At 70.9% G+C, this 230686-nt stretch carries 194 protein-coding genes and 3 pseudogenes (2 of these 197 only partly in view); 88 read left to right on the top strand and 109 right to left on the bottom strand.

Features of this window, described 5'->3' with window-relative positions; all coding sequences use genetic code 11:
- The 9 genes from ngcE to OG440_RS08500 form a co-directional block, all read left to right on the top strand.
- Positions 1-449, top strand: partial view of an N-acetylglucosamine/diacetylchitobiose ABC transporter substrate-binding protein gene (ngcE, locus tag OG440_RS08540; protein ID WP_406006238.1) — the final stretch only. The gene continues 1015 nt to the left of window position 1, outside the view; 449 of the gene's 1464 nt are visible here — the last part of the coding sequence; the start codon falls outside the window, past its left edge; the stop codon is at positions 447-449.
- A gap of 45 nt (positions 450-494) precedes the next feature.
- Positions 495-1421, top strand: a complete 927-nt coding sequence (locus tag OG440_RS08535; RefSeq protein ID WP_406006237.1) for a carbohydrate ABC transporter permease — start codon at positions 495-497, stop codon at positions 1419-1421.
- A gap of 2 nt (positions 1422-1423) precedes the next feature.
- Entirely contained in the window at positions 1424-2356 is a 933-nt protein-coding gene (locus tag OG440_RS08530) for a carbohydrate ABC transporter permease (RefSeq protein ID WP_406006236.1), read from the top strand.
- Positions 2357-2935: 579 nt separating this feature from the next.
- On the top strand, positions 2936-4135 hold the full coding sequence (locus OG440_RS08525) for an ROK family transcriptional regulator (RefSeq protein ID WP_406006235.1): 1200 nt from the start codon (positions 2936-2938) through the stop codon (positions 4133-4135).
- 123 nt (positions 4136-4258) lie between these two features.
- The gene (locus OG440_RS08520; protein ID WP_406006234.1) at positions 4259-5359 is read left to right on the top strand and encodes a sugar ABC transporter substrate-binding protein; all 1101 of its coding nucleotides are present in this window, start codon (positions 4259-4261) and stop codon (positions 5357-5359) included.
- A gap of 296 nt (positions 5360-5655) precedes the next feature.
- Positions 5656-6447 (top strand): ATP-binding cassette domain-containing protein, encoded by a 792-nt coding sequence (locus OG440_RS08515; RefSeq protein WP_406006233.1) that lies wholly within the window; start codon positions 5656-5658, stop codon positions 6445-6447.
- Complete coding sequence (locus tag OG440_RS08510) at positions 6444-7799, top strand: sugar ABC transporter permease (protein WP_406006232.1); 1356 nt, start codon at positions 6444-6446, stop codon at positions 7797-7799. The genes OG440_RS08515 and OG440_RS08510 overlap by 4 nt, the downstream gene beginning before the upstream one ends.
- Positions 7800-7993: 194 nt before the next feature.
- Positions 7994-9919, top strand: a complete 1926-nt coding sequence (gene dxs, locus OG440_RS08505) for a 1-deoxy-D-xylulose-5-phosphate synthase (protein WP_406006231.1) — start codon at positions 7994-7996, stop codon at positions 9917-9919.
- A gap of 156 nt (positions 9920-10075) precedes the next feature.
- Entirely contained in the window at positions 10076-11599 is a 1524-nt protein-coding gene (locus OG440_RS08500) for an amino acid permease (protein ID WP_406006230.1), read from the top strand.
- 117 nt (positions 11600-11716) lie between these two features.
- Here the strand turns inward: OG440_RS08500 and OG440_RS08495 are convergent, their stop codons facing one another.
- On the bottom strand, positions 11717-12088 hold the full coding sequence (locus OG440_RS08495) for an NTP pyrophosphohydrolase (protein WP_406006229.1): 372 nt from the start codon (positions 12086-12088) through the stop codon (positions 11717-11719).
- A gap of 78 nt (positions 12089-12166) precedes the next feature.
- Here OG440_RS08495 and OG440_RS08490 point away from each other — a divergent pair, with 78 nt between their 5' ends.
- The gene (locus OG440_RS08490; protein ID WP_406006228.1) at positions 12167-13183 is read left to right on the top strand and encodes a hypothetical protein; all 1017 of its coding nucleotides are present in this window, start codon (positions 12167-12169) and stop codon (positions 13181-13183) included.
- 202 nt (positions 13184-13385) lie between these two features.
- Here OG440_RS08490 and OG440_RS08485 read toward each other — a convergent pair whose 3' ends face one another.
- The 4 genes from OG440_RS08485 to OG440_RS08470 form a co-directional block, all read right to left on the bottom strand.
- Positions 13386-15512 (bottom strand): 3-hydroxyacyl-CoA dehydrogenase NAD-binding domain-containing protein, encoded by a 2127-nt coding sequence (locus OG440_RS08485; protein ID WP_406006227.1) that lies wholly within the window; start codon positions 15510-15512, stop codon positions 13386-13388.
- A complete protein-coding gene (locus tag OG440_RS08480) occupies positions 15509-16735 on the bottom strand; it encodes a thiolase family protein (protein ID WP_406006226.1) in 1227 nt (408 codons plus the stop codon). The genes OG440_RS08485 and OG440_RS08480 overlap by 4 nt, the downstream gene beginning before the upstream one ends.
- 158 nt (positions 16736-16893) lie before the next feature.
- Positions 16894-17931 (bottom strand): LacI family DNA-binding transcriptional regulator, encoded by a 1038-nt coding sequence (locus OG440_RS08475; RefSeq protein ID WP_406006225.1) that lies wholly within the window; start codon positions 17929-17931, stop codon positions 16894-16896.
- Positions 17928-20336: a glycoside hydrolase family 2 protein gene (locus tag OG440_RS08470; protein WP_406006224.1), complete on the bottom strand. Its 2409-nt coding sequence runs from the start codon at positions 20334-20336 to the stop codon at positions 17928-17930. The genes OG440_RS08475 and OG440_RS08470 overlap by 4 nt, the downstream gene beginning before the upstream one ends.
- 181 nt (positions 20337-20517) lie before the next feature.
- Here OG440_RS08470 and OG440_RS08465 point away from each other — a divergent pair, with 181 nt between their 5' ends.
- Genes OG440_RS08465 through OG440_RS08455 form a run of 3 tightly spaced genes read left to right on the top strand, consistent with a single transcriptional unit; the run spans position 20518 to position 23644 of the window.
- On the top strand, positions 20518-21837 hold the full coding sequence (locus OG440_RS08465; RefSeq protein WP_406006223.1) for an extracellular solute-binding protein: 1320 nt from the start codon (positions 20518-20520) through the stop codon (positions 21835-21837).
- Positions 21837-22817 (top strand): carbohydrate ABC transporter permease, encoded by a 981-nt coding sequence (locus OG440_RS08460; protein ID WP_406006222.1) that lies wholly within the window; start codon positions 21837-21839, stop codon positions 22815-22817. Before OG440_RS08465 ends, OG440_RS08460 begins: the two co-directional genes overlap by 1 nt.
- On the top strand, positions 22814-23644 hold the full coding sequence (locus tag OG440_RS08455; RefSeq protein WP_406006221.1) for a carbohydrate ABC transporter permease: 831 nt from the start codon (positions 22814-22816) through the stop codon (positions 23642-23644). The genes OG440_RS08460 and OG440_RS08455 overlap by 4 nt, the downstream gene beginning before the upstream one ends.
- A 47-nt stretch (positions 23645-23691) precedes the next feature.
- Here the strand turns inward: OG440_RS08455 and OG440_RS08450 are convergent, their stop codons facing one another.
- The 3 genes from OG440_RS08450 to OG440_RS08440 form a co-directional block, all read right to left on the bottom strand.
- Positions 23692-24978, bottom strand: coding sequence for an HRDC domain-containing protein (locus tag OG440_RS08450; RefSeq protein WP_406006220.1), 1287 nt, complete (start codon positions 24976-24978; stop codon positions 23692-23694).
- 193 nt (positions 24979-25171) lie between these two features.
- Positions 25172-25831, bottom strand: a complete 660-nt coding sequence (locus OG440_RS08445; protein WP_406006219.1) for a LuxR C-terminal-related transcriptional regulator — start codon at positions 25829-25831, stop codon at positions 25172-25174.
- A 242-nt stretch (positions 25832-26073) separates the two neighbouring features.
- A complete protein-coding gene (locus OG440_RS08440) occupies positions 26074-26700 on the bottom strand; it encodes a DUF3000 domain-containing protein (RefSeq protein WP_406006218.1) in 627 nt (208 codons plus the stop codon).
- 238 nt (positions 26701-26938) lie between these two features.
- Here OG440_RS08440 and hemE point away from each other — a divergent pair, with 238 nt between their 5' ends.
- Entirely contained in the window at positions 26939-28006 is a 1068-nt protein-coding gene (gene hemE, locus OG440_RS08435) for a uroporphyrinogen decarboxylase (protein WP_406006217.1), read from the top strand.
- Positions 28007-28012: 6 nt separating this feature from the next.
- Here hemE and OG440_RS08430 read toward each other — a convergent pair whose 3' ends face one another.
- A complete protein-coding gene (locus tag OG440_RS08430; RefSeq protein WP_406006216.1) occupies positions 28013-28825 on the bottom strand; it encodes a rhomboid family intramembrane serine protease in 813 nt (270 codons plus the stop codon).
- A 124-nt stretch (positions 28826-28949) separates the two neighbouring features.
- On the opposite strand from OG440_RS08430, the gene OG440_RS08425 reads away from it, so the two are divergent.
- Positions 28950-29219 carry a hypothetical protein gene (locus tag OG440_RS08425; RefSeq protein ID WP_171400078.1) on the top strand — a complete coding sequence of 90 codons (270 nt, stop codon included), beginning with the start codon at positions 28950-28952 and terminating at the stop codon, positions 29217-29219.
- 86 nt (positions 29220-29305) lie between these two features.
- Here the strand turns inward: OG440_RS08425 and OG440_RS08420 are convergent, their stop codons facing one another.
- Together OG440_RS08420 and OG440_RS08415 are read right to left on the bottom strand one after the other, a co-directional pair.
- A complete protein-coding gene (locus OG440_RS08420; protein WP_406006215.1) occupies positions 29306-30688 on the bottom strand; it encodes an FAD-dependent oxidoreductase in 1383 nt (460 codons plus the stop codon).
- 27 nt (positions 30689-30715) lie between these two features.
- Positions 30716-31702, bottom strand: coding sequence for a DUF4349 domain-containing protein (locus OG440_RS08415; RefSeq protein WP_406006214.1), 987 nt, complete (start codon positions 31700-31702; stop codon positions 30716-30718).
- 160 nt (positions 31703-31862) lie between these two features.
- Here OG440_RS08415 and hemG point away from each other — a divergent pair, with 160 nt between their 5' ends.
- Positions 31863-33326 carry a protoporphyrinogen oxidase gene (gene hemG, locus OG440_RS08410; protein WP_406006213.1) on the top strand — a complete coding sequence of 488 codons (1464 nt, stop codon included), beginning with the start codon at positions 31863-31865 and terminating at the stop codon, positions 33324-33326.
- Positions 33327-33331: 5 nt separating this feature from the next.
- Positions 33332-34063, top strand: a complete 732-nt coding sequence (gene hemQ / locus OG440_RS08405; protein ID WP_307165903.1) for a hydrogen peroxide-dependent heme synthase — start codon at positions 33332-33334, stop codon at positions 34061-34063.
- Here hemQ and OG440_RS08400 read toward each other — a convergent pair whose 3' ends face one another.
- The 5 genes from OG440_RS08400 to OG440_RS08380 form a co-directional block, all read right to left on the bottom strand.
- Complete coding sequence (locus OG440_RS08400) at positions 34064-35674, bottom strand: alpha/beta hydrolase (protein WP_406006212.1); 1611 nt, start codon at positions 35672-35674, stop codon at positions 34064-34066. It abuts the gene before it with no gap.
- Between the two features lie 131 nt (positions 35675-35805).
- The gene (locus OG440_RS08395) at positions 35806-36588 is read right to left on the bottom strand and encodes a TIGR04222 domain-containing membrane protein (protein ID WP_406006211.1); all 783 of its coding nucleotides are present in this window, start codon (positions 36586-36588) and stop codon (positions 35806-35808) included.
- 261 nt (positions 36589-36849) lie between these two features.
- Entirely contained in the window at positions 36850-37632 is a 783-nt protein-coding gene (locus OG440_RS08390; protein ID WP_406006210.1) for a DUF4142 domain-containing protein, read from the bottom strand.
- A 260-nt stretch (positions 37633-37892) separates the two neighbouring features.
- Complete coding sequence (locus OG440_RS08385) at positions 37893-39476, bottom strand: DUF692 domain-containing protein (protein WP_406006209.1); 1584 nt, start codon at positions 39474-39476, stop codon at positions 37893-37895.
- A 161-nt stretch (positions 39477-39637) separates the two neighbouring features.
- Positions 39638-40360, bottom strand: coding sequence for a peptidyl-tRNA hydrolase (locus OG440_RS08380; RefSeq protein WP_406006208.1), 723 nt, complete (start codon positions 40358-40360; stop codon positions 39638-39640).
- A gap of 58 nt (positions 40361-40418) precedes the next feature.
- Here OG440_RS08380 and OG440_RS08375 point away from each other — a divergent pair, with 58 nt between their 5' ends.
- Together OG440_RS08375 and OG440_RS08370 are read left to right on the top strand one after the other, a co-directional pair.
- A complete protein-coding gene (locus OG440_RS08375; protein ID WP_406006207.1) occupies positions 40419-41279 on the top strand; it encodes an ATP-binding cassette domain-containing protein in 861 nt (286 codons plus the stop codon).
- Positions 41276-41947, top strand: a complete 672-nt coding sequence (locus OG440_RS08370) for an ABC transporter (RefSeq protein WP_406006206.1) — start codon at positions 41276-41278, stop codon at positions 41945-41947. Before OG440_RS08375 ends, OG440_RS08370 begins: the two co-directional genes overlap by 4 nt.
- A gap of 205 nt (positions 41948-42152) precedes the next feature.
- Here the strand turns inward: OG440_RS08370 and OG440_RS08365 are convergent, their stop codons facing one another.
- The 10 genes from OG440_RS08365 to zapE form a co-directional block, all read right to left on the bottom strand.
- Positions 42153-42722, bottom strand: coding sequence for a hypothetical protein (locus OG440_RS08365; protein ID WP_406006205.1), 570 nt, complete (start codon positions 42720-42722; stop codon positions 42153-42155).
- 243 nt (positions 42723-42965) lie between these two features.
- Positions 42966-43154, bottom strand: coding sequence for a hypothetical protein (locus tag OG440_RS08360; protein ID WP_406006204.1), 189 nt, complete (start codon positions 43152-43154; stop codon positions 42966-42968).
- A gap of 51 nt (positions 43155-43205) precedes the next feature.
- On the bottom strand, positions 43206-44060 hold the full coding sequence (locus OG440_RS08355; RefSeq protein ID WP_406006203.1) for a polysaccharide deacetylase family protein: 855 nt from the start codon (positions 44058-44060) through the stop codon (positions 43206-43208).
- A 224-nt stretch (positions 44061-44284) separates the two neighbouring features.
- Positions 44285-44833, bottom strand: a complete 549-nt coding sequence (locus OG440_RS08350) for a DUF1062 domain-containing protein (protein WP_406006202.1) — start codon at positions 44831-44833, stop codon at positions 44285-44287.
- Positions 44834-45372: 539 nt separating this feature from the next.
- Positions 45373-46746 carry an alkaline phosphatase PhoX gene (locus OG440_RS08345; RefSeq protein ID WP_406006201.1) on the bottom strand — a complete coding sequence of 458 codons (1374 nt, stop codon included), beginning with the start codon at positions 46744-46746 and terminating at the stop codon, positions 45373-45375.
- A 90-nt stretch (positions 46747-46836) separates the two neighbouring features.
- Positions 46837-47706, bottom strand: coding sequence for a slipin family protein (locus tag OG440_RS08340; protein WP_406006200.1), 870 nt, complete (start codon positions 47704-47706; stop codon positions 46837-46839).
- A 117-nt stretch (positions 47707-47823) separates the two neighbouring features.
- Positions 47824-49350 (bottom strand): SulP family inorganic anion transporter, encoded by a 1527-nt coding sequence (locus OG440_RS08335; RefSeq protein WP_406006199.1) that lies wholly within the window; start codon positions 49348-49350, stop codon positions 47824-47826.
- 8 nt (positions 49351-49358) lie between these two features.
- The gene (locus tag OG440_RS08330; RefSeq protein ID WP_406006198.1) at positions 49359-49940 is read right to left on the bottom strand and encodes a carbonic anhydrase; all 582 of its coding nucleotides are present in this window, start codon (positions 49938-49940) and stop codon (positions 49359-49361) included.
- A gap of 92 nt (positions 49941-50032) precedes the next feature.
- The gene (locus tag OG440_RS08325) at positions 50033-50446 is read right to left on the bottom strand and encodes a hypothetical protein (protein ID WP_406006197.1); all 414 of its coding nucleotides are present in this window, start codon (positions 50444-50446) and stop codon (positions 50033-50035) included.
- 184 nt (positions 50447-50630) lie between these two features.
- On the bottom strand, positions 50631-51737 hold the full coding sequence (gene zapE / locus OG440_RS08320) for a cell division protein ZapE (protein ID WP_406006196.1): 1107 nt from the start codon (positions 51735-51737) through the stop codon (positions 50631-50633).
- 37 nt (positions 51738-51774) lie between these two features.
- Between zapE and OG440_RS08315 the strand changes: the two genes are divergently transcribed.
- From OG440_RS08315 to msrB, 4 genes are all read left to right on the top strand, one after another.
- On the top strand, positions 51775-52629 hold the full coding sequence (locus OG440_RS08315) for a pyrimidine reductase family protein (RefSeq protein WP_406006195.1): 855 nt from the start codon (positions 51775-51777) through the stop codon (positions 52627-52629).
- A 181-nt stretch (positions 52630-52810) separates the two neighbouring features.
- The gene (locus OG440_RS08310) at positions 52811-53284 is read left to right on the top strand and encodes an indole-3-glycerol phosphate synthase (protein WP_406006194.1); all 474 of its coding nucleotides are present in this window, start codon (positions 52811-52813) and stop codon (positions 53282-53284) included.
- Between the two features lie 188 nt (positions 53285-53472).
- Positions 53473-54858 carry a UDP-N-acetylmuramate--L-alanine ligase gene (gene murC / locus OG440_RS08305; protein WP_406006193.1) on the top strand — a complete coding sequence of 462 codons (1386 nt, stop codon included), beginning with the start codon at positions 53473-53475 and terminating at the stop codon, positions 54856-54858.
- 13 nt (positions 54859-54871) lie between these two features.
- Positions 54872-55282 (top strand): peptide-methionine (R)-S-oxide reductase MsrB, encoded by a 411-nt coding sequence (msrB, locus tag OG440_RS08300; RefSeq protein WP_406006192.1) that lies wholly within the window; start codon positions 54872-54874, stop codon positions 55280-55282.
- Positions 55283-55360: 78 nt separating this feature from the next.
- Here msrB and OG440_RS08295 read toward each other — a convergent pair whose 3' ends face one another.
- The 3 genes from OG440_RS08295 to OG440_RS08285 all read right to left on the bottom strand — a co-directional run bounded on the left by OG440_RS08295 (position 55361) and on the right by OG440_RS08285 (position 58990).
- Complete coding sequence (locus OG440_RS08295; RefSeq protein ID WP_406006191.1) at positions 55361-56386, bottom strand: YbhN family protein; 1026 nt, start codon at positions 56384-56386, stop codon at positions 55361-55363.
- A 454-nt stretch (positions 56387-56840) separates the two neighbouring features.
- Positions 56841-58301: a sensor histidine kinase gene (locus tag OG440_RS08290; RefSeq protein WP_406006190.1), complete on the bottom strand. Its 1461-nt coding sequence runs from the start codon at positions 58299-58301 to the stop codon at positions 56841-56843.
- Positions 58298-58990 (bottom strand): response regulator transcription factor, encoded by a 693-nt coding sequence (locus tag OG440_RS08285; protein ID WP_406006189.1) that lies wholly within the window; start codon positions 58988-58990, stop codon positions 58298-58300. Before OG440_RS08285 ends, OG440_RS08290 begins: the two co-directional genes overlap by 4 nt.
- Before the next feature lie 152 nt (positions 58991-59142).
- On the opposite strand from OG440_RS08285, the gene OG440_RS08280 reads away from it, so the two are divergent.
- From OG440_RS08280 to OG440_RS08270, 3 genes are read left to right on the top strand one after another with little or no spacing between them, the layout of a single operon-like run.
- Positions 59143-60480, top strand: a complete 1338-nt coding sequence (locus OG440_RS08280) for a ferric reductase-like transmembrane domain-containing protein (protein ID WP_406006188.1) — start codon at positions 59143-59145, stop codon at positions 60478-60480.
- A gap of 10 nt (positions 60481-60490) precedes the next feature.
- A complete protein-coding gene (locus tag OG440_RS08275; RefSeq protein WP_406006187.1) occupies positions 60491-61192 on the top strand; it encodes an FMN-binding protein in 702 nt (233 codons plus the stop codon).
- A gap of 1 nt (position 61193) precedes the next feature.
- Complete coding sequence (locus OG440_RS08270; RefSeq protein WP_406006186.1) at positions 61194-61928, top strand: FAD:protein FMN transferase; 735 nt, start codon at positions 61194-61196, stop codon at positions 61926-61928.
- 268 nt (positions 61929-62196) lie between these two features.
- On the opposite strand, the gene OG440_RS08265 is transcribed toward OG440_RS08270, so the two are convergent.
- Positions 62197-64305: an ArnT family glycosyltransferase gene (locus tag OG440_RS08265; protein ID WP_406006185.1), complete on the bottom strand. Its 2109-nt coding sequence runs from the start codon at positions 64303-64305 to the stop codon at positions 62197-62199.
- Positions 64302-65162, bottom strand: coding sequence for a glycosyltransferase (locus tag OG440_RS08260; RefSeq protein WP_406006184.1), 861 nt, complete (start codon positions 65160-65162; stop codon positions 64302-64304). The genes OG440_RS08265 and OG440_RS08260 overlap by 4 nt, the downstream gene beginning before the upstream one ends.
- A gap of 136 nt (positions 65163-65298) precedes the next feature.
- Here OG440_RS08260 and OG440_RS08255 point away from each other — a divergent pair, with 136 nt between their 5' ends.
- From OG440_RS08255 to OG440_RS08240, 4 genes are all read left to right on the top strand, one after another.
- Positions 65299-65697, top strand: coding sequence for a hypothetical protein (locus OG440_RS08255; protein ID WP_406006183.1), 399 nt, complete (start codon positions 65299-65301; stop codon positions 65695-65697).
- Positions 65698-65779: 82 nt separating this feature from the next.
- Complete coding sequence (locus OG440_RS08250) at positions 65780-66934, top strand: ABC transporter ATP-binding protein (protein WP_406006182.1); 1155 nt, start codon at positions 65780-65782, stop codon at positions 66932-66934.
- The gene (locus OG440_RS08245; RefSeq protein ID WP_406006181.1) at positions 66931-67647 is read left to right on the top strand and encodes an ABC transporter permease; all 717 of its coding nucleotides are present in this window, start codon (positions 66931-66933) and stop codon (positions 67645-67647) included. Before OG440_RS08250 ends, OG440_RS08245 begins: the two co-directional genes overlap by 4 nt.
- Positions 67644-68312: an ABC transporter permease gene (locus OG440_RS08240; RefSeq protein ID WP_406006180.1), complete on the top strand. Its 669-nt coding sequence runs from the start codon at positions 67644-67646 to the stop codon at positions 68310-68312. The genes OG440_RS08245 and OG440_RS08240 overlap by 4 nt, the downstream gene beginning before the upstream one ends.
- A 19-nt stretch (positions 68313-68331) precedes the next feature.
- Here the strand turns inward: OG440_RS08240 and OG440_RS08235 are convergent.
- The 7 genes and pseudogenes from OG440_RS08235 to OG440_RS08205 all read right to left on the bottom strand — a co-directional run.
- Positions 68332-68879 (bottom strand): annotated as a pseudogene (locus OG440_RS08235) (IS5 family transposase); the annotation flags it as partial.
- A 206-nt stretch (positions 68880-69085) separates the two neighbouring features.
- Complete coding sequence (locus OG440_RS08230; RefSeq protein WP_406006179.1) at positions 69086-69373, bottom strand: hypothetical protein; 288 nt, start codon at positions 69371-69373, stop codon at positions 69086-69088.
- A gap of 307 nt (positions 69374-69680) precedes the next feature.
- Positions 69681-70061, bottom strand: a complete 381-nt coding sequence (locus OG440_RS08225) for an antibiotic biosynthesis monooxygenase family protein (protein WP_406006178.1) — start codon at positions 70059-70061, stop codon at positions 69681-69683.
- Between the two features lie 260 nt (positions 70062-70321).
- Positions 70322-70921, bottom strand: coding sequence for an ATP/GTP-binding protein (locus OG440_RS08220; protein ID WP_020125271.1), 600 nt, complete (start codon positions 70919-70921; stop codon positions 70322-70324).
- Positions 70908-71351, bottom strand: a complete 444-nt coding sequence (locus OG440_RS08215) for a DUF742 domain-containing protein (RefSeq protein WP_020125272.1) — start codon at positions 71349-71351, stop codon at positions 70908-70910. The genes OG440_RS08220 and OG440_RS08215 overlap by 14 nt, the downstream gene beginning before the upstream one ends.
- 31 nt (positions 71352-71382) lie before the next feature.
- The gene (locus tag OG440_RS08210; protein ID WP_020125273.1) at positions 71383-71859 is read right to left on the bottom strand and encodes a roadblock/LC7 domain-containing protein; all 477 of its coding nucleotides are present in this window, start codon (positions 71857-71859) and stop codon (positions 71383-71385) included.
- A complete protein-coding gene (locus tag OG440_RS08205) occupies positions 71856-75095 on the bottom strand; it encodes an ATP-binding protein (RefSeq protein WP_406006177.1) in 3240 nt (1079 codons plus the stop codon). Before OG440_RS08205 ends, OG440_RS08210 begins: the two co-directional genes overlap by 4 nt.
- A 402-nt stretch (positions 75096-75497) precedes the next feature.
- Between OG440_RS08205 and OG440_RS08200 the strand changes: the two genes are divergently transcribed.
- Positions 75498-76457, top strand: coding sequence for an ABC transporter substrate-binding protein (locus tag OG440_RS08200; RefSeq protein ID WP_406006176.1), 960 nt, complete (start codon positions 75498-75500; stop codon positions 76455-76457).
- Between the two features lie 24 nt (positions 76458-76481).
- Entirely contained in the window at positions 76482-78239 is a 1758-nt protein-coding gene (locus OG440_RS08195) for an aromatic amino acid lyase (protein WP_406006175.1), read from the top strand.
- A gap of 57 nt (positions 78240-78296) precedes the next feature.
- Here OG440_RS08195 and OG440_RS08190 read toward each other — a convergent pair whose 3' ends face one another.
- Complete coding sequence (locus tag OG440_RS08190) at positions 78297-79667, bottom strand: glycoside hydrolase family 43 protein (RefSeq protein ID WP_406006174.1); 1371 nt, start codon at positions 79665-79667, stop codon at positions 78297-78299.
- Positions 79668-79875: 208 nt separating this feature from the next.
- On the opposite strand from OG440_RS08190, the gene OG440_RS08185 reads away from it, so the two are divergent.
- Positions 79876-80292, top strand: a complete 417-nt coding sequence (locus tag OG440_RS08185) for an ankyrin repeat domain-containing protein (protein WP_406006173.1) — start codon at positions 79876-79878, stop codon at positions 80290-80292.
- Between the two features lie 118 nt (positions 80293-80410).
- On the opposite strand, the gene OG440_RS08180 is transcribed toward OG440_RS08185, so the two are convergent.
- The 8 genes from OG440_RS08180 to OG440_RS08145 all read right to left on the bottom strand — a co-directional run bounded on the left by OG440_RS08180 (position 80411) and on the right by OG440_RS08145 (position 89062).
- Positions 80411-81028 carry a GTP-binding protein gene (locus OG440_RS08180; RefSeq protein WP_406006172.1) on the bottom strand — a complete coding sequence of 206 codons (618 nt, stop codon included), beginning with the start codon at positions 81026-81028 and terminating at the stop codon, positions 80411-80413.
- Positions 81015-81371 carry a DUF742 domain-containing protein gene (locus tag OG440_RS08175; RefSeq protein ID WP_406006171.1) on the bottom strand — a complete coding sequence of 119 codons (357 nt, stop codon included), beginning with the start codon at positions 81369-81371 and terminating at the stop codon, positions 81015-81017. The genes OG440_RS08180 and OG440_RS08175 overlap by 14 nt, the downstream gene beginning before the upstream one ends.
- Position 81372: 1 nt before the next feature.
- On the bottom strand, positions 81373-81807 hold the full coding sequence (locus OG440_RS08170; protein WP_406006170.1) for a roadblock/LC7 domain-containing protein: 435 nt from the start codon (positions 81805-81807) through the stop codon (positions 81373-81375).
- 11 nt (positions 81808-81818) lie between these two features.
- Positions 81819-84551: a nitrate- and nitrite sensing domain-containing protein gene (locus OG440_RS08165; protein ID WP_406006169.1), complete on the bottom strand. Its 2733-nt coding sequence runs from the start codon at positions 84549-84551 to the stop codon at positions 81819-81821.
- Between the two features lie 92 nt (positions 84552-84643).
- Positions 84644-85660, bottom strand: a complete 1017-nt coding sequence (locus tag OG440_RS08160; protein WP_406006168.1) for a substrate-binding domain-containing protein — start codon at positions 85658-85660, stop codon at positions 84644-84646.
- Between the two features lie 954 nt (positions 85661-86614).
- Positions 86615-87676 carry a sporulation protein gene (locus tag OG440_RS08155; protein ID WP_406006167.1) on the bottom strand — a complete coding sequence of 354 codons (1062 nt, stop codon included), beginning with the start codon at positions 87674-87676 and terminating at the stop codon, positions 86615-86617.
- 268 nt (positions 87677-87944) lie between these two features.
- Complete coding sequence (locus OG440_RS08150; RefSeq protein ID WP_406006166.1) at positions 87945-88397, bottom strand: DUF6114 domain-containing protein; 453 nt, start codon at positions 88395-88397, stop codon at positions 87945-87947.
- Positions 88397-89062: a DUF6230 family protein gene (locus tag OG440_RS08145; RefSeq protein WP_406006165.1), complete on the bottom strand. Its 666-nt coding sequence runs from the start codon at positions 89060-89062 to the stop codon at positions 88397-88399. Before OG440_RS08145 ends, OG440_RS08150 begins: the two co-directional genes overlap by 1 nt.
- Before the next feature lie 683 nt (positions 89063-89745).
- Between OG440_RS08145 and OG440_RS08140 the strand changes: the two genes are divergently transcribed.
- On the top strand, positions 89746-90381 hold the full coding sequence (locus OG440_RS08140) for a Tat pathway signal sequence domain protein (RefSeq protein WP_406006164.1): 636 nt from the start codon (positions 89746-89748) through the stop codon (positions 90379-90381).
- A gap of 76 nt (positions 90382-90457) precedes the next feature.
- Here OG440_RS08140 and OG440_RS08135 read toward each other — a convergent pair whose 3' ends face one another.
- The gene (locus OG440_RS08135; protein ID WP_406006163.1) at positions 90458-91393 is read right to left on the bottom strand and encodes a lytic polysaccharide monooxygenase; all 936 of its coding nucleotides are present in this window, start codon (positions 91391-91393) and stop codon (positions 90458-90460) included.
- A gap of 406 nt (positions 91394-91799) precedes the next feature.
- Between OG440_RS08135 and OG440_RS08130 the strand changes: the two genes are divergently transcribed.
- The 4 genes from OG440_RS08130 (at position 91800) to cyc2 (ending at position 98750) form a co-directional block, all read left to right on the top strand.
- Positions 91800-93608 (top strand): S8 family peptidase, encoded by a 1809-nt coding sequence (locus OG440_RS08130; RefSeq protein ID WP_406006162.1) that lies wholly within the window; start codon positions 91800-91802, stop codon positions 93606-93608.
- A gap of 655 nt (positions 93609-94263) precedes the next feature.
- The gene (locus OG440_RS08125; RefSeq protein WP_406006161.1) at positions 94264-94914 is read left to right on the top strand and encodes a ScbR family autoregulator-binding transcription factor; all 651 of its coding nucleotides are present in this window, start codon (positions 94264-94266) and stop codon (positions 94912-94914) included.
- A 211-nt stretch (positions 94915-95125) separates the two neighbouring features.
- On the top strand, positions 95126-96376 hold the full coding sequence (locus OG440_RS08120; RefSeq protein ID WP_406006160.1) for a damage-control phosphatase ARMT1 family protein: 1251 nt from the start codon (positions 95126-95128) through the stop codon (positions 96374-96376).
- Positions 96377-96563: 187 nt separating this feature from the next.
- The gene (gene cyc2 / locus OG440_RS08115; protein ID WP_406006159.1) at positions 96564-98750 is read left to right on the top strand and encodes a germacradienol/geosmin synthase Cyc2; all 2187 of its coding nucleotides are present in this window, start codon (positions 96564-96566) and stop codon (positions 98748-98750) included.
- Positions 98751-98774: 24 nt separating this feature from the next.
- Here cyc2 and OG440_RS08110 read toward each other — a convergent pair whose 3' ends face one another.
- Positions 98775-99506 carry a glutamine amidotransferase-related protein gene (locus tag OG440_RS08110; protein ID WP_406006158.1) on the bottom strand — a complete coding sequence of 244 codons (732 nt, stop codon included), beginning with the start codon at positions 99504-99506 and terminating at the stop codon, positions 98775-98777.
- 94 nt (positions 99507-99600) lie between these two features.
- On the opposite strand from OG440_RS08110, the gene OG440_RS08105 reads away from it, so the two are divergent.
- From OG440_RS08105 to OG440_RS08090, 4 genes are all read left to right on the top strand, one after another.
- Positions 99601-100467: a LysR family transcriptional regulator gene (locus OG440_RS08105; RefSeq protein ID WP_406006157.1), complete on the top strand. Its 867-nt coding sequence runs from the start codon at positions 99601-99603 to the stop codon at positions 100465-100467.
- 107 nt (positions 100468-100574) lie between these two features.
- Entirely contained in the window at positions 100575-101171 is a 597-nt protein-coding gene (locus tag OG440_RS08100) for a PDZ domain-containing protein (protein WP_406006156.1), read from the top strand.
- Positions 101172-101679: 508 nt separating this feature from the next.
- Entirely contained in the window at positions 101680-102807 is a 1128-nt protein-coding gene (locus tag OG440_RS08095) for an aminopeptidase P family protein (protein WP_406006155.1), read from the top strand.
- Between the two features lie 48 nt (positions 102808-102855).
- Positions 102856-103854, top strand: a complete 999-nt coding sequence (locus tag OG440_RS08090) for an aminoglycoside phosphotransferase family protein (protein ID WP_406006154.1) — start codon at positions 102856-102858, stop codon at positions 103852-103854.
- A 75-nt stretch (positions 103855-103929) separates the two neighbouring features.
- Here OG440_RS08090 and treZ read toward each other — a convergent pair whose 3' ends face one another.
- Positions 103930-105675: a malto-oligosyltrehalose trehalohydrolase gene (treZ, locus tag OG440_RS08085; RefSeq protein WP_406006153.1), complete on the bottom strand. Its 1746-nt coding sequence runs from the start codon at positions 105673-105675 to the stop codon at positions 103930-103932.
- 166 nt (positions 105676-105841) lie between these two features.
- Here treZ and OG440_RS08080 point away from each other — a divergent pair, with 166 nt between their 5' ends.
- The 3 genes from OG440_RS08080 to OG440_RS08070 all read left to right on the top strand — a co-directional run bounded on the left by OG440_RS08080 (position 105842) and on the right by OG440_RS08070 (position 108582).
- Entirely contained in the window at positions 105842-106393 is a 552-nt protein-coding gene (locus tag OG440_RS08080) for an FHA domain-containing protein (protein WP_406006152.1), read from the top strand.
- 408 nt (positions 106394-106801) lie between these two features.
- Complete coding sequence (locus OG440_RS08075) at positions 106802-108130, top strand: M14 family zinc carboxypeptidase (RefSeq protein WP_406006151.1); 1329 nt, start codon at positions 106802-106804, stop codon at positions 108128-108130.
- The gene (locus OG440_RS08070; RefSeq protein ID WP_406006150.1) at positions 108127-108582 is read left to right on the top strand and encodes an SSI family serine proteinase inhibitor; all 456 of its coding nucleotides are present in this window, start codon (positions 108127-108129) and stop codon (positions 108580-108582) included. The genes OG440_RS08075 and OG440_RS08070 overlap by 4 nt, the downstream gene beginning before the upstream one ends.
- Before the next feature lie 121 nt (positions 108583-108703).
- On the opposite strand, the gene OG440_RS08065 is transcribed toward OG440_RS08070, so the two are convergent.
- The 4 genes from OG440_RS08065 to glgX all read right to left on the bottom strand — a co-directional run bounded on the left by OG440_RS08065 (position 108704) and on the right by glgX (position 116154).
- A complete protein-coding gene (locus tag OG440_RS08065; protein ID WP_406006149.1) occupies positions 108704-109954 on the bottom strand; it encodes a M14 family zinc carboxypeptidase in 1251 nt (416 codons plus the stop codon).
- Between the two features lie 132 nt (positions 109955-110086).
- Entirely contained in the window at positions 110087-111028 is a 942-nt protein-coding gene (locus OG440_RS08060; protein ID WP_406011293.1) for a nitroreductase/quinone reductase family protein, read from the bottom strand.
- Between the two features lie 579 nt (positions 111029-111607).
- Positions 111608-113965: a malto-oligosyltrehalose synthase gene (treY, locus tag OG440_RS08055; RefSeq protein ID WP_406006148.1), complete on the bottom strand. Its 2358-nt coding sequence runs from the start codon at positions 113963-113965 to the stop codon at positions 111608-111610.
- An 80-nt stretch (positions 113966-114045) separates the two neighbouring features.
- A complete protein-coding gene (glgX, locus tag OG440_RS08050) occupies positions 114046-116154 on the bottom strand; it encodes a glycogen debranching protein GlgX (RefSeq protein ID WP_406006147.1) in 2109 nt (702 codons plus the stop codon).
- A gap of 197 nt (positions 116155-116351) precedes the next feature.
- Between glgX and OG440_RS08045 the strand changes: the two genes are divergently transcribed.
- The 4 genes from OG440_RS08045 to OG440_RS08030 all read left to right on the top strand — a co-directional run bounded on the left by OG440_RS08045 (position 116352) and on the right by OG440_RS08030 (position 120765).
- Complete coding sequence (locus tag OG440_RS08045) at positions 116352-117170, top strand: Tat pathway signal sequence domain protein (RefSeq protein ID WP_406006146.1); 819 nt, start codon at positions 116352-116354, stop codon at positions 117168-117170.
- A 76-nt stretch (positions 117171-117246) separates the two neighbouring features.
- Complete coding sequence (locus OG440_RS08040) at positions 117247-118593, top strand: copper amine oxidase (RefSeq protein WP_406006145.1); 1347 nt, start codon at positions 117247-117249, stop codon at positions 118591-118593.
- Positions 118594-118664: 71 nt separating this feature from the next.
- Entirely contained in the window at positions 118665-119933 is a 1269-nt protein-coding gene (locus OG440_RS08035; RefSeq protein WP_406011292.1) for an SAV2148 family HEPN domain-containing protein, read from the top strand.
- 109 nt (positions 119934-120042) lie between these two features.
- Complete coding sequence (locus OG440_RS08030; RefSeq protein ID WP_406006144.1) at positions 120043-120765, top strand: 3'-5' exonuclease; 723 nt, start codon at positions 120043-120045, stop codon at positions 120763-120765.
- Between the two features lie 99 nt (positions 120766-120864).
- Here the strand turns inward: OG440_RS08030 and OG440_RS08025 are convergent, their stop codons facing one another.
- Positions 120865-121728 carry a phosphotransferase enzyme family protein gene (locus OG440_RS08025; protein ID WP_406006143.1) on the bottom strand — a complete coding sequence of 288 codons (864 nt, stop codon included), beginning with the start codon at positions 121726-121728 and terminating at the stop codon, positions 120865-120867.
- A 176-nt stretch (positions 121729-121904) separates the two neighbouring features.
- Between OG440_RS08025 and OG440_RS08020 the strand changes: the two genes are divergently transcribed.
- From OG440_RS08020 to OG440_RS08010, 3 genes are read left to right on the top strand one after another with little or no spacing between them, the layout of a single operon-like run.
- A complete protein-coding gene (locus OG440_RS08020) occupies positions 121905-122840 on the top strand; it encodes a carbohydrate ABC transporter permease (protein ID WP_406006142.1) in 936 nt (311 codons plus the stop codon).
- On the top strand, positions 122837-123670 hold the full coding sequence (locus OG440_RS08015) for a carbohydrate ABC transporter permease (RefSeq protein WP_406006141.1): 834 nt from the start codon (positions 122837-122839) through the stop codon (positions 123668-123670). The genes OG440_RS08020 and OG440_RS08015 overlap by 4 nt, the downstream gene beginning before the upstream one ends.
- A complete protein-coding gene (locus OG440_RS08010; RefSeq protein WP_406006140.1) occupies positions 123670-124944 on the top strand; it encodes an ABC transporter substrate-binding protein in 1275 nt (424 codons plus the stop codon). The genes OG440_RS08015 and OG440_RS08010 overlap by 1 nt, the downstream gene beginning before the upstream one ends.
- A gap of 108 nt (positions 124945-125052) precedes the next feature.
- Here OG440_RS08010 and OG440_RS08005 read toward each other — a convergent pair whose 3' ends face one another.
- Positions 125053-125991: a DUF3152 domain-containing protein gene (locus OG440_RS08005; protein ID WP_406006139.1), complete on the bottom strand. Its 939-nt coding sequence runs from the start codon at positions 125989-125991 to the stop codon at positions 125053-125055.
- A 140-nt stretch (positions 125992-126131) separates the two neighbouring features.
- Between OG440_RS08005 and OG440_RS08000 the strand changes: the two genes are divergently transcribed.
- From OG440_RS08000 to mgt, 4 genes are all read left to right on the top strand, one after another.
- Complete coding sequence (locus OG440_RS08000) at positions 126132-126827, top strand: response regulator transcription factor (RefSeq protein ID WP_406006138.1); 696 nt, start codon at positions 126132-126134, stop codon at positions 126825-126827.
- Between the two features lie 47 nt (positions 126828-126874).
- Entirely contained in the window at positions 126875-128353 is a 1479-nt protein-coding gene (locus OG440_RS07995) for a sensor histidine kinase (protein WP_406006137.1), read from the top strand.
- 310 nt (positions 128354-128663) lie between these two features.
- Positions 128664-128963 carry a hypothetical protein gene (locus OG440_RS07990; RefSeq protein WP_406006136.1) on the top strand — a complete coding sequence of 100 codons (300 nt, stop codon included), beginning with the start codon at positions 128664-128666 and terminating at the stop codon, positions 128961-128963.
- 53 nt (positions 128964-129016) lie between these two features.
- Positions 129017-130222, top strand: a complete 1206-nt coding sequence (mgt, locus tag OG440_RS07985) for a macrolide-inactivating glycosyltransferase (RefSeq protein ID WP_406006135.1) — start codon at positions 129017-129019, stop codon at positions 130220-130222.
- 151 nt (positions 130223-130373) lie between these two features.
- Here mgt and OG440_RS07980 read toward each other — a convergent pair whose 3' ends face one another.
- A complete protein-coding gene (locus OG440_RS07980; protein WP_406006134.1) occupies positions 130374-132641 on the bottom strand; it encodes an MMPL family transporter in 2268 nt (755 codons plus the stop codon).
- 424 nt (positions 132642-133065) lie between these two features.
- Here OG440_RS07980 and OG440_RS07975 point away from each other — a divergent pair, with 424 nt between their 5' ends.
- The 3 genes from OG440_RS07975 to OG440_RS07965 all read left to right on the top strand — a co-directional run bounded on the left by OG440_RS07975 (position 133066) and on the right by OG440_RS07965 (position 135452).
- Positions 133066-133614 carry a DUF1697 domain-containing protein gene (locus OG440_RS07975; protein ID WP_406006133.1) on the top strand — a complete coding sequence of 183 codons (549 nt, stop codon included), beginning with the start codon at positions 133066-133068 and terminating at the stop codon, positions 133612-133614.
- Positions 133615-133794: 180 nt separating this feature from the next.
- Complete coding sequence (locus OG440_RS07970) at positions 133795-134826, top strand: ketopantoate reductase family protein (protein WP_406006132.1); 1032 nt, start codon at positions 133795-133797, stop codon at positions 134824-134826.
- 26 nt (positions 134827-134852) lie between these two features.
- Positions 134853-135452, top strand: a complete 600-nt coding sequence (locus OG440_RS07965; RefSeq protein ID WP_406006131.1) for a TIGR03086 family metal-binding protein — start codon at positions 134853-134855, stop codon at positions 135450-135452.
- A gap of 100 nt (positions 135453-135552) precedes the next feature.
- Here OG440_RS07965 and OG440_RS07960 read toward each other — a convergent pair whose 3' ends face one another.
- From OG440_RS07960 to OG440_RS07890, 15 genes are all read right to left on the bottom strand, one after another.
- On the bottom strand, positions 135553-136314 hold the full coding sequence (locus OG440_RS07960; protein ID WP_406006130.1) for a sirohydrochlorin chelatase: 762 nt from the start codon (positions 136312-136314) through the stop codon (positions 135553-135555).
- Between the two features lie 6 nt (positions 136315-136320).
- Positions 136321-137220 carry an ABC transporter permease gene (locus OG440_RS07955; protein WP_406006129.1) on the bottom strand — a complete coding sequence of 300 codons (900 nt, stop codon included), beginning with the start codon at positions 137218-137220 and terminating at the stop codon, positions 136321-136323.
- Positions 137207-138019, bottom strand: a complete 813-nt coding sequence (locus OG440_RS07950; protein ID WP_406006128.1) for an ABC transporter ATP-binding protein — start codon at positions 138017-138019, stop codon at positions 137207-137209. The genes OG440_RS07955 and OG440_RS07950 overlap by 14 nt, the downstream gene beginning before the upstream one ends.
- 10 nt (positions 138020-138029) lie before the next feature.
- Positions 138030-139142, bottom strand: coding sequence for an aliphatic sulfonate ABC transporter substrate-binding protein (locus OG440_RS07945; RefSeq protein ID WP_406006127.1), 1113 nt, complete (start codon positions 139140-139142; stop codon positions 138030-138032).
- A 273-nt stretch (positions 139143-139415) separates the two neighbouring features.
- On the bottom strand, positions 139416-140750 hold the full coding sequence (locus OG440_RS07940) for a sulfate adenylyltransferase subunit 1 (protein WP_406006126.1): 1335 nt from the start codon (positions 140748-140750) through the stop codon (positions 139416-139418).
- Between the two features lie 2 nt (positions 140751-140752).
- Positions 140753-141691 (bottom strand): sulfate adenylyltransferase subunit CysD, encoded by a 939-nt coding sequence (cysD, locus tag OG440_RS07935; RefSeq protein ID WP_406006125.1) that lies wholly within the window; start codon positions 141689-141691, stop codon positions 140753-140755.
- Positions 141688-142287 carry an adenylyl-sulfate kinase gene (gene cysC, locus OG440_RS07930; RefSeq protein ID WP_406006124.1) on the bottom strand — a complete coding sequence of 200 codons (600 nt, stop codon included), beginning with the start codon at positions 142285-142287 and terminating at the stop codon, positions 141688-141690. Before cysC ends, cysD begins: the two co-directional genes overlap by 4 nt.
- 5 nt (positions 142288-142292) lie before the next feature.
- Positions 142293-143003 carry a phosphoadenylyl-sulfate reductase gene (locus OG440_RS07925; protein ID WP_406006123.1) on the bottom strand — a complete coding sequence of 237 codons (711 nt, stop codon included), beginning with the start codon at positions 143001-143003 and terminating at the stop codon, positions 142293-142295.
- Positions 143000-143179: a hypothetical protein gene (locus OG440_RS07920; protein WP_406006122.1), complete on the bottom strand. Its 180-nt coding sequence runs from the start codon at positions 143177-143179 to the stop codon at positions 143000-143002. Before OG440_RS07920 ends, OG440_RS07925 begins: the two co-directional genes overlap by 4 nt.
- Positions 143176-144873 carry a nitrite/sulfite reductase gene (locus tag OG440_RS07915; protein WP_406006121.1) on the bottom strand — a complete coding sequence of 566 codons (1698 nt, stop codon included), beginning with the start codon at positions 144871-144873 and terminating at the stop codon, positions 143176-143178. The genes OG440_RS07920 and OG440_RS07915 overlap by 4 nt, the downstream gene beginning before the upstream one ends.
- Positions 144874-145048: 175 nt before the next feature.
- The gene (locus OG440_RS07910; RefSeq protein WP_309486338.1) at positions 145049-145132 is read right to left on the bottom strand and encodes a putative leader peptide; all 84 of its coding nucleotides are present in this window, start codon (positions 145130-145132) and stop codon (positions 145049-145051) included.
- Between the two features lie 151 nt (positions 145133-145283).
- Complete coding sequence (locus OG440_RS07905; RefSeq protein ID WP_406006120.1) at positions 145284-145856, bottom strand: GNAT family N-acetyltransferase; 573 nt, start codon at positions 145854-145856, stop codon at positions 145284-145286.
- Positions 145857-145873: 17 nt separating this feature from the next.
- Positions 145874-147190, bottom strand: a complete 1317-nt coding sequence (locus tag OG440_RS07900) for a hypothetical protein (protein ID WP_406006119.1) — start codon at positions 147188-147190, stop codon at positions 145874-145876.
- Positions 147191-147355: 165 nt separating this feature from the next.
- A complete protein-coding gene (locus OG440_RS07895; RefSeq protein ID WP_406006118.1) occupies positions 147356-148633 on the bottom strand; it encodes a GAF domain-containing protein in 1278 nt (425 codons plus the stop codon).
- Positions 148634-148944: 311 nt separating this feature from the next.
- Positions 148945-150594: an acyl-CoA dehydrogenase family protein gene (locus tag OG440_RS07890; RefSeq protein WP_406006117.1), complete on the bottom strand. Its 1650-nt coding sequence runs from the start codon at positions 150592-150594 to the stop codon at positions 148945-148947.
- 124 nt (positions 150595-150718) lie between these two features.
- Here OG440_RS07890 and OG440_RS07885 point away from each other — a divergent pair, with 124 nt between their 5' ends.
- On the top strand, positions 150719-151900 hold the full coding sequence (locus OG440_RS07885; protein ID WP_406006116.1) for a YihY/virulence factor BrkB family protein: 1182 nt from the start codon (positions 150719-150721) through the stop codon (positions 151898-151900).
- Positions 151901-152007: 107 nt separating this feature from the next.
- On the opposite strand, the pseudogene OG440_RS07880 reads toward OG440_RS07885, so the two are convergent.
- Positions 152008-152848, bottom strand: a pseudogene (locus OG440_RS07880) (NmrA family NAD(P)-binding protein).
- A gap of 80 nt (positions 152849-152928) precedes the next feature.
- Between OG440_RS07880 and OG440_RS07875 the strand changes: the two are divergent.
- Together OG440_RS07875 and OG440_RS07870 are read left to right on the top strand one after the other, a co-directional pair.
- Positions 152929-153864, top strand: a complete 936-nt coding sequence (locus OG440_RS07875; protein WP_406006115.1) for an AraC family transcriptional regulator — start codon at positions 152929-152931, stop codon at positions 153862-153864.
- A 241-nt stretch (positions 153865-154105) separates the two neighbouring features.
- Positions 154106-154783: a helix-turn-helix domain-containing protein gene (locus OG440_RS07870; protein ID WP_406006114.1), complete on the top strand. Its 678-nt coding sequence runs from the start codon at positions 154106-154108 to the stop codon at positions 154781-154783.
- 56 nt (positions 154784-154839) lie between these two features.
- Here the strand turns inward: OG440_RS07870 and OG440_RS07865 are convergent, their stop codons facing one another.
- Together OG440_RS07865 and OG440_RS07860 are read right to left on the bottom strand one after the other, a co-directional pair.
- Positions 154840-155235, bottom strand: a complete 396-nt coding sequence (locus OG440_RS07865; RefSeq protein WP_406006113.1) for a VOC family protein — start codon at positions 155233-155235, stop codon at positions 154840-154842.
- A gap of 295 nt (positions 155236-155530) precedes the next feature.
- Positions 155531-156163, bottom strand: coding sequence for a VOC family protein (locus tag OG440_RS07860; RefSeq protein ID WP_406006112.1), 633 nt, complete (start codon positions 156161-156163; stop codon positions 155531-155533).
- 401 nt (positions 156164-156564) lie between these two features.
- Here OG440_RS07860 and OG440_RS07855 point away from each other — a divergent pair, with 401 nt between their 5' ends.
- From OG440_RS07855 to OG440_RS07845, 3 genes are all read left to right on the top strand, one after another.
- Entirely contained in the window at positions 156565-157218 is a 654-nt protein-coding gene (locus OG440_RS07855) for a ThuA domain-containing protein (protein WP_406006111.1), read from the top strand.
- Positions 157219-157386: 168 nt separating this feature from the next.
- Entirely contained in the window at positions 157387-158250 is an 864-nt protein-coding gene (locus tag OG440_RS07850) for an oxaloacetate decarboxylase (RefSeq protein ID WP_406006110.1), read from the top strand.
- Positions 158247-158507 (top strand): hypothetical protein, encoded by a 261-nt coding sequence (locus tag OG440_RS07845; RefSeq protein ID WP_406006109.1) that lies wholly within the window; start codon positions 158247-158249, stop codon positions 158505-158507. Before OG440_RS07850 ends, OG440_RS07845 begins: the two co-directional genes overlap by 4 nt.
- A 265-nt stretch (positions 158508-158772) precedes the next feature.
- Here the strand turns inward: OG440_RS07845 and OG440_RS07840 are convergent, their stop codons facing one another.
- The 8 genes from OG440_RS07840 to OG440_RS07805 all read right to left on the bottom strand — a co-directional run bounded on the left by OG440_RS07840 (position 158773) and on the right by OG440_RS07805 (position 167876).
- Positions 158773-158985 (bottom strand): hypothetical protein, encoded by a 213-nt coding sequence (locus OG440_RS07840; RefSeq protein ID WP_406006108.1) that lies wholly within the window; start codon positions 158983-158985, stop codon positions 158773-158775.
- Between the two features lie 38 nt (positions 158986-159023).
- Positions 159024-160085, bottom strand: a complete 1062-nt coding sequence (locus tag OG440_RS07835) for a LacI family DNA-binding transcriptional regulator (RefSeq protein ID WP_406006107.1) — start codon at positions 160083-160085, stop codon at positions 159024-159026.
- Positions 160086-160447: 362 nt separating this feature from the next.
- Positions 160448-162040 (bottom strand): family 43 glycosylhydrolase, encoded by a 1593-nt coding sequence (locus tag OG440_RS07830; protein ID WP_406006106.1) that lies wholly within the window; start codon positions 162038-162040, stop codon positions 160448-160450.
- Positions 162037-162951, bottom strand: coding sequence for a carbohydrate ABC transporter permease (locus OG440_RS07825; RefSeq protein WP_406006105.1), 915 nt, complete (start codon positions 162949-162951; stop codon positions 162037-162039). The genes OG440_RS07830 and OG440_RS07825 overlap by 4 nt, the downstream gene beginning before the upstream one ends.
- The gene (locus OG440_RS07820; protein WP_406006104.1) at positions 162951-163835 is read right to left on the bottom strand and encodes a carbohydrate ABC transporter permease; all 885 of its coding nucleotides are present in this window, start codon (positions 163833-163835) and stop codon (positions 162951-162953) included. The genes OG440_RS07825 and OG440_RS07820 overlap by 1 nt, the downstream gene beginning before the upstream one ends.
- 10 nt (positions 163836-163845) lie before the next feature.
- On the bottom strand, positions 163846-165177 hold the full coding sequence (locus OG440_RS07815) for an ABC transporter substrate-binding protein (protein ID WP_406006103.1): 1332 nt from the start codon (positions 165175-165177) through the stop codon (positions 163846-163848).
- Positions 165178-165555: 378 nt separating this feature from the next.
- On the bottom strand, positions 165556-166650 hold the full coding sequence (locus OG440_RS07810; protein ID WP_406006102.1) for a LacI family DNA-binding transcriptional regulator: 1095 nt from the start codon (positions 166648-166650) through the stop codon (positions 165556-165558).
- A gap of 212 nt (positions 166651-166862) precedes the next feature.
- A complete protein-coding gene (locus tag OG440_RS07805) occupies positions 166863-167876 on the bottom strand; it encodes a hydroxyacid dehydrogenase (RefSeq protein ID WP_406006101.1) in 1014 nt (337 codons plus the stop codon).
- A 1012-nt stretch (positions 167877-168888) separates the two neighbouring features.
- On the opposite strand from OG440_RS07805, the gene OG440_RS07800 reads away from it, so the two are divergent.
- From OG440_RS07800 to OG440_RS07785, 4 genes are all read left to right on the top strand, one after another.
- A complete protein-coding gene (locus OG440_RS07800; protein ID WP_406006100.1) occupies positions 168889-170412 on the top strand; it encodes a glycosyl hydrolase family 28 protein in 1524 nt (507 codons plus the stop codon).
- Positions 170409-173537: an alginate lyase family protein gene (locus OG440_RS07795; RefSeq protein ID WP_406006099.1), complete on the top strand. Its 3129-nt coding sequence runs from the start codon at positions 170409-170411 to the stop codon at positions 173535-173537. The genes OG440_RS07800 and OG440_RS07795 overlap by 4 nt, the downstream gene beginning before the upstream one ends.
- Positions 173538-173585: 48 nt before the next feature.
- On the top strand, positions 173586-174836 hold the full coding sequence (locus tag OG440_RS07790; protein WP_406006098.1) for an alginate lyase family protein: 1251 nt from the start codon (positions 173586-173588) through the stop codon (positions 174834-174836).
- 92 nt (positions 174837-174928) lie between these two features.
- A complete protein-coding gene (locus OG440_RS07785) occupies positions 174929-176611 on the top strand; it encodes a carboxylesterase/lipase family protein (RefSeq protein ID WP_406006097.1) in 1683 nt (560 codons plus the stop codon).
- A 135-nt stretch (positions 176612-176746) separates the two neighbouring features.
- Here OG440_RS07785 and OG440_RS07780 read toward each other — a convergent pair whose 3' ends face one another.
- The 3 genes from OG440_RS07780 to OG440_RS07770 all read right to left on the bottom strand — a co-directional run bounded on the left by OG440_RS07780 (position 176747) and on the right by OG440_RS07770 (position 181203).
- Positions 176747-177820: a LacI family DNA-binding transcriptional regulator gene (locus tag OG440_RS07780; protein ID WP_406006096.1), complete on the bottom strand. Its 1074-nt coding sequence runs from the start codon at positions 177818-177820 to the stop codon at positions 176747-176749.
- Between the two features lie 82 nt (positions 177821-177902).
- Complete coding sequence (gene mmuM, locus OG440_RS07775) at positions 177903-178844, bottom strand: homocysteine S-methyltransferase (protein ID WP_406006095.1); 942 nt, start codon at positions 178842-178844, stop codon at positions 177903-177905.
- Positions 178845-178995: 151 nt separating this feature from the next.
- The gene (locus OG440_RS07770) at positions 178996-181203 is read right to left on the bottom strand and encodes an autotransporter (RefSeq protein WP_406006094.1); all 2208 of its coding nucleotides are present in this window, start codon (positions 181201-181203) and stop codon (positions 178996-178998) included.
- Between the two features lie 518 nt (positions 181204-181721).
- On the opposite strand from OG440_RS07770, the gene OG440_RS07765 reads away from it, so the two are divergent.
- On the top strand, positions 181722-183134 hold the full coding sequence (locus tag OG440_RS07765; RefSeq protein WP_406006093.1) for an RICIN domain-containing protein: 1413 nt from the start codon (positions 181722-181724) through the stop codon (positions 183132-183134).
- Positions 183135-183140: 6 nt separating this feature from the next.
- On the opposite strand, the gene OG440_RS07760 is transcribed toward OG440_RS07765, so the two are convergent.
- On the bottom strand, positions 183141-184823 hold the full coding sequence (locus OG440_RS07760; protein WP_406006092.1) for a rhamnogalacturonan lyase B N-terminal domain-containing protein: 1683 nt from the start codon (positions 184821-184823) through the stop codon (positions 183141-183143).
- 191 nt (positions 184824-185014) lie between these two features.
- Between OG440_RS07760 and OG440_RS07755 the strand changes: the two genes are divergently transcribed.
- Together OG440_RS07755 and OG440_RS07750 are read left to right on the top strand one after the other, a co-directional pair.
- On the top strand, positions 185015-186061 hold the full coding sequence (locus tag OG440_RS07755; RefSeq protein ID WP_406006091.1) for a rhamnogalacturonan acetylesterase: 1047 nt from the start codon (positions 185015-185017) through the stop codon (positions 186059-186061).
- Between the two features lie 90 nt (positions 186062-186151).
- Complete coding sequence (locus OG440_RS07750) at positions 186152-187903, top strand: DUF2264 domain-containing protein (RefSeq protein ID WP_406006090.1); 1752 nt, start codon at positions 186152-186154, stop codon at positions 187901-187903.
- On the opposite strand, the gene OG440_RS07745 is transcribed toward OG440_RS07750, so the two are convergent.
- The gene (locus tag OG440_RS07745; RefSeq protein WP_406006089.1) at positions 187848-189233 is read right to left on the bottom strand and encodes a hypothetical protein; all 1386 of its coding nucleotides are present in this window, start codon (positions 189231-189233) and stop codon (positions 187848-187850) included. The genes OG440_RS07750 and OG440_RS07745 overlap by 56 nt on opposite strands.
- Before the next feature lie 213 nt (positions 189234-189446).
- Here OG440_RS07745 and OG440_RS07740 point away from each other — a divergent pair, with 213 nt between their 5' ends.
- Together OG440_RS07740 and OG440_RS07735 are read left to right on the top strand one after the other, a co-directional pair.
- Positions 189447-189818: a VOC family protein gene (locus OG440_RS07740; RefSeq protein ID WP_406006088.1), complete on the top strand. Its 372-nt coding sequence runs from the start codon at positions 189447-189449 to the stop codon at positions 189816-189818.
- Positions 189819-190113: 295 nt separating this feature from the next.
- Complete coding sequence (locus tag OG440_RS07735) at positions 190114-190941, top strand: isocitrate lyase/phosphoenolpyruvate mutase family protein (protein ID WP_406006087.1); 828 nt, start codon at positions 190114-190116, stop codon at positions 190939-190941.
- A gap of 5 nt (positions 190942-190946) precedes the next feature.
- Here OG440_RS07735 and OG440_RS07730 read toward each other — a convergent pair whose 3' ends face one another.
- Positions 190947-191552 carry a TetR/AcrR family transcriptional regulator gene (locus tag OG440_RS07730; RefSeq protein WP_406006086.1) on the bottom strand — a complete coding sequence of 202 codons (606 nt, stop codon included), beginning with the start codon at positions 191550-191552 and terminating at the stop codon, positions 190947-190949.
- Positions 191553-191934: 382 nt separating this feature from the next.
- Here OG440_RS07730 and OG440_RS07725 point away from each other — a divergent pair, with 382 nt between their 5' ends.
- Positions 191935-192639, top strand: coding sequence for a CatB-related O-acetyltransferase (locus OG440_RS07725; RefSeq protein WP_406006085.1), 705 nt, complete (start codon positions 191935-191937; stop codon positions 192637-192639).
- 23 nt (positions 192640-192662) lie between these two features.
- On the opposite strand, the gene OG440_RS07720 is transcribed toward OG440_RS07725, so the two are convergent.
- From OG440_RS07720 to OG440_RS07670, 11 genes are all read right to left on the bottom strand, one after another.
- Positions 192663-193991 (bottom strand): jacalin-like lectin, encoded by a 1329-nt coding sequence (locus tag OG440_RS07720; RefSeq protein ID WP_406006084.1) that lies wholly within the window; start codon positions 193989-193991, stop codon positions 192663-192665.
- Between the two features lie 223 nt (positions 193992-194214).
- Entirely contained in the window at positions 194215-194682 is a 468-nt protein-coding gene (locus tag OG440_RS07715) for a hypothetical protein (RefSeq protein ID WP_406006083.1), read from the bottom strand.
- 98 nt (positions 194683-194780) lie between these two features.
- Positions 194781-195581 (bottom strand): ABC transporter permease, encoded by an 801-nt coding sequence (locus tag OG440_RS07710; protein WP_406006082.1) that lies wholly within the window; start codon positions 195579-195581, stop codon positions 194781-194783.
- A gap of 5 nt (positions 195582-195586) precedes the next feature.
- The gene (locus tag OG440_RS07705) at positions 195587-196390 is read right to left on the bottom strand and encodes an ABC transporter permease (protein WP_406006081.1); all 804 of its coding nucleotides are present in this window, start codon (positions 196388-196390) and stop codon (positions 195587-195589) included.
- Positions 196390-197385 (bottom strand): ATP-binding cassette domain-containing protein, encoded by a 996-nt coding sequence (locus OG440_RS07700; protein WP_406006080.1) that lies wholly within the window; start codon positions 197383-197385, stop codon positions 196390-196392. Before OG440_RS07700 ends, OG440_RS07705 begins: the two co-directional genes overlap by 1 nt.
- Positions 197386-197807: 422 nt before the next feature.
- Positions 197808-198704 (bottom strand): carbohydrate ABC transporter permease, encoded by an 897-nt coding sequence (locus OG440_RS07695; protein ID WP_406006079.1) that lies wholly within the window; start codon positions 198702-198704, stop codon positions 197808-197810.
- Positions 198701-199666 (bottom strand): carbohydrate ABC transporter permease, encoded by a 966-nt coding sequence (locus tag OG440_RS07690; RefSeq protein WP_406006078.1) that lies wholly within the window; start codon positions 199664-199666, stop codon positions 198701-198703. The genes OG440_RS07695 and OG440_RS07690 overlap by 4 nt, the downstream gene beginning before the upstream one ends.
- Positions 199667-199686: 20 nt before the next feature.
- On the bottom strand, positions 199687-200952 hold the full coding sequence (locus OG440_RS07685; protein WP_406006077.1) for an ABC transporter substrate-binding protein: 1266 nt from the start codon (positions 200950-200952) through the stop codon (positions 199687-199689).
- 282 nt (positions 200953-201234) lie between these two features.
- Positions 201235-201360: a hypothetical protein gene (locus OG440_RS07680; RefSeq protein WP_406006076.1), complete on the bottom strand. Its 126-nt coding sequence runs from the start codon at positions 201358-201360 to the stop codon at positions 201235-201237.
- Positions 201357-202610, bottom strand: coding sequence for an ROK family transcriptional regulator (locus tag OG440_RS07675; RefSeq protein WP_406006075.1), 1254 nt, complete (start codon positions 202608-202610; stop codon positions 201357-201359). The genes OG440_RS07680 and OG440_RS07675 overlap by 4 nt, the downstream gene beginning before the upstream one ends.
- A gap of 149 nt (positions 202611-202759) precedes the next feature.
- Positions 202760-204004, bottom strand: coding sequence for an FAD-binding protein (locus OG440_RS07670; protein WP_406006074.1), 1245 nt, complete (start codon positions 204002-204004; stop codon positions 202760-202762).
- 147 nt (positions 204005-204151) lie between these two features.
- Between OG440_RS07670 and OG440_RS07665 the strand changes: the two genes are divergently transcribed.
- The 3 genes from OG440_RS07665 to rsgA all read left to right on the top strand — a co-directional run bounded on the left by OG440_RS07665 (position 204152) and on the right by rsgA (position 208932).
- Positions 204152-205471 (top strand): radical SAM protein, encoded by a 1320-nt coding sequence (locus tag OG440_RS07665; RefSeq protein WP_403864696.1) that lies wholly within the window; start codon positions 204152-204154, stop codon positions 205469-205471.
- Between the two features lie 375 nt (positions 205472-205846).
- The gene (locus OG440_RS07660) at positions 205847-207343 is read left to right on the top strand and encodes a cellulose binding domain-containing protein (protein ID WP_406006073.1); all 1497 of its coding nucleotides are present in this window, start codon (positions 205847-205849) and stop codon (positions 207341-207343) included.
- A gap of 488 nt (positions 207344-207831) precedes the next feature.
- Positions 207832-208932 (top strand): ribosome small subunit-dependent GTPase A, encoded by a 1101-nt coding sequence (gene rsgA, locus OG440_RS07655; RefSeq protein WP_406006072.1) that lies wholly within the window; start codon positions 207832-207834, stop codon positions 208930-208932.
- A gap of 321 nt (positions 208933-209253) precedes the next feature.
- Here rsgA and OG440_RS07650 read toward each other — a convergent pair whose 3' ends face one another.
- On the bottom strand, positions 209254-210051 hold the full coding sequence (locus OG440_RS07650) for a maleylpyruvate isomerase family mycothiol-dependent enzyme (protein ID WP_406006071.1): 798 nt from the start codon (positions 210049-210051) through the stop codon (positions 209254-209256).
- Between the two features lie 349 nt (positions 210052-210400).
- Here OG440_RS07650 and OG440_RS07645 point away from each other — a divergent pair, with 349 nt between their 5' ends.
- Positions 210401-211846 carry a DNA-3-methyladenine glycosylase 2 family protein gene (locus OG440_RS07645; protein ID WP_406006070.1) on the top strand — a complete coding sequence of 482 codons (1446 nt, stop codon included), beginning with the start codon at positions 210401-210403 and terminating at the stop codon, positions 211844-211846.
- A complete protein-coding gene (locus OG440_RS07640) occupies positions 211843-212355 on the top strand; it encodes a methylated-DNA--[protein]-cysteine S-methyltransferase (protein WP_406006069.1) in 513 nt (170 codons plus the stop codon). The genes OG440_RS07645 and OG440_RS07640 overlap by 4 nt, the downstream gene beginning before the upstream one ends.
- A 24-nt stretch (positions 212356-212379) precedes the next feature.
- Here the strand turns inward: OG440_RS07640 and OG440_RS07635 are convergent, their stop codons facing one another.
- Together OG440_RS07635 and OG440_RS07630 are read right to left on the bottom strand one after the other, a co-directional pair.
- Complete coding sequence (locus OG440_RS07635; protein ID WP_406006068.1) at positions 212380-212862, bottom strand: DUF456 domain-containing protein; 483 nt, start codon at positions 212860-212862, stop codon at positions 212380-212382.
- Positions 212863-212934: 72 nt separating this feature from the next.
- Entirely contained in the window at positions 212935-213918 is a 984-nt protein-coding gene (locus OG440_RS07630) for a helix-turn-helix domain-containing protein (RefSeq protein ID WP_406006067.1), read from the bottom strand.
- A 451-nt stretch (positions 213919-214369) separates the two neighbouring features.
- Between OG440_RS07630 and OG440_RS07625 the strand changes: the two genes are divergently transcribed.
- Both OG440_RS07625 and OG440_RS07620 read left to right on the top strand, forming a co-directional pair.
- Positions 214370-216661 carry a protein phosphatase 2C domain-containing protein gene (locus OG440_RS07625; RefSeq protein WP_406006066.1) on the top strand — a complete coding sequence of 764 codons (2292 nt, stop codon included), beginning with the start codon at positions 214370-214372 and terminating at the stop codon, positions 216659-216661.
- Between the two features lie 62 nt (positions 216662-216723).
- Entirely contained in the window at positions 216724-218466 is a 1743-nt protein-coding gene (locus OG440_RS07620; RefSeq protein WP_406006065.1) for a pyruvate dehydrogenase, read from the top strand.
- A gap of 146 nt (positions 218467-218612) precedes the next feature.
- On the opposite strand, the gene OG440_RS07615 is transcribed toward OG440_RS07620, so the two are convergent.
- On the bottom strand, positions 218613-219497 hold the full coding sequence (locus tag OG440_RS07615; protein WP_406011291.1) for a hypothetical protein: 885 nt from the start codon (positions 219495-219497) through the stop codon (positions 218613-218615).
- A 447-nt stretch (positions 219498-219944) separates the two neighbouring features.
- Positions 219945-220082: pseudogene (locus OG440_RS07610) on the bottom strand (helix-turn-helix domain-containing protein); the annotation flags it as partial.
- A 249-nt stretch (positions 220083-220331) separates the two neighbouring features.
- Between OG440_RS07610 and OG440_RS07605 the strand changes: the two are divergent.
- The 3 genes from OG440_RS07605 (at position 220332) to OG440_RS07595 (ending at position 223224) form a co-directional block, all read left to right on the top strand.
- Positions 220332-220964, top strand: coding sequence for a hypothetical protein (locus tag OG440_RS07605; protein ID WP_406006064.1), 633 nt, complete (start codon positions 220332-220334; stop codon positions 220962-220964).
- 145 nt (positions 220965-221109) lie between these two features.
- Positions 221110-221649 (top strand): hypothetical protein, encoded by a 540-nt coding sequence (locus OG440_RS07600; protein ID WP_406006063.1) that lies wholly within the window; start codon positions 221110-221112, stop codon positions 221647-221649.
- Positions 221650-222735: 1086 nt separating this feature from the next.
- A complete protein-coding gene (locus tag OG440_RS07595) occupies positions 222736-223224 on the top strand; it encodes an ATP-binding protein (protein ID WP_406006062.1) in 489 nt (162 codons plus the stop codon).
- A 181-nt stretch (positions 223225-223405) separates the two neighbouring features.
- Here the strand turns inward: OG440_RS07595 and OG440_RS07590 are convergent, their stop codons facing one another.
- Both OG440_RS07590 and OG440_RS07585 read right to left on the bottom strand, forming a co-directional pair.
- Positions 223406-224470 carry a DUF2637 domain-containing protein gene (locus OG440_RS07590; RefSeq protein ID WP_406006061.1) on the bottom strand — a complete coding sequence of 355 codons (1065 nt, stop codon included), beginning with the start codon at positions 224468-224470 and terminating at the stop codon, positions 223406-223408.
- A gap of 313 nt (positions 224471-224783) precedes the next feature.
- Positions 224784-225632: a (2Fe-2S)-binding protein gene (locus OG440_RS07585; protein ID WP_406006060.1), complete on the bottom strand. Its 849-nt coding sequence runs from the start codon at positions 225630-225632 to the stop codon at positions 224784-224786.
- A gap of 156 nt (positions 225633-225788) precedes the next feature.
- Here OG440_RS07585 and OG440_RS07580 point away from each other — a divergent pair, with 156 nt between their 5' ends.
- A complete protein-coding gene (locus OG440_RS07580) occupies positions 225789-226613 on the top strand; it encodes a GntR family transcriptional regulator (protein ID WP_406006059.1) in 825 nt (274 codons plus the stop codon).
- A 66-nt stretch (positions 226614-226679) separates the two neighbouring features.
- On the opposite strand, the gene OG440_RS07575 is transcribed toward OG440_RS07580, so the two are convergent.
- A complete protein-coding gene (locus OG440_RS07575; RefSeq protein WP_406006058.1) occupies positions 226680-227465 on the bottom strand; it encodes a hypothetical protein in 786 nt (261 codons plus the stop codon).
- 170 nt (positions 227466-227635) lie between these two features.
- Complete coding sequence (locus OG440_RS07570; RefSeq protein ID WP_406006057.1) at positions 227636-229336, bottom strand: PucR family transcriptional regulator; 1701 nt, start codon at positions 229334-229336, stop codon at positions 227636-227638.
- Positions 229337-229722: 386 nt separating this feature from the next.
- On the opposite strand from OG440_RS07570, the gene OG440_RS07565 reads away from it, so the two are divergent.
- Together OG440_RS07565 and OG440_RS07560 are read left to right on the top strand one after the other, a co-directional pair.
- Entirely contained in the window at positions 229723-230613 is an 891-nt protein-coding gene (locus tag OG440_RS07565; RefSeq protein ID WP_406006056.1) for an FAD binding domain-containing protein, read from the top strand.
- On the top strand, positions 230613-230686 hold the start of the coding sequence (locus OG440_RS07560) for a (2Fe-2S)-binding protein (protein WP_406006055.1). 553 nt of this gene lie beyond the right edge of the window; only the first 74 of its 627 coding nucleotides appear in the window; it begins with the start codon at positions 230613-230615; its stop codon lies off the right edge, out of view. Before OG440_RS07565 ends, OG440_RS07560 begins: the two co-directional genes overlap by 1 nt.

Raw genomic sequence — 230686 nt, 5'->3', positions numbered from 1 at the left:
TCTCCGCGCCCACCGGCATCGACTCCTCCGACAAGATGCCCTTCGGCACCATCTGGGCGTCCGGCGGCGAGCCGTTCGTCGTGCCGGCCAAGGCGAAGAACACGGCGGGCGGCATGGAGCAACTGCGCATCATGCTCAGCGAGGCGTCCTCCAAGAACTTCACCTCCAAGGTCAAGTCGCTGACCGCGTACAACGGCGGCACCGACGGCATCACCCTCACCCCGGGCCTCAAGTCGGGCGTGGCCGCGCTGGACAAGGCCGGCGAGAACGTGGTGAATCCGCGACTTCAGGACTGGTATGTCCAGCTGCAGAAGGAGAAGATCGGGGTGTCCGGTCTCGGCGAGATGATGGCCGGCCGACTCACCCCGGCCGAGGCGATCAAGAAAATCCAGGGCTACGCCGACGAGGCCGCGAAGGACACGACGATCAAGCATTACAAGCACCAGTGACGGTGAGCATCACGGCGAAGTATCCATAAAGGCACCGGAGTGGCGATGCAGCACGGCAAGTACCGGTTCATCGTGGGGTTCCTGGCGCTCCCCCTGGGACTGTACGCGCTCTTCGTGGTGTGGCCGTTCATCCAGTCCATCTACTACTCGTTCACGGACTGGACCGGCCTGAGCCCCGAATTCGAGATGGTCGGCCTGGACAATTACCGGAGGATGCTGGACGACGAGATCTTCTGGAAGTCCTTGCAGCACAGCTTGATGTCCGCGGTCCTGCTGCCGCTGGTGACGATCGGTCTGGCGCTGTTCTTCGCCTTCATGATCAATGTCGGCGGGCGGCGGAGGAAGGGCGGCCCGGTGATTTCCGGGGTCCGGGGATCCTCCTTCTACAAGATCGTGTACTTCTTCCCGCAGGTGCTGTCGATCGCCATCGTGTCGCTGCTGTTCGCCTTCGCCTACAACCCGGACAGCGGCGCCATCAACTCCTTCTTCCGGGGGATCGGGCTGGACGGTCTCCAGCCCCTCTGGCTCGGCGACCCGGATCTCGCGCTGTGGTGCGTGATGGCGGTGCTCGTCTGGTCCACGGTCGGTTTCTTCGTGGTCCTGTTCTCCGCCGGCATGGCCTCCATCCCGGCGGACCTGTACGAGGCCGCGCTGCTGGACGGCGCGGGCCGGGCCGCGACGTTCTTCCGCATCACCGTGCCCCTGCTGTGGGACACGGTGCAGTCGGGCTGGGTCTACATGGGGATCCTCGCGCTCGGCGCCGAGTCCTTCGCGGTCGTGCAGATCATGACGACCGGGCCGGGCGGCCCCGACTACTCGACCACCGTCATGGTCCTGTACGTGTACCAGAAGGCCTTCCGTGACGGTCAGGCCGCCTACGCCACCACCATCGGCGTCGCCCTGCTCATCGTGACGCTGGCCTTCGCCGCGGTCGTGATGCGACTGGGACGGCGCGAGCGGCTGGAGTACTGACGATGAAGACGACCGAAAGCCCCGCGCCCCTGCCCGCCGAGTCCGGCTCGGCCGTCCCCGTCACGAAGGTCGACCTGGCGACCAGGAAACCGCCCAAGGGGAAGAAAACAGAAGGAAACGTTCTCAACGCCTTCTCCCACGGCATCCTGGTCATCTGGGCGATCATGGTCGTACTGCCGCTGCTGTGGGCGGTGATGACCTCCTTCAAGGACGACGGTTCCATCTTCGGCTCGCCCTGGTCGCTGCCGGACAAGCTGCACTTCGACAACTGGTCGCGGGCGTGGACCGAGGCCAACATGAGCGACTACTTCCTCAACACCGTCCTGGTGGTGGGCGGTTCGCTCATCGGCACGCTGGTCCTGGGCTCGATGGCCGCCTACGTCCTCGCGCGTTTCGACTTCCCCGGCAACCGCTTCATCTACTACCTCTTCATCGGCGGCATGAGCTTCCCGATCATGCTGGCGCTGGTCCCGCTGTTCTACGTCGTGAACAACATGGGGCTGCTGAACTCCCTGCACGGCCTGATCCTCGTCTACATCGCCTACTCGCTGCCGTTCACGGTGTTCTTCCTGACGGCCTTCTTCCGCACGCTGCCGACCTCGGTGGCGGAGGCGGCCTTCGTGGACGGCGCCTCGCACAGCCGTACGTTCTTCCAGATCATGGTGCCCATGGCCAAGCCGGGCCTGATCAGCGTCGGCATCTTCAACTTCCTGGGCCAGTGGAACCAGTACATGCTGCCCACGGTCCTGAACACCGACCCCGACAAGCGCGTGCTCACCCAGGGACTGGTCCAACTGGCCGTCAGCCAGGGCTACAAGGGTGACTGGTCGGGACTCTTCGCGGGGCTCGTGATGGCGATGCTGCCGGTGCTCGCCGCGTACATCGTCTTCCAGCGGCAGGTGGTGCAGGGGCTAACCGCGGGGGCGCTGAAGTAGCAGCGCGCCGGGAGTACCGCCGGCGCCCGCGTCGAAACGCCCTCGGGCCGGCGCGGGCGCCCGCTTCGAAGGTCCGGCCACGCCGACTTGACCGCCAGCGGCGGCCGGCACCGCCACGGCCACCGGCAGCGCCACCGCCACCGGCAGGGCCACTCACGCCACCGCCATGGCCCACCGTCGCCCGTCCGGCCGTATCGCGAGGACTGCGACCGCCGACTGTGGCCATGGCCGCGGCGTGGGGCCCGACCGGAAGAGTCGGGCGAAACCGCCTTCGCCTTCATTTCCTGGCCCGCTCGCACCGGCCCCTTGTGAGCCGCACCGCGTCCACGGCGTGCACGCACCCCACCCCGCGCCTCTTCATCACCTGTTTCCGCCCCTGCCCCCGCCCCGGCCGCAACGCCCCGCAGCCACTCCGGCACGCCCCGCGACCCCGGCTCGGCCACCCTCCGTGTCTCTTCGCACGCAGGCGGATACTGTTCAACCTCTTGACGGGAGGCGACCCGAACGGCTCAGCTTAGAGTTCACTAGTTGGACATAGACGGGGCCTCATTGAAGCGGTCCCGCGCGCAGGAGGTCGTCGTGGAGACTCCGGGGTCGCAGTCGTCGCTGCACCGAGCCAACCTGGAGCGAGTCGTACGCGCCGTGCGTCTGGCCGGGTCCCTGACACAGGCGGAGATCGCCCGGACCACGGGCCTGTCCGCCGCCACCGTGTCCAACATCGTGCGTGAGCTGAAGGACGGCGGGACCGTCGAGGTGACGCCCACCTCGGCCGGCGGGCGAAGGGCGCGCAGCGTCAGTCTGAGCGGCGACGCGGGCATCGTCATCGGGGTTGATTTCGGACATACCCATCTACGGGTCGCGGTGGGCAATCTGGCCCATCAGGTCCTTGCCGAGGAGTCCGAGCCACTGGACGTGGACGCCTCCTCGACACAGGGCTTCGACCGGGCGGAACAGCTGGTCACACGGCTGATCGAGGCCACCGGGGTGGACCGTGCGAAGGTCGCGGGAGTGGGTCTCGGCGTGCCCGGGCCGATCGATCTGGAGTCCGGGACGCTCGGTTCGTCCGCCATCCTGCCCGGCTGGATCGGCACCAGGCCCGCCGAGGAGATGAGAGGCCGGCTCGGCGTGCCCGTGCACGTGGACAACGACGCCAACCTCGGCGCCCTCGGCGAGATGGTCTGGGGCAGTGGCAGAGGCGTGCGTGACCTCGCGTACATCAAGGTCGCGAGCGGTGTCGGCGCCGGTCTGGTGATCGAGGGGAAGATCTACCGCGGCCCCGGTGGCACCGCGGGAGAAATCGGGCATATTACACTTGACGAATCCGGCCCCGTCTGCCGCTGCGGAAATCGGGGCTGCCTGGAGACCTTCGCGGCGGCGCGCTATGTGCTGCCGCTCCTCCAGTCCAGCCACGGCACGGATCTGACGATGGAAGGCGTCGTGCGGCTGGCGAGGGACGGTGATCCGGGCTGCCGTCGGGTGATCGCCGACGTCGGCCGACACATCGGCAGTGGAGTCGCCAATCTCTGCAATCTGCTGAATCCGAGCCGGGTGGTGCTGGGCGGTGATCTCGCCGAGGCCGGTGAGCTGGTGCTCGGTCCGATCAGGGAGTCCGTCGGCCGCTATGCGATCCCGAGTGCGGCGCGTCAACTCACCGTTCTTCCGGGGGCACTTGGGGGCCGTGCGGAGGTGCTCGGAGCGCTCGCTCTCGCTCTCGGCGAGATGGGCGATTCGACCCTTTTGGACGGCACGCTGACCGCAGCGACACCTGCCTTCACTTAGAGAACGAATGACGCCGTTGCAATCTCGTTAAGTATTTACTTCTTGACGTCGAACTTGCGGCCGAGTTGACTTCGAGCCACCTCGGCCGCAGCGTTGCGGCCCTGTCAGGGAGGCACACCACAAATGAACGCAACGATGCGTAGAGTCGTGATCGGCGCCACCGCCGTGTCCATGGCGCTGTCGATTGCCGCGTGCGGCAAGGCCGGCGACGACAAGGACAGCGACTCCGGCAGCAGCAGCTCGGGCGACAAGTCCATCGGCCTGCTGCTCCCCGACAGCGTCACCGCGCGGTACGAGAAGTTCGACAAGCCGTACTTCGACGCCAAGGTCAAGGCGCTCTGCTCGGACTGCAAGCTCGAGTACGCGAACGCCGCGGCCGACTCGGCCAAGCAGGCCCAGCAGGTCAGCAGCATGGTGACCAAGGGTGTCAAGGTCATCGTGATCTCCGCCCAGGACTCCGCCGCGATCAAGTCCTCGATCCAGTCCGCGGTGGACAAGGGTGTCAAGGTCGTCGCGTACGACCGCCTCGCTCAGGGCCCCGTCTCGGCCTACGTCTCCTTCGACAACGTCAAGGTCGGCGAGCTCCAGGGCCAGGCCCTGCTCGACTCCCTCGGCGCCAAGGCGACCACCAAGTCGAAGATCGTCATGATCAACGGTGACGACGCCGACCCGAACGCCGGTCAGTTCAAGGAAGGCGCGCACAAGGCGCTCGACGGCAAGGTCGACATCGCCTACGAGCAGTCCGGCCTGTGGAAGGACACGGTCGCCGCGCAGAAGATGTCCGCGGCCATCACCCAGCTCGGTGCCAAGAACATCGCGGGCGTCTACTCCGCCAACGACGGCATGGCCGGTGGCATCGCCAACACCCTCAAGGGTGCGAAGATCAGCGGCATCCCGCTGACCGGTCAGGACGCCGAGCTCGCGGGTATCCAGCGCATCGTCGCCGGCACCCAGTCCTCGACCGTCTACAAGGCCTTCAAGCCCGAGGCCGAGGCGGCCGCCCAGCTCGCCGTCGACCTGCTCGAGGGCAAGGACATCAAGGCCGCGGCCACCCAGACGCTGACCAGCGGCTCCGGTGACAAGGTCCCCTCGCAGCTGCTGACCCCGGTGTCGGTCACCAAGGCCAACATCAAGGACACGGTGATCAAGGACGGTCTGTACACCGTCGCGGACATCTGCACCGCCGAGTACGCCGCCGCCTGCAAGGCCGCCGGTCTCCAGTAACCGGCCCGGCCGCCGCAAGGCACCCGGTCCCGAGGGCCCCTCTCGAGTCGTTGCTCGAGCCGGCCCTCGGGTCCCACCGACCGCGAAGCGGTCCCGTGAGACCTGTCCGATGCCCGCCCCACCTCACACCCCGCTGCCGGGGCGGGCGTCGGACGGAACCGTTGCCAAGTGCAGCGGATTCACGCATGTTCATCTTGTAAACCTCGTGCGTCGGCACCGCGTACCCCGCGTGTCGCGCACATCCCTCCGCGCCTGTCTTTGAGCGCGGCATCCCCGCCGGTCAGGCGGCGAAGGAGATGGTTCACGTGTCCGCTACGCCCGTGCTGGCGTTGCGCGGAGTCTCCAAGCGATTCGGTGCTGTGCAGGCACTCACCGACGTCGAGCTGGAGGTCCACGCCGGAGAAGTGGTCGCCCTGGTGGGCGACAACGGCGCAGGAAAGTCCACCCTGGTCAAGACGATCGCGGGTGTCCACCCCATCGATGAGGGCGTCATCGAGTGGGAGGGAAGCCCGGTCAACATCAACCGGCCGCACGACGCCCAGGGACTCGGCGTCGCGACCGTCTACCAGGACCTCGCCCTGTGCGACAACCTCGACGTCGTCGGCAACCTCTACCTCGGACGTGAGCTGCTGCACCGCGGCGTCATCGACGAGGTGACGATGGAGAAGAACGCCCGGGAGCTGCTCTCCACGCTCTCCATCCGCATCCCGAGCGTCCGGATCCCGATCGCGAGCCTCTCCGGAGGTCAGCGCCAGGTCGTCGCCATCGCGCGCGCCCTGATCGGCGAGCCGAAGGTCGTCATCCTCGACGAGCCCACCGCGGCTCTCGGTGTCGAGCAGACGGCGCAGGTCCTCGACCTGGTCGAGCGGCTGCGCGAGCGCAACCTCGGCGTCATCCTCATCAGCCACAACATGGCCGACGTCAAGGCGGTCGCGGACACCGTGGCCGTCCTGCGTCTGGGCAAGAACAACGGCTCCTTCCCCGTGAAGGACACCAGCCATGAAGAGATCATCGCCGCGATCACCGGGGCCACGGACAACGCCGTGACCCGTCGTGCGGGGCGTCGCACCGCGGAGGCGGCAAAGTGAGCGACACGTCCAAGACCGTGAAGAGCGACTCCTCGGAGCCCGGGAAGGTCGAGAAGACCGGGGGCGTCATCGAGGACCAGACCACCGTCGCGCCCGCCGACGACCCGACCGCCGCGCCGGTCTCCGTCGTCGACCCGCGCCTGCTGGTGCGTGAAGAGGGCTTCAAGGGCTACCTCACCGAGTTCAAGCGCAAGGTGAAGGGTGGCGAGCTGGGCCAGATCCCCGTCGTCATCGGTCTGATCGTCATCTGGACGATCTTCCAGGTGAAGAACGACCTGTTCCTGAGCGCCGACAACCTCTCGAACATCAGCTACTTCATGTCGGCCACCGGCATGCTGGCCATCGGCCTGGTGTTCGTCCTGCTGCTCGGTGAGATCGACCTGTCGGTCGGTTCCGTCAGCGGCCTGGCGTCGACACTGTTCGCCGTGTTCGTGGTGGACCACACCATGAACCCGTGGCTGTCGCTGGTCCTGACGGTCCTCACCGGTGCGGTCATCGGCGCACTGCAGGGCTGGTTCTTCGCGAAGATCGGCGTACCGGCCTTCGTGGTCACCCTGGCCGGCTTCCTCGGCTGGAACGGTCTGATGCTGTGGCTGCTGGGCTCCAGCGGCACGATCAACATCCCGTCGGACTCCGGCCCGGTGCACCTGCTCGGCCAGAACTCCTTCTTCATGGACCAGGCGATCATCGGCGCCTACCTGCTGGCCGGTCTCGCCGTCGTGCTGACCGCCGTCGGCAACTTCGGCGAGCAGCGTCGCCGCCGGGCCGCCGGTGTGCCGTTCCGGCCGACCACCGAGATCCTGCTGCGCGTCGGCGCGCTGGCCGTCGCGTCCTTCCTCGCGGCGAGCGTGCTGAACAACGCGTCCGGTGTCTCCAACGCGTTGGTGATCTTCCTGGCGGCGCTGGTGATCGTCGACTTCGTGCTCCGTCGCACCACGTACGGCCGTAAGGTCTTCGCGGTCGGTGGCGGTATCGAGGCGGCGCGCCGTGCCGGTATCAACGTGCCGATGGTCCGCATCACCGTGTTCGCCATCTCCGGTGGCTTCGCGGCGGTCGGCGGCATGTTCTTCGCGGGTCAGACGGCGTCCGCGACGCTGAACGCCGGCGGCGGCAACACCCTGATGCTCGCCATCGCGGCGGCCGTCATCGGTGGTACGAGCCTCTTCGGCGGCCGCGGCACCGTGTGGTCCGCGCTCCTGGGCATGCTGGTCATCCAGTCCATCCAGACCGGCCTCGACCTGCTGAACATGAACACCTCGATCCAGTACATGATCACCGGTGGTGTTCTGCTGGGCGCGGTCGTCATCGACTCCATCTCCCGCAAGAGCCAGAAGGCCGCCGGTCGCGGCTGACGCTCCCGGTGACCTCGCTGTGCCCGGCATCCGTACCGATGCCGGGCACAGTCGTGTCATAGGAAAGGCTCATTCTGGGTACGGCCGTTCGCGTGACCTATGACCCATGGGCCGGAGTCCGTCCGCCCGGGCGGAACATTAGACTCGACAAGCCCGGCAACAGCTCGATCAGCTTTTACTGCAAGGAGGCACGGGTGCCGCTGCTGACCCGCATCAGGGGACCGCGTGATCTGGACCGGCTCAGCCTGGAGGAGCTGGACCAGCTGGCAGAGGAGATCCGGACCTTCCTCGTCGACGCCGTCTCCAAGACCGGTGGCCACCTCGGCCCCAACCTCGGCGTGGTCGAGCTCACCATCGCCCTGCACCGGGTCTTCGAGTCCCCGAAGGACAAGGTGCTGTGGGACACCGGCCACCAGTCCTACGTGCACAAGCTGCTCACCGGCCGGCAGGACTTCTCCCGGCTGAAGATGAAGGGCGGCCTGTCCGGCTACCCCTCGCAGGCCGAGTCCGAGCACGACGTCATCGAGAACAGCCACGCCTCCACGGTGCTCGGCTGGGCCGACGGCCTCGCGAAGGCCAACCAGATCCTGGACCGCGACGACCACGTCGTCGCCGTCATCGGAGACGGCGCGCTCACCGGCGGCATGGCCTGGGAGGCGCTGAACAACATCGCCGACGGGGACCGCCCGCTGGTGATCGTCGTCAACGACAACGAGCGTTCCTACGCGCCGACCATCGGCGGCCTGGCCAACCACCTCGCCACCCTGCGTACCACGGACGGCTACGAGCGTTTCCTCGCCCGCACGAAGGAGGTGCTGGAGCGCACCCCCGTCGTCGGCAGACCCCTCTACGAGACCCTGCACGGCGCCAAGAAGGGCCTGAAGGACTTCATCGCCCCCCAGGGCATGTTCGAGGACCTCGGCCTGAAGTACGTCGGCCCGATCGACGGCCACGACATCGAGGCCCTGGAGTCCGCGCTGGCCCGCGCCAAGCGCTTCGGCGGCCCGGTCATCGTGCACTGCCTCACCGAGAAGGGCCGCGGCTACCAGCCCGCCCTCCAGGACGAGGCCGACCGCTTCCACGGCATCGGCCCCATCCACCCCGACACCGGTCTGCCGATCAAGGCGTCGGGAGCCGACTGGACCTCCGTCTTCGGCGACGAGATGGTCCGGCTCGGCAAGGAGCGCGAGGACATCGTCGCGATCACGGCGGCGATGCTGCAGCCGGTCGGTCTGAAGAAGTTCGCGGACGCCTTCCCGAACCGCATCTACGACGTGGGCATCGCCGAGCAGCACGCCGCCGTCTCCGCCGCGGGCCTGGCGGCGGGCGGGGTGCATCCGGTGTTCGCGGTGTACGCCACCTTCCTCAATCGTGCCTTCGACCAGGTCCTGATGGATGTCGCCCTCCACAAGTGCGGTGTGACGTTCGTACTGGACCGGGCGGGTGTCACCGGCACCGACGGCGCCTCCCACAACGGCATGTGGGACATGTCGATCCTCCAGGTCGTCCCGGGCCTCAGGCTCGCCGCCCCGCGCGACGCCGACCAGGTCCGCGCCCAGCTGCGCGAGGCCGTCGAGGTCGAGGACGCGCCGACCGTCGTCCGATTCTCCAAGGGCGCCGTCGGCCCCGCCGTACCCGCCGTGGGACGCGTCGGCGGCATGGACGTGCTGCGCGAGAGCGGCACCGACACCCCGGACGTGCTGCTGGTCTCGGTGGGCGCCCTCGCCCCGATGTGCCTGGAGATCGCGACCCTCCTCGACCGGCAGGGCATCACCACCACGGTCGTCGACCCCCGGTGGGTCAAACCCGTCGACGAGGCCATGGCCCCGCTCGCCGAGCGGCACCGCGTGGTCGTGACCGTCGAGGACAACTCCCGTGTCGGAGGCGTCGGCTCGGCGGTCGCCCAGGCACTGCGCGACGCGGGTGTCGACGTGCCGCTGCGCGACTTCGGCATCCCGCCCCGCTTCCTCGACCACGCCTCCCGCGCCGAGGTCATGGCCGAGATCGGGCTCACCGCTCCCGACATCGCCCGCCAGGTCACCGGCCTGGTCTCCCGGCTCGACGGCAGGTACGGCAGCACGGCCGCCGAGGTCGACTCCGTGGAGTCCGCCCGGGACTGACGCCGTACCGGGCAAGCCGACACGCCCGAATGGGCCGGTTCGACCACTGTGAAGAGTGGTTGAACCGGCCCATTCGCGTTAACCCGCCCGCGCCGGGGCATACGGTCTACGCCCCCTCTCGATCATGTCGAGGACGACACAGCGTGGGAGGTCCCCGTGAGCAGCACCCTCTTCCGGACGAAGAAGGTCGAGCAGTCCATCCTCGATACCGAGGAACCCGAGCACGCGCTCAAGAAATCCCTGTCCGCGCTGGACCTCACCGTCTTCGGCGTCGGCGTCATCATCGGCACCGGCATCTTCGTCCTGACCGGCACGGTGGCCAAGAACAACGCCGGTCCGGCCGTCGCCCTGGCCTTCGTGGTGGCCGGGGTCGTCTGTGCCCTCGCCGCGCTCTGCTACGCGGAGTTCGCCTCGACCGTCCCGGTGGCGGGGTCGGCGTACACCTTCTCGTACGCCTCCCTCGGCGAGCTTCCCGCCTGGATCATCGGCTGGGACCTGGTCCTGGAGTTCGCGCTCGGCACGGCGGTGGTGGCCGTCGGCTGGTCCGGGTACATCGCCTCGCTGCTCGACAACGCGGGCTGGCACCTGCCGGCGGCGCTCAGCGGCAGAGAGGGAGCCGACGGTTTCGGCTTCGACATCCTGGCCGCCGCTCTCGTGCTGGTGCTGACGGCCATTCTCGTGGTCGGCACGAAGCTCTCCGCGCGGGTCACCTCGGTCGTGGTCGCCATCAAGGTGACCGTCGTCCTGACCGTGATCATCGCCGGTGCCTTCTTCATCCACGGCGAGAACTACGACCCGTTCATCCCGAAGGCGCAGGCCGTCGAGGCGGGCAACGGTCTCCAGTCGCCGATGATCCAGCTGATCTTCGGCTGGGCGCCCTCGAACTTCGGCGTGATGGGCATCTTCACCGCCGCCTCCGTCGTCTTCTTCGCGTTCATCGGCTTCGACGTGGTCGCCACGGCCGCCGAGGAGACCAAGCACCCGCAGCGCGACATGCCCCGCGGCATCATCGGCTCGCTCATCATCTGCACGGTTCTGTACGTCGCCGTGTCGATCGTCGTCACCGGGATGCAGCACTACACCAAGCTGTCCGTCAGCGCCCCGCTCGCCGACGCCTTCAAGGCCACCGGGCACCCCTGGTTCGCAGGCTTCATCAGCTTCGGCGCCGCCGTCGGCCTGACCACCGTCTGCATGATCCTGCTGCTCGGCCAGACCCGCGTCTTCTTCGCGATGAGCCGCGACGGACTGCTGCCCCGCTTCTTCTCGCACGTCCACCCGCGGTTCAAGACCCCGCACCGGCCGACCATCCTGCTCGGCGTCCTCATCGCGATCCTGGCCGGCTTCACCAGCCTCAGCGAACTCGCCGAGCTGGTGAACATCGGCACCCTCTTCGCCTTCGTGGTCGTCGCCATCGGCGTGATCCTGCTGCGCAAGTCCCGCCCCGACCTGCCCCGGTCCTTCCGGACCCCGTGGGTGCCGTTCCTGCCGATCGTGTCGGTGTGCGCCTCGCTGTGGCTGATGCTCAACCTGCCCGCCGAGACCTGGCTGCGGTTCGGTATCTGGATGGTCATCGGCTTCGTCGTGTACTTCCTCTACGGCCGCTCGCACAGCCGTCTGGGGCAGCAGGAGCGGACGGCCGCCGGCGCGGCCTCCGGGCCGGGGCGCGACGACACCGTGTGACGCCGGCGGAGCCCCGGCCCCGCCCCGCCGCGCGGGGCCCCGGCCCCGCACCCCGGCGGCCGCGTACCGCGGGGCCGTGTGCCTCTACGACCGCGTACCGCTTCAGGTCCGTACTCCTCAGTCCCGTACCGAGCGCGGGCCCGTCACGTCCGCGCCCAGCTCCGTCACCCGGCGGCGCAGCTCGCGGTCGGCCGTGACGACCAGGCGGGAGCGCTGCGCGGACCCGGCGACCAGCTCGACGACACGGTCGTCCCCGCTGCCGGGCGCCGCCTCCACCCGCACGCCGGGCACCGACTCCACCCCGCGGGCCGCGCCCTCCACGACGAGGACGATCTCCTGCGGCCCCTCGTGGCCCCGCAGCCCGTCCACCGCCAACCGGTCACGCAGGCGCTCCGCGGCCCCGCGCCGGTCCCGCCACCACCCGTCGGGCACCGACCCGACCACGTTCGCTGCGTCGACGATCACGAGCAGCGCGGCATTGTCGTCCATCGGCCCAGGTTCGCACGACCGCTCCCATGGGCGGACCCTCGCGCAGGCACCGTGAGGGGCCCGTCATAAAGTGATCGGGTGAACGGCGACTGGCTCATACGCGGCCGCGACGGACGGCTCGGCGTCTATCTGACGTCGGACGACGCCGTCCTGTGCCGGGCGGAACGTACCCCGGGCGGGCCCTGGGAGGCCCCACGCAGGGTGGGCGGCGACCAGAAGGTGTACCCCGCCGCGGCCATCGGCCAGGGCGCCGACGGCTACGCCCACCTGACCTCCTGGCGGCCCACGGTGAAGGGGGAGGCGGGCCTGGTGCACTCCGCGCACTTCCGCCCGCACCTCTCCGCCCTGGACTGGACGCCCATCGGCCATCCCAACAAGAAGGGCGACCGCACCGGCACGCCCGCCGTCGCGGTGGACGCCCAGGGGCGCGCGCACGTCTTCGCCCGCAACATCGGCACGGGACTGTGCATGGTCGCCCAGAAGGAGAAGGGGGGCTGGGACCCGTGGCGCGACCTCAAGGGGCAGGGCATCGAGGGGCCGCCGATCGCGGTGACGGGGGAGTCCGGCACCGTCCACGCGTACGCCGCCGTCTCCGGTGGGATCCTGCACTGGCGCCAGGAGGCGCCGGGCACCCAGCCGGTGCTCCAGGAGCCCCTCAGGACATCGGTCAGGAGCCGCACCCTGCGGGCGCTGGCCACCTCCCCGGAGCACACCACCCTCTTCTACACCGACGACTCCGGTGACGTCTGCGCGTGGCGTCCCGGCACCGAGCCCGTCTCCGTACTCGCCGCCGCCGGCCCCGGTCCGGTCGCCGCGATCCGCACGGAACTCGACGGTCACGACTGCACGTTGCTCGCCCAGCGCTCCGCGAGCGGGCGGGTCGCCTTCGCGGCGTATCCGACCGAACGGGAGTCGGCCGGCGCCTGGTGGGCCGAGTCGGGCCCCCAGCTGCCCGCCGACGCCGTGGTGGCGCTCGCCAAGGACCACGAGGACCGGGTGGTCGCGGCCGCCCTGTCCCCGGCGACCGGCATGCTCCAGCTCACGCGCCGCAAGGACGAGCCCGGCCTGGCCCTGATGGCCTGGCGGACGGTGTGACGCGGAGGAACCGTCCGACGCGGCCGGCGGTACGCCCACCAGGATCACCGCGCCGGAGGCCGGGCACCCCGAACTGACGGCGCGGCGCGGCGCGCCGAGGCCGGCAGGACGACGGAAGCACGGGAACACGGGAACACGGGAAAGAGGGCCCCCGCCGGTGGCGGAGGCCCTCTTCACGTCCGAAGACGCGTTGCTACAGCGGTTACGCCGGAACCGAGGCCACGCCCGGCGCCAGGAACTTCTTGCCGTTCACGCGCTCGGAGACACCTTCGCGGTCCAGGTACGGCGTGATGCCGCCCAGGTGGAAGGGCCAGCCGGCGCCCGTGATCAGGCAGAGGTCGATGTCCTGCGCCTCGGCGACGACACCCTCGTCGAGCATGAGCCCGATCTCCTGCGCCACCGCGTCCAGGACGCGCGCCCGCACCTGCTCCTCGTCGAGGACGGTGTCGCCCTGCTTCAGGAGCGCGGAGACCTCGGGGTCCAGCTCGGGCTTGCCGCTGTCGTAGACGTAGAAGCCGCGCTTGCCGGCCTTGACGACGGCCGCGAGGTTCGGAGAGACCGTGAAACGGTCCGGGAACGCCCGGTTGAGCGTTTCCGAGACGTGCAGACCGATCGCCGGACCCACCAGCTCGAGGAGCACCAGCGGGGACATCGGCAGGCCGAGCGGTTCCACCGCCTTTTCCGCCACCGCGACCGGGGTGCCCTCGTCGATGACGTTCTGCACCTCGCCCATGAAACGGGTGAGAATGCGGTTCACGACGAACGCCGGGGCGTCCTTCACCAGAACCGCGGTCTTCTTCAGCTTCTTGGCGACGGCGAAGGCCGTGGCCAGCGAGGCGTCGTCGGTCTGCTCGCCGCGGACGATCTCGAGGAGCGGCAGGATCGCGACCGGGTTGAAGAAGTGGAAGCCCACGACCCGCTCGGGGTTCTTCAGCTTCGACGCCATCTCGGAGACCGACAGCGAGGAGGTGTTCGTGGCGAAGATCGCGTGCGCCGGGGCGACCGCCTCGACCTCCGCGAACACCTGCTGCTTGACGCCGATCTCCTCGAACACGGCCTCGATGACGAAGTCCGCGTCGGCGAAGCCCTCGGCCTTGTCCAGCACACCGGACACCAGCGCCTTGAGGCGGTTGGCCTTGTCCTGGTTGATGCGGCCCTTGCCGAGCAGCTTCTCGATCTCGGCGTGGACGTAGCCCACACCCTTGTCGACGCGCTCCTGGTCGATGTCGGTCAGCACGACCGGCACCTCGAGGCGGCGCAGGAACAGCAGCGCGAGCTGCGAGGCCATCAGGCCCGCGCCCACGACGCCGACCTTGGTGACCGGACGCGCCAGGGACTTGTCCGGGGCGCCGGCCGGGCGCTTGCCGCGCTTCTGCACCAGGTTGAACGCGTAGATGCCGGAGCGCAGTTCGCCACCCATGATCAGGTCGGCGAGCGCCACGTCCTCGGCGTCGTAGCCCTGCTGGAGGTCGCCGTTCTTGGCGGCGGCGATGATGTCGAGGGCGCGGTAGGCGGCCGGGGCCGCGCCGTGCACCTTGCTGTCGGCCACGAACCGGCCACGGGCGACGGCCTGGTCCCAGGCCTCACCGCGGTCGATCACCGGGCGGTCGACGACGATCTCGCCCTTGAGGACGGACGCCGTCCACAGCAGCGACTGCTCCAGGAAGTCCGCACCCTCGAACAGGGCGTCGGCGATGCCCAGCTCGTAGACCTGGGCGCCCTTGAGCTGCTTGTTCTGGTTCAGCGAGTTCTCGATGATCACCGAGACGGCCTTGTCGGCGCCGATCAGGTTCGGCAGCAGCGTGCAGCCGCCCCAGCCGGGGACCAGACCGAGGAAGACCTCGGGCAGCGAGAAGGCCGGCAGCGCCGCGGACACGGTGCGGTACCTGCAGTGCAGACCGACCTCGACGCCGCCGCCCATCGCCGCGCCGTTGTAGTACGCGAAGGTCGGGACCGCGAGGTTCGACAGGCGCTTGAAGACCTCGTGACCGCCCTTGCCGATGGCGAGCGCGTCCTTGTGCTCCTTGAGGAGCTCGACGCCCTTGAGGTCCGCGCCGACGGCGAAGATGAACGGCTTGCCGGTGACGCCGATACCGACGATCTCGCCGGCCGCGGCCTCCTTCTCGACCTGGTCGATCGCGGCGTCGAGGTTCGCGAGGGACTGGGGGCCGAAGGTGGTCGGCTTGGTGTGGTCGAAACCGTTGTCCAGCGTGATCAGGGCGAAGCGCCCCGCGCCGAACGGCAGGTCCAGGTGACGGACGTGCGCCTGGGTGACGACCTCGTCGGGGAACAGCTCGGCCGCGCCCTTCAGCAGTTCGGTGGTGCTCACTTGTCGCCTCCGGCGGCCTCGAAGTGCGGGTTCTCCCAGATGACCGTGGCGCCCATGCCGAAGCCGACGCACATGGTGGTCAGGCCGTAGCGGACGTTCGGCTGTTCCTCGAACTGGCGGGCCAGCTGCGTCATCAGGCGGACGCCGGAGGAGGCCAGCGGGTGACCGAAGGCGATCGCCCCGCCGTACTGGTTGACGCGCTCGTCGTCGTCCGCGATGCCGTAGTGGTCGAGGAAGGCCAGGACCTGGACGGCGAAGGCCTCGTTGATCTCGAAGAGGCCGATGTCGGAGATGGACAGACCGGCCTGGGCCAGTGCCTTCTCGGTGGCCGGGATCGGGCCGTAGCCCATGACCTCCGGCTCGACACCCGCGAAGGAGTACGCGACGAGGCGCATCTTCACCGGCAGGTCGTTCTCGCGGGCGAAGTCCTCGGACGCGATGAGGGAAGCGGTCGCGCCGTCGTTCAGACCGGCCGCGTTACCGGCCGTTACCCGGCCGTGCACACGGAACGGGGTCTTGAGGCCGGAAAGGTTTTCCAGCGTCGTTCCCGGGCGCATCGGCTCGTCGGCGGTGACCAGGCCCCAGCCCGTCTCCCCGGCGTCCGGGTTGGTGCGGCGGACCGAGACCGGCACCAGGTCGGCCTGGATCTTGCCGTTCGCGTAGGCCTTGGCGGCCTTCTCCTGCGAGCGCACGGCGTACTCGTCGGCGCGCTGCTTGGTGATCTGCGGGTAACGGTCGTGCAGGTTCTCGGCGGTCATGCCCATGAACAGGGCGGACTCGTCGACCAGCTTCTCGCTGACGAAGCGCGGGTTGGGGTCCACGCCCTCGCCCATCGGGTGGCGGCCCATGTGCTCGACACCGCCGGCGATGGCGACGTCGTAGGCGCCGAAGGCGACGGAGCCGGCGACCGCGGTGACGGCCGTCAGGGCGCCCGCGCACATGCGGTCGATGGAGTAGCCGGGCACGGAGGTCGGCAGACCGGCCAGGATGCCGGCCGTGCGGCCGAGGGTCAGGCCCTGGTCACCGATCTGCGTGGTCGCGGCGATGGCGACCTCGTCGATCTTCTTGGGGTCGAGACCGGGGTTGCGGCGCAGCAGCTCCCGGATCGCCTTCACGACGAGGTCGTCGGCGCGCGTCTCGTGGTAGATGCCCTTCGGGCCCGCCTTGCCGAACGGGGTACGGACGCCGTCGACGAAGACGACGTCCCTGACGGTACGAGGCACGATGACTCTCCTCCAGGTGCGGGATGGCACTGCTGCGACACGCAAGCGCTGAGCGCGCGCTCAGGACCCATGCTACTTGTGGGTAACGTAGCTGCCCAGTCCCGGAGGGCCAAGCGGTGAACGTCACACCCGGAAGGGGGGCGAGGTCACCCTCGCGCTCACCCCCGCGGCGGAGCCGTCGAGCCCCGTGGAGTCAGTACGGGCGTCGGCACCGGGTGCGATCCCGGACCCGACCCGGTGATCACACCGAACAGCGTCCGCGCCGCCTCCGCGCCGAATCCGTGCACGTCATGGCTCATCGCGGAGAGCGTCGGATGGGTGAGCCGGCACAGCTGGGAGTCGTCCCAGGCGAGCAGGGACACGTCACCCGGCACCCCGAGCCCCATCTCGGCCGCCACGGCCAGTCCGGCCACCGCCATGATGTCGTTGTCGTAAACGATTGCCGTCGGCCGGTCCGCCGGAGCGGCGGTCAGCATCGAGCGGGTCGCCCGCGCCCCCGCCTCCCCCGAGTAGTCCGTGGCGACCTGCCACGCCCCGGCCAGCCCCAGAGTCCGCGCCGCAGCGTCGAAGGCGGCGGTCCGCATCACCGTGTGCCCGAGCGCGGCCGCGCCTCCCACCCGGGCGATCCGCCGGTGCCCCAGCGCCGCGAGATAGCGCACCGCCTCCGTCACCGCCGTCGCGTCGTCGGTCCACACGGACGTCAGGCTCCCGGTCAACGCGGGGTGCCCCACCGCGACCACGGGCATCCCCAGCTTCTCGGCCGCCGCCACCCGGGGATCGTCGGCCCGGAAGTCGACCAGGATCGAGCCGCCGATCTGCCGCCCCCGCCACCACGACTCCAGCAGACCGGCCTCCTCCTCGACGGTGCGCACCAGCCGCAGCAGCAACGAACAGGAGTGCTCGGTCAGGACGCTCTCCACCCCGGAGACGAACTCCATGTAGAACGGTTCCAGGCCCAGCATCCGCGCCGGCCGGCAGATCGCGAGCCCCACCACGTCCACGCGCGAACTCGACAGCGAGCGTGCCGTGAGGTTCGGTTCCCAGCCCAGCTCCCGCGCCGCCGCGAAGATCCGGTCCCGTGTTGACTCCGACAACCCCGGCTTGCGGTTGAAGGCGAGCGACACGGCGCCCTTGGACACGCCGGCCCGCGCCGCCACGTCCTTGATGGTGACGCGGGGTGACGGGGACGCTGTCATCGAGCGGGCTCCTGGCAGTACAGCGCGGCCCGGGCGGCGGCGGCATCCGGAGTCTCCCAGCCCTCGACCCCGATGGTCACCCGTTCCCCGGGCAGCAGGGTCACGAGCCCCCGGTCGGCGCGCGCCCCCGGATCCAGCCGGTCGGCCTGGAGGAGCAGATCCCGTACGAGGGTGAGGGCCGTGACCGTGACGCTCCCCGGCTCCACGGTCACCTCGAACCGCGGCCGCGGGTACGGGATGTCGCGGTCGGGTGCCGGGAAACGCACGGCACGCAGCCCTTCCCCGCTCCCGGCCTCGTCCGGCCGGGTGGACCCCCGCGCGTCGGCCACCAGGAACTCCTTCGGCCCGGTCGGCTCGAGTTCGGCCGGCACCCGCACCTCGTCCACCACCCGGGCCGCGACTGCCAGTTCCAATCTCGCCGCGCCGATCACTTCCCCCTCCACGGACATCCGCCGCAACGACAACGTGCCCGCCCACGGCTCACCCGACTGGTTCACGGCCGCCAACACCAGTGCGCCGTCCCGCGCTTGGAAGGTGAGCAACCGGTCCGCGTAGAGCCGCCGCAACTCGTGGTACAGCGGTTTCTCCCGCCCGTCCCCGTCGATCGCCGCCCAGGACGTCACCGGCCAGCAGTCGTTGAGCTGCCAGACGATCGTGCCCGCGCAGACCGGCCAGTGCGACCGCCAGTGCTCGATCCCGGTCGCCACGGCCCGCGCCTGGTTGACCTGCGTGAGGTAGTGCCAACGGTCGAAATCACCGTCGGGCACGGCGAAGTGGCGGGCGAGACCGCGCTCCAGCTTGCCGTTGCCATCCTCGGCCTTCTGGTGATGCAGCATGCCGGGGGAGTCCGCCGTCAGCTCCTCGCCCGGCAGCGCCCGCCGCAGCGTCGCGTGGGCGGGCGGCGCCTGCCAGCCGAACTCGGCGACGAACCGCGGTACTTCACTCTCGTACGCGGAGTAGTCGTGCCGGTTCCACACCTCCCACGAATGGTGCGTCCCGTGCGCGGGGTCGTTCGGATGGTGCTCCCACGACCCCGACCAGGGGCTCCCCGCCGTGTACGGCCGAGTCGGATCCGACTCGGCCACGACACGCGGAAGCACGCCCAGGTAGTACCCCTCGCCCCAGGAGTCCCCGCCGAGCCGCTCCTCCCACCCCCAGTCCCTGAACCCCCACAGATTCTCGTTGTTGCCGTTCCACAACACGAGCGACGGATGCGGCATCAGCCGTACGACGTTCTCGCGGGCCTCCGCCTCCACCTCGCCCCGCAACGGCTGCTCCTCGGGGTAGGCCGCGCACGCGAACGGGAAGTCCTGCCACACCAGCAGGCCCAGCTCGTCGCAGGCGTCGTAGAAGTCCTCGCTCTCGTAGATGCCGCCGCCCCAGACCCGGACCAGGTCGACCCCGATGTCCGCCGCCTGTCGCAACCGCTTGCGGTAACGCTCCCGGGTCACCCGGGACGGAAACACGTCGTCCGGGATCCAGTTCACGCCCCTGGCGAAGAGCCGCTCCCCGTTGACGACGAGGGTGAAACCGGTTCCGTGGGCGTCCGCGGAGGTGTCCAGGCCGACGCTGCGGAACCCCACGCGCCGCCGCCAGACGTCGAGCGGCGCACTCCCGTGACGCAACGTCAGCTCGACCTCGTACAACGGCTGTCCGCCGTAGCCGCGCGGCCACCAGAGCTCCGCGTCCGGCACCTCGACCCGCACGACACCGCTGGTGCCCGTCACCTCGGTGCGCACCGACCGTCCCGCCACCCGGGCCTCCAGCGTGAGCCCGGCCTCCACCCGGGTCCGTTCCACGTCCACCCGCAGCTCGACGACCCCGACACCTTCCTCGACGGTCACCAGGGGGCGCACCCGCGCGAGCCGGGCCGTCGACCAGCGCTCCACCCGCACCGGCCGCCAGATCCCCGCCGTCACCAGGGTGGGCCCCCAGTCCCAGCCGAACGAGCACGCCATCTTGCGGAGGTACTGGTACGGCTCGGAGTAGGCGGACGGGCGCTCACCGACCGTGCCGCGCACGGCGTCCGCCTCGGCGTAGGCCGACACGAACCGGACGGCCAGCGACCCCTGGAGCCCCGTCACGTCGAACCGGTACGAGCGGTGCATGTTCCGCACCCGGCCGAGGAGCCGACCGTCCAGCGTGATCTCCGCGACCGTGTCGAGCCCGTCGAAGACCAGGTCGCTCTGCTCGTGCCCGGACGGCACGGCCGGCAGTTCCCTCTCGTAGGTCCACTCGCGCCGCCCGACCCACGCGACCTCCTTCTCACCGAGACCGAGGAACGGGTCCGGGATCACCCCGGCGGCGAGCAGATCGGTGTGCACACAGCCCGGCACCACGGCCGGGAGCGACCTTCCCTCGTGCCGCAGCTGCCATCCGTCGTCGAGCGGTGAGGCCTCCAGCATGCGCACTCCCTAAACCGGTAAAGCCCACAACTGAGCGCCACTTCTTCATCGTTGGCGGGAATCGGACTTTACCGGTTGAGAAAGCGCTGTCAGAGTGCCGAATCAGCCAACCCGCTCGTGTTCGACCAACCCGCACGTGCTCGTCCGTCCCGAGAACATCCCGAGAACGGAAGTGATGCACATGAACCGCCGCACCGTCACGGCCCTCGCCACGGTCGCCGGAGCCGCCCTGCTGCTCCCGGGCTGCACCGGCACCGGAGGCAGCGCGAAGGGCGCCGACGCCAACGCCCCCGACGACCCCTCCAAGGTCAGCGGAACCATCACGGTCCTCACCGTGCGCACCGACCTCGTGCAGGACGGCACGATGAAGAAGTACGCCGCCGAGTTCAACAAGACCTATCCCAAGGTCAAAGTGGAGTTCCAGGCCCTCACCAACTACGAGGCCGAGATCAAGATCCGGATGAACACGGACGACTACGGCGACGTCCTGCTGATCCCCGCCGTCATCAAGAAGGACGACTACCCGAAGTTCTTCGCCTCCCTCGGCACCGCCGCCGAACGCGGCAAGAAGTACCGCTTCACCGACTTCACCACCGTCGACGGCAAGGTCTACGGCCAGAGCCCGGTCGGGGTGATGCCCGGCTTCGTCTACAACAAGCGGGTCTGGAAAGAGGCAGGGGTCACCGAGTGGCCCACCACCCCGGCCGAGTTCCTCGCCGACCTCAAGGCGATCAAGGCCAAGACCGACGCGACCCCCTACTACACGAACTTCGCCGCCCAGTGGCCCCTGACCTCGTGGACGTACGCCAACGGCTCGGTCCACTGCGACCCGCAGGCGACCACGAAGCTCGCCGAGGACGACCCCTGGGCCGAGAACTCCGATCTGCGCGTCGGCGACACGCTGCTGTACGACATCGTCAAGCAGGGCCTCGCCGAGAAGGACCCGACGACCAGCAACTGGGAAGAGTCCAAACCCCGCACGGCCAAGGGCGAGATCGCCACCCAGTGGCTCGGCACCTGGGCGATCATCCAGTTCCAGGACGCGGCGAAAAAGGCCGGCGTGAACCCGGACGACATCGGTTTCATGCCGTTTCCCGCCCAGACGGACGGCACCTTCTGCGCGACCGTCGGCCCCGACTACAACCAGGCCGTGAACGTCCACTCCCCGCACAAGGAGGCGGCCCGCGCCTGGATCGACTGGTTCACCGACAAGTCCGGTTACGACAAGGACAACCTGGCGATCTCCCCGCTCAAGGAGGCGGCCATGCCCGAGGTGCTGAAGCCGTACGAGGAGGCGGACGTCAAGCTCATCGAGCTCGACGACTCGGCGGGCGCGAAGGTCAAGCTGATCGACGACGAGTCCGAGGTCGGCATCTACAAGCCCGAGTACCGCCAGGATCTGGTCGACCTGGCACGCGGCGCCAAGAAGGGCAGCCTGGACGACTTTCTAGGCGGACTCGCCAAGAAGTGGACCGAGACGCAAGCGAACGTGAGCGACTGATGGCGCACGCGCACACGCACACCCCCACTCCGGGCCACCGCACCGAGCAGGCGGACTCCGAGGCCGTGACACCGGTTTCGAAACGCACCGCTCCCACGCCGGCGCCGCGCCGGGCGCGGACCTGGCGGCTGCTGACCCCCTGGCTCTTCCTGCTCGCCCCGCTCGCCCTGCTGATCACCTTCACCTACGCGCCGATCGCCAACATGGTCGCCTACAGCTTCACCGACTGGGACGGCGTGAGCCCCGAACTGCACTACACGGGGACCGAGAACTACACCGAGATCTTCACCAGGGAGGACCTCTTCCAGGTCTTCTGGGTAAGCGGCTACTACCTGGTTGCCTCGGTGATCCAGATCGTCGCCGCGCTGTACTTCGCGACGATCCTGAGTTTCAGCATCCGTTTCCGGAACTTCTTCAAGGGCGTGCTCTTCTTCCCGTCCCTTGTGAACGGCGTGGCAATCGGTTTCGTCTTCCTCTACTTCTTCCAGGACGGCGGCACCTTCGACACGGTGCTCGGCCTCTTCGGCTATCACACCGACCACGCCTGGCTGGGCACCCCGGCCTCGGCCAACGTCTCGCTCGCCGGCGTCTCGATCTGGCGCTACCTCGGCATGAACTTCGTCCTGTTCCTCGGCGCGATCCAGTCCATCCCGGGGGAGCTGTACGAGGCGGCCGAACTGGACGGGGCCGGCCGCTGGCACCAGTTCCGCTACATCATCCTGCCCGGCATCAGGCCGGTGCTGACCCTGACGGTGATCCTCTCCGTCTCGGGCTCCCTCTCGGCCTTCGAGATCCCGTACATCATGACCGGCGGGGCGACCGGTACCGAGACCTTCGTGATCCAGACGGTGAAGCTGGCCTTCCAGTTCAACAAGACGGGGCTCGCCTCGGCGGCGGCGGTCGTGCTGCTGCTGATCATCCTGCTGGTGACCTGGGTGCAGCGACGTCTCGTCCCCGACGACAGGGTGGACCTCGTATGACACGCCGTACCGTGGCCCGCGCGCTGGTGTACCTGTCGCTGATCGCCGCGACGCTGGTCGTCCTGCTCCCGCTGGGCGTCGTCCTGCTGACCTCGCTGAAGACCGAGAACGAGACGGCGAACGGCAGCGGAGCGCTCACGCCGCCGCACGACCTGTTCAACTTCCACAACTACGTGACGGCGTTCCGGGACGGCGGCATGCTCACGGCGTTCGGCAACACCGCCTTCATCCTCGTCGTCTCGGTCGGCGGAACCGTTCTCATCGGGTCGATGACCGCGTACGCGATCGACCGGTTCACCTTCCGTTTCCGGAAACTGGTGATCGCCCTGTTCCTGGTCGCCGCGCTGGTCCCCGGGGTGACCACGCAGGTGGCCACCTTCCAGATCGTCCACAGCCTCGGCATGTTCGACACCCGCTGGGCCCCGATCGCCCTCTACATGGGTACGGACATCGTCTCGATCTACATTTTCCTGCAGTTCGTGCGCTCGATCCCGATCTCCCTGGACGAGGCCGCCCGGCTCGACGGCGCCAACGCGTTCACCATCTACCGGAAGATCATCTTTCCGTTGCTGAAACCGGCGATCGCGACGGTCGTGATCGTGAAGGGGATAGCCGTCTACAACGACTTCTACATCCCTTTCCTCTACATGCCCTCACAGGATCTTGGCGTGATCTCGACGTCCCTGTTCCGCTTCAAGGGCCCCTACGCCGCCCACTGGGAAACGATCTCGGCAGGAGCGGTGCTGGTCATCCTGCCGACACTGATCGTCTTCCTCGCCCTCCAGAAATACATCTACAACGGTTTCATGAGAGGAGCGACGAGGTAACCGTTTGCTGCTGCTGCTGCTGCCGCAAGCGCCTCGTGCGCGACTCGTCAGGCGTCCTGACCGGCCAGTGCCGCGGCGAGCACCGGCGCGACCTGCTCCACCTGCCACGGCCGTGCCCCGTACGAGGCGAGCGCGTCCGCGACCGCTTCGGCGTCGGCCGCCGGCGGCTCCCAGCAGACCCGCCGCACCGCGTCCGGGGCGATCAGGTTCTCCTGCGGCATGTTCAGTTCCTCGGCCAGCGCGGAGACGGCCGCGCGCGCCGCGGACAGCCGCGCCGCGGCCACGGGGTCCTTGTCGGCCCAGGCCCGCGGCGGCGGCGGGCCCGCCACCGGCTGCCCCGGCTGCGGCAGCAGCGACTCGCTCAGCGCCCTCGCCCGGTCGACCGCCGCCTGCCACTGCTCCAGCTGCCGTCGGCCCATCCGGTGCCCGAACCCGTTCAGCGCGGCCAGCGCCTGCACGTTCAGCGGGAGCGACAGCGCGGCCTCCACGATGGCCGCGTCCGACAGCACCTTGCCCGGCGACACGTCCCGCCGCTGCGCGATCCGGTCCCGGGTCTCCCACAGCTCCCGCACGACACCGAGCTGCCGACGCCGGCGCACCTTGTGCATGCCGGACGTACGGCGCCACGGGTCCTTGCGGGGTTCGGCGGGCGGGGCGGCGGCGATGGCGTCGAACTCCTGGCGGGCCCAGTCCAGCTTGCCCTGCCGGTCCAGCTCCTTCTCCAGCGCGTCGCGCAGGTCGACCAGGAGCTCGACGTCCAGGGCCGCGTACCGCAGCCAGGGGTCGGGCAGCGGCCGGGTGGACCAGTCCACCGCGGAGTGGCCCTTCTCGAGGACGAAGCCCAGTACTCCCTCGACCATCGCGCCGAGGCCGACCCGCGGGAACCCGGCGAGCCGTCCGGCCAGCTCGGTGTCGAACAACCGCGTCGGCACCATGCCTATCTCGCGAAGGCACGGCAGGTCCTGGGTGGCCGCGTGCAGCACCCATTCCACACCGGACAGCGCCTCGCCGAGCGCGGAGAGGTCGGGGCAGCCCACGGGATCGATCAGCGCGGTGCCGGCGCCCTCGCGACGCAGCTGCACCAGATAGGCGCGCTGTCCGTAGCGGTAGCCGGAGGCGCGCTCGGCGTCGACGGCGACGGGGCCGGTACCGGTGGCGAAGGCCGCGATCACCTCGGCGAGGGCGGTCTCGTCGGCGATCACGGGAGGAATGCCCTCGCGTGGTTCGAGCAAAGGAGTCGGCGCCCCGGAGTCAGCTGATCCGCCGTCGTCCGGAGGGGCGCCTCCGGTGGTTCGCAGTGAACTGGCTGCTGCGGTTTCTTGGGCGTCGGTCACCTGTCAAGGGTATCCGTGTATGGACGGCGCCCGCCGACGGAACGTTCCGTCGGCGGGCGCCGGGGGGTCGTAAACCAGTCAGGACGGTGAACGACGGGGAGGGGGGCGGGAAGAAATCGGTCGGTGACGGGAGAAGCCGGGCCGGGGGTCACGGGGCGTTCCCGGGAAGATCCCTCGGGTGCCGGGCGGGGTCTCAGTGGATGATGCCGGTCCGCAGGGCCACCGCGACCATGCCGGCGCGGTCACCCGTGCCGAGCTTGCGGGCGATGCGGGCGAGGTGGCTCTTGACGGTCAGCGCGGACAGGCCCATCGAGACGCCGATCGCCTTGTTCGACTGGCCTTCCGCGACCAGTCGCAGGACCTCGACCTCGCGGCCGGAGAGCTCGCGGTAGCCGCCCGGGTGACTCGGGGCACCCGGGGGGCGGCGGTGCATGCGGGCGGCGGAGCCCATGGGGGAGGCGCCGGGTCGGCTGGGGAGGCCGAGGTTGGTGCGGGTGCCGGTGACCACGTAGCCCTTGACGCCGCCCGCGAGGGCGTTGCGCACGGCGCCGATGTCGTCGGCGGCGGAGAGGGCCAGCCCGTTGGGCCAGCCCGCGGCGCGGGTCTCCGACAGCAGGGTGAGGCCGGAGCCGTCGGGCAGGTGGACGTCGGCGACGCAGATGTCGCGGGGGTTGCCGATGCGGGGACGAGCCTCCGCGATGGACGAGGCCTCGATGACGTCGCGCACACCGAGCGCCCACAGATGGCGGGTGACGGTGGAGCGGACGCGTGGGTCGGCCACGACCACCATGGCGGTGGGCTTGTTCGGGCGGTAGGCGACCAGGCTTGCGGGCTGCTCGAGGAGAACGGACACCAGGCCTCCTGGGTGGGGGACGGGGGCCGGCTCGCGGGGCTTGTGGGGAGGAAGCCGGGACGAACCGTGCTTTCAAGGTCACAGTCGTCTTCGGCAGCGAACCCGGGGTCCTTTAGAGAATGATCACGATCTAGTGAGTAACAATACGTGCAATTCGGACACGCGATCGATCATCCGAAGATCGAGTCGGTTTAAGTGGGTCTCTTACGGGATCGAAAATGGCCGTATCGACAAAGAGATGGTCAACGTGACTGGGGCCCCCGGCGCTGCGGCAGCGTCACCACCGACGCGTCCCCAGGACCGGCCGGCGGCAGCCCCGCCACCTGCGCCAGCAGATCGCACCAGGACGCCAGGTGCGCCGCCGCCTCCGGCACCCCGCCCAGCCCCTCGCGCGGTGTCCAGGAGGCCCTGATCTCGATCTGTGAGGTCGCCGGGCGCTCCGCCAGCCCGCCGAAGTAGTGCGACCCCGCACGGGTGACCGTCCCGCTAGGCTCGCCGTAGGTCAGCCCGCGCGTCTGGAGCGCGCCGGTCAGCCACGACCAGCACACCTCCGGCAGCAGCGGGTCCGCGGCCATCTCCGGCTCCAGTTCGGCCCGGACGAGGGTCACCAGCCGGAACGTCCCGCGCCAGGCGTCGTGCCCGTCCGGGTCGTGCAGCAGCACCAGCCGACCGTCGGCCAGGTCCTGGTCGCCGTCCACGACCGTCGCCTCCAGCGCGTACGCGAACGGTGCGAGCCGCTTGGGGGCCGGTGTCGGCTCCATCTCGATCTGCGGCCGCAGCCGGGCCGCCCTCAGCTGGTCGACGGCCGCCCGGAAGGGCGGTGGTCCCGACCTGGTCCCATCCGGGTCCCCCTCGTTCGCGTCATCCATCCCGCCAGCGCCGTCCGACAGTCGTCCCTGAGCCGCAGCCATGCGGGGAAGATTAAGGGGAACGGGGCCTTCGCGCAGGGCAAGACACCCGTGCGGGGCTCGCGGACGGGTGCGCGCTGGGCGAACAGGCGCACGGACCGCGCACGCCCGGGACACGCGACCGAGGCGGGGCGGGGCCGGGTGCGGGCACGGCAGGGGGCGGCCTCACCGCCTCCGGCGCCGTGCGAGACTTGCCGTCGTGAGCGCGAACGAGAGCCCGGCGGGCCGGCAGCCGACAGCGACGTACGACAGTGCCTTCCTGAAGGCGTGCAGGCGTGAACCGGTGCCCCACACGCCCGTGTGGTTCATGCGGCAGGCCGGGCGCTCCCTGCCGGAGTACCGCAAGGTCCGCGAGGGCGTCCCGATGCTCGAGTCCTGCATGCGGCCCGAGCTGGTCACCGAGATCACCCTGCAGCCCGTGCGCCGGCACGACGTGGACGCGGCGATCTACTTCAGCGACATCGTCGTACCGCTCAAGGCCATCGGTATCGACCTCGACATCAAGCCCGGCGTCGGTCCGGTCGTCGAGCGTCCGATCCGCACCCGCGCCGACCTCGCCCGGCTGCGCGACCTCACCCCCGAGGACGTCTCCTACGTGACCGAGGCCATCGGCCTGCTGACCGCCGAACTCGGCGCCACCCCCCTCATCGGTTTCGCGGGCGCCCCGTTCACCCTCGCGAGCTACCTCGTCGAGGGCGGTCCGTCCCGCACGTACGAGAACGCCAAGGCGATGATGTACGGCGACCCCGAGCTCTGGGCCGACCTGCTCGACCGCCTCGCGGAGATCACCTCCGCCTTCCTCAAGGTGCAGATCGAGGCCGGCGCGAGCGCCGTCCAGCTCTTCGACTCCTGGGCCGGCGCGCTCTCCCCGGTCGACTACCGCCGCTCCGTGCTGCCCGCCTCCGCGAAGGTCTTCCGCGCGGTCGAGGGGTACGGCGTCCCGCGCATCCACTTCGGCGTGGGCACCGGCGAACTGCTCGGGCTGATGGGCGAGGCCGGGGCGGACGTCGTCGGCGTCGACTGGCGCGTCCCGCTCGACGAGGCGGCCCTCCGGGTCGGCCCCGGCAAGGCGCTCCAGGGCAACATCGACCCGACCGTCCTGTTCGCCGGCACCGAGGCCGTCGAGGCCAAGGCCCGCGAGGTCCTCGACACGGCCGACGGCCTGGAGGGCCACGTCTTCAACCTCGGCCACGGCGTCATGCCGTCCACCGACCCGGACGCGCTGACCCGCCTCGTCGAGTACGTCCACACGCAGACCGTCCGCTGACCTCGCTCACCAGGTGTGCCGGGGGCGCGCCCGTCTGCCGAACAGCAGCCCGCGCGGCTCCGGCGGCGCGGGCGTGCCCGGCTTGAGCGGCCAGGCGAGCAGCATGCCGGCGAGGAAGCCGACGACGTGCGCCGCGTACGCCACGGTGCCCGCGCCCGAGACGCCCTCCCCGGAGGAGTACACGGCCTGGAGCACGAACCAGAAACCCAGCACCAGCCAGGCCGGCAGCCGCAGCGGCAGAAACACCAGGAACGGCACGAGCACCCACACCCTGGCCTTCGGGTACAGCACCAGGTAGGCGCCCAGCACTCCGGCGATCGCCCCCGACGCGCCGATCAGCGGATCGGTCGAGTCGGCGTTCAGCAGGGCGAAACCGTACGACGCCGCGTAACCGCAGGCGACGTAGAAGAGGGCGAAGCGGACGTGCCCCATGCGGTCCTCGATGTTGTTGCCGAAGATCAGCAGGAACAGCATGTTGCCCAGCAGGTGCAGCCAGCCGCCGTGCAGGAACATCGCGCTGAGCACGCTCAGCGCGGGCGACTTGTCGTAGCGCGGCGGGGCCAGCGCGCAGCCCGCGCCCCGCACGTCCCCCGTGGGGACGAGCTGCGCCAGCTGATGGTGGATCAACTCCCGTGGTACGGCGGCGTAATGCTCCAGAAAGGCGTGCAGATGGCACGTCTGGGCCAGGCTGCTGTCGCCCGCCGTGGAGCCGGACAGGCCCGGCATGAACAGGAACACGAAGACGTTCGCCGCGATGAGGGCGTACGTCACCACCGGGGTGCGGCGCACGGGATTCACGTCATGGACGGGGATGACCACAAGGAAGTTCTGCCCCCGATCCGTTCGGCGAACCGGTGAACGGGGATCCCCACGGGCGCGTATGAACCGTCAACTGCTCGCGGCACGAGGAAGGCGGGCCGCGGGGACGACGTGAGGAACAGCGATGAACGACCGAGTTACTCCCCCGATGCACGCCACTCCGGACGGCGAGGCGGAGATCTCCCTGGTGATCCGGCTGCCCTGGGAGGACGTGGCACGGCTCGGCCAGGAGGCCGGGCGGCTGGCCGCGCAGATGCAGCGGCCGGTGACGCTGGACGAGGCCGTCAGCAGCCGGCTGCGGTCACGGCCGGCGCCCGCGGCCCATGCCAAGCCCGCCGAGCAGCCGCCCGCCGCGGCGGTCTCCGCGCTGCCGCGACTGAGTGGAACCGCTTGAGCAACGTTGCGGGGGCCGGGTGCGCGGGGACTGCTCGCGCGGCCCCCCACGCCGCTCGGGCCGCTCGCCCCGCCCCCACACCACGGCTAGGACTCGCGGACCTTCGCCGACGCCTTTCGCGCCGCCACCAGCACGGGATCCCACACCGGTGAGAACGGCGGCGCGTACCCGAGGTCCAGGGCCGTCATCTGTTCCACCGTCATCCCGGCCGTCAACGCCACCGCCGCGATGTCGACGCGTTTGCCCGCACCCTCCCGCCCGACGATCTGAAGGCCCAGCAGACGGCCCGTGCGCCGCTCGGCGAGCATCTTGACCGTCATCGGGGAGGAGCCGGGGTAGTAGCCGGCGCGGCTGGTCGACTCGATGGTGACCGCCTCGAACCGCAGGCCGACGCGACGGGCGTCCTTCTCCCGCAGGCCGGTGCGGGCGATCTCCAGATCGCACACCTTGCTGACGGCCGTGCCGACCACGCCGGGGAACGTGGCATAGCCACCGCCGACGTTCGTGCCGATCACCTGGCCGTGCTTGTTGGCGTGGGTCCCCAGGGCGATGTGACGCTCCTGGCCGGAGACCAGGTCCAGGACCTCGACGCAGTCGCCGCCGGCCCACACGCTCCCGTCGGCGAGCGGCCCGCGCACCCGCATCGCCAGGTCCGTGAGGAGCCCGCCGTGCGGGCCCAGGGGCAGGCCGGCGGCCCGCGCGAGCGCCGTCTCCGGACGCACCCCGATGCCCAGCACCACCACGTCCGCCGGGTACTCGGCGTCCTCGGTGACCACCGCCCGGACCTGACCGTCCCCGGCGGTGCGCAGCGCGGTCACCTCGGTGTCGTTCACCATCGTGATGCCCAGGCCCTCCATGGCCCGGCGCACCAGCCGCCCCATGTCCGGGTCCAGGGTCGACATCGGCTCGCTGCCCCGGTTGACGACCGTCACCTCGTAGCCGCGCTTGATGAGCGCCTCGGCCATCTCCACACCGATGTAGCCCGCCCCCACGACCACGGCCCGCTTCCCCCGCGCGCGTGACAGCGTGTCGATCAGCGCCTGCCCGTCGTCCAGGGTCTGCACCCCGTGCACGCCCGCCGCGTCCATGCCCGGCAGATCCGGCCGGACCGGACGGGCCCCCGTCGCGATCACGAGCTTGTCGTACGACGTCCAGGACTCCGCCCCGGAATCCAGCGCACGCGCGCGTACCCGCCGCCCCGCGACGTCGATCTCCGTGACCTCCGTGCGCAGCCGCAGGTCGATCCCGCGCGCGCGGTGTTCCTCGGGTGTGCGGGCGATCAGGTCGTCCCGCTCGGTGACGTCGCCACCCACCCAGTAGGGGATGCCGCACGCCGAGAAGGACGTGAAGTGGCCCCGCTCGAAGGCCACGATCTCCAGCTCCCCCGGCCCCTTCAGACGGCGGGCCTGGGACGCCGCGGACATACCCGCGGCGTCCCCGCCGATCACCACCAGTCGCTCGATGCTCATGCGAACACGCTACGGGGCGACCCCAGTTCAGTCCTCCTCGGGCTCGCGCACCCCGGCCGCGTTCACCGCGCCCCCGTGCACGCCCGCAGCGCCCGCAGCCCGCACCCGCCGCCGCGGCCGCACCAGCCGCAGCCACACCAGCAGGAGCAGGAGGCCCGCCACGAGGAAGGGCAGCGCCGCGCCGAAGACGACGGCGATCCAGCGCAGCGTCGTCACGAACGCGTCCCAGCCGCCCGCCAGCGCGTCCACGAACCCCGGGTCGTCGTCCTCGGCGGCCACCACGACCGGCTTCTCCGACAGCGTCAGCGTGACCGTCGCCAGGCTCGTGCGGTCCTTCAGGGACGCCTGCTGGGCGAGCAGCGCCTCGAGGTCCGCCTCCCGGCCGCTCAACTCACCCTCCAGGGTGACCACGTCACTCAGCTTGGTGGCCCGGTCCATCAGCTCACGGACCCGGGCGACACTGGCACGCTGCGAGGCGATCCGGCTCTCGACGTCGACGACCTGGTCGGTGACGTCCTGGGCCTTCGCCGTGCGCTCCAGCAGCTTGCCGGCGCCCTGGAGAGCGGCGAGGACGTCGTCGTACTTCGCGACGGGCACCCGCAGCACCACCCGGGTCCGCTCGGCGCCGTCCTCCTCCCGGACGGTGGTCTCGTCGCCCACATATCCGCCCGCGTTCTCGGTGGTCGCGCGAGCCTCGTCCAGGGCCTTGGGCACGTCCTTGACCTGCACGGTCAGGGAGGCGGTGCGGATGATGCGGTTGGCGGTGAGGTCGGGGGCGGAGGTGGCCTTCGAGCCGCTCGCGCCCGCCCCCTCCTTCGCGTCCTGCGCGGCGTCCGCGTCACCGGCGCCGGCCTCCCCGACGGCCGCCTTGTCGGCCGAACTGCTGGCGCCCGAGTCGTTCGCGCCGCTGCATCCGGTGAGCGCGAGGGCCCCGGCCAGCAGGATCCCGGCCAGGGCGTGACAGGGCCGTGCGGAACGTCGTACCGAGCGTCCCGCGGAACGTGGTGTGCGCATGTGGGTGTACCCCCGAGATGGTGACGACTGTGACGTTCCTTCGACGCCCGGGCGGGCCAGGACGTTGGCGGGAATCGGTTCCGAACAGGTCACGGTCGGGACGCGGAGAGGACACCGGCCCACGACGGTGGTGTCGGTGGGGTCTGAGAGAGTGGGACCCATGAGCTCAACGGGTACGGGCACAGGGCAGCACGTCATCGTCGTCGGAGCCGGCATCGCCGGGCTGGCCGCCGCCCACCGGCTGCTGCGGCGCGGGGCGCGGGTGACCGTCCTCGAGGCCTCCGACCGGGTGGGAGGCAAGCTGCTGCCCGGCGAGATCGCGGGTGTGCGCGTGGACTTCGGCGCCGAGTCGATGCTGGCCCGCCGCCCCGAGGCGGTCGCCCTCGCACGCGAGGTGGGCCTCTCCGACCGCCTGCGCCCGCCCGCCACCGCGACGGCCTCCATCTGGACCCGGGGTGCGTTGCGCCCCATGCCCAAGGGCCACGTCATGGGCGTGCCGGGCACTGCGGCCGCCCTCGCCGGACTCCTCTCCGACGAAGGGCTCGCCCGGATCGAGCGCGACGCCGACCTGCCCCGCACCGAGGTCGGGGACGACGTGGCGGTCGGGGAGTACGTCGCGGCACGCCTGGGCCGCGAGGTCGTCGACCGCCTCGTCGAACCGCTGCTCGGCGGGGTGTACGCCGGCGACGCCTACCGGATCTCGATGCGCTCCGCCGTCCCGCAGCTCTACCAGGCGGCACGAACCCACACCTCGCTGACGGAAGCCGTCCGCGAGATCCAGGCGAAGGCCGCCGCCGGCGGGCGGACCGGCCCGGTGTTCATGGGCATCGAGGGCGGTGTGGGCTCCCTGCCCCTCGCGGTCGCCGAGTCCGTGGCGGCGCGCGGCGGCGAGATCCACACGCGCGTACCCGTGACCGGGCTACGCCGGGCGCCCGGCGCGGGCTGGCACGTCATCGCGGGGGAGCGGCTGCTGCACGCCGACGCCGTGGTCGTCGCCGTGCCCGCCCCGGCCGCCGCCGCGCTGCTGGCCCCCGAGGCCCCCGGCGCCGCCGCCGCACTGCGCACGGTCGAGTACGCCTCCATGGCCCTGGTCACCCTCGCCTACCGGCGCGCCGACACCGTCGGCGCCCTGCCCGACGGCAGCGGTTTCCTCGTCCCGCCCATCGACGGCCGCACCATCAAGGCGTCCACCTTCGCCTCCCGGAAGTGGGGCTGGATCGCCGACGAGGACCCGGACACGGTCGTGCTGCGCACCTCCGTAGGGCGGTACGGCGAGACGGAGATCCTGGGCCGCGACGACGTCGGCCTCGTCGACGTCTCCCGGCACGACCTGCGCGCCGCCACGGGCCTGGACGCCACGCCCGTCGAGACCCGCGTCACCCGCTGGACGGACGGCCTGCCGCAGTACCCCGTCGGCCACCACGCGCGCGTGGCCCGCATCCGCGAGCAGGTCGCCGAGCTCCCCGGCCTCGCGGTCTGCGGCGCCCCGTACGACGGCGTCGGCATCCCGGCCTGCATCGCGAGCGCGTACGCCGCGGTCGACCAGCTCGGCGGCGACCTGAGCGCCGTACGGGAGCTCGCGGCCCACCCGGTGCAGAGCCTGCACGGCGGAGCGGGAGAATGAGAGCCATGAGTGACGACGCCCCCACCACCGAGTCCGGCAGGGTCCCGAACAAGGGCAAGCTGGCCAAGGACCTCAACGAGGTCATCCGCTACACGCTGTGGTCCGTCTTCAAGCTGAAGGACGTGCTGCCCGAGGACCGCGCGGGTTACGCCGACGAGGTCCAGGAGCTCTTCGACCAGCTCGCCGCCAAGGACGTGACGATCCGCGGCACCTACGACGTGTCCGGCCTGCGCGCCGACGCCGACGTCATGATCTGGTGGCACGCCGAGACCGCCGACCAGCTCCAGGAGGCGTACAACCTCTTCCGGCGCACCCGGCTGGGCCGCGCCCTGGAGCCGGTCTGGTCGAACATGGCGCTGCACCGCCCCGCCGAGTTCAACCGCTCGCACATCCCGGCGTTCCTCGCCGACGAGACGCCCCGCAACTACGTGAGCGTCTACCCCTTCGTGCGCTCCTACGACTGGTACCTGCTGCCCGACGAGGACCGGCGCCGCATGCTCGCCGACCACGGCAAGATGGCCCGCGGCTACCCGGACGTCCGCGCCAACACCGTCGCCTCGTTCTCGCTGGGCGACTACGAGTGGCTCCTGGCCTTCGAGGCCGACGAGCTGTACCGCATCGTCGACCTCATGCGCCACCTGCGCGCCTCGGAGGCCCGCATGCACGTCCGCGAGGAGGTCCCGTTCTACACGGGCCGTCGCAAGGACCTCACGGAGCTCGTCGCCGGACTCGCCTGATCAGCGCCCCGGCCGGGCGGCTCGCTCCGCGGGGGCGACCGCCGGCCGGGGTTCGGCGTGCGGTGCGCAGGCCGCGCGCCGCCCCGGGAGCCGGCCCTCCAGCAGGTAAGCCTCCAGGTGGCCGTTGACGCACCGGTTCGGGCCGCCCGCGATACCGTGCGTACCGGCGTCCCGCTCGGTCACCAGCACCGAACCCGTCAGCCGCCGGTGCATCTCCAGCGCCCCGGCATAGGGCGCCGCGGCGTCCCGCTCGGAGGCCAGGATCAGCGTCGGCGGCAGCTCGCCCGGACCCGTCCGCACGTCGACCGGCCGCTGCCGGGGCGCCGGCCAGTACGCGCACGGCAGGTTCGCCCACACGTTGTCCCACGTCTCGAACGGCGCGACGCGCGCCAGCCGCGTGTTGTCGCGGTCCCACACCCTCCAGTCCGTCGGCCAGGACGCGTCGTTGCACTCCACGGCCGTGTACACGGCATTGGCGTTCTCCGCCTCCGCGGCGGCCTCCCGCACCGGCCCGGCCTGCGCGATCAGCTGCTTCGGATCGCCCTTCAGATACTCCGACAGTGCCTGCGCCCGCGCGGGCCAGTAGTCGTCGTAGTACCCGGCCTGGAGGAACGCGCCCTGGAGCTGTCCCGGGCCCACCTTCCCGCCGGCCGGCTCCGCGGCCAGCATGGCGCGCGCCCGCTCGTAGCTGCTCAGCACCGCCTCCGCCGTACCGCCCAAACCGTACACGTCGTCGTGCTTGGCGACCCACTCCCGGAAGTCCGTCCAGCGGCTCTCGAACGCCGCCGACTGGTCGAGGTTGTTGCGGTACCAGATCTGCGCCGGGTCCGGGTTCACCGCCGCGTCGAACACCATCCGCCGCACGTGGGAGGGGAACAGCGTCGCGTAGACGCTTCCGAAATAGGTGCCGTACGACGCCCCCATGAACGTCAGCCGCTCCTCGCCGAGCGCGGCGCGCAGCACGTCCAGGTCGCGGGCGTTGTTGAGCGAGTTGTAGTGCCGCAGGGCGCTGCCCGACCGCTTCGCACAGCCTTGGGCGTACGCCTTGGCCTGCGCGACACGCTCCCGCTTGTACGACTCCGAGGGGTGGTCCGGAGCGGGGGAGGGCCCCTTGAAGAAGCGCTTGGGATCCTGACAGGAGAGCGGCGCCGAACGGCCGACCCCGCGCGGGTCGTAGCCGACGAGGTCGTAGGCCGCCCCGATGCGCTTCCACTCCGGCAGCAGCCCGATCAGCGGGAAGTACAGGCCCGAGCCGCCGGGACCGCCCGGGTTGAAGACCAGCGCGCCCTGCCGGGGCACCCGGTGCTTGCTGTTGTGCGGATCCCGGTGGGTGGCCCGCACCCGGCTGACGGTGAGCGCGATCTGCTTGCCGTCGGGGGCCGCGTAGTCGAGCGGGACGGAGACCTTGCCGCACTGCATGCTGCCGGGCAGATCCTGCGCGTCGGAGCAGTTCCCGAACTCGACACCCTTCGCCGCGGCCCGCGCGGCGGCCAGGACGACCCCGGGCGAGCCGGACAGGCCGCTGATGTTCGGGGCGCCGCCCGCCGGGACGGCGGAGAGGGCGGTCAGAAGCAGGGCTCCTGCGGCCGAGTGGAGGGCGGCGGCTCTCATCGGGGGTCCCTTCGGTGCACGGCGGCGACAAAAGGGATGGTTGGTTCGACCGTGGGGGAAGGCAAGCACCAACGGCGGGTGTCGGCGCCAATGCCCCTTGTGCGCCCCCCGGTGGTCGAGCGCGCCCCGCCTCAGTCCCTCCCGTACTGCTCACGATGAGCGAAGGCCGCCCGCAGATCCGGCTCGCCCACCGCGCGGATCCCGCGTACGGCGACCGAGGTCAGAAACGTACGGTCGTCCGCCGTCCCCGCACCCCCGGTGTGCCGCGCCAGCGCACCCAGCAGCCGCTGCCCGGCCGGGGAGGCCCAGCGCGAGTACGGGTGCACCTCCACCCGCGCCATGGCCAGGCAGCTCAGCGTGAGCACCAAGGGCAGCGCGAACCAGAGCGCGATCAGATCACGAGGCATGTCCGCGGTGGCGGGGAACAGCAGCGCGGTGACACCCAGCGCGAGGACGGCCACGGCGGCGACCCGCACCTGCCGCACCCCGTCCGCGACGGTCGTACGGGCCCCTTCGGGCACCGCGAGACCGGCACGGACCAGCCGGTCGGCCAGGCCGCCCACCGCGTCCGCGGCGGCCGCCGCGGCCCGCGCCGGGGCGATACGGGACTGCCCCTCGGGCCCGATGGCCCCTATGACCGACCGCTCCATCTCGTCGCGCCCGCGCGGGTCCACGACGGTCGCCCAGCCGGTGCGGGCCAGCATCAGCCGCCGCTGCCGGGCCATCGAGACCATGGTCAGGTCGGCGACCCTGCCCGGACCGCCGGAGAGGAAAGCCGCCTCGTAGAGCGTCAGATCGTGTCCCTGGCCCGCGTTCTCGTCGAGGGCCGCCGTCCGTACCGCGGCCAGACACAGCCGTGCGCACGCCGCGACCGCGACGGCCCATGCCAGCAACAGGAGAAGCACCCAGACCATGCCGCGTTTCTACGCCATGCGCACAGGAAGACGCCACGCCCTGTTCACAGTCCGGACCGGGACCGGTGGATATGTGACGTTCCGTTTGCCTTCGCCTGTGCCTCCGCCTCTGCCGTCACCTTCGCCCCGGTTCCGGCCCGGCCTCGGGAACAGGCGCGGAAACGGATGCGGAAACGGACGGGCAGCAGACGCGGAAACGGACGGAGAAACAGACGCGGAAACGCACTGGGAGACGAACGGGGAACGGACGGGAAACCGGTGTCAGGTGCCGGGTGGAGGGCTCACCGCGGCCGGCGGGAGCGTGTAGGTGGGATACGGCGACGACGACGGAGTCACCGGCACGGCCGACCCGGGGTCGGCCGTCGGACCCGGTGGGCCGGGGGAGCGGGTGATCGGCGGCGTGCTGCCCGCGGCCATGTCCCGGGCGAGGGCGTCGTAGTCGACGTACCCGGTGGCCTCGAGGATCTTGATGTGGTCCAGCACCGTGGTGTTGGCATCGTCGGCGAGCCGGCGCACCAGCGAGTTGCGGGTACTGGCCCGCACCTGGGCGACGACGGAGAACACCCGCCCGTGCGCGAGACGCAGGGTGTTGGCGAACTTCCAGTCGTACTGCTCGCCCTGCGCCGCGTCGAGGTCGCTCAACCAGCCCTTCTGCTGGTCGTTGGGCTCGTTCGGCAGGGCGAGGCCCAACTGGGAGGCGACGGTGCGCACCCGCTCGTCCAGGAACGTGTGCCCCTCGACCAGGTGCCGGCCCGCCGTCCGTACGGCCTCGGTCGTGCCCTTCGTCTGCGCCTGCTGACCGGCGGGCAGCTCCCACAGTCCCGCCAGCCTGACCTTCGTGACGAACTCCCGGTCCAGCGCGGACAGCGGCCCGTACTGCGTCGAGACCGTCTGCGCGTTCAGTACGTCCACTCCGGTGCCCGACCGGTCGGCGTACGACCAGATCGGGAAGACCAGCGCCGCCAGGGTCGCCGCCAGGCCCGTGATGATGAGCCCGGTTCCGCTGAAGATGCCTCTGCCCTGTACGGGGGGTCGCGGCCGCATGGGTGCCTCCTGCTCGCGGCACTGCACACTAGTGCGCTTCGGTTGCGGGACTGGCTGGCATATTACTGCGCCTGCGCCGCCAACTGCCGTATGGGTGCAAAAGGTTACCGAGGGGGCATTGCGGGCCGTGTGAGACTGCCGGAACGGGCTCCTAAACGGGAGAAAGCATGTGGAAACGGTTGAGAAGCTGTTGTGCCGCGGGCGGGATGAGGTGGGGTGTTAACCCCGGCACATTCGGGCCACGCACGACACCGGACGTCTCATCGTCGAACCAACGTCCGCCCCACCCGTCCCACTCGCCCGAGTCGTGACGTCGGCCTCGGTGCCGGGCCCGAGCGGTCCAGCCACCAGCGGCGCAGTTCGCGACGGGCTCTGCCCTCCGCCGCCCGTCCGCCCAGGAGCGTCTCCTCGGCGAAGTCGAGAGCGTCCTGCCGGTAGCCGCCGCGCATCGGGTGCCCTTGGGCGTAGGCGATGAACGCCGGGCGGTAACCGCTTCCGAGGATCAGCGGCAGCTCCGGGGCCACCTTCGCCACCACATCGGCCCGCTTCGCCGCCAGCGCGCGGGACTGTACGCCGAGCCGCACCCGGTCGAAGCCTTCGGGGACCGGCGTCCCGGCGACCAGCGCGGACAGCAGGGCCGCCTGCGCGAGACCGAGGCGCTGACGCGTGGCCTCGTCGAGGACCTCCGGGTCCGACTTCGACGCGCACGGGGCGGATCCGTTTCCGGCCTCATCCCCGGTACGGGCCCCGGTACCAGCTTCGGTCCCAACCTCGGTCCCAGTCCCAGTCCCAGTCCCGGTCTCAGCTCCGATCCGCGTTCCAGCGGCGGTGGCGGTGGCGGTGGCGGTGGTTGCGGGCGCGGTCGCCGTCGCGGCCACGGTCATGGTTGTGGTTGTGGTTGTGGTTGTGGTTGCGGTTGCGACAGCGGTTGCGGGCGTCGTCACGGTCATGGTCGCCGCCTCCGTCGCGCGGTGCCCGCCCGCGCTCGAACGACGGGCCCGCGCGAGGGCACCCTCCTGCCCGCCCGCTTCGACGGCGGCCCTGATCATGCCCAACTCCCGCTCCAGTTCCACCGGTTCGGGAAAGTTCTCGTCCCGCTCCAGCAGCACTCCCGGCGGCGACACCCGGGACGCGAGGTCGGCGAGGATGTCGAGGACCGGCCGGGGAACCGGGTGGGCGTGACTGTCGTGCCAGACGCCGTCCCGCTCGAAACCGCCCGCCACGTGAACGTAGGCGATGGCCTCCAGGGGCAGTTCGGCGAGCGCCTTCGCCGGATCCTCGCCCCGGTTGACGTGGTTGGTGTGCAGGTTGGCCACGTCGATGAGCAGCCGCACACCCGTGCGGTCGGCCAGCTCGTACAGGAACTGCCCCTCCGTCATCTCGTCGCCCGGCCACGCGAGGAGCGCGGCGATGTTCTCGACGGCGAGCGGCACGGGCAGCGCGGCCTGCGCGATCCGTACGTTCGCGCACAGCACCTCGAGGGCGTCGCGGGTGCGCGGCACCGGCAGCAGATGTCCGGCCTCGAGCCGCGGGGACGCCGTCAGGGGGCCGCCCGCGCGGACGAACGCGATGTGCTCGGTGACCAGCGGCGCATCGAGTGCCTCGGCCCGCTCGGCGAGCGCGGCCAGCCGTCCCGCTTCGGGCCGCTCCGCATCGCCCAGCCCGAGCGAGACACCGTGCGGGATCACGGTGACCCCGCGCTCGCGCAGCCGTAGCAGCGACTCGGGCAGATGCCCGGGACACACGTTCTCGGCGACGGCCTCGACCCAGTCGATGCCCGGCATACGTTCCACGGCCTCCGCGATCTCCGGCCGCCAGCCGATCCCCGTCCCCAGTCGCCTCATGGTCCCCGCCTCCTTCGTGCCCCCTGCGTGGTGACGGGGGTATGGCCCCGCCACCGCCTTCCGAACCGCCCGCCACCCGCCTTCAGAGCAACATTTGAGGTTCGGGCCACCGGGCTGAAGAGCTGCGGGGCCGTCCGGCCGCGAGGTGGTCCGCGGCCGGGCTAGCGGGCCCGCAGGGCCGGGTGGTCCGCGACCACCGTGCAACTGCCCGGCGCGATCTCGGTGAACCCCGCGTCCCGCACCAGCGGCAGTCCGCTCTCCGTCAGCTCACGCCACCTCCGCGGGTCCGCCGTCCGCACGGCGAGCGGAAAGCCCGCCTCACGCCAGGCGGTCCGCTGCTCGTCCGACAGCTCCCACCAGGCCAGCTGCGCGCCGTGCCCGGCCTGCGCCATCGCCTTGCCCGCGGACATGGCGACCTCCGGGTTCTGCCAGATCACCGCAGTCGTGGGGTCGATGTCGGCCGGTGGCTCCGGGTCCTCCAGATCGGTTCCGGAAACCTGGAGCTTCACCAGGTCCTTGGGCCAGCCGTCCAGTGGAACGGGCGGGAAAACCCTTACTTCCGCCGCCTTGCCCGCGACCGTGATCCCGGGCAGCGCCTCCGCCCGCCGCCACTCGGCGCCCCGAGCCCGCCGCACCACCTTGCGGATCCGGGCGTCCTGCCAGTCACGCATGGCAGCCGCCCACTCGCCGCCGCCCAGCGCCCGCTCGTCGGCGAGGATGGTCAGCACGGCCCGAGCCGCCGTCTCCAGCGCGTCCGTGCGCGGCGGCGGGTCGGCACGCTCGATACGGACCACCAAGGGCAGCACGAACTGCGGTGCCTCGTCCCGTATCGAAGGCTCGGAACGGAAAGGGCTGTCGCCGGGAACGGCCGGATCAGTGGTCACGTCCCTCAGTCTGCCAGGTGGAAAGATCCGTACATCCGCGAGTGAAGGGACGGTCCGCATGCCACGTGAGCTACGGCTGGAGGCCGTGGGCCGCCGCTACGGCGTGCGCGGCCCCTGGGTGTTCCGCGACGTGCACCTGAACCCGGCCCCCGCCGCCCTCACCCGCATCGAGGGTCCCAACGGCACCGGAAAGTCCACCCTGCTCCGCCTGCTCGCCCGCATCGACGCCCCGACCGAGGGCAGGGTCACCGGCGCCCCCCGCACCGCCTACGTTCCCGAACGTTTCCCCGCCGCCCTCCCCTTCACCGCCCTCGGCTACCTCACCCACCTCGGCGCGGTCCACGGCCTGTCCCGTACGGCGGCCGAACGTGCCGCGGGCGACTGGCTGGACCGCTTCGGCGCCTCCGCGCACGCCCACACCCCGATGAGCCGCCTGTCCAAGGGCAGCAGTCAGAAGGTCGCCGTGGCCCAAGCACTTCTTGCCGAACCGGAGTTGCTCATCCTGGACGAGGCCTGGACCGGTCTCGACACCGACGCGCGCGCCGAACTGGAACGCGCCGTCGCCGAGCGCACCGCCGCCGGATCGGCCGTCGTCTTCGTGGACCACGACCCCCGCCGCCTCGCCGGCCGGACGGACGCCGCATACGCGGTCCGCGACGGCACCCTCCACCGCCGCAACTCGGTGGAACCGGTTGCCACCCCCGACGGCCCCCACGTGATCATCGAGGTGCACGGCCCGACCGCCCCCCTCCCACCGGAAGCCCTCCGGCTGGCCACCACCACCGAGGAGACGGCCGACCGCACCCACCGGCTCACGGTTTCCGCCTCCCACTCCGACGTCCTGCTCCGCACCCTGCTGACCGCCGGCCCCCCGTGGCACGTGGTGAGCGTCCGTCAGGACGGGGGCGACCACCGGTGACCGCCCTCCTGCGCTATCAGACCGCTCTGTTCCTGCGCTCGCAGCGCTGGCTGCCCCCGTTCCTCCTCTACGTCGTCTTCCTGGGCATCGGCGTGCAGGGCGGCCAGCCGCTGCTGGACTCGCTCGGCTACACGGCCGCGTTCCTGCTGCCCGTCGCCGCCTGGCTGGTGCGGATCTGCGTGACCAACGAACCCCCGGCCGCCCGTACCGTCGTCGCGGCGGCGGTCGGGCCCGGGCGGGCGCACCTGGCCTGCGTCCTGGTCGCGCTGACCACGGCCGTCGTGCTCGGTGCGGCGGCGACGGGTCTGGTCACCTTCATCAGCGACCCGGTCGGCAGTGACCACCACCAGCACGTGCCCGTCCTGGAATCCGCCGGCGCGGGACTGCTCGCCGTCCTGACCTGCGCCATGCTCGGTACGGCCGTCGGCGCCCTCACCGCCTGGCCCGTGCTGCGCTCGCCGGGCCGCGCGGTGCCGACGCTGCTGCTGGCGGCCCTGCTGGCACTGGTGGTCAGCGGTTCCCCGGCGCAGGCGGCGGTGAACGGCCTGGTCGTCGGCTCCCGGTCGGCCACCGTCCACGTGCCCCTGCTGCCCGCGGTCGCGGCAGCCCTGCTGACCGTCGCGGCGACGGCGCTGGCGTGCGCGCTGACGTCACGCCGCGCACCGTGAGCAGGGGACAGGGGGCGGGGGGCAGGGGTGGGGGCGCCGGGGCGGGGCGGGGTGGAGGAAAGCGGTTACGTAGCGGGGAACCATCGTGCGACGGCGAGGTGCGTCGGTAACCGGCTACGGATCAGCGACACGATCATCCGTCGGTAAACGATCACGAATCAGTTACCGGCCGTCGTCGCCGACTACCCGTCAGCAACCGGTTACTTCACAGCGGTGCCGACTCCACCCTGCCCGTGAACCGGCCGCCCACTTGTTCGGCGAGCCAGTGGACGCGGGTGATCTGGTCACCGTTCCGGTCTCGGGCGTGCACGTGGACGGTGTGGTCCTGCGACGGTTCGTTCTGGTAGAGGTCCCGGGAATTCACCGTCAGCGTGAGGTAGGCGTATTTCTGCGAGATCTCTTCCAGCCCGGCTTCGGGAACCGCAGGCCATGCGTCCGGATCCCACCGGACAGCTGCGGGATCCGGCCCCAGGGCGGCGATGAAGGGCGTGGCACGGTCCAGCGGGCGTCCCCAGTCGGACACCCGGATCGGCAGACTGTCCGCAGGGTCGTCTCCGTCCTCCGAAGAACCGTGCTCCTTGCCGGCCGACGCCCACCATTCGAGGTCGGGCAGTACGTGACGCACTCGCGTCAGGACCTCCGGCGACCTGATCACGGCTTCGAAGTCGACCTCTCCCTGGCCGATGTCCGCAACGGCCAGCAAGGTGCGCACCGCACGTATCGCTTCGGAGAGGTCGGCGGTGGTGAGGACGGCGGCCGCAGCGGAGTTGCTCATCCCGGAACCATAGGACGGCACTCCGAGATCAGCCCGGGCAGGTTCCGACCTGTGCCGGATATCCGGCGCCCTGATGCCCAGCCGATAGGGCCTGAACTGGGTGCGCCCGCCCGCTGTCCCGGTGTGACGATCACGGAAAGCGGGCGGCAGCGCTCTCGGCGCTGAGGTGAAGCTTGGCGGCAACCGGTTACCTGTCAGTTGCCGGCGGCCGTGGGGAGCCAGCGGGTACCGCCGTGCAATCGGTTACCCCGAGCACGCTGTCCGCTGGGCCTCCTGCCACTCGCACACCGGGCACAGCGTGATGCCCTTGTACGACTCCGGATACTCCGTCGGCTTTTGGCACAGCACGCAGTCCGCGTACGGCGGCCCCTCGGCCCGGGGCGGCGTGGTCGCGTCGATCAGGCAGTACTCCCGGTCACTGTCGTCGCTCATACCTCCAGCGTACGTAAGCGATGACGACCTACGAAGGGGGGCAGGTGTGGTTCAGCGTCGTCGGCTCGCCGCCCCGATGAGCTCGGACACCTTCACGAACCGGTACCCCTGACGGCGCAGCTCCGGCACGACGGTCCGTACGGCGCGCTCGGTTGTCGGGGCGGCGCTGCGCGTGCAGTGCATGACGACGACGGAGCCGGGCCGGACTCCGTCCAGTACCTGTCGGGCCACCGCGTCCGCGTCGGTCGCGAACGCGTCTCCGCTCACCACGTCCCACTGCACCGCGGTCACTCCCAGGCCGCTCACCGCGCGCAGCGCACGCCGGTCGTAGCAGCCGCCGGGAAAACGGAAGTAAGGCATCGCGTCCGGCACGCCGGCCTTGCGAAACGCTGTATACGCCCGTTCCACGTCCGCACGCATCCTGTCCTCGGGGACGGTCGGCAGGCCGTAACAGTCGTCGGTGAAGGCGTAGTGACTGTAGGAGTGGTTGGCGATCTCGAAACGGGGGTCGCGGCCGAGGGAGCGGGCCTGCTCCGGGTATTCCTCGGCCCAGCGGCCGGTCATGAACACGGTGGCCGGCACCTTCAGCGCCCGCAGTGCCGCGATCAGTCCCGGGTTGTCGAAGTGTTCGCCGGCCGCGGCACGGGCTCCCTGGTCGGCGGTCATGTCGGCGTCGAAGGTCAGGGCGACCGTCTTGTCGGCCGTGCGGGGCGCGCTGCTGAAGACGGGGGTGAGGCCGGCCGGACCTGGGGCCAGTGTGGGCGGCCGGCTGGGGGGGTTGGACACGTGCGCGGGGCCGGCCGGACGGGCGACGCGTGGCTCCTGGGGCGTGCCGCAGCCGGTGAGGGAGGTGAGTGCGGCCCCGAGGGCACAGAGGGCGGCGAGGTGACGTACGGGAGGGATCATCGTATGAAGTTATGAGTGTTGTGATGGTGTTCATGGCTATATGCGGCCGCGTCCCTGGTGGTGTCACCCGCCCGGGCTCTTGCTCGCTCTCTCGAGACTCCCGCCCAGGCGTGGATGCGGAACGCTGCGCCCGCCGCCTCACCGGCGTTCCTGGAGCCGGGGGGCCTGTCCGGCGGGAGCCCGCCGGACAGGACGCGATGCCTACCCCGGCCCCGGGGAGGGGGTCAGTGCTTGAGCGTGAAGGTGAAGTCGCCGGAGAGCTTGGCGCTCAGCCGGACGGCCGAAACGAGTTTCCCCTCCGTGATCAGTCTCTCGACCTCGGCCCGCGAAAGCCTGCACCCTTCAGAGATCAGTCGCACCGGCCGGACGGGGATCCGCGCCGCGAAGCGGACCGAGATGTCGATCACCTCGCGGTCCAGGTGAGCCGATCCGCCCGTGGTGAGACGCCAGGCGCCTTCCCAGTCGAGGGCGATGCGATTGCGCCGCCGCACGACCGGATCCTGGAGCAACTCGGCTGCCAGCCCGGGGTCGTTGCCATGCAGCCGATCGAGCAGTTCAGGTCGTACGGAGCGTACGTTCATCCGCTCCAGAACCGTGAACTTCGCCGTTTCCCCGCAGGAGGTGCAGAGCGCGAGGAGCCAGGCGTCGATGAGCTTGTGGTTGGCGTTGATGCGGAATTTGCCGTTCGCTCGGAAACTCCGGGACGCGCACGTATGGCAACGGTGGAGAACGAGCGGCAGGCAGGTGGGTATGACCACCCAGTTTTCGAGCACAGAAGTACACCGGTTTCAGTGAGAAGTCCGCAGCAAAAAGGAGCGCGGCGCAACATGCGCGACACGCGACGATTCAGCGCTCGGGAGGTCTCACACGGTGTACAACGGCATGTCCTTGACAGACGACTGGGGTCGGCAGCACGGTAACGGCCTCGAGCGGCACCGTTCCAGTGCTTTTTCGGGCGCCTCGCCGCCGCGGCCGGTCCGGCGAACGGCGCATCCTGGTCGGAGTCGGAGTCGGAGTCGGAGTCGGAGTCGGAGTGGGAGCCGGATCGCGGCGACTGCGTCTGCGCGGGCGGCCGCGGTCGTGACGGGAGCCGCGTGCCTTGCGTCGTCGCTGAGGTGAACAGGGCGTGGGGATACGCGGATGCCCGCCGCCTCGACGGGCGACGGGCATGCATTCCTCGACGGTAAAGACGCGAAGGACGGTGAAGACGGGAAAGAGCGGCGGTGCGTTGCCCCGTTGCCCCGGCGCGCTCACCCACGACAGCGGCGGCGCACACCTGCGCTGATCAAGGCACCTGGCGCCGCCGAGGCACCTAGCGCCGCCAAGGCCCCGTGACGGCGAACGTCGTTCCCGGGGTGTAGCAGTTGACGTACATCGTGTCGCCGTCGGGGGAGAAGGTGACGCCGGCGAACTCGCCCCACTCGGGGGCCTGCGGTGTTCCGATGTTCTGGCGGCCCCGCGCCATCGCGTACACCTCGCCCTTCCTGGTCACGCCGAAGACGTGCTGGGCGCCGTTGCCGTCCTCGCAGACCATCAGGCCGCCGCTGGGCGCCAGGCAGATGTTGTCCGGGGACTCGCCGGGGAGCTGGACGTCCGTGTCCGGTCCGAAGACGATGACGAGGGTGAGGCGGCGGAGTTTCGGGTCGTACCGCCAGATCTGGCCGAAGTGGTCGGCGCCCGAGCCGTCCGATGCATGGGCGAACGACGACACGAAGTACACGCACCGCCCGCCCCAGTAACAACCCTCCAGCTTCTGGGCGTGCGTGATGCCCTTCGGGCCGAAGTCCTGGAGGCGGACCGGGGTTTCGACGGCGAGGGGGTCCGGTACGTCGACCCACTCGATGCCGTCGAAGGTCGCTCCCGTGTCCTGGATCGTGGACAGGTCCGGTACGCCGGGGACGCGCATCGCCTGGAGGCGGCCGCCCGCGCGCAGCGACCCCGCCCCGCCCAGCGGCTTCCGCGGGAGAAAGCGGTAGAAAAGGCCGAACGGCTGAAGAAACGCGTCCTCCGTTTCGTAAACGATTCCCAGACGCGGATCGACGGCGATCGCCTCGTGCTGGAAACGGCCCATCGCGGTCAGCGGGACGGCCCCGCTGCGGCGTGGGTCGGTCGGATCGACTTCGAAGATGAAGCCGTGATCCTTTGTGTAACCGTTTGTGCCGGCCTTGTCCTCGGTCTCCTCGCAGGTCAGCCAGGTGTGCCACGGGGTGGGCCCGCCCGCGCAGTTGACGGCGGTACCGGCGATGGCCACCCGCTCGGACAGCACGTTGTTCCGGGAGTCCAGCGTCAGTGCCGTGCAGCCGCCCTTGCCCGCCGGGTCGTAGGTCAGGCCTTCGACCGTGGGGACGGGGAACTTCGCCGTGGGGCGGTTCTCGTGGTTGCGGACCAGGTGGACGCGACCGCCCCGGCCGGGCAGCGCCGTCATGCCGTCGTGGTTCGAGGGCACCGGGCCCTCGCCGGAGCGCAACGGGTCGCCCTCGCGGGACAGGACCCGGTAGCGGAAACCGGCGGGGAGGTCGAGCAGGCCGTCCGCGTCGGGTACGAGAGGGCCGTAACCGTCGTGGCCTAGGCTCTGCGCGGCGGCGGTGCCCGCGAAGAGGTCGGAGAGGGCGCCGGTGAACGCGATGCTCGTGCCCACTCCCAGCGCGCCGGTACCGGCGAGGATCTGACGTCGTGTCGCAGACATGGGGAAACCTTCCTGCTGGCGGACAGGAACTGTGATCCCGCTGTGTCTATCACCCGGAGTGCGCCCCGGGAACCACGCGCGTAGCTCGTGTCACTCGTCCACGTCGTCCTCGTCGTCCGAGGGGGGCTGCGGTGAAGGCGGCAGGGTTGGCTGTTGCTGTGGCTTGTGCTGCGGCTCTTGCGGTGCAGGTTGCGGAAGCGGTTGCTGAGCCTTTTCCAGGAAGCGCAGCAGCTCCACCGGGAACGGCAGGACGAGGGTGGAGTTCTTCTCGGCGGCGACGGCCACCACCGTCTGGAGCAGCCGGAGCTGGAGCGCGGCGGGCTGCTCGGACATCTCCTTCGCGGCCTCGGCGAGCTTCTTCGACGCCTGGAGCTCGGCGTCGGCGTTGATGATCCGGGCCCGCCGCTCACGGTCGGCCTCGGCCTGCCGGGCCATCGAGCGTTTCATGGTGTCCGGCAGGGACACGTCCTTGATCTCCACCCGGTCGATCTGCACACCCCAGCCGATGGCCGGGCTGTCGATCATCAGCTCCAGGCCCTCGTTGAGCTTCTCCCGGTTCGACAGCAGGTCGTCCAGCTCGCTCTTGCCGATGATCGAACGCAGCGAGGTCTGCGCCATCTGCGAGACGGCGAAGCGGTAGTCCTCGACGTTGATGATCGCGGCCGCCGCGTCCACGACCCGGAAGTACACCACCGCGTCGACCCGCACGGTCACGTTGTCGCAGGTGATGCCCTCCTGGGCGGGGATGGGCATCGTCACGATCTGCATGTTGACCTTGCGCAGGCGGTCCACGGCCGGGACGACCATGGTGAACCCCGGGGAGCGGACCTGACCGCGCAGCCGGCCGAGTCGGAGGACGACCCCGCGTTCGTACTGCTTGACGACCCGCGCCGCCGCCCCGAGGTACACGAGGCCTCCGGCGGCGACCACCGCGGCCGCGCCCAGCAGGTCCTGGAGCATGTCGACCTCCTCGGCAAGAGGCCCGTAAGAGCGTTTCTGCCTGCTCTGTAACGATATGCCCGCCGCCCGGCCCGGGGCCACGCCCCGGGTCCCGGCCCGGACGGCGAGCGGGTCCGGCTACACCGTCGTAACCGGTTCCGTGACCTTTGCCGGTGTCGTGACCCTGATCGGTTCCGTGACCTTCACCGGCTCCGTGCCCGCCGCGCTGTGCCGTTCGGCCCACGTCTCCAGTGCCGTACGGCAGGCGTGGTCGAGGTGGTGCAGACCGGAGAGGTCCAGCTCGACGGGGCGGTCCTGCGGGAGGGCCTCCAGGCTGTCGAGGATCTTCGGCAGCCGCAGGAACGTCGCGTTGCCCGACAGATGTGCCTGGACCGGTCCCGCGCCCTTGTCGACGACCTCCAGCCTGATGTGCGAGGCCTCCCAGGCCGTCTTGGCGACGGCCAGCGCGAGGCCGATGAGAACGCCCTCGAACATGCTGACCGCCACGATCGACACGGCCGTCACGACCAGGATCAGCGCCTCGCCGCGGTGCTCGCGCCACAGACCCACGATCGCCCGCACGGGCACGAGCTTGGCGCCCGCGTGCACGAGGATGCCGGCCAGGGCCGGGAGGGGGATGTACACCAGCACGTTCGGCAGCAGGGCCGCGAACAGCAGCAGCCACACGCCGTGCAGAACGCGAGACGCCTTGGTCCGTGCGCCGGCCTGCACGTTGGCCGCGCTGCGCACGATCACCGCGGTCATCGGCAGCGCGCCGAGGGCCCCGCAGATCGCGTTGCCCGCGCCCTGCGCCATCAGCTCCCTGTCGTACTCGGTGCGCGGACCGTCGTGCATCCGGTCCACCGCCGCCGCGCTGAACAGCGACTCGGCGGACGCGATCAGCGTGAACGCGACGATCGTGCCGAGCAGGCCGACGTGCGCCAGTTCGCCGAAGGAGCCGAGCGAAGGAGGCTGCACGGAACCGAGCAGGCCCTGCACCTCGACCGTGGCCACGGGCAGGTTCAGCAGCAGGGCGACGAGCGTCGCCAGACCCACCGCGGCGAGTGGGCCGGGCACCGTACGCACCCTCGACGGCAACCGCTTCCACAACACGAGCACCGCGACGGTGCCGGCGCCGATCGCGAGCGAGGCCAGTGCGGAGGCGCTGCCGGCCGCGTCCACGAGGGCGCCGGGCAGTCCGATGATCTTGTCGATGCCGGACGCCGGTGCCTTGGCGCCCGCCGCCGAATACAGCTGCCCGGCGATCAGCACCAGGCCGATTCCGGCCAGCATGCCCTCGACGACCGAGACGGAGATGGCCCGGAAGTAGCGGCCCAGTTTCAGGGCGCCCATGGCGAGCTGGAGGGCGCCCGTGGCGAGGACGATGACTCCGAGGGCGGGCAGGCCGAACTCCCGCACCGCCTCGAAGACCAGCACGGTCAGTCCGGCCGCGGGGCCGGACACCTGAAGGGAGCTGCCTCGCATCAGGCCGGTGACCAGACCGCCGACGATGCCGGTGACGAGCCCCAGCTCGGCCGGCACGCCGGAGGCCACGGCCACGCCCACACACAGGGGCAGCGCGACCAGGAACACCACGAGAGAGGCGGCGAAGTCCTGCTTGAGGTGGGGGAACCGGGATATTCGACCGGCGGCCTTCTGGTTCATCGCGGTGCTCACAGGGCCTCGAACGCGTCGGTGTCGACGCGGTGTTCGCGTACGGCACCGGTGTGCACCTCGTAGTACCAGCCGCGCACCCGCAGCCGGCCGTCGGCCAGCCGCTTCTGCACGCACGGGTAGGAGCGCAGCCGCAGCAACTGGGCGAGGACGTGGTTCTGCACCGCCCGCATGACCGTGGGGTCGTCGGGGTCGGTGGTCCCGGGTTCGTCCGCGGCGTGCGCGAGCCAGTCGCGTACGGCGGGGACGCCGTCGAGGTCGTCGCCGCGCACGAGCGCGCCGACGGCGCCGCAGTGCGAGTGGCCGCAGACGACGACGTCCCGGACGCCGAGCACCTCCACGGCGTACTCGATGGTGGCCGCCTCGCCGGTGGGGCGGTCGGAGCCGTAGGGGGGCACGATGTTGCCCGCGGTGCGCAGCTCGAAGAGCTCGCCGGGCCGGGCGCCCGTGATCAGGGCGGGGACGACCCGCGAGTCGGAGCAGGTGATGAACAGGACCTGGGGGGCCTGGCCGGCCGCGAGTTCGGCGAACTCCTCAGGGCGCTGTCCGAAGGTACGGGCGTTGTCGATGAGGGGCTGCATGACGTGGTGACTCCTCCTGGCGCGCGTGGGGGCGCGTCGGATGTGCAGGACACAGGACAGGTGGTGGGGGAACTGCTGTTCTGCTCTGCTTCTCAGCAGCGGAAGACCTGGAGGGCCGCCGGTGAGTGGGCCGCCGAGGATCTCGACGAGCGGTGGTGGGGGTCGCCGGGCCGGGCCGGCTGATGCGCCGCCGCCGGATCCTGCGCCAGCAGTGCGCGCTGGGGCTCCTGGGGTGCCGAGCCCGCGGAGGCGGAGGCGGCGGCGCGGTGCCGGTCGCGGGTGCGCAGGGGGTCCGCGGGGCCGCCGGAGCGGTCACAGTCGCGGAACGTGACGATCTCGTCGCGCATCGCTTTGCCGGAGGGTTTGATTCCGGGCGGGGTCTTGGCCTCGGCATGACGCGCCGTGTGCGCGTGTGCGAAGGACGGCGTGGGTGCGAAGAACGGGAGGGCGAGCAGGACGGCGGCGAGGATCGAGATGACGGTCCGGGTCGTCGTACCTCGGAACATGCGCCCCCCTTCGGTCGGTTCGCGGTTCTAGTCCAGACCAAGGGTTGGTCAACCAGTGGTCAAGAAACACGTTAACCCTGCAAGGTTGTTTGCAGGGTTAACGCGGCGTTGCGAAACGAAGTGCGCCTCAAAAGGGAGGGGTTCTTGGCGCGAACCGTCTCTTGACCGTACAGGCCAAGATCGTTTATTGGGGCGCGACGAGCCGTTCGGCGTCGCGGGCCAGTGCGGTGAGCCGGGAGATCGCGCGGAAGTACTTCTTGCGGTAGCCGCCGTTCAGCATCTCCTCGCTGAACAACCGGTCGAAGGGGAGTCCGGAGGCCAGGACCGGGACCTCGCGGTCGTAGAGCCGGTCGGCCAGGACCACCAGCCGCAGGGCCGTGGACTGGTTCGGCACCGCCCCCACGTCCGTGAGGCAGACCGCCTTCAGGCCGTCCGTCAGCGCGCCGTAACGGCTCGGGTGGACCTTCGCGAGGTGCTCCAGCAGGTGCGGGAAGTCGTCGAGCGAGGCGCCCTCGGTCGCGTAGGCCGCCTTCGTCACCTGCTCGTCGGAGAACGGCGCGGGCGCCTCGGGCAGACCGCGATGGCGGTAGTCCTCGCCGTCGATGCGCAGCGCGCGGAAGTGCGCGGACAGGCCCTGGATCTCGCGCAGGAAGTCCGCGGACGCGAACCGGCCCTCGCCGAGTTTGCCGGGCAGGGTGTTGGAGGTGGCGGCGAGTGCGACGCCCGCCTCGACCAGCTTGCCGAGCAGTGTCGAGACGAGGACGGTGTCGCCCGGATCGTCCAGCTCGAACTCGTCGATGCACAGCAGCCGGTGCCCGGAGAGGGTGCGCACGGTCTGCTGGAAGCCGAGGGCGCCGACCAGGTTGGTCAGCTCCACGAAGGTGCCGAAGGCCTTGAGGGCGGGCTCCGCGGGGGTGGCGTGCCACAGGGACGCCAGCAGGTGCGTCTTGCCGACGCCGTAGCCGCCGTCCAGGTAGACACCGCGCGGCCCGGCGGGGACCTTCGGCGCCTTGGACCTGCCGAAACCGAGAAAGCCCCGCCTGGCGCCGCCCATGGCGTGCGCTCCGCCGAGTCCGGTCGCGAAGCCTTCCAGGACGCCGACCGCCTCGGTCTGGCTGGGCTGGTTCGGATCCGGCAGATAGGTGCTGAAACGGACCGAGTCGAAGCGGGGCGGCGGCACCATCTCGGCGACCAGCCGGTCCGCGGGGACATGCGGCTGACGGGTGCAGAGGGACATCGGGGCCGCGTCGGCTATCGGGCCGAGACCGGGGGCGGAGGAGGAGGACGACACGGTTGCCCATGCTACGGGGCGTGCCAGACTGCCTGGCATGCGACGGCTGTTCCCTGTGACCGACCAGACAGTGACGACCGACTCCGGCGGCGGGCCGCCCGGGGTCCCCGGTGAGGGTGGTGGCGAGACGCGTGGCGCGGCGGAGGACCGTGAGTGGAGCCTGGACGAGCTCGCGGACGCCTACGCGTATCCCGAGCCCGGCCCCGGACCCGGTGGGCCGGTGCCCTGGCTGCGGGCCAACATGGTGTCCACGCTCGACGGCGCCGCCCAGCACGACGGGCGTTCCCAGCCCATCTCCACCGCCACCGACATGCGGATCTTCGGCACGCTGCGCGGCCTCGCGGACGTCGTGGTCGTGGGCGCGGAAACGGTACGTCTGGAGGGATACCGTCCCGCACGCGCGCGTGCCGAGTTCGCCGGGCGGCGCGAGGCGGCCGGGCAGGACCCCGCGCCGGCTGTCGCGGTGGTCACCGCGAGCCTCGACCTGGACTTCTCGCTCCCCCTCTTCACCTCGCCGCTGGTCCCCACGCTGATCCTGACCGGCGCCGCCGCGGCCCCCGAGCGGGTCGCGGCCGCGGAGAAGGCGGGCGCGCGCGTGGTGATCGCCGGTGACGGCATGGGGGTGGAGCCGGACCGGGCCGTGCGGGCGCTCGCCGAACTCGGGCACACCCGGCTGCTGACGGAGGGCGGGCCCCGGCTGCTGGGTCAGTTCGTGGCCGCCGGCGTGCTCGACGAGCTCTGTCTGACCGTCTCCCCGATGCTCACCGTCGGCGACGCGCAGCGGATCGCGGGCGGACCGTCGGTCGCCGTTCCGCGGCGGTTCGCACTGGTGTCCCTCCTGGAGGAGGAGGGTTTCCTGTTCAGCAGGTATCAGAGGCCGGATGCCGGATAGGAGTTCGATCGTCACCGTCGGTCCAGAAAGCGCGGAATGAACCGTTCCGTTTGGCGTCCGGCGGGCACACTGAATCTCGCAGTCCCCGTGCGCACACGGGGAAGGATGGTTTCCGCAGGGTCGCGAACGGCCCACGGAGGAGAGAGGGCCACGGGGGTCCTCGAAGGAGAATGGGGCGCTGGTGTTCACAAGCGTTTTGATGATCGAGAAGGCCCTGACGTCCGCCGACGTGGAGTTCGTCAGCACCTTGCACGGGGACGAGCCGGTCTCCTTCCAGGTGCTGCTCCAGCCGCGCGGCGACCAGGCGGACCGCTTGCTGCGGGCCATCGACGACGTGGCCCTCGGTGAACTGGACGAGGCGGCGCGGGAGGGTGAGACGCCCGAGGGGGACGAGGCGAAGGGGTTCGGCGTACGAGCACTGGAGGTGTCCCTGCAGGCCCTGCACGCGGCGGGGCACGACGCGGTGGGACGCCTCGTCGAGGACCATCCGCTGGACGCGCTGAAGGCCCTGGTGGCGGAGGCGGGAGCGGACGAGGTGATCGTGCTGACCGCCCCCCACTACGTCGAGGAGTTCTTCCACCGCGACTGGGCCTCGCGGGCCCGCCACAAGGTGGGCGTACCGGTGCTGAAGCTCTTCTCGCACAGCAAGGTGTGAGCGGACCCCTGTGATGCGCGGGTGCGGGTGCGGATACGTGTCCGGGTGCGGGTGCGCCCTGGCCGGTCGTGCCCGCGCGGCGCACTCGCGCACCGGTAGGGCCCCGCGCCCCTGGGTGGGTGCGGCGCGCCCCGCGCAATAGGGTGGGGGCGCACCGAACCGTCGTAGCGCACCCTGGGAGAACACGCATGGCACCCGGCCTTCCTACCGCCATGGACCGACCGCACTTCATCGGCATCGGTGGGGCGGGGATGTCGGGGATCGCGAAGATCCTGGCTCAGCGCGGCGCGAAAGTCGCCGGCAGCGACGCCAAGGAGTCCGAGACCGCGGCGGCGCTGCGGGCGCTCGGGGCGACCGTGCACATCGGCCACGCCGCCGAGCACCTGGCCGACGACGCCAGCTGCGTCGTCGTGTCGTCGGCGATCCGCGCGGACAACCCGGAGCTGGCCCGCGCGGCCGAGCTGGGCGTTCCGGTCGTCCACCGCTCGGACGCGCTCGCCCGGCTGATGGACGGGACGCGGCCGATCGCCGTCGCCGGCACCCACGGCAAGACGACCACCACGTCCATGCTGGCGGTGTCGCTGTCCGAGCTGGGCCTCGACCCCTCGTACGCGATCGGCGGCGACCTGGACGCGCCCGGCTCCAACGCCCTGCACGGCGACGGCGAGATCTTCGTCGCCGAGGCCGACGAGTCGGACCGCAGCTTCCACAAGTACGCGCCCGAGGTCGCCATCGTCCTCAACGTCGAGCTGGACCACCACGCCAACTACGCCTCGATGGACGAGATCTACGCCTCCTTCGAGACCTTCGCCCAGAAGATCGTGCCCGGCGGCACCCTGGTGATCACCGCCGACCACGAGGGCGCGCGGGAACTGACCCGGCGGGTCGAGGGTGTGCGGGTGGTGACGTACGGGGAGGCCGAGGACGCCGACGTGCGGGTGCTGTCCGTCGTACCCCAGGGGCTGAAGAGCGAGGTGACCGTGCTGCTCGACGATCAGCGGCTCACCTTCACGGTCTCCGTGCCCGGCCGCCACTACGCCCACAACGCCGTCGCCGCGCTGGCCGCGGGCGTCGCCCTGGGCGTCCCGGCCGCGGAACTCGCCCCCGCCCTGGCCGCGTACACGGGCGTCAAGCGCCGGCTTCAGCTCAAGGGCGAGGCGGCGGGCGTCCAGGTCATCGACTCCTACGCCCACCACCCGACGGAGATGACGGCCGACCTGGAGGCGATGCGCGCTGCGGTCGGCGACGCCCGCATCCTCGTCCTCTTCCAGCCGCACCTGTTCTCCCGCACCCAGGAACTCGGCCGGGAGATGGGCCGGTCCCTCGCCCTGGCGGACGCCTCCGTCGTCCTCGACATCTACCCCGCCCGCGAGGACCCGATCCCGGGCGTGACCAGCGAGCTGATCATCGACGCGGCCCGGGCTGCGGGCGCGGACGTGACCGCCGTGCACGACAAGGACCGGGCACCGGAGGTGGTGGCGGGAATGGCGAAGGCGGGTGATCTCGTTCTCACCATGGGCGCGGGCGACGTGACGGACCTGGGCCCGCGCATTCTGGACCGTCTTTCCCAGTAAGGGGCTGAGGCTCATGTCGTACGACGTCGAAAAGCCGGACGAGCAGTGGCGGACGGAGCTGACCCCGAGCGAGTACGCCGTGCTGCGGCAGGCCGCGACCGAGCCCGCGTTCACCGGTGAGTACACCGACACCAAGGCCGAGGGCGTCTACTCCTGTCGCGCCTGCGGTGCCGAACTGTTCACCTCCGAGACCAAGTTCGACTCCCACTGCGGCTGGCCGTCCTTCTTCGACCCGAAGGACACCGACGCCGTGGAGCTGATCGAGGACCGCTCGCACGGGATGCTGCGCACCGAGGTGCGGTGCGCCCGGTGCGGTTCGCACCTCGGACACGTGTTCGCGGGCGAGGGCTACGGGACCCCGACCGACCAGCGGTACTGCATCAACAGCATCTCGCTCCGGCTGGCGACGGACGGCGAGGGCTGACGGCGCGAGTCGGCGGGGAGGGCTGCGGGGACCGGCAGGCGGAGAGGGCTGTGGGGCTGACCAGGACGGGTCGGCGGCTCACAGCTGCTTCCGCTGTACCAGTGCCGAGAGCACCAGCATCCCGGGCACCAGGGGCAACCACACCGTCAGCACCCGGTAGCCGATGACCGTCGCCGTGGCGAGGGGCAGCGGGGTGCCGTAACCGGCCAGGGTGAGGACCAGCGCCGCGTCGACCGGGCCGATCCCGCCGGGTGCGGGGACGGCACCGGCCGCGGTGCTCGCCGCGAGGAACGCGAAGAGCAGCTGCGGCCAGGACAGGGGCAGGCCCAGCGCCGTCCCCACCGAGGCCACCACACTCGCCTGGATCAGCGGCGCCGCGATCGCTCCGCCCCACAGCGGCAGGAAGCGGGCGGGGCGGACGTGCAGACGCCGGGCGTCGGTGAGGGCCGTACGGACGAAGTCCAGGGCGGGGCGGCGCAGCGGCCGCACGGCGACGAGCAGCGCCGCGCTCGCCGCGGGGACCAGCAGGAGGCCCGCGGCGGCCAGGAGCAGGGTCCGCCCCTCCGGGAGAAGCCTGGCGGGCGGTATGGCGCTGGGCGCGGCGAGCAGGAAGATCAGCACCACAGGCGTCTTCGCCACGGCTCTGACCAGGGAGTACAGGGCGATCGAGGCCGTGGCCCGGGGGAGCGGGACGCCCTGGCGTTGCAGGAAGCGGACCGTGACCGCGTGAGCGCCGATACTCGCGGGCAGTATGTGGTTCGCGGCGCCCGCGGCGATCTGGGAGGCCACCAGCAGACCCGGCGGCAGCCGGTCCGGGATCGCCCCCTGGCGGGCACAGGCCGCGGCGACCGAGCCCAGGTAGGTGAAGAGGAGCCCGACCAGCAGCCACCAGGGGTCGGCGGTGGCCAGCAGGGCGGTGCCGTCCCGCACGGCATGCCAGTCGACCGCCGCCCACACCGCGAGCAGCAGGATCGGGAACAGGGCGATGGCCCGGCGGGTGGCGGTGGCGGCCAGCGGACGGCGGCGGTCCTGCGCGAGGGGCGGCTGTGGCTGAGGCGGGGGCGGGACCGGGGACGACGGGTCGTCGAGGGGCAGCAGGGACACGGCGCACGTCGTCCTTCCGCGTCGTGACCGCGCGCGGCGGCGCGACGGTTCGGGCCGGGGAGGGGACGGGGAGGTCCTTCCCCTCCGGTGTGACGGTGCGGTGTCCGTAGGCCGACGGAGTGCGGGCCGAAGGGCGACCGCGGTGCGGTGAAGCGGGATGCCGTGCGGCTGATGCTGTGAGACGCCGTGTGGCGGGGTGCCGTGAGGTGCCGTGAGGTGCGATGTGGCGGGGGGAAGTGCGGTGGGGCTGTGGGATTTCTGCCCGCACCCCCCGGGGTTCATCCCGGGCATGGCCCGAGGTTCACCGGCCCGCAGTACGGACGGCACCTTCCGCGTGATCCGATCCGTCGCCTTGCGGGGGCGACGGAAAGTTGTTCCTGCCGCACGGAAACAGCTGTCCGGAGTCTTCGCGTGACCGCGTGACCGCGTGACCGCGTAACCGCCTTCACCGCGGTTACCGGGCCGCGGCGTCCCGTGCCGCCGGGACCGGTGCCCGTGGCAATGTCACCGTGAGAACCGTGATGCCCTCCGTGTCGCCCAGCTCCAGCGAGCCTCCGTGCGCCCGCACCAGGGACCGGGCGACCGACAGGCCGAGTCCGCTGCCGCCGCGGTCGCGGCTGCGGGCCTTGTCGACGCGGTAGAAACGGTCGAAGACGCGGTCGCGGTCGCCGGGCGGGATGCCGGGGCCCCGGTCGGTGACATGGACGCATGCGGTGTCCGGTGAGACGACGACCTCGACGTGGACCGCGGTGCCGACCGGTGTGTGCACGGCCGCGTTGGTGAGGAGGTTGTCCAGGACCTGGCGGATGCGGTGCGGGTCCATCCGCAGCGGCACGACGGCCGGGCCGGCGGACACCGTCAGCGGATGGCCGGGGTGGCTCGCGCCGAACGCGTCGGCCGCCTGCTCGACCAGCTCCACCAGGTCGGCGTGCTCCATCCGCAGGGGCGTCTCCACCTCGGCCGCGTCCAGACGGGCGAGCAGCAGGAGATCGTCGAGGAGGACACCCATCCGGGCTGCCTCGGCGCGCAGCCGGGCCAGGTGTTTGTCCCGTTCCCCGGGCGCGTTCGCGGCGGCGTACTGGAAGAGGTCGGCGTAACCGCGTACCGACATCAGGGGCGTGCGCAGTTCGTGGGAGGCGTCGGCGACGAAGCGACGCAGGCGCTGTTCCGCCTCCGCCCGCACGGCGAGGGAGTCGTCGATGTGCTGCAACATGGTGTTGAAGGCCGTGCGCAGCTCCTCGACCTCGGGACCGCCGCCGGGCCCGTCCGCGCGCAGGTGCAGCCGGGACGCCGACTCGGTCAGGTCGTGCGAGGCGATGCCGTGCGCGGTGTGCGCCATGTCGCTCAACGGTTTCAGACCGTGTTTCAGCATCCGCCGGCCGAACACCACGAGCGCGAGCAGGGCGAGGCCGAAGGCGACCACCTGCACGGTGATCAGCCGGCGCACGGTGCCGTCGATGTCCTCCGTCGGCGCGGCGCTCACCAGCACGACCCCGGGCGAGACCTCGCAGGCCCGCAGCAGATAGGTGCCCTCGCCGTCGATCCGTACCGTGCGGGTGACATCGGCGTCGGTGTCCTCCATCCGCCGGGCGAGGGCGGTGAGCGCCGTGGTGTCCGGCGGCACGTCGGCGGGCCTGCGCAGCACGGCCGAGCCCGCCGAGACGTCGTACACGGCCGTGTACCAGCCGTAGTACGGCTTGCGCTGCACGACGCCGTGCGCCTTGGCGTCCTTCGTCTGCACGACCTGGACCAGCTTGATCTGGTCGCGCAGCTGATGATCCAGGTAGTCGCGCATGTACATGGTCAGCGTGGCGCCGACCACCGCGAACACGACGAGCGACAGCGCGCCCAGGCCGAGCGCCAGCCGGGTGCCGAGCCGCAGTCTGCGGTACGCGTGCCAGAAACGGCCGATCACTCGGCCGCCTGCCGGATCACGTATCCGAAACCGCGTACCGTCTGGATGAGCGGATCGTCGCCCGTCGTGTCGAGCTTGCGGCGCAGTCGGCTGACGACCAGTTCGACGACGTTGGAACGGCCGCCGAAACCGTATTCCCACACGTGGTCGAGGATCTGTGCCTTGGTGAGCACGGTCGGCGATTTCCGCATCAGGTAGCGCAGTACCTCGTACTCGGTGGGCGTGAGCGTCAGCAGTTTCCTGCCGCGTCGCACCTCCCGGGTGTCCTCGTCCATGGTGAGGTCCGCGACCCGCAGTACGGAGCGCTGGGCGCCGGGACCGGCGCTGCGCCGCAGCACGGTCCGCAGCCGGGCCATCAGCTCCTCCACGGCAAACGGTTTCACCAGATAGTCGTCGCCGCCCCGGGTCAGCCCCGCGACCCGGTCGGCGACCCCGTCGCGCGCCGTCAGGAACACCACCGGCACCATCGTCCCCGTGCGCCGCAGCCGGTCGAGGACGCCGAAGCCGTCGATGTCGGGCAGCATCAGGTCGAGCACCACGATGTCGGGATGGAAGTCGGCGGCGCGGCGCAGCGCCTCCGCTCCCGAGTTGGCGGTGACCGCGTCCCAGCCCTCGTAGCGGGCGACCGTCGCCACGAGATCGGCGATCGGCGGGTCGTCGTCCACGACGAGGAGTCGTACTTTTTCCACCCGCTCATAGTGCGCCACACACCCCGCAGCGCCAGACCCCCGTCTCACGCGCGCGCGAATCGATAAGATCTTGAAAGTTGCACGACAGGAAAACGACAGCGAAGCACGGACAAGCTCTGTGTTGTAAGGACCCGATCTAGGAGTTTCCGTCCGTGACGACCGTCCAATCGCCTCCCGTACCCCCCACGGCGATACGTCCCAAAGTCGTGGCCCGCACCGGCCTGTACGCCGTGCTGGCCGCGAACGCGGCCGTCGTGACCCTCTTCGCCGTCCAGGCCGGCTTCGCCTCCAACGCGCTCGTCGTGATCGGCCGCTTCGCCGGCCTGTACAGCGCCCTGCTGATGGCGTTCCAACTCCTGCTGGTGGCCCGACTGCCCTGGCTGGACCGCCGCATCGGCATGGACCGGCTGACCAACTGGCATCGCTGGACCGGTTTCGGCCTGTTGTGGACGCTGGTCGGCCACGTGGTGTTCATCACCTTCGGCTACGCCGACTCCTCGTCGATGAATCCGGTGAGCCAGCTCGTCGACCTCGCCGAGACCGTCGAGGGCGTGCTGCGCGCCGCCGTCGCGATGGTGCTGATCCTGGTCATCGGCGGCGTCTCGGCCCGCTGGGCCCGCCGCCGCCTCGCCTACGAGACCTGGCACTTCATCCACCTGTACACGTACGTCGCCGTGGTGCTGGCCTTCACGCACCAGGTCGCGGTCGGTACGACCTTCACCGCCTCGTCCGCCGCCACCGCGTACTGGTACGCGGTGTGGGGCGTCGCCCTCGGCTCGGTCCTCCTGGGCCGGCTGGTCCTGCCGCTGTGGCGCAACCGGCGCCACCGGCTGCGCGTCGAGGCCGTCGTCCCCGAGACCGAGAACGTCGTCAGCGTGTACATCACCGGTCGTGACCTGGACCGGCTCCCCGCCCTGGCCGGCCAGTTCTTCCTCTGGCGGTTCCTGACCAAGGACCGCTGGTGGCAGGCGAACCCGTTCTCCCTCTCGGCCGCGCCCGACGGCACCCGGCTGCGCCTCACCGCGAAGGCGGCCGGCGACGGCTCCGCGGGACTGCGCCACCTCAAGCCCGGCACCCGGGTCTTCGCCGAGGGCCCCTACGGCGCGTTCACCGCCATGCACCGCACCCGGCCCGAGTCCCTGCTCATCGCGGGCGGCGTCGGCGTCACTCCGATCCGGGCGCTCCTCGAGGAGATCCACGGGCACGCGGTGGTCATCTACCGGGTGGCCGGCGAACGCGACGCCGTCCTGTACGACGAGCTGCGCGAACTCGCCCTGGCCAAGGGCGCCGAGCTGCACCTGGTCACCGGACCGCCGGTGCCGGACCGGCTGGCACCACGTGAACTCGCCGCGCTCGTACCGGACATCGCCGAGCGGGACGTCTTCCTGTGCGGGCCGCCGCCGATGATGAACGCGGTCCTCGGCACCCTGCGCGAGCTGGACGTGCCCAAGCCGCAGATCCACTTCGAACGCTTCAGCCTGGCGGGATGAGAGAGACATCGTGAAGCGAGCCATACCTGTCCTGCTCCTGTCCGTGGCCGGACTGATCCCGATCTGGCGCTACGAGCCGTCGACCGGTACGACATCCACCACCGAGGCCGCCTCGGCACCCTCCGCGCCCTCCTCCTCGGGCTCCTCGGGATCGACCACGTTCACCGGTACGACCGTGGCCACCGAGAAGGGCGACGTCCAGGTCCGGATCAGCTACGACGGCGACAAGATCACGGCCGTGAAGATGCTGAAGCAGCCGAACCATCCGCAGACGACGGCGGCGGTGCCGAAGTTGGTTGCGGAAACGCTTGCGGCGCAGGGTGCGGACATCGACACCGTTTCCGGCGCGACCATCACGAGTGACGGTTACCGGGAGTCGCTCCAGGCCGCGATCGACGCCGAGGCGGCCGCCGCCTCCGCGTCCCCCTCGGCTTCGGCAGCCGCCCCGGCGTCGCAGACCGTGGCGGGCCCGACCGTGGCCACGGAGAAGGGCGACGTCCAGGTGCAGGTCACCTTCGACGGCGACGAGATCACGGCCGTGGAGATGCTGAAGCAGCCGAACCATCCGCAGACGACGGCGGCGGTGCCGAAGTTGGTTGCGGAAACGCTTGCGGCGCAGAGTGCGGACATCGACACCGTTTCCGGCGCGACCATCACGAGTGACGGTTACCGGGAGTCGCTCCAGGCCGCGATCGACGCGAAGGGCGCCTGACGTGCACCGCGTCGAACACGTCATGGGGTTCCCGGTCTCGCTGCGGGTCGACGACACCGTCGTGCCCGACGGGACCGGGGACACCGTGTTCGCGTGGTTGCGCGAGGTCGACGAACGGTTCAGCCCGTTCAAGACTGACAGCGAGGTCTCCCGGTACGGCCGGGGCGAGCTGTCGGCCGGCGAGCTGAGCGCCGACCTCGTGGAGGTGCTCGACATCTGCGAGCAATATCGGGTGGCCACCGGCGGCGCCTTCGACGTCCGGCTGCCCGGCCGTGACCTGGACCCCTGCGCGGTGGTCAAGGGCTGGTCCGTGCAGTGGGCGGCGGAGCTGCTGACCGGGGCAGGACTGCGCCGCTTCTGCCTCAACGCCGGGGGTGACGTGGTCGTCTCCGGCGGGCCCTGGCGGGTCGGGGTACGGCATCCCGAGATCGCCGACCGGCTGTGCGCCGTCCTGGACCTCACCGACGGGGCCGTCGCGACCTCCGCTCGCTACGAGCGCGGCGACCACATTCTCGACGGCCGGACCGGCCGTCCGGTGACCGGTCTCGACAGCCTCACCGTCGTGGCCCCGACCCTCACCGAGGCGGACACCGTCGCCACGGCCGCCTTCGCCATGGGCGCGGAGGGCGTCGAGTGGGCGGCCGCGCGGGACGGTTGCGAGGTGTACGCCGTACTGCCCGGCGGACGTGTGCTGCGCACCGGCGGGTTCCCGACGGCCGGGGCAGCGGCGGCGTGAGTGGCGGGGTGGCGGCCCTGGGAGCGGCACTGTGGCTGCTCGGCTGGGGCGCGACGGTCCTCGCCTGGACGTCGGGAGGCGGGCGCCGGCCGCAGACCCGACGGCAGGGTCGGTGCCACTGACCGGGCGGCTCCGGAGCAGTTCGCTCTGAAGCGGTTTCACGACGGCTTCACGACGGTTCCCGGGCAAGGGGAAGGCGGGCCGCCGGATGAAACCGGCGGCCCGCCTTTTGCCGTTCACGACCTGCCCACGACCTGCCCCGCGGTGCTCAGCCGACGTCGGACGCGTCCAGGCGGTAGAGACCGCTGTAGTCGGACACCGCCGTGCCGTTCGCCTTGACCCAGGTGGAGATCTCGGAGTTCGAGGAGCCCTGTCCGCTGTCACCGACGACGATGTAGTGGAGCTTGCCCGCCTTCACGAGGCTCTTCAGCTTGGCCAGGGTCATCGCGTCGTCGCTGCCGGACCAGCCGCCCATCGAGATGACCGGCTCGCCGGACTCCAGGATGATCGAGGAGGCCGTCTGGTCGGTGGCCACCGCCACCAGCCAACTGGCGCCGTCCTGGTTCTTCTTGAGGTACGTGATCATCGCGGACGACACCTGGGTGGCGCCGCCCGTGCCTCCGCCGGTGCGACCGTCGGCGGTACCGGACTCCGCCGTACCCGCCTCGGTGGTGCCCGACTCCGTAGAGCTGCCACTGTTCGACGGCGGCCCGCCCATTTCCTGGCTGTCGCCCGAACCGCTCGGCGCCTGACCGGAGTTGGTTACCGGTTCGCCGCCGGCGCCGCTGGGCCGCTGGCCACCGCCGCCCATGCCGCCCATGCCGCCCATACCGCCGGTGCTCGGGCCGGCCGTCGGGTTGGTGCCGTTGGTGCCGGAGGTCGCGGCCGAGGCCGAGTAGGCGGCCGGACCGGCGAGCAGCGCCACGACCGCCGCCAGTGCCGCGACGACCGTCAGCCGCTGTCGCTTCGTGAACCGGCCGACCAGCAGCCCGATCACCGAGGCGGCTCCCGCCACACCGGCCACGACCTCGGCGACCGTGTACAGGGTGCCGGAGCCGGAGACCCGCTGGAGCAGGACGACCGCCCACACCGAACTCGCCGCCACCGCCGTCGGCAGCACCCAGCCCCACTTCGCCGCGGAACCGTCGCGGAAAGCGTTGTAGAGCATCACGCCGCCCGCACCGGCCAGTGCCGCGATACCGGGTGCCATGGCGGTGACGTAGTACGGATGGAAGGTGCCCTCGGCGAGGGCGAAGGTCAGGTAGTGCAGGACGAACCAGCCGCCCCACAGCATCAGCGCGGCACGCCTGGCGTCCGTACGGGGCGCCCGGCCGCGCAGCACGAGACCCCCCACCAGCGCGATCGCCGCGAAGGGGATCAGCCAGGAGATCTGGCCACCCATGGTGTCGTTGAACAGCCGGTACAGACCCGCCTCGCCGCCGAAGCCGGCGCCGTTGCCCTGCGAACCCACCGACGAACTCGCCCCGAAGATACGGCCGAAACCGTTGTAGCCGATGACCAGGTCCCAGACCGTGTTGTCCGTCGAGCCGCCGATGTAGGGGCGGGACGAGGCCGGGATCAGATCGACGACCACCATCCACCAGGCACTGGAGACGACCAGCGCCACCGTGCCGACGGCAAGGTTGCGTATGCGCTTGCCCAGGGAGGCGTTCGCGGCCCACAGGTACACCAGGAAGAACGCGGGCAGGACGACGAACGCCTGCATCATCTTCGTGTTGAACGCGAGACCGATGGCGACACCGGACCACACCAGAGGCATCAGCCGGCCGGTGCGCACGGCCTTCAGCAGCGCGGCCGCGCCCAGCAGCATCAGGAAGACGAGGATCGGGTCGGGGTTGGTGTCCCGGGTGATGGCGACCGTGATCGGGGTGAGCGCCAGCGCCAGCCCGGAGAGCGTCGCCGCCACCGCGCCGAAGTCCCGCTTGACCAGCCGGTACAGAAGCGCGACGGAACCGGTTCCCACGGCGACCATCGGCAACATCAACTGCCAGGTGCCGTACCCGAAGGCCCGGGCGGACAGGCCCATCACCCACAGGGCGAACGGCGGCTTGTCGACCGTGATGAAGCTGCCCGCGTCCAGAGCGCCGAAGAAGAACGCCTTCCAGCTCTTGGTGCCGCTGTAGACGGCCGCGTCGTAGAAGGTGTTGCCGGTGATCGAGGAGAGGTTCCAGGCGTAGAGGGCCGTGGCCAGGACGAGGATCGCCCAGAGGGCCGGGCGGGCCCAGCGCGGGTCCTCGGGTGCTCCGGTGAACAGCCGCCTGGCGCGGGAGGAGAGCCCGCCGTCGGAGGGCGGGGCCGCCCGGTGGCGGGAGCCGTCGTCCCGGACGGGCGCGGGCGGCGGGGCGAGTGTCGTCATGACGCGTACTCCAGGTGGGTGTCCGCCCCGGTGGACAGGATGGCGGCGGGGGTGGTCGTGCGTGCCGCGGGCACCTGGGGGATGCTCGTGCGGCGCGGTACGGCGGGGACGCGGGTGCGGCCGGTGAGGGTGGCGTGGAACATGCGGCCCATGCCCTTGAGGTCGTCGACGGCCGTGCGGACGATGTCGACCCGGCTGTCGGGGTCGTCGGTCCAGTCGACCGGCACCTCGTGGACGCGGAGCCCGTTGCGCTGGGCCAGGACCAGCAGTTCGGTGTCGAAGAACCAGGCGGTGTCCTCGATGTGCGGGGCGAGCGCGCGGAAGACGTCGGCGCGGACGGCCTTGAAGCCGCATTGCGCGTCCGAGAACCGGGCGCCGAGGCCGGCCTTGAGCAGCAGGTTGTAGGAGCGGGAGACGAACTCCCGCCGGGCGCCCCGCACCACGGACGCCTGGCGGTGCAGCCGGCTGCCGACGGCGAGGTCGCTGTGGCCGGACAGCAGCGGGGCGACCAGGGGGAGAAACGCCTCCAGGCCCGTCGACAGGTCCACGTCCATGTAGGCGACGACGTCCGCGCTGGAGCGGTTCCACACGTGTTTCAGAGCGCGGCCCCGGCCCTTCTCCTCCAGGCGCATGGCGTGCACCTGCGGGAGACGGAGGGTCAGGTCGGTCGCCGTGAACCAGGTGGCGTCCGTGCTGGCGTTGTCCGCGATCGTGATGCGGAACGGGAACGGGAAGGACTGTTCGAGGTGTGCGTGGAGACGGCGGATGCTGTCGGCGAGGACGTGGGCCTCGTTGTACACCGGCACCACGATCTCGACCGACCGCTGCCGGACGCCTCCCGCGTTCGTTTCGTTCATGGCCATGACGATCGGGGCCATGTCTGGGGGATCCCTGAGCCGGTCCTGAGGGAAGAGTGAGAATCAGCGGACTCACAGGTCGCGCATAGCGGAAACCCCTTTCACCCAGGAACGGGTGGCGTGCTCCACTGGGATCGTGAGCCTGACGAGCGAGGTCTTCCTGGTGGGGGACGACGGTGACGTCGGTGTCCTGACCGGGGAACGGGACGGCCGGCCCGACGGCATGGACCTGGCCGGGCCGGAGTCGTGGCAGGTGACGGTCTGGGGATCGCGGGCCATCCGCCGGATCGGTGCCCGGTTCCTGCCGGCCCTGGTGAGCGTGCGCAACGGTGATGTCGTCGCCCCGGACGAGATCCCCGCCTTCCTGGCGGAAATCGCTCTGGTACGCGCTTTCTCGGAGCAACTCGCCACCGAGACCTGTCCGCCGGACCGCGCGGTCGAGAGTCACCACCACCACATCTGCGCCCGCCTCGACGGCATCGAGGCGAGCGCGCGGTACGCGCAGGGGACCGGCGGCGGACTGCTGATCTGGTAAGCGGTCTAGACTCTCCCCGCAACGGCCCGAACTCGTGTCGAGAGCGGGCAGAAATAGCCAGACCCGAAGGGTATTCGGCGCTTTGATACGGATAGATTCAGTCACCAAGCGATACCCGGACGGCACGGTGGCGGTCGACCGGCTCTCCCTCGACATACCGGACCGTGCGATCACCGTCCTCGTCGGCCCCTCGGGCTGCGGCAAGACGACCACCCTGCGGATGATCAACCGGATGGTCGAGCCCAGCGAGGGCACGATCCTCATCGACGGCGTCGACAGCCGCCAGCAGCCGGTCAACACCCTGCGCCGGTCCATGGGTTACGTCATCCAGAACGCCGGACTCTTCCAGCACCGGACGATCGTCGACAACATCGCGACCGTGCCCCGGATGCTCGGCTGGAGCAAGGACAAGGCCCGCGCGAGGGCGCGGGAACTGATGGAACGGGTCGGACTCGACGCCTCGTTCGCCAAGCGGTACCCCTATCAGCTCTCCGGCGGCCAGCAGCAGCGCGTCGGTGTGGCCCGCGCGCTCGCGGCCGATCCACCGGTACTGCTCATGGACGAGCCGTTCTCCGCCGTCGACCCCGTCGTCCGCAAGGGCCTTCAGGACGAACTACTGCGCATCCAGGACGAGTTGGGAAAGACCATCGTCTTCGTCACGCACGACATCGACGAGGCCGTGAAGCTCGGCACGATGGTCGCCGTGCTGCGCACCGGCGGCCGGCTCGCCCAGTTCGCGCCACCCGCCGAGTTGTTGTCCGACCCCGCCGACGCCTTCGTCGAGGACTTCCTCGGCGCCGACCGGGGCATCCGGCGCCTGTCGTTCTTCTCCTCCGCCGGCCTGGAACCGCTCACCACCCCGATCGTCGCGATCGACTCCACGGCCGCGCAGATCGCCACGCGTGGCGCGACCGATGCCCCGTACCTCCTCGTCACCGGCCTGGACGGCCGTCCGCTCGGCTGGAGCGAGCCCGACGCGCTGACGGCCGGACGGATCGACGCCGACCGACTGCTGCCGTACGGGCGGCCGTTCGTCGCCGGGCGGGACTCGCTGCGCGCGGCCCTCGACTGCGCGGTCCTGTCGCCCACCGGATGGGCGGTCGCCGTGGACGCCGAGGGCCGGGCCGCCGGAGTCGTCTCGCAGGCGGCCATCGGCGAGGCCATCCGCGGCGCCCACGCGGCAGGCCGTGACGAGCGGCCGGCGCCCGAGGAGACCGCCCAGAAGGTCATCCGGTGAACCGCTTCTTCGACATACCCAGCGACCTCCAGCACGACTGGCTCGGCCTCATCGGGCTTCATCTGCGCGAGGCCCTGCTGCCGGTGCTGGGCGGGCTGCTGCTCGCGCTTCCGCTGGCCCAGCTGTGCGTGCGGCTGCGCTGGCTGTACCCGCCCGTGCTGTGGGTGACGACCGTGCTCTACGCCATCCCGTCCCTGGCCTTCTTCGTCGTCCTCATCGACTACACGGGGCAGACCGAACTGACGGTGATGATCCCGCTCACCGTCTACAGCCTGGTCGTGCTCGTCCCGGCGATCGTCGACGGCGTCCGTTCGGTCCCGCAGGAGACCCTCGCCGCCGCGACCGCCATGGGCTTCGGACCCGTACGCCGTTACGTCCAGGTCCAGTTGCCGATCGCGGTGCCCGCCATCATCGCCGGCCTGCGGGTGGCCACCGTGTCCAGCATCAGCCTCGTCAGCGTCGGCATGCTGATCGGCAACCAGGGTGCGCTCGGCAACCTGCTGCACGACGCGCAGATCTACAACCGGCCGGAACTCGCCTGGAACTCCGTGATCACCAGTGCCGCTCTGGCGGTGCTCGCGGACGCCGCGCTGGTCGTCGTACGCATCCTGCTCACCCCCTGGATGCCGAGCGGCGTGCGGGGCGGAAAGACCAAGCCCGCCGGGGTCCGGCCCGAGCCGGCCGTGCCCGCCCTGGAGGACGCAGCCCGGTGAACGTCATCAATTTCGTCAGCGCCTTCTTCAGCGACAGCGCGCACTGGCACGGTTACGACGGAATCCCCACCCGGCTGTGGGAACACGTGCAGTACTCCGTGGAAGCCCTCGCCATCGCCGCCGTCATCGGACTGCCGATCGGCCTGGTCACCGGTCACTACGGACGGGGCGGAAACGTCCTTTCCCTTGTTGCCACGGCCGGCCGGGCGCTGCCCACCTTCGGTCTGCTGGTGGTGACGACCATCGTGCTCGGGTTCGGCATGCTGCCGGTGATGATCCCGCTGGTCGTCCTCGCCGTCCCGCCGATCCTGGTCACCACCTACGAGGCGGTGCGCTCCGTCGATCCGTCCCCCGTGGACGCCGCGCGGGGCATGGGCATGGGGGAGCCCGGCATCCTGCTGCGCGTCGAACTGCCCGTCGCGCTCCCGCTGGTCTTCGGCGGTCTGCGGTCGGCGGCCATCCAGATCGTCTCGACGGCCACCATCGCCGCGTACGTCAGCCTCGGCGGCCTCGGCCGCTACATCGTCGACGGTCTCTACCAGCACGACTACGAGAAGGTGGTGGGCGGCGCCACCCTGGTCGCCGGCATGGCACTCGCGACGCTCGCGGTGTTCTGGGCGGCGGCGAAGGTGACGGTCTCGCCGGGGGTACGCCGGAGCAACTAGGGTGCGTATCGAGTTGTGATCAAGGGGCGCCTCGGGTGAGGTCTTTGATCCAGATCGTCGAGGCGCGTAGGTGGAGGCCGGCGAGGTAGCTGTCCGGGGTCTTGTCGTACCGGGTGGCGATACCTCGCCAGGCCTTGAGCTTGTTGATCAGGCGCTCGACGGTGTTCCTCTCCTTGTGGAGGTCGGCGTCGCGACTGACAGGCCGACCGCCTCTGGAGCCCTGCTTCTTCCGGTGGGCGGCTTGGTCTTTCTCTCGGGGATGACTGATTTGATGTGGCGTTTACGCAGGTGGGCCCGGTTACCGCGGGATGAGTAGGCCTTGTCCCCAGTGACCGCGTCCGGGCGGGTGCGGGGGCGACCGACAGGCCCGCGGACCCGTACCTTGCCCGGCACGGGGATGAACTGCGGGCTGTCCGCGGCCTGTCCCGCGGTCAGGACGAACGCCAACGGGCGGCACTTGCGGTCGGCGGCGAGGTGGACCTTGCTGGTCTGCCCGCCCCTGGAGCGTCCCAGGAGCGCGGCCTTCAGACGGAGTCTGCGTCGGCGCCGGATGCGTCGTCGCTCCTCACGCTCCGGATCTGCTCCGGCTTCCTGCCCCTCGTCGCAGCCGCTCCGGGTACGGGCCGTACTCTCCGATCGGCAGATACGGCTCAATGAACTCCCTTTCCCCGTAAGTCAGTTGCACTCGCGTCACGCTAGAAGATCTACCGGTCCAGCACCCGCCACGAAGGCGATTCCCGCAGATTGATCACGGCCCAACACGCGCCCCGAGATCAGCCGAGACCACGATGGGCGGCCCACAACACCCCGGCACGGCCGGCAGCATCGGAGACCAGGGCCGCCAGTTCGGGTCTATCGGGCACAGGGAACGAGACGTATGCGCCCCGACCACCACCGACGGGTCTGCCATAAGCCTTCACGGCGAGCTGACCGTCCGGGAGAAGCCTGACGTTGAGTGTGGTCAGCGCGAACGCTTCACCGCGTCGAGTGTCCGTCCAGCGGAGCGCCTGCGGGATCACGACATTGATCGCCAGAGCACTCACTTCCAGATCGCTGCTCATGGACGGATGATCTCACGCGAGTCGACGTAGGCGGCCGCAACTGGCCTATGCGGCAAGCAACTTGATCACAACTCGACACGCACCCTAGCCCCGCACCAGGCAAGTTTCGCCGTGCGCGGCCCGCTGCCGTCCGGGGTGGGGCATCAGGTCCGGTCGCCCGGACTCGGCGGGGCCCGAACTCGTCAGGGCAGGAGACGACCTCGGGCTCGCCGTGTTCGGGCTCGCCGTCCTCGGGTCACACCGCGCCGTGCGGGGCAGCATCCGGACGGCGCGTCACGTCACCGCAGGGCAAGGGGCGGGCAAGGGGTCAGCCCGCTGTCGGGCTCTGCGGATCCTCGGCTCGTGTGAACCCGTGACTCCGCTCCACTTTCGCCACGTGCAGCGTGTAGCTCTGGTACCACTCGGCTCGCCCGCGCTTCTGCGCCGCGCGGTGCTCGGCGTTGCTCCGCCACTGCGCGAGGGCGTCGGCGTCGCGGAAGTACCCGACGGTGATGCCCAGGCCGCCAGGAGTCTGCGCGTGATCCATCCCCAGGTATCCGGGGACGTCCTTCACCAGGTCCTCCATGCGTGCGTTGGTCTCGCCGTAGCCGCTCTGCTCCTGGCTTCGCACCGTGCTGAAGACAGCCACGTAGTAAGGGGGTTCGAAGGCCCCGACGGGTGCGACAGGCGCTTCCGGTTGATCGCTCATGACGCCACCGTAAAGCGGGAAGTGCCCGACGGACCAGCGTCTTTGCCGAACGGGATACACAGCGGATCGGGCTCTTGACCAAGGCTGTACGGAGCTAGCCTCCAGCGCCCGGAAACGGGTACGGAAACGGCTACGGGAAGGGCCACGGCCACGGGCCTACCGACTCACAGCACAGCACGGCTCGACACGGAAGAGACCGCGGTGCGGGGAAGCATGATGCCCCGCACCGCGGTCCGTTCCGGCCGCGCTGCGCCTCGCCGTCAGCCGCCCGAACGTGCCAGTGCCTGTTCCAGTACCACCAGCAGGGCGTCGCGCACCGAGCCGCGCTCGCGGGCGTCGAACACGAGCAGCGGCACGCCTTCGGACACGTCGAGGGCCCATCGGACCTCGTCCAGCGTGTGCGCGATCTGTCCGTCGAAAGCGTTTACGGCAACGGCGAACGGGATCTGCTTGTGCTCGAAGTAGTCGACCGCGGCGTAACAGTCGTCGAGACGGCGGGTGTCCACGATGACGAGCCCGCCCACCGCGCCCTCCACGATGTCGTCCCACATGAACCCGAACCGCTCCTGCCCGGGCGTGCCGAACAGGTACAGCTTCAACGTCGGGTCGATGGTGATGCAGCCGAAGTCCATCGCGACCGTGGTGGTGGTCTTGCGCGGGGTGTGGCTGAGGTCGTCCACCCCTGCCGCGACCTCGGTGATGGCCGCCTCGGTGGTCAGCGGCTCGATCTCGGAGATCGAGCCGACGGCGGTGGTCTTGCCCACGCCGAAGCCGCCCGCGATCACCAGTTTCACCGGCAGCGGCGGCCGTACGGCGGCCTGGCCGGCCGAGGTGCGGACCAGCGGTTCAGTCGGTGTCACGGAGTACCCCCCGGGAGTCGGGGATGGCCCGCAGGCCATCGATAACCCTGCGCAGAACGGATGCGTCGTGGGTGACGCCGGAGTCGGGCACGTGCACCGAGAGCTGCCCCGCCGTCCGGAGGTCCTCGGCGAGGACCCGCACCACGTTCAGGTGCAGCCGCAGCCTGGCCGCGATCTCCGCGATGGACTGCGGGACGCGGCAGGCGGCGACGATGTCGTGCTGTTCGAAGGAGAGCCGGCCGAGCGCGTCGAGCCCGCCGGTGGTGGCCACCAGCTGCGTCTCGACGGGCATCGTCCGGCCGGACGACGCCTCGCCCGCGCCGCCCGCGACCCGGCCGGCGGTGACCAGGAAGGGCCGGACGGCGGGTGCGGGGCCGACAGGGGCGACGCCGTCCTCGCCGGCCCCGCGCGGTGTGCGGCCGTCCGCCATCGGTGTTCGCTCTCTCTACGGTGGCACGCGCTCAGCGCGTGCGCGTGGCGCCGACGCTGTTCTTCAGTTCCAGGACGAGCTGCGGACTGAGCGCCGTGCCGGCGCGGTTGGCGAACACCGTCATCTCGTAGGCGATGTTGCCCAGCTTGGCCTCCTTGTCGGTGACGACGCCGAGCACGGCGCCGCTGCCGATCGCGGAGACCAGGACGTGGCCGCCCTCCAGGTCGATGATGACCTTGTTCAGGCCGCCGAGGCCGTAGTTGCCGGAGGCGCCCGCGGCCAGGCTGGTGATGCCCGAGACGATCGCGGCCAGCCGTTCGGAGTCGGCGTGCTCGCGCAGCTCCGACACCGCGATCAGCAGTCCGTCGGAGGACACCGCGATGGCGTCCACGACCCCTGCGGTCTCGGTGGCGAAACGGTTGAGCAGCCAGGTGAAATCGGCTGCGGCGGCCCGCAGATCGGTCGGCTTGGCGTCTCCGGCGGGAGTCTCACCTGTCGACGTGCTCACTGCTCGGCTCCTTCCGGAAGGTGGTTCTGGTGGTGCGTGCTGTCCCGGGCGGTGATCGGGTCGGTGATCGGCTCGGTCCGGTCGGTCGCGTCGGACGGCTCTGTCCGGTCGGTCCGGTCGGGCGAGACGCCGGGACGGTGGTCGGGCCGGCGGTCGTTCCGGCGGTCGATCGGGTCGTCGGTGGTGGGGGCGAGGGGGCGGGGCTCGGCGGGGCGGGGGTGTTCGCCGGTGTCCCGGTGCGCGCGGGCCACGGCCGCCTCGAACTCCTCCAGCGAATCGCGCACGGCGTCCGCGTCGGCGGGGCGGGCGGCCTGCCGCGCGGACTGCTGGGCGGCGGCGTCCGCGGTCGTCCGCAGCGTCGCCCCGCGCACCCGTCGACGGAGCGGACGGGAGCCGTCGGGACCGACGGCGAACGGGTCGGTCCCGTCCGGGGCGGGCGCGGAGGGAGGGCCGGCGGGGCCGTCGGTACCGGTGGCGCGGTCGAACCTGGACGGTTCGGCGGCGCGGTCGGTACCACGGTCGGCGGCGAGACGCTCTGTCCGGCGGACGCCATCCCCGTGCCCGCCCGTCGTGTGACCGGCGGGCCGGGACCCGGCAGCGTGGACGTGCGACGACTGCGTCGTACGGGCGTGGTCCCCGGGTTCGTCCTCCGCGCGGGCGTGGAGCGCCGCCTCGGCCGTGCGCGGCGCCGCGATCCCGACGCCGGCGGGGTAGGCGCGGACCGCCGGCTCGCCCGTGGTCCCCGGCTCGGCCCCGTCAGTGGCCGCGACATCGGCCTGGGCGGGAACGGCGGGGGAAGCGGACTGCGCCGTACCGGCGGAGACACCGGTTTCCACCGCGCGATCGGAGGAAGCGGTTACCGCCGTTTCCCCGGAGGAACCGGAGGAAGGGGAACCGGCGTCGGCCGCAAGGCTGGTGGAAACCGTTTCCGCCGCACGGCTCGAGATACCGCTTTCGTCGGTTTCGGCGGAGGTTCTGGTGGCTGTCGAGGCGGTGTCCCGCGCCCGGTCGTCGGTGTCGGCCGCCGGTTGGAGCGGGGCCTCGGCCTCCCGTGCGGCGGGGGACGGATCGCGGCGGGGGACCCGGCGCGGGAGCGCGGTCGGATCGTCCTCGTGCGTGGCCCAGGACGGAACCGTGGACGGGATCGAGGAGGACGGCGAGGGGCCGGCCGGCGGGGCCGACGGGGCGGCGAGCGCCGCCGTGGCCGGGGAGGAGGACGTGCCGGTGGAGGCAGGCAGGCCGGCCGGGCCCGGCTCGCTCATCGTCAGGAGCAGCGTCGACGGGATCATCACCTCGGCGGTCACGCCGCCGCCCGGGGTGCGGGACAGGGTGACGTCGACGTCCCAGCGGCGGGCCAGCGCGCCGACCACGAACAGGCCGAGCACCTTGGTCGGGACGACGTCGAGGCGTTCACGGCGCACCAGGCGGGAGTTCTCCTCGGCGAGGCGTTCGGCGCTCATGCCCAGACCGTGGTCGGCGACGGTGATCGAGGCGCCGTCGTGGTCGGAGCCGACGAACACCTCGACGGGGCTGCCCTCGGGGGAGAACGACACGGCGTTCTCCAGGAGTTCGGCGATCATCAGCGTGAGGTCGCCGATGATGTCGGGCTCCACCATGGCCTCGGTCGCGGCGCGCAGCTGGACCCGCTGGAAGCCCTCGATCTGGCCCAGCGCGGCGCGTACGACGTTGGTGAGCTCGATCGGTCCGGCGTCCAGGACGGCCTCACGGATGCCGGCCAGCAGCATCAGGCTGTCGGCGTTGCGGCGCAGGCGGACCGCGATGTGGTCGATGGAATAGAGACGTTCCAGCAGCGCGGGGTCGGTCTCGCCGCGTTCCACCGCGTCGATCAACGCGAGTTGACGGGTCGTCAGGTTGCTGACGCGGCGGCCGACGTTGCCGAACATCTCGGCGACGTTGCGGCGGCTGAGCACCTGGCGTTCCAGCAGCGCGGCCGCGGTGGTCTGCACGTTGTTGAAGGCCTCGGCGAGTTCACCGATCTCGTCGTCGGCCGTGACCGGCAGCTCACGCAGTCGTGGCGGGCCGGACTCCTCCGCGTCGTCGTCGGCCACGCGGGCGAGCTCGCGGCCCGCGACGTCGGCGACCTCCTGGGCGGCGCCGGTCAGTGCCAGCACCGGGCGGACCACGGAGCGGCGTACCAGGATGGAGAAAGCGATCCACAGGGCGAAGCAGATCAGCGCCAGGTTCAGCAGCAGGCCGGCGCGCCACTGGGCGCTGGAGGCGGTGTCGTCGGCGCGGTCGGCGATCTGGTCGATGAGCGAGGCGGTGATCTTCAGGCGGGTCCTGGCCTGCGCGCTGTAGTCGGGGTAGGAGGCGATGGCCACGCGGAACGCCGTACGGATCTCGGCCTTGGACTCGGCCTGCAACGCGCTCGGGTCCACCGCCAGTTCGGCGTAGTGCTGGCCGATCGAGGCCTGCGAGGCGTTGTGCTCGATGCCGCCGAACTCCTCGTTCTGTGCCTCGCCGGCGAACCGCTCGAACCGTTCGGCCTGGTAGGTGAACAGCTCGTAGGAGCCGACCGCGCCGGTGAACTCGATGAGTGCGTTGCTGTCGCCGGTCCGGGCGGAGAACACGGCGGTCTCGAAGGCCCCGTGCGCGGCGTCGGCGCGCAGCAGCGAGTCGAGGAGGTTGCCGGTGAAGGTCGTCGCGAGGTCGGCGTTGCGGTCCAGGCCGAGGCCGTCGATGAGGCCGTCGGCGGCACCCGAGTACGCCGGGTCGATGTTGTCGGCGGGCAGATAGCCCTGCTCGATGGTGGTCCGCAGACCGGCGAGGCCCTGGACCTCCTTGAGCGCCTGCACCTCGGTGTCCGGCAGCCGGTCGCCGAAGGCGTCGACCACCTTCCGCACCTGCGCGTCCACGGCGGCCTGCGCCTGCCGGTAGCCGTCGGTGGAGGGCGTGCCGCCGTCGAAAGACGCCTCGTGCCGCACGGAGAGCAGGATCGCCTGCTGGTGTTCGTCCTGCAGCGCGGCGACGAGCCGCGCGACCTGGGCACTGTCACGCACCAGTTGGGCGGCGTCCTCCGCGCGGTTGGACTCCTGCACCAGGTCGACGATGAGGTACGTCAGCAGCAGCGCGATCACGGTCAGCGGGATACCGACGAGTACGTTCAGCTTGCGCTGGAAGGGCCACCGGTCGGCGAAACCCCGCAGGCCCCGGCGTGCGGACGTAGGTGCCGAGGGTGTCGACCGGGCGGGCGCGTCCACCTCTTTCGTGGACACCGGGCCTCCTTCAAGGGGGTGCTGCGGGCGTGCGAGGGGCGGTTGCACGCATGCCGCTTTTTGCACACACGTGTCCGAAATGTGAATGATACGGATGCGGCCCCCGTACACCGCTGTGGCCTCCGCCGACTGCTGTGGCGGACGCCAACTCCGGCGAGACTATCGCCTATTCGAACGGTCGAGCGCGTCGCCCTACGTCAAGAATCCATTACGAAGCGGTGAACTGGGGCCTTCCCGGAGCCTCCGGAGGCGTAGACAGGTGATCTTCCGATCTGCGCGCAAGTGATCACGGATCGAGGTCAATCGTTAACCCGGCTCCTCTTGACTGATCAAGAAGCGGGTGGATTGGATCAGGCCAGAGTGTTTGAGTTCTCATCAACCCCCCAGCCCGGAACGGCAACCGTGACTTCCAACGCCCACAGCAGCAGGTCCCTCAGGAACCACCCCGGTGCGGCGGCCGTCGCCCTCGCGGCGGTGACGGTCCTGCTGGCGGGATGCTCCTCCTCGTCCGACGACACCTCCGACCCGCTCGCCGGCGACAAGGCGGCCGGTGACACCGTGGTCGTCGGCTCCAACAACTTCGCCGAGAGCATCCTGATCGCCGACATCTACGGCGAGGCCCTGAAGGCCAAGGACATCAAGGTGTCCTACAAGCCCAACATCGGCAGCCGGGAGACCACGTACGGCCTGCTCAAGAACGGTTCCATCACCGTCCTGCCGGAGTACAACGGCTCGCTGCTGGCCTACCTGGACGCGAAGGCCGAGCAGACCTCGCTCGCGAAGGTGAACGCCGATGCGAAGGCAAAGCTCGACTCCAAGCTGACGCTGCTGGAGTCGTCGCCCGCCGAGGACAAGGACTCCGTCACGGTCAACGCGGCGACCGCCAAGAAGTACAACCTCACCGCGACGTCCACGCTCGCCGACCTCAAGGACATCGCGCCGGAGCTGGTCCTCGGCGGTTCGCCCGAGTTCCAGACCCGCCAGCAGGGCATCCTCGGCCTGGAGTCGGTGTACGGGCTGAAGTTCAAGTCCTTCAAGGCCCTCGACGCGGGCGGTCCGCTGACCCAGGCCGCACTGAAGAAGAACACCGTGCAGGCCGCTGACATCTTCACCACGGACCCGACCATCACGCAGGAGAAGTTCGTCGTCCTGCAGGACCCGGAGAACCTCTTCGGATTCGCGAACGTGACCCCGCTGGTCTACAAGAGCGGGCTCTCCCAGGAGGGCATCGACGCGCTCAACGCCGTCTCCGCCAAGCTCGACACCAAGACCCTGCTCGACCTCGACTCCCAGGTGCAGCTGGAGAGCAAGGACCCGCTGGACGTCGCCAAGGCCTGGCTGAAGTCGGCCGGCCTCGGCTGAGGTTCCACCGGACCACGTGCACCGTTGGACACCACGGCAAGAGAACCGGTCCGGATTCCGCCGCACCGCGGGGAAACCCGGACCGTCCTGAACGGAACCGCCCTCACCGTCGGCGAGCTGACCGCGCTCGCCGACGGTGAGGCCGTCCCCACGGTGGCGCCCGAGGCCCGTGAGCGGGCCACCGCGTCCTGGCACACCGCGCGACGGCTCGCCGCCGCCGGACGGCTGTACGGCCGCGGCACCGGCGTCGGCGCACAGCGCTCGGTGCCGGTCGGCGAGGGCGACGAGGCCGCGCACGGCCTGCGCCTGCTGCGCAGCCACGCGGGCGGAGCCGGCGCGCTGCTTCCCGTCCGCCAGGTCCGCGCCATGCTCGCGGTGCGGGCCAACCAGCTGCTCGCCGGCGGCTCCGGCATCCAGCCCGCCTTCATCGACGCCCTCGTCGACGCCCTCCGGCTCGGCGTTCACCCGGCCGTCAACGAGTACGGCGGCGTCGGCACGGGCGACTTGACGGCCCTGGCCCAGACCGGCCTGACGATCATCGGTGAACGTCCGTGGTCGAGCGCCGAGCCGGCCGAGCCGGGAAACGTTCCAGGGCCCGGGCGGGACGCGGAGCAGGGTGGCCCGCCCCGTGGAGCCGCGTCGGCGGTCGGTGCGGACGCCGGGGGCGAGCCCGCCGCCGTTGCCCGGTACGGCGGCGCCCCCGCCATGCACCTCGTCACCCTGCCCGGACCCGCCTCCGACAGCGTTTACGTTCCCGTTTCCGCCCCTGTCCCGGCGGCCACCCCCGTCCCCGGGGACACCGCCGCCGCTCCTTCCACCGGACTGCCGGCCCCGGTGGTCCTCCAACCCGGCGATGCGCTGGCCCTGCTCAGCAGCAACGCCCTCGCGTTGGGGCAGGCCGCGCTCGCGCAGCGGGAGCTCGACGTGCTGCTGCGGGCCACGCACGCCGTCGCCGCCCTCTCCCTCGCCGCGGTGTCCGGCTCGCCCGAGGCCTATGCCGCACCCGTGCACGCCCTGCGGCCCTACCCCGGCGCGGCCCGCGCCGCGGGTGAGGTGCGGCGGCTGCTCGGCCTGCCCGACCGGCCGCGGCGCCGCGAGGGCGGGCGTGTCCAGGACCCCTTCGGATTCCGCGCCTTCCCCCAGGCGCACGGCTGCGCCCTGGACGCCGCCGACCGCCTGCGCGACGTCATCGAGGCGGAGGTCAACTGCCCCTCGGAGAACCCCCTCATGGATTCCGACGGCACGTCGGCCTACCACCACGGCGGCTTCTTCGCCGCACCCCTGGGACTCGCCCTGGACGCCGCGAACCTCGCCCTGTTGCAGACCGCGCAGCTCTCCGTCGCCCGCCTGACGGCGCTCGGCGACCCCGGGCTCACGGGCCTGCCCCCGTTCCTCGGCGCAGGGCCCGCGAGCAGCTCGGGCACGATGATCCTGGAGTACACCGCCAACTCCGCTCTGGCGGAGCTGCGTTCCGGCACGGCACCCGCCTCGGCGGGCCACGCCGTCCTGTCGCGAGGTCTGGAGGAGGCCGCCAGCTTCGCCGGACAGGCCGCCCGCCAGACCTCGCGGGCAACGGACGCCTACGCCATCGTCCTCGCGTGTGAACTGGTCGCCGCCGTACGGGCCTTGAGGATGCGCCCGATCCACTCGGCGGCCCTGCCGCCGCCGGCCGAGGTCTTCGCCGCGGCGGCGGCCGTTCTCCCCGCGGGCACGGAGGACCGTCCACTGACCGACGATGTGACGACGGCGGCCGAACTGCTGCCACGACTGGCCGGGTTGTGAGACGGACGGCGCGGCGGCGGCTCAGGGGCGGGTCCGGGCTCCGGTGAGGGACCCCGCTCAGTAACCCACGTAGAACGTCGCGTCCTGCTTCTCGGTGGCCGTCGAGACCGGGTCGATACGGAGCACGTAGTTCGAGTGCCGGATGTAGCGCGTCGGGTTGTTGTAGGAGCGGAACGACGCCCATCCGGAGTCCGCCAGGCCCGCCGTGCGGTAGAACGTCGCGTCACCGGCGAACGTCGATGTGCCGTCGTTGACGTCGAGTTGGAGCTGGTAGTTGTAGTGCCGCAGGTACCTGGTCGGGTAGTTGACCGACTGGAAGGAGATCCCGGTGCTGTCGGCCAGACCGGGGACGAGCTTCCACTGCGAGTCGGTGTACAGGTCGAAGGGGTACGTGTCGATGCGGGCGGTGTAGTTGGAGTGGCGGACGTAACGGTCCGGGTAGTTGTAGGACTTGAGCCGGTTCCAGGCGGGGGCGCCCCACTTGGCGACGAGGTTCGTGTACTGGGTGCCGGTGATCGTCGTGACGCCGCAGTGCTTGGAGTTCACCGGCTGGGTGTACGTCTTCTGGTCGAGCGCGGTCCAGGTGCCGGCCGACAGGTCGGTGGACTGCCAGGCATAGAAGACGCCGTTGGGGGTGTAGGTGTCCCCCCACAGCCACCAGGTGCTGGACGTCAGCGACTTGACGAGGGTCGGCGCCTCGGTGCCGCCGTGGGCGACGCCCGTGTTGAAGACCGTGAAGCTGCCGGGGTCGAGGGAGCTGGACCGGGCGCCCACCAGCGTCTGGTCCTTCTTGAAGTAGAGGTAGTTGACGCCGTTCACCCCCACGGCCATGTCGCCGTCGATCACGTCGTAGCCGGGGTCGAAGAAGACCTGGGGCGCCGAAGCGGTGACGAAGTCGGTGGTGTAGTTGACCATGATCACGTTGTGGCCGCTGCTGTTCACGGCGGAGTAGATGAGCGCGTACTGTCCCCGGCCCGCGTCCCAGAACGCCTCCGGCGCCCAGCTGTGGGTGTTCATGTCGTGCAGCTTCAGCCGGTGGTAGCCGGTGAAGGTGCGCAGGTCGGTGGAGTTCCACACGTGCACGTACTGGCTGACGTAACTCCAGTCGGTGCCCTTGAGGTCGGTGGCGATCACCACGAACGTGCCGTCCTGCTTGCGCAGGATGAACGGGTCCCGCAGCCCCAGCGCGCCCTCCGTGGGCGTCACCACGGGGTTGTTCTGGTTCAGCGGCATCCACTGCAGCCCGTCGGTGCTGACGGCGAGGTGGAGGCCGTAGTCGGTGCCGGCGCCCAGGCTGGTCGACTCGGTGAAGTACCCCATGACGTAGGCCGAGTCGGCCGCGCGGGCGGACGGCACGCCGAGGGTGAGGGCCAGGGGGACGGAGGCGGCCGCGCCCAGGATGAGGCGGCGGGAGGGGTTGGGGGTCATATGCGCTCCAGAGGTGCGGGGGTGCCCTTTGATGCCGACCATCGGTTCGAAATGTCGAACCAGGTTCGATGAGTCGGTCAGAAGGTAGGGGCGTGCGGGGAACAGGTCAATCACTGGGACACGCTTGGCGGTTTCCCGCCGCGCACCTGTGCGGGGCCCATGAAAAATCAGGCGATCCCCTCGGCGGTCCGGGCTACTCTCGGCGACCGTGAACAGGAGACGGCGGAAGAAACTGACCACACGTCTGTTGTCGGCGGTCATGTTCGGGAGCGGTCCTCAGGTCGACCGGCTGCTGCGGGCCGGTGCCGACCCCACGGCCGCCGATCCGGACGGAACGACCCCCTTGTACGCGGCCTGCGTTCAGGGGTCGGCCGACGCCGCACGCAGGCTGCTCGAGGCCGGAGCGCCACCCGACGCCGAGAGCGCGGGCCTGGGCGCCGAGGGAACCCCGCTCTGCGCGGCGGCCTGCTGGGGCCACATCGACGCGGTCCGCGTCCTGCTCGCCCACGGCGCCGACCCCAACCTCCGCGAGGACCACGGCACCGGGCTCACCCCACTCGAGTGGGCGGCCGCGGGACCGCATCCGGAAACGGTTGCCGTACTGCGCGCCGCGGGAGCCCGCTGACGGAACCGGATACTCACGGGCGTCCTGCGGGCAGACAGGCAGCCAGGCAGCCAGGGGACGGCCGGCCAACCGGTCACCCGGACCGGGTGACCAGGAGCCCGGGCGGGTGCGGGGGCGATCAGTGTGCAGGGCTCGTCCGGAACGCGGCGTCCTCGATCAGCCGGTCGAGCAGAGCGATCAGTACGTCCCGGCACGAGTCACGCTCGCGCGCGTCGCACAGCAACACGGGAACATGCGCCGGCAACGCCAGCGACTCCTTGATCTCCTCCGTCGGATACGGATGCAACCCGTGGAAGCCGTTTACCGCAACGACGAACGGGATCCCCCGGCGCTCGAAGAAGTCGATCGCGGCGAAGCTGGACTCCGGCCTTCGTACATCGAGGAGCACCACCGCCCCCAGGGCGCCGATCGCGAGGTCGTTCCACATGAACCAGAACCGCTGCTGGCCGGGCGTGCCGAAGAGATACAGCACCAGATCGTCGCCGATGGTGATCCGGCCGAAGTCCAGGGCCACGGTGGTGGACCGTTTCTCCTCGATGCCCTTCAGGTCGTCCACCTCCAGCCCGGCGATGGTCAGCGGCTCCTCCGTGCGCAGCGGCGCGATCTCACTGACCGCCCCGACCATCGTGGTCTTTCCGACGCCGAAGCCGCCGGCGACGAGGATCTTCACCGTGTCGGGAGCCGTGGCCTGCCCGGCGCCGAGGGCGGTGGAAGCGGTGGCATCAGATCCGGCCAAGGCCGTCCCTCACTTTCTCCAGGAGCTCGAGATCCGCGGCGCCGGTGACGGAACGGGGCGGCCGGGCGGTGATCAGCCCCGCCTCCAGCAGGTCGCAGAGCATGATGACGACCACGCTCACCGGCAGGTCGAGATGGGCCGCGACTTCCGCCACGGCGAGCGGACGGGCGCACAGCCGCAGGATCCGGAGGTGCTCCGGCTGCGGACGCGCCGCCCGCTCGGGCGGCGGGTCGACCGCGGTCACCGTCGTGATGAGCGTGAAGTCGGCGCGGCTGGGCCGGGTCCGGCCACCGGTGAGGGTGAACGGCCTGACGAGCCGGCCCGCTTCGTCGCCTCCGCTCACCTCACCCGCCGTTGGTGCGGACGGCGGGACCGACATGTGCCCGCGGTGCCGCGCTGAGGTGCTCGCCGATCTTCTTCACCAGCATGTTCATCTGGTACGCCACCACGCCCACGTCCGCGTTCTTCCCCGCCAGCACGACGAGATGCGCCCCCGGGCCGGCCGAGGTGAGGATCAGGTAGCTGTTGGCCATCTCGATGAGCGCCTGGCGTACCGGACCGCCGCGGAAATCCATGCTGACGCCCTTGCTGAGACTCATCAGACCGGACGCGGTCGCCGCGAGCCGTTCGGCGTCCTCCCGCGGGAAACCGGTGGACTTGCTCACCACCAGCCCGTCCTCGGAGAGTACGACGGCCTGGTTCACGTCGGCGACCCGGTCCACGAGACCGGTGAGCAGCTGGTCGAGCTGGGTGTTCGTGCCAGGAACGGAGCGTGTCATCGCGAAATCCTTCATGTGCGGTCGGCGGGGGGAGTCGAGGTCGGGGAGGTGTCCGTGGTGGTGACCGGCGGGCCGGGGGGCTCCTCGGCGGACGTATCCCGCGGGTCGTCGTCGGGCCACAGGTCGGCGTCGGCGTGTGCTCGCAGCGTGCCCCGCTGGAAACCGGCGAGGGAAGAGGCGGCGCGCTCCGCGGTGAAGTCGTCCGGGTAACCGTCCTCCTCGACGGCCGCCGTGGCCGCGGCGGAGGCGGAATCCTCGCGCAGCTCGGTGGCGAGGCTGGTCTGCGGGACCCTGCGCGGCAACGGGGTGAGACCCTCGGGCCGAGCTGCCGCCCCCGGCGTGCGGGCCGGGACGGTCGCCGCCCCGCTCGCCCGCAGGCCCCCACGACCAGCGAGGCGCGGTGGACCGGACCGGGCGACGTGCGCGTCGGCCGCCGCCGTCCCGTCCGTCGGGAGGGACGCCTCGGTCGTCGAGGACGCGACGTCCGCCGGCGACGGAGAGCCGCCCGCCTCGCGCTGAAGGCCCTCCGAAGCGGGTCGGCCGGGTGCCGGGTCCCACCTGGCGGCCGCGGGGGACGCCGAGTCGTGCGCCGGAGACTCCGGGATGCGCGCCGCAGCGGAGGCGGCGTCCGCCGGGAAAGGCGACGCGGCCGGTCCGGCGTCCGACCTGCTGTGCTCGCCCGACCTGCTGTGCTCCCGCGCCGCGTCCCCCGTGTCCTCCACCGGTGACGGAGGGCTCGTCTCCGGCGAGTGGGAACCGGTTACCGAAAGCTGGCCGGAGTCCTCCGCCGCCGGGGCCGCCGAGCCGGGCGCCTCGCTGACCACGATGTCGTGCGGGAGCAGCACGATCGCCGTGGTCCCGCCGTACGGTGACGGGCGCAGGGTGACGCCGATGCCGTGCCGGGTCGCGAGCCGGGCGATCACGAACATGCCCAGCCGCAGGTCGTCGGCGAGCGCCACCACGTCGAACTGGGGCGGCACCGCCAACTGCGCGTTGAACGAGGCGTAGTCCTCCTCGGACAGGCCGAGGCCGCGGTCCTCGACCTCGATCGCCAGGCCCCTGGCCACCAGCGAGGCCCGTACACCGACCGGGCTCGGCGCCGGTGAATAGGACGTCGCGTTGTCGATGAGCTCGGCGAGCAGATGGATCACGTCCGCCACGGCGGGCGGCGCGATGGACACGTCCTCCTCGGTGTGCACCTCGGCCCGCCGGTACTCGGCGACCTCCCCGACGGCGCTGCGCAGGATGTCGATCAGCGCCACCGGCTCCGTCCAGCTGCGTCCCGGCCGGCCGCCGCTGATGATGACGAGGTTCTCCTCGTAGCGCCGCAACTGGCTCGCCGTGGAGTCCAGTTCGTAGAGGCCGTTGAGGACGTCCGGGTCCTGGTGCCGCCGTTCCAGTGCGTCGAGCTTGCTGAGCTGGAGGTTGACCAGGTTCTGGCTCTGCCGGGCGATGCCCAGGATGACCTTCTGGAAGCCGCGCCGGGTGTCGGCGAGTTCGACCGCGGTGTGCACGGCGGTGCGCTGCGCCGTGTTGAACGCCGCGGCCACCTGGCCGAGTTCGTCGTGGCCGTAGTCCAGGGGAGGGGTCGCCGAGTCCACGTCGACCGTCTCGCCCCGGTCCAGCCGGGTCACGACGTCCGGCAGCCGTTCGTGCGCCAGGCTCAGCGTGGCCATCCGCAGCCCGTGCAGTCGCCGGGACAGCGAGCGGGTGATGCGCCAGGACATGCCGACGCACAGCAGCAGGGCGGCGAGACCGCCGGCGCTCAGCGAGGCGGCCGTGATGAGGAGTTCTCGCGCCTCGTCTGCGCTGCGCTGGAGCAGCGCCGTGGTCTGCAGCCGGATCAGGCCCGAATACTGGTCGGAGACCTCGATGAGCGCGGCACGCCACTGTTTCTGCACCGCCGGCAACGCGATGTCACCGTTTTCGCTCGGTTTCGAGCGGGCCGCGAGCACCTTGTCCTCGACGGACTCCAGGATCTGCCACTGGTAGCTCGTCAGGATCTTCTCGGTCTGCGCCTTCGCGGTGCCGGTGAGCGACGGGACGATCTGGTCCTCCACGAGCCAGCGCCGGGTGTTCACCAGCTGGGAGAACTCCGCCCACGTCTTCTCGTCCATCCGCTGTCCGGGCCCGGCGAGCGTGAGCTGGAGGTCCTCCTCGGAGACCAGTTCGGCCGCGTGCTCCAAGGCGACGAGCGGTCCGGCCTGCGAGGTGAGGTCACCGTCGTCGACCTGGGACAGCTCCTCGAAGGCGTGGATCTGGTCGTCGATGATCGACGTGTACTGATCCAGCGCCTGAGCGGCGGTGATGTCGACGGGGTCGTCCACCTGGCCCCGGTAGTACTCCAGGCTGCCCACGGAGGCGACGACCGAGTACATCCGGTCCCTGACCCGTTCGGACGCCTGCTGGATGTCGTCCGACCGGGCGACGAGTTTGGCGACCGCCGCGTCCGTCTTCTCGCGCTGCGCCTCCAGCGCGGCCCGGGAACCGGCGGGTCGCGAAGCCAGCCACACGGCGGACAGGCTGCGTTCCTGCTGGAGCATGAGCGTCGCCTCGGTGCCCATGGCGCCGGTCGACCGGCTCAGTTCGGTCTGCGCGCGCAGCCGCAGCCCCTCCGCGAACATCTGGGTCGTCGTCACACCCCACATGGCGGCGAGGGTGACGCTGGGCACCAGCGCCAGCAGGATCAGGGAGAGACGTATGGAGCCGAGACGTCGGCGCCGGGCACCTGTCCGTGGAGACATAGTCGTCCTAGAGCGATCAGCGGGGGAGGGGGGAGGTGGGGAGGGGAAGGGGAGAGGGAGAGGGGGAGGAGCGGGGGCGGGGAAACGGTCGGTCAGCGGGTGCCGGCGGCGGCGAAGCGGGCGACTTCGGCGACGTTGGTCTTGGTGACGAAGGCCGGGCCCGTCAGCACGGGAGCCGTACCGCCGCCGCTGAGGTTGCCGTTGGTCTTGTAGAGCCAGAGTCCGTCGACGGCCAAGTAGCCCTGAAGGTAGGGCTGTTGATCCACCGCGAACTGCACGCTGCCGTCGCGGACAGCCGTGACCAGGTCCTTGTTGAGGTCGAAGGTGGCGACCTTTGCCTTGCTGCCCGCCTTGTCGGTCGCCTGCACCGCGGCGAGTGCGAACTGCGCTCCGTTGGTGATGACTTCGTCGATGTCGGGTTCCTGCCGCAGACGTGCCGCCACGGCGGTGGTCACCGCGTCCATGTCCGTTCCGTCGACGTAGAGCATCTCGGTCTCGCCGGTGAACGTCTTCTTCACGCCGGCGCAGCGCGCCTCCAGGGCGATGTTGCCCCGTTCGTGGATGACGCACAGGGCGTGCTTCGCACCGAGGCCGTCGAGTTTGTCGCCGACAGCCCGGCCCGCGACGCTCTCGTCCTGGCCGAAGTACTCCAGAAGTCCCGCCGAACGCCACGCGTCGATACCCGAGTTGAGTCCGACGACGGGTATGCCGGCAGCCTTGGCGCGGGCCACCGGACTCTTCATGGCCTGCGGTTTGGCGAGGGTCACCGCGATGCCGTCGACCCGGTCGCCGATCGCGTCGCGCACCAACTCGGCCTGCCCGGCGGCGTCGGAGTCGCTGGCGTAGGTCAGGTCGACGCCGTCCTTGGCGGCCGCGGCCTCGGCGCCCTTGCGCACCAGCTCCCAGAAGTCGTCGCCCTTGGCGCCGTGGGTGACCAGGGTGATCTTGATCCGGTCGCCCGAGCCGCCCGCCGTGTCCATGTCCGATCCGGACGAGGCGGCGCCGGAACAGCCGGCGAGCAGGAGGAGGCAGCAGGCCGCGGCCAGGGCGGTGAGGCGGGCGGATCCGAGTGGAACGGAAGCGGAGGGAGCGGGGAGGGGAGTGTTCATGGGGGGCTGCACCTCGCTGTGCGGCAGAGCAGGGAGGACGGGGCAGGGGAGGAGGGAGCAGGGGAGCGCGGGGCATGCGCCGCCGGAGCGAGGGGGTGTGCGCCGGCGAGAGGCATTCGTTGGCTCGGAGCCAACCGTGTGTGACCGCTGGTAGTCAAGTGAGCAACCACATGGGGTGAGGTGGTGCTGCCACATCGTGATCCGGGACGGTGCGGCGCGGACGGAAGGGAGCATAACCGCAGTTGAATTGACTGATCGTCAATCGGGCGGCCGGGTTCACGGCTTGTGGGTCACGGCCCCGTACATCGCGATATCGGCCTCGCGGACGACCTCCATGCCCTTGCCTTCGGGATGCCGGTGGTGGGCCTGGACGACGCCGGGTTCGACCCGCCCGGGGCCGGTGAGGAACGGCGTCGCCGGGACCGTTCTCGGCGCTGGTCGTTTCGCCGCCGTCCACCTCGTCGCTGTCCATGCGTATCAACCTGCCACTCGCGTCACACGGTTGTGCCGGAAAGCGCGGTTTCCGGACGCCGGTCAGGCCGATGTGGATCCTCACGGGTGAGGCCGAGGCGACGAAGGACCGGACGAGACGCGGCCGGGAAGCCGCTGCCGGGCTCTTCCCTCGCTTCATCCGCCCTCCCGGCCCTCCCGGCCCTCCCGGCCCTCCCGGCCCTCCCGGCCCTCCCGGCCCTCCCGGCCCTCCCGGCCCTCCCGGCCCTCCCGGCCCTCCCGGCCCTCCCGGCCCTCCCGGCCCTCCCGGCCCTCCCGGCCCTCCCGGCCCTCCCGGCCCTCCCGGCCCTCCCGGCCCTCCCGGCCCTCCCGGCCCTCCCGGCCCTCCCGGCCCTCCCGGCCCTCCCGGCCCTCCCGGCCCTCCCGGCCCTCCCGGCCCTCCCGGCCCTCCCGGCCCTCCCGGCCCTCCCGGCCCTCCCGGCCCTCCCGGCCCTCCTAGCTCTCCTAGCTCTCCTGGTCCTCCCATTGGTCCTGGCCCTCCGCCGGCATCTCGTGTTCTTCCTCCTCCTCGAAGAGGTCACCGATCTCGTCGACCGCGTCGGCCGCCACCATGCCGCCGACGACCCCCATGGCCGGTCCCGCCGTACCGGCGGTGACTGCCGTACCGGCGGCGACCGCCATGCCCACTCCGGGGCCGGAGCCGGGGCCGGAACCGTCTGCGGCGCGGTGACCGGCGGGTGAGGCGGTGCGGACGTACGCCTGGGCGCCGTACGCCTCCCGGTGTTCGGTCAGCCGGCGGATCCAGCCGTCGACCTCGTTGTTCCAGTCGAGGACGGGCACGTCTTCGTGGCGCACGGTGAAACGGGTCAGCGCGTCGTGGCCGGGGGTGAGCGGGCCGCCGCGTTTGTCGGCCTCCAGTACGACCTCCAGGCCGGCGGCGGTGGTGAGGAAGGTCAGCTCGATCTCGGTCACCGCGTGCGCGTACCGCGGGGGAGGGGTGAGCTCGATCTCCTGGCGGAACGGCAGGCGTTGGCCCGTGCCCCCGATGCGGCCGCGCTCCAGGTCGGCGGAGCGGAACCCGAACCCGAGCTGCCCGAACGCGTCGAGGACCGCCTCCTGCACGGGCAGCGGACGGACGGTGAGCGGGGTGAGATCGCCCCGGCCGCGGGCTGCGGCCACCGCGAGATCGGTGCGCACGCCGAGAGCGATGCCCAGCGGACGCCCGTTCAGCTCGGTGACCGGTGTCTCCCAGGGCAGCGTGACCGTGAACGGCACACTGCGTTCCTCGGCCTCACCGAGTCGGAAGCCCCCGCCGACGACATGGCGCTCGAAGGCGACGGTGCCCTCGCCGGCGCCCTCCTCGTGCGCCGCCTCGACAGGCTGCTCCGCCTGCACGCGGGCCAGCAGCTCCAGACGTATCTCCTCGATCTCCACGGCCGCGTCGCCGCCCCGCAGCCGGACCCGCCCCGACAGTTCACCGCCGGGCAGCACCGCCTCGCTGTCGAGCACCGTGTCCACCGAGGGACCGCTTGTGCCGATCGCCCCGAGCAGCCGTTTGGCCACCATGCCGCTGTCGCTCCTTCACGCCGAAGTCACTGCCTCGCACGCATTGTCCCGAACCCGTCGTCCCGGGCCGATCGCAGTGATCTTCCGCTGAACTCGTCGCGAAGGTGCAGAAGTTCCCACGTCACCTGTTCGAATGACGTGTGGTGGCGGCGTGACGAACCGGCGGGGCCGGGAGCGGTCTGCGGTGCGCAGATCGTCCCGGCCCCGCCGGTGAAGCGCCGTACGGCCGTGGGTCACGTCCGCGCGACAGGTACGCGCATGCCCGGTGTCAGGCGGGTTTCCCCGCTCCGGGCAGTGGGCCGTCCTGGCGCACCGACTCGGCCGTCCGCGTCTCCTTGCGCCGCTGTCGGCGGCTCTGGCGCGGTTCCTGGTCGGGCAGCCAGCCGAAGGTCAGGCTGCTGCCCACGGCACCCATCAGGAGGCCGATGACGAAGCCGCCGATGTTGGAGGTGAGCCAGGTGCCCAGGGAGAGCAGGATGGCGATGATCGAGTAGAACAGCCGCTGGGTCGGGTTGAAGATGATCAGCAGACCGCAGAGCACCATCAGGGTGGGCAGGAGGTAACCCGCCAGCCCCTGCATGCCCACATGAAGGATCACCGGGAGCGGCGCCTTCATGGTCACCAGGATCTCGGTGCCGCCCAGGACGAGCAGCATGCCGCCCGCGAAGGGCCGGTGGCCTCTCCACCCGCGGAAGCGGTCCCGCCACTGGGTGAAGGTCATTACTTGCAGCCCTCGCTCGAGAAGCTCATCTTCAGGCCGGGAAGCTTGAAGACGGCCGCGGTGGCCGCGTAGTTGTGCTGGTACAGGTTCTTGATGACGACCGTGTCGGCCTGCTGGCCGTAGACGCCCGCGGGACCCTGGATCGGGACCTTGTCGAAGGTGCTGGAGTCGCGGCCGATCTCGATGTTGTTGAACTCGGCGTCGCCCGAGATCTCGTCGGAGTCGATGGCCAGGTTCTTCACGCTCACCGGGGTGGATCCGCCGCCGGCCTTGAGGATGAGCTGGATGCCGCCGAGGTCGACGCTCTGGCACATGTTGGTGATCTTGCCGTTCTTCACGACCGAGGTGACGACCAGGACCTGGCCGCCGGTGTCGCCCTGGTTGGGGCTGTTCTCGATCATGTTGTCCAAGCCGCCGAACTGGGCGAAGCCCTCACCGTCGAGCCGGTCGGCGGTGACGACGAAGGGCATCCCGGAGATCGCGAACTGGACGCCCAGGGCACCCTGCGCGGTGACGACCGCGAGCCCCGCGGCGACGAAGGTGGCGGGCACCGCCATGACGGCGGCCCGGCGCAGCCGGACCCGGCCGCGTCTCGTTGCGGAACCGCTTTCGGGGTTTTCGGGGGTGTGGTCGGCGGACGAATTGACGTCCGGGGACGAGGCCATGTCTGCTCCCATGCACTTGGTCATGCGGGTTGGGCTTCAGGGCACGTTGTCCTGGCGCGGACAGCGGCTGCCGCGCCGCCTCCTCGCGACTCCCGGAAACCGCAAGGGCTTTCTGGTTACGCAGCAGTAGCCGTCGAGGAAGTTACCGATGGTTACACCAACCGGTCAAGGGAGATGTGGAAAAAGAGTGTTCATAATGTGCCACCTGTGCGACGCGCGCCCCGACCGACCTTTCGCATATATCTGTTGGCCCATCAACTTTGTTTGTAGGCCTTGACGTTGACGGACCATCAGGTCTACAACTCTCCCTGGCTCAGCCGGGATCCGTGGCGCCGGATCCGCAGTGCGGCGACATCGCCGCGCTCCCGGACGCTTTTCAGCCAGTACGGGCCACTCGGTCCCGAGCTCGATCCCCGCACGGCACCGGTAGGGCCGCTTCCCCCCAGCGGGCCGCGACCGGTCGCCCATCCCCGCCCGGCCCGGCCGGAGTCACTCGCCAGTGCCTTCGACCGGTCACCGGCCGGCCGCCGTTGCCGGTCCGTCACGTACGGAGAAGGCGTCACGGGCCGGCGACGGCGGACGCCGATCAGCGTCCCCTCGCGTCGCGACAAGCGACGCGCCGGTTCAACCCCCCACCGACCATCCCCCCTGTAGCAAGCCCCACTTGAGAAAGAGGCACCCCCATGCGCACCCGCTCCCTCCTCGCCCTCGCCGGTACCGTCGCCGCCCTCTCGCTCACCGCCGTCACCCCGGCCTCCGCGGCCGGCGCGGTGCTGACCACCGCCAACGGCGACGTCGCCGTCGGTGATGTCCTCAACGCCTCGCTCGCCAGCGGCACGGCCGCGACGCTGTACTCCAGCGCGACCGGTACCAGCGGCGTCTCCTGTGCCACGTCCGCGTTCAGCGCCACCGTCGCCGACAACCCCACCGCGCCGGGTACCGCCACCGAGTCGCTCACCGCGCACTCCTTCGCCAACTGCACCGCGAACGTCGTCGGCGTGCTCGGCGTCACCAGCGTCACGGTCAACAACCTGCCGTACACCACCAGCGTGGCCTCGGACGGCACCGTCACCGTGACCCCGGCGAGCGGCTCCACCATCCAGACCACGGTCGTGCTGCGCACCCTGCTGGGCAGCATCAACTGCGTGTACCAGGCGCCCAGCCTGACCGGCACGGCGAGCAACGCCGACAACAGCATCACCTTCACCAGCCAGCAGTTCGCCAAGACGTCCGGCTCGTCGCTCTGCTTCGCGAACGGCTACTTCACCGCCAAGTACGCCCCGGTGACCGACGCGGGCGCGGCCGTCACCGTCAACTGAACACCGTCACCAGCAACCGAACACCGTCTGCGTGACTGATCGGCCGACGCACAACCGAACGCCGTGTCGACGGAGTTCAGTGCCGACGCAGACGCACGACGAGGGCGGCGCCGCCGGTGAGTACCAACACCGCCGCGGCGCCGCCCGCCAGTAGCGGCGCGGACGGCCCGGAGCCGGCCCCGGTCGTGGACGCCACCGGGGTGCTCTCGGGGGCGGCCGCGGCGGCCCGGTCGGGTGCGGCGTCGGACGCGGTCGACACCGACGGAGCGGCGGACGGTGAACTGGGCGTCGGGCTCGCGGAAGCCGCGGGCGTGGCCGAAACGGGTGCCTTGGTCGTCGGCTTGCTCTCCGGCTTGCTTGGTGAAACCGCTTCCGGGAACACCACGTCCGAGCACGAGTAGTACGTGTCCGGCGTGCTGCTGTTCTGCCAGATCGTGTAGAGCATCTGACGTCCCGTCCGGTCGGCGGGCAGCTTTGCCGTGAAGTGGTAGGCACCGTTCGTCAGCGCCGGATCCTTGACCTCGGCGAACGGACTCGTCGGCAGGTCGGACCAGGTGAGCGGCTTCGACGGGTCGTACCCGGGCTTCGTCAGATACAGCTTGAACGTGCCGGTGTGCGCGATCGTCGACGCGTACGTCATGCGCAGCGTCCCGCCCGGGCTGAGCCGGGTCGACGGCCAGTCGGCGCGGGCGAGGTCGAGTCCCTTGTAGGCGGACAGGCCCCCGCTGCACAGCCGCCCGTCGGGGATGGTCTGCCGGTCGCGGCCGTTCACGTTCGCCACCCGCAGGTTGTCCCACGCGGCGAACGAGGTGCCGTTGGCGTCCACGGCCGCCCGGCAGGCCGCGGTCTTCGCGTCGGCCCCGCCATCGGGGGAGCAGGCGAACACCCGGCTGACCGGATCCGTGGGGGCGCCGTGCGCCTGGGCCGGTGCTGCGGCCCACAGGCCCAGCAGAAGCGGACTCACGGCGGCGGCCGTCAGGGCTGCGGTGCGGTGTGCGGTGGTGCGGGGCATCGGGGACGTCTCCTCGGCCGGCGCGGGAACGGTCTTCGGTCAGTACGGGAATCGGGTCCGGCGCGTTCAGCGCCGTGTCCGGTGGCCGGCGCGCCCCACGGACACGATCAAATCGGGCGTTCGCCGGCCGATCGTGGCCGTCGAGGGTGTGTTTTTGGCCGGATCGAGGGTTTCCCCTGTATCCGGATGACTGATCCTTTGCCTATCGTTCCTGCACAGCCGACCCACAGGTAACCCCGACGGGGTCGGTTCCCGCGCCTGGCCGGCCTTCAGCGCTGCTCTTCGATGCACCCCACGCATTTTTTGACGCACCCGCGCACTTCGATGCACCCCCCTCCGCTTCCCCCCTCGAAGCGAATCGACCGCCGCTCCGCCCTGCCCGGAGCCGGTTACGAAAGGCACCCCCTTGCGCACCTCTCCCGCCCTGAGACGGAAGCTGATATCCGTCGCCGCGGCCTCCGCGGCCCTGCTCACCGCAGCGTCGACCGCTTCGGCCGTCGCCGCCCAGGAAACCGTTTCCCAGGATTCCGCCGTCCTCGCCGCCCAGACCGAGGCGGCGCCCGGCACCCCGGCCGAGCGCCTCATCGTCGGCTACAAGTCCGATGCCGCCGAGGCCAGGTCGAATCCGGCCGCCGAGGCCGACGCCGCCGCCAAGGGCGAGAAGACCGGCGAGGACGTCGACTTCCAGCGCCGTCTCGGCACCGGCGCCGCCCTGGTCGACCTGGGCGGCGACCTGACGAAGACCGATGTCGCCGACGTCGTCGCCCAGTACCGGGCGGACCCGCAGGTCGCCTACGTCGTCCCGGACCGGCTGAACAAGCCGAAGGCCGACCCCAACGACACCGAGTACACCAAGCAGTGGGACCTCTACGAGTCCACCGCCGGTATGAACGTGCCCGCCGCCTGGACCACTTCCACGGGCACCGGTGTCACCGTCGCCGTCATCGACACCGGTTACGTCGCGCACACCGACCTCGCGGCGAACATCGTGGGCGGCTACGACTTCATCGCCGACACCGCGGTCTCCGCGGACGGTGACGGCCGCGACGCCAACCCGGCCGACCCGGGCGACTACTACGCCGCCAACGAGTGCGGCTCCGGCGTCCCGGCCGCCAACTCCTCCTGGCACGGCACCCATGTGGCGGGCACCATCGCCGCCGTCACGAACAACAACAAGGGTGTCGCGGGCATCGCGTACGGCGCGAAGATCTCCCCGGTCCGGGTGCTCGGCAAGTGCGGCGGTTACGACTCGGACATCATCGACGCGATCACCTGGGCGTCCGGCGGCACCGTCTCCGGTGTTCCCGCCAACTCCAACGTCGCCAAGGTCATCAACATGAGCCTGGGCGGCGACGGTGCCTGCACCTCGGCGACCCAGAGCGCGATCACCGCCGCCGTGAACCGCGGTACGACCGTCGTGGTGGCCGCCGGCAACGAGAGCGACAACGTCGCGAACCACTCGCCGGGCAACTGCAACAACGTCATCTCGGTCGCGGCGACCAACCGCACCGGCGCCAAGGCGTCCTACTCCAACTACGGTTCCCTCGTGGACATCTCGGCGCCCGGCGGCCAGACCAGCACCGGCACCGCGAACGGCATCCTGTCCACCCTGAACTCCGGGACCAAGACGCCGTCGAGCGAGTCGTACGCCTACTACCAGGGCACCAGCATGGCCACCCCGCACATCGCGGGCCTGGTCGCGCTGGTCAAGTCGGCGAACTCCGCGCTCACGCCGGCGCAGATCGAGACGGCCATCAAGAACAACGCCCGTGCCCTGCCCGGCGCATGCTCCGGCGGCTGCGGCGCGGGTCTGGCGGACGCGGCCAAGACGGTGCAGGCGGTGAGCGGCTCCGGCGGCTCCACGGGGGGCACCACCTTCTCCAGCACGACAGCGGTCGCGATCCCGGACAACGGTTCCGCCGTCGAGTCCTCGATCGTCGTCAGCGGCCGCACGGGCAACGCCCCGACGGCCCTTCGGGTCGGCGTCGACATCACCCACACCTACCGCGGCGACCTCGTCATCGACCTCGTCGCGCCCGACGGAACCGCCTACCGGCTCAAGGCGGCCAGCTCGTCGGACTCCGCCGACAACGTCAGCACCACCTACTCGGTGAACGCTTCCGGCGAGACCGCCAACGGCACCTGGAAGCTGCGCGTCCAGGACACCGCGGCGCAGGACACCGGGAAGCTCAACAGCTGGCAGCTGACCTTCTGAGGCGACTCGCTGCCCGCCACCTGTGACGAGCGGGCGGGCCGACCGGTGTGGATGGACACCGGCCGGCCCGCCCGCTTTCCGTTCCCCGGTGTTCCCGGTGTTTCCCGGTGTCCCTGGTGTTTCCGGCTGTTCCCGGGTGTTTCTCACTGTTCCTGGGCGTTCCCGCTGTTTCCGGGTGGTTCCCCGCTGTTCCCCGTTGTTCCCCGCGAGGTCGTGAGTCGAGCTCCGGACCACCGGCAAGTACCCAGCGGGGGCAACGAGTTGCCTGTGTGTTTCCAGCCGTTTCCCAGGAAAACAAACCGGACGCCTCGCACCCGGACGCCGCCCGAAAGGTGTGCTCTGTAGGGTGCCGTGGGAATCTCGGTAAGCGGTGACACGTGTAGCCCGGACGTTGCGGCATCCTGTCCTTCAGCTGCTCACAAGCGGAAACCGCGCACCCCGTCTCTTTCGATTACAGCTCGATTATGCCTCCGGTACGTTCTCTGTGGGAGGCTTCCCGTAGCGGGCCAGCGGCGGTGCACAAGTCGGTTGAGGGCAGCGGGCGTCAGAGGTCTCCACTCCATGGCCAATACAGTCGTACCGTGAGCTATTGTGTACGGGGGGTAAGAAAAAACGGCATGACCCGTTCGTTACCGGCCCGGGAGAGTACCAGTCGATGGCGAGGCAGTTACGCGCCGAACAGACCCGCACGACGATCATCACGGCCGCCGCCGATCTGTTCGACCGGCACGGCTACGAGTCGACAAGCCTCAGTGACATCGTCGCGCACGCCCGTGTGACCAAGGGCGCCCTCTACTTCCACTTCGCGGCGAAGGAGGATCTGGCCCACGCCATCATGGAGTTGCAGTCCTCGGCCTCACGCCGGATCGCCGGCGAGATCGACGACCGCGGCTACGCCTCCCTCGAAGCCCTGATACGCCTGACGTTCGCCCTGACGCGGCTGTCGGTCGAAGGACCCATCACCCGGGCCGGTCTGCGGCTCGCCACGGGGGGAGTGGCGGTCCGGCCGCCCTTGTCGCATCCCTTCGTGGAGTTGCTGGACCTGATCTCCCGGCGGCTCGGCGGCGCGCTCAAGGAGTCCGACATCCATCCGGACGTCGACGTCGACGCGGTCGCGCACTCCCTGGTCTGCTTCTTCGTCGGTACCCGGGTCGTCGGCCGCTCCCGCGAACCCGCCGGCCGGTTGCCCCGCCGGATGGCCGAGATGTGGCACGTCCTCATCCGCGGCCTCGTACCGGTACCGCGCCGGCCGCGCTACCTCACCCTCGCGGCACGGCTGGAGCGCGAGGTCATGGCGGTGGTGTGAGGGGTGGGGTGCCTGACCCTCGGCGCTTGCCCGTTGCCGCCTGCCGGTCCGCCGCCTGCCGCCTGCCGGTCCGCCGCCTGCCGCCTGCCGGTCCGCCGCCTGCCGCCTGCCGGTCCGCCGCCTGGTGCCTGGTGAGAGGGGTTCGGGCGCGCGGTCGACGTGAGGGTGACGGTCGGCCCGGGTGGTGTGCCCCCGGGATACGGTGAACCGCATGTCCGACACCCCCGCGCCGCCCGTGATCCTCGGCGACGAACCCGGCTCGTTCCCCCACAGCGTCCTGGCCGAACGGCATCCGGCGATCATCCAGCAGGTGCGGGAGGCGTTTCCGTACGGTCCCGACATTCACCGTCGTCTGGACGCGCTGCTCGACAACTGCACCAAGGGCGTGATCGAACCACCGGCCGCCGACGCGCCCGACCGGGACCGGTGGCGCACCTGGGGTCTCGACGCGTATGCCGGCCGATCCTGGTTCGAGGTGCCCTGGCTCTGGTCCGAGAGCTACTTCTACCGTCAACTCCTGGAAGCTGTGGGCTACTTCGGTACCGGTCCCTGGCGGGGCGTCGACCCGTTCCGCCCCTTCAAACTGGCCGAGCTCAACGCCCCGGAGACCGACGAGGAGTTGACCGCGCTCGACGCCCTGGAGGGCCGTCCGGTGCACGAGCGTGACCGTGCGCTCCTGCACGGGTCCTTGTGGGGCAACCGCGCCGACCTCGGCTTCCGGCTCTCCGACGTCGAGGCGGAGAAGCGGGCCGCCGTGACGGGGTTGGTCGCCGACGACAGCGACGCGCTGTGGTCACTGCTGCCGACTGCGACTGCGACTGCGACTGCGACTGCGACTGCGACTGCGGGTGTGGGTGTGGGTGCGGATCCCGGTCCCGGCACCGGTGCCGGCACCCTGTGCCTGGTTGCCGACAACGCGGGTCGGGAGCTGATCCCCGATCTCCTCCTGGCCGCCCATCTCCTGGCGCACGGGCGGTGCGGCCGCGTCGTGCTGCACGTCAAGCCGTACCCGTACTACGTCTCCGACGCCACCACGGCCGACGTGGTCGACGCGCTGAGGAAACTGACGGCCGCGCGGGGAGCGGCCGCCGACCACGGCCGGCGTCTGTGGGCTGCCATGGCCGACGGCACCCTCACGGTGCGCGCCCATCCCTTCTCCGCCGCACCGCTGCCCTACGCCGCGATGCCGGACGACCTGCGGGCCGAGTTCGCGACGGCTTCTCTGACGATCGTCAAGGGCGACCTCAACTACCGTCGTCTGGTGGGCGACAGCCGCTGGAACCCGACCACCCCGTTCGTCGACGTCACCGCCTACTTCCCCGGCCCGGTTGCGGCCCTGCGCACCCTCAAGTCCGAGGTGATCACCGGTCTGTCCGCCGACACGGAGGCCGCCCTGGTCGCTGCCGAGGGGCAACGCTGGCGCACCGGAGGAACGCACGCGCTGATCCAGGTACGGAAGTGACGCCCACGGACGGGTACCGACCGCTGCCTGCTGCCTGCCGCCCGTGGCCCGACTGCGCCCGGCGGGCGGGCTGCCGACGAATACGCCAAGTCCGGTACGGTTCACGGCTTCCCGCCTGATTCACGCGATGGTGTGATCATGTGTCGCCCCGCGGATGACCGCGCGGACCCCCGGGTAGGGCCCGGCCATGACGCAACCGTTCGAACTCCCGCACTTCTACATGCCGCATCCCGCGCGCCTGAACCCGCACGTCGAGGAGGCGCGGGCCCACTCGACGCAGTGGGCGCGCGACATGGGCATGCTGGAGGGGTCCGGGATCTGGGAGCAGGCCGACCTGGAGGCGCACGACTACGGCCTGCTCTGCGCCTACACCCACCCCGACTGTGACGGTCCCGCGCTGTCGCTGATCACCGACTGGTACGTGTGGGTGTTCTTCTTCGACGATCACTTCCTCGACATGTTCAAGCGCACCCCGGACCGGGCAGCCGGCAAGGCGCACCTGGACCGGCTGCCGTTGTTCATGCCGCTGGACCTGTCGACGCCCGTGCCCGAGCCCCGCAATCCGGTCGAGGCGGGCCTCGCGGACCTGTGGACGCGCACGGTGCCGGACATGTCGCAGGACTGGCGTCGCCGCTTCGCCGTGGCGACGGAACACCTGCTCAACGAGTCGATGTGGGAACTGTCCAACATCAACGAGGGGCGGATCGCCAATCCCGTCGAGTACATCGAGATGCGCCGCAAGGTGGGCGGGGCGCCCTGGTCGGCGGGGCTCGTGGAGTACGCGACCGCCGAGGTGCCGGCCGCCGTCGCCGGGTCGAGGCCCCTGCGGGTGCTGATGGAGACCTTCTCCGACGCCGTGCACCTGCGCAACGACCTGTTCTCCTACCAGCGCGAGGTGGAGGACGAGGGCGAGAACAGCAACGGTGTGCTCGTTCTGGAGACGTTCTTCGGCTGCACCACGCAGGAGGCCGCCGACACCGTCAACGACATTCTCACCTCCCGCCTCCACCAGTTCGAGCACACCGCGTTCACCGAAGTGCCCGCGGTGGCCCTGGAGAAGGGCCTCACGCCCGACGAGGTCCTCGCGGTCGCCGCCTACACCAAGGGCCTGCAGGACTGGCAGTCCGGCGGCCACGAGTGGCACCTGCGCTCCAGCCGCTACATGAACGAGGGCGCCACCTCCGTGGCCCCCTGGCAGAGGCTCGCGGGGCCCCACACGTCCGCCGCCGACGTCGGCGCGTTGCTCGCCTCGGCCGCCGCGGAACGCCTGAGGGCGTACGCACACGTGCCGCACCAGAAGGTCGGCCCGTCGCTGCTGCCCGACTTCCACATGCCCTACCAGGTGGCGTTGAGCCCGCACCTCGAAGCGTGCCGTCCGCGTCTGAAGGCCTGGATGCACCGAACCGGCATGTTGGAGGAGGGCGTCTGGGACGAGGACAAACTCGCCGCCTACGACCTGCCGCTGTGTTCGGCCGGCCTCGACCCGGACGCGACCGCGCACGCGCTCGACCTCAGCGCGGCGTGGCTCGCCTGGGGCACCTACGGCGACGACTACTACCCGCTCGTCTTCGGGAACCGTCGCGATGTGGCCGCCGCCCGGCTGACCACGACCCGGCTGTCCGCCTGCATGCCCGTCGACGGCGAGCAGCCGCCCGTCGTCCCCGTGAACGCCATGGAGCGGGGCCTGATCGACCTGTGGGTGCGCACCACCGGCGACATGACCCCCGACCAGCGGCGCACCCTGCGCGACGCGGTCGACGTCATGACCGAGAGCTGGGTGTGGGAGCTGTCCAACCAGCTCCAGAACCGGATCCCCGACCCGGTCGACTACCTGGAGATGCGCCGCGCCACCTTCGGCTCCGACCTCACGCTGAGTCTGTGCCGGATGGGCCAGGGCCCCGCCGTCCCACCGGAGGTCTACCGCAGCGGTGTCGTCCGCGCGATGGAGAACGCGGCCGTGGACTACGCGTGCCTCACCAACGACGTGTTCTCGTACCAGAAGGAGATCGAGTACGAGGGCGAGATGCACAACGCGATCCTCGTCGTGCAGAACTTCTTCGGCTGCGACTACCCGACCGCGCTCGGTATCGTCCACGACCTGATGACCCAGCGCATGCAACAGTTCGAGCATGTCGTCGCGCACGAACTGCCGGTCCTGTACGACGACTTCGGCCTCTCGCCCGAGGCGCGTGAGGCGATGGGGAACTATGTCGCCGATCTTCAGAACTGGCTGGCGGGCATTCTGCACTGGCACCGCGAGGTCGACCGCTACAAGTCCGGGTACCTGGCACGCCGCACCCACGGCTTCCTGCCGGACCTCGCGCCACCGGCACCGCTGACCCACCTGTCGGTCTCCGCGCTCTCCCCCAGCTGACGTTCCGTCACGGCAGACGTCCTTTCACAACTGCCGTTCCTTGCGGGAGGCGTGCTCGACGGCGGCTCGTGCCAGTGCCCGGACGATCGGGTGCGGGCGCGAGCCGTCGCCGGACAGCTCCGGCTGGAAGAGGGACGCCAGGAAGAAGGGGTGGCCCGGCAGTTCGGCCATCCGGACCTGGCCCTCCTCGTCGTGGCCCGAGAAGAACAGGCCATGGGCGCGCAGGGTGTCGAGGTGGCGGGAGGGGCCGTACGCGCAGAAATAGCGCTCGACCGTGCGCTCGGAGCCGATGACGGACTGGGCGAGCGAGCCCGGTTCGATCGTGACGACGCCCTCGTGGCCGACGAGGGAACAGGCCAGGGGCTCGATGAGCGGGTCGTCCGCCTCCGGGTCGTTCTCGGCGTGTGCCGCCCGCGACAGTCCGCAGACGTTGCGGGCGTACTCCAGGAGTGCGTGCTGGAAGCCGCCGCAGGTGCCGAGGAACGGAATGCCCTCCTCGCGCGCCGTGCGGATCGCGGACAGGACGCCCGTCTCGCTGCGGTACGGGCTGCCCGGCACCACCCACACCGCGTCGAACCCACGCACGGCGCCCTCGGCCTCCGCCTCCTCGGAAGGGATCCAGTAGGCGTCCAGGACCAGCCGGTCCCGGGTGGCGAGCGCGTCCAGCAGGACGGGGACGCGGCTGTGCGAGACGACGTTCGGGGAGCGGTCGCCGACCAGGGCGGCCTTGGCGATCTGAGCTGCGGTGTCGGTCATGCCTCTCATCCTCGGGGTGGCCCCGACTTCACGTCCAACGATCATTCCTGCACTCTCGATAAGCAGAACTGATGGGACCTGCGACCCTGGGCGCATGGACCCGCATCTGCTGCGCACCTATGTCGCCGTCGCGCGGCTCGCCTCCTTCTCCGAGGCCGCCCGCGAGCTCGGCTACACCCAGTCCGCCGTGTCCCAGCACATCGCGGCCCTCGAACAGGACCTCGGCGCGCCCCTGCTCAGCCGTCGGCCCGTCCACCCCACCGCGGCCGGCGAGCGGCTGCTCGAACACGCGGGGCCGCTGCTGCTGCGCCTGGAGGCGGCCCGCGCGGACGTCGTCCGGATCGCCTCGGCGCCCGCGTACGGGCTGACCCTGGCCGGCTCGCCGACGGCGCTCGGCCCGGCCGCCCTCGCCGTGCTGCCGCCCGCAGGGGTGACGCTGCGGGTGCTCGGTCGTGAGGACGTCTGCGCCGCCGTCGCCGACGGGACGGCCGACGTGGGCCTCGTCGACGGTCTGGCCGCGCCCAGCGATCCGCTCCGGCTGCCCGATGTCGCGCCGCTGACCACGCACGGCGTCGGCGAGGAGCCGGTCAGTGTGCTGCTGCCCGCCGCCCATCCGCTGGCCCGGCCCGACGGCCTGAGCCTCGGGGACCTCGCCGATGCCCGCTGGCTGGACGCCCCCGACGCCGGGCTGCCGCTGCCTCAGCTGCGGGCCGCGAACGGCGGCCACGGCTTCCGCCCCGCCCTGCGCTACGACGGCACCGACGTCCGCGCCCTGACCGCCCTGGTCGCCGCCGGACACGGCCTCACCCTGCTGCCCCGGTCGGTGGCGGCCGGCCTGCCGGGCACGGCCGCCGTCCCGGTCACCGCGCCCCGGGTGGTCCACCGGACCGAACTCGTGTACGCGGGTACGCCGTCGGGTGCGGCGCGGACGCTGGTGGATGCGCTGTCCACCGGCCCGTGACCTGCGGGGCGGCCGACCCGTACCGCCGCCGACGCTCGGTCAGTCTCACTCGTTCGTGGCTCGTGGTGCGCCGGTGCGCCGGGTAGAGCACCAGCCGGAGGCGAACCATGGAACAGACAGCGTTGCGTCCCAAGCCGATGCCCGGTTCCGAACCCGTCGGCAGTACCGGGCCGGGCGGCCAGGGCCAGGGCCGGCGCCCGCACGCCGCGCGCCGCCGCGGCCGACGGCTGACGAGCCTGCTGTGCGGCCTGTTCGCCGGCACCGTCCTGGTCCTGTCCGGCGTCGGACTCGGCACCGTGGGGGCGACCGTGATCGGCATGAGCAGACTGGCCGAGCTTCAGCGGCAGGCGGGGCCGGGCGGCCCGGGCGCACCGGTCGGCGCGTCCGCTCCGGTCCGGCCGAGCCCGTCCGGACCGGCCGAGCCGTCCCCACGCGTGCCGGATGCCGCCCTGGGTCTCGAGGCCGTGGACGCGGAGAGGACGGGTGCCGAGATCGTCGCCGTCCACATCCCGGGCCCCGGCTACACGGCGGGCCTGGTCCGCGGTGACGTCCTGCTGAGGTTCGGCGGCACCGAGATCGACTCGGCGACGGACCTCGCCCGTGCCGTCGACGAGGCCCGCCCCGGCAAGCAGATCAAGGTGACGGTGCGACATCGCGGCGGCGGATTCGGAAGGGTGACGGTGATCCCCGGCGTCGTCACGTGAAAGGCGTCCACGAGGTCACCGCCCGCACCATCCGCACCGCCCGCACCATCCGCACCACCCGTACTGCCCGCACCACCCGTACACCGACGCCCAGTCGCCGCCCCCGCCGGGCCAAAGCAGCGACCGGGGCAGGCCGAGCCGCAGCCGCAGCCAGCCCTAGCCCCAGTCGGAACCGCTCGAGGTGACCTCACCACTGGCTGAGCGAGGGGGAGCGGGCAGTCACCCAACCGACCGGCGACGCGACGGACCACTTCCCCGGGCACGGCCGTCCCCGCGCCCCCACGACCCCGAGGCGTGCCGGCGCCCGGAGCGGGTCACCGGCGGGTTCCCGCTGCTTGTCGGCCCGCGGACGGCCCCGGACGGCCGACCCGGGCCGGTCGCCCGACCGAAACCCGCGTCGACCGGCTCGCGCGACCCCCGCCGTAAGGGCAGGATGCTGCCGTGACCGTCATGGTGGCACCACCATGCCCGTCACACCTCAGGCGTCACATCCTTCTGGGAGGCCCGGATGACCGGCACCGCCACCGCGCCCTTCAGCGCCGACGACTACCGCTCCCGTATGGAGCGGGCCGCGCGCGAGGCCGCCGACGCCGGACTCGCCGGACTGCTCGTGGCACCCGGGCCCGACCTCGTATGGCTCACCGGCTACGCGCCCACCGCCGCCACCGAACGCCTCACCCTGCTCGTCCTCACCCCCGGCCGGGACCCCGTCCTCGTCGTGCCGACGCTGGAGGCCCCCGACGCCGCGAAGGCGGTCGGCGCCCCGGCGCTCACCCTGCGGGACTGGACCGACGGCAAGGATCCCTACGCGGCGACCGCCGCCCTCCTCGACACCGGTGGCCGGTTCGGGATCAGCGACAACGCCTGGGCGATGCATTTGCTGGGCCTCCAGCAGGCTCTGCCCGCCACCTCCTACGCCTCGCTCACCGAGGCCCTGCCGATGCTGCGCGCGGTCAAGGACGCGGCGGAGCTGGAGCTGATGGCGGCCGCGGGAGCGGCCGCGGACGCGACGTTCGAGGAGATCCGCAAGGTCCCCTTCGCCGGGCGGCGGGAGACGGAGGTCGGCGCCGACCTCGCCGGGCTGCTGCGCCGGTTCGGGCACTCCCAGGTCGACTTCACCATCGTCGCCTCCGGGCCGAACGGCGCCAACCCGCACCACGAGGTCGGCGACCGGGTCATCGAACACGGCGACATGGTCGTCCTGGACTTCGGCGGGCTCAAGGACGGCTACGGCTCCGACACCTCCCGCACCGTGCACGTCGGCGAACCCACCGACGAGGAGCGCCGGGTCCACGACCTGGTGCGCGAGGCCCAGGAGGCGGGCTTCAGGGCGGTGCGGCCGGGCGTCGCCTGCCAGGAGGTCGACCGGGCGGCCCGCGCGGTCATCGCCGACGCCGGCTACGGCGAGTACTTCATCCACCGCACCGGCCACGGCATCGGTGTCACCACCCACGAGCCGCCGTACATGATCGAGGGCGAGGAGCGGCCCCTCGTGCCGGGCATGTGTTTCTCCGTGGAGCCCGGGGTGTACCTGCCGGGCCGGTTCGGCGTGCGGATCGAGGACATCGTCACCGTCACCGAGGACGGCGGCCGCCGTCTCAACGACACCACCCGCGAGCTGGTCATGGTGGACTGATCCGCCTCCACGAGTACCGGCATCCATCCGAACGGCGACGGCGCGACCATGACCCAGGCACCGACACCCACCGCGGACACCGTCCGCCGGCTCGTCCGCGCGCTCCTCGACGAGGGCGGCGCGAGCGGCTCCGGATGGGAGGTACGGCCCGTCGTCGAGGGCGCGGCGCCCTCCACGTGGTGGGTCGGCACCCGCCATGTCATGCGGCTGGCGACCGACCGTGAGACGTCCCTGCGCCGCCGCCGCGAACTGCGGTTGCGCGACCTCGTCCGTCCGCACGTCCCGGTCGCCGTGCCCACCAGCGTCGCGCACGGCGAGTGGTCGCCCGGCCTGATGTACACCCTCGACACCAAGCTGCCGGGCGGCACCGCCGAGGAGCACGACGTGTCGGCCGTCGGCGAGGCCGACCTCGCCGGACTGCTCCGCGGGCTGCGCGAGGTGCCGCCCCGGCAGGCCGAGGCGCTCGGCGTGCCGCGAACCGCCCCGCGTTCCCTGGAGGCGCTGCGCCGGATGGCCGTGGCCGCCGCCGAACGCCTGGCCCGCGCCGACGAGTTCGACCCCGCCCGCCTGCACCAGCTCACCTCGCCCGGCGCGGCCCAGCTCGCCGCCCAGCCCGGCACCGCCGTCCTCGTCCACCACGCCCTGCGGGGCGAGCACCTCGTGGTGAGCGCCGACGGCCGGGTGCGCGGTGTCCTCGACTGGACCGGCGCGGTCCTCGGCGATCCCGCCGAGGACATCGCCGGGCTCGCCCTCGCCGTCGGTTCCGGCGCCGCCGTCCGCGCCGCCACGCTCGCCGGATACGGAGCCCGTCCCTGCCTGCGCGGCCTGTGGCTCGCCCGCTGCGACACCGTTCTCCGCCTCGCGGATCGCCTCACCGGCCGCCCCGCCGCAAGCACCGGCGCAAGCCCCGCCGGCCCACGGGACGCTGAAGCGCTCGCCCTCCCGCGGGTCCAGCTGGCACGGGCCTGGGAGGCGATCCTGCTGGAGCGGGTGACGGAGTTCCGCGAGGAGGAGGGGGAGGGCGGCGGCGCCGGCGACGAGGGATGAGGGGCCGACGGCCAGGAGCGTCGGGGGGCCGGGGGAGGGGCCACGCGCGGGCGGTGGCGGGCCCCGACGTTTCCCTCAGTCCTGCTCCAGCACCACGCACGACTCGCCGGACACTTGCAACAGCCCGTCCCGGCCCGGGACGTCGACCGGGTCCCAGGTGGCGAGTACGCGGGCCGGGCGCGGGCCCAGGGGGATCGCCGCCGGGTCCTTGCCGAGGTTGACGGCCACCCGGACGTCACCGCGCCGGAACGCCAGCCAGCGGGCCTGCGCGTCGTACGCGACCTTGATGTCGGCCAGATCCGGGTCGGTGAGGTCCGCGGTCGTGTGCCGCAGAGCGATCAGCTCGCGGTACCAGGCCAGCACGCGCGCGTGAGGCTCGCGTTCCGGCTCGGACCAGTCCAGGCACGAGCGCTCACGGGTCGCCGGGTCCTGCGGGTCGGGCACGTCCTCCTCGGCCCAGCCGTGCGCCGCGAACTCCCGCCGCCTGCCCCGCCGTACGGCCTCGGCGAGCTCCGGGTCGGTGTGGTCGGTGAAGTACTGCCAGGGCGTGCCCGCCGCCCACTCCTCGCCCATGAAGAGCATCGGCGTGAACGGCGCGGTCAGGGTCAGCGCGGCCGCGCAGGCCAGCAGCCCGGGGGAGAGGGAGGCCGAGAGACGGTCCCCCTGGGCGCGGTTGCCGATCTGGTCGTGGGTCTGGCCGTACCCGAGGAGCCGGTGCGCGGGCAGCCGGGCGCGGTCCAGCGGGCGGCCGTGGCGCCGGCCGCGGAAACCGGAGTACGTGCCGTCGTGGAAGAAGCCGCCGGTGAGGGTCTTGGCGAGGGCGGCGAGCGGAGCGCGCGCGAAGTCGGCGTAGTAGCCCTGGGACTCGCCGGTGAGCGCGGTGTGCAGGGCGTGGTGGAAGTCGTCGTTCCACTGCGCGTGCAGCCCCAGACCGCCCGACCGGCGGGGCGTGATCAGCCGCGGGTCGTTCAGGTCGGACTCGGCGACCAGGAACAGCGGCCGGCCGGTCTCCGCGGCGAGGGCGTCCACCGCCGCCGACAGCTCCTCCAGGAAGTGGCACGCGCGCGTGTCCGCCAGCGCGTGGACCGCGTCCAGCCGCAGCCCGTCGAGCCGGTAGTCGCGCAGCCAGGCCAGCGCACTGCCCAGCAGATAGGCCCGCACCTCGTCCGAGCCGGGCGCGTCCAGGTTGATGGCGGCGCCCCACGGCGTGTGGTGGGTCTCCGTGAAGTACGGGCCGAATTCGGGCAGATAGTTGCCGGACGGGCCCAGGTGGTTGTGCACCACGTCCAGGACGACACCCAGACCGAGCGCGTGGGCCCGGTCGACGAACCGCTTGAGCCCCTCCGGACCGCCGTACGGCTCGTGCACCGCCCACGGCGACACCCCGTCGTACCCCCAGCCGTGCCGGCCGGGGAACGCGCACAAGGGCATCAACTCGACGTGGGTGATGCCGAGTTCGGCGAGATGCCCGAGGCGCTCCGCGGCCGCGTCCAGCGTGCCCTCGGGGGTGTACGTGCCCACGTGCAGTTCGTACAGGACCGCGCCCGGCAGTGGACGGCCCGACCACGGCGTACGCCACTCGTGACGGGCCTGGTCGACGACCGCGCTCAGCCCGTCCGGGCCGTCCGGCTGACGGCGGGAGCGCGGATCGGGGCGGACGGGTCCGCCGTCCACCGCGAACCCGTACCGCGTGCCGTCCGCGGCCTCCGCCTCACCGGTCCACCACCCCGCCCGCTCCGGATCGCGCTCCAGCGCGCGGGTGACGTCCTCGCACTGGAGCGTCACACGTTCGGCTTGCGGTGCCCACACCTCGAACTGCACGGACGGTTCCCCTTCGTCTGCTCACCGTGATGTAGCCCGTCGCACTCCATCGTGCTCCACCCGAGGTCAATCCGCTTTTGGAACACTCCCATTGGCGGCACGGGGGCGTGCCGGGCGTTTTCGCGTCTTCTGGACACCCGGAGCCCGCTGACCGACAATCACCACCGTGACGTCGTCTTTCGAGTTCAACACGTACCCCGCGCGGCTGACCGACGCGGAGCGCGACCGGGCGCTGAAGGTGCTGCGTGACGGCGTCGCCATGGGGCGACTGTCGCACGACACGTTCATCCGGCGCATGGAGCTGGCCCTGGTGGCCCGCCGCTCCGACGAGCTCGCCGTCCTCACCGCCGACCTTCCCCGGGAGAGCCGGCTCTCCCGGGTCGTCTTCGGCAGCGTCGAGGCGGTCTCCGGCTTCACCGTCCGGCTGCGCAGGGCCTGGCAGGCCGAGCGGCTGCCCAAGCTGCTGCTGCCGCACCCGGGCACCGAGAGCGCGCTGCGCATCGGCCGCGATCCCGCGAGCGGCCTCAGACTGACCCACGACAGCGTCTCGCGGGTGCACGCCGAACTCAGCCGTCAGGGCGGGATGTGGGTGCTGCGCGACCTCGGCTCCACCAACGGCACCACGGTCAACGGACGGCGTGTCATCGGCGCGGCCGTGGTCCGCGAGGGCGACCAGGTCGCCTTCGGCCGCATGGCCTTCCGCCTCTCGACGAACTGACCCCCTCGCCCTGCCGATCGCCGGCCTGCCCGCTCCGCCGACCCGCTGGCCCTGCCGAGCCGGGCCCGCCCGAGCCGCCTCCCCGCCGACCGGGTCGCCCGCTCCGCCGACCCGCTCGGTCCGGCCTGTGCGCCTCCGCCACCCCGGCACCCCGCCCCCCGAACGCCCCGGCGCCCGTGCTCGGTCCGTCGGCCCGGATGCGGCCCGTCGAACCGTGGCGTTCCGGCGGGCCGACGAGACCCCTGGGCTCGCCCCACTCACCACGGTCCGCTCAAGTACCCACGCCTATCGCGGTGTTGACGAACCCCCGGCCCATGACTCACTGTGCGTACACCAGACACGCCCGGTGAACCGACGGCGCCGCCCTGTGGGAGGTGTGCCCTGCCGCCCCTCCTGCGCTACCCGACCGTGGACGAACTCGCGGCCCGCGCGGCCGCGCTCGCCGTACGTGGTTCCGGGGACGTCCGGCTGCGCCGCGTCGGGGTCTCGCGCGCGGGTTCGCCGCTGTGGCTGCTGTCCGTCGGCCGGGGCACCCGCCAGGCGCTGGTCGTCGCCGGACCGCACGCCAACGAGCCCGTCGGCGGCGCCACCGTCCTGCGGCTGGCCGAACGCGTCCTCGCCGACCCGCGGCTCACCGTCGGCGCGGACGCCACCTGGAACCTGCTGCTCTGCCTCGACCCCGACGGCCTGCGCCGCAACGAGGGCTGGCTGACCGGCCCCTACAGCCTCGGCCGCTACTTCCGTCACTTCTTCCGGCCCGGGTTCCTTGAGCAGCCCGAGTGGCTGCCCGACGGCGCGGCAGCCGCCGCGCTGCCGGAGACCCGCACGCTGCTGCGTCTCCAGGACGAACTGAAACCCTTCCTCCAGTGCTCGCTGCACGGTGTCGACGTCGGCGGAGCCTTCGTGGAACTCACCCGCGACCTCCCCGGGCTCTCGCGCCGCGTCGCCCACGCCGCCGCCCGCCTCGGCATCCCCCGCGAACTCGGGCCCTACGACACCCTGTACTGGCCGCGCCTCGGACCCGCCGTCTACCGGATCCCGCCGCCGCGCCCGCGTGATCTGGCCGCCGCCATCACCGAGGCCGCCGTCGAGTCGACCTGGTACCACCCGCACCGGCACGGGACGGTCACCGCGGTCGTCGAGGCGCCCATGTGGGGCGTCGCCGCCGTCGAGGACGGCTCCCCGCCCGCCGACCGGGACGCCGTACTGCGTGCCGTGAGCTCTGCCCTGCGCCATGACGCACAGTCGCTGGAACGTATCCTCGCGCGGGTGCGGCCCCACCTCGCCGCCACCTCCGACACCGCGCGTCTGCTCGCCCCGGTCGACGACTATTTACTGGTCTGCCCCGGTCTCGCGGACGCCTGGGACCCGGCCACCGCCGACCCCACCCGCCCCCTGCCCCCGCTCAGCACCGCCCATCTGACCGCCCTGCGCATCGCCGGCCGCCGGATCGCCGTCCGGACGGCGGGCCTGCTGCACCAGCTGGTCACCGCCACCGGACGCGATGTCGCCGGCGTGCTGCCGGAACTGGACGGGCTCATCGACGCGTGGTGCGCCGCGTATCAGCAGGAGTGCGGGGCGCGGTGGATTCCCGTCGCGCGCCAGGCGGAGTACCAGGCGCGGGTCGTGTTCGCCGCGTTCGAGCTGGCCGGCCGCCGTGCCGCCGAGCCCGCCGGTGCCCGTTCGGGTGAGTCGGACTGGGGTACACAGCCGGCCGTGCCGATGCATCGGGAATGACGTACTTCCTCACCTGTCTCCGCCCGGCGAAAGCCGTACGGCGCGCGCTCCCGGCCGCGGCCGCCCTCCTGCTCGCCGTCGGCGCCGCTCCGGCCCTGGCCGCCTCCCACGACGCCCTTCCCGGCAACTGGCTCCAGCTCACGGTCACCCGCGGCGACGCCCGCTCCAGCGACACCCGGGGCACCCTGCTGCTGTGCGACCCGCCGCAGGGTCATTCCCGCGCCGCGGAGGCCTGCGACGTCCTGGCGCAGGCCGACGGCAACGTCGACGCCCTCCCCGCGGACGGCAGCCGCATCTGCCCGCTCGTGTACGCGCCGGTGACGGTGCGCGCGCAGGGGCAGTGGAACGGGCGCCCGGTCGACTACCAGCACACCTTCGGCAACGACTGCGAGCGGGAGGCGCTGACGGGAGCGGTCTTCGCCCTGGACGACCAGGAGGTCCCCGAGGTCTGACCCGGGCGAAGCGGTGGCCGCGCCCACCCGCGCGTGCCGGCGGCCACCGCCCCGCCCGTCGCCCCTGTCGCTCCGCCCGTCGCCCCCGTCGCCTCGCCCGTCGTCCCTGCCGCCTCGCCCGTCATGCCGCTCGCTCGCGCGCGTGCAGGGCCGCCGCGACGACCGTGCGGGACTGGTGCTCGACCTGGTGCTCCAAGGGCACCCAGCGGGCCCGGAAGCGACAGGCGAAGGAGTCGCTCCAGGTCTCCACGAGCTGTTCCAGACGTGGGGCGGCGTGGTCGTCGCTCTCCTGGAGGACCCGCCACAGCATCGCGGCCGCCCGCAGCGGCAGCCGGCGGGCGAAGGCGTCCACACTGCCGACGTACGCCATCGTCGTGTCGGCGGGCGGGGTGTCCGTCCAGTCCGCGGCCAGTCCCGGCACCAGCTCCAGCGCCCACTTCGCCGCCCGCAGCAGGGGCCCGTCCACGCCCTCCAGCCGCGGCAGCGCCTCGACCAGTACCCGCTCCACCTCCGTGGAGTCCCGCAGCAGCCGCCGCGCCAGCCGTCGAATCGCCGCGGCCGGGGCCGGATGCGGAGCAGGGTCGTCCACCATGTCGCTCGCCCACATCGGCACCTCCACCACCGCGGTCAGACCGCCGTAGCGATGGGCGTGGTACCAGGTGCTGTGCCGTGCGTCGTCCGGCATGCTCGGGTACGCCGCCTCCGTGCCGGCGGCCGGCATGACGTGCACGCCGGGCCCCGACGCGGGCCAGCCCGCCGCGTCGGACGCGCCCGTCTCCACCGGGATGTGCAACTGGGCGGCCGACTTGACGAACGGCTCGGCGAGACCCGGGATGTCCTTGGTCAGCTGCACCCAGCTGCCGCCCAGATCGGTGCCGTGCAGCGTCACCTGGAGGTAGGGCCGCAGCTCGTCGATGACCCGGGTCAGCGCGCGCGTCTCGGGAGGCAGCCGGTCCGGCGGCAGGACCGCGGGGGACCACTCCGGCTGCTCCGGACCGGCGGGCCGGAAGAAGCCGAGGTGGTACTCCAGCAGGCTGCGCGGCGCCGGGGTCACATGCAGGCTCGCCCCGTCGGGGTCCGCGCACAGCAGGAAGTGCCAGGACGTGCCGTCCCGCAACTCCCTTTCCTGTACGACCCGTTCGGCGAGCGCCAGCAGCGTCGAGCCCCCGGTCGGCTCGTTGGCGTGGGCACCCGCGACGACGAGCACGGCCCGTCGGGCGTGTCCCACGGACAGCAGGTGCAGGGGCCGGCCCGCACGGGAGACCCCCACCTGCCGCAGTGTGCACATTCCGTGCTCATGTGCGACCAACGCCCGCACAGAGAAAGTCAGTTCGGTCACAGTGGGGTAGCGCAGCTCCGGCAGGAGACTCACCCCCGTATTCGTCCGCCCGGCCGTTGCATCCGCAGTACCCCACGGTCGCTGAGAACTGTCAAGAACGCCTGGGGGGAGGCTCCGGGGAGCGCTCGGATGCGCGCGCCGGCGGAGGGTACGACGGTCCGGCCTTCACTCCCCGTGGGCCCTCCCGGCTCCGGCAGGCCCCGCGGGCGGGGCCGGAGGCCAGGGAATCCGAGCGAGGAGCGGGACGATCGTCTCCTCCTCGAAGTCGAGGTGTGCGTTCAACTCCCTTGACATGGCGTCCAGTTCCCTACGGAAGCGCTCCGGTTCGGCGATCGCGACGCCCGCCAGCAGGGTCACCAGTTCGTCCTGGATGCGCGTGACCGTGCGGTGTTCCTCGGCGAGCCGGGCGAAGGCGCCGGCCAGGTCGGGATGGTGTCGGGCCATCGTGGGGAACACATGTGCGTCCTCGCTGGCGTGGTGGAACCGCAGCGCCTGACAGAACGCCAGGCAGCGCTGCCGGATCTGTAGCCCCAGGCCCGGGGCGGGCGGCTCACCGGGCCCCTCGTGGGCCGCGCGGGCGGCGAAATGGGCGTCGGCCTGCGCCGCCACCTGACGCAACTGGCCGCGCAGCCAGGTGTGTACCTCCATGATCTTGTCGGCGAGGGTGCGGACCTCGCGGGGGCCTTCCCAGCCGTCGGGTTCGGCGGGTTCCAGCACGACGACCGGCAGGAGGCGGGTGGTGCGGGCCTGGTGGGCGCCGTATCCGGGGGCCGTCCGCGCGGCATGCGCGAAGAGTTCCTCGCGCCGGGCCCCCTCGGCGGGGACCGCGAGGGCCTGGAAGGTGTCGGTGCCGAGCTCCACGCGCACCACGGGGTGGGCGAGCAGGTCGCGGTACCACTCGGGGTGGCTCGGGTCACCGGGGTCGGCGCCGACGACCAGCAGTGAGTCGCCGTGGCGGACGTAGCCGAGCGGAGTGGTCCGTTCGGCCCCCGACTCGGCTCCGGTGGTCGTCAGCAGGAGCAGGTGAGCCCCTTCGAAGGGGCCGTCGGCCTTCCCGCCGTGGGCGCGGAACTGCTCGATGACGGATTCATTGAACGACGTGGGCATGGGGTGGGTCTCTCCGGAGGTCATGGTGAGCGTGCACGCGGCAGCCGGCAGCCGGCAGTCGACGTCGACGGTCGCGGCGGCGCGCGGCACGGGCCCGGGGCACGCGGGACGGCGCCGGGCCAAGGTGAGGGAAAGCAGATGGAGGAAGCGCCCATGGAGAAGGCGCACATGGAGGAAGCGCACACAGGTAGCGCGCGGAGGAGGTGCGGAAGAGAGGCAGCGCACGACGGAAGGCCGAAGCCGACGCGTGCGTCGGCGCTGTGTCAGTTCCGGGGCGCGGAGTGTGAACTCATGGCGTATCCCTCGGAGAAGGGTGTTCGCCCGACTGCCGGCCGGCCCACTGCTCTTTGACCGGCGTCACGCGACACCGCCCCCATTACATGCACCCGGCAGCCGCCTGTCAACGCCCAAGGCCCACGCCCACGCCCACGCCCAAGGCCCAAGGCCCAAGGCCCACGCCAAGGTCAAGCAGGGAGACCACGCAGCGAGACCACGCAGGCAGACCGCGGCTGAAGGCCGCCGCCCCGCCCCCCCCGGGGCCCGCTGCCGACGTCACCTCGCCGCGTCACCCTCTCCGCCTCACTCCGCCTCCCGCCGTTCCAGCAGCGCCACCGGCAGCCCCTCGAACAGTTCCGCCAGGCGCGCGTGGCCCGTGAACTCCCGCTCCGGAGCCAGCACGTCGGCCCAGGTCCCCGGCGGCAGGGCCAGCCTGGTCTCGCGCCAGCCGCCCGCCTCCGCCAGCCGCAGCGACAGCCGCGTCACGGCCGTCACCACCCGGCCGGAGCGCGCGAAGGCCAGACAGTGGGCCGCGGCCGTCCCCTCGGCGGACAGCGGCTCGTACCCGGCGGCCTCCCCGAAGACCTCGGGCCGCCGCCGGCGCAGCCGCAAAGCGGCGGCGGTCACCGCGCCCTTGGCGCCCGGTTCCTCCGGCGGGAACCGCACCGGGCGCCGGTTGTCCGGGTCCACCAGGACCCGGTACTCGCTCTCCGTGCCCTGGTAGACGTCCGGCACCCCGGGCATCGTCAGATGCACCAGCGCCGTACCGAGCACGTTCGCCCGGATGTGCGGCTCCAGCGCGTCGCGCAGCGCGGCCACCCGCTCGCCCGGCACCCCGCACGGCCCCGCCGTCACGAACGCCGCCACCGCCTCCTCGTACGCGGGCTCCTGCTCCGTCCAGCTCGTGTACAGCCCCGCCTCGCGCGCGTGCTTGAGCAGCGACTCCCGGACGCGCTCCGGGGCCGCCGGGCCGAGCCCGAAGACGGTCTGCCAGGCCGCCCACGCCAGCTGCCCGTCCGGTACGCCCTCCTCCGCGCGGGTGACCTCCTCCAGGAGGTCCGCCCAGCGCCGCGGGCACTCGGTGAGGACGGCGAGCGCGGCGCGCACGTCGGCGCTGCGCTTGGTGTCGTGGGTCGACACGACCGTCCCGGTGGCCGGCCAGTCGCGCTGCACGCGCGCGCAGTAGGCGTGGAAACCGACCGGGGACACGCCCGGCACGCCCGGGTCGCCGCCGACCTCGTTCGAGGCCAGCAGCGGCACATACCGGTAGAACGCGGTGTCCTCCACCGACTTGGCGCGCAATGCCGACGCCGTCTGCGCGAACCGTGCCCGGAACTCCGCCCCCGCCGCGCCCTCCCCGCCGAGCACCAGACCCCGCACCACGTCGACCGCGCCCGCCTCCTCCGGCACTACGAACGCCTGCCGCGCCTGCGCGGCCGCCTCCTCGGTCACGACGGCGGCCGGGTCGCCCGAGGTGTACGGCCGGTACACCTCCATGCGTACGAGCAGCTCCTCCAGCGCCGTGCGCAGCGCCCAGGGCGCCCGGTCGCGCAGCGCGGGGTCGGCCGACTCGGCGCTCACCCGGGACGCCACCCGCGTCAGCCGCTCGGTCTCGGCCGCCAGCTCGTGCGTGAGGACCTTGTACGCCGCCCGCCGCACCGTGGCGGCCCAGTCGCCGCCCCGGTCCGTCTGCGGGGCCGCAAAGCGCCGGTAGCGGGCCAGCAGCTCCCCGGCCCCCTCCGGGTCCGTGAACAGGCCGTCGATCTGGCGCAGGGAGTCGTAGCCGGTGGTGCCGGCCACCGGCCAGGAGCCGGGCAGGCGCTCCCCGTCGGCGAGGATCTTCTCGACCACCGTCCAGCGGCCGCCGCTCGCCGTGCGCAGTCGTTCCAGGTAGGCGTCGGGGTCGGCCAGGCCGTCGGGGTGGTCCACGCGCAGCCCGTCGACGACGCCCTCGTGCAGCAGCCGCAGGATCGTGCCGTGGGTGGCCTCGAACACCTCCGGGTCCTCCACCCGCACCCCGATGAGCTCGGAGATGCTGAAGAACCGCCGGTAGTTCAGCTCGGTGCGGGCCAGCCGCCACCACGCCGGCCGGTACCACTGGGCGTCCAGCAGCCGGGGCAGCGGCAGCCCCTCGGTGCCCGCCCGCAGCGGGAGGACGTGGTCGTGGTAGCGCAGGACGTCGCCGTCCACGCGCAGGTGCGCCAGCTCCTCGCCGACGGGGCCGCCGAGCACCGGGAGCAGCAGCCGGCCGCCCTGCGCCTCCCAGTCGATGTCGAACCAGCGCGCGTAGGGCGACTTCGGCCCCTCCCGCAGCACCTCCCACAGGGCGTGGTTGTGCCGCGGGGCCATCGCCATGTGGTTCGGCACGATGTCCACCACCAGCCCCAGCCCGTGCTCCCGCGCGGTGCCCGCCAGCGCCCGCAGCCCCTCCTCCCCGCCCAGCTCGGCCCGCACGCGGGTGGGGTCCACGACGTCGTAGCCGTGCGGGGAGCCCGGGACGGCCTCCAGGACGGGGGAGAGGTGCAGATGCGAGACGCCGAGGGAGGCGAGGTACGGCACGGCGGCCGCCGCGGCCCCGAACCCGAACTCGGGCTGGAGCTGCAACCGGTAGGTCGCCGTGGGCGGCACGGGAACGGAGGCGTCACGTCGCTCAGGGGTCATGACAACCTACGTACCCGTCCCGCCGCGTTTCGTGTCACACCCCCCTCCAGGCGGGTCGCCCCGTTCCCTGCACCGTTCGGCTAGGTCGGCCGCTGGAGCACCGTCATGCTCCGGTCCACCAGCGTCAGCCGGGCCCCGGCCTGCACCTTCGGCCCCGCGCCCGGCGCAGGCGCCTCCGGGTTCCCGGTGTCCACGACGACCTGCCACTGCCGCCCGTGGTCGACGGGTACGACGAACTCCAGGGCCTTCGCGGAGGCGTTGAACATCAGCAGGAAGGAGTCGTCGGTGATCCGTTCGCCGCGCGCGCCCGGCTCGGAGATCGCGTTGCCGTTGAGGAACACCGACAGCGCGGACGCCTGTGCCCGGTCCCAGTCCCGCGGCGCCATGTCCTTGCCCTCGGGAGTGAACCAGGCGATGTCCGACAGCTCGTCGTGCGTGCCCTCCACCGGCCGGCCGTGGAAGAAGCGGCGCCGCCGGAAGACGGGGTGCTCCTTGCGCAGCCGCACCAGCGCGCGCGTGAATTCCAGCAGCTCGCTGCCCTCCTCGGGCCACTGGACCCAGGCCAGCTCGCTGTCCTGGCAGTAGGCGTTGTTGTTGCCCTTCTGGGTGCGCCCGAACTCGTCCCCGTGGCTGATCATGGGCACGCCCTGGGACAGCATCAGCGTGGCGAGGAAGTTGCGCATCTGCCGGGCCCGCAGCTCCAGCACCCCGGGGTCGTCGGTCGGGCCCTCCGCGCCGCAGTTCCACGACCGGTTGTGGCTCTCGCCGTCCCGGTTGTCCTCCCCGTTGGCCTGGTTGTGCTTGTCGTTGTACGAGACCAGGTCGTGCAGGGTGAACCCGTCGTGGCAGGTCACGAAGTTGATGGAGGCCAGCGGGCGCCGGCCGTCGTCCTGGTAGAGGTCGGAGGAGCCGGTCAGCCGGGAGGCGAACTCGCCGACCGCGCGGGCCTCGCCCCGCCACACGTCCCGCACGGTGTCGCGGTACTTGCCGTTCCACTCGGTCCACAGCGGGGGGAAGTTCCCCACCTGGTAGCCGCCCTCGCCCACGTCCCACGGCTCAGCGATCAGCTTCACCTGGGACACCACCGGGTCCTGCTGGACCAGGTCGAAGAACGAGGAGAGCCGGTCCACCTCGTGGAACTGACGGGCCAGGGTCGCCGCGAGGTCGAACCGGAATCCGTCGACGTGCATCTCCGTCACCCAGTACCGCAACGAGTCCATGATCATCTGGAGGACGTGCGGGGACCGCATGAGCAGGGAGTTGCCCGTGCCCGTGGTGTCCATGTAGTAACGCGGGTCGTCCGTCAGCCGGTAGTACGACGGGTTGTCGATGCCCCGGAAGGACAGCGTCGGGCCCAGGTGGTTGCCCTCGGCGGTGTGGTTGTAGACCACGTCGAGGATGACCTCGATCCCCGCCTCGTGCAGCGCCCGCACCGCCGACTTGAACTCCAGGACCTGCTGACCGCGGTCGCCCCACGAGGCGTACGCGTTGTGCGGGGCGAAGAACCCGATCGTGTTGTAGCCCCAGTAGTTGTTCAGGCCCATGTCGACCAGCCGGTGGTCGTTGACGAACTGGTGCACCGGCATCAGCTCCAGGGCCGTCACCCCGAGCTCCGTCAGATGCTCGATGATCGCCGGGTGGGCCAGGGCCGCGTAGGTGCCGCGCAGCTCCTCCGGCAGCCCCGGGTGGCACATCGTCAGGCCCTTCACATGGGCCTCGTAGATCACCGTGTGGTGGTATTCGGTACGCGGCCTGCGGTCGTCGCCCCAGTCGAAGTAGGGGTTGACCACGACCGACGTCATCGTGTGGGGCGCCGAGTCGAGGTCGTTGCGCCGTTCGGGGGCGTCGAAGTGGTAGCCGTACACCTCCTCGCCCCACCGGATCGAGCCGCTGACCGCCTTCGCGTAGGGGTCGAGCAGCAGCTTCGCCGAGTTGCACCGCTGCCCGCGCGCGGGTTCGTAGGGGCCGTGTATCCGGAACCCGTACCGCTGTCCGGGCATGACGCCCGGCAGGTACGCGTGCCGGACGAACGCGTCGCTCTCGCGCAGTTCCACCGCCGTCTCCGAGCCGTCGTCGTGCAGCAGACACAGCTCTACTCGGTCCGCGGCCTCCGTGAAGACCGCGAAGTTCGTGCCGGCGCCGTCGTACGTGGCACCGAGGGGATACGCCTCTCCAGGCCAGACCTGCATGGACACGACTCTTTCAGTTGTCTCGCCCTGCCGGGGGCGCCTTGAGGTCGAGTCTCCAGGAAAGTGAGGGAACCACCTGTGACTTACGCCCCTCTTACCGACCGACCGGCGCACGGGACGACAGATGACACACGTCCGGTGCCGAACCAGTGGGGCAGACACGTACTCCCGGGCAACAGGGGGAGTAGGGGGAGATTGTGCGCACGACAGTGCGCCGCCACCTGGGCAAGGTGGTGGCGGGTACGGCCATCGCGGTGGCCGCGACGGCCGTGATGGTGGGGATCACCCTGCCGGGCACGGCGGGGGCGGACGACACAGGAGGCGGCAAGAACGGCCAGAGCACCGGACAGGCGGCCGGCCGGCAGCCGGGGGACACGGCGGCGGTACAGCCCGGTGTCGTCGAGGCGGCGCCCGCCGAGGGCGCGAAGGGCAAGGGCCGCGACCCGCTGACCGACGACGAGATCGCGCGCGTCGAGCAGATCGCGCTCGACCGGCAGAGCTTCCGCGCGAGCGAGGACGTGGACGGCGACCGCGGCCCGCAGCGCCTCGGCGTGGACCTCGCCGAGCCCGCGGAGGGCGAGGCGGACGACCCGGACGCGCCCCGGCGGGCGGTGGTGTCGTTCTACGACTACAAGAACGACACGCTCGTCACCAAGACCGTCAACCTCGACACCGGCAAGGTCGAGGGCACCGGCACCCGGCACGGCGTCCAGCCGCCGCTCGGTGCCGCCGAGCAGACCGAGGCCGCGCGCCTGCTGATCGCCGACCCGCTCGGCGCGGGCCTCAAGGCGGACTTCAAGGACGCCACCGGCAAGGAGCTCAGCTCCCCGGACCAGCTGCAGATCGCCGCGATGATCTACCGGGCGGTGCCGGGTGCCGAGCCCGCCGTCCTCGACCAGTGCGGGGAACACCGCTGCGTACGGCTGCTGCCGAAGGTCAGGAACGGCCCGTGGATCGACGCCCGGTCCCTGGTGATCGACCTCAGCACCGGCAAGGTCGCCCGGCTCACCGGCTGAATCCGTAGCCGTCCCACCACCACGTCCGTCGTCCGACGCGCCTCCCGCAGCGGGAGGCGAAGGGAGTCATGTCCTCATGCGTGTTCCGAATCCGACCGGCGGCCTCCGGCCGCAGGGCACCGGCCGTGCCCGCAGGAGTGCGGCCGTCGGCCTCTGTGCGGCCGCACTGGCCGCCGGCGCCGCCGCCGGAGCCGGCCCCGCCGCCGCCCAGCCGAAGGCGGCCCCCGCGGCGGCCGCCGACTGCAGCGCCGCCTACCGCATCGAACAGAAGCTCGCCACCGGCACGACCTGGCGCATGTGCTGGCGCTTCGAGGCCAAGTCCGGCCTGGTCCTGGAGAAGATCTCCTACCAGCCGCCCGGCGAGGCCAAGCCGATCAGGGTCCTCAACAGCGCCAAGATCGCCCAGATCCACGTGCCGTACGACGACGGCAAGAACGAGTACAACGACATCACCGACTACAACTTCGGCTCGGGCCTGGTCAACATGGCCCCCTCCGAGTGCCCCGGCGGGACCATCCGGACGGTGAAGGTCCCGGAGTCCTTCTCCGACAACCCGAACGTCAAGGGCCTGTGCACCACCACCCGTTCGCGTGGTCACGCCTACCGCATGCAGGCCGACACCGGGAACAAGGTCTTCCAGACCCAGGGCAAGGACCTGCTGATCTACACGGTCAACAAGGTCGGCTGGTACGAGTACATCACCGAGTGGCGTTTCTCCGACGACGGTGCCATCAACATGAACGTCGGCGCCACCGGCAGCCTCTCGCCCTTCGACTACGACGCGGGCGACGGCCGCGGCTGGCCGATAGGCAAGGGCGCCAAGTCTTACGCCACCAGCCACAGCCACAACGTCTTCTGGCGGCTCGACTTCGGCCTCGACGGCTCCTCGGCGACCAAGGTGGAGCAGTACGACTCGGTGGTCAGCCCGCCCGCCGGCGGCCAGCAGGGCCCGACCGCCAAGACCACCCGCACCGCCGTCACCAAGGAACTCGCGGGCGACGCGAAGAACATGCGCTGGTGGCGGGTGGTCAGCGCGACCGGCAAGAACAAGGACGGTCACGCCCGCTCCTACGAACTCGTCCCCGGCGCCACCACCAAGTACTCCGGGCGCAAGTTCACCCAGCACGACGTCTACTTCACCCAGTACAACCAGTGCGAGCAGTACGCCAGCAACAACGTCCGCGACTGCGGCAGCCCCCTGCACGGCACCTCCGTCGACAAATGGGTGAACGGACAGACCCTCACCCACCCCGTGACCTGGGTGAACGTGGGCTTCCACCACATCGCCCGGGACGAGGACCAGCAGCCCATGCCGGTCCACTGGCAGGGCTTCTCGCTCGTCCCCCGGGACGTCACCGCTATGAATCCGCTCACTCCGTCCGCGCTGGCGGGACAGAACGGTCAGTCGAACAGCGGTAGTTGAGAAACGACCTGTCCATCCGGCTGCACCGCCCGCCGCTCCCGGAGTACCCTTCCTTGATCGTTGGGACGGGGATGCTCGGGGGAGCGGAAGGCGGTGCGCGGGTGGGCTCGGGAGGGCTGGAGCTGCCCCCTGGTGACGAGGGTCACGAGGGGGGCTCCGCAGACGTCCCGCCCGGCACGGTGTCCCTGGCCCGGCCGATGGAGACGAACGCCATCGGACCGGAGCTGGACTGGGATGCCGACGCCTGGCGCGAGGTACGCACCCGCGCCCAGCGGGCCGGCCGGGCCTATATCTGGCTGAACCTCGTCGAACAGCGGCTGCGCGCCGTCGTGGCCGCCGTCCTGCGGCCCATCTACGAACCCGTCCACGGCGACGAGTGGGTGGTCGCCGCGGCCGGACCCGCCGGCCAGGAGTGGGTGCAGCGCGCGGTCGCCGTGCGCGAAGTCAGCCGCCGCAAGGGCTACTTGCTGGACCCGGCCGACGACAACGTGGTCTCCTTCCTCACGCTGCCGCAGCTGCGCGAGCTGATGGTGCAGCACTGGCCGTGCTTCGAGCCCTACTTCGACGACCGCCGGGACGTCGAACTGGCCCTGGACGAGCTGGAGGTGACCCGCAACGTCGTCTCCCGCAACCGGGCCCTGTCCGAGGCCGTCCTCGGCCAGGCCGAGCGGGCCTCCGCGCGCCTGCTGGAGATGCTCGGCACCAGCGGCGACGTCCCCTCGGCGCGCCGGCTGCCCGTCGACGCCGTCGAGGACCTCGTCGGCGACCGGTACGCGGACGTGGTCGCCGTCCACTCCGACCGGGTGCGGCTGCTGCGCCGGTTCCCCGCCGAGGACATCTTCGACGGCGCCCGCCGCCTCGACGCCATCGGCATCGGCCTCAACCTGCTCGTGCAGAACTTCTCCGGCCGCCGCCTGGTCCGCCTCGCCGAGGGCGGCTCCCGCGTCCGGCTGCTGTTCCTCAACCCGGCGTCCAGCGCCGTCAAGCGCCGCGAGCGCGAACTGGGCATGAAGAGGGGCGAGTTGAGCCGGGCGGTGGAGATGAACATCCTGCACATGCGCCGGGTGCGCGCCAGGCTGCGGGACCCGGGCGCCTTCCAGATCCAGGTGTACGACGAGACGCCCCGCTTCACCGCCTACCTGGTCGACGGCGACGGCACCGACGGCATCGCGGTGATCCAGTCCTATCTGAGGCGCATGCGCGGCATGGAGGCGCCGGTGCTGGTACTGCGCAACGGCAACCGGGTCGTCAAGCCGGGCGAGGTGGACGACGGCGGACTCTTCTCGGCATATCGCGAGGAGTTCGAGCTGGCCTGGGCGGACTCGCGGCCGGTGTCCTGAATTATCCGTTTCGGCCCGGCGGCAAGCGGAACGCGGTCCTCTGGTTGTCAGTGGCGCATGCGAGGGTGGAGACCACTGGGGGAAAGCACCACCAAGAAGGGGGGCCACCATGGCCTGGTACCGGGAGCTGCTTGTCGGCTTCGACCTGGAGACGACCGGGACGGACCCGCGCGAGGCGCGCATCGTCACGGGAGCCGTGATCGAGGTCAGGGACGGGCAGGTCCTGGGACACCGCGAGTGGTTGGCGGACCCGGGCGTGGAGATACCGGCGGACGCGGTGGCGGTGCACGGGATCAGCAACGAGCGGGCCGCCGGCGAGGGCGCCCCCGCCGACCGGGTCGCGGACGCGATCGCCGACGTCCTCGCGGGCTACTGGCGCACCGGCGTCCCGGTCGTCGCCTACAACGCCGCCTTCGACCTGACCCTGCTCTCCGCCGAACTGCGACGCCACGGCCTGCCGTCCCTGCGCGACCGCCTGGGCGGCCTGGACCCGGCGCCGGTCGTCGACCCGTACACCATCGACCGCTCGGTCGACCGCTACCGGCGCGGCAAGCGCAACCTGGAGGCGGTCTGCGCCGAGTACGGCGTCCTGCTCGACTCCGCGCACGACGCCTCCGCCGACGCCCTCGCGGCCGCCCGCCTCGCCTGCGCGATAGCCGGCCGCCACCCCAAGGTCGCGGCCCTCGGCCCGGCGGAGCTGCACCGCCGCCAGATCGAGTGGTACGCCGAGTGGGCGGCGGACTTCCAGAGCTTCCTGCGCCGCAAGGGGGAAGCGGACGCGGTGATCGACGGCGCCTGGCCGGTCCGGGAGCCGGCGGAGAAGACCGTCTGACGCCGCCGCGGCCCGCCCGCCCTCACCGCTCGTCGGACGGGGACCCGTCGGCGTGCCTCCCGGCCCGGGCGGCGGCCCGCCACGCCCGCAGCACCCGGATCAGAACGGATACCACCGCACCGCCTCGTCCCCGTCGCGCAGCGACGCCACCCGACGCCGGAACTCCGTCAACGCCTGGGGATTCGTGGGCGCGTGCTGGGCGACCCAGGCGCAGCTCGCGGTCTCGCGGGCGCCCCGCAGGACCGTGCAGCCCGCCCACTCCCGCACGTCCCAGCCGTAGGCCTCGGTGAAGGTGTCGTAGGCCTCGGCGGGCAGCCCGTACCGGTCGCGGGAGAGCGCCATGACCACCAGGTCGTGCTCGCGCAGATCGGCCGACACCGTCTCCAGATCGACCAGGACCGGACCGTCGGGCCCGATGTGCACATTGCGGGGCAGCGCGTCGCCGTGGATCGGGCCGGGCGGCAGATGCGGGGTGAGCGCGGCGGCGGCCGCGGCGAAGCCGTCGCGGCGCTCGCGCAGATAGGCCGCGTCCGCCGGGTCGACGGCGTCGCCCGCGAGCCGCAGCCAGCGTTCGACCCCCGACAGCAGATCACGCGCGGGCAGGCCGAAGCCGGGGGCGGGCAGCGCGTGCACGAGGCGCAGGAGTTCGGCCAGATCCCGCGGTTCGGCGGGGCGCACGGGGTCGGGCAGCCGGTGCCACACGGTCACCGGGTGCCCCTCGACCAGCCGCGGCGCGGGCTCGGCGGCCCGCACCGCCGGGACGCCCGCTTCGGCCAGCCAGACGGCGACGTCCAGTTCGCGCCGGGCCCGGTCGAGGAGCTCGGCGGCCCGGCCCACCTTCACCACCAGGTCACCGGCGGCGAACACGGCGTTCTCGCCCAGGGCGAGGAACCGCGCCTCTGCCGCCGGACCGGGCAGAACCGCCGCCGCGGCGAGTACGTCCCGCGCCCGTGCCTCGTCCATCGTCCGCCTCCGTGTGGTGCGCCGCCCCGGTCTGCCGGACGGCGTCGGGATCCGGCCATCCGACGGCCAGTGTCGCATTCGCACAGATCGGGCCGTGCGCAAGGTCTCTTGACGGGGTACAGCACCTTCACGACCATGGCGGGGCCCGTCACAGCCGCGGGAAGGGGGCCGATCCGGTGTCGTCGGCGACCGAGAAGAGACGGACCGTACGTCGCGCGTCCGGCACCGGCCCGCCGCGCGGCACCGCGGGCCACGGCGCGTGGTTCCTCGTCCTCCCCGCCCTGATCCCCATCCTGGCCCTGAGCGTCGGCCCGCTGCTCTACGGGATCCTGCTGGCGTTCACCGACGCCCAGTCGGGCCGCACCGCGCCCACCCGCTGGATCGGCGTCCTCAACTTCTCCGACCTGCTGCACGACACGCTGTTCTGGGAGTCGTTCCGGATCGGCCTGGTCTGGGCGGTCGGGGTGACCGTCCCGCAGTTCCTGCTCGCCCTCGGCCTCGCCCTGCTGCTCGACCAAGACCTGCGGCTGCGCTGGCTGGCCCGCGCCCTCGCGATCATCCCCTGGGCGATGCCCGAGGTCGTGGTCGGCGTCATGTGGCGGCTCGTCTACAACCCGGACGCCGGCATCCTCAACGAGACCCTGCGCGACCTGGGTCTGGGCGACGGGCGGGACTGGCTCAGCGGACTGGCGACCGCCCTGCCCGCGGTGATCGTCGTAGGCGTGTGGGCGGGCATGCCGCAGACCACGGTCGCCCTGCTCGCCGGCCTCCAGAACACCCCGAGGGAACTGCACGAGGCTGCCGCGGTGGACGGCGCGGGCGCCTGGCGCCGGTTCCGGACGGTCACCTGGCCGGCCCTGCGCCCCATCGCCCTCGCCATCACGGCTCTGAACTTCATCTGGAACTTCAACTCCTTCGCCCTGGTCTATGTGCTGACCAACGGCGGACCCGGCGGACGCACCCGGCTGCCCATGCTCTTCGCCTACGAAGAGGCCTTCCGCTACGGCCAGTTCGGGTACGCGGCGGCGATGGGCTGTGTGATGGTCGCGGTGATCTCGGTGTTCCTCGCCCTGTTCCTGGTGGGCCGGATCCGGGGAGGTGACGAGGCGTGAGAACCCGCCGCGCGGCCCGGGCCGGACAGTACACCGCCCTGCTCGGCTACCTCGTCTTCCTCGCCTTCCCCTTCCTCTGGCTGCTCTCCGTCGCGTTCAAGCCGGCGCGCGAACTGGGCAGCCTGCACCCCACCTGGATCCCCGAGCACCCCACCCTCGACAACTTCCGCCAGGCGTTCGACGAACAGCCCCTGCTGCACGCCGCGCTGAACTCCCTGCTCGCCGCGGTGAGCGCCGCCCTGATCGCCGTGGCCGTCGCCACCCCGATGGCGTACGTCATGGCCCGCCGGCGCTCCCGGCTCGCGCGGGCCGCGTCCGGCTGGGTGGTGGTCAGCCAGGCCTTCCCGTTCGTGCTGGTGATCATCCCGCTGTTCCTGGTGCTGAAGAACCTGCGGCTGATCGACTCCGTGCCGGGACTGGTGCTGGTGTACGTGGTGTGGGCGCTGCCCTTCGCGCTGTGGATGCTCGTCGGATACGTCCGGGCCGTCCCCGTCGAGCTGGAGGAGGCGGCGGCGATCGACGGCGCCGGGCGGCTGCGGACGCTGGTCTCGGTGACGGCGCCGCTGCTCGCTCCGGGGATCGTGGCGACGGGGCTGTTCGCGTTCATCACGGCGTGGAACGAGTTCTTCTTCGCGCTGGTGCTGCTGAAGTCCCCGGGGAAGCAGACCCTGCCGGTCGTCCTGACCCACTTCATCGGCACGGAGGGCGTCGCCGATCTCGGCCCCCTGGCCGCCGCCGCCCTCCTCGCCACCCTGCCCTCACTGGTCGTCTTCGCGATCGTCCAGCGAAGGATCACGGGCGGCATGCTCGCCGGGGCGGTGAAGAGCTGATGCGGATCCGAGCGCTGATCGTGGCCGTCCTGCTGCTTCTCGCGGGCTGTACCGCCGGTGGCGGCGGGGACGACGGCCGTATCACCCTCCGCTTCCAGTCCCTGGCCTGGCAGGAGGAGTCCGTCCAGGCCAACAAGGACCTGGTGGAGGAGTGGAACGCCACCCACTCCGACGTCAAGGTCGAGTACGTCCAGGGGAGTTGGTCGAGCGTCCACGACCAGCTGCTCACCTCCTTCGAGGGCGGCGAGGCCCCCGACATCATCCACGACGCCTCCGACGACCTCGCCGACTTCGCCTACGGCGGCTACCTCGCCGACCTGACCGACCTGCTGCCGGCCCGCCTCAAGTCGGACATACCGCAGCGCAGTTGGGAGACGACCACCTTCGGCGACGGCGTCTACGGTGTGCCGTTCCTCCAGGAGCCGCGCGTCCTCGTGGCCAACGCGACCTGGCTGAAGCGCTCCGGCGTACGGATCCCCACCCCCGAACACCCGTGGAGCTGGGCGGAGTTCCGGCAGATCACGCGGCGGCTCGGCGGCGCCGGGAAGTACGGCGTGGCCTGGCCTCTGAAGGAGCCCGTCTCCGCCACCCTCAACCTCTCCCTGTCGGCGGGTGGACGGCTCTTCCACCGGGGAGCGGACGGAAAGGTCACCGTCCGCTTCGAGGACGGCGACGAGGTCGTCCCGCGCACCATCCACGACCAGGTCGACACCGACCGCAGCGCCTCACCCACGACGCTGGGCAGCGGGGGCTCGGACACCCTGCCGGGCTTCTTCGGCGGCCGGTACGCGATGGTCCCGCTCGGGTTCTCCTACCGTCAGCAGATCGTGCAGCAGGCGCCCGAGGGGTTCGACTGGCAGGTGCTGCCCGCCCCCGCGGGCGCCGACGGACTCGCCCAGGGCGTCAGTCCGCAGACGCTGTCCGTCGCCGAGGACAGCGCGCACAAGAAGGAGGCGGCGGCGTTCCTCGACTTCCTGCTGCGGCCGAAGAACATGGTGCGCCTCGCGCTGGGCGACTGGATGCTGCCGACCGGCACGCGGGCACTCGCCGACCCGGCCCTGCACACGGCGAAGGACGACTGGGCGACCGGTACCGCCCTCGCCGAGCACCTGCGTCCTGCGCCCGCCCAGTCCGTCCGGGGCTATCCCGAGTGGAAGGACAAGGTCGCCACCCCCGCGTTCCAGGAGTACTACAGCGGGGCGATCGGTCTCGGGGAACTGCGCGAGCGGCTCGAGAAGGACGGCAACCTGGTGCTGGCCCGCTACCAGCGCTGAACGACCGGGCGAGGGGCACCGGATCCGCGCCGGGCGCCGGGCGCCGAGCGGCAGTGGCGAGCGGGGAGTGCCGGGCGCCGGGCGGCAGTGGCGAGCGGCGGGCCGGCCTCACGGAACGGCGGGGCCGGTGAGGAACCGCCCCTGGTCGTCGTACGGCCAGACGTTGGGCACACAGCCGTCCATGCCCTTGATCTGCTGCATCATAGCCGGGGCCGGCTTGCCCGGGCCGGGGCAGCCGACGTGGCCGTGGCCGAGGAAGTGGCCCACCTCGTGGTTGACGATCAGGGCGCGATACGCGGTGACGTCCCGGGCGTAGACGGGGGTGGCCAGCAGCCAGCGCTTGAGGTTGACCATGACGTTGTCGGCCACGTTGCAGTTGACCTCGCCGCCGGTGTCCAGTCCGTATTGACCGCAGATCTCGTCCACGGTGGCGGGTGTCGCGACCCGTACGACGAAGTCGGTGGTGCCGCCGGAGACCCGCTGGAACGCCGAGCGGCCGTCCGCCGTCCAGCCGCGCCGGTCGCCGAGGATGCCCTCCACCTGCCGGGCCACGTCCGTGGCGGACAGGTCGAGGCCGTCCTCGACGTCGACCCGGTAGCGCAGGGCCGTGCCACGGCCCACCTTGGCGCTCGAACCCGACGCGGTGGTGAAGGTGCCCGGTCCCGACGCCGGGATGTCCGACGCGGACGACCCGGCGGTCGCGCTGTCGGAGGTTCCGCCCGACGGACTGCCGGACGGGCTCGTGGACGGACCGGCGGGAGGTGTGCCCGAGCCGGCCCCGGCGGTGCCGGCCGTCGGCCCGCTGGAGGCGGGGCCGGACGCCGCGGATCCGCTCGGCCCCGCGGACGCGGTGGAGCGACCCCCTGCCGAAGCCCCGCCCGCGTCGGCGGACGTCCAGCCCGCGGCCGCGAAACCGGCGGCGCACAGTACGGCCAGCGCGGCCGCTCCGCCCCACAGCGAACCCTTCCGGGCGCGTCGGCCGCGGGCGTGCGCGTGGCCGCTCCGACGGCGACGGGCGGAGGAAGGCGTTGCTTTGTGCGCGGTCATGGTTGTTCAGATTGTGATCGCCATGTGATCGGATCTGGCCCGTATGATAACGAAAGGGTAACGACCCGACCGGTTCCGTTTCATGTGATCATCCGGTAACAGCGCTCCGAACGGGCCGACGCGGTACGGATACTGAGCGCATGCCACGAGTTCTGCTGATCGAGGACGACCGTGCCGTGCGGGACGGGGTCGGCCTCGCGCTGCGCCGTCAGGGTCACGAGGTCGCCGCCGCCGAGACCGGGGAGGACGGCCTGGACCGGCTGCGGTCCTTCCGGCCCGACGTCGTGGTGCTGGACCTGATGCTGCCCGGCATGACCGGCCTGGACGTCTGCCGCAGGATGCGTGTGCTCGACCAGACGCTGCCGATCATCATGGCGACCGCGCGGGGCGACGACGAGGACATCGTTGTCGGTCTGGAGGCCGGCGCCGACGACTACGTGGTCAAGCCCGTGCCGGCCCGGGTGCTCCAGGCCCGGATCCGCGCCGTCCTGCGCCGGGCGGCCGGCGTCACACCCGCCGACGGCGGCATACCGAAGATCGACACCTACGGCGACCTGGCCGTCGACCGGGCAGGGCTCTCGGTCACCTGGCAGGGTGCGCCGGTCGCCCTCGCCCCCTCCGAACTCCGGCTGCTGCTGACCCTGTCGGCCTCGCCCGGCCAGGTGTTCAGCCGGCAGCAACTCCTGGAGGCGGTCTGGCAGCACAGCTACCACGGCGACGCGCGCCTGGTGGACGCCTGCGTGAAGCGGCTGCGCGCCAAGCTGGGCGAACCCCCGCGCGAACCCCGCCACATCCACACGGTCCGCGGCTTCGGCTACCGGTTCGCCTCGCGGTGAGGCCCCTGGGAACCAGGATCGGAACACATCGGCTACGGGGGCTGCGCGTGCGCCTGGTGGTGGCCTTCGCGCTGGTGGCCGCCGTCACCGCCACGACCACCGGCGCGCTCACCTTCCGGGAGGCGCGCACGGGGGTGCTCCAGCAGAGCCAGGACACCGTCATCCAGCAGCTGCGCACCCACGTGACACGGCTCGCCCCCGAGCTGGTCCTGCCGGCCAGTCGGGACGCGCTGCGGCGGTTCGCCGCCGACGTGGCCGCCGCAGAGCCGTCGGGCGCCTGGCGCGTACTCGTCGTCTACCGCGGGCTGCGGGTCACGTCCGTCCCCGACGACCCGTTCGAGGAACTGACACCCGCCCTGCGCGAGGCGGTCGACTCCCGGTCGGCGACCGTCTTCCAGCGGGTGAACCGCGCGGACCACACCGCGCTCGTCGTCGGCATGTCGGTCGCCTTCGGCTCCGCCGAGGGGAGCGGTTGGCCCCTCTCCGGCCTCCAGGTGTTCCTGACGGTGCCGCAGACCACCGAACAGGCCTACGTGGACGCCCTGGTGACCGCGGCCGAGCGGGCCGCCGTCCCCGCCCTGGCCCTCGCCGTCCTGCTCGCCCTGCTCGCCGCCCGCGGGGTGCTGCGGCCGGTACGCGCGCTGCGCCACGCCACGCGCAGCATCGCCGAGGGCCGACTGGACACCCGGCTCGCCGTCGACGGATCGGACGAACTGGCCGAGCTGTCCCACACGTTCAACGAGACGGCCGCCGCGCTGGAGGAGTCGGTGGCCGAACTGCGCGGCATGGAGGCCCGGGCCCGCCGCTTCGCCGCGGACGTGTCGCACGAGCTGCGCACTCCGCTGGCCGCCATGTCGGCCGTCACCGACGTGCTCGACGAGGACGCCGCCGGCCTGGACCCGGACACCGCCACCGCGGTCCGGCTGATCAGCGAGGAGACCGTGAAGCTGGCCCGGCTCGTGGACGACCTGATGGAGATCTCCCGCTTCGACGCCGGCGCGGCCGTGCTGCACGCGGACGAGATCGACCTCGCCGAGTCCCTCCGGCGCACCCTCGCCTCCCGGGGCTGGACCGACACGGTGGAGGCCCGCCTGCCGGAGCCGGACGCGCTGCGCGGACGCGTGGACCCGCGTCGCCTCGACGTCGTCGTCGCCAACCTGGTCGGCAACGCCCTGCGGCACGGCGCCCGCCCGGTGCGGTTGAGTCTGCGCGAGGGCGAGCGGTCGGGGACCGGGCGGCGGGTGGTCATCGAGGTGCTGGACAGCGGGCCCGGCATCCCCGACGACGTTCTGCCCCATGTCTTCGAACGTTTCTACAAGTCGGACGCCGCCCGGTCCCGGACCGAGGGCAGCGGGCTGGGACTGGCGATCACCGAGGAGAACGTACGGATGCACGGCGGCACCGTCCGGGCGGCGAACCGGCCGGAGGGCGGCGCCGTCTTCACGGTCGAACTCCCGCTGCGGCGGAACGAGTCGGCACCGGACGGGGCGACCCCGGACGAGGCGACGCGGGAGGGGCGGGCATGAGGGCCGTACGGCGAGCCGTGATGCTGTGCGTGCCGGCGCTGTGCGGGCTGGTCTCCTGCGGGATCCCGGCGACCGGGGTGGTGGAGGCGGGCGGACCCGCGCACGGAGTCGTGCCGATGGTGCGGGTCTATCTCGTCGAAAACGGTTCCCTGGTCGCCGTCCCCCGCAGGGCCGTCGGTGTGGTCGACGCGGAGTCCGCGGTGAGGCTCCTCCTGGAGGGCCCGACGGCCACGGAACGGACGAAGCGACTGAGCACGCTGCTGCCCCCTCGGCGGACGCCGCGCCGCTCGCCCCCGCGCCCGTCGCGAGCATGGCCCCCGCCACCGGTCCGTCCGATGGCCGCGCCGCCGAGGCCCGGGCGCCGGCCACCGTGTCGGTGGACCCGCGAAGCGGCGTGATCTCGATCCGACTGCGCCATGTCGCACAGGAGTTGCCCGACCTCGCGCTGGCGCAGCTGATCTGCACGGCGGCCGAGGCGCAGCGCACCACGGACACCGGCACCGGCGTCGACACCGACGCAAACGCAAACGCAGCGACGGTGACCGTGAAGGTGACGGACGCGCGCGGGCGGAGCGCCGAAGGGTCCGACGAGCGCTGCCCCGACGGCTGAACCGCACCCCCTTGAGGTTGCACGAGACGTCTCGTCTCGTTAGTGTCGACGACATGACCAGTCGCCCCGCCCATCTCGCCATGTTCTCCATCGCCGCCCACGGCCACGTGAACCCGAGCCTCGAGGTGATCCGCGAGCTCGTCGCACGCGGGCACCGGGTGACGTACGCGATCCCGCTCGTCTTCGCCGAGAAGGTCGCCGGTACCGGAGCCGAGGTCAAGCCGTGGCACTCGACGCTGCCCTCGCCCGACGACGACCCCTCCGCCTGGGGGAGCACCCTCCTCGACAACGTCGAGCCCTTCCTGGCCGACGCGATCCAGGCCCTGCCCCAGCTGATCGAGGCGTACGACGGGGACGAGCCGGACCTGGTGCTGCACGACATCACCGCCTACCCCGCCCGCGTCCTCGCCCACCGCTGGGGGGTGCCGGCGGTCTCCCTCTCGCCCAACCTCGTGGCCTGGGAGGGCTACGAGGAGGAGGTCGCCGGGCCGATGTGGGCGGAGCCGAGGGAAACGGAGCGCGGAAAGGCTTACTACGCACGGTTCCACGCCTGGCTGGAGGAGAACGGGATCACCGAACACCCCGATCCCTTCGTCGGCCGCCCGGCCCGGTCCCTCGTGCTGATCCCCAAGGTGCTCCAGCCGCACGCCGACCGTGTCGACGAAAGCGTTTACACGTTCGTCGGCGCCTGCCAGGGCGACCGCGCCGCCGAGGGGGGATGGACGCGCCCCGAGCGGGCGGAGAAGGTCGTCCTCGTCTCGCTCGGCTCGACCTTCACCGACCAGCCGGACTTCTACCGGGACTGCGTGCGCGCCTTCGGTGACCTGCCCGGCTGGCACCTCGTCCTCCAGGTCGGCAGCCGCGTCGACCCCGCCACGCTGGGCGCCGTACCCGACAACGTCGAAGTGTGTTCCTGGGTACCGCAGTTGGCGGTGCTGAAGCAGGCCGACCTGTTCGTCACGCACGCCGGCGCGGGCGGCAGCCAGGAAGGGCTGGCCACGGCCACCCCGATGATCGCCGTCCCGCAGGCCGTCGACCAGTTCGGCAACGCGGACATGCTCCAGGGGCTCGGGGTGGCCCGGCGGATCGCCACCCCCGAGGCGACGGCCGCGAACCTGCGGGAAGCCGCCCTCGCACTCGTCGACGACCCGGAGGTCGCCCGTCGGCTCAAGGTGATCCAGGCGGAGATGGCGGACGAGGGCGGCACCCGCCGGGCGGCCGACCTCATCGAGGCCGAGCTGGAGAGAAAGGGTTTCTGAAACGGTTCCCGACCGGGTACGAGCGGGTGCGACCGGGTGCCGACCGTGTGCCGAGCCCGCGTACCGCATCGGGCACGAGTGAGGGCCCGTTGACTCCCCCGGGAGGTCAACGGGCCCTCGGTTCATGTTGCTTCGGTCGACGCGACCGGCGTCAGACCCGCAACGGCTCGCCCTCGTCGTCCCGCGTCACCGGCGCGACCGCCTCCGGCGACTCGTCGTGCGTGAAGTCGGGCAGCCACTGAAGCCACTTCGGCAGGTACCAGTTGCGCTCGCCCAGCAGCGCCATCACGGCCGGGAGCAGCACACCCCGGATGATCGTCGCGTCGATCAGCACCGCGGCCGCCAGGCCCACACCCATCTGCTTCATGGACTGCATGGACAGCGTCCCGAAGATCGCGAACACGGCGACCATGATGACCGCGGCGCTGGTGACCACACCGGCCGTGGTGACCACACCGTGCTTGATGGCCTCGTTCGTCGAACGGCCCCGCATCCGCGCCTCACGGATCCGCGAGACCACGAACACGTGGTAGTCCATCGACAGTCCGAAGAGGATCACGAAGAGGAACAGCGGCAGCCAGGTGATGATGGCGCCGACGCCCTCCGCGCCCACCAGCGACGCGCCCCAGCCGTGCTGGAACACGGCGACCAGGATTCCGTAGGCGGCGCCCACAGACAGCAGGTTGAGCACGATCGAGGTGATCGCGACCGTCAGCGAGCGGAACGACAGCAGCATCAGGAGGAAGGCGAAGACCACGACGAAGGCGAAGACGGGAGCGACGGCTCCGGCCAGCTGGTCGTTGAAGTCCTTCGAACCGGCCACCTGCCCGGTGATCGGCGCCTGGAGACCGTCGACCTTGCCGAGTGTGGCGGGCCGCACCTCGTCGCGCAGCGTGTCCAGGCTCTTGCCCGCCTTGTCCAGGTCGGAGCCGCCGACCAGCGGAACGTACACGTACGCGATGTTCTGCGCGTCGTGCAGCTTGATCTCGACCGGGCCGCAGGAGGCGCCCGAGCTGACCGCCTGTGCCTTGAACTGCTCGAGCGCGGTCTTCACCTCGGCGGCGTTGATGTCGTCCGCCTTGACGATCACCTCGGCCGGTTCGGAACCGCCCGGGAAGGCGTCGTTGACCCGGTTGTAGGTCTGCACGATCGGCAGCGAGTCGCCGAACTCCTGGTCCAGCGTGAGGTTCTGGGTCTTCATGCCGACCGCCGGAGCGGCGATCGCGAGCAGTGCGCCGGCCGCCACGACCAGCGACACGCCGGGCTTGGCGAGGACGACCTTCAGGACGGCGCTCCAGAACCGGCTGCCCTCGGCGGCGCGTCCGCCGTTGCCGTGCTTACGACGCTTGTCGGGGTGCAGGAACGGGATGCGACCCTTCTCCACCCGGTGCCCGAGCAGCGACAGCAGCGCCGGAAGCACGGTCACCGAACCGACCATGGCGACCGCGACCACCATCAGGGAGGCCAGGCCCATCGCCTCGAACGTCGCGAGACCGGTGAACAGCATGCCCGCCATCGCCACACACACGGTGACTCCGGAGACGATCACGGCACGGCCACTGGTCGCCGCGGCGATCCTGAGAGCGGTTTCGGGATCACGTCCCGCGGCCCGCTCCTCGCGCTCCCGGCGCAGGTAGAACAGGCAGTAGTCGACACCGACGGCCAGACCGACCAGCAGCATCACGGAGCTCGCCGTGTCGTCCATCGGCTGGAAGTGGCTGACGATGCTCATCAGGCCCATCGTCGCCATGATCGCGGTGACCGCGAGCGCCACCGGCAGCAGCGCGGCCACCAGCGCGCCGAACGCGATCAGCAGAATGCCCAGGGCCACCGGCACGGCCGAGTACTCCGCCTGCTGGAAGTCGTCGCCGAACGCGTCGTCGAACGTCTTCATCATGCTGGCGCCGCCGATCTCCTCGATCCGCAGCGTGGAGTGGTCCTTGCCCACTGCCTCGACGGCATCGAGAACCGGCTCGACCCGCTCGCCCGCGGTGTCGGAGTCGCCCCGCATGTCGAACTGCACGAGCGCGCTGTGACCGTCCCGGGAGATCGTGTCGGCGTCGTAGGGCGAGGTCACGTCGGTGACCTCGCCGGTCTTGTCCACGGCGGCGACGACCGCGGCGACGGCGGCCTTGAACTCCGGGTCCGTGGCCTTGACCGAGCCGTCCTTCGACTGGATGAGGACCGTCTCACCGGCCGGCTCGTCGATGCCGGCGTCCTCCACGATCCGGGCGGCCGTATGGGTCTCGCCCCCGAGCTGGTCGCTCTCCTTGACCTCGACCGTGCCCGCCGCCGAACCGATCCCCACGGCCAGGACGACGAACAGCACCCAGAGGCCGACCGCGGCCCATCGGTGCCGGGCACTCCAGCCGCCGGCCCGCGCGGCGATGCCCCGCACCCGTATATCTCCGTTCCCCATGGCCTGCCCTCTTGTGATGCGGTGTCAGCCCCCTGCCGCCACCTTTCGATTCGAAGGTATGGCCTGGATAAAGCCATCTCGTCGTGCTGCCCGGTGAGGTGCCGGACCCCCGACTCCTCCCGTCGGACCCCGCCGTCTCACCGCAGGGGAGGACACAGGCCCCCTACATCTATCCGGGGATCTCGGGGACGACGATCAGGGTGCGGGGCCGGTGGGGCGGGCCCGTGACGGCGAGAGGGAGTCCGAGGCGCAGGTCGGAAGGGTCATGACAGGAGTTTGTTGAACAAGTCATAAGCCTGTGGAGATGTCCGGCAGATGTTGCTCCGCGGCCCGCCGATCGGCCAGAGTTTCGCCCGACGCTCCACCCCGGCCGCGGCCGTCGTGCCCACCCCCACGGGGCACGACGGCCGCCTAAGGTGAGCGGATGACGACGACGTACGCGGCACTGCTGCGCGGCATCAACGTGGGCGGCAGCAGGAAGGTCCCGATGGCCGAACTGCGCACCCTCCTGGAGGGGCTCGGCCTCGGGGACGTCCGCACCCACCTCCAGAGCGGTCAGGCCGTGTTCTCCTCCGCCCACGGGGACGAGGACAGCCTCGCCGCCGAGCTCACGGCGGCGATCGAGAAACACTTCGGCTTCGCCGTGGGGGTCATCGTGCGCGACCACACCTATCTGGAAGCGGTTGCCGACGCCTGCCCGTTCCCCGCCACGGACCTGGAGGCCAGGCAACTCCACATCACCTATTTCTCCACCCCCGTCGACGCGGAGCGCTACGCGGACATCGACCAGGCCGCCCACCTCCCCGAGGAGTTCCGCCTCGGCGACCGCGTCCTGTACCTGTACGCCCCCGAGGGCCTCGGCCGCTCCAAGCTCGCCGAACAGCTGTCCAGGCCCCGGCGCAACAAGGGGCTCATCGCCACGACCCGCAACTGGAACACCGTCGTGAAACTGGTGGAGATGACGCGAGCGTGACCTTGCGCAAGCCGCGCGAGGGCGCCCGGGAGAGCATCTCGCGGGGCAGGGTGAGCCGCGGACCGGCGGGGAGCCGGTGGATCCCTGAGACCGGGATCGGTCTCCACCCCGAACGACCTCGGGCGGATCCTTTCCCGGGCTTGTGACGGGGCGTGCGCACGGCTGTGCGACGCTCCTCCCATGCGCTACATCATCATCGGGGCAGGGGCGATCGGCGGCACGGTCGGCGGACGACTAGCACAGGCCGGGCACGAGGTCGTGCTGGTCGCGCGAGGCGCGCACCGGGCGGCGCTCACGGAGGACGGACTGCTGCTCAGGGTCCCGCAGGGCGAGCTGACCTACCGGCTGCCCGTCGTCGAAGGACCGGACGCGCTCGGCACGCTGCGCGCCGACGACGTCCTCTTCCTCGCCGTCAAGACCCAGGACACCGAGGCGGCACTGCGGGTGTGGGGCCCGGCCCCGGTCGAGGGCGGCGGCACGGCCGCCGAGCGGCTGCCCGTGTTCTGCGCGCAGAACGGGGTGGAGAGCCCGCGCCTCGCCCTGCGCCGTTTCCGAAACGTGTACGGCGTCTGCGTCTGGCTGCCCGCCACCCATGTCGAACCGGGTGTCGTCTCCGCCGCCGGCACACCGCTCACCGGAATCCTGCACCTGGGCCGATACCCGCACGGCACCGACGAGACGGTCCGCCGGATCGCCGCCGACCTGGAAGAGGCGTATTTCGAGGCACCGGTCGTACCCGACGTCTCCCGCTGGCAGTACGCGAAGCTGCTGTCCAACCTCGGAAACGCCATGGAAGCGGTGAGCGGCACCTCGGGAGACCCCGGGGCGGAGGCGCTGTACGCGAGGGTGCGGGCCGAGGGCGAGGCCGTGCTGCACGCGGCCGGGATCGAGTGGACGAGCACCGGGGAACAGCAGGCCGTACGCGGTGACAAGGTCACGCTCGTCCCGCTCGACGGCGCCCCGCGCGGCGGTGGGTCCTCCTGGCAGTCCCTCAGCCGTGGTGTCGGCTCCATCGAGGCCGACCACCTCAACGGCGAGATCGCGCTCCTCGGCCGGCTGCACGGCGTACCGACCCCGCTGAACGAGTTTCTGCAACGGCTTGCCAACCAGTTCGCCCGGGAGCGCCGGGCCCCCGGCTCCCTGCCGTTGACGGAGCTGATCCGATGGGCCGACCGGGCCGCCGCCGCTGTCGCGTTTGTTCAAGAACCCTGAGCACCGCGCTGCCTAGCGTGGGACGCATGAAGTACGACGAGACGCACCAGTACCTGTCCGAATGCGCCGCCGAGGCGGCGCGCGTCGCCCGCGGTGTCCCGGCGGCACGATTGAGCGACCCGACGCACTGTCCGGGCTGGGACGTTCGCACCCTGGTCAACCACTGGGTCCTGTACACCTCCCACGGCCTCGAACACCGCGCCCTGCGCAAACAGCTCCCCGACGACCTGGTCGCCCGCGACTTCACCGCCGACCCGCGGTGGGCCGAGGCGTACGCCGACCAGCTCGGGCGCGCGGTCGCGGCCTGGGCGGATCCGGCCGTGTGGGAGGGCGAGGTGGATTTGGGAATGGCCGCGATGCCCGCCGCCGAGATCGCCTCGATGATCGTCAAGGAGATGGCGGTGCACGGCTGGGACGTGGCGGTCGCCACCGACCAGGAGTTCCACGTCTCCGACGACGCGGCCCGGTTCGTGCTCGACGTCGTCGAACAGCACGGCGACCTCTACCGCCGGTACGACGGCTTCGCGGCCGTGGTGCCGGTGGCACAGGACGCCCCGGTGTTCGAGCGGGCGCTGGCGGCGAGCGGCCGCGATCCACGCCAGGGCGCGGCCCGCGGGGTCCGCTGAGCGCCACCGGGAATTCTGTTTCGACCGCGGCTGACGGCTGACGGCTGACGGCTGATCCGGGCCGTCGACGTCGACCGTTGCCGAGGCGGCCCGTGGGCGGTCAGGCGCCGACGGCCGCCAGCGCCGGCGCGCGCGCCGCGTCGTAGCGTTCCAGCAGCACCCGTGCCACCTCCGGCGCCGGGCCGAGCACGTCGGCCAGGACGTCCGCCGCGGCCGCGCCTCGCGCGATACGGTCCGGCAGGAATCCGGGGGCCAGGACGTACGGTGCGACGGCGACCCGCGCGCAGCCCAGCGCCCGCAGTTCGCGGACCGCGTCCTCGGTGCGCGGGAACCCCGAGGGAGAATTGCCGGAGGCGAACGCAGGCCGCACGGCACACCAACCGGTGCGCCGCCACTCCCGCGCGATTTCTGCGATCACTGCGATCGCCTCCGGGTCCGTGGACCCCGCCGAGGCCAGCACGACCCCGGTCGAGGACTTGTCGGCGGGCGTCAAGCCCGCCTCGTACAGCCGCCGTTCGAGGACGGCGAGCAGCAGGGGCGACGGGCCGAGGACCTCGGCCTGCCTGATCCGCAGCTGTGCCGGAGCGTCCCGCAGGACCGCCGGGATGTCCGCCTTCGCGTGGAACGCCCGGGTCAGCAGCAGCGGCAGCGCCACGACGTCACGGACGCCCTCCGCCGCCAACGACTCCAGCACTCCCTGGACGGAGGGGATGTTGAAGTCCAGGAAACCGGTCTCCACCCGCAGTCCCGGCCGCAACGACCGCACCCGCCGCACCAGGGCGTGCACGGTCGCCGCGTGCCGAGGGTCGCGGCTGCCGTGGGCGATCACCACGAGAACGGGAGGAACCGGTTTCCTGTACATGTGACTTCAGCTCTTCACCAGCAGACCACGGCTGCGCAGCACCCACCGCTCCAGCGGACTGAAGATCAGCAGGTCGATGGCGATACCGACGAACAGGATGAGCAGGATCGCCTCGAACACCATCGACATGTCACTGGCGTTGCGCCCGTTCTCCAGCAACTGGCCGAGGCCGACGCCGAGGTCGGGGAAGGACGCGATGATCTCCGCCGCCATCAGCGAACGCCACGAGAACGCCCAGCCCTGCTTCAGCCCGGCCACATAGCCCGGCAGCGCGGCCGGCAACGTGATGTAGAACGTTCCCTTCAGTCCCGTCGCGCCCATCGTGCGACCCGCCCGCAGGAACAGCGGCGGCACCTGGTCGACGCCGGACACCAGCCCGTTGGCGATGGACGGCACCGCGCCGAGCAGGATCACCGCGTACATCATCGAGTTGTTCAGGCCCAGCCACAGCACGGCCGGCGGCACCCACGCCACCGACGGCAGCGACTGGAGACCGGACAGGATCGGACCGATCGCCGCCCGCACGAACTTCACCCGGGCCACCAGCAGACCCAACGGGGTGCCGATCGCCAGGGCGAAGAGGAAGCCGAGCAGACCGCGCGAAACGCTCGTCCAGATGTAGCCGAGCAGCTTGCCCTCGAGCCAGGCGTCCTGAAGCGTCCGCCAGACGTCCAGGGGAGAGACCAGCTTCGTCGGGTCGTCGACGATCTTGAAGGTGATGTGCCAGACGATCAGCAGCAGCACCGTCGCGATGATCGGCGGCAGGATCTTGTCGACGAAGGTCCGACGAAAGGGCGTACGGCCGGTGGGCGCCACCACGTCCAGCGCGTCGAGTCCCGCCTCCACCCCGGCGAGCTCGGTGGTGACCGCCTTCGCCACCGGCGGGTTCGTCTCAGTGCTGGCCATGTCGGCGGATCTCCCCACGCAGGACTTCGGTGATCTCGATGGACAGTTCCGCGACCGGGGCGTCCTCGATCCGGCGCGGCTGCGGGATGTCGACCGTCCACTCCCGCGCCACCCGGCCGGGCCGGGAGGACAGCAGGACGACCCGCTGCGCGAGCCGCACCGCCTCGCGCACGTTGTGCGTGACGAAGAGGACGGACAGTCCCGTCTCCTCCCAGATCCGGGTCAGCTCGTCGTGCAGCACGTCCCGCGTGATGGCGTCCAGCGCCGCGAACGGCTCGTCCATCAGCAGGATGTTGCTCTCCTGCGCCAGCGCGCGGGCCATCGCCACGCGCTGCCGCATACCGCCGGAAAGTTCGTGAACACGCTTTCCGTAAGCGCCCTTCAGCCGGACCAGCTCGAGGAGCTCCTCCGCCTTGCCGCGCCGCTCGGTCTTCGCGACCCCCCGGAGCTTCAGGGCAAGCTCGATGTTCTTGCCCGCGGTCAGCCACGGGAAGAGGGCGTGCTCCTGGAACATCAGTGCCGGACGGCCGTCCGTCGTGATGGAGCCGGTGGTGGGCTCGTCGAGCCCCGCCACCAGGTTGAGCAGAGTGGACTTGCCGCAGCCCGAAGCCCCCAGGAGGGTGACGAACTCGCCGGGAGCGACATCGAGGGTGATGTCGTCCAGGACGAGCTGCTGCCCACCCGGCCCCGCGAAGGACTTCGAGACGTGCTCAAGCCGGGCCGCGTATTCCACGGACTGCGCGGACTCGGCGGCCTTGGCGAAGGTCGTGGCCATGGTCGTCACCTCCTGGGAACTCATCGGATTCCGGTCAGCCGACGCCGAGACCGGCGTCGTCGACCGTGGACTCGCCCTCGGCCTTGAGGACCTTGTTCAGGATGCTCAGGTCGTAGATGCCCTTGAGGTCGGGCTTCTCCAGCAGACCCGCCTTGACCGCGTGCTCCGCCTCGGTGTTGAGCGTGGAGGCCAGCGGGTCGTTGATGAACTGGATCGACGTCCACGCCGGGTCCAGCACCTCGGTCGGCAGCGCCTTGCCGGAGTCCGCCTCCAGCTGCTTGTTCGCCGCGGCCTTGGCCGCCACCGGGTTGGCGTTGATCCACTTGTTGGAGTCGACCGAACCCTTCAGCACCGCCTCGACGACCTTCGGGTGCTCCGTGAGGAACTTCTGCGACACGATGATGTTCGTGATCACGAACTTCTTGTCGGGCCACAGCGACGCCTCGTCGAGGAGCACCTTGCCGCCCTCGGCGACCAGCTTGGACGCGGTCGGCTCCGGCACCCAGGCGCCGTCGAGCGAACCGGCCTTGAAGGCGTCCGGGGTCACCTTGTTGTCGCTGCGGACAACGGTGACGTCACCCTTGCCGCTCTGTGCGTCGACCTTCCAGCCCTGCTCCGCGATCCAGTTCAGGAACGCCACGTCCTGCGTGTTCCCGAGCTGAGGTGTCGCGATCTTCTTGCCCTTGACGTCCTTGAGGGACTTGACCTTGTCCGGGTTGACGACGAGCTTCACGCCGCCGGACGCCGAACCGCCGACGATGCGCAGGCTCTTGCCGTCGGACTTGGTGTAGCCGTTGATCGCGGGCGAGGGGCCGATCCAGCCGATGTCGATGGAGCCGGCGTTCAGCGCCTCGATCTCGGACGGGCCCGCGTTGAAGGTCGCGTACGACGCCTTGGTGGCACCCAGCGCCTTCTGGAAGATGCCCTGCTCACGGCCGACGAGCGCGGTCGCGTGGGTCAGGTTGCCGAAGTATCCGATCTTGACGGTGTCGAGCCCCTCGATCTTCTCCGATCCGGCGGCGACCTTCTCGTTGGCGTTGGAGTCCTTGGCCTCGGAACCGTAGCCGCAGGCCGCGAGGGCGAGAAGGGGAAGGGCCGCTGCGGCGGCGAGACCGCGGCGGAGGAGAACTGAGCGGTTGGCAGGCACGGGAGGGGTTCCTCTCGTTGGCCCGGCGGTCACGGATTTTCAGGTCGTGGCCGGGAAATCGGCAAAGGGTCTTCGTCGCTTACGGAGTGGGGGTCCACCCGCCTGCGAGCGAAGCCGAGCATGTGGGGGCGGGTGGGGTGACGGGGCGCGCAGGCAGTGCGCGTACGTCAGAGCGCACATCGCGCCACCCCACCCTGCCCGCTGCCGAGGGCGCCGCTGCCGACACGGCCGCCCTCCTTCGCGAACTCGGAGTAGAAATCCGTTGCGGTCATTTCAGAAGTCCCAACCGTCGTCGTCGGACCGGTCCTTGACCGGCTCCGGTGACGCGAACGACTCGCCCACCATGCCCGCGGTCAGCGTGGTGCCGTCGGCCGGATCGATCAGGATGAACGAACCGGTGCGGCGGGAGTCGGCGTAGGAATCCACCGGAAGCGGCTGCGAGGTGCGGATCTTCACGCGTCCGATGTCGTTGGCGACGAGCTGTCCCGGGTGCGGGTGCAGGGACAGGTCGTCGAGCGTGAGCCGGGACGGGATGTCCTTGACGATCGCCTTGACCGTGCGGGTCCCGTGCTTGATCAGCACCCGGTGCCCGACGGTCAGCGGCTGGTCGGCCACATGGCACACGGTCGCCTCGACGTCCTGAGTCGTGGGCGGCGCGTCCTTGGTCGGCACGATCAGGTCGCCACGCGAGATGTCGATGTCGTCCTCGAGCAGCACGGTCACCGACTGGGTCGTCCACGCCGAGTCCACCGGCTCGCCCAGCAGGTCGATACCGGCAATCGTCGAGGTGCGGCCGGACGGCAGCACCGTCACCGCCTCGCCCACATGGAACGTGCCGGCCGCGATCTGGCCCGCGTACCCCCGGTAGTCCGGGTGCTCCGCGGTCTGCGGACGGATCACGTACTGCACCGGCAGCCGTGCGTGGCAGTGCGCCAGGTCGTGACTCACCGGAACCGTTTCCAGGTGTTCCAGGAAGGTAGGCCCGCCGTACCAGTCCATGTTCGCCGACGGATCCACCACGTTGTCGCCGGCGAGCGCCGAGATGGGGATCGCGGTGACCTCGGGAACGCCGAGCTCGCTCGCGTATGCCGTGAACTCCTCGGCAATCTCCGCGAAGACGGTTTCCCGGTACTCGACGAGGTCCATCTTGTTGACGGCGAGGACGACGTGCGGAACACGGAGCAGGGCGGCGATCGCCGCGTGCCTGCGGGTCTGTTCCACCACCCCGTTGCGGGCGTCGACCAGGATCACCGTCAGCTCGGCCGTGGAGGCGCCCGTCACCATGTTGCGGGTGTACTGCACATGACCGGGTGTGTCGGCGAGGATGAAGCGGCGCCGGGGCGTGGCGAAGTAGCGGTAGGCCACGTCGATGGTGATGCCCTGCTCACGCTCGGCGCGCAGGCCGTCGGTGAGGAGCGCGAGGTCGGGGGTCTCCTGGCCGCGGTTCGCCGAGGCACGCTCCACGGCCTCCAGCTGATCGCTCAGGATCGACTTGGAGTCGTGCAGGAGCCGGCCCACGAGCGTGGACTTGCCGTCGTCGACGGAACCGGCGGTGGCGAACCGCAGCAGGGTCGTGGCCGAGAGTTCCTCGGAGGTGATCGTGCTCATGCTTAGAAGTACCCCTCGCGCTTGCGGTCTTCCATCGCGGCCTCGGACATCTTGTCGTCGGCGCGGGTGGCGCCCCGCTCGGTGAGCCGGGAGGCGGCGATCTCGGCGATGACGTCGTCGAGCGTCACCGCGTCGGAGTCGACGGCGCCGGTGCAGGACATGTCGCCCACGGTCCGGTAGCGCACGAGGCGCTTCTCGACGCTCTCGCCGTCCTTCGGTCCGCCCCACTCGCCGGCGGTCAGCCACATCCCGCCGCGCCGGAAGACCTCCCGGTCGTGCGCGAAGTAGATCTGGGGCAGTTCGATGCCCTCACGGGCGATGTACTGCCAGACGTCGAGCTCGGTCCAGTTGGACAGCGGGAACACCCGGACGTGCTCACCGGGGGCGTGGCGGCCGTTGTACAGGTTCCACAGTTCCGGACGCTGGCGGCGGGGGTCCCACTGGGAGAACTCGTCGCGCAGGGAGAACACGCGCTCCTTGGCGCGGGCCTTCTCCTCGTCGCGGCGGCCGCCGCCGAAGACGGCGTCGAACTTCTCGGACTGGATCCGCTCCGTCAGCGGCAGCGTCTGGAGCGGGTTGCGCACGCCGTCGGGACGCTCGCGCAGCGCACCGCGGTCGATGTAGTCCTGGACGGAGGCCACATGGAGGCGCAGCCCGTGCGCGTCGACGACCCGGTCCCGGTACTCGAGGACCTCGGGGAAGTTGTGCCCGGTGTCGACGTGCAGGAGCGAGAAGGGGACCGGGGCGGGGGCGAACGCCTTGAGGGCCAGGTGCAGCATGACGATGGAGTCCTTGCCACCGGAGAACAGGATCACCGGGTTCTCGAACTCGCCCGCCACCTCGCGGAAGATGTGCACCGCCTCGGACTCCAGCGAGTCCAGGTGGCTGAGGGTGTACGGGCCGGCCGTACCCTCCTCGGCCTTCGCGACGGTCGTCGTCATGCCAGTCCCCTCTCGGTGAGCAGGGCGTACACCGACGCCGCGGACTCCTGCACGGTCTGGTCCTGGGACTCGATCCGCAGGTCGGGCGACTCGGGGACCTCGTAGGGGTCGTCGACCCCGGTGAGCCCGGTCAGCTCGCCCGCCGCCTGCTTCGCGTACAGGCCCTTCACGTCCCGGACCGAGCACACCTCGACCGGGGTCGCCACGTGCACCTCCAGGTAACCGGTTCCGCTCTCCTGGTGGCGCTTGCGCACCGCTTCCCGGCTGTCCGCGTAGGGCGCGATCACCGGGACCAGGGCCTTGACGCCGTTACGGGCGAGCAGTTCGGCCAGGAAACCGATGCGCTGCACGTTGATGTGCCGGTCCTCGCGGCTGAATCCGAGTCCCGCGGAGATGAACTCACGGATCTCGTCGCCGTCGAGCACCTCGACGCGATGGCCCTCCTCGCGCAGCCGGCCGGCCAGCTCGTACGCGATGGTGGTCTTGCCGGCGCTCGGCAGACCCGTGAGCCAGACGGTGGCTCCGGTCGTCACGTGGTTCTCCCGGTTCGTAGATGTGGGGGTGGGGGCGGGGGTGTTCGTGGAGGTCGAGGTCATCGCGGTCAGCCGTGCAGCCCGCACTCGGTCTTCGCGCGTCCCGCCCAGCGGCCGGAGCGCGCGTCCTCGCCCGCGAGGACCCGTCGGGTGCACGGGGCGCAGCCGACGGAGGCGTAACCGTCCATCAGCAGGGGGTTGGACAGTACGCCGTGCTCGGTGATGTACGCGTCGACGTCGTCCTGGCTCCAGCGGGCGATCGGCGAGATCTTGACCTTCTGCCGCTTCTCGTCCCAGCCGACGACCGGGGTGTTCGCGCGGGTCTCGGACTCGTCGCGCCGCAGGCCGGTGGCCCAGGCACCGTAGTTCTCGAGCCCCTCTTCCAACGGCTGCACCTTGCGCAACTTGCAGCACAGGTCCGGGTCGCGGTCGTGCAGCTTTGGCCCGTACTCGGCGTCCTGCTCGGCGACGGTCCGGCGCGGGGTGAGCGTGATGACGTTGACATCCATCACGGCTTCGACGGCGTCCCGGGTGCCGATGGTCTCGGGGAAGTGGTAACCGGTGTCGAGGAAGACCACGTCCACGCCCTTGCGGACGCGGGACGCCAGGTGGGCGACCACGGCGTCCTCCATGGACGACGTCACACAGAACCGCTTGCCGAAGGTGTCCACCGCCCACTGGAGGATCTCCAGCGCGGAGGCCTCCTCCAGATCGCGGCCCGCCTGCTCGGCCAGCGCCTTCAACTCGTCGGTGCTGCGGCCTTCCTGAAGCGTCGTCATATCCGGTCCCCTCCCGGTTCGGTGTGCTGAACGCCCCGGGCGAGCAGCCCGAGGAACTTCAGCTGGAATGCGCGATTGCATGCCGCGCATTCCCAGGCGCCGTGACCCTGCTCGTTCGGACGCAGGTCCTCGTCGCCGCAGTAGGGGCAGTGGAAGGGGGCGGCCCGCTCGCTCACGACAGTGCCTCCTCGCTGGCGCGGGTGGCCCAGGTTGCGAACCGCTCGCCGTCCTCGCGCTCGTCCTGGAACCGCTTCAGTACGCGTTCCACGTAGTCCGGCAGTTCCTCCGAAGTGACCTTCAGACCACGGACCTTGCGGCCGAAGGAGGCTTCCAGCCCGAGCGCGCCGCCCAGGTGCACCTGGTAGCCCTCGACCTGCTCGCCCCGCTCGTTGACGACCAGCTGTCCCTTGAGTCCGATGTCCGCGACCTGGATACGGGCGCAGGCGTTCGGGCAGCCGTTGATGTTGATGGTGAGCGGCTCGTCGAACTCCGGGAGGCGGCGCTCCAGTTCGTCGATCAGGGCGGAGCCGCGCTGCTTGGTCTCGACGATGGCGAGCTTGCAGTACTCGATGCCGGTGCAGGCCATGGTGCCGCGCCGGAACGTGGACGGCCTGGCGGTCAGGTCCAGCGCCTCCAGCGCCTCGACCAGCGACGCGACCTTCTCTTCCACCACGTCGAGGACGATCAGCTTCTGCTCGACGGTGGTCCGCACCCGGCCCGAGCCGTGCTCCTCGGCGAGCTCCGCGATCTTCGTCAGGGTGGCGCCGTCCACGCGGCCGACGCGCGGGGCGATACCGACGTAGAAACGGCCGTCGTTCTGGCGGTGCACACCGACGTGGTCGCGCCAGCGCTCCACGGGGGCGGCGGGCGCCGGACCGTCGACGAGCGCGCGCTTGAGGTACTCGTCCTCCAGGACCTGGCGGAACTTCTCCGGGCCCCAGTCGGCGACCAGGAACTTCAGGCGGGCGCGGTTGCGCAGGCGCCGGTAGCCGTAGTCGCGGAAGATGCCGATCACGCCCGCCCAGACGTCCGGAATCTCGTCCAGCGGGACCCAGGCGCCGAGCCGGACGCCGATCTTCGGGTTGGTGGAGAGCCCACCGCCGACCCACAGGTCGAAGCCGGGGCCGTGCTCGGGGTGCTCGACGCCGACGAACGCGACGTCGTTGATCTCGTGGGCGACGTCCAGGAGCGGGGATCCGGAGATCGCCGTCTTGAACTTGCGCGGCAGGTTGGAGAATTCCTTGCTGCCGATGAACCGGCGGTTGATCTCGTCGACGGCCGGGCTGCCGTCGATGATCTCGTCCTCGGCGATTCCGGCCACCGGCGAGCCGAGGATCGTCCGGGGCGTGTCGCCGCAGGCCTCGGTGGTGGACAGGCCGACCGCCTCGAGGCGGTTCCAGATCTCGGGCACGTCCTCGATGCGGATCCAGTGGTACTGGACGTTCTGCCGGTCGGTGAGGTCGGCGGTGCCGCGCGCGAACTCCTGCGAGATCTCGCCGATCACCCTCAGCTGTTCGGTGGTGAGCCGGCCGCCGTCGATGCGGACCCGCAGCATGAAGTACTTGTCGTCCAGCTCCTCCGGCTCCAGGATCGCCGTCTTGCCGCCGTCGATCCCCGGCTTGCGCTGGGTGTACAGGCCCCACCAGCGCATCCGGCCGCGCAGATCGTTGGGGTCGATCGAGTCGAAACCCCGCTTGGAGTAGATCGTCTCGATGCGTGTCCGCACATTGAGACCGTCGTCGTCCTTTTTGAACTGCTCGTTGCCGTTGAGCGGGGTGAAGTGCCCCGCGGCCCACTGGCCCTCACCGCGGTGACGGCTCACCTTGCGGCGGGGAGTCGCGGCGGCAGGGTTCTGCGGGGTGGCGGCCATGGTTGATACGTCCTTCGGGACAGCGGAGGAAGGTGTCGGCGCGTAGCGCCGTCCGGGAGAGGTGCTGGTCGGTGCCGGGCGGGAGCTCTGACCTGCGCGCGGGCACATGGAGCTTACGTGCGCGTCATTGCGCGGGAGGAGGCTCGAGCGGAGATGTCGGCGGTGCTGGGGCTCGTCAGCTCGCCGGACAGATGGCGCTGGACATGCGGCCGAGGTCGACGTGCCGCCGACTCACCAAGGCAATTCCAGTTCCGGACATGACGAAAGCGTGTCACGGCGATCTGGACACAGTCCAGCTTCGTCCGCGATGCGGACACCCGGGTCCCGAAATGTGAGACCGGGGTGTCCTCGATCACATGACCTGCGAGGGCTCTTGTCGGTGCAGGTCACAGCCGGTATGAGCGAGGGGGTCAGACCGCAAGGGCGCCCGGCCAGGGGCCCGGCGCGGCCACCTCGGCCTGCTCCTCGACCTTGGTGTCGAACAGCTTGAAACCGCGCCGCTGATAGTTGTCCATGGCGTGCTCGCCGTCCAGGCTGCACGTGTGCAGCCACACCCGCTTGGTCCCCGGCAGTCCCGGCCAGCGGTCCGCGAGATCCCAGGCGCGCGCCGCGCCGTACGACAGCAGGTGCCCGCCGATGCGCCGTCCCCGGAAGGCCGGGATCAGACCGAAGTAAACGATCTCTACGACTCCGTCGTCCTGCGGTTCCAGCTCCACGTATCCGGCCGGTGTGCCCCGGTCGTAGGCGACCCAGGTCTCGACCCCGGGACGTGCCAGATGTTCCTGCCACTGCGCGTACGTCCAGCGCAGCCGGTCGATCCAGCGGATGTCCCCGCCGACGGACGCGTACAGGAAACGGCTGAACTCGGGGGAGGGGACCTCGGAGCGGACGATCCGGACGTCGCCCTCGGGCGCGGCGGCCGGGAGGACGTCGGTCGGGTCGGTCTGCTCCAGGGACCAGGTGGTCACGGGGATGTGGGTCATGCCCGTCAGGGAATCATCTACCCGGTTGTTCTGTCGATCGAGGCCAGCGGCAGCGCGAAGAGCACGCGTCCCGACTGGGTCCAGACCTCGCCGGTCTCCTGCCAGAGGGAGAGGGAATCGGTCTGCGGGCTCCAGCAGTTGTGTGTTTCCTCGGTGCCGCAGACCGCGGCCTCGGACGTGTCCGCCGTGTCGTCGCTCCGGCCGGCGTCCTGCCGCCACAGCGTCCCCTGCTCGTCCCGCTGGTCGGCGGCACGGCTCACGTACCACTCGCCCCGGTACGACAGCACGCCCCGTACGCCCGTCACCTTTGTCTCGTACACCTCGGAAGCCCGTACCCGGCCGGTGGCGCTCGTGGCGAGCAGCCCCTCGTGGCCCGGGACGGTGCTGAAGGGGTAGCGCCACAGGCGGGCGTCCCGATCGCCGTCGTCGAGGGTCCACTCCCCGGCGACCAGGCTGTCCGGCACGGTGCTGCGGTCGAGGGAAACGGTTGCCGGGTGCGGAGCGTCGGAGGCGCCGCTCAACTCGTAGGAGCCGATGGCCGGCAGTACGAAGCGGTAACCGTTTGCCGACCAGCCGCCCGGCACCCGTCCGACCGCGTCACCGGCGACGGTGGCCCGCTGGACCCGGTTCATGTCGTACACGTAGAGCGCGGCCCGGTCCCCGTCGTCGGCGGTGACCAGCAGTTTGTCCTGGTACCAGACCATTCCGGAAACATGTGAGACCAGCCCCCGGTAGTCCCGCCCGTCGTCCACCGGGAGGGCGAGCAGCGCCCAGGTGTAGGTGAGGTGGTTCAGGTCGCCCGCGTTCACGAAGCCGACCCGGGCAAGACCCCGGTCGGCGACGGTGCCGCCGCTGCGTGACCACCCGGAGAGGATCACCCGGTTCGAGCCCCAGACGCCGTCGTCGTCCGCGTCCCCCGAGGTGGTGACCGCGCCCGGCTGCCAGCCGGCGGTGTCGTCCGTGTTCCAGCAGTAGGCGCGCGAGGCCACCGGGGAGACCGGCAGGGCCCGGCGTTCGGCCGGCGAGCAGTCGATCGCGTCCCGCAGGCTGCGGTCCGCCCCGGCCAGCACCGCTCCGACGCCGACCGGGCGGCCCATTCCCGCGGCGAGCCGGTCGAGGGAGGCCTGTGCCACCCGGTTCTCCGTGAGACGCAGTTTTCCGGTGTCGGCCGAGGCGGTAAGCGGTTTCAGATCCCCGGGTCCGTCGTGGGTGACCGTTGCCTGGGAGGCGCTGATCATGGTGGCGGCAACGGTGAGAGCGAGGGCGGTTCCGGACAGGAATGCCCGTAGTGCCCTGCCTCGTCTGCGCCGGCGGTGTCGGCCGCGTTGCTTCATTTGCCCTCCCGAGGCGGGCCAACTGCGCCTGATGATCCGTACGTTGACCGAGGAGCAGGTGGGGTGACCCGTAGAGGGATGCTACGGCAGTCGGGCGCCGTCGGGGGCGAAGACCCCGCAAATATGCGGAAGATGCCACCGGAAGGACCCGGGCGGACATCGTTGCTACGGTGCCGCCACCCGGTTCCTCACCACGGCGGGAGCGGACGAATGCGGTAGCAAACCCGTCGGATCCGCCGGAAGCAGCACCTCGACCTCGGCGTCCTCGCAGAAACGATACGGCCGATGTTCCAGGAAACCCCCCAGATACCGCCGCACCCGGGACATCTCGGCCCGCACCGTCACCGTGCGGCCCGAGTCGCCGAACACGTCCTCGGCCAGGCCCGCCGCGCTGCGACCACCACGGTCGGCCGCCAGCAGATACAGCAACTCGGCGTGCCGGGGACTGAGTTCGTGGGACCACGAACCCGCACCCCCCGAGACCGTCACCGACCAGCGCCGGGGCCGGGTCAGATCCAGCACGATCCGGGTCCCGCCGCGCGGCGGCGGCTCGGCGGTCTCGTCCACCGACCGCACCAGCCAGCCTCCGGCCAGCGGCTCGATCGAACACAGTCCGAGCGCGGGCAGCCGGCGACGGCCCGGGGACGACGACTTGGGCAGCGCGATACGGCTCGCGTACGGCATCCCGGTCACCGCGGCCGTCCACCCGTCCCCGTCCACCACGGCCGCCCGGCCGCCCAGACGGGCCAGTACCGGCGCCGCCACCGCGCGCAACCGCTCCAGCGAAACCAGGTGCCTCTCCCGCAGCCTGGCCTCGGCGAGCTTCGCCACCGAGTCGACCCAGGCGAGCGTGGCCGGATGCATCGTCTCCAGCGGCCCGCTGACATCGACCACACCGAGCAGCCGGCCGTTGCGCGGGTCCGTGATCGGGGCGCCCGCGCAGGTCCAGGCCGTGTGCGAGCGTACGAAGTGCTCGGCGGCGAACACCTGCACGGGCCGGCGCACCACCGCAGGCGTGCCCACACCGTTGGTGCCGACCACGGCCTCGCCCCAGTCCGCGCCCAGCTCGAAGCCGAGCCCGTCCGCCTTGCGCAGCACGGGTCCGCAGCCCTCGCGCCACAGCACCCGGCCCTCCTCGTCGGCGACGACCATGATGTGGTGGGCGACGTCCGCGACCGACAGCAGTCCCTCGCGCAGCACCGGGAGCACCTCCCGCAACGGCGACTCCTCCCGCCTGCGCCGCACCTCGTCCGCGCTGAGCAGCCCCGCCCGGAAATCGTGTTCCGGGTCGACACCACTGCGCAGCATCCGATCCCAGGACTGCTCGATCACGGGACGCGGGGCGACACGCGCCCGCTGACCGGCCAGCCGGGCGTCGCGCACCTCGTTGAGCATCCGCGCCGCCCGCGCGGCGTCGACGGCCGCGAGCTGCGGCACGTTCATCGGTGGCATCACCACTGGGCCTCCCGGGAGCACACAGTCGGACAACCGGATGTCAAGTTTTCGCGCCGACTGTTTCCGGTCTTGCTGAAGGCCCCCATCTTGCCCTTCACAGGTGACGGAGGGGCACACTCCGGTCACATCCACCGACACGTTGCAACCCCCTGCAACCCTGGTGAACATCCACAGGGTGTTTCAAACTTGAGCCACGCCGTCCCGAGCGGCGATTCTGGCCTCGCAGGGCCATTGCGGCGGGGGTGGTGCCGTGTCGGCGCAGCACCACCCCCGCTTCCTGTTCCCACAGGTCGGCCCGGTCAGGAGCGGGGATCGGCCCGCTCGACGACCGACGCCAGGTCCAGGCTGTGGGGCAGGGTCCCGAAGGCCGCGCCCCCGTCCCCGCCCAGCCGCGAGGCGCAGAACGCGTCGGCGACCTCCGGCGGTGCGAATCGCACGAGCAGTGCCCCCTGAAGCACCAGAGCGAACCGCTCCGCCAGCCGGCGCGCCCGCCCCTCGACGCCGTCCAGATCGGCCAGTTCCGTCAGCAGGCTCTTGATCGCCTTGTCCAGCCGGTGATCGGCTCCACGCGCCCGCCCCACCTCCTGGAGATAGGCGTCGAGCGCGTGCGGCTCCCGTTGCAGGGCGCGCAGCACGTCCAGCGCCTGCACGTTGCCCGCGCCCTCCCACACCGAGTTCAGCGGCGACTCGCGCACCAGCCGGGGCATCCCCGACTCCTCGACGTAACCGTTTCCACCGAGGCATTCCGACGCCTCCACCGCCACCGGCGCACAGCGCTTGGTCACCCAGTACTTGGCAGCCGGAACCGCGATCCGCAGCAGCGCCCGTTCCTGCTCGCCACCGTCGTCACAGGCCGCCGCGAGCCGCAGCGCGAGGACGGTCGCCGCCTCCGATTCCAGCGCGAGGTCGGCCAGGACGTTGCGCATCAACGGTTTGTCGACGAGCTTTCCGCCGAACGCCTCACGATGGGTGCAGTGATGGATCGCCTGCGCCACCGCCTGCCGCATCAGCCCCGCCGAGCCCAGCACACAGTCGAGCCGTGTCGCCGCCACCATGTCGATGATGGTGCGCACCCCGCGCCCCTCCTCACCGACCCGACGGGCCCAGGTTCCGTCGAACTCGACCTCCGCGGACGCGTTGGACCTGTTTCCCAGCTTGTCCTTGAGCCGCTGGATACGGAAAACGTTACGAGAATCGTCTCCGAGCACGCGGGGAACGAGGAAACAGGTGAGCCCGCCACCAGCCCGGGTCGGGGCCGCCTGCGCGAGCACCAGGAAACCGTCCGACATGGGCGCCGAACAGAACCACTTGTGACCGGTCAGTACGTACGTCCCGCCCTCGGCGAGGGGAACGGCGACCGTCGCGTTCGCCCGGACGTCGCTGCCGCCCTGTTTCTCCGTCATTCCCATGCCGAACAGCGCCCCGGCCTTCAACCGGGCCGGCCGCAGCTCACGGTCGTAGATCGTGGACGTCAGCCGCGGCTCCCACTCGGCGGCCAGCTCCGGATCGGCGCGCAGCGCGGGCACCGCCGCATGGGTCATCGACAGCGGACAGCCGTTGCCCGCCTCCACCTGCGTCCACACCAGGAAGCCCGCCGCCCGGCGCACATGCCCGCCCGGCCGCACCCAGGCATCCGTCAGATGGGCCCCGACCCCCTTGCCGAGCAGCCGGTGCCACGCCGGATGGAAGTCGACCTCGTCGATGCGGTGCCCGTAGCGGTCGTGCGTACGCAGTTTCGGCGGATTCTCGTTGGCCTGCACCGCCCACTCGTGCAGTTGTTCCGATCCGGCCGCCCGGCCGAGCGCCGACAACTCGCCGTGCGCCGCGTCGAGCAGGTCCGGATCAAGATGCCGTTCCACGGCCTCCACCAGCGCGTGATCGGCGCCGTACACGTCGTACCCGGTCAGGGGCGGGGGCTGGTTGGTCACGGTGTGCGTGGTGCCTGCCATAGCCCGAACCTACCCCCGGGTACGACGGTCATGGCCCCCTGGAAGCCCGCGCGCCGCTCCCCGACCCGGTGAAGCGGCCTTGCCGGAGGTGAGTGCAGCCCCGAACGGCGGATACCTTTAGGGCGTGCAGCCAGGAAGTCAGTCACCCGAGCAACCCGGAAGCCCCACCGGGCGTCTCCACCGGGCGCGTGCCCTTTACCGGAACGTTTCCAAGCGGCGGACAGCCTGGCTGCTGTTGAAGGACACCGTCAACACCTGCGTCGAGTACCGCATCCTCGGTCTGGCCGCCGAAGCCGCTTTCTTCACGTTGCTGTCCGTGCCGCCGCTGCTGCTCAGCCTCATCGGCCTGCTCGGCTACGTCGACGACTGGACCGGTACCGACACCATCACCAGTCTCGAGGCCAACCTCCTCGACGCCTCACGCACGGTCCTCTCGGACAAGGGCGTCCGGCAGATCGCCCAGCCGATCCTCGACGACGTGATGAAGGGCGGCCGCCCCGACGTCATCTCCATAGGTTTCCTGTTCGCGCTCTGGTCGGGCTCACGCGCGGTGAACGTCTTCATCGACACCATCACCGTGATGTACGGCCTCGACGGCGTGCGCGGGATCGTCAAGACACGGCTGGTGGCCTTCCTGCTGTTCGTCGGGGCCCTGCTGATCGGCTCGGTCGCGCTGCCGCTGATGGTCGCCGGACCGGACGCGGTGGTGCGGGTCGTCCCCTGGTCGACCACCGTGGTGCAGGTCCTGTACTGGCCGGTCGTGATCGTCCTGTCCATCGCGTTCCTGACAACGCTCTACCACGTGTCCGTACCCGTGCGCTCGCCGTGGATCGAGGACGTCCCCGGCGCGCTCGTCGCTCTCGCCATGTGGGTGCTCGGCAGTTTCCTGCTGCGTATCTACCTGACGAACACGATCGAGGGCGCCACCATCTACGGCTCCCTCGCCGCCGCCGTGGCCGTACTGCTGTGGATCGGTGTGTCCGCGTTCGCCGTGCTGGTCGGCGCCGCCGTCAACGCCGCGATCGACCGGGTCTGGCCGGCCGCCGCGACGGCCGCGGCCCGTGCCGCCAACGAACGGCTCCGGGAGGAGGAGGCCGCGGAGTACGTCGCTCGCATGGCGGCGATCCGCTCCCACGAGGACGACGACCCCGACGATCCCGACATGCCGTCCGAGTTTCCCGAGCGGTGGTCCCGTTTCCTTCCGCCGGAGGACGTGACGGGGCGTTTCCGGACGCACGCGAAGAGTTTCCCGAAGGGCCCCGGGGGAAACAGCGGGAACGGATCGGAACAACCCCCGGAGAAGTAACCCCCGGGAAATGACTTTCCGGGTGGGTGGCGAAGCCCGGGTGGCGAACCGAGGGGAAGTCGCGTCCCCAGAGCCCCTCGGAGCCCCTCGGAAACGCGGAAGGAAAGCTACGCCTTCCAGACGTCCGCCCCGGCCGACTCCGCCGCGAACTCCGCGAAGTCACGCGGCTCGCGGCCGAGCACCTGCCGGACGCCGTCCGAGAGATAGGCGTTACGACCGTCGAGTAGCGACTCGAACAGCTCCACCAGGAACGCCACTTCCTCCGGCGGTACCCCGAACGCGGCCAACCGCTCGCCGTACCGACGGGCCGGGACGGGCGTGTACGTCAGCTCACGCCCGGCTGCCCGCCCGATCTCCGCAACCGCTTCCCGAAACGTCAGCAGCCGTGGCCCGGACACCTCCAGAGTCCTGCCCACGTACTGATCGCCCTGGGTAAGCGTTTTCACCACCACATCGGCGACATCCCGCAGATCGACGAAGGGCTCCGCTGCCTCCCCGCCCGCGAACACCAGCTCCCCGCTCTGCCGCAGCCCCCTCCACCAGCGGCCCCTCACTCAAGTTCTGCGCGAACCATGCGGCCCGCACGACCGTCCAGTCGGCGCCCGACGCCCGCAGCGCCTCCTCGGTCGGCAGCGCCCGCTCCTCACCCCGCGACGACAACAGCGCCAGCCGCCGCACCCCGAGTGCGACCGCCTCCCGGGCCAGCCGCCCCACCGCGTCGGCGGCGTCCGGCGCCCCCACATCCGAGGGATGCACCAGGTACGCCGCGTCCGCGCCGCGCAGCACGTCCGCCCACGTCGAACCGTCGTACCAGTCGAACCCCTGGCCTCGCGAGGCCGCCCGCACCGTCAGCCCGGCCGTCTCGGCCGCCTGTGCCACCCTGCTGCCCGTCCGACCGGTCGCGCCGGTCACCACCACCGTCATCCGCTGTGCCGTCTTCTGTGTCATGCGTTCAGTCAACTGCCGTACGCGGCAAGGTCCCATCGCTGAACGGCTCGTTCCCATAAGCGCGCGTCTACGCTGACCGCATGGACGTACTCGCAGGCCTGCTGGAGGGTCCACGCGCGCGTGGCGCCCTGATGATCCGCGCCTGCTTCGACCCGCCGTGGGCCGTGCGGGTCGAGGACCGCGCCCCGCTGACGGTGATGCTCATGGTGCGCGGCGAGGGCCGGATCGTGCCGGACGACGGGGAGGCCGTCCGCCTACAAGCCGGCGATCTCGCCATCGCCCGCGGCCCCGCCCCGTACACCTGCGCCGACGCCCCCGGCACGCCTCCCCAGGCGCTGATCCTCCCCGGCGGACAGTGCGCCTATCCCGACGGTCGCCTCCTGAACGGCTCCATGGACCTGGGAGTACGCACCTGGGGTGATCGGCTGGAAGGCTCCACGGTCGTCCTGATCGGCACGTATCTCATGCAGGGCGAGATCAGTAATCGGTTGCTCGACGCGTTGCCCCCGCTGCTGTCCCTCACCTCCGAGGTCTGGCAGTGCCCGCTCACCCCGCTGCTCATGGAGGAGATCGTCCGCGACGAGCCCGGTCAGGAGGTCGTCCTGGACCGCATGCTGGACCTCCTGGTCATCGCCGCGCTGCGGGCCTGGTTCTCCCGTCCTGAAGCGGCGGCCCCGGCCTGGTACCGGGCGTTGGCCGACCCGGTCGTGGGCCGCGTGTTGCGGCTGGTCCAGGACGACCCGGCGCACCCGTGGACGGTCGCGTCCCTCGCCATGAAGGCGGGCGTCTCCCGGGCGGCCATGGCGCGTCGCTTCAGCGACCTCGTGGGCGAGCCGCCGATGACCTACCTCACCGGCTGGCGCCTCGCCCTCGCCGCCGACCGACTGCGCGACACCGAGGACACGATCGGTGCGATCGCCCGCCAGGTCGGTTACGGAAGCGCTTTCGCCCTGTCCAGCGCGTTCAAGCGGGTGTACGGCGTCAGCCCGCAGGAACACCGGACGCGGGCGGGCTAGGGAGGGCACGCGGGGGAGGGGGATGGTCGGTGGGGGCAGCTGGTCGGTGGGGCTGCTGGGCCACTGCGACGGCTGGGCAGCGGGGGAATCCGGTTTCCGGCCCCATCCGGACAGACCGGAAGGGGGCGACACCGCAGGGTACGGCGGCCCCCTCCAGGTACGGAGCGGTGGCGGAAGCAGGACAGGAGACGGTGCGGATCCGTACCGGCGTCCCGGAACCCCGCGGCGTAGCCTGTCGTACATGTACGAGGAGTGGCCTTCCCGGCTGGTCGGGGCGGTGGTGTGGACGAACACGCCGTCCCTGGCACCGGGCACCCGTCGTCCCGTGCTCCCCGACGGCTGTATGGACCTGCTGTGGCGCGAGGACAGACTGCTGGTGGCCGGACCGGACACCCACGCACATGTGCCAGACGGCCCGCCCATCACCTGGGCGGGCATCCGCCTGTTCCCCGGCACCGCGCCCGCGCTGCTCGGTGTGCCGGCTCATGAACTGCGCGACCGCCGTGTCGAGTTGGCCGAACTGTGGCCCGCGTCGGAAGTGCGTCGCCTGACCGGCCGGGTAGCCGCGGCGGCGCACCCGGCGGTGGCCTTGGAGGAGCTGGCGCTGGAGCGGGCGGCGCCGCCGGACCTGGCGCTGCGCCGATTGGTCGCCGCTCTCGCCTCAGGTCGGCCGGTGGCCGAAACGGCGGACGAACTCGGCCTCGGAGCACGTCAGTTGCACCGGCGTGCGCTGTCCTCCTTCGGCTACGGCCCCAAGACGCTGGCGCGGATCCTGCGCCTGCAACGTGCTCTCGCGCTGGCCCGGCGGGGCGTGCCGTACGCGGACACGGCGAACCGGACCGGTTACGCCGACCAAGCCCATCTCTCCCGGGATGTGAAGGAGTTCACCGGCCTCACGCTGGGCGCCCTGCTGCATTGAGCCCTGTGCGTCGAGAGCCCTGCTGCGTCGGGAGGGCTGCTGCGAGCAGGCGGCGGTCAGTGGGGGAGCGGTGCGAACAGGTCGACGCCGTTGCCGTCGGGGTCGAGTACTACGGCATAGCGCTGGCCCCAGAACGCGTCCCACGGTTTCAGGTCGCCTCGGTGGCCGGCGCCCAGCAACATCTCGTACACGGTGTCGACCTCACCCGGTGTGTCACAGCGCAGCGCGAGTGAGGTCCGGCCACCCCCGGACGGTGCCTGCCACCCCGGGTTGAACGAGCGGACTGTGTCCTCGGTGTCCAACAACAGCCTTAGCCCACCGGGTAGTTCGGCCTCGGTGTGCGGCTCGTGCTCGGCCCCCTCGGGGAAGACGAAGCCGAGCCGGCGATAGAAGGAGACGGACGCGGCCATGTCGGAGACGACCAGGCCGATGGCATCGAATCGTGGACTCATGCGGTAACGGTAGGCAGCGCTGCCGCAACCGGTCTTGAAAGAAACGGACACGCCCTCGGAAAACCTTTCCGTACACCTGGATGGAGCCGGTGCGCGGAAGCCGGACCGTGCGGACACGACGGCCGGCCCCGTCCCGACGGGCTCACGGAACGGGACGACTGGACGACGGGAAGGGACGACGGGACGATGGGCTGCACCGGCCCGACTGAGCGTTGCGTTGCCACCGATCACCGTCGGCCGCCGACCACGAGAGCGCGCCGAGATACGCCGGCCTGGGCGGGCAGTGCTTCCAGGGTCAGCTGAAGGTCACCGGCCCGTTGGGTGTGTCCAGGGTGAACGAGAACCCCGCCGGGCCCTCGGCCAGGGCGAGGTCGGTGCCGAGGGCGCCGAGCAGGGGGCGGATCTCCTCGGGGTCGGGAGCGGTGGCCGTCAGTTCCAGCAAGGGACTGACGGGCAGGCCGGAGGCGGAGGGGTGGATGCTGCCACCCCAGTCGATGAGGAAGGGGACCAGGCCGGACGGATGCGGGGAGCCGCCGTCGGTCAGCCGCCATCGAAGGAGGGTCCCGTCGGGACGACGTCGGCTCATCTCCCGTACATCACCGGTGTCGTAGCCCCGGGCGCGGACGTTCGCGACCGTCGCGTCCAGGTCGGGCGGGCTGATGGCCCAGGTGATCGTCCGTGCGGAGGCGAGCGCGTCCACGCCGAAGGGGCGTGGGCCGGACGGCGCGGGCTGTTCCGGATCCGGGCCGATGATCTCCAGGTACGCGCGGTGCCCCAGGTCGACCAGGTGGTTGCGGGTGCCGAGCCCGACATGCACTCCTCCCGGTGCCGGAACCACTCCCGTGCGCCGGGTGAACTCGGCGACCGTCGCCGCCAGATCGGGCGTTGCGAGGACGATGTGGTCGAGGCGTGCGGGAATGGTGTTCATCCCGCTCGAGCCTACGCGCCCGGCCTCCGAAATGACCGCGCCCATGGAACGCCTGAGCGGCGGGCCGGTGTGCGAGGTGCTGCTCTACCGGAGACCCGCGCCCTCCCCACCGCATGCGTCGCGCGGCCACTGATCGTCAGGCTGAACACCGATGACGGCCGAGGGGGACCGGCGTCGGTCGGCGTCGGGTCGGTGTCGGAAACCGGACGAAAGCGGTGGACTCGCTGAACCGCAGTCTCGGGAAGACGCGTCGTCAGGTCGGCGGAAGCCGGGCGAACACGGGCCAACCGGTTACACCCCCGCTTCCTGTCCCACCCGCTCCGCAACAGCGCCCGTCGCCGAAATTTTCGCCCTGATCATTTCGCTGGGGCCGATGCTCCCGCCCGCCTAGGCTCGTCCCCATGACCGCCCGCCTGCTCGTGTACACCCGCACAACCGATTACCGGCACGACTCCATCCCGGACGCCGTCGCCGCCGTTCGCGGGTTGGGCGAGTTCGCTGTCGACCACACCGAGGACCCGGCCGCCCTGGAGGCGCCGCTGGACGGGTACGCCGCCGTGGTCTTCCTCTCCACCAGCGGCAACGTGCTGACTCGGGCAGGGAGGGAACGCCTCGCCGGCTTCGTCGAGGCGGGTGGCGGTTTCGTCGGGGTGCACGCGGCAGCCTGTACCGAGTACGACTGGCCGTACTACGGCGAGCTCCTCGGCGCCCGCTTCGCCCGCCACCCGGAATTCCAGCCGGGCAAGGCGGTGATCGAGGACCACGACCACCCCGCCACCCGTTCCCTGCCGACCGTCTGGAACTTCACCGACGAGTGGTACGACTTCCGAGCCAACCCGCGCGGGCGGGTACGGGTTCTCGCCGTCGCCGACGAGTCGTCGTACACCGGCGGCGGGATGGGAGCCGACCACCCGCTGGTCTGGTGCCGTGAGCAAGGCCGGGGACGCGTTTTCTACACGGCCCTCGGTCACTCCTCCCAGGCCTACGCCGACCCTCACTTCCGTACCCATCTCGGCGGTGGCATCGCGTGGGCGGCGCGGCTGCGGGACCAGTGACGTTTCTCCGGTGAACCGGTTGCGCCATTGGGGTGAGCAAAGCCTTCACATGCGGAAAGTCGCGCATCGACATAGAGATCCTTTTGTCTTCGCAAAGGGCTGTTGTGTCGCAACGGCTTTCTTGCATCTGGTGTGTTGACCCCTCGACTCCATTGGAGGAGCCGGACGGTGACTTACGGGAACAAGTTGCGGGAGCGGATCGCCGACCCCGGAACGACCCCCCTGATCGGCGTGTACGACATGTACTCGGCATCGATCGCGGCGGAGCACTACGACGGGATGTTCGTCTCGGGATTCGGCTTCGCGGCCTCGCACTACGGGCTGCCGGACATCGGTTTCATCGCCTGGCCGGACATGGTGGCGTTCGTCCAGCGGCTGCGGGGCGCGTTCCCGCGGCAGCACCTGCTGGTGGACATCGACGACGGGTACGTCGATCCGGAGGTCGCCTGCCACGTGGTGGAGGGACTCGAACGCATCGGGGCCTCCGGCGTGATCCTGGAGGACCAGAAGCGGCCGCGCAGGTGCGGGCACGCCGACGGCAAGCAGGTGCTGCCGCTGGACGAGTACCTGGCCAAACTGGAGATGGTGCTGGCCGCCCGGCGCGACCTGGTCGTGGTGGCCCGTACGGACGCCACCGACGAGCACGACATCCTGCGGCGGGCCCGCATGCTGGCCGCCACCGACGCGGACGTGGTCCTGGTCGACGGGGTCCGCACCGTGGAGTGGATCCGCCGGATCCGTGACGTGGTAGGAGACAAGCCGCTGCTGTTCAACCAGATCGCCGGCGGCAAGTCCCCCAGGCTCTCGCTGAGCGAGCTGTCCGATCTGGGCGTGAACGTCGCGATCTACAGCACGCCGTGTCTCTTCGCGGCGCACGCGGCGATGGACTCCGCGCTCGTCGACCTCAAGCGGGCCGACGGCCGGCTCCCCGAGGTGGACGCGGCGAGCGGCGTCGGTGTGCGGGCCTCGACCGAGTTGTTGGAACGCAACATCGCGCGCCTGCGTACCGCGCCCGAGAGCGTGATCGCGTGAGCCCGGTCGCTCCCCGACTCAGGACGGCGGCCGTCCTGGCGGTCGCTCTGCTGGGCGCCGCCGCCACGACGCCGGCGGTCGCCGAGGGCAGCCTGATCACCGTGATCGACAATTCGCACGCCGACTCGATCCTCGAGGTCGACCGAGCGGCCAACGTCCAGCAGGGCAGCAGCGGCACCGCGGGTAGCGACCACGACGGAAGCGCCGTCGACCTGATGGAGGCGTTGGTCGGCGCGCCGGACCGCGGCGAGGACTGAGCGAGGAGATCACCGGCCGGGTGCCACCGTGATGGTGACACCCGGCCTTCGGCTGTCCCTTACGACGATCTCCCAGGTCACCCGGGTGAGCCCGCCACCAGGTGAGTTACTCGATTGCGAGGAAACGCGTTACAGCAAGTGTGCCGGCGAAGGCCGGGACCGGTCGAGGCCGTGCCGTCACGGAACCCGGTCGCGGCCGTGTCGCCCGTGACATGCCGACGCATGTGAGCGCCACGGCCCGGGCGACGGATCGCCGGCCGGTTCGTCAGTCCTCGTCGACGTCAGGGCGTCCGACCTCGTTCGACTCCACGTCTTCGGGCCCGTCGCCCGGCTCGTCACGAGGATCGGTCACGGTGACGCGGGCGGTGGTGTCCCGAGGAACGGGACCGGAGGTCACGGCCTGGGCCGTCCCCATGACGGTGATGAGGACGGCCGAAGCGACGACGAACAGTACTGCGGTGCGCGTGCTGAGTTTCATGCCGGGAAAACGATCAGTAACGCCGGAGGGTCACCGTTTCACGTTCTTGCCCGCCGGCTCGGTGGAGCCGTGCTCGCCCGCTCCACGAGCCGTGTCGACAACTCGGTCCGCGTACCCTCCGGACGCTCGCCGTCCATCATCCGAAGCAACAACCGCAACCCCGTTGCTGCCATCTCCGCCAACGGCTGGCGCACGGTGGTGAGCGCGGGGGTCGTCCACCGGGACTCCGGCAAGTCGTCGAAACCGACCACACTGACGTCGTCGGGGACCCTCAACCCCCGCTCCGCCAAAGCCAGATAGGCACCCAGGGCCATGCGGTCGGAGCAGACGAAGACGGCCGTCGGCGGTTGGGGCAGATCGAGCAGCTCACCCATGCGCCGGTGGGCGACGGACTCGTCGAAGCCGCCGTTGCGCAGGTATTCGGGGCGGAACGCGATCCCTGCCGACGCCAGGGCCGACCGGTAGCCGGCAACTCGGGCGCTGCTGCACATCTTGCGGCGCGGGCCGGCGATCACGGCGATGCGTTCGTGACCGAGCGCCAGCAGGTGCTCGGTCGCCGTCACCCCGCCCTGCCAGTTCGCCGCCCCCACCGACACCACCCCGGGCGGCGGCTCGACCACCGGGTCGATCAGCACGAACGGGGTGCGGTGCTGCTCCAGCCACGCGTACTGAGAGGGCGTCAATTCCGTCAGGTTGAAGAGCACTCCGGACGACCCACGCACCGTCAGCTTGTCCAACCAGCCGCGCTGCGGGCGCCCGACACGGGTGCGGGACATGGCGGCCGAGACGACGACGTCCAGACCCGCCTCGTGTGCCGCCTCCTCCACGCCGTGCAGCACCGCGCCCGACCAGGAGCTGTCCAGCGAGTGCACCACGAGGTCGATCAGCCGGGGCGGCTTGGTCGCGTCGAAGCGCGGTCTGCGGACATAACCCAGCCGGTCCAGCGCCTCCATCACCCGGCGTCTGGTCTCGGGGGCGACATCCTCCCTGCCGTTGACCACCTTGGAGGCGGTCGGCACCGACACCCCGGCCTCGCGGGCCACGACCGCCAGGGTCGGCCCGGCCGTCGCGCTTGCACTCGCACTCGCGGTGCGCACCATCGGGATCCACCTCTCCGGCCCGCCCGAAGGCCAGCGAAAGTTCGATCAGCGCCCTTTCGGAGCCGACGTGGAAACAGACGACTCACAGAAAGCGCTTGCTATCCTAGGTGCGCCTCGGCGTGACGTGAAGACTCCGGAAAACGCGGGATCTTGAACGCCGGAACTTTCGGAACACTCCGGACGAGTGGCGCGGCCCGGATGGCAACGGGCGGCCGCCCTGAAACAGGAAGTGGGCGCCGGACCGGGGGAGGCGGGGAAGCCCGTGCTGATCGTCAACCGGGACCCGACCCGGGGCGACGGGCGCACCGGGCCGGCACACGCCGGCAGGAACGGCGTGGGGACATCCGGACAGGACAGTGTTCTCATGCCGGCACGCAGGTCAGCCGGAAGTCCCGGAAGTCGGCGGTGAAGGACGCGTCGACCAGGTCCCGGGCATGAATCCCGGCCAGGGTTCCGGTGAAACGCAGCCGGTCGCCGTGATCGTCCGACAGCCGGCCTACGTCCAGCGCCGGACCGACCGAAGCGCGAACACCCTCGCGCACGTACCAGAACCGCGCCTCCGTCCTCACGACCGTCACACCCAGCGTGATCGGCACGTTCGCGTCGACGTCCACGACCGCCGCCTGCCGTGCGCCCTTCTCGTCGCGCTCCACCAGACTGAGCACGGTCCGTCCCCCACCGCGCCACTGTTGACCGCGCTGCGGTTCGGCGGCAGGTTCCGCCCACGTCAGATCGAGGGAGAGGTACGCCTCCGCGTCGTAGCGAAGGATGAGCCCAGCTGCCTGGGTGAAGGTCGACGGCCCTGCCTGCAGGGTGACTTGTGCGGTGGAGCGGTGCTCGGTGAGGCGTTGCGCGAGCAGGCTCTGTCCCCAACGCGACTCCGGCCCGTGCCGACCGCGCAGGCGGATCCAGCCGGGTCGGGAGACGAGATCCGCCCAGGAGGGGTCCGGGGGTTCGCGCAGCGTGCTCCATGGCCAGCCCAACACGTCCTGAGCAGGCGGTGGTTGGCTGACTTCGCCGGAACTCCGGGGAACCTCGACGTCGACCGCCGGATGCCAACCGCCCTGACGCAGACGAGGTCTGCCCTCCGCGTTCCAGGTCACCGCCTGGATGGCGGTTTCCCTGCCGAGGGTGCAGCGGGGACCGCTTTCCGTGTCGAGGGGGCGGGCCGTGAGGTGGCTCAGAAACCACTCGCCGTTCGGCGTCTCCACCAGCTCGGCGTGGCCCGCCTTCTGCAGTGGCAGCCGTGGATCGTCGCGTGACGTGAGCAACGGGCGATCGTCGAGTACGTAGTGCCCGGTGAGAGTACGGCTGCGGGCCGTACGGACGCCGTGCTCGAAACCGGTTCCACCCTCGGCGAGGACCAGGTGGTACCACCCACCATGGGCCAGCAACTTCGGTCCCTCGATGAGCTGTTCATGCTGCAACAGGAGGTGGGTGACGCCGAGGGGGACGAGGGTGCCGCGCTCCAGTTCCGTCAGGACGATACCCGCGAAGCGCGCTCCGCCGGGGCGGTGATCGTTCTGGAGGTTGAGCAGCCAGAGACGGCCCTCCTCGTGGAAGAGGGCGGGGTCGAAGCCGTGACCGGCGATGCGGCGCGGCGGAGTCCAGGGGCCCCGCACGTCGTCGGCCGTGGTGACGTAGGTGTCCTGGTCGAAGTACGGCGTGCCGACGGAACGTACGACCGTGTAGACCACCCAGAAGCGCTCACCGTCCCAGCTCAGCGACGGCGCCCAGATGCCGCCCGAGTCGGGCACGCCGGCCAGCGTCCCTCCTGGCGCGGCTCCTCGGACGTGCCCCGCGTACTCCCAGTGCGCCAGGTCACGTGACCGGTGGATCGGGATCGTCGGGAACCATTCGAAGGAACTGGTCGCCACGTAGTACCAGTCGCCGACCCGGATCAGGGAGGGGTCGGGAGCGAAACCGCGGATCACGGGATTGTGCAGGACGGTCACTTCAGCGCCCCCAGCGTGACACCGGTCCGCCAGTAGCGACGCATCGCGACCATCATGATCGCCATCGGCACGATGGACAGCAGCGCGCCGGTCAGGACCAGGCTCGTGAGGTCGACCCCGGATTCCAGGCGCTTGCCGCTCCAGTTGTAGAGGCCGATGTTGAGCGTCCAGTTCTCCTCGCCGCGCAGCACGGTCAGCGGCAGGAAGAAGGCGTTCCAGGTGTTGACGAAGGCCAGCAGAAACACGGTCGCACCGCCCGTGGTCATCATGCGCAGCACGATGCTCACGAAGATGCGCAGTTCACCCGCTCCGTCGAGACGGGCCGCCTCGAGGAGTTCGAACGGGATCGTCGCCTCGGTGTACACCTTGGCGAGATACACGCTGAACGGATTGATCAGGCAGGGGATCAGCATCGCCCAGGGCGTGTCGACCAGGCCGATATCCGAGAACAGCAGATACAGCGGCAGCGTGAGGAGGGCGATCGGGATCAGGAACGAGCCCACCACGCAGGCGAAGACCACGGCGCGACCCGGAAAATCGAAGCGGGCCAGCCCGTAACCGGTTGCGAGCGCGACGACGGTGCCGCCGAGAGAGCCGACTCCCGCGTACAGCAGCGAGTTGGCTGTCCAGCGGAGGAAAATGCCGTCCTGGTAGGTGAACAACTGATGCAGGTTGTTCCACAGATGCATGCCGGAGAACCACAGGCCGTTGCTCTGATAGAGCCCGGTGCGGTTCTTGGTGGCGGCGACGATCAGCCACCAGACCGGGAACAGACTGTAGGCGCTTGCCAGGACCAGTCCCAGGAGAAGGAACCGCTGGCCGCCCTGAGAGCGGGAGGCGGGGTCGGGGTCCGTACGCCGGCGCACCGCCGGCGTCGAGTTCTTCCGCGCGCGGTCTTCGGTGAGCGTCATCAGTCGGCCTCCCTCGAAGTCAACCGGTAGAAGAGGAAGGAGGCGACGCCCAGGATCAGCGCGAGCAGTACCGACAGGGCCGCGGCGTAGTGGTAGTTACCGGCGTTGAACGCCTGGTTGTAGATGATCATGATCGGGGTGAAACCGTCGTTCACGGTCTGCGGAGTGACGTTGCGAAACAGCGCGGGCTCATTGAAGATCTGCAGCATCTGGATGACGGACAGAAGCCCGGTCAGCACCAACGCCCCTCGTACGTATGGCACTTTGATACTGCGAGCGATCCTCACCTCCGAGGCCCCGTCCAACCGCGCGGCCTCGAACAGATCGCGTGGAACGGCCTGGAGCGCCGAGTAGATGATCACCATGTTGTAGCCGATGCCGTGCCAGGTGAGCAGGTTGCCGATGGACGGCCAGACCATGGACGGCGAGAAGAAGTTCCAGTCGGCGCCGAACAGCTTGCCCAGTGGCGTGAGCGGACCGACGTCCGGGCTGTACAGGTTGATCCACACGAGGGCGGCGACCACCCCAGGGATCATGTATGGGACCAGCAACACGATCCGGAACCGGCTCGCCGCCCGCGAGCCGAGCGCGTCCAGCAGCAGCGCCAGCAACAGACTGACGAAGAGCATCACCGGAATCTGCACACAGGCGAACAGCACCACACGCAGGATGGATCCGGTGAATGCCGCATCGCTCAGCCCCCGTTGGTAGTTGTCCAAGCCGGAGAACCTCTCCGAGGCCCCGCCGAGACCGAGCCCGGACTGCTGGGTGCGGAACAGCGACTGGTAGACGGCGTAACCGATCGGTACCAGATACAGGAACACGAAGCCGAGCTGGAAGGGCACCGTGAACGCGGCGCCCTTCCAGCGCAGGGATTGAATCATCGGTCGCGCCTCAGCCCTCGACGCTGATGCCGCGGGACTTCAGGTCGTTGACCGTCCACTCCTGCATGTGAGCGAGCAGATCGGTGACCTTCTGGTCCTTGTTCACGACCTTGGCCCATCCGGCCTGCATCTCGGTGAACATCGCCGTCCAGTCCGGTCCGAAGGTCCAGTCGGTGGTAACCGTGTTCAGGCTGTTTTTCACGATCTGCTGGGCCGGTTCGTAGTTCGCCCCGAGCAGCTTGTCGGAGATCGCCTCGCCGACATAGGTGTCGCTGTCGGCCAGCGCCGGCATCACACCGTTGCCCGTGGTCGGGCTCGCCATCGTCTTGACCGCGCCGGTGTCGGTGGACATCCACAGCGCGGCCTCGGCCGCCTGCCGCTGGTTCTTGCACTGCTTGGTCACCAGGGTCAGGCCGCCGCTCTGGTTGGTGCCCGCGGGGGTCTTGGCCGCCTCACCGGCGAACGTCGGCCACGGCGAGAGGGCCCACTTGCCGAAGGACTTGGTGAAGTTCTGCACCATTCCGGCCATCTGCCAGGTGGAGATCTGGCGGGTCGCGGTGCCGCCGTTGTCGTAGTTGCGCTGGACGGCCGCGTAGTCGGCGAAGGACAGCGTCGAGTTGAGGTCGTTGTCGACGATCTCCTGGATCACCTTCGCGGCCTTGAGCGTGCCCTCGTCCTGGAAATTCACCTTCCAGGAGTTTCCGTCGATTCCGTACCAGTGGGCGCCGGCCTGCATGGCCAGCACTTCGAGAGTGCTGGGATCCTCGCCGGCGTAGTTCGTGATCTTGACGCCGTGCTTCGCCAGCGTCTTGCCGGCGGCTATGAACTCGTCCCAGGTGGTAGGCGCCTTCAGGCCGTACTCGGCGAAGACGTCCGTGCGGTAGATCGTGAAGGCCGGCGCCGAACTGGTGGGCACGCCGTAGACCTTGCCCTGCACCTGTCCGGCAGCCCAGGAACCGGCGTTGAACTTGTCCTTGCTCGGCTCGACGTACTTCGTGATGTCGGCGAGCGCGTCTTGCGACACCCAACTGGTCACGTACTCGGCGGTGTTCTGCACGAGGCAGGGCCCGTTGCCGGCCTTGACCGCGTTGGTCAGCTGCTTCTGCATGGTCAACTGGTCGGTGACCTTGGTGTACTTCAGCTGAATGCCCTTGTGGGAGGCGTTGAACGCCTTGACGACCGCTTCCTGCCCGTTCGCCCAGCCCCAGAAGGGGAGGGTGACCGGGCCGGACGCCGAGGCGTCCCCGTCGCCCGACCCACCACAGGCGGAGAGCAGACCTGTCAGCGCGATACCCGCCACGGTGGCGCGGGCGAACCTTCTCCGGGGGCTGGTGGAGTTCATCTGACCGTGATCCTTCGGAAAGTAGGCGTCTCGGAACGAGAGAACAGCGGCTCGGTACTGGCCGGGAACGGCGGCTGGAAGCCGGACGACGTCGGCGAAGCAGAAGTTGTAGAAACCGGTTGCTGTGACGGTAGGCCGGGGGATTCGCCAGTATCAAGGGGCGTGCAGGAAATTATTGGGCCGGTAGGACGCCGTGCGGCGTCGTACGGTGGGCCGGGCGCGCCCTTGATGGCTTGTAGAGAAGCAGGTCAGATGCGATGTCCGGCGGTGCTGGGAGGAGAGTGGCAGAGCCCCCGGAGAGGCCCGCACACCGTGGAAGATACTGAGAAACCGTTTACGAAAACAGATCGATGAGCGGGTCCCTGGCGACGTCGAGGCTCACGGGTGTCGCTTCGGCGGCCGCACCGAGTCCCGTACGACGACGTGGGTGCCCAGGATCAGGTGCTCGGCTTCCCCGCTCTTACGTCGGGGGCCGCCCCCGAGCCTCTGCCTCCGATCGGCCACCGCACGCAGGGCGACCCGGCCCATCTCCTCGTAGGGCACGTGCACCGTGGTCAGTTGGGGGGTGAGCTGGGACGCCAGGGGGATGTCGTCGTAACCCGTGATCGAGACATCGTCCGGCACCCGCAGACCTGCTCCGCGCAGTGCCTGCATGGCTCCCGCCGCGACGATGTCGGTGCCGGCGAGCACGCCGGTGAAGTCGGGCGTCTCGTGAAGAGCCGCCTGCACGGCGGCGTACCCGTGCTCGTCGTCGTACGGACCGTGCCGGACCAGCCCCTGGTCGAACGGCACCCCGTATGCCTCGAAGGCCCGTCGGGCCCCCTCCAGCCTGCCCTGGGCGGTGGTGAGCTCCGCAGGGCCGGGCAGGACCAGGACCCGCCGGTGACCGGCCGAGAGCAGGTGGCTGGCCATGGCGTAGGCGCCGGACTCGTTGTCGTAGTCGATCGTCGTGGCCGGGACGTCCCCCTCCAGCGGTGGCCTGCCGACCAGGACCAGATGCGAGCCGGCCGCGTCCAGCGAGCGGGCGAAGCGAGCCATCCGCAGCTGGTACTCGTCGTAGTCGTAGGCCCCGCCGAGCAGGACCACCGCGTCGGCGCCCTGCTGGCGCATCAGGTTGACGAGGGTGAGTTCGCGTTCGGGGTCGTCGCCCGTGGTGCCGACCAGCGACATCCAGCCGCGCAGGGTGGCCGCACCCTCGACGCCCTTTGCCACGTGGGCGAACGCGGCGCCGGTGATGTTGTTGATCAGTATCGCCACCGTCGGCGTACCACCACCGGCCAGGGAGCGGGCGTGCGCGTTGGTGACGTAGTCCAGGTCGCGGACGACCTTCATCACGCGGCGCCGTAGTTCCTCGGAGACCGGATAGTTGCCCGACAACACGCGGGAAACGCTTGCTACGGACACGCCCGCGCGTTCCGCCACATCCCGTATGGTCGCCCGGCCGGCGTCACCCGTCGTCCTGCGCTGACTCACGTTGCGGCTCCTTCACTGTTCGTGGGCGCCGACGAGGACGCCATGGAGGCCACGGTCGCGGACACAGCCCTTGCCTGATCAAGGCACGGCCGGGGCCCGGCCCCCCGTCGGTGCCGGAACCGTATCCCAATGGTTCACGGCTCGGACCGGCCTGTGGACAACCTCGGCCGCCGCCGCGCCCGGCGGGGTCGACAACGGCTCGGACCTGTACATCACGCCACCCGGGCCAGGTCGGCGTGCCGTACCTCATGGCCGAGGGGAAGTGCGTCGGCCAGCCGTTCCAGCTCCTCGACGACGATGCGGCCGAGCCGTTCCAGCTCGTTTCCGAGGGAGCCGGCGATGTGCGGGGTGAGGAACACGTTCGGCAACCGGTACAGGGGGGAGCCCGCCGGCAGCGGTTCGGGCTCGGTGACGTCGAGTACCGCATGCAGTCGACCGGAGACCAACTCGTCGGTGAGGGCGGAGTGGTCGACGAGGGCGCCTCGCGAGGTGTTGATCAGCACGCCGCCGTCACGGACCAGGGCGAGGCGGGCACGGTCGAGCATGTGACGGGTCTCGGGGATGTCGGGCGCGTGCAGGCTGACGATGTCGCTGTGCCGCAGAAGATCCTCCAGGGAGAGCAGCCGCGCCCCGAGCGCGGCGGCCTCCGACGCCTCCACATACGGATCGTGCAGGAGGACCTCGAAGTCGAACGGGCGCAGCAGCTCCAGGAGACGGCGCCCCACACGAGAGGCGCCGATGACACCTATCCGGCGGCCGAGGTTGCCGGTGGCCGCGGTCTCGGCGGGGGTCGGCTGGGCCTGGGTACGGCGGAAGCGCTCACGGTGGACGAAGGCGTCCTTCCCGGCGAGAAGGATCATCGCGAGGGTGTATTCGGCGACCGGGACGGCGTTGCCGGTCACGGCGCTGGAGACGGTCACCCCTCGGGCCCACAACGCCTCTCCGACCAGGGAGCGCACCGAGCCGGCGGCATGCAGGACCGTACGGAGCCGAGGTGTCGAGTCGAGGATGCCCGTATCGAGGCGGGGGCAGCCCCAGCCGGTGATCAGGATTTCGGCGTCGGTCAGCGCCGACGCCGCCGCGGGATCGGAGAAATCCCTGACGACGAGCGCAGGATCGATATCGGCCGTCCGCCGCAGCCGGGCCATGAGGGGCGGGGGAAACAGCAGGGGAAGGTGCACCGGATCCATGGCGAACACGGCCCTGGGCAGCTGGGCGCTGGGCATGACTCTCCTGAGGCGCGTGGGAAACGTTTTCTGAAAACGCCTTCTACCGTAGATCTGGCGCAGAGGCAGGGTCAATCGGTCGGGGCCGGCGGGAGCGGAAACCTTTCGGACGGATCCCCGGCAAGTAGTCACCTCAGAAGGGTTGTTGAGGAGGAACGGAGATCCGCTTGGCCGGCCACGAGGGCGGGTGCGGTCTGTTTCCGAAAGAGGTGAGGTCAGCGGGCCGTGAGCCGTGTGAGGGATGTTCGGTGCACGGGTGAGGTCACAACCGGTTGTGGCGGCCTTGTCGAAAGTGGCGCCCTCGGGTCGATCGTCGCGGTGGCACGGCTCGATCGTCCGGTGCCGGGGCCTTCCTCAATGCGGGCGCTCCGATCCATGCAGCTCAGGGGCCTGCCGTCCCGCTGCAACCGAGGCACCTGTCCGCCGGCGGTGGTCTGTCTGGGCCGTGCACAGAGTTTTCGAAAATCTACGGGGCCCCTTGACGGGCTCCCGGGAGCGGAAGAAGCTCTGGCCACCCCTTAATGGCAACCGGTTCCTACCTGTTACTGCCGCGCCTTCCGGCGACCGAAGCGCTCGTGCTCACCTGGTCCAGAACGCTCCTGCCTTTCCGAAACAGAAGTCGAGGCCCCCATGCGCTTCCACGCCGGCACGCCTACCAGCCGCCGACACTTCCGTTCTCTGGTGGTCGACGGCGCAGACGGCGCAGGGGTCGACAGGGCGGGGCTCACCGGGTGTGCGCCGCAAGCGTCGAGCGGACGGGGCAGGCGGGTCGGACTCCCGCTTTTCACTGGTCGGCCACGCCCGCCGCGTCGCTCATGGCCGCCTACGTCAACGCGCCTGCCCCACCCGTCACCGACCTCATCGCCGCCTGGATGACGTACGTCGTGCCCGTCCTGCTGGTCACCTTCGTGGCTCAGCGCGGCTTCGTAGCCGGGTCGACGTCCGGCCTCGAGCAGTGCGAACTTTCCGCCTCGCGCGGTATTCCCTCACCAACCGTTGCAAGGAGTCATGCATGAACGCGCCCCTGTCCCGTCGCACCGCCCTTCAGGCGGCCGGCGCCACCGTGTTCGCCGCCGGTCTGTCCGGGGGCCTCACGGCCACGGCGGCTCACGCGGACGACCACAACTCGGCCTCCAAGCTGATCACCTACCCCCGACCGGCCGCGCTGCCGACGAACACCAGCTTCAAGGTCCGAGTGCGTAAGGCCCCTGACGGCGAGTGGCAACTCCTCGACATCTACCGGCCTCAGCTGGAGGAGATCAACGCCACCACCGGCTCCGGCAAGGTCTACAACACCTCGATGGTGTACTTCGACTTCCGCGGCTCGGTGGAGCTGGAGGTCGTCTATCTCAAGGGCGGCGTCACCAAGGCCAGAGTGCGGCCGGACGCGCTGGGCATCGCGCCCGAACTCCTCGGAGACACCATGCGGTTCACCCTCGACGAGCCGCGCGATGTCGTCGTGCAGATCAATGAGGAGATCTTCGACTGCCTGCATGTCATCACCAACCGCATCGACCCGCAGCCGCCCTGCGCGGACGATCCCGACGTCATCTATTTCGGCCCGGGCGTGCACACGATCACCGGCAACGTCCTCACCGTGCCCAGCGGCAAGACCGTCTACCTCGCCGGAGGCGCCGTCCTCACCGCGCAGGTCTTCTTCAAGGACGTCGAGAAGGCCGCACTCACCGGCCACGGCATGCTCTACGCCGGCCCCGGCGGGATCCTCTGCGAGGGCAGCAAGAACATCCGCGTCCAGGACGTCATCATCATGAACCCCAACGGCTACGCCGGCACGTTCGGGGAGAGCGAGAACATCCATGTCAAGAAGGCCCGTTCCTTCAGCTCGAAGGGCAATGGAGACGGTTTCGACGTCTTCTCCTCGACCGGCATCGTTTTCGACGGCTGTTTCATGCGCAACTCCGACGACTGCTTCGCCATCTACGCGCACCGCTGGGACTACTACGGCGACACGCGCGACATCACCATCCAGAACTGCACGCTCTGGGCCGATGTCGCTCATCCCATCAACGTAGGCACCCACGGCAACACCGATGCCCCCGAGATGATCGAGAACCTCGTCATCAAAAACCTCGACATCCTCGACCACCGTGAGCCGCAGATGGGATATCAGGGGTGTATCGCCCTCAACCCCGGTGACTGCAACCTCATCAAGAGCGTTCGCATCGAAGACGTGCGGATCGAGGACTTCCGCTGGGGCCAGGTCATCCACATGCGGATCATGTACAACACGAAATACAACACCTCGGTGGGGCGCGGCATCGAAGACGTGTACGTCAAGAACCTCAGCTACCGCGGCACTCACGCCAGTCCGTCGTTGTTCCTCGGCTACGACGCCGAGCACGCCATCAAGAACGTCACCTTCGAGAACCTGGTGATCAACGGGCAGGTCATCGCCGACTCGATGAAGAAGCCCAGTTGGTACTACACCACCGACGCCATGCAGTGGTTCTACAACGAGCATGTGCTGGGCCTCAAGTTCCTCACCACCGCCGAGGCGGAGGCGGTCGCGCAGTGAGCGACGTCAGCCGCCGCGGTCTGCTCAAGTCGTCCACGGCATTGCTGCTCGCCGCGGGCACGAGAACGGTGTTCGCGCCCACGGCCAGGGCGGCGGAAGCGGGTACGACAGGCGTCGGATCCGCATTCGCCTTCACTCACCCCGGTCTGCTGCACAGTGCCGCCGACCTCGCGCGTATGAAGTCCGCGGTCGACGGCAGACAGTCGCCTGTCTACGACGGCTATCTCGCGCTCGCCGCACACAGTCGCTCGCAGACTGCATACACCATTCAGAACACCGGCCAGATCACCTCCTGGGGGCGCGGCCCCGCCAACTTCATGATCCAGGCGGTCGCCGACTCGGCCGCCGCCTATCAGAACGCTCTGCTGTGGGCTGTCACCGGAGAGCGCGCCCATGCCGACAAGGCCCGCGACATCATCAACGCCTGGACGGCCTCCCTCTCGATGATCACGGGAGCGGACGGACCACTCGGCGCCGGCCTACAGGTGTTCAAGTTCGCCAACGCGGCCGAACTGCTGCGCCATACCGCCTACGACGGTTGGGCCGGCTCGGACATCTCCCGCTGCGAGGAATCCTTTCTGAACGTCTGGTATCCGGCGGTCTCCGGATACATGCTCTACGCCAACGGCAACTGGGACCTGACGGCAATTCAGTCCATCCTCGCCATCGGCGTGTTCTGTGAGCAGCGCACCCTTTTCGAGGACGCTCTGCGCTTCGCCGCGGCGGGCGCCGGAAACGGCAGCGTGACCCACCGCATCGTCACGGCGAGCGGACAGGGGCAGGAGAGCGGTCGCGACCAAGGCCACGAGCAACTCGCGGTGGGTCTCATGGGCGATGCCGCCCAGGTCGCGTGGAACCAGGGCGTCGACCTCTGGAGCCACGACGGTAACCGCATTCTCGCCGGCGCCGAGTACGCGGCCCGCTACAACCTCGGGGGCGACGTCCCTTTCATCCCTGACCTCGACCGCACGGGCAAGTACATCAAGAAGACGGTTTCCGCCACAGGACGTGGCACCCTGCCTCCGATCTACGAGATGTACTACGCGCACTACGCCGGAGTCCGAGGCCTGGAAGCGCCTTACGCACGGGCGGCGCTCTTCCGCGGCACCGGCGGCACACGAGTCGTCGAGGGCGGTAACGACGATCTGCCGAGTTGGGGAACCTTCGCCTACGCGGGCGCGACCACCCCGGCCCCGACCGTTCCGGCATCTCCGGCCGGGGTCACGGCCATGGGGGAGGAGCGGGCCGTCGCGGTGTCGTGGCTGCCGTCCGCCTGGGCGACCAGCTACACGGTGCTGCGCGGCACCGCCCCCGAGGGCCCCTTCACGCGGCTCGCGGCCGACGTCCACGAACCCGCGTACACAGACACCGGCGTGCTCGGCGGGCGCACGTACTACTACACGGTCATGGCGGTCAACTCGCTCGGTCTCAGCGGGAGTTCGATGGTCGCCCGGGCTGCTGCCGGGCTGCCCGAGCCGTGGTCGACGACCGATGTCGGCGCTGTCGCGATCCCGGGCTCGGCCGCCTTCGACGGTGAGCGGTTCCTGCTGGAGGCTTCCGGTGGCGCCGACTCCTACCGCCTCGTGCACCTTCCGCTGCAGGGCGACGGTTCGGTCACCGCCCGGATCGTCTGGCCGCTCAGCTCCCAGTACTCCAAGATCGGCGTCACCCTGCGCGCCTCCCTGGCCCCGGACGCTGCGCACGCCTCGATACTGATCCAGGGACTGCCGCTGCATGCCTGGAGCGGCGTGTGGACCGTACGGCCGAGCGCCGGGGTGCCCGTCTCGGCGACCGGGAGCACCCCCGTGCCTCCGTCCCAGCGCGAGGCGATCACCACCAAGGCCTCCTTCCCGATCTCCGACCTCGGTGCGCTGCCCGAGTCCGCGACCCCGATCGAGGCCCCTTACGTCGAAGGCGCGGGCGACGGATACCGCTTGCGGGCGCCGTACTGGGTGCGGGTGACCCGGAAGGGCCGACGCTGCACAGGCTCCATTTCGGCAGACGGTGTGCAATGGACCGTAGTCGGCGCGACGGACGTCGACGATATGCCGCATATCGCATACGCCGGCCTCGCTCTCACCTCCTGTCTCGGCGTGGACGAGGAGTACGCCGAGACGGGCACCGGCGCCTTCGACAACGTCAGCGTCACCGGAGCGAGCGTGGACGTCTGGCGCATGCCTCGTCCCACCCGCACCGCGGCCGACCTGAGCGCCGCCACCGGCGCCGACGGCGTCCGGCTCACGTGGACCGACTCCGACCTCTCCGCCCGCTACACGGTGTTGCGCGCACCACGGGCGCGGGGCCCCTACAGGGAGATCGCGACCGCCGTCGGTCCGGTCGGATTCGGTACTCGCATGCGCTACACCGATGTGAGCGGAACCCCGGGGTCGACGTACCACTACGCCGTCTCCAAAACCAACTCGGCGGGCAGGGGCCCCCGTTCGAAACCGAGCAGTGCGGTGGCGCCCTCCCTCTCTCCCGCCGCCGGCCAGGCGGCGCGCTTCGAAGCCGAGCCGCTTCCGTCGCCCTGGACGCATGGCGATCTCGGCGACGTGGTCATCGATCCGCGCGACTACGGAACCTTGGGTGCCGTGGCCGTTCTCACGCCTGGCGACGCGGCGTACGACCACGGGACCTTCGTCGTACGCGGATCGGGCGCCGACCTCAACGTCAACTCGCAAGGCATGACCGGGCAGTTCGTGCGGCGCAGCTTGTCCTCGGACGGCGAGATCACCGCGCGGCTGCTCTCCCGCGAGGGGGCGGCCGCCGACCGCGTCGGTCTGCTGATGACCAAATCCTTGTCGCCGTTCGACCAGGCGGCGGGTCTGATCGTCACCGGCGGCACGACCGCGCAGCTCATGCTGCGGCCCACGGTGGCCGGTGCCTCCGCCTTCACCGGCACGACCGCCGTCCAGCTCCCTCTCCTCTTGCGGCTGAAACGCACGGGAACCGTATTCGCCGCCCTTGTCTCCACCGACGACGGCGTCACCTGGACCCCCCTCGCCGAGGGCTCGATCCCCGGCTTCGGTGACGCTCCCTACCACGTGGGCCTGGTGGTCTGCTCCCGCAACCCCCAGGCCCTCGGTACCGCACGGTTCGGCGAGGTGATCGTCACCTCGGCATAGCCAACCCGGGATCCCCCACGGATCCGCCACGATGGGAGCCGCACCCCCATGAGCCGTACATCCCCCCACCTTCACGACAACCGCCAAGTGAGCCGCCGCGGACTGCTGAAGTCCGCCGGAGGCCTCGCCGCCGCCGTCGCCCTGGGCGCGAGCGTCACCGCCGCCGCCACGACGCCGGACGCGGCGCCGTCCACCTTCACCCACCCGGGCATGCTGCACAACGCCGGTGACATCAATCGCGCGAAGGTCAGGGTCGCCGCCGCAAGCGATCCCTGGTTGTCCGGCTGGAACAAACTGATCGCCAACCCCCACTCCCAGGCCGGCTGGACGCCCAGGGCGACAGCGACGATCATCCGCGGCGGCACCGGCGAGAACTACAGCCTGATCTACAACGACATAGCCACCGCCTACCAGAACGCCCTGCGGTGGCGGATCGGCGGCACGGAAGCCAACGCGCGCTGCGCAGCGGGCATCCTCAACGCCTGGGCGAGAACGCTCACTACACTCACCGGAAACGCCGACCGTTTCCTCGCCGCCGGGATCTACGGCTGGCAGTTCGCCAATGCGGCCGAGCTGATGCGAGGGTACGACGGCTTCGACCTCTCCGCCTTCCAGCAGATGATGGTCAACGTCTTCTACCCGCTCAACAACGGTTTCCTGACCCACCACAACGACGCCTGCATCACCAACTACTGGGCCAACTGGGACCTCTGCAACACGGCCTCCATTCTGGCCATCGGCATTCTCAACGAGGACTCCGCCAAGTACGACCAGGCAGTCGCCTACGCCAAATCCGGCGCGGGAAACGGTTCCCTCGCGCACGCCGTGCCGTACCTCTACACCGACGCGAACGGCTACGCCCTGGGCCAGTGGCAGGAGTCAGGACGGGATCAGGGGCACACCGTGATGGGCATGGGCCAGATGGGCGCGATCTGCGAGATGGCCTGGAACCAGGGCGACGACCTCTACTCCTACGACAGTAAGCGTTTCCTGAAAGCCGCCCAGTACGTCGCGAAATACAACCTCGGCAAGGACGTGCCCTACACCGCCTACACCTGGGGCAGTGGCCAGAACTGCGCGCAGAACTCTCAGACCGTCATCTCCGCCTCGTCGCGTGGGCAGGTCCGTCCGGTGTGGGCGATGCTCCACTACCACTACAACCGGCGCCTGTCCCTGGACGACAGGTACGTCTCGCAGATGTGCTCCGCCGTCGCGCCCGAGGGCGGCGGCGGGGACTACGGGTCCACCAGCGGCGGCTACGACCAGCTCGGTTTCGGCACCCTCATGTACGCCAAATAGCCCAGCCGCAGGCTCGTGCACCGGAATACCACGCGCCGTTGTGGTGCTCTGGTCATACCGGTGCGCGAGCGCGGCGAAGGGCTGGTGAGCAGATGGCAGCAGACCGGACGGACCCACGGGCCGAGGCCCGGACGGAGCCCGACCCCGATCCCGTCGTCACGACCCCCTACGGGGCCGTACGCGGGAGGTACGAACACGGGATCGCCGCCTTCCGCGGGATCCCGTACGCGGCGCCACCTTTCGGGGCCCGCAGGTTTCGGCCCCCCGCGCCGCCCGAGCCCTGGGACGGGGTTCGCGACGCGGGAGCCTTCGGCGCAACGCCGCCGAAACCGCCGTACTCCGAGGCTTTCGCCCAGTACCTGTCGGACCCCGTCGTGGCGGGCGACGACTGCCTCAACCTCAACGTCTGGACACCCGAGCCCGGCCCGGCCGCCCGGCTGCCCGTCCTCGTCTGGTTGCACGGGGGCGCTCTGACCAGGGGTTCGTCAGCAGTGCCGGTATACGACGGACGGCATTTCGCCCGCGATGGAATCGTCTTCGTGTCGATCAACTACCGGCTGGGGGTGGAGGGCTACGGGCTGTTCCCGGACGTCCCCGCCAATCCCGGTCTGCGTGATCAGCTTGCGGCGCTGGAATGGGTGCACCGTTCGATCAGGGCCTTCGGCGGCGACCCCGACAGGGTCACCCTGGCGGGACAGTCCGCCGGAGCCATCAGCGCCGGAGCCCTGATCGCGGCTCCGCGGGCGCAGGGCCTGTTCCGGCGCGCCGTCCTCCAGAGCGGACCGCCGCAGGTGTCCGACCGGGACAAGGTCCGGCGCATGGTCCGCCGCATGGCGGCCCGGCTGAAGGTTCCCGCCACGGCCGAAGCCTTCGCCGCGGTGGACCGGGACCTGCTGCTGCGCGCCCAGGCCGAGGCCGGCCGGCTCAGCAGCCCCGTTCTGGGCGGCCCCGCCTTCGGCATCGTCGTCGACGGCGACCTCGTCCCGCGCGACCCCCAGCAGGCCCTCGTCGACGGGGATGCCGCCCCGGGTACCGACCTGCTCCTGGGCTGGACCCGGGACGAGTACCGGCTGTGGCTGGTCCCGGGCGGACTGATGGAACGTGTCGATCGGCTGGGGGCCGTCGCCCTCGCCGGTGCCATGGCCCGCTGTCGCTGCGGCCATGAGGTGCCGCGCGGCTACCGCGCCCTGCATCCCGAGGCCGGCACCGGCGAGATCGTCGGTCAGATGGTCACCGACAGTCTGCTGCGCAGCCCCCTGCAACGACTGGCCGAGGCGCGCTCCGGGTCGTCCTATGTGTACGAGTTCGCCTGGCCCTCGCTGAAGCCCGGCCTCGGCGCATGTCACGCCCTCGAGCTCGGTTTCGTCTTCGACACCGGCGAAACGACCGAGAGCGCGAAACTCGCCGGGGACGGTGTGCCGCAGGAACTCGCCGACGCGATGCACGGGGCGTGGACACGGTTCGTGGCTACCGGCGACCCCGGCTGGGAGGCCTGGGGGCCGGCGCATCCCGTGCGGATCTTCGGCGAGGCGGACAGCGGACGACATGAGGACGACGGCATTCCGTACGAGGTCGACCGTATGTCGTATACGGCATACGGTCCGCGCGACCGCGAGATGGCCCTGTGGGCAGCGGCGGCGACAACCGCTCCACCAGGAGGAATCGTCGACGAGCCGCCCGCGCGGGACCCGCTGCCCGTCAAGACCCTGCGCGGCACCGAACTCAGGTCCGCGGTGCGTCGACTGCGCCGCGCCGGGGGAGTGCGAGGACGCTGACCGCCCGGCCCGCCCAAGTGGGCGTGAGCGGTAGGGGCTGTGGCGTGAGGTCGGAAATCTGATCCACGCTGCGGTGCGGCGCGGTGCGTGCCAGGAGCCCGGCGGGGTGGCTCGGCAGGCCGGCGCCACCAGCTGTCACCTCGTGGCCACGGACCCTTTTCCAGCGCCTGCGACCGAGTCCCGAACCACCACATGCGTGCCCAGCAACAGGTGGTCGCCGGGCGCGTCAGGGGCGCGGCCCAGCACGGTGCGGACGGCGAGGCGACCCAGCTCCTGGTAGGGGACATGGACCGTGGTCAGGGCCGGACGCAGGTCGCGGGCGAACGGGATGTCGTCGTAGCCGGCGACCGACACGTCGCCCGGTACGTCCAGGCCGACGTCGTGCAGGGCGGCCAGGGCGCCGATGGCGACCATGTCGGTGGCGGCCACCACGGCCGTGAAGTGCAGGCCCTGATCCAAGGCCAGACGCAGCAGGCGGTATCCCGAGTCGCGGGAGAAGTCGCCGTGCAGGACCAGCGTCGGATCCGCGTCGATGCCCCGCGCAGCGTGGGCCTTTGCGTAACCGCTTTCACGTGCCAGCGCCGTCGTGTGGTCCGGCTTGCCGCCGAGGAAGAGCACCCGGCGGTGGCCCTGTGCGAGGACGTGCGAAACCAGGGCGAACGCACCGCCCTCGTTGTCGTACTCGACGACCGTCACGGGCGCTCCGGGGCCCAGTGGTGGTCGTCCGCACAGGACGAGCCGGGATCCGGAGGAGGAGAGCGAGTCGGCGATACGGCGGGTGCGCTCGCGATATTCCGGTGTGTCGGCCGCGCCGCCCACCAGGATGACGGCGGCGGCCCGCTGGGCCCGCATCGTTTCCACGAAGTCCAGCTCGCGCCGCACGTCACCCTCGGTGCTGCACACCAGGCACAGGTGACCGAGCCGGTGCGCCTCGCGTTCCACACCGTGCGCCATCTGCGCGAACGACGGTCCGGTGATGTCCTCCAGCACGAAGGCCAGCGTCGGAGTTCCGGCACCGGCGACCGCCTTGGCGCGAGCGTCGGCGACGTAGTCCAGCTCGCTCACGGCCCGAATGACCCGTCGGCGGGTCTCCGCGCTGACCGGGTACACGCCGCCGAGCACCCGAGACACGGTCGACGCGGACACCCCCGCATGGGCCGCCACGTCCCGGATCGTGCTGCGCACCGCGTCCGCGGTCTTCCGTGTCATCGTGCCCTCCCCCTCGGCGAAAAGCCGACAGCAACCGCTTTCCCGAGCGGAGGCTAGCAGCGGGGGGCGGGCGGCCGGAGGGCTATGCGGAGGTCAGTGTCCGAGCGATGGACGCGACCGCCTCCGGACCGACTCGACAGCAGCCGCCGATCAGACGCGCCCCCGACTCCCGCCATTTCAGGACCTGTTCGGCGGTGAAGGTGGATCGCCCGTTCCAGGCGCGGGCCTGTGCGTCCCACACCTCGCCACTGTTGGGGTAGACCACGACCGGCTTGCCGGTCACCCGCGCCGCGGTCGTCACAGCGGCCTCGACGTCTTCCGGGGCGCAGCAGTTGACCCCGACCGCGATCACCTCGTCCGACTCGGCGGCCAGGGCGAACGCCTCGTCCAACGGCTGCCCGGCGCGCGTACGCCCACCGGCGACCGAGTACGACAGCCAGGCCGGCACGCCGAGACCGCGCACCGCGCGCAGCAGCGCCTCGGCCTCATCGGCGTCGGGAACCGTTTCCAGCGCGAATACGTCCGGCGCCGCAGCGGCCAGGACCTCCAGCCGGGGTCGGTGGAAACGTTCCAGTTCCTCGACACTCAGCCCGTACCGGCCCCGGTACTCGGAACCGTCCGCGAGCATCGCTCCGTAGGGCCCCACCGAAGCAGCCACCCACAGCGGGTGGGCGAGGCCCTTGTCCCGGGCCTGCCGAGCGGCCTCCTGGGCCAGTTCCACACTGAGCGCCAGCAGACGGGCAGCCTCGTCGTGGCCGATGCCGCGCTTGGCGAAGCCCTCGAACGTGGCCTGGTAGCTGGAGGTGATCGCCACGTTCGCGCCCGCCTCGAAGTACGCGAGGTGCGCCTCCGTGATCGCGTCGGGCTGCTCCGCGAGTAGTCGCGCGGACCACAGTTCGTCGCTCAGATCGTGCCCGGCGGACTCCAGCTGGTTGGACATACCGCCGTCAAGGACGACGGCTCCGGAGGCGAGAGCCGTGGAGAGGGAGGTCTCGGCGGGGGGAGCGGGGAAATCGCTGGTCATGTCACGACGCTAGTCGAAGGGACGGCGCGCGGTCGGATGTGTCCAATCAATGAACAGGGTGACCACAATATGAGATAGATGATGAGGGGTGCGAGATGGGGAGCGGGCCCTTGCCCTGCTTCATCGCTCCCGGGTCACGTGTGGCAGCTCATCACCCGTGTGTCGAGTGCCGTCCACCGCGGCGGCGCCCGCCGCCCCGCGTGCGCCTGGTCGCGGGGACCAGGAGGCCTCCGAGCAGCCCGGCTGCCAGTACGTACGGCCACCAGCCGAACGCGCCGCCGCGGGCCGCGCTCGCACTGCGCGTCCGGGCTGCCACGGACCCCGACGAGGCTTGTCCGTGCGCGCTCGCCGACGGGCTCTCGGTTGTCGCCGTGAGGACGACGTCATTGCCGTCACCACCCTTGTAACTGATCCGGTAAACGGTGTCGGCGAGCTTTACCTCGGCTCCCTCGCGCAGCGTGTCGAAGGTGCCGGTCGTGGGCGTGTCGCCGGTGTGGTCCAGGACGGTGATCACCCGGGCTGGGACATCGGCGGTCGCGGGGGAATCGTTGCCGGAAGCGGTACCAGCACCGTTTCCGGTCCGCGGCGAGGACGTGCGGTGGGCGGTACCGGCTTGGGGTGTCACGGTGCCCGTCCCTGCCTCGGACAGGTCGAGTCCGCCGCCCAGGGTGACCTTGCCACCCACCTTCAGGGGCTTGTCCGCCAGGACCAGCTGCCCCTTGTCATTCTGCGTGTAGGCGCCGGTCACGGTCAGCCCACCCGTGACCACGCCCTCGTTCGTCACGGCGCCGTGCACCGTGCCCTTGCCGCTGAGCGCGCTCGTCACCCGCAACGCCGAGTCGCCGGTGTCCAGCCGCGCTCCAGCCGACGTCAGCCGGATCGCCCTGCTGTTGGCGAGAGTCGTCCCGTTTCTGAGCGCCAGGGTTCCCTGCTTGACCGTCGTCGTTCCGGTGTATGTCACCGCGGTGCCCGTGAGAGTCGTCGTCGCCGCTCCGGACTGGACGAGCGAGCCGCTGCCGCCGAGCCGGGAGAGGGAGATCGCGGTCTTCGTGTTGCGCACGACGAGAGTGCCGTTGTTCACGACGCGGCGTCGGTCGGTGCCGGTGAGCAGGGAGCCGTCCCCCTGCGCCGACCCCAGTCGCAGGACCGCCCCCTCCCGCACGGTCGTAGAACCGTCGTAGTACTGGGGGGCCGCGAAGGTGACGTCGTTGCCCTTGGTTCCTGCGATGACCACGTCGCCGGCGCCGGGCACGGCCAGGGTGTCGTGGTACTTGCCGCCGCCGATCGGCGCGCCCAGGGTGACCGGTCCGTTGTAGTCGAATGTCAGCAGGGACCGCCGTCCGCTGGCTTCATGCAGGTTGATGTAAACGGTGTCCTTTGTTCCCGGCATGAAGATCTCGTGCGTGGTGCCGTCGCCCCACTGCACGTCGGCGCCTTCGATGTTGGTGCCGCGTTTGTTCAACTGGTGGGCGACGGCACGCCAGTTGATGTCCGGGTCGCTGAGCGAGGGATGGGTGTCGCCGCCCTGGTCGCTGTAGCTGTACTGCCCGGTGAGGACGACCTTGCTGCCCGGTCGCGAGTGGACGTTGATGTCGCTGCCGTACTCCGGCTGGTAGAAGTCCTGCCGCAGCGTGATCGTCTGGTGGAGCGGGGTGTCGATGATCCAGGACCCCTGGTTGAGGATCGCCCGGGCGTTGGGCAGTGACACCGGGTATTCCGGGCGGCCGACCGCCATCCCGGTGCCGTTGTCGATGACCCCGGAGAAGGGATGGGTGCCTGCCAGGTCGAGGGTGCCCCACATGCTGCGGGGCTGGGTGACGAGGCCGGTGCCGCTGATCGTGCCGATGTTGAAGGTGCGGGTCAGCGAGAGCCGGAGGGTGCCGTCGACGCGGACGTTGAGCTGATTGAGCCGGTAACCCGGAGTGTCGTAGGGGAAGTGGCCGATCAGCCCCGTGCTCCCGCCGGTGCCGTACTGGAGGGTCGTCCCCCGCTCCACCGTGATCGCGGGCGGGTCGGGGTGGGCGACCGTGGTGTAGGGATGATTTCCGCCCTGCGTGCGCACCACCTGCCGCCGCCGTGCCTCGGGCAACGTGAAATCGCTGTCCTTGCTCAGGACCAGCGTTCCGCCGCCGCGCACGGTAAGCGTTCCCAGACCTCGGAAAGCACCGTCGTAGGTCGTCGTCCCGGAGGGCACGGTGACCACGGTGTCGCCGGCGAGCGTCACGTCCCGGTTCGCCAGGACGTCGGCGGTGACGTCCCGGGAGTCGGCGGCGATGGCCGGGGGAGCGATGGCCACGAGGGAGGCGACGGTCGCGAGGGCGCCGAGGACCGCTGCTGAGGTGTGGAGAGGGCTGTGCACGTATCGGAGACGCGTCGGCGCGGCACCGATAACAGAAATCTGCTTTCCCGGATGCCGCCGGTGGCTGTTCGCACCCAGAAAACCACCTTCCCGCCGGAAACCTCCGGAAAGGGCTTTCCATCAAGTCACGTCCGATCCGTTGACCTGCTCGTAACGCACCCTTACCTTTTCGGCGTTCGTCATTCCACATGTCGTTCGCAGTTCCGAACACCCTCTCTCGAGAGGTAGCCGCGTGTACCCCGATCCGCTCGATTTCCGACATGCCGACCCCGACCCCCAGGACCGACCTCATCCCTCCCGCGAGGGCCGCAGCACGGCTGCCCCCTCTCTCCGTGGCGGGCGAGCCGCCTCCACCCGCCGGCCGGCGTTCGTGATCAGCCGGACCGGATTCCGCCTCGACGGCGACCCGTCGAACGACCCCAGCCGCCACACCCGGAGACAGGCCGTCGGCCCGCATCCGGACGGCGCCCCCGAGCTCGGCGACCCCGTCGCCGATACCGTGAAGGAGAGTGCGTGAGATGAGACGTGCGTACACGACCCTGCTCGCCCTCTGTCTCGTGCTGATCGGTGCCCTCGCGACCGCGGGACCCGTCCAGGCGGCACCCGTGACGATCGCCAACGGCACGCAGTTCACCGACAGTTCGGGCAACCCCGTACACGCCCATGGCGGCGGGGTTCTCAAAGTCGGCTCCTACTACTACTGGTTCGGCGAGGACCGCAACGCCGACAACACCTTCCGGTACGTGGACGCCTACCGCTCCACGGATCTGCGGAACTGGGAGTTCCGTAACCACGTCCTGACCCAGTCGAGCGACCCCGAGTTGGCCACGGCCAACATCGAGCGCCCGAAGGTCATGTACAACGCGTCCACCGGCAAGTTCGTGATGTGGATGCACAAGGAGAACGGCACCGACTACAGCGAGGCCCGAGCCGCCGTCGCCGTGTCGGACACCGTCGACGGCAACTACACCTGGCAGGGCAGCTTCCGCCCGCTCGACCAGCACATGTCCCGCGACATCACGGTCTTCGTGGACACCGACGGCGCCGGGTACATGATCTCGGCCGCGCGCGAGAACTACGACCTCCAGATCTACCGGCTCACCGCCGACTACACCGGTATCGCAAGCCTGGTCGCCGACCCCTGGCACGGCGGCCACCGCGAGGCGCCGGCACTGTTCAAGCGGGGCGGCGTCTACTTCATGCTCACCTCCGCCGCGACCGGCTGGAACCCCAACCAGCAGCAGTACGCCACGGCGACCTCGCTCGCCGGTCCCTGGTCGGCCATGACGAACGTCGGTGACTCCACGGCGTACGGCTCGCAGACCGCATACGTGCTGCCCGTCCAGGGCACCTCCGGAACCTCGTACCTCTACCTGGGCGACCGTTGGGGCAACTCCTTCGCCGGAACGGTCAACGACTCCCGTTACGTCTGGTTGCCGCTGACCTTCCCCACGAGCACCTCGCTGTCGATGTCCTGGACCCCCGAGGTCACCGTCGACACAGCGGCTGGGACGGTTACCGGAACAAGCGCCACGTACAACACACTCATCGCCCGGCACAGCGGAAAGTGCGCGGATGTCACGAGTCAGTCCCTCTGGGCGGGCGCGCAGATCAAGCAGTACGACTGCAACGGCGGTAACAACCAGAAGTACTGGTTCAAGTCCGTCGGAAGCGGTTACTACCAGTTGGTCGTCAGAAACAGTTCCCTGTGCGTGCAGGAGAACGCGAGCACGGTCAGTCAGGAGAACTGCGGTGCGACGGTCACCGCTCAGCAGTGGTCGCTGACGACCTCGGGCAGCTACGTCACCGTCAAGTCCCGCGCGAGCGGCGAGTGTCTGGACGTGAACGGCGCGTCCACCGCCAACGCCGCCGCCCTCATCACCTACACGTGCAACGGAGGGACCAACCAGCAGTGGACGCGCGGGACCTGACCTACGTCAGGCGAGGAGGTCGATCGCGTCGATCGACGTGCCCGCGCTGAGATAGGAGGTCGTTCCCGAACCGCTCACCACGTTGATCTTCAGCACGTTGTACTGCCCGGTGTCCGTGAGCCACGCGCTCGCCGGGACGCTGTAGGTGAACGTGTAGTTGTTGCCCCGGTAGGACCCGTTGGTGAGGGACCGGGTGCTCGGCTGGGTGGGCGGGGAGGGGATGGCCGACGTCCAGGTGTCGTTCACGACCACTTGCGGCCGGCCGTTGGCGTAGGCCGTCGTCACGCCGATACGCAGGGTGTGCGCTGCGGCGGCCTGGGCCGCGGTCAGCTTGAAGTACACGAGCAGTCCGCTGTTGACGTCCTTCCAGATGTAGCAGGGGAAGGCCGAGGTCTCGCTGCCACTGCCGATCACCACGTTGCCGGTCCAGGTGGCGGCCCGGACGTCCGACGGGTGCGCGTAGGTCATCAGGTCGGCGTTCTTGAAGCCGCTCGGCGTGCCGGTCCAGTCGTTGATCCGCCAGATCGCGCCCGCGTTGCCCGGGTCGTTGGAGGACGGGATCGCGATCGAGTTGAGGGTGGTCGTGCCGCCTGCGGATACGGTCACCTGCGTACTGTATACAGCCAGTTCGCTCTTGTGGACGGTCAGCGTGTAGGTCCCCGGCAGCACCCCGGCGATCGAGAAGTAGCCGTCGGACGACCGCGCCGAACCCCAGTACTGTGCGGCCGAGTTGGCGAGTCCGACCGTGTACGGGTACGCCGTGTTGCGTCCCGTGATGCCGACCCCGGCGACCCGCCCCCGACCGCTCGCCGCGACATAGCCGGAGATGCCGAGCGAGTCCGCCCACGAGGTGGTCAGGGTGCCCGGGAACAGCGACGAAGAGGGGGCGCCGCCGTCCGTGAAGGCGATGACGTAGGGGCCCTGGAGACCGAAACGCTGCTCCTCGGTCTGGTTCTGGCCGTAGTACAGGATCTCGTACAGGCCGCCGCCGTCGGCGCTCTGGTGGCGCAGGAGAGAGCGGTAGAAGGGGCCGCCCGAGGCCTTCTCGTGGTTGCTGCGCACGATCCAGAGCCCGACGTTGCCGGTCGTCCAGCCGATGTAGGCGTAGTCGATGACGCGCAGCTTGGAGTAGTGCTTGGACCGGGTCTGGCCGTCGGACTTCGCGAAGACGTCGGAGGCCTCGACGGTGCTGGTCGTGTACGTGTAGGAGTCGGGCTCGTCGTTCAGGAACAAGCCCGCCTTGACGCGCACGATGTAACGGGTTGCCGAAACGGACGTGTCGGCCTTGTTGGTCCACAGGTAGACGTTGTTCTCGCCACTGCGGGCCGCGTAGTAGTGCTTCAGCGTGCCGTGCGTGACCGAGATCAGGATCGTCGAGCCGGACTGCGCGATCGTGACGGTGGAACCGCCCAGGCCCGACTCGATGTGCGAGTTCATGCCGCCGTAGCCCTGGTACTCGGTTCCCCGGTAGGCCAGCGAGGTGAGGTCGCCGGTGGATTTGCTGACCTTGAAGACCAGGTTGGCTCCGGTGTCGACGACGTAGTTCGAGCCGTCGTCGGTGTAGCCGAAGGCCGCTGCGGCAGCCGGTACGGCGAGCGGCCCGGCCAGGGCGGCCGAACCTGCTGTGGCCGCGCTGCCGAGGACGAAGGTGCGGCGTCGGATCGGCCGGTGGCTCTCGGATCCGGACATGGGGGTGCCTCCTTCGGGAGGTGTGGGGGTGCGGGTGCCTGAGAGAGTGACAGTTGAATCGATTGCGCGAAAGGGCTTTCACTAGCTGGAGGTCGGCAATCTTGCGAAATTCGTCTCAGGCCTAGAAAGCGCTTGCCAGAGACGGTACGGTCCAGCCGCCAGCCCCTGTTGCCGTGACGGAGGAGCCGCAAGTGAGACGTTTCAACATCGCCGTACTGGCGGCGATGACCCTGACCGCCGGTCTGACGGCGGTACCCGCCGCCCAGGCGCACGGCGGCCACGCATCCCTCGGCATCGACAACTGCACCGCGAACACGTGCCACTTCGACGTCCAGCCCGGCACGTACGACGTCGAGGTCGTCCTCGGGGACGACGCGGAGTCGAGTACCGGCATCAGCGGCGAGACCCGGCGCGCCCTGCTGCCGGAGACCGTCGCCCCCGCCGGCGGACGGGTCGTCCGCAGCTTCACGGTGGACGTGCGCACCCCTGAAGGAGAGCCGACGGGTGCGGTCGGAACAGCCGGTCTCGATCTGGCGATAGGCGGCTCGGCGCCGGCCCTGACCGACATCAGGGTCTCGCGGGCCCGGCACGCACGGCAGGTCTTCCTGGTCGGTGACTCCACGGTGTGCGACCAGCCGGCGGACCCGTACACCGGGTGGGGTCAGCAGTTGCCGCAGTACCTGCGCAGAGGAGTCTCGGTCGCCAACTACGCCGATTCGGGGGAGAGTACGGTCACCTATCTGGGGAACCCGCAGCTCTGGGCCACGGTGCAGCCGCTGATCCGGCACGGCGACCTCGTCCTGGTCCAACTCGCGCACAACGACAAGACGACCGACGAGGCGACGTACCGGGCGAATCTCGAGACACTGGTGGCGGGAGTGAGGGAGAAGGGCGGTCAGCCGGTCCTGGTGACTCCCATCGTGCGACGCTGGTTCAATGCCGACGGCACGCTGAACAACGGAACGGCACTGCTGGTCAACGGACTTGGCGTGGACCACCCGGCGGTGATCCGCTCGGTCGCCGCCGCGCAGGAGGTCCCGTTGATCGATCTCACCGCCAAGACCAAGGCGCTGGTGGAGTCCCTGGGTGTCGAGGGCTCCAAGGCGCTCTATCTCTACAACGAGAAACGCGACAACACGCACACCTCCGTGTACGGAGCAACGGTCTACGCGGGCCTGGTCCGCGACGAACTCGTCGCCCGGCATCTGGTGCCGAAGGGCATCGTCCGGGTGGGATGAACGCCTGGGGGCGCCCCGACCGGAACCGGGACGCCCCCAGGTCCTGGCCACCCCGGACTCCGCACCGGTCGCGAAGGAAAGAAACAGCAGATGCACCTGCCCCCGCCCGACCTCGCCCGTAGCCCCCGCACCGGCTACACCCGCGCCCACTGGGAGGCCGCCGCCGACGCGCTGCTGGCCGCGGTGGAGCCGTACGCCACCGAGGATCGCGCTCTCTACCACTTTCCCGGAGACCGGGAGAGCTGGTCGGGCCGCCTCTCCGACGGCCTGGAAGGGTACGCCCGCACGTTGCTGCTGGCGGCCTTCCGCCGTGACGAGAGGGCGCTGGAACGTTACGCAACCGGTCTCGCGGCCGGTGTCAGCGGCGTCTGGCCCCGCATCGAGGACCGCGGTCAGCCCCTCGTCGAGGCCGCGTCGATCGCCCTCGCCCTGCGCCTGACCCGTCCGCTGCTCTGGGACCGCTTGGACGACGGCGTGCGGCAGCGTGCCGCGGCCTGGCTCGGCGACGCGCTGACCGCCGAGGCCTGGCCCTGCAACTGGGAGTTGTTCCCGGTGACGGTAGGCGGTTTCCTGGAGTCTGTCGGACATGAGCCGGAGGCCGCTCGCAAGGCGATCGACCGCGGGCTGGACCGCATCGAGCAGTGGTACGTCGCCGACGGCTGGTACAGCGACGGAGCCGGCCGGGCCTTCGACTACTACAACGGCTGGGCGATGCACCTCTACCCGGTACTGCACGCCTGGCTGGCCGACGACCCCGGCCTGCTCGCCCTCTACGGCGGTCGGCTCAGGACCCATCTCGACGACTACGCACGCCTGTTCGGCGGTGACGGCGCCCCGGTGCACCAGGGCCGTTCCCTCACCTACCGCTTCGCCACCACCGCCCCCCTGTGGCTCGGCGCCCTGACCGGCCACACCCCACTGCCCTCCGGCGAGACCCGCCGCCTGGCCTCGGGCGCGCTGAAGTACTTCCTGGAACGGGACGCGGTCGACGAGCACGGCGTGCTGACCCTGGGGTGGCACGGCCCTGACGCGTCGGTCCTCCAGGGCTACTCGGGACCGGCCTCCCCCTACTGGGCGAGCAAGGGGTTCCTCGGCCTGCTGATTCCACCGGAACACGAGGTGTGGACGGCTACGGAGCAGGCGGGACCGACCGAACGGCAGAACGCGGTTACCCCACTTGCCGCTCCCAACTGGCTTGTGCAGTCGACCAGTTCCGACGGGCTGGTCCGGTTGCACAACCACGGCAGTGAGGACGTCCGCTACGACCCGTACTACACACGCTTCGCGTATTCCACGGTCACCCGGCCGCTCGACGCGCCACCGGACAACGTCGTGAGCGTCGGCGGCGACCCGCGTCGCGAGGGCATCGTCCCGCTCGGGGCGGGGGAGGACTGGGCGGCCTCCCGATACGTGCTGAGCTCCGGCGCCCACGTCACCAGCCTGGTAGTGGCCGAGGGCGCGGTGGAGGTGCGTGCCCACCTGGTGGCCGGCGCGGAGCCGGGAACCGAAGTGGACATCACGGGCTGGGTACCGGTGGAGGGCGGGGACGAGCGGGCGGAGCTGGTCCCCGTGCACGGACTCGCGGACACGTCCCCCCTGTCGGGTGCCGTGGACGAAGGACCGGCGACTCTCTTCGTCGCGCTGGCCCGCCTCACGGCCGAGGCGGATCCTCCGCCCCTCCGCGAACTGGTGTCCGTGGAGGTACGGAGGGTGGATGCCGACATCGCTCACGTCGCGTACGACCTGAGCGTCCGGCGACCGACGGGTTCGGAACGTCACTTTCGCTTCACGGCTTCAGACGGGCGATCCGCAACGTCGTCGTGGTCGGTGAAGCCCCGGTGAGCGCCGTGGCGTAGGACGGCGTCGCGGGGGCGTACGCCCAGGTCAGCGTTCCGTCCTTGAGGACCGCGAGGTCGCCGGTGATGCGCGTGCTCACGACCTTGTCGGGGCTCTGGACCTTGCCGTTCCAGTCGACGAGTCGGAAGTGGGTGCCCGTGAAGGTGCCCGTGCAGGTGCCCCTCGCGCACTTGGCGCCTTCGAGGGACTCCCAGGAGACAAGGAGGCGGTCCTCGCCGTACGGGGCGACATGGACGTTGACGTTCTCCGTGCCGACCGCGCTGGTGAGATAGACGGCCTTGCCGGGACCGGAGTTGCGGTTCTTCATGAACGCCAGCGCGACCTGGTGGGTGCTCGTCGCCGGTTTCACCGTCCAGCCGCGGCCGCTGGAGTCGTCCGGGTTCTTCTTGGCCGAGGCGGCGCCGCGGGAGGCGAAAGCGGTTGCGTAACGGCCGGCGGACGACTTCACGAGGTCACCGGAGCGGCCGGGGAAGGTGCCGCCGCAGTATCCGGCCCAGCACTGCTCGCGCCGCACCACGGGGGCGGTGTCCGGGGCCCCGATCCCGGTCGAGACGAACAGCCCTGAGCGCCAGTCGTCGAAGCACAGGGAGGTGAAGGCGCCGGAAGTCTCGGCGTGCAGGGCGATGCCCTCGTTGTGGCTGCAACCCCAGCTCCAGCCCCCGGTGAGCTTCGCCCCCTTGGCACTCGGGTACGCCATCTTGTCCCCGTAGTGCCCGTCGGCGAAGCCGCCGGCTCCGTGCACGACGAAGTAGGCGCCGTACTTCGTGCCGTTCCAGGTGAGCTGCCCGTCGAGCAGCGGCGCGGTGTCGTGGGAAGCGGTTCCGGTGAGTTTCGTGAGGAAGGTCCGCTTGCCACTCGTGTAGCGGACGATCGCCGCCGCTGTTTCCTTCCACTTGTTCGTGTCGGCGACTCGAGTGAGCAGTGCGAAACCGTTGTCGTGCGCGACCAGACCGCCGACCTCCTTGGCGCTCTTGACGACGGTGTCGGCGCCCGAGCGCTTGCCGGCGGCGGTGAGCGGGGTGACGTGGACGCCGTCCGCCGCCGGCCAGGCGACGCGGAGCGTGCCGTTCGGGGCCACCGCGGTCGTCGTCCGCGTCCACTCCCGGGAGTTGTTGTAACCGGCCGCCAGATAGGGGAACTTGGCGGTGAGCGTGACGGCCGTGGTGGTGGGGGTGAGGTTCGGGGAGGTCGTCGCGGCCCCGGCCGTGCCCCACCAGGCACCGGCGAGCACCGCGGCCGCCGCGAGGCCGCCGATCACGGGCTTGCGGGCCGCGCGCATACGGCGGTGGCGCGTCGTGCGTCGTGCGGATGTCATGGCCGGTGGTCGCCGCCGGCCGGCAAAAAGGTTGCCGTTCCGCCCGGACGCGGAAGGTGCCGTCGTGGCGGATGGGGTGCGGATGTGGTCACGGCGGCCCGCCACCGAGCCGACACGGAGGACGTGGCGCTGGCGGCGCCCCTCCCTGCGCACGTGCTGGGGACAGGGAATTCTCCGTTGCCCCGTGTGACCGGAGTGCAGAAGAATCCGCGTATGACTTCTGTACTCCGTCACGTCACGATCGACAGCTCCGATGCCTACGCCCTCGGCACCTTCTGGTCCCAGGCGCTCGGCCAACCGCTCCACGAGGAGGACAAGCCGGGCGACGAGGAGGCGTTGATCGAGGCAGCGGGCATGCTCTTCGTCACCGTCCCGGAGGCCAAGAGCCAGAAGAACCGTATTCATTTCGATCTCCAGCCGCAGGACCGTACCCGCGAGGAGGAGGTCGAGCGTCTCCTCATCCTCGGCGCCACCTTGGTCGACGACCGCCGTAGGCCCGACGGCACGGGCTGGGTGGTCCTGGCGGACCCGGAGGGCAACGAGTTCTGCGTGGAGCGCAGCGCCGGCGAGCGGGCCGCGGGCTGAGGACGAAACAGCAGGGCAGGAAACGGACAGGCCGGCAACGACCTGCCGACAACCACCTGGTGGGCAACGATCTGGCCGGCAGGGCAGGAGCGAGCCGGTGAAGGGAAGCGTGCGGGGCACGGTTCATCGGCAGCGTTCGCCGGAAGCAGTCTCGCGGAACCGCGGAAACAGTCCCGCTGAAGCAATCTCGCGGTAATGGGCCTGCGGAAACGGCTCCTGGAAACTGATCAGCCGGGAGGGTTCGGCGGGGACGGTTCGGCGGGGGCCTAAAGGACCTGCCCCTAGCGTGGACTGCATGCGTGCACCCGGGTCGACCTCGAACCCTTTCGCCGACCTCCACCACCTCGACAGCCCGCTCCTCCTGCCCAACGCCTGGGACCATGCCAGCGCGATGGCCATGACGGGAAAGGGTTTCCGGGCGATCGGCACGACGAGTCTCGCGGTGGCGGCTGCGGTGGGACTACCGGACGGCGCAGCGGCGACTCGCGACGAAACGCTGGGGCTCGCGATGATTCTGGGCTCGCAACCGTTCCTTCTCTCGGTCGACGCGGAAAGCGGTTTCAGCGACGATCCCGACGACGTGGGCGAGTTCGCCCGTCAGCTTGCGGCGGTGGGCGCGGTCGGTATCAACCTGGAGGATGCTCTGGGGCCGGTCGACCGGCACGCCGCGAAGATCGCCGCAGTCAAGACTGCCGCGCCGAGCCTCTTCGTCAACGCCCGCACGGACACGTACTGGCTCGACGGACACGGGCGCCACGGCGAACACGTCGAAAGCGGTGTACGCAACGGAGCAGAAACGCTGTCCCGCCTCGACGCCTATCAACAGGCGGGCGCGGACGGGGTCTTCGTCCCGGGCCTGACCGATGTGCGCGAGATCGCCGCCCTCGTCGCACGACTGGACGTCCCCCTCAACATCCTCTATTCGCCGACCGGGCCCACGGTCACCCAACTCGGCGACCTGGGGGTGAGCCGCGTCAGCCTCGGTTCGCTTCTGTACCGGCGAGCCATGGGGGCGGCGCTCGAAACGCTGGACGAGATCCGTGGCGGACGTAGGCCGGGCGGCTGTACGCCGACGTACGAGGACATCCAGAAGATGGGCGCTGACGTGAAACGCCATGCCTGACGGCGTCAGTTGACGGCGTCGCCGACGCCCGTCTCCCGGGGCCAGTGGGTCAGAGCCATGTGGAGGGCCTCGATCGCCTTGTCCCACGACCGCTGCACGTCCCGGGGCGCGCCGAAGCCGCCGCCGGCCTCCAGCGCGCAGTACCCGTGAAAGGTGCTGCGCAGCAGGCGGACGGCGTCGGTGAGGTCGGGTTCGGTGAGCCCGTAGGCGCGGAGCATCCCGTAGGTGATCTCGGCGGTCCGCCGTGGAGCGGTGGATTCGGCGGCCAGCTCCCGGTCGACCTCCTGATCGAGCTGGATCTGGGTGGCGGCGTACCGGCCCGGATGCCCGAGGGCGTACTCCCGATACGCGCCGGCGAAAGCGACCAGCGCCTCCTTGCCTGCGAGTCCCACGACGGCCACGGCAATTCGGTCGATCATCTCACCGCCGACCAGCAGCGCGAGCCTTGTCCGTAGTTCCCGGAGGTTTCTGACGTGCGAGTACAAGCTCGCGTCCTTGACCCCGAACCGGCGGGCCAGCGCCGAAATGCTGACGTTGTCGAAACCGACTTCGTCGGCAAGCTCCGCGGCGGCTTCGACCAGGCGGTCGGTGGTGAGGCCGACTCGTGGCATGGGGACCGCCTTGTGTGCGCTCGGACCTGGAGGTATCAGGCAGGATCCTAAGGGTTGCGCAGGTGAGACAGGGGGACGGGTGTGTGGAGAGTCCACCCCGGGCCCGAACCCGAGCCCAACGCCCAACCCGAGGCCAAAGCCCCGAGCCCCAAGAGCTCGGACAGCTCAGCCCTGAGCCCAGCCCTGATCCCGGGGCCGCAGAATCGCTCTGTAACGGCTTTCCTGCTCAGCCGGGCCAGGAAATGACGAGCATCGGACCGTACGGGCTGCGAGCATGAGCGGCACACGGACCGCGGTGTCCGGATCCGGTGCCGAGACCGGGCGCCCACCCGGTCGCCGAAGCGCGATCGCCGGCCCCCGAACCCCCACAAGGAGGCATCGCATGCCCGTGCCCGCCGACCCCACCGTCCTGCACCCCATGCCCGAGCAGCCGCGGGTCGTGCTGCTCAAGGCGCTGGTGAAGTCCCCGCTGATCGAAGTCGGGGAGTACACGTACTACGACGATCCTGACGACGCCACCGCGTTCGAGACGCGCAACGTGCTCTACCACTACGGTCCGGAGAAGCTGGTCATCGGCAGGTTCTGCGCGTTGGGGACCGGAGTGCGGTTCCTCATGAACGGCGCCAACCACCGCATGGACGGCCCCTCCACCTTCCCCTTCCCCACCATGGGCGGTTCCTGGTCCGCACACTTCGACCTGCTCACCGGCCTGCCGAACCGCGGGGACACCGTGGTCGGTAACGACGTGTGGTTCGGTTACGGCGCGATGGTGATGCCCGGTGTCCGGATCGGGCACGGCGCGATCATCGGCGCGGGTTCCGTGGTCACCGCCGACGTGCCCGACTACGGGATCGTCGGCGGCAACCCGGCCCGTCTTCTCCGCACCCGCTTCAGCGAGACCGACGTCGCCCGGCTGCTGGCGATCGCCTGGTGGGACTGGCCCGCCGAGCACATCACCGAGCAGGTGCGCACGATCATGTCCGGCAGCGTCGACGCCCTCGAGGCCGCCGCGCCGAGCTCGGCGCCCCCGCAGGTCGCTGCCCGGGAAACCGTTTCCCCGGACACATCTACGCGCGGACCTGCCTAGCCCGCCGTCCCCGCGGACGCGGATCAGCCGATCGGCGCGTACAGCATGCCCAGCTTGTCCACCTCGTCGCCCGCGCGGCCCGTGAATCCGACGATCTGCCAGCCGGACGGGGCCGTGAAGGTGGTGGCGTCGGTCGTCGCCGTGCCGGAGGACAGGGCGCGGCCCTTGTCGGTCGTGAACGCCGCCGAGAAGATCCTGGTGCGGCCGTCCTTCTGGCCCTGTGTCAGCTTCACCGAGGTCAGGTGCTCGCCCGTCGCCAGCGTCAGGGAGGTCGCCGTGCCGCCCGTGCCTCCGTGGGTGAGCGTCGTACCGCCGTCGTGGGTCAGTGCCACCGCGTCGAGGCGGGCGCCGCCGCGCAGGGTCAGCGTGCGCGGAGCCGGGGTGGCCGGCAGGTCGTCGGCGTCGTTGAACGCGGTGCTGTGCGGGCCGCCGAAGAAGTCACTGGCCCGCAAAGTGGAGTTGAGTGTGTAGGAGAAGTCGACCGTGTGCGGGAAGTGGTCCGACAGGTTGCCGCCGGCGGAGTCCAGGAAGGACGCCCACTCGTTGTTGTAGCGGGTCGCGTTGAGGGTCAGGAGCCTGCTGCCCCGGTAGAAGACCTTGTCCACGACCTCGCAGTCGTTGGTCGGCGCGGTCGTCGGGCACAGCAGCGCGTCCGTGCCCTGGGTCGGGCGGATGCCGCCCTTCACCCGCTGGACCCACGCGTCCGTGAGACCGTTCTCGTCGGCGAGGGTGCGGATGTTGTCTCCGGCGCGGGTGTAGCGCGTGTTGGTGTCCCCCATCACGAGCACCGCGTTGCCGGACGAGTTCGCCTGGATGAAGTCCGACAGCTGCTCGATGTTGGCGCGGCGGGCGGCCAGCGCGTCGTCCGTGTCGTCCGCGTTGGTGTGCACGTTGTAGAGGTCCACGAAGACGCCTTCGGCCAACCGGACCCGGGACAGCGTGAAGCCCTTGGGCGTCAGGCAGTTGGTCCCGGTGCAGTCGTTCCACCGCACCCGCTCGAAGTCGTCGAAGGCGTAGTCCGAGAGGGTGTTGAGGCCGTCGCCTATGCCCGCGCCGCCGCTGGTCGGGGTGCGGTACGGGTGGTTGTCGCCCGCGTAGAGCGCCGCGTGGTAGTTGAAGTCCTCTTGGACGTCGACGATGTCGTACGCCGCCAACCGTGGTGAGAGCAGCGGGGTGTTGGTCGACGGGTTGCCGGAGCTGAGGCCGTCGGGCAGGCCCGCGACGTTGTACGTCAGGACGTTGAAGGTGCCGGACGCGGCGACGGTGGCCGCATGGGCAGGGGCCGCGGCGGTCGCGGTGAGACCGGTCAGGGCCAGGACGCCGGCTGCGAGAGTGCCGATGAGTCGTCTCATGTGGGGGTGTCTCCGGTGGGGGGGAAGAGCGGCGAAGGAGCTGAACAAAGCTCAGATTGGGGCCGTCCGGAGCGACACACAAGGGCACTTGAGGAAACAGTGGATACGGAGGAGAAAACGCTTGCGGTCGCCTACGGCCGTGTGCGCCGCTTGTCCTGTTCGCGTTGCTTGCGGCGCCTCCTCCGCGACCGGTTCGACCCTTCAGAGGGGGTCGGTGCCTGGCCTACGACTCCTTGAGATGCCCGACCCGGGCCCGTACGTGTCCCGGCTCCGGCTCGCCGTCGCCGCCCGCGCACCGCCACACGGCCTGCCCGTCCTCGAGAGCCGCGTGCATCCCCAACCGGTGCTCGGTGCAGACGGGCCACACCTGCCACAGGCACCCCAGCACCGTTTCCTGCGCGGCCTCGGCGACATCGGCGAGGGTGGTGCCGGCGGGTCCGACGGCCGCGGTCGAGGGGAGGTCGTTGCCGTGCCAGCGGCCGTCGGGCAGGGCGACGTACACGTGCTCGGTCGCCTGTTCGTCGTCGTCCGACTCCTCCGGCCAGACGGGCTGCGCCATCAGGCGCAGCGGGCCCGGGTCGGGCAGGAGAGCGCTCAGGTCGTGGTTGACGAGGATCAGCGCCTCGTCCCAGACCGGGTACTCGCCGGGCTCGACCATACGGACGCCGGGTGTCTCGAAGGAGTCGTACATGAGGGCCATCATGTATCAGACACCGCCTCGCCGGAACCTCGATCATCCGGGCGCTGTCCGGCCCAGCCCCATGCGGTGGTGTCCCGTCGCCGGACGTCTCATCCGTTCACGCCCGTGTAGTGCCGCAGACTCCACCGCCACAGCAGCCGCGAGCCGAGGTAGGCCAGCAGGCCCAGCAGCGGGGAGGCCGCCGCCAGCCAATAGGGGACACCGGTGCCGTGACCGTGGCCGGTCAGGACGGCGGCCGGGAAGTAGGCGACGAACGCGAGGGGAAGGCCGTACGTCAGGAGGCCGCCCACCGCCTTGGGCAGCACGTTGAGCGGGTAGCTGCCGAACGTGCCGAGGAGTTCCTCCAGCCAGCGGCCCCAGTAGTCGGCGGTCGGGAAGCGCAGAGCGGCGGAGGCGACCGCCGTGAAGAGGGCGGCCTCCAGCAGCATGCCCCCGAGCACGGCCGCGACCAGGTACGAGATCCGGCCGGCCGTCCAGTCGAGCCGACTGCGGCCGAGCGCCGCCACCATCAGACCCACCGCGACGGTCAGATCACCGATGGCGTTGGTGGGAAACGACCGCAACTGGACCTGGAGATGGACCGGCATGGGCCGCACCAGGCAGACGTCGATCTGGCCTTCCTGGATGAAGTAACCGATTCCGTGCATGCGACCCAGGAAGAGGACGAACAGGCCGTGGGCGAGCATCCGGGTCGCCGGGATGAGCAGCACGTCCGTGCTGTCCCAGCCGCCCATCCCGCTGAAGCGGGTCAGCAGCACGGTGGCGAACACGATCACCGAGACCTGCCAGACGGCGCCGATCGCGACCATCATCAGGAACTCGGAACGGTATTCCAGCTGGGCGCGGAAGTTCAGACGTGTGATGCGCCATGCGAGGCGTACGGCTTTCAAGAGCGTCAGCCTCCCTGGGAGATGACCCGCCGGGCGGCGAGGCGCCACACCAGCCGGGTGAACAGGGCCAGCACCGCCACCCAGGCGGCCTGCGCCAGCAGGGCGGGCACGGCGTCCGCCAGCGGGATGCGGCCGACGTAGAGCGACAGCGGAACGCTCAGCGTGGCCTGGAACGGCAGGAAACCGCTCAGGGTGACGAACCAGTCGGGGAAGAACCACAGCGGTGCGTACACCCCGGACATGAGGTTCTGCGCGAAGATCAGGATGAGCATCGCGGCGTTGTTGCGCAGGGTGAAGAAACACAGCTGGTCGATGGCCAGCATCACGTAGTACAGGATCCACTGGCCGAGCAGGAGGCTCAGCGCGAACACCGCGGCCACGGCGGCCGACCGGGGCGGATCCACCACGTCGGCGGCGAGGCAGACGGCGTAGCCGGTCAACGCCCAGGCCAGCCCGTACAGTTGCTCGCCCAGCGCACGCAGGGCGTAGTAGCGCTGAGGCGACAGCGGGCGCAGGTACCAGTAGACGATCGTGCCGAAGTGCATGTGCTGGATCACGGTGTCGCGGGCCGTGTACTGGTCCAACTCCCGCAGCCGCGAGGCCAGTACGGCCAGCACGGCGTAGGTGACCGCCTGGTCGCGGGTCATTCCCGCGGTGGTTCCCGTGTGGGCGTACAGGCCGTGCCAGAGGGACGCCACCAGAAGCACCTGGACGGTCAGTCGCAGCAGCGCGGCGGTCATCCGGGGTGGGGTGTGCAACTCGCCGAGCGGGGTGACCCGGGCCGTGCGCCAGGCGTGCAGGACCGCCATCAAGCATCCCCGGCCTGGACGTACGCGGCTCGCATCACGTCCTCCAACTCGGCCTCGTCGAGGGCGATGTCGCTGACCTCGTACCTTTCGATGACCGACTTCAGCGCCTGGTGGACCGTCGGGGCGCCGGGGCCGTCCGGTCCGAACACGACCCGGGATCCGTCGTGTCGCAGCACCGCGATCCCCGGCAGCGCCGCGACCTCGGCGTGCGGGTCGGTGAGGGTGGCCCGCACCTGCCAGGTCGAGCCGAACGCGCGGCGGATCTCGTCGAGGGTGCCGTCCAGGACCAGGCGTCCGTGGTTGATCAGCACCACGCGCTCGGCGAGCCGCTCGACCTCCGTCATGTCGTGCGTGGTCAACAGGACGGTCTTGCCCCGTTGTTCGACCTGGTGGCGCAGGAACTCGCGGACCTGTTCCTTCACCACCACGTCCATTCCGATGGTCGGCTCGTCGAGGAAGACGACGGGCGGGTCGTGCAGCAGGGCCGCCGCGAGGTCGCAGCGCACGCGCTGACCGAGGGAGAGGTGGCGGACGCGGGTGTCCCAGAAGGAGGAGAGGTCGAGCAGTTTGTCGAACTCTCGCAGACGCACGGTGTGTTCGGCCTTCGGAACCTCGTAGATGTCCCGCAGGATGGCGAACGACTCGCGCACCGGCAGATCCCACCACAGCTGGGTGCGCTGCCCGAACACGGCACCGATGTTGCGGGCGTTGCGTTCCCGTTCCCGGTACGGCACCACGCCGGCGACGCGTGCCTCGCCGGAGGTGGGGGTGAGGATGCCGGTGAGCATCTTGATGGTGGTGGACTTTCCGGCGCCGTTCGGGCCCAGCAGGGCGAGGAGCTCGCCCGCGGCCACGTCGAAGCTGATGCCGCAGACGGCCTGCTTGGCGACCCGCTCGGGGTTGACCAGGGAGCGCAGGCCGCCGACCAGGCCGGGTCGGCGGACGGTGGTGTGGAAGGTACGGGAGAGGTCGCGCACCTCGATGCTGCCGATCACTTGTCGAACCTCCGGTGAAGCGCGGCCGGCCGGCTGGGGGAGCCGGCCGGCCGCGGGAGACGTCATCACCGTGTCGGAATGTCGATCAGATGGTCAATCGATTAATCGACCGTCCTGAACACGCTCGGCAGGCCGACGGGTTCGGCGTTCAGTAAGGCCATGGAAGCGGGCCGGGGTCACATGACCGGACGCCGATGCCGTGCCGGCCGTCGTCTCGCACTTGCCGATCTCCCCGCCGTGCGGCCGGCCGTGGGCGCGGGGCTCCGCGCGTCGCAACGGAGCAAGAAACCGCCTTCGGAAACCTGGCTCCCGCCCCCGCTTCCCGGCGAGACGCTCCCGGCGCGGTCGACGGATGGGGTCCCCCGCCCGAGTGGGGCCGAGAGCGGGGGAGGCGCGGAAGGACATCGGTCTCCTGGGCCGGCTCAGCCCTTGATGCCGGTCTGCGCGATGCCCTGGACCAGCCAGCGTTGAAGGAAGAGGAACACGAACACCAGGGGCAGGATGGAGAACGCGGTGGCCATGAAGATCAGGTGGAAGACGACGGTCTGATTGGTCATGTAGTTGGAGAGCGCGACCTGGACGGTCCACGATCCCGGGTCCTGGCCGATGACCAGCGGCCACAGGAAGGAGTTCCAGCCGTTGATGAAGGTGATGGTCGCCATCGCCGCGAAGAAGTTCAGCGAGTTGGGCACCACGATGCGCCAGTACGCACCCCAGTAGCCCAGTCCGTCCACCCGCGCCGCCTCCTCCAGCTCCTTGGGGAACCCCAGGAAGTACTGGCGGAACAGGAAACAGGTGAAACCGCTGAACAGGCCCGGAATGATCAGACCCCGGTAGGTGTCCACCCAGCCGAGCGACGACACCAGCACGAAGCTCGGGACGAAGGTGACCGCCGTCGGGACCATCAGGGTGCCCAGGACCGCGTAGAAGACCTTGTTGGCGTGCCGGTACGGGATGCGGGCGAGACCGTAGCCCGCGAGGGAGCACACCAGCAGGACTCCGACGGTGTGCAGGGTGGCCACGACCGCGGAGTTCCACAGGGACTGGCCGAACGGCACCGTCTCGTCGGTGAACAGTTCGCTGATGTTGCCCCACTGGATGTCCGTGGGGAAGAACTTCCAGTTCTCACCGGTGATCTCGGCATCGGTGGACAGGGCGTTGCGGATCAGCAGGTAGAACGGGATCAGGAAGAGGAAGCAGGCCACACCGGTGGCGATGTAGAGGCCGGTGGAGCTCATCACACCGCCGCCGCGACCGCCGCGGCGGGGCTTGTCCGGAGAGGGCGCGGGTTCGCGTACCTCGGGCATCGTGGTGGTCACTTGGACTCGTCCCCCCTTCCGAAGCCCAGGAACTTGCCCTGGAGCAGGGTCACGGCGCAGATCAGCACGGTCAGGATGACCGCGCCCGCGCTGCCGGAACCGTAGTCCTGGCTCTCGCCCAGGGCCTTGTAGTACAGCTCGACGAGGGGCGGACGGCCCCACGTGGTCTTCGACAGGAGGTTGTAGAACTCGTCGAAGGCCTGGTAGGCGGCGATGAGCAGCAACAGGATCACCGCGGTGGACGTGGCGCGCAGCTGGGGCAGGGTGATGTAACGGAAGGTCTGCCAGCCCGGCTTGGCGCCGTCGATGGCGGCGGCCTCGTACAGCTCGCCCGGGATGTTCTGGAGCGCGGCGAGGAAAAGGATCATGTAGAAGCCGGCCTGGAGCCACAGCCGCGCGCTGACGATGACGAGCCAGTACCAGGGCGGGTTGGGGTCGGCCAGCCAGGCGATGTTCTCGATCCCGAACCAGCCGAGGACGGTGTTCATCATGCCGAAGCGGACGCCGCTGAAGATGGACATCTTCCAGATCAGCGAGGCGGCGACGTAACTGCACGCGGTCGGCAGGAAGAAGACGGAACGGAAGAACGCCCGCATGAAGCGCAGCCGGTTCACCAGCAGGGCCAGGCCCAGGGAGAGCGCCCAGGTGGTGGGCACGATGAACGCGGCGAAGAGGGTGAAGGTGCCGAGCGAACCGACGAAGTCGTCGTTCGTCAGCATGTACGTGTAGTTCTCGAAGCCGACGAACTTGTCGGGCGTGACGGTGAAGCGGGCCTCGAAGAAGCTGAGCCACAGACTCCAGAGGATCGGCGCGTAGACGAAGATCGCCAGGCCGATGAGGAACGGCCCGGTGAAGAGCCAGAAGTTGAAGGTGGGGCTGCCCCGCAGACCCCGCCGCGGCTTGGCCGAGGAGGCCTTCACCGGGGCGGGGCGCGCGACGTCGCGCGAAGTGGTCGTCGACATGTCGTGGTCCGTCCCGCGGCCTATCCGAACAGCTTCTTGAGTTCGCGGTCGACGGCCGTGTCCGCCTTGTCGAGGGCCGCTTCCGGGTCCATGTCCTTGCGGACGCAGTTGGCGAAGACGTCCTCGAGCGAGGTGCGCATGGCTTGGGTCCAGCCGATATTGTCGAAGTGCCCGAACTCGTTGAAGAGCCTGACGCCTTCGGCGGCGTTGCCCGACTTGAGCTTGGTGGCGGTCTGTGCGAGCGAGGTGCGCGGCGGAATGTGGAAGCCGAAGGACGTGGCCCAGTCCTCCTGGTACTTCTTCTGGTCGATCCACAGCCACTTGACGTATTCCTTGGCCGCCTCGACGTTCTCGCCCTTGGCGTTGACGAACATCGACCAACCACCGTTGTAGACCGACTGCTTGCCGGAGTCGATGGTCTTCGGGAACGGGAAGACCCCCCAGTCGTCGCCGAGCGCGTCCTGGATCGCCGGCATAGCCCACATGCCGCAGAACTGGATCGCGCACAGGCCCTGGTTGAGGGAGGAAGGGTCCCAGGACTCGGTCGGAGCACCGAGCAGAAGATTGCCGCTGGTGAACAGCTTGCGCATCCTCTTCAGGCCCTCGATGACACCGGGGGTGTGGTAGGCGATCTCGTTCTTCTCGGTGAGGTGGTCGGCGTTGGCCGACCAGATCATCGTGTCGATGACGTTGTGCAGGTCGTTGCCCATGTACAGGCCCTTGACCTTGCCGGTGGTGAGCTTGTCGGCGGCCTCGGCCAGTTCGTCGAGCGTGGTCGGCACGTCGACCTTGGCCTTCTCCAGCATTGACTTGCGGTAGAAGAAGAACTGCGGGTCGTCGATCATGCGGACGCCGTAGATCTTGCCGTCCACCGTGTGCGACTTGATGTCGGCGGGGTTGAAGTCGTCCTTGACCGGCGTGACGATGTCGGTCAGGTCGGCCACCTGACCGCTCTTGATGAGCTGGATCTGCGGGTGGAACTCGAAGAGGTCGGGCGCGTTCTTGGTCAGCAGCGTCGCGAAGAGCTTGCTCTCGAAGTCGGCACTGGTGATCCACTGCGTGGTCACGTCGGCCTTGTCGTAGGCCTTCGCGTACTTCTTGATCGCCTGTTCGGTGCCCGCCTCGCCGTACGCGTGGAAGTACTGCGTGAGGCCGACACCCGAACCGGACCCGCCACTGCGGCCGTTGTTGCCGCCACAGGCGGCGAGCGTACCGGCGGCGGCCATGCCCGCGGCGGCTCGGAAGAGGGACCTGCGGGACCAGTTGCTGTTGCTCATTGCCGACATGGCGACGTCCTTGTCTCGAAGTGCGGCTAAGGCGCTGTAGCTCGGCGCAGGTGGCTCAATTCCTGTCGCGGAGCGGGACGTTAACCTTCGACTAAGCCTTCGGCAAGGGGTTGGACGAAGTCTGTTCGAAGCGTTGTGTTCGGTTCGGAATGGCGAACGAGCAAGGCCTCGGCAAAGGGCGTGGAGCGGCCGCCGCAGGGGTAACGCGAGCGCGTGACACGGAGGTTGAGGAGCTTCGGGGTCAGGGCCGCCGGTCGTCGAGCAGGGGGAACTTCCGGACGGCTACTGCCTGGCCAGGACGTCGCCGGCCTCGCCGGTGCCGCTGTGGCGGATCACCGCCGTACGGTCGGCGCTCGTCCGCTCATCCGTTGTGTCGTCGTGAAGGTGGTGCGGTTCCGCACGGCTCACGCGGGCGGCGCGGTACGGCCCCTCGCACCCGCGAAAACGGCACGCTTGCCGTTTCTCTGCCCTACCGACTGCAACGCCCCTTCGAGCGCGAACGTCGCCGCCCCCAGACAGGCCGGGTCGGTGGGGATCGTCGAGAGGACGATCCGGTTGGCGGCCAGCGGACGCTTCAGCGCGTGCCGGGCGACCGCCTCCCGCACCTCCACGAGAAGGGGTTCGCCGAGCCGGGCGGCGACCCAGCTGCTCAGCACGACCACCTCGGGGTTGAGCACGTTGACCAGGTTGGCGATGCCCGCGCCGAGATAGCGGGCCGTGTCGCGCACGACCTTGACGGCGACCGGGTCGTCCGCGGCGACCCCGGCGGCCAGGGCGTCGATGGTGGCCGTCTGGTCGTCGGGGTGCAACAGCGGGCTGCGCGGGCTGAGTTCACGCAGGTTCTGCATGATGCCGGGCGCACCGACGTACGTCTCCACGCACCCGTGGTTGCCGCAGCGGCAGAGCCGTCCGTCCAGCACGAGCGTGGTGTGCCCCCACTCGCCGGCGCTGTTGCTGACGCCCCGGTGCAGAGCGCCGCCGAGGACCAGGCCGGCCCCGACTCCCGTGCCCAGGTTGACCACCACGGCGTCCCCGTGACCGCGCGCCGCCCCGAACCACAGCTCCGCGACCGCGCCGGCCCGCAGCGGATTGTCCAAGTACAGGGGATACGCGATGTGTTCGGAGAGCAGGTCGAGCAACGGCACGTCGTGCCAGTCCCAGTTGGGCGCGTACTCGGAGATGCCGGTGGCCCGGTCCACCTGGCCCGGCACGCTCACCCCGACGCCTAGCACCCGGGCCGCCTCGACCCCGGCCTGTGCGACCACGGAACCGGCGGCCGCGGCGACATGGCCGACCACCTGCTCGGGGCGGCTCTCGCCGGGCCGCATGTTCTCCTCGGCGCGGGCCAGCACGTTCAGCGCGAGGTCGAAGAGCTCGACATGGACGTACGTCTCCGCGATGTCCACGCCGATCAACGCGCCCCCCGACGCGTTGACGGCCACGAGACCCCGGGGGCGGCCCCCCGCCGAGTCCTCGAACCCGACCTCGGTGATCATGCGGAGATCGAGCAGCTCTCCGACGAGGGTGGCGACGGTCGCGAGCGAGAGACCGGTCGCGGCCGCGAGTTCCTGCCGGGAGGTGGGCGAGGCGGCGATGATCTGACGCAGCACCTCGTAGCGGTTCGCGGTGCGGATGTCACGTGATGTGCCGCGCTTCATGCAGCGTGCCCCCTCGTCCCTTCCGTGCCTCTCGGTGCCGGGCGGGCCCGCACTGCGACGGCACCGGTGCCGCGCCAGGTTATGGGCTGCCGAACCGTTCGACAAGGGGTTAGGAAAGGGGCTTTATAAAGTCACGGGCACCCGCGCACCTAGCCTGCCAGGACGTCCCGCACGAAGGCGTTGGTGAACTTCCCGGCCGGATCCAGCACCCGGGCCAGGGCCGTGAAGTCGTCGATCCGGGGGTAGCGCCCCCGCACCACGTCGGCCGGCACCTCGAACACCTTGCCCCAGTGCGGCCGCGGTTCGAAGGGCTGCAGCGCGGCTTCCACCGCCCGCACCACCGGGAGCACGGCCGCCGTGTCCTCGACCCAGGTGAAGTGCAGCGCCACCGTGTCCCGCCCGTACGAGGGGCTCAGCCACTGCTCGTCGGCGGCCACCGTACGCACCTCGCAGATCTGGAGTACGGGGGCGACCGTATGCCGGATACCGTCGATCGCATACAAAGCCTCGGTGGCATCCCGGCGCGCCAGCAGATACTCGCTCTGCAGCTCGTTCCCGCTGCTCGGGGTGAACTCCGCCCTGAAATGCGGCAGCCGCTCGTGCCACGGCCCCGGCACCCCGAACTGCTCGGTGCAGTTGACGGCCGGCATCCCCGGTACCGGATGCAGCGCCTCCATGGCCGGAGTGGCCCACGGGAAGTCGGCGAGGGGCTCGTCCGTGCGCCGCTTCAGCCACACCTGCCGGAAGCCGGGCGCGCCCCAGTCGGTGAACAGACTGACGCTGTACGCGGACCCCGCGACGGTCTCGAAGTCCAGCCCCTCCAGGGGAAGTTCGGTGAACAGATGCTGCTCGACCTCGTAACCGGGCTCGAGATCGAGGACGAGCGCGGTGACCACCCCGAGAGCGCCCAGCGAGGTGACGGCACCGTCGAAACGCCGGTCGCCGCGCCCGATGACGACGGTCGAACCGTCGGCGGTGACGATCTCCACCTCCCGTACGGCCGACGCGAGCGAGCCGTTGCCGACCCCCGACCCGTGCGTACCGGTCGCCACCGACCCGGCGACCGAGATGTGCGGCAAGGAGGCCATGTTCGGCAGCGCCAGCCCGCGCTCGTGCACGCGGCGCGCCAGCTCGGCGTACCGGACCCCGCCCGCCACCCGCACGGTCCGGGCCGACGTGTCGACGTCGACCTCCCCGGCGAGCGCGCCCAGCGACAGCAGCACCCCGTCGCCACCGGGCTCGGCGATCGCGTTGAACGAATGCCCGCTGCCCAGCACCCGCACCCGGCCGCTCCCCGCCACGAGCGAGCGGAGCGCGTCGAGAGAACGCGGACGGTGCAGCTCAGCGGCGGCGAAGGTGATGTTGCCGGCCCAGTTGGTAACGGTTTCGGTCATGCGACTGCTCGCCCCTCCCGAGGAGATCGAGAACCCGGAATTCCCAGGTGGAACCTACCCTGCCCGCAACACAGGGCCCCCGCCCCCACCTCCGCGCCGCCGGGGGCATACCGTGAGGAGTCGTACGTCCGAGCCGGGAGGACAGGGATGGACAGCCGTACCGCGCTGGTCGAGGATCTGATGGAGCGGTTTCCGCATGTTCCGCGGGAAGCCGTCTTCAAGGAGGACCTGCTGCGTGGAGGTGTGGCCTTCGATCCCTCCGCGCTGAGCGACAACGAGTCGGGCGAGGTCAAACCGAAGTCCTACTTCATCTTCTCCTTCGACCACGGCACCCTGCCCGAGCTGGGCGAGGCCGCGCTGCGTCGCCCGCCGGAGGAGATCATCCTCACGGGAGGCCCGTACGACCTGCGGCGGACGGTCGTCTCGGTCCGGGTGAATCCGTCCTCCCCGTACCGTGTCGCGGCGGACGACGAAGGTCTGCTCGGGCTCTACCTCGACGGAAAGCGCATCGCCGACGTCGGTGTGCCGCCGATGCCGGAGTACTACCGGCACAAGCTCTCCAACGGGAAGTCCGTCATGGAGGTCGCCCCCACCATCCAGTGGGGTTACCTGATCTATCTGACCGTTTTCCGGGTGTGTCAGTACTTCGGCGCCAAGGAGGAGTGCCAGTACTGCGACATCAACCACAACTGGCGCCAGCACAAGGCGGCGGGCCGGCCGTACACGGGCGTGAAGGACGTCGAGGAGGTCCTCGAGGCCCTGGAGATCATCGACCGGTACGACACCCAGAAGGCGTCCACCGCCTACACCCTCACCGGCGGCGCGATCACCAAGACCGTCGCCGGGCGGGACGAGGCCGACTTCTACGGCCACTACGCCAAGGCCATCGAGGAGCGTTTCCCGGGCCGCTGGATCGGCAAGGTCGTCGCCCAGGCGCTGCCCCGCGACGACGTGCAGCGCTTCAAGGACTACGGAGTGCAGATCTACCACCCCAACTACGAGGTGTGGGACCGCCGTCTGTTCGAGCTGTACTGCCCGGGCAAGGAGCGTTACGTCGGCCGTGACGAGTGGCACAAGCGGATCCTCGACTCGGCGGAGATCTTCGGCGCGCGCAACGTGATCCCCAACTTCGTCGCGGGGGTGGAGATGGCCGAGCCGTTCGGCTTCACCACCGTCGACGAGGCCATCGCCTCCACCACGGAGGGCCTGCGTTTCTTCATGTCGCAGGGCATCACGCCCCGTTTCACCACCTGGTGCCCGGAGCCCACCACCCCGCTGGGCAAGGCCAACCCGCAGGGTGCGCCGCTGGAGTACCACATCCGGCTGCTGGAGGCATACCGCGCCACCATGGACGAGTTCGGTCTCGCCTCGCCGCCCGGGTACGGCCAGCCCGGACCCGGCCGTGCGGTGTTCTCCGTGAGCTCCTTCATGGACAGTCTTCCGGCCGAGGACTCGGCGACCGTATAGTCCGCGCAACGATCCACGCGGCCGGGCAATCGTTTCTAGGGTACGGAGGGTTCCCGGGGTCTGAGTATTCCGGGGCCCTGAGGTTCCAGGGCCCGTGGGGTCGAGCAGTTCCGAACGTCTCGGAAACCGGTGTCGAAACTCTGCGCCGGTGTTGAGCACAGGGCGGTCCGCGTCCGTAATAGAGACCGGAGTACCGGGCGCGGCCGCCTTCTCGTCTCCCGTTCCGCTGTCGTCCCTGCTGTCCTGACATGACATCTGAACAGGGCGCTTGTCAGTTGTGTTGGAAACGTGAAAAGCTCTGCCCCTGCCGCGAGGTTCCCCCCAACTCCATTGCCGTCATGGTGAGTTGACCTTGCTTGTGGATGCAGGAGACTCATGCCCGACCTGCCGACCCCGAAGGACGCCGCCGAGGCCGCACTGTTCTCCGAGTGCTGGGACGCGGTCCTGTCGTATGCCGACCTGTGTACGTCCGGCTCGACCGCGGCGAACCAGCTGGCCCGTGAGGCGTTCGCGCTCGGCATACGCGAGGCCCGCGCCGCCGAGGACGGGACCGCACGAGGTTCCGGCCGCCGCTCCTCCCGGCTGCCCCGGATCCCGTTGCTGCTGACCGCCGTACGCACCACGGCCGCCACCTGGGAGGCCCGGGGACAGGGCCACAAACTCGACCCCGACCTGCGCCTGTGGCTGAACTCCGACAAGGCCGCACGGTACGTCGGACCGCCCCTGAGCCGCCCCATCGCCCTGCGCGGACTGCGCGACATGCAGGAACCGGACGCCGCCCTGCTGTGGCTGGCGGAGGTGGAGGCACTGCCGCTGCACGCCGTGGTCCGCAGGCAGGGCCTCGACCCGACCGCCGCCGTGGAGGAGCTGAACCAGGTCCGCGGACTGTTCCGGGACCGCTGCCACCGCAACCATCTCGACACGCCGATGGACGCGGAGTGCCGCAGCTACGTCCGGCTCCTGGACGCCGTCACCCGCTCGCCCGGCGCCGACACGCCCCCCGACCTCTCCCGCCATCTCGCCACCTGCGTGGAGTGCGCGGAGGCCGCCGCCTGTCTGCGGCTGCACGGGGGAGGGCTGCCCGCCGCCCTCGCCCAAGGCGTCATCGGCTGGGGCGGCCTCGCCTACCTGGAGCGCCGCCGCCGGGCCGCCGAGGTGCGCCTCGGCGCCGGACGCCCCGACGCGCCGGACGCCGAGGGCACGGCGACGCACCTCGCCGCGAGCCGGGCGCGCATGCTGCGGGGCGGGATGCTCGCCGCCGCCGTGCTGGTCTCCGTCGTGGCACTCGCCGTGTCGATGATGCCCGGCGACACCGGTGCCGGCAGCGGCGGCGAGAACGTCGCCCAGGGCAACCCCGCGGACAGCACCCCGGTCGCCGGACCCGGCTCCGTCCTGCCGTCCGCGGATCCCGCCACCTCCGCCGCGCCGTCCTCGTCCGGCCCGGCGGCGTCCGCGAGCGGTACGCCCTCGGCACCGGACGACGACGCCGGGAAGCCCGACCCCGAGCCCCAGGGCACATCCTCGGCCACCGCCGGTGCCGGGGGAAGCGAGGACACGGCGGCCTGCGAGGTCACGTACGACCTCGTCAACCAGTGGCCCGACGGCTTCCAGGCCACCGTCACCGTCACCACCGCCGTGACGCTCGACGGCTGGCGGGTGGCCTGGTCCTTCCGCGACGGCCAGAAGGTCGACCAGATGTGGGACGCGAGCGTCGCCCAGAACGGCTCGCGCGTAAGCGCCACCGCCGCCGACTACAACAGGTCCGTCTCGGCGAACGGCACGCTCACCTTCGGCTTCCTCGCTTCCTGGCAGGGCAAGAACAGCGCGCCGTACGCGTTCACCCTCAACGGGCAGACGTGCACGAACTCCTGACGCACGGCGGCTGAACCGGCCGCCGGCGGAAACGGAGCGCGGGACGGAAAGAGGGGGGCGGATCTGTTTCCGCCCCCCTCTCGTCGTGGCGCACGTGGCGCGGCGCACACGGCGAAGGTGGCGAGCGTGGCGAACGATCCGAGGTTCCGTCGGCGCGGGGGCGACAGCCGGGTGCCGGGCCGCGAGCCGGGACCATCGGCGAGGGGCCGAAATTGGGTGGCAACCGGTTTCCCACGCCCCTATCCTGAGTGAGCTTCGAGCGGGGCCGACGGCCGTGCTGTCCGTCGTATGAGGAACTCGAGGAACGGGAGGTGTGACCGATGACTGTCGCCGAGAAGGGTGCTGTTCGCAGCGACCAGACGTCCGTCCACTCCACCTCCGCGGTCTCCGGCTGACCACTTCTTCCGCTTCGCCGACGCGAGCGCTGCCGGGGCCGCCCCTGTGAAGGGTTTCCCTTGCATTTCCCCTCCGCCGCCTCTCCTTCGGCTGTGCCGCTGTCTCTCGCCGCGTACGGCTGGGACACCGACCGGGACGCCGAATTCGCCCCCTATGCCGCGCAGGGTCTCCTGCCCGGCCGTGTCGTGCGGGTCGACCGTGGCCTGTGCGATGTCGTCACCACGGCGGGCATCGTGCGCGCCGACACCGAGTTCGTCGTCCCCCGTGACCCGCTGAAGGTCGTGTGCACGGGCGACTGGGTCGCCGTCGACCCCGAGGACGCCGATCCGCGGTACGTCCAGACACTTCTGACGCGCCGTACGGCCTTCGTACGTTCCACCTCCTCCAAGCGGTCCGAGGGTCAGATCCTCGCCGCCAACGTCGACCACGCCGTCGTCGCGATGTCCCTGGCCGTCGAACTCGACCTCGGTCGCGTCGAACGGTTCCTGGCGCTGGCCTGGGAGTCGGGCGCCCAGCCCGTCGTCGTGCTCACCAAGGCCGACCTGGTGCCCGACCCGGTCGCGCTGTCGTACCTCGTCGAGGACGTCGGCGCGAGCGCGCCCGGCGTGCCCGTCCTCACCGTCTGCGCGCGCGACGGCGACGGCGTCGAGGAGCTCGCCGAACTGCTCGGGCGGGGCACATCCGTGCTGCTCGGGGCGTCCGGCGCGGGCAAGTCGACGCTCGCGAACGCGCTCGTCGGCGAGGACGTGATGGGCGTCCAGGCCACCCGCGACATGGACGGCAAGGGACGGCACACCACCACCACCCGCAACCTGCTGCCGCTGCCCGCCGGGGGCGTCCTCATCGACACGCCGGGGCTGCGCGGCGTGGGCCTCTGGGACGCCGGCGCCGGGGTCGGACAGGTCTTCTCGGAGATCGAGGAGTTCGCCCGGGGCTGCCGGTTCCACGACTGCGCGCACGAGTCCGAGCCGGGCTGCGCGGTGCGGGCGGCCGTCGAGGACGGGGCCCTGCCCCAACGACGGCTGGAGAGCTATCACAAGCTCGTCCGGGAGAACCAGTGGATCGTCGCCAAGTCCGACGCCCGCATGCGCGCGAACGTCCGCCAGGACTGGAAGCGCAAGCAGGCCGCCGGCCGGGCCGCGGGGGAGGCGAAGCGCGGGCGTGGACCGTGGCGACCCGCTCCGCCGCGGTGACGATCGTCTGTTTCGGTAGCGCTTGCCGGGCCTGGACCGTGTGCCTGTTTCGGTAGCGCTTGCCGGTGCCAGCGTCGGTGCCGGTGCCGGTGCCGGTGCCGGTGCCGGCAAGCGTTACCGTGCGCCGCGGCACGGAGTACTGACGGCGTCAGGTGCCGACCAGACAGGCGCGCCGGTCAGCTCGTGGGCCGCCGCCCTTGGGCAGCCGCGTCGCAGCCGTGGCCGTCTGCCACCTCAGTGGCCCCGAGGCCATCGCGGCGTGGCTGCAGCCGTCGACGGGAGGCATGCAGCGGGGCATACGAGGGGACGCGTCGTCACGTCCTACTCGTCCGGGTCCCAGGCGCTGAGCCGGTCGAAGAGACGTCGGTCGCCTTCGAGCTTCAGGGAGTCGATCGGGATACGGTCGTGCAGGATGAGCACCAGCTCGTTGGCCGTACCCCAAGCGGAAAGGTTGGCCGCGTCCGGGTCCCGGTCGGCAGCGGTGTCCGATATGCCGCCGGGTCCGGGGAGACGGGCGGTCCGTGCGCCCTCGGCGGAGAGCGAGAGGCGCCAGGAGCGGCCCTCGGAGGCACGGAAGTCGATGACAGCGGGCTCGTGCGGCCAGGCACTCGTCGTCGCGACGCAGGTGGACAGGAACTCGTCGACACCGTCGAGGGCCACCTCGACCGGCAGCGGCTGCGGGGCACCCACGGTGATCTGGGCGTCGTAGGTGTGCACCGCCATCTGCTGGAGCTGATGCCGAGCCACGGCACCGGAGGTGTGCGGTGACTGCAACGTCTCCCACCATGCCCAGCAACCGCGATCCGGGCCGGCCTTCCGCAGTGCGTCCAGCAGTTGCTCCGTGGACTCCGCCAACCAGGCCGGCAGCGCCTCGCGGTTCCGAGGCGCGGCGGGAGCGCCCTCCGCCGCCGACTTGGCCGGAGCAGGCCCGGCGGCGACGGTGGCGGCCCAGTCCCGGCGCCCCTCGCCGATGTGCTGTGCCAGATCGAACAGCGTCCACTCGGGGCAGGTGGGCACCTGCACGTCGAGGCTGGGCGCGGAGGCGACCGCGGCGCGGAAGGCGGTCGACCGGTCGTCGATCAGGCGCAGCAGAGCGGGGAACTCGAGTGTCGTTGTCACCCGGACTCCCTATCACCGCCTTCCCATAATCGGACAGCGATTTTCACAGCCGCCGCAGGCGGGCCCGCACCACCGAGGCGACCTGCCCGCGTTCTTCAACGCTTGCCGGCCCTGGTAACCGTTGCCGGGCCCCGGTAACCCGTGTCGGCGTCGGTCACGCTTGCCGGTCGCGGTAACCCATGCCGGCCCAAGTAACCCATGCCAGCGGGGTAACGCTTGCCGGTCGCGGTAACGCGTGTCCGTACGGGGAGCGCCTGCCGGTCGGGAACCGTTTCCGGTCGGTTTCCGGGGCAACGTCACGTCCGATTTCCGCTAGCACCGTTTGTCCCGGGCGCGAAGACTGGAGTCCATGACGGACCAGGACACGCGTTACGAGGCGGTCCGCAGCAGGGACGCCCGGTTCGACGGCGAGTTCTTCTTCGCCGTCGAGACCACCGGTATCTACTGTCGGCCCAGTTGCCCCGCCGTGACGCCGAAACGCCACAACGTGCGTTTCTTCGCGACGGCCGCCGCCGCGCAGGGCTCGGGTTTCCGGGCCTGCCGGCGGTGCCGCCCGGACGCCGTGCCGGGCTCGGCCGACTGGAACGCGCGCGCCGACGTCGTCGGCCGGGCCGTGCGGCTGATCGGCGACGGCGTCGTCGACCGTGAGGGTGTCACCGGGCTCGCCGTACGGCTCGGCTACAGCGCCCGCCAGGTGCAGCGGCAGCTCACCGCCGAACTCGGCGCCGGACCGGTCGCCCTGGCCCGGGCGCAACGCGCGCACACCGCGCGGGTGCTGCTCCAGACGACGGGTCTGCCGGTCACGGAGATCGCCTTCGCGGCCGGGTTCGCCAGCGTGCGCCAGTTCAACGACACCGTGCGGACCGTGTACGCGTCGACCCCGACCGAGCTGCGGGCCGCCGTACGCGCGGCCCGCCGCGGCGCCACCCCGTCCGCGGGGATCCCGCTGCGGCTCGCCCACCGGGGCCCCTACCACGCGGGCGCCGTGTTCGACCTGCTGCGACGGGAGGCCGTCGCCGGGGTGGAGGAGGTGTGCGGGCCGCCCGGCGGGCGTACCTACCGCCGTACGCTGCGACTGCCGTACGGCACCGGGATCGGCGCCGTGGACGAGCGGGTGGGCGACGCCGGCCGGGCCTCGGCCGTCCACCCCGGCGGCTGGCTCGACGCGCGACTGCATCTCACCGACCTCCGCGACCTCACCACCGCCGTCCAGCGACTGCGCCGGCTGTTCGACCTCGACTCCGACCCGTACGCCGTCGACGAGCGACTCGGCGCCGATCCGCAGCTCGCTCCGCTGGTCGCCGCCCGGCCCGGCCTGCGGGCGCCGGGGGCCGCCGATCCTGAGGAGTACGCGGTGCGCGCGGTCGTGGGGCGGGCGGCGGCCGAACGGCTCGTTCGCGCCCATGGCAAGGCCCTCGACGCGCCCTGCGGGACGCTCACGCATCTCTTCCCCGAGCCTGCCGTCCTGGCGCAGGCCGCGTCCGGGTCCCCGTCCGGGTCGGCGTCCGGGTCCCCGTCCGGGTCGGCGTCCGGGTCCCCGGCCCAGGAGCCGCTGGGCGCTCTCACCACCGCCCTCGCCGACGGCACCGTACGGCTGGATCCGGGGGTCGACCGGGACGACGCCCAGGAGGCGCTGCTGGCGCTGCCCGGGCTGGACGCCCGTACCATCGCGGAGATCCGTGCCCGCGCCCTCGGCGACCCCGACGTCGTGCCGGCCGGCATGGACGTCCCCGACACCTGGCGCCCCTGGCGCACCTACGCCCTGCACCACCTGCGCGCCGCGGAGGAACGATGACCGACCTGACGTACTGGACCAGCGTCGAGAGCCCGCTCGGGCCTCTGCTGCTCACCGCGGACGCGGACTCCACGCTGACCTCGCTCTCCGTGCCCGGGCAGAAGGGCGGGCGGACCGTCCAGGACGGCTGGCGGCACGACCCCGGCCCCTTCCGCTCCGCCGCCGAGCAGCTCGCCGCCTACTTCGCCGCCGAGCTGAAGGAGTTCCGGCTGCCGCTGCGCGGTGACGGCACCGAGTTCCGCGAACGCGTGTGGGCCGCCCTCGACTCCGTGCCCTACGGAGCGACCACGACCTACGGCGAGATCGCGGCCCGCGTCGGCGCCTCGCGCATGGCCGTACGGGCCGTCGGAGGGGCGATCGGGGCCAATCCGCTGCTGATCGTGCGGCCCTGCCACCGGGTGATCGGCGCCGACGGCTCGCTGACGGGATACGCGGGCGGGCTGGAGCGCAAGGTCCGGCTGCTCACGCTGGAGGGTTCGCTCCGGGAACCGTCGCAGTCGTCGGCGTGATCGCGGGGGCCGCCGCCGGGCACGTCATCCCCACAGCACCGTCCCCAGCCACGCCCCCATGATCAACAGGCAGGTGAACAGCTCCGTGAGGACGCTGGAGCCGCCCGAGCGCATCGCCGTGCGCAGGGCGGCCCGGGCCTCGCCGTGGCGGCCCAGACGGAGACGTTCGGAGAGATAGATACCGCCCATGAACCCGGGGATCGCGCCGATCACGGGGAGCAGGAAGAAGCCGAGGAACGCGCCGAGTCCCGCGTACACCGCCATCCGGGGGGTCGCGCCGCTCTCCCGCAGCCGTCGGGGCGGCAGCGTCCAGCGCACCACCTGCGACAGGAACAGCGTCACCGTGGCGGCGACCAGGACGAACCAGGCGACCGGCTGCGGATCCTCCAGCGCCCACCACGAGACCGCGGCCCACACCAGCCACGACCCCGGCACGCCGGGCACCAGCACTCCGCACAGGCCGAGCAGAATGACCAGTCCGACCAGCAGGAGTTGCGCCACTCCCATCTGCCCAGGGTGCCCGAGTCGAAGAGAACGCGCAGGTCAGCCATCCGGCATCGGAGCCGTCGGCGGGTACCGTCAGTGCTCCCGGGCCACCCAGCCGCGTTCGTACGCGTGCCAGCCCAGCTGCAACCGGGTCGTCACTCCCGTCAGCTCCATCAGACGCTTCACCCGGCGCTGGACGGTCCGCAGCCCGAGGTCGAGCTGCTTGGCGGCGCTCGCGTCGGTCATCCCGGCCAGCAGCAGGGAGAGGATCTCCAGATCGGCAGCGTCGGGGCCGTCCGGGGCCTGCTCGACGACGCCGGCCGCGCCGAGGCGCAGCGGCAACGCATCACGCCACACCGAGTCGAACAGGCCCGACAGCAGCTCCAGCAACCCGCTGGCGTGCACCACGAGCGCGGCGGGCTCGGCCGAGCGGCCGGTGAGCGGCACCAGGGCGAGCGAGCGGTCGGCGACGACGAGTTTCGTCGGCACGCGGTCCACCACCCGCACCTGTTCGTCCCTGTTCAACGCGGCGGTCAGTTCCGTCATGCCGTCCGGCTGGTCGAGCACCGCCCGCTCCAGTACGACGCGGTAGCGCACCCCGCGGGCGGTCGCCCGCTCCTCGGCGTCGTTCTCGCCGCCGGTCACGGCCACCGGGGTGCCGGTGACCAGCGCGCACACCTCCTCGCTCGCCCCGAGCTGGATCTGCAGGAAGCGCTGGGCGACGGCGGCGGCGCCCGTCACCACCTCGACCAGGTCGTGCACCGCCGGTTCGGCGGCGGCCGCCCGGTACTCCTCGGCGAGCAGGGCCGCCGCCAGCTCCGCCTTCTCCAGCTCGTGCCGCTGCTGGGTGAGCAGGGCGCCCAGGGCGACGCCCGGAGGCGCGGCGACCCAGCGGCCGGGACGACCCGAGGACTGCGCGGCGAGGCCGTGCCGTTCGAGCCGGCGCAGTGCGCGTTCCGTGTCGTGCTCGCCGAGGGTCAGCCGACGCGCCAGGTCGGGCACGTCGGCGGCGCCCACGGACACCAGCGCCCGGTACGCGGACTCGTGGGTCTCGTCCAGCCCTATCGCTCCCAGCATCGGGGTCTCTCCTCCTTCTGACGTCCCGTGAGTGGCGGGAAACAGCCACGGCGTAAACCCGCCGCCGCACATCATCGCCGTACCGCCGGTCACTCTGCCAAGGTGTGGCCACGGCGGAAACACGTGATCATCCACTGATCATCCACAGCGGAGATCCGGGAACGCCTTACGGACTCGGGCCGGTCGGCGACAACGCCACGGCGCGGAAACCTTTCGAGAACGTGATCCGGGCTCATGACGCGCAGGGGCGCATAGGGGATGTGAGCCTGGGTCACCCCATGTCGCCGGGCGGTTCTCCCGTGGGGGGTGGAACCGCCCGGCGACCTTTTTCCACACCTTGTTTCGCACTGCTGTCCAGGACGTCACTCGACTCGCTGTTCGACACACGTGCGGTGGCGCATTTTCCGGATGCCCCGTTTTCATCCTGCCTCCGCGGTGGACAATCGGTTGCATGAGCCAGCAGGGGGGAAAGCCCACCGGTCACGAGGACGACTGGTGGGGGCAGTTGTACGACGACGCCACCGAGGACACGGGGCCCGCACGCACCGCAGACTCCCTGGACGACCGTTTCGCCTCGGCCGCCGGAACGGTGCGCTCCGGCGGTACGGCGGAGAGCGCGGGTACGCCGGACGGCGTCGCCGGTCCCGGTCCCGGACCCACGGCGGCCTCGCGGCGCTCGCAGGGCACGGGCGGAACGGGCGAGTCCGGCGAGGCCGGTGGGACGGGCGGGACGGGCGGGATGGGCGGGACGGTGGGCGACGCGGGTACCGCGGACGCCTCCGGCGGAGCGGGCCCCGTGCCGGCGCCCCGCTCCGCCGAGCGATCCGGCGCCGCCGGAGGAACCGACTGGTGGACGTCTTCGGCCGCCGCGACGACCGCAGGGGCGCCATCGCCGCCGGAAGCCACAGTTCCGCCGCCCCGGGGCCGATCGGCCGCCGAGCCCGCGCCGGCGCGGGAGACCGGGTGGGACGTCCCCTGGGACACGGGGCCCGACCTGGACCCCGACCCCAACCTCGACCCTGACTCCTATCTCGCTGGTGCTGGTGCTGGTCCTGACACCGGTATCGGTACCGGCACCGGCACCGGCACCGGACGTGACGGCGATGAGCGGGACGGCTGGAGCGACGTCGACGCCGGTGACGTGGAAACGGACCGGGACGCCCGTCCGCAGGGGCGGCACCGCGCGCCCTGGGAGTCGCCGCCGGCCACGCCCGTCGGCCCCACGAACTTCCCGCCCCGCCCGCTGCCCCCGGGATTCGCCGAGCGGGGGCACCATGGCTCCGCCCCCTCCGCGTCCTTCTCCACCCCTTCCGCCGTCGACGGTCCTGCGCCGACGGAGACACCCCCGGGCATTTCCGAACCCATGGCTCCGCCGTCCGTCCCGCCGCCCGCACCGCCGTCGGTCCCGGCGGCCGTCCCACCGTCCGGCTCGCCCGCGAAGCCGACGACCGCACCCGGCGGACCGGGCACCACGACCGAGCCGGTCGAGGACGTCAGTCGACCGGCCTCACCGGCGGCGGCGCCACCACCGCCCGCGATGCCCCCCGTTCCGGCCCACGCGCCTGCGCCTCCGCCTTCGCCCCCGCAGGCGCCCACCACGTCCGTCGACGGTTCGGCGGCACCCCTCCACGGGACGAACCCCGCGCTTGACCAGGAACGGGAGCCGGACGGCGTACGCGCCCCCGTCTCGCCGAGCAGCTCCCCACCGGACCATCCCCCCACCGTCGTCGGCCTCCCCGCCCCGCCCGCGCTCGCCCCCCTGTCCACCTCCTCCACCTCCTCCAGGGACTACGTCGGTTCGGGACCGCCCACCTACGACGCCGAGCCCACCGCTCTTCCGCCCGCGGACCCGGACGACCTCGACGACCTGGTCGCCGACACCGTCCTGGACGGCGCCCGGTACGGATCCTGGGCGCTGCGGGCCGCGTCGGCACGGGGGGACTCCGCCCGCTACCGGGGGGAGCCGCGCCGTGACTCGCTACTCACCGCCCGCTTCGGCACGGGGGACCAGGCGCTGATCCTGGTCGCGATGGCGACCGGCGCCCGGGCGACCCCGGGAGCGCACCGGGCGGCCGCCGAGGTGTGCCGGTGGATCGGGCGGGCCGTGGGCCGCAGTCACGTCCGGCTCGCGGAGGACATCAGGGCGGCCCGGCGCGGAGACCTGAAGTCGGGCCTGCACCGGCTCACCGACCGCAGCCTCGGCCGGCTCCGCGCCGGCGCCGCCGAACAGGGCCTGGCGCCGGAGGAGTACGCGGCCACGTTGCGGTGCCTGCTCCTGCCCGCCGACCCCGCCTGCCGTACGCGCGTCTTCTTCGGTGTCGGTGCCGGCGGACTGTTCCGGCTGCGCGGCGGTGTGTGGCGGGACATCGAACCGCAGGTGGGCGCGGTGGCGGGCGAGCCGGTCGTCGGGTTCGGTTCGCTGCCGGCCGAGACGCCCGAGGGCGACCGGCTCACCATGGACCTGGGCATCACCACCCCGCCGAACCCCTACGACCCGGACCCGGAACCGCCCCGTGAGCCGTTCCGGTTCCGCGCCTCCGTAGCCCGCCCGGGTGACACGCTCCTGATGTGCACCGACGGCATGGCGGAACCCCTGCGCGGGGAGCCGGAGCTGTCCGCGTACCTGACGGGACGCTGGTCGGGCCCCACTCCGCCCGGTGTCGCCGCCTTCCTCGCCGACACCCAGGTGAGAGTGAAGGGCTACGCCGACGACCGCACGGCGGCGGCCGTCTGGGAGGCGTAACCGGGTCGCCGCGGCCACTGTGGAGGGAGGGACCCGAGGAGACCGAAGGGGTGCGTCGACCCATGGCCAAGCAGAACGTCGCGGAACAGTTCGTGGACATCCTCGCCCGCGCGGGAGTGCGCCGCCTCTACGGTGTCGTGGGGGACAGCCTCAATCCCGTCGTGGACGCGGTGCGGCGCAACCCCGCCATGGACTGGATCCATGTCCGTCACGAGGAGACGGCCGCGTTCGCCGCCGGTGCGGAGGCCCAGATCACCGGGAAGCTCACGGCCTGCGCGGGCTCCTGCGGACCCGGCAACCTCCATCTCATCAACGGCCTCTACGACGCCCACCGCTCCATGGCTCCCGTCCTCGCCCTCGCCTCGCACATCCCGTCCAGCGAAATCGGTCTCGGCTACTTTCAGGAAACCCACCCCGACCAGCTGTTCCGGGAGTGCAGTCATTACAGCGAGCTGATCTCCAGCCCGAAACAGATGCCCCGGCTGCTGCACACGGCCATCCAGAACGCGGTCGGCCGCGGTGGCGTCAGTGTCGTGTCGCTGCCCGGTGACATCGCCGACCAGACGGCTCCCGACAAAGCCGTCGAAACCGCTCTCGTAACCGCCCGGCCGACCGTCCGCCCCGGCGACGCCGAGATCGACGCGCTCGTCGCGATGATCGACGCGGCCGACAAGGTCACCCTGTTCTGCGGCAGCGGCACGGCCGGCGCGCATGCCGAGGTCATGGAGTTCGCCGGGAAGATCAAGTCCCCGGTGGGCCATGCGTTGCGCGGCAAGGAACATATCCAGTACGACAATCCGTACGACGTCGGAATGAGTGGTCTGCTCGGTTACGGCGCCGCCTACGAGGCCACGCACGAGTGCGACCTGCTGATCCTGCTCGGAACCGATTTCCCGTACAACGCCTTCCTCCCCGACGACGTGAAGATCGCCCAGGTCGACGTACGGCCCGAACACCTCGGCCGCCGCTCGAAACTGGACCTCGCCGTGTGGGGCGACGTACGGGAGACCCTGCGCTGTCTCATCCCGCGGGTGCGAGCCAAGGAGAACCGGCGGTTCCTCGACCGGATGCTGAAGAAGCACGCCGACGCGCTGGAGGGGGTGGTCAAGGCGTACACGCGGAAAGTGGAGAAACACGTACCCATCCATCCCGAGTACGTCGCCGCCGTCCTCGACGAACTCGCCGACGAGGACGCCGTGTTCACCGTCGACACCGGTATGTGCAACGTCTGGGCCGCCCGCTATCTGACGCCCAACGGCCGTCGTCGTGTGATCGGTTCCTTCTCCCACGGCTCCATGGCGAACGCGCTGCCCATGGCGATCGGCGCCCAGTTCACCGACCGCCGCCGTCAGGTCGTGTCGATGTCCGGCGACGGCGGTTTCGCCATGCTGATGGGCGACTTCCTGACGCTGGTGCAGTACGACCTGCCGGTGAAGGTCGTCCTCTTCAACAACTCGTCCCTCGGGATGGTGGAGTTGGAGATGCTGGTCGCCGGGCTGCCCTCGTACGGCACGACCAACAAGAACCCCGACTTCGCCGCCGTCGCCCGCGCCTGCGGCGCCCACGGCGTGCGGGTCGAGAAACCCAGACAGCTGGCCGGCGCGTTGAAGGACGCCTTCCGGCACAAGGGCCCGGCCCTCGTCGACGTCGTCACCGACCCCAACGCCCTGTCCATCCCGCCGAAGATCAGCGCCGAGATGGTGACCGGGTTCGCGCTCTCCGCCTCGAAGATCGTTCTCGATGGCGGAGTGGGCCGGATGCTTCAGATGGCCCGCTCCAACCTGCGCAACATGCCCCGGCCGTAGGGCGGGGGCGGCCGGCCGGGCCGACCATCGGTCCGACTGCCACGGTCCGACTGCCCACGGTCGGGCTGTCCACCGGCCGGGCGCCCAACGGTCGGGCCTTCCATCGGCCGGGCGCCCAACGGTCGGGCCTTCCATCGGCCGGGGCGTCAGTCGCCGGTCAGGACCCACTGACGTGCACCGTTCTCGGAGCCGTACCAGTAACGCGGCAGTCCCTTGACGCCGCTCGTGCGGAACGGGCGACCGCGGTCGTCGATACGGACCGTGCCGGTACGACCCTGGGACGACCAGTCCAGCTCGAGGTACCAGTCGCAGGCGCAGGTCTCGGTCCGTGCCGTGACCAGCAGCACCTCGGGGTCGGTGCTGGACACGCGGTACGGCAGGCTCACCGCCGGAATCGGCGTGCCCGCGTCGTTGCCGGCGACCGAGTGCGCCACGGGACGGTCCTTGTCCAGGTCGACCGAGAAGTAACGCTTGCTGAGCTCGCCGCCGCAGCCCTGGTCCATGGCGTACGCGGTGCCCTGCGCGGGGGCCGCACGACCGACGACCCGCACGCGCAGCGCCGTCAGCACGACGGCCGTGGAGCTGCGGCCCTGCACCGAGATCTCCACGTTGGTCTCCCGCCCGTGCACCGCGCCCTGGGCGGTCGCCCAGGGGCCGGCGTCCTGCTCCGCCGGGGGCGGCGGAACCTGCGCCGGCGGCTTGTCGATGACGTAGTCGTGACTGCAGTTCAGCGCCCATACCTGCGAGTCGACGGTCCAGGCGAGCGGCACGCCCGACGCGGGAGCCGAGGCCTTGCCACCGGCCGGGGAGGTGTCCGAGGAAGGGGAGTTCCTTGCGGGTCGGCTGGAGGCGGAGGCGGAGGCGGTGCCGGGGGTTGGTGAGGTGATCGCGCCGGGCGTCGGGGAGTGGGACGGGGCCGTCCTCCGGGGCGCGGCCGTGGCGGAGCCGGAGTACGGGGTCACGTCGGCGGAGGCGGAGGGGTGGCCGCCGCCGGGCAGTGCGGACAGCGTTCCCAGGGTGGCGAGCACCACGCAGGCGACACCGACGGTGACCGTGGCGCGCCGACGGCGATACCAAGAGCGTTGCGGTACCCGGTTCCCGTCCGGTTTCCGGGCCTGCGCGCTTGCGGTGGGCCCGGTACTCGTTCCTCCCGGCGTTTCAGCGGGTTTCGCGGCGTCTGTCGTGGTCGCGGTGACGGGCGTTTCCGGCGCCACCGCTGTTTCTGTCGTTACCGGCGTTACCGACGCTTCCGGTGTCCCTGTTGTTCGCGGTGTTTCCGACCGCTCGTGGGTCTCACCTGTTTCCTGGGTTTCCGCGGCTCCCCGGGCCTCCCGGGCTCCCACGGTTTCCGTTGTCTCCGGGAGGTTCGTGGGCCGGGTCCGCTGGCGGGCCGCCACCGCTCGCAACCACCGCCGGTGCAGTTCGAGGCGTTCGTCGGGTGTCGCCCCGCAGAACTCCGCGAGCCGTTCGACAGGGGCGAAATCCTGCGGAACCGCCTCCCCGGCGCAGTACCGGTGCAGCGTCGAGGTGTTCATGCCCAGCCGACGGGCGAGGGAGCCGTAGCTGCGCTCCGTGCGCCCCTTCAGTTCCGTCAGCAGCGCCGCGAACTCCGTCACATCGGCCACACCGTCGTCGGTCGACACCGTTCTCCCCGTGTTCGTCCGGCCCGGCGGTCATCCCAGGCAGTCATATACCTGCACGTCAGATGGGCTGGGATGGTTCCACCCGGGCCGATCGGGTGCTGACCGTTGCACCGGACCGCCCGGAGCGCCGATGCTCTTGGTGTCGCACCGCCCAGGGCCGGACCGACCAACCGGCGTCGTGGTGACGACCCACAGCCAGGCACTCACTCACGGGGGACACCCATGTCCAAGCGCATCCGAGCAGGCACGCTCAGCGGGCTCACCGCACTCACGGCGGCGGGTCTCGCCCTCGGCACCGTGCTCGCCGCACCGGCGGGCGCCGCCGCTCCGCGAACGCCCGGGTTCCTCTCGGCCGCCGATCTTCCGCCGCACCCCGGCTCGCCCTGGACGGCCGGCAAGGTCACCGCAGGCGCGTCGCCGGACGTGGAGGTGGACCGCTGTCTCGGCAAGGCACTGGGCGACGGCCGCGACTCCTGGTACCGCGACTTCCGGACCGACGTCGACACGAGTGCCCGTCAGGTGAGTGTCGAGCTGACGAGCGTCAGCGCGGCGAAGGGGCGGTTGTCCCGCGTCGAACACGACATCAGGTCCTGCCCCGCGTGGATCGAGCAGGCCGACCCGGAGACCGAGGCCACCCTCAAGGACTACGGGAAGCTGAACGTGGAGGAAGGCGCCCACGTCTACGGCCTGCACACCGAGACCTCCTGGGGCGCGACCGACATCCGCCTCCTGTCGGTCGGCCGGGACGGCACGACGGTGACGGTCGTGGACTGGGGTCAGCTGGGCGGCTTCGGCGACGCCCCCGTGGAGGCCTTCAAGAAGACGACCGTCACGGCCGTCCGCAAGCTCCACTGACACACGACCACCGAGGAAAGAACCGGGGCCGCCGCCCTCCCGCCACGGGGGTCGGGAGGGTCGGTGGCCCCGTATGACCGCACATACCGCACACCCATCAGTCAGGCCGGACAGGCCGTACACAAGAGACCTACGGGGAAGACACATGACCAGCGACATCAGCACGACCGACAACGGCGCGACCGACGGCAACGGCGTCACCGACAGCATCGGCACGGGCGGCAGCCGCGCGGCCCGTTTCCGTACCGCCCGTCGCCGTACGGCCCTCGCCGCCGGCCTCGCCCTGGCCCTCGGCGTCGGTGTGACGGCCCAGGCCTCGGCCGGCAGCCCGCGCAGCGTGAGCGGCAAGCCGTCCGACAACATCACGCGTATCGCCGACTTCTACGGCGCCTACATCGACGCGGTGACCGACGAGGGCGGCGACAAGCTCGCGGACGAACTCCGCAAGCACTACCTCACCCCCGCCTTCCAGAAGGAGCTGGCGGCCTGGGAGGACAAGAACCACGCCAACGGCGTCCTCCAGGCCCAGAACGTCCCGCTCGCGTGGAAGGTCACCGACAACGGCACGGCGGACTACACGGAGGCCGTGGTCACCCTCACCTGGGGCAGCGAAAAGACCACGCTCATCGTCGACATGACCCGCGGCTCCCACAAGATCTTCCACATCGGCACGAAGGGAGCCTAGATCGGCTAGGGCACCGCGGCCCCGCCGGACGACGGACAAGTGGTCGGGCGGACGGGCGGACGGACGGGCGAGCGGGTGGTCGGTCGGGCGGGCGCCCGGCCGCCGTGCCGGAGTGTCCCTTCGCCCGGGGCACTCGCGGCGGCGCCTACGTCCATCGCTCGACCTCCGGCCCGATCGCCGGCCCGATCCGCAGCTCGCTCACCGGTGATCACCGGTCCACCCCACCGTTTTCCCCGCCGGGGCGGTTCGCGCACCAGCGCATTCCGGCCAACCTCGGCGGTTGCGCGGGGGCGCGTTCGGCGCGGCGACGGGGGCCGGGGCGGCGGCCGACCTGGCGGAGGCGGTACCTGCCGTCCCAGCTCTTCTCGGCGTACGGCCAGGTCGGCAGGGGCGGATCGGCAGCCGGGCGGATCCCGTGCGGTCGGCGGCCGTCGGACACGTAGGTTCGGAGGCGGTCGTGACGGCCGGGAGCGGCGGCCGTATCGCACCGTGCACACGCCGGCTCACGCCCGCTCGCGAGGGGGGTGATGGGCGGATGACCTCACGCGGGTGCACGCCCCCCGAATGGACGTCGGCGCCGTCGTACCGCAGCCTGCTCGCCCGGCGACCGGAGGCCGGTCACCGCGTCCGCCCGGCGGTGCGCCCCCGGTTCCGGTACCCGCCCCGCCTACCGGGACCGGCTCGTCGACCAGGGCTTTCCCCATCGGGCGCCGGTCGGGGCGGGAACCATGAGCGGCGCGCGCGGCCCGGTCCGCCGGTATCGGATGCTCCGGCCCGCGCCGTGCCGACGTCACCGTGGGCGCAGGGGGCACGTACGCCGCGACCGGCACGCGCCGTCACAGCGCTCGCTCCGGACGCGCTCGGGCGCGGGCCGCACGCGCCGTGCACCGCCCACTGCCCGACGGCCCGGACCGTGCCGACGGACTGTCCCACCACCCCCGGGAGCGTCCTGGAGGCCCGCCCGAACATGGCCGAACACCCGGGCGTCGATGATTCGACATGACTGGCGCGGTGCCGACCGGGCAAGGATCCCCGTGAACGTGTTCGAGCAGGAGGGGAACCCACATCGACACGCGGGCGGGGGTCATGGAGAGGCAGGCACGGGGAAGCGGTCCGACGGCGATCGCGGGCACCTCGGCGACGAGACAGGCGGGGGAGAACAGGGCCGAGGACGTGGCGGACCAGGACCGGGCGGCGCAGCTCAGGCGCAGACTCGGGCGGGCGGACCTGCGGGCGGTGCCCGAGACGCGTCAGGCGCTGCGGGAACTGTTGCGGGGCTGGGGACGGCCGGGGCGGTCGGAGACGGCGGAACTGCTCACCAGTGAACTCGTCACCAACGCGCTGGTCCACACCGACGACGACGCGGTCCTGACGGCCACCGTCTCACCGGCCGGCCTGCGGGTGGAGGTGCGCGATTCCGCGGCCCACCGCCCCCGGCCGAGGGTGCCGAGCGCCGACGAGGCCACGCACGGCCGGGGTCTGGTCCTGGTGGAGTCCCTCGCGGACACGTGGGGGGTACGGGCGCAGGGCGGCGGCAAGGTCGTCTGGTTCGAGCTGGGCGCCGGAGCCGCGTGAACGAGCGGCGACGTGCGACCGGCCCTCGAGCGAGGTCGCCTGTCGCCGCTGCTCCGTGGCTGGGCGACGGGCGCGGGCAACGGGAAGGGGGCGCGGCCGTCCAGGCCGCGCCCCCTTCCCCTGTACCTGATCCACCCGGTCGAACTCTCGACCTGGCCGGACCGGCCGCACCGATGATGCGTCAGCCGAACTGCTGCTCCAGATCCTTGAGCTTGCGCTCCAGGGAGTCGAGGCGCGGCAGGGCCATGGTGTCGTCCTCCGCGGTGAGGTCGACGGTGAGCGAGGAGTCGGCGCCGTGGCGGACGGGCTGAAGGGAGTGCCGTGAGCGGACGGGCAGTTGCTCCGCCGAGTTCGCTATGGCGGGCTCCGCGGAGACCCGCTCGGCCGTGGCCGGCTCCAGCGCGGCAGGAGCCTCCGCCTGGCGGCCGCCACCGCCGCCACCGCGACCGGGGAAGCGGCCGTGGCCGCGGCTGATCGCCTTCAACTGGGCCCGCTCGACGCGCTGCTGCTCGCGACGGCGCAGCTTGGTCTCCTCCTTGCGGGCCTTGTCGTCGCGGACCTCCTCGACGGCCTCGTCCAGACTGCGCACGTTCTCGAGCAGCATCAGCGACCAGGCCTTGTAGGTCTCGCGGGGCGCACGAGCCCAGCGCACGACGCGGATCTGCGGGAGCGGACGGGGCACGAGGCCCTGCTCGCGCAGCGCGGCCCGGCGGGTCTGCTTCAGGGCCCGGTCGAAGAGCACGGCCGCCGAGAGGGACATGCCCGAGAAGAACTGCGGCGCGCCGTCGTGGCCGAGGCCCCTGGGCGCGTGCACCCAGTTGAACCAGGCCGCCGCGCCCGCGAACGTCCACACGAGTATCCGGGAGCCGAGTGCGGCGTCGCCGTGACTGGCCTCGCGCACGGCGAGCACCGAGCAGAACATCGCCGCGCCGTCGAGGCCGAACGGGACCAGGTACTCCCAGCCGTTGGTGAGGCCGAGGTTCTGCTGGCCGAAGCCGACCAGGCCGTGGAAGGAGAGCGCGGCGGCGACTGCCGCGCAGCAGAACAGAAGAACGTAGGAGGCAGTGCCATATATGGCCTCCTTGCGCCTGCGGCGCTCCTCGGTACGCTCCCACGAATCGTCCGCGCTCGCGTTTGCCCCGGAGGAGCGCTTGCCGCGCGCGAGCACCGCCACCGCCGCCAGCATGCCCAGGAGCAGTACGGCGCCGGGAAGCAGCCAGTTCAGCGATATGTCGGTCAATCTCATCAGGGGTCCCTTGCATTGGGATAGGGCGTAACGCCCGCCATAGTGGCGCAATCCCGCCGTCCCTCAGGGGGTTTCGGGGCAAGAGGCCGCCAAGGAAGTGCAAGGGGATGCCCAGGGCGACGTTCTGCTCGAACTGCCGCTTGAGGGGCGGGAGTTGAGTTCGAATAAGAGTACCCGTACGGGTGGTTCCTCGGAAAGTTCCCGGGGTAGGTGAGGAAATTGTGAATTGCCTGTAACCCTGGGAGTCGCCTCGCCCGGGTGATCTTACGGGACGTCCGGCGGCGTCCGGTCCCGGGGTGCGTCTGAGGCCCCCTCAACTGGCGGCGAGCGCCGAGAGCTTGGCGACACGGTCCGCGTCGCAGGTGCGCGGGCAGGTGGCGCAGGTGTCGTCGGGGCGCACTGTGTAGAACATGCAGCAGCTCGCCCGGTCCCGGGTGGGCAGGGTCTCGCCGTCCGGGCCGGTCAGCTCACGGAAGGACGCCGAGCCGACGTAGGGCCGGGTGGCGCCCGGCAGGAGCAGCTCCAGTTCCCGCCTCGCCCGGTCCTTCTCGCCCTCGCCGAGCAGCTCGGCGACGTACCAGAGGCCCTCCACGATCTCGTCGGTCACCATGCCCCACAGGGCCCGGCCGCGGCGGCGCGCGGGTGGTCCGAAGCCGGCGAGCACCGGCTCGTGGTGCTCGGCTATCGCGGCCCGCACCTCCGCCCGCAGCGCCTCCTCGTCCGGCACCACCCGGGCACCGGGCAGCAGCGCCGCCGGGTCGCCCGGCAGGCAGGCGAAGGAGGTGGGCGGCCGGACGGCCATCCGCATGCCGTCGCCGGTGCGGTCGTACGAGACGTGTGTCACGGGCAGGCGGGGCGCCCGGCGGCCCAGGAACCAGGGGACGGTGATCAGCAGGCAGGCGGGCCAGGAGTACCGGTGCAGTCCGAAGCTCGCCACGACGTCCGGGCGCGCGGGCCGGCCGTAGTCGCGGATCACCTGCGCGTCGTCCCAGGCGAGGAAGGCCTTCAGCGCCGCTCCGCCCCGCGCCAGGTCGGCCGCCGCGACCCAGCCCCCGCCCCGCGGGAACGGTTCCCGGTGCCCCAGCTCCGTGACGGTCAGGTCCGGAAAGACCTCCGCGAGACGGACGTAGGCCTCCGCTGTGGCCGACGGGGCTGTGGGCATGCCGGGACCGCCGTTTCGAGAGGGATTAGAGGTAAGCCTTACCTTACTCAGTATCGTCGGGATTTGAACTGGCGGCCAGTACGCCTAAGGTGCTTGACGGACGAGTAACAACCCGCCGTAATGACCCCAAGTACCGACAAGGCCGGAGGAGGCCCCGTGGAGCAGGGTGCGCAGGGCTCCACCGGTACCGGGACCCCGCCCGTGCCGGGAGCCGAGGGCCGGGCCCGGGTGCCGGCCCAGTCGCGGGGGGCCGACGGGTACGGCGACGGCGTGGACCGGGAGAGATGCGGTCCGACGGGCGCCGCGCGTGGCGAGCACACGCACAGCGAGACCCCCGTCCCGCGCCCCCGGCCGGTGGTGCAGCGAGCCTCGGTGCGCGGTCAGATCCTCGACGCCCTGCGCACCGCGCTCGTGGCCGGGGAACTGCTGCCGGGCGAGGTGTACTCGGCGCCGGTCCTCGGCGAACGCTTCGGGGTGTCCGCGACGCCGGTCCGCGAGGCGATGCAGCAGCTCGCGCTCGAGGGCGCAGTCGAGGTCGTCCCCAACCGGGGCTTCCGGGTGGTCGTGCGGGGCACGCGCGAGCTGGGCGAGCTGGCCGAGGTGCGCGCGCTGATCGAGGTTCCCGTGATGCTGCGGCTCGCCCGTACGGTGCCCGCCGAACGCTGGGCCGAACTGCGGCCGGTGGGCGAGGCGAGCGTGCGCGCGGCGGCCTCGGGCTGCCCGGCCACGTACGCGGAGGCCGACCGGGTCTTCCACCGCGCGGTGCTCATCCTGTCCGGCAACGAGCAACTGGTCGGCGTCGCCGAGGATCTGCACCGGCGCTCGCAGTGGCCGCCGGCCGGCGGGTCCGCGCGGCGTGGGCGCGCGGACCTGGTGGCCGACGCGGCGGAGCACATGGCGCTGCTGGAAGCGCTGACGGCGGGCGAGCCCGACCGGGCGCAGGCGCTGGTACGCGGCCACTTCGCCGGCACCCGCAGCTGAGCCGAGCGCTGTCCGCGTCCCGCAGCCGACCCGACCCGACCCGACTCGACTCGACCCGCCTCGTTCTCAGACTCCGGACGGGCTGGGGGTCGCCGGTGGGGTCAACTGCCGTGCCAGCCAGGTCGGTACGCCGCCCAGCAGACGGAACAGCCGGCGTGCCTCCTCCCGCAGCCGGGAGGCCTCCGGGTCGACCTCCGCGTCCGCCAGCGAGGCGAGCGCCGGAGCGGTACCCACCAGGTAGCCCAACTCCTCACGGATGCGGAGGGATTCGGCGAAGCCGTGCCGGGCCTCCGCCATCTCGCCGTCACGCAGGGCGAGTCCGGCGAGGTGGCGCCAGGTGAAGGACAGCAGCAGCGAGTCGGAGTGGGCCGCGGCCGCCGTGTGGGCGCGCCGGTACGCGGCCCTCGCGGCCTGCGGGGAACGCGAGATGTTCTCCGCGAGCAGGCCCCGGCGGAAGTCCAGCAGGGCCCGTCCGGGCGCGTCCGGCGGGATCAGCGCCGCCGCCCGGCCGAGCGCGGCCCGCGCCTCGTCCACCCGGTCGCGCACGCCGTGCACGGTGGCCGCGTAAGCAAGTTGCCCTCGTTCACAAGCGGCCGCGCCGCGTTCCTCGTCGTCGTGGGCCAGCGCCTCCGCCGTGCGCAGCGCGTCCTCGGCGTCCTGCCAGCCCTGCTCCGTGTACAGGCAGCGTTCCACGAGCAGCGAGGCCCGCTGGATCGCGCCCGCCGCGCTGTCGGGCGGGAGCAGAGCCGCCGCGTCGGCCCAGCAGGCGCGTGAACGCAGCCGCCATACCGCGGTCTGGAGGGGATCGTCACCTGAGGTCGTTCCGGTACCAGACATGGCGGTGTACGCCACGTTGCCCTCCCCGAGCGCGCCGTCGAGCTTTGAGTGGTGGCCGCATCTCAGCACGGATCACAGCGCCGGGCCAAGGGGGCGGGTGAAGGATTTCACAAAGTCGTGGGACTCCGCGCCCCAAACGCTTCGACGGGTCGTGACCCAGGGGTGGTGACCGGTGCCGGTCGGTGTCAGCTCATCCGCAGCGCAAGGAAGAAATCCAGCTTGTCCTCCAGCCGCGAGAGGTCACGGCTCGTCAACTGCTCGATCCGTCCGACCCGGTAGCGCAACGTGTTGACGTGCAGGTGCAGACGGGACGCACACCGGGTCCACGAACCGTCACAGTCCAAAAACGCTTCCAGGGTCGGGATCAGCTCGGCGCGGTGCCGGCGGTCGTAGTCGCGCAGCGGGTCCAGAAGACGGGCGGTAAACGCTTTCCGCACATCGTCCGGGACGAACGGCAGCAGCAGCACGTGCGAGGCCAGCTCCTGGTGCCCCGCGGCGCAGACCCGGCCGGGACGGGCGGCGGCCACCCGCCGCGCGTGCCGTGCCTCCTCCAGCGCCCCGCGCAGCCCCTCCGCCGAGTGCACGGCCGCGCTGACGCCGAGCGTGAGCCGCCCGTCGCCGTCGAGGCCGGACGACAGCGGATCCCGGACGGCCGCCAGCAGCGCGTCCGCGAGGACGCCGGTCTCGGAGCCGTCGTGCTCGCTCGTCACCGCCGGCAGCGGGACCAGGGCGATGGCCTCGTCGCCGGTGTGGGCGACGGCGATACGGTCGGAGGGCTCGGGACCCGTGGCGAGCGGGTCGACCAGGATCTCCTCCAGGAGCGACTGGGCGACCGGACCGGCCTCGGGACCGCCCTCGTCCCACTCGACCCGGGCCACGATCACCTGCCAGTGCGGAGCGGCCCCCAGCCCGGGCAGCAGCACCGGCGCGGCCACCCGCAGGCGTGCCGCGATCTCGGCCGGGGCCGCGCCCGTCTGGACCAGCTCCAGCACCTCCTGCGCGAGACGCCTGCGCACCGTGCGGGCGGCGTCCCGGCGGTCCCTCTCGACGGCGATCAGCTGGGTGACGCCCTGGAGCAGGTCGAGGCGTTCGTCCGCCCAGTCGCCGGCGTCCGCCTCGACGGCCAGCAGCCAGTCCGACAGGACGCTCTCGCGCACGTCCCGCGGTGCCTGGGCGGCCTGCGGGGTCCGTGGGACCTGCGGGAGCCGGGCGCCGCTGCGGATCGGGAAGAGCGAGTACGTCGTCTGGCCCAGGAGCACCCGGTGCGGTCCGCGCCGCCCGGTGCGGACGGCGGCCAGGTGCTCGGCCGCCAGCCTGGCGCACGCGTCGGGCGGCAGGCCAGGGCCCGCGGCCTTCGGACCCGCGACGAGGCGGCCGGTGGGGGACAGGACCCAGGCGCGCAGGTCCAGGTCGGAGCCGAGCAGGTCGAGGACCACGTCCGGGCCGCCGCCCGCCGGGCCCGAGGTCATCATCCGGCGGTGCCGGTCCACGACGGCCGCGAGGTCCCCGGCCCGCTCGCCGGACACCTGACGCACGACATGCTCGGTGATCGTCGCGAAGGCCACCGACTCGTGCACCGCGAACAGCGGCAGTCGGTGCCGGGCGCAGGCCACGGCCAGGTCCTCCGGCACGTCGCCCAGCTCCGCCTCGCCGGCCGCCAGCGCGGCCACCCCCGCCTGCGCCAGGATCCGTACGAAGGGCTCGGAGTCCGCCGCGTCCCGGCGCCACGCCAGACCGGTCAGCACCAGTTCGCCCCCGGAGAGGTAGCGGCTGGGGTCCCGCAGGTCCGTGGTCATGACACCCCGTACCGTGCGGTCCAGCTCGTCCCCGCCGCCGAGGAGCCTGAGGCCCAGCGCATCGGTGTCCAGCAGTGCGCGCAGCCGCATCTCGTCGCCGCCGTTCTTTGTCTCGAAAACTACGATGAATCCTGAAGGACGTGGTGGTGGGGGAGGACCCGCCGTCGGTCCGCCCCGAAGGGCCCGACCGGTGCGGCGGACAGTCGTGCACCGCATTCTTCGGTCGCCAGGTCGTTTCCTACGTTTCCACAGGAAAACGAGGAGGTTACTGAGGACCCCCGTTCATACGAATCTACAAGATGCCCGAACGGACCAGCCAACTCCTTCATGGTTTCCGTGACTGACCCGGTCGGAGCAAGGCGCTGTGTACTGGCCTCATTCCGCGTGAACACCACAAGATACGAGCCGGGCCCGCCGCACCCGATTCTGGCTCGATACGACTCACGAGAACCAAGAGACGAAGAAGAGAGCCGGTCATGGACTTCCTTCGCCCCGCCAGCTGGGAGGAGGCGCTCGCCGCCAAGGCCGAGCACCCCACCGCTGTGCCCATCGCGGGCGGCACCGACGTGATGGTCGAGATCAACTTCGACCACCGCAGGCCCGAGTACCTGCTCGACCTCAACCGCGTGGGCGACCTCTACGAATGGGAGGTCGGCGAGGAGAGCGTGCGGCTCGGCGCCTCCGTCCCCTACAGCCGCATCATGGAGAACCTGCGCGCGGAGCTGCCGGGCCTGGCCCTCGCCTCGCACACCGTGGCCTCCCCGCAGATCCGCAACCGCGGCGGCGTCGGCGGCAACCTCGGCACCGCCTCGCCGGCCGGCGACGCCCACCCCGCCCTGCTGGCGGCCGGCGCCGAGGTCGAGGCGGAGTCGGTGCGCGGTACCCGCCGGATCCCGATCGACGCCTTCTACACCGGCGTGAAGCGCAACGCGCTCGCCCCCGACGAGCTGATCCGCGCCGTCCACGTCAAGAAGGCCGACGGCCCCCAGCAGTACTCCAAGGTGGGCACCCGCAACGCCATGGTCATCGCCGTCTGCGCCTTCGGTCTCGCGCTGCACCCGCAGTCCCGGACCGTCCGTACCGGCATCGGCTCGGCCGCGCCCACCCCCGTCCGGGCGAAGACCGCCGAGGACTTCCTCAACGCGGCGCTCGAAGAAGGCGGTTTCTGGGACAACGGGAAGATCATCGCCCCATCGGTCGCCAAGCAGTTCGCGGACCTGTGCGCCGCGGCCTGCAACCCCATCGACGACGTCCGGGGGACGGCGAGTTACCGACGGCACGCGGTGGGCGTCATGGCCCGCCGCACGCTGACCTGGACGTGGGAGTCGTACCGCGGCCCCCGCCGCACCGCAAAGGGAGCCGCGTGATGCGCGTCAACTTCACTGTCAACGGACGTCCGCAGGAAGCCGACGACGTCTGGGAGGGCGAGAGCCTGCTCTA

Source organism: Streptomyces sp. NBC_00637, assembly GCF_045161545.1.
Classification (GTDB): Bacteria; Actinomycetota; Actinomycetes; order Streptomycetales; family Streptomycetaceae; genus Streptomyces.
The sequence above is the reverse complement of the archived record's forward strand: the minus strand, read 5'-3'. Positions and strand labels throughout refer to the sequence as shown.

What these genes read in the sequence shown, in the direction of transcription:
- OG440_RS08535 (WP_406006237.1), top strand. Translation starts at nt 495, where the DNA reads ATGCAGCACGGCAAGTACCGGTTCATCGTGGGGTTCCTGGCGCTCCCC.
- OG440_RS08530 (WP_406006236.1), top strand. Translation starts at nt 1,424, where the DNA reads ATGAAGACGACCGAAAGCCCCGCGCCCCTGCCCGCCGAGTCCGGCTCG.
- OG440_RS08520 (WP_406006234.1), top strand. Translation starts at nt 4,259, where the DNA reads ATGAACGCAACGATGCGTAGAGTCGTGATCGGCGCCACCGCCGTGTCC.
- OG440_RS08515 (WP_406006233.1), top strand. Translation starts at nt 5,656, where the DNA reads ATGGTTCACGTGTCCGCTACGCCCGTGCTGGCGTTGCGCGGAGTCTCC.
- OG440_RS08495 (WP_406006229.1), bottom strand. Translation starts at nt 12,088, where the DNA reads ATGGACGACAATGCCGCGCTGCTCGTGATCGTCGACGCAGCGAACGTG.
- OG440_RS08475 (WP_406006225.1), bottom strand. Translation starts at nt 17,931, where the DNA reads ATGACAGCGTCCCCGTCACCCCGCGTCACCATCAAGGACGTGGCGGCG.
- OG440_RS08470 (WP_406006224.1), bottom strand. Translation starts at nt 20,336, where the DNA reads ATGCTGGAGGCCTCACCGCTCGACGACGGATGGCAGCTGCGGCACGAG.
- OG440_RS08465 (WP_406006223.1), top strand. Translation starts at nt 20,518, where the DNA reads ATGAACCGCCGCACCGTCACGGCCCTCGCCACGGTCGCCGGAGCCGCC.
- OG440_RS08460 (WP_406006222.1), top strand. Translation starts at nt 21,837, where the DNA reads ATGGCGCACGCGCACACGCACACCCCCACTCCGGGCCACCGCACCGAG.
- OG440_RS08455 (WP_406006221.1), top strand. Translation starts at nt 22,814, where the DNA reads ATGACACGCCGTACCGTGGCCCGCGCGCTGGTGTACCTGTCGCTGATC.
- OG440_RS08440 (WP_406006218.1), bottom strand. Translation starts at nt 26,700, where the DNA reads ATGGATGACGCGAACGAGGGGGACCCGGATGGGACCAGGTCGGGACCA.
- OG440_RS08425 (WP_171400078.1), top strand. Translation starts at nt 28,950, where the DNA reads ATGAACGACCGAGTTACTCCCCCGATGCACGCCACTCCGGACGGCGAG.
- OG440_RS08420 (WP_406006215.1), bottom strand. Translation starts at nt 30,688, where the DNA reads ATGAGCATCGAGCGACTGGTGGTGATCGGCGGGGACGCCGCGGGTATG.
- OG440_RS08415 (WP_406006214.1), bottom strand. Translation starts at nt 31,702, where the DNA reads ATGCGCACACCACGTTCCGCGGGACGCTCGGTACGACGTTCCGCACGG.
- hemG (WP_406006213.1), top strand. Translation starts at nt 31,863, where the DNA reads ATGAGCTCAACGGGTACGGGCACAGGGCAGCACGTCATCGTCGTCGGA.
- hemQ (WP_307165903.1), top strand. Translation starts at nt 33,332, where the DNA reads ATGAGTGACGACGCCCCCACCACCGAGTCCGGCAGGGTCCCGAACAAG.
- OG440_RS08400 (WP_406006212.1), bottom strand. Translation starts at nt 35,674, where the DNA reads ATGAGAGCCGCCGCCCTCCACTCGGCCGCAGGAGCCCTGCTTCTGACC.
- OG440_RS08395 (WP_406006211.1), bottom strand. Translation starts at nt 36,588, where the DNA reads ATGGTCTGGGTGCTTCTCCTGTTGCTGGCATGGGCCGTCGCGGTCGCG.
- OG440_RS08390 (WP_406006210.1), bottom strand. Translation starts at nt 37,632, where the DNA reads ATGCGGCCGCGACCCCCCGTACAGGGCAGAGGCATCTTCAGCGGAACC.
- OG440_RS08385 (WP_406006209.1), bottom strand. Translation starts at nt 39,476, where the DNA reads ATGAGGCGACTGGGGACGGGGATCGGCTGGCGGCCGGAGATCGCGGAG.
- OG440_RS08375 (WP_406006207.1), top strand. Translation starts at nt 40,419, where the DNA reads ATGCCACGTGAGCTACGGCTGGAGGCCGTGGGCCGCCGCTACGGCGTG.
- OG440_RS08365 (WP_406006205.1), bottom strand. Translation starts at nt 42,722, where the DNA reads ATGAGCAACTCCGCTGCGGCCGCCGTCCTCACCACCGCCGACCTCTCC.
- OG440_RS08360 (WP_406006204.1), bottom strand. Translation starts at nt 43,154, where the DNA reads ATGAGCGACGACAGTGACCGGGAGTACTGCCTGATCGACGCGACCACG.
- OG440_RS08355 (WP_406006203.1), bottom strand. Translation starts at nt 44,060, where the DNA reads ATGATCCCTCCCGTACGTCACCTCGCCGCCCTCTGTGCCCTCGGGGCC.
- OG440_RS08345 (WP_406006201.1), bottom strand. Translation starts at nt 46,746, where the DNA reads ATGTCTGCGACACGACGTCAGATCCTCGCCGGTACCGGCGCGCTGGGA.
- OG440_RS08340 (WP_406006200.1), bottom strand. Translation starts at nt 47,706, where the DNA reads ATGCTCCAGGACCTGCTGGGCGCGGCCGCGGTGGTCGCCGCCGGAGGC.
- OG440_RS08335 (WP_406006199.1), bottom strand. Translation starts at nt 49,350, where the DNA reads ATGAACCAGAAGGCCGCCGGTCGAATATCCCGGTTCCCCCACCTCAAG.
- OG440_RS08330 (WP_406006198.1), bottom strand. Translation starts at nt 49,940, where the DNA reads ATGCAGCCCCTCATCGACAACGCCCGTACCTTCGGACAGCGCCCTGAG.
- OG440_RS08325 (WP_406006197.1), bottom strand. Translation starts at nt 50,446, where the DNA reads ATGTTCCGAGGTACGACGACCCGGACCGTCATCTCGATCCTCGCCGCC.
- OG440_RS08315 (WP_406006195.1), top strand. Translation starts at nt 51,775, where the DNA reads ATGCGACGGCTGTTCCCTGTGACCGACCAGACAGTGACGACCGACTCC.
- murC (WP_406006193.1), top strand. Translation starts at nt 53,473, where the DNA reads ATGGCACCCGGCCTTCCTACCGCCATGGACCGACCGCACTTCATCGGC.
- msrB (WP_406006192.1), top strand. Translation starts at nt 54,872, where the DNA reads ATGTCGTACGACGTCGAAAAGCCGGACGAGCAGTGGCGGACGGAGCTG.
- OG440_RS08265 (WP_406006185.1), bottom strand. Translation starts at nt 64,305, where the DNA reads ATGACGACACTCGCCCCGCCGCCCGCGCCCGTCCGGGACGACGGCTCC.
- OG440_RS08260 (WP_406006184.1), bottom strand. Translation starts at nt 65,162, where the DNA reads ATGAACGAAACGAACGCGGGAGGCGTCCGGCAGCGGTCGGTCGAGATC.
- OG440_RS08230 (WP_406006179.1), bottom strand. Translation starts at nt 69,373, where the DNA reads ATGAGCAGCGATCTGGAAGTGAGTGCTCTGGCGATCAATGTCGTGATC.
- OG440_RS08225 (WP_406006178.1), bottom strand. Translation starts at nt 70,061, where the DNA reads ATGAGCGATCAACCGGAAGCGCCTGTCGCACCCGTCGGGGCCTTCGAA.
- OG440_RS08215 (WP_020125272.1), bottom strand. Translation starts at nt 71,351, where the DNA reads ATGGCGGACGGCCGCACACCGCGCGGGGCCGGCGAGGACGGCGTCGCC.
- OG440_RS08190 (WP_406006174.1), bottom strand. Translation starts at nt 79,667, where the DNA reads ATGACCCCCAACCCCTCCCGCCGCCTCATCCTGGGCGCGGCCGCCTCC.
- OG440_RS08170 (WP_406006170.1), bottom strand. Translation starts at nt 81,807, where the DNA reads ATGACACGCTCCGTTCCTGGCACGAACACCCAGCTCGACCAGCTGCTC.
- OG440_RS08165 (WP_406006169.1), bottom strand. Translation starts at nt 84,551, where the DNA reads ATGTCTCCACGGACAGGTGCCCGGCGCCGACGTCTCGGCTCCATACGT.
- OG440_RS08160 (WP_406006168.1), bottom strand. Translation starts at nt 85,660, where the DNA reads ATGAACACTCCCCTCCCCGCTCCCTCCGCTTCCGTTCCACTCGGATCC.
- OG440_RS08155 (WP_406006167.1), bottom strand. Translation starts at nt 87,676, where the DNA reads ATGGTGGCCAAACGGCTGCTCGGGGCGATCGGCACAAGCGGTCCCTCG.
- OG440_RS08150 (WP_406006166.1), bottom strand. Translation starts at nt 88,397, where the DNA reads ATGACCTTCACCCAGTGGCGGGACCGCTTCCGCGGGTGGAGAGGCCAC.
- OG440_RS08145 (WP_406006165.1), bottom strand. Translation starts at nt 89,062, where the DNA reads ATGGCCTCGTCCCCGGACGTCAATTCGTCCGCCGACCACACCCCCGAA.
- OG440_RS08140 (WP_406006164.1), top strand. Translation starts at nt 89,746, where the DNA reads ATGCGCACCCGCTCCCTCCTCGCCCTCGCCGGTACCGTCGCCGCCCTC.
- OG440_RS08135 (WP_406006163.1), bottom strand. Translation starts at nt 91,393, where the DNA reads ATGCCCCGCACCACCGCACACCGCACCGCAGCCCTGACGGCCGCCGCC.
- OG440_RS08125 (WP_406006161.1), top strand. Translation starts at nt 94,264, where the DNA reads ATGGCGAGGCAGTTACGCGCCGAACAGACCCGCACGACGATCATCACG.
- OG440_RS08120 (WP_406006160.1), top strand. Translation starts at nt 95,126, where the DNA reads ATGTCCGACACCCCCGCGCCGCCCGTGATCCTCGGCGACGAACCCGGC.
- cyc2 (WP_406006159.1), top strand. Translation starts at nt 96,564, where the DNA reads ATGACGCAACCGTTCGAACTCCCGCACTTCTACATGCCGCATCCCGCG.
- OG440_RS08110 (WP_406006158.1), bottom strand. Translation starts at nt 99,506, where the DNA reads ATGACCGACACCGCAGCTCAGATCGCCAAGGCCGCCCTGGTCGGCGAC.
- OG440_RS08105 (WP_406006157.1), top strand. Translation starts at nt 99,601, where the DNA reads ATGGACCCGCATCTGCTGCGCACCTATGTCGCCGTCGCGCGGCTCGCC.
- OG440_RS08100 (WP_406006156.1), top strand. Translation starts at nt 100,575, where the DNA reads ATGGAACAGACAGCGTTGCGTCCCAAGCCGATGCCCGGTTCCGAACCC.
- OG440_RS08095 (WP_406006155.1), top strand. Translation starts at nt 101,680, where the DNA reads ATGACCGGCACCGCCACCGCGCCCTTCAGCGCCGACGACTACCGCTCC.
- OG440_RS08090 (WP_406006154.1), top strand. Translation starts at nt 102,856, where the DNA reads ATGACCCAGGCACCGACACCCACCGCGGACACCGTCCGCCGGCTCGTC.
- OG440_RS08070 (WP_406006150.1), top strand. Translation starts at nt 108,127, where the DNA reads ATGACGTACTTCCTCACCTGTCTCCGCCCGGCGAAAGCCGTACGGCGC.
- OG440_RS08060 (WP_406011293.1), bottom strand. Translation starts at nt 111,028, where the DNA reads ATGCCCACGTCGTTCAATGAATCCGTCATCGAGCAGTTCCGCGCCCAC.
- treY (WP_406006148.1), bottom strand. Translation starts at nt 113,965, where the DNA reads ATGACCCCTGAGCGACGTGACGCCTCCGTTCCCGTGCCGCCCACGGCG.
- glgX (WP_406006147.1), bottom strand. Translation starts at nt 116,154, where the DNA reads ATGCAGGTCTGGCCTGGAGAGGCGTATCCCCTCGGTGCCACGTACGAC.
- OG440_RS08040 (WP_406006145.1), top strand. Translation starts at nt 117,247, where the DNA reads ATGCGTGTTCCGAATCCGACCGGCGGCCTCCGGCCGCAGGGCACCGGC.
- OG440_RS08035 (WP_406011292.1), top strand. Translation starts at nt 118,665, where the DNA reads ATGCTCGGGGGAGCGGAAGGCGGTGCGCGGGTGGGCTCGGGAGGGCTG.
- OG440_RS08030 (WP_406006144.1), top strand. Translation starts at nt 120,043, where the DNA reads ATGGCCTGGTACCGGGAGCTGCTTGTCGGCTTCGACCTGGAGACGACC.
- OG440_RS08025 (WP_406006143.1), bottom strand. Translation starts at nt 121,728, where the DNA reads ATGGACGAGGCACGGGCGCGGGACGTACTCGCCGCGGCGGCGGTTCTG.
- OG440_RS08010 (WP_406006140.1), top strand. Translation starts at nt 123,670, where the DNA reads ATGCGGATCCGAGCGCTGATCGTGGCCGTCCTGCTGCTTCTCGCGGGC.
- OG440_RS08005 (WP_406006139.1), bottom strand. Translation starts at nt 125,991, where the DNA reads ATGACCGCGCACAAAGCAACGCCTTCCTCCGCCCGTCGCCGTCGGAGC.
- OG440_RS08000 (WP_406006138.1), top strand. Translation starts at nt 126,132, where the DNA reads ATGCCACGAGTTCTGCTGATCGAGGACGACCGTGCCGTGCGGGACGGG.
- OG440_RS07990 (WP_406006136.1), top strand. Translation starts at nt 128,664, where the DNA reads ATGGCCCCCGCCACCGGTCCGTCCGATGGCCGCGCCGCCGAGGCCCGG.
- mgt (WP_406006135.1), top strand. Translation starts at nt 129,017, where the DNA reads ATGACCAGTCGCCCCGCCCATCTCGCCATGTTCTCCATCGCCGCCCAC.
- OG440_RS07980 (WP_406006134.1), bottom strand. Translation starts at nt 132,641, where the DNA reads ATGGGGAACGGAGATATACGGGTGCGGGGCATCGCCGCGCGGGCCGGC.
- OG440_RS07975 (WP_406006133.1), top strand. Translation starts at nt 133,066, where the DNA reads ATGACGACGACGTACGCGGCACTGCTGCGCGGCATCAACGTGGGCGGC.
- OG440_RS07970 (WP_406006132.1), top strand. Translation starts at nt 133,795, where the DNA reads ATGCGCTACATCATCATCGGGGCAGGGGCGATCGGCGGCACGGTCGGC.
- OG440_RS07965 (WP_406006131.1), top strand. Translation starts at nt 134,853, where the DNA reads ATGAAGTACGACGAGACGCACCAGTACCTGTCCGAATGCGCCGCCGAG.
- OG440_RS07960 (WP_406006130.1), bottom strand. Translation starts at nt 136,314, where the DNA reads ATGTACAGGAAACCGGTTCCTCCCGTTCTCGTGGTGATCGCCCACGGC.
- OG440_RS07955 (WP_406006129.1), bottom strand. Translation starts at nt 137,220, where the DNA reads ATGGCCAGCACTGAGACGAACCCGCCGGTGGCGAAGGCGGTCACCACC.
- OG440_RS07950 (WP_406006128.1), bottom strand. Translation starts at nt 138,019, where the DNA reads ATGAGTTCCCAGGAGGTGACGACCATGGCCACGACCTTCGCCAAGGCC.
- OG440_RS07940 (WP_406006126.1), bottom strand. Translation starts at nt 140,750, where the DNA reads ATGAGCACGATCACCTCCGAGGAACTCTCGGCCACGACCCTGCTGCGG.
- cysD (WP_406006125.1), bottom strand. Translation starts at nt 141,691, where the DNA reads ATGACGACGACCGTCGCGAAGGCCGAGGAGGGTACGGCCGGCCCGTAC.
- cysC (WP_406006124.1), bottom strand. Translation starts at nt 142,287, where the DNA reads ATGACCTCGACCTCCACGAACACCCCCGCCCCCACCCCCACATCTACG.
- OG440_RS07925 (WP_406006123.1), bottom strand. Translation starts at nt 143,003, where the DNA reads ATGACGACGCTTCAGGAAGGCCGCAGCACCGACGAGTTGAAGGCGCTG.
- OG440_RS07915 (WP_406006121.1), bottom strand. Translation starts at nt 144,873, where the DNA reads ATGGCCGCCACCCCGCAGAACCCTGCCGCCGCGACTCCCCGCCGCAAG.
- OG440_RS07910 (WP_309486338.1), bottom strand. Translation starts at nt 145,132, where the DNA reads ATGTCCGGAACTGGAATTGCCTTGGTGAGTCGGCGGCACGTCGACCTC.
- OG440_RS07905 (WP_406006120.1), bottom strand. Translation starts at nt 145,856, where the DNA reads ATGACCCACATCCCCGTGACCACCTGGTCCCTGGAGCAGACCGACCCG.
- OG440_RS07900 (WP_406006119.1), bottom strand. Translation starts at nt 147,190, where the DNA reads ATGAAGCAACGCGGCCGACACCGCCGGCGCAGACGAGGCAGGGCACTA.
- OG440_RS07895 (WP_406006118.1), bottom strand. Translation starts at nt 148,633, where the DNA reads ATGAACGTGCCGCAGCTCGCGGCCGTCGACGCCGCGCGGGCGGCGCGG.
- OG440_RS07890 (WP_406006117.1), bottom strand. Translation starts at nt 150,594, where the DNA reads ATGGCAGGCACCACGCACACCGTGACCAACCAGCCCCCGCCCCTGACC.
- OG440_RS07875 (WP_406006115.1), top strand. Translation starts at nt 152,929, where the DNA reads ATGGACGTACTCGCAGGCCTGCTGGAGGGTCCACGCGCGCGTGGCGCC.
- OG440_RS07870 (WP_406006114.1), top strand. Translation starts at nt 154,106, where the DNA reads ATGTACGAGGAGTGGCCTTCCCGGCTGGTCGGGGCGGTGGTGTGGACG.
- OG440_RS07865 (WP_406006113.1), bottom strand. Translation starts at nt 155,235, where the DNA reads ATGAGTCCACGATTCGATGCCATCGGCCTGGTCGTCTCCGACATGGCC.
- OG440_RS07860 (WP_406006112.1), bottom strand. Translation starts at nt 156,163, where the DNA reads ATGAACACCATTCCCGCACGCCTCGACCACATCGTCCTCGCAACGCCC.
- OG440_RS07855 (WP_406006111.1), top strand. Translation starts at nt 156,565, where the DNA reads ATGACCGCCCGCCTGCTCGTGTACACCCGCACAACCGATTACCGGCAC.
- OG440_RS07840 (WP_406006108.1), bottom strand. Translation starts at nt 158,985, where the DNA reads ATGAAACTCAGCACGCGCACCGCAGTACTGTTCGTCGTCGCTTCGGCC.
- OG440_RS07835 (WP_406006107.1), bottom strand. Translation starts at nt 160,085, where the DNA reads ATGGTGCGCACCGCGAGTGCGAGTGCAAGCGCGACGGCCGGGCCGACC.
- OG440_RS07825 (WP_406006105.1), bottom strand. Translation starts at nt 162,951, where the DNA reads ATGACGCTCACCGAAGACCGCGCGCGGAAGAACTCGACGCCGGCGGTG.
- OG440_RS07820 (WP_406006104.1), bottom strand. Translation starts at nt 163,835, where the DNA reads ATGATTCAATCCCTGCGCTGGAAGGGCGCCGCGTTCACGGTGCCCTTC.
- OG440_RS07815 (WP_406006103.1), bottom strand. Translation starts at nt 165,177, where the DNA reads ATGAACTCCACCAGCCCCCGGAGAAGGTTCGCCCGCGCCACCGTGGCG.
- OG440_RS07805 (WP_406006101.1), bottom strand. Translation starts at nt 167,876, where the DNA reads ATGCCCAGCGCCCAGCTGCCCAGGGCCGTGTTCGCCATGGATCCGGTG.
- OG440_RS07800 (WP_406006100.1), top strand. Translation starts at nt 168,889, where the DNA reads ATGAACGCGCCCCTGTCCCGTCGCACCGCCCTTCAGGCGGCCGGCGCC.
- OG440_RS07790 (WP_406006098.1), top strand. Translation starts at nt 173,586, where the DNA reads ATGAGCCGTACATCCCCCCACCTTCACGACAACCGCCAAGTGAGCCGC.
- OG440_RS07785 (WP_406006097.1), top strand. Translation starts at nt 174,929, where the DNA reads ATGGCAGCAGACCGGACGGACCCACGGGCCGAGGCCCGGACGGAGCCC.
- OG440_RS07780 (WP_406006096.1), bottom strand. Translation starts at nt 177,820, where the DNA reads ATGACACGGAAGACCGCGGACGCGGTGCGCAGCACGATCCGGGACGTG.
- mmuM (WP_406006095.1), bottom strand. Translation starts at nt 178,844, where the DNA reads ATGACCAGCGATTTCCCCGCTCCCCCCGCCGAGACCTCCCTCTCCACG.
- OG440_RS07765 (WP_406006093.1), top strand. Translation starts at nt 181,722, where the DNA reads ATGAGACGTGCGTACACGACCCTGCTCGCCCTCTGTCTCGTGCTGATC.
- OG440_RS07760 (WP_406006092.1), bottom strand. Translation starts at nt 184,823, where the DNA reads ATGTCCGGATCCGAGAGCCACCGGCCGATCCGACGCCGCACCTTCGTC.
- OG440_RS07750 (WP_406006090.1), top strand. Translation starts at nt 186,152, where the DNA reads ATGCACCTGCCCCCGCCCGACCTCGCCCGTAGCCCCCGCACCGGCTAC.
- OG440_RS07745 (WP_406006089.1), bottom strand. Translation starts at nt 189,233, where the DNA reads ATGACATCCGCACGACGCACGACGCGCCACCGCCGTATGCGCGCGGCC.
- OG440_RS07740 (WP_406006088.1), top strand. Translation starts at nt 189,447, where the DNA reads ATGACTTCTGTACTCCGTCACGTCACGATCGACAGCTCCGATGCCTAC.
- OG440_RS07735 (WP_406006087.1), top strand. Translation starts at nt 190,114, where the DNA reads ATGCGTGCACCCGGGTCGACCTCGAACCCTTTCGCCGACCTCCACCAC.
- OG440_RS07730 (WP_406006086.1), bottom strand. Translation starts at nt 191,552, where the DNA reads ATGCCACGAGTCGGCCTCACCACCGACCGCCTGGTCGAAGCCGCCGCG.
- OG440_RS07725 (WP_406006085.1), top strand. Translation starts at nt 191,935, where the DNA reads ATGCCCGTGCCCGCCGACCCCACCGTCCTGCACCCCATGCCCGAGCAG.
- OG440_RS07720 (WP_406006084.1), bottom strand. Translation starts at nt 193,991, where the DNA reads ATGAGACGACTCATCGGCACTCTCGCAGCCGGCGTCCTGGCCCTGACC.
- OG440_RS07715 (WP_406006083.1), bottom strand. Translation starts at nt 194,682, where the DNA reads ATGTACGACTCCTTCGAGACACCCGGCGTCCGTATGGTCGAGCCCGGC.
- OG440_RS07705 (WP_406006081.1), bottom strand. Translation starts at nt 196,390, where the DNA reads ATGGCGGTCCTGCACGCCTGGCGCACGGCCCGGGTCACCCCGCTCGGC.
- OG440_RS07690 (WP_406006078.1), bottom strand. Translation starts at nt 199,666, where the DNA reads ATGTCGACGACCACTTCGCGCGACGTCGCGCGCCCCGCCCCGGTGAAG.
- OG440_RS07685 (WP_406006077.1), bottom strand. Translation starts at nt 200,952, where the DNA reads ATGTCGGCAATGAGCAACAGCAACTGGTCCCGCAGGTCCCTCTTCCGA.
- OG440_RS07675 (WP_406006075.1), bottom strand. Translation starts at nt 202,610, where the DNA reads ATGAAGCGCGGCACATCACGTGACATCCGCACCGCGAACCGCTACGAG.
- OG440_RS07670 (WP_406006074.1), bottom strand. Translation starts at nt 204,004, where the DNA reads ATGACCGAAACCGTTACCAACTGGGCCGGCAACATCACCTTCGCCGCC.
- OG440_RS07665 (WP_403864696.1), top strand. Translation starts at nt 204,152, where the DNA reads ATGGACAGCCGTACCGCGCTGGTCGAGGATCTGATGGAGCGGTTTCCG.
- OG440_RS07660 (WP_406006073.1), top strand. Translation starts at nt 205,847, where the DNA reads ATGCCCGACCTGCCGACCCCGAAGGACGCCGCCGAGGCCGCACTGTTC.
- OG440_RS07645 (WP_406006070.1), top strand. Translation starts at nt 210,401, where the DNA reads ATGACGGACCAGGACACGCGTTACGAGGCGGTCCGCAGCAGGGACGCC.
- OG440_RS07640 (WP_406006069.1), top strand. Translation starts at nt 211,843, where the DNA reads ATGACCGACCTGACGTACTGGACCAGCGTCGAGAGCCCGCTCGGGCCT.
- OG440_RS07635 (WP_406006068.1), bottom strand. Translation starts at nt 212,862, where the DNA reads ATGGGAGTGGCGCAACTCCTGCTGGTCGGACTGGTCATTCTGCTCGGC.
- OG440_RS07630 (WP_406006067.1), bottom strand. Translation starts at nt 213,918, where the DNA reads ATGCTGGGAGCGATAGGGCTGGACGAGACCCACGAGTCCGCGTACCGG.
- OG440_RS07625 (WP_406006066.1), top strand. Translation starts at nt 214,370, where the DNA reads ATGAGCCAGCAGGGGGGAAAGCCCACCGGTCACGAGGACGACTGGTGG.
- OG440_RS07620 (WP_406006065.1), top strand. Translation starts at nt 216,724, where the DNA reads ATGGCCAAGCAGAACGTCGCGGAACAGTTCGTGGACATCCTCGCCCGC.
- OG440_RS07605 (WP_406006064.1), top strand. Translation starts at nt 220,332, where the DNA reads ATGTCCAAGCGCATCCGAGCAGGCACGCTCAGCGGGCTCACCGCACTC.
- OG440_RS07600 (WP_406006063.1), top strand. Translation starts at nt 221,110, where the DNA reads ATGACCAGCGACATCAGCACGACCGACAACGGCGCGACCGACGGCAAC.
- OG440_RS07595 (WP_406006062.1), top strand. Translation starts at nt 222,736, where the DNA reads ATGGAGAGGCAGGCACGGGGAAGCGGTCCGACGGCGATCGCGGGCACC.
- OG440_RS07590 (WP_406006061.1), bottom strand. Translation starts at nt 224,470, where the DNA reads ATGAGATTGACCGACATATCGCTGAACTGGCTGCTTCCCGGCGCCGTA.
- OG440_RS07585 (WP_406006060.1), bottom strand. Translation starts at nt 225,632, where the DNA reads ATGCCCACAGCCCCGTCGGCCACAGCGGAGGCCTACGTCCGTCTCGCG.
- OG440_RS07570 (WP_406006057.1), bottom strand. Translation starts at nt 229,336, where the DNA reads ATGCGGCTGCGCGCACTGCTGGACACCGATGCGCTGGGCCTCAGGCTC.
- OG440_RS07565 (WP_406006056.1), top strand. Translation starts at nt 229,723, where the DNA reads ATGGACTTCCTTCGCCCCGCCAGCTGGGAGGAGGCGCTCGCCGCCAAG.